The 223,091-nt window shown below is 66.8% G+C and carries 211 protein-coding genes, 5 tRNA genes and 1 pseudogene (1 of these 217 running past the window's edge); 114 read left to right on the forward strand and 103 right to left on the reverse strand.

Features of this window, described 5'->3' with window-relative positions:
• Positions 1 to 386: type II toxin-antitoxin system HicB family antitoxin (locus CRO50_RS12830; RefSeq protein ID WP_097146331.1), on the forward strand; the 386-nt coding region annotated here is incomplete at its 5' end.
• Between the two features lie 259 nt (positions 387 to 645).
• On the opposite strand, the gene CRO50_RS12835 is transcribed toward CRO50_RS12830, so the two are convergent.
• Together CRO50_RS12835 and CRO50_RS12840 are read right to left on the reverse strand one after the other, a co-directional pair.
• The gene (locus tag CRO50_RS12835; protein WP_097146332.1) at positions 646 to 903 is read right to left on the reverse strand and encodes a hypothetical protein; all 258 of its coding nucleotides are present in this window, start codon (positions 901 to 903) and stop codon (positions 646 to 648) included.
• A pseudogene (locus CRO50_RS12840) lies at positions 903 to 1,118 on the reverse strand (glycoside hydrolase family protein); the annotation flags it as partial. The pseudogene CRO50_RS12840 and the gene CRO50_RS12835, both read right to left, overlap by 1 nt.
• Positions 1,119 to 1,202: 84 nt before the next feature.
• On the opposite strand from CRO50_RS12840, the gene CRO50_RS12845 reads away from it, so the two are divergent.
• Positions 1,203 to 1,589, forward strand: coding sequence for a tyrosine-type recombinase/integrase (locus CRO50_RS12845; RefSeq protein ID WP_232617730.1), 387 nt, complete (start codon positions 1,203 to 1,205; stop codon positions 1,587 to 1,589).
• Positions 1,590 to 1,868: 279 nt separating this feature from the next.
• Positions 1,869 to 2,957 carry an AbrB family transcriptional regulator gene (locus tag CRO50_RS12850; RefSeq protein ID WP_179747280.1) on the forward strand — a complete coding sequence of 363 codons (1,089 nt, stop codon included), beginning with the start codon at positions 1,869 to 1,871 and terminating at the stop codon, positions 2,955 to 2,957.
• A 13-nt stretch (positions 2,958 to 2,970) separates the two neighbouring features.
• On the opposite strand, the gene CRO50_RS12855 is transcribed toward CRO50_RS12850, so the two are convergent.
• Positions 2,971 to 4,815, reverse strand: coding sequence for an ABC-F family ATP-binding cassette domain-containing protein (locus tag CRO50_RS12855; protein WP_097146336.1), 1,845 nt, complete (start codon positions 4,813 to 4,815; stop codon positions 2,971 to 2,973).
• A 245-nt stretch (positions 4,816 to 5,060) separates the two neighbouring features.
• Here CRO50_RS12855 and CRO50_RS12860 point away from each other — a divergent pair, with 245 nt between their 5' ends.
• Positions 5,061 to 5,693, forward strand: a complete 633-nt coding sequence (locus tag CRO50_RS12860; RefSeq protein ID WP_097146337.1) for a trimeric intracellular cation channel family protein — start codon at positions 5,061 to 5,063, stop codon at positions 5,691 to 5,693.
• A gap of 3 nt (positions 5,694 to 5,696) precedes the next feature.
• Here CRO50_RS12860 and CRO50_RS12865 read toward each other — a convergent pair whose 3' ends face one another.
• Positions 5,697 to 6,431, reverse strand: coding sequence for a GNAT family N-acetyltransferase (locus tag CRO50_RS12865; RefSeq protein WP_097146338.1), 735 nt, complete (start codon positions 6,429 to 6,431; stop codon positions 5,697 to 5,699).
• Between the two features lie 116 nt (positions 6,432 to 6,547).
• Positions 6,548 to 6,967, reverse strand: a complete 420-nt coding sequence (locus CRO50_RS12870) for an outer membrane protein assembly factor BamE (protein WP_416061088.1) — start codon at positions 6,965 to 6,967, stop codon at positions 6,548 to 6,550.
• Positions 6,968 to 7,095: 128 nt separating this feature from the next.
• On the opposite strand from CRO50_RS12870, the gene CRO50_RS12875 reads away from it, so the two are divergent.
• From CRO50_RS12875 to CRO50_RS12915, 9 genes are all read left to right on the forward strand, one after another.
• A complete protein-coding gene (locus tag CRO50_RS12875) occupies positions 7,096 to 7,665 on the forward strand; it encodes a YceD family protein (RefSeq protein ID WP_097146340.1) in 570 nt (189 codons plus the stop codon).
• Positions 7,666 to 7,850: 185 nt separating this feature from the next.
• Positions 7,851 to 8,057: a 50S ribosomal protein L32 gene (gene rpmF, locus CRO50_RS12880; RefSeq protein ID WP_097146341.1), complete on the forward strand. Its 207-nt coding sequence runs from the start codon at positions 7,851 to 7,853 to the stop codon at positions 8,055 to 8,057.
• Positions 8,058 to 8,087: 30 nt separating this feature from the next.
• Positions 8,088 to 9,212, forward strand: coding sequence for a phosphate acyltransferase PlsX (gene plsX, locus CRO50_RS12885; protein WP_269778108.1), 1,125 nt, complete (start codon positions 8,088 to 8,090; stop codon positions 9,210 to 9,212).
• The gene (locus CRO50_RS12890; RefSeq protein ID WP_097146342.1) at positions 9,209 to 10,183 is read left to right on the forward strand and encodes a beta-ketoacyl-ACP synthase III; all 975 of its coding nucleotides are present in this window, start codon (positions 9,209 to 9,211) and stop codon (positions 10,181 to 10,183) included. Before plsX ends, CRO50_RS12890 begins: the two co-directional genes overlap by 4 nt.
• Positions 10,184 to 10,303: 120 nt before the next feature.
• On the forward strand, positions 10,304 to 10,609 hold the full coding sequence (gene ihfA, locus CRO50_RS12895; protein WP_097146343.1) for an integration host factor subunit alpha: 306 nt from the start codon (positions 10,304 to 10,306) through the stop codon (positions 10,607 to 10,609).
• Between the two features lie 11 nt (positions 10,610 to 10,620).
• On the forward strand, positions 10,621 to 11,406 hold the full coding sequence (locus CRO50_RS12900; protein WP_097146344.1) for a MerR family transcriptional regulator: 786 nt from the start codon (positions 10,621 to 10,623) through the stop codon (positions 11,404 to 11,406).
• 98 nt (positions 11,407 to 11,504) lie between these two features.
• Positions 11,505 to 11,581, forward strand: a tRNA-Pro gene (locus tag CRO50_RS12905).
• Between the two features lie 144 nt (positions 11,582 to 11,725).
• Positions 11,726 to 12,802, forward strand: a complete 1,077-nt coding sequence (locus CRO50_RS12910) for a 2'-deoxycytidine 5'-triphosphate deaminase (protein WP_097146345.1) — start codon at positions 11,726 to 11,728, stop codon at positions 12,800 to 12,802.
• A 34-nt stretch (positions 12,803 to 12,836) separates the two neighbouring features.
• Positions 12,837 to 13,967, forward strand: coding sequence for an MFS transporter (locus tag CRO50_RS12915; RefSeq protein WP_232617724.1), 1,131 nt, complete (start codon positions 12,837 to 12,839; stop codon positions 13,965 to 13,967).
• Positions 13,968 to 13,973: 6 nt separating this feature from the next.
• Here the strand turns inward: CRO50_RS12915 and CRO50_RS12920 are convergent, their stop codons facing one another.
• The 6 genes from CRO50_RS12920 to argS all read right to left on the reverse strand — a co-directional run bounded on the left by CRO50_RS12920 (position 13,974) and on the right by argS (position 19,604).
• Positions 13,974 to 14,162 carry a hypothetical protein gene (locus CRO50_RS12920; RefSeq protein WP_097146347.1) on the reverse strand — a complete coding sequence of 63 codons (189 nt, stop codon included), beginning with the start codon at positions 14,160 to 14,162 and terminating at the stop codon, positions 13,974 to 13,976.
• A 78-nt stretch (positions 14,163 to 14,240) separates the two neighbouring features.
• Complete coding sequence (gene scpB / locus CRO50_RS12925; protein ID WP_232617728.1) at positions 14,241 to 14,918, reverse strand: SMC-Scp complex subunit ScpB; 678 nt, start codon at positions 14,916 to 14,918, stop codon at positions 14,241 to 14,243.
• Between the two features lie 19 nt (positions 14,919 to 14,937).
• Entirely contained in the window at positions 14,938 to 15,792 is an 855-nt protein-coding gene (locus tag CRO50_RS12930; protein WP_097146349.1) for a segregation and condensation protein A, read from the reverse strand.
• 3 nt (positions 15,793 to 15,795) lie between these two features.
• A complete protein-coding gene (gene nagZ, locus CRO50_RS12935; protein ID WP_097146350.1) occupies positions 15,796 to 16,788 on the reverse strand; it encodes a beta-N-acetylhexosaminidase in 993 nt (330 codons plus the stop codon).
• Positions 16,788 to 17,780 carry an SPOR domain-containing protein gene (locus tag CRO50_RS12940; protein ID WP_097146351.1) on the reverse strand — a complete coding sequence of 331 codons (993 nt, stop codon included), beginning with the start codon at positions 17,778 to 17,780 and terminating at the stop codon, positions 16,788 to 16,790. The genes nagZ and CRO50_RS12940 overlap by 1 nt, the downstream gene beginning before the upstream one ends.
• Positions 17,781 to 17,858: 78 nt before the next feature.
• The gene (gene argS / locus CRO50_RS12945; RefSeq protein ID WP_097146352.1) at positions 17,859 to 19,604 is read right to left on the reverse strand and encodes an arginine--tRNA ligase; all 1,746 of its coding nucleotides are present in this window, start codon (positions 19,602 to 19,604) and stop codon (positions 17,859 to 17,861) included.
• Positions 19,605 to 19,965: 361 nt separating this feature from the next.
• On the opposite strand from argS, the gene CRO50_RS12950 reads away from it, so the two are divergent.
• Positions 19,966 to 20,223: a YjhX family toxin gene (locus CRO50_RS12950; protein WP_097146353.1), complete on the forward strand. Its 258-nt coding sequence runs from the start codon at positions 19,966 to 19,968 to the stop codon at positions 20,221 to 20,223.
• 25 nt (positions 20,224 to 20,248) lie between these two features.
• Here the strand turns inward: CRO50_RS12950 and CRO50_RS12955 are convergent, their stop codons facing one another.
• On the reverse strand, positions 20,249 to 21,460 hold the full coding sequence (locus CRO50_RS12955) for a deoxyguanosinetriphosphate triphosphohydrolase (protein ID WP_097146354.1): 1,212 nt from the start codon (positions 21,458 to 21,460) through the stop codon (positions 20,249 to 20,251).
• A gap of 87 nt (positions 21,461 to 21,547) precedes the next feature.
• Between CRO50_RS12955 and CRO50_RS12960 the strand changes: the two genes are divergently transcribed.
• A complete protein-coding gene (locus tag CRO50_RS12960) occupies positions 21,548 to 21,865 on the forward strand; it encodes a HesB/IscA family protein (RefSeq protein WP_097146355.1) in 318 nt (105 codons plus the stop codon).
• A 92-nt stretch (positions 21,866 to 21,957) separates the two neighbouring features.
• On the opposite strand, the gene CRO50_RS12965 is transcribed toward CRO50_RS12960, so the two are convergent.
• The 3 genes from CRO50_RS12965 to CRO50_RS12975 form a co-directional block, all read right to left on the reverse strand.
• Positions 21,958 to 22,983 (reverse strand): DMT family transporter, encoded by a 1,026-nt coding sequence (locus CRO50_RS12965; RefSeq protein ID WP_416061087.1) that lies wholly within the window; start codon positions 22,981 to 22,983, stop codon positions 21,958 to 21,960.
• Complete coding sequence (locus CRO50_RS12970) at positions 22,980 to 24,110, reverse strand: DUF6902 family protein (RefSeq protein WP_097146356.1); 1,131 nt, start codon at positions 24,108 to 24,110, stop codon at positions 22,980 to 22,982. Before CRO50_RS12970 ends, CRO50_RS12965 begins: the two co-directional genes overlap by 4 nt.
• Positions 24,111 to 24,224: 114 nt before the next feature.
• The gene (locus tag CRO50_RS12975; protein WP_179747281.1) at positions 24,225 to 24,875 is read right to left on the reverse strand and encodes a DUF6749 family protein; all 651 of its coding nucleotides are present in this window, start codon (positions 24,873 to 24,875) and stop codon (positions 24,225 to 24,227) included.
• A gap of 436 nt (positions 24,876 to 25,311) precedes the next feature.
• Here CRO50_RS12975 and xth point away from each other — a divergent pair, with 436 nt between their 5' ends.
• The gene (gene xth / locus CRO50_RS12980) at positions 25,312 to 26,121 is read left to right on the forward strand and encodes an exodeoxyribonuclease III (protein WP_097146357.1); all 810 of its coding nucleotides are present in this window, start codon (positions 25,312 to 25,314) and stop codon (positions 26,119 to 26,121) included.
• Here the strand turns inward: xth and CRO50_RS12985 are convergent.
• Both CRO50_RS12985 and dksA read right to left on the reverse strand, forming a co-directional pair.
• Complete coding sequence (locus CRO50_RS12985) at positions 26,098 to 27,369, reverse strand: FAD-dependent monooxygenase (protein WP_097146358.1); 1,272 nt, start codon at positions 27,367 to 27,369, stop codon at positions 26,098 to 26,100. The genes xth and CRO50_RS12985 overlap by 24 nt on opposite strands.
• A 319-nt stretch (positions 27,370 to 27,688) precedes the next feature.
• Complete coding sequence (gene dksA, locus CRO50_RS12990) at positions 27,689 to 28,111, reverse strand: RNA polymerase-binding protein DksA (RefSeq protein WP_010141240.1); 423 nt, start codon at positions 28,109 to 28,111, stop codon at positions 27,689 to 27,691.
• 453 nt (positions 28,112 to 28,564) lie between these two features.
• Here dksA and CRO50_RS12995 point away from each other — a divergent pair, with 453 nt between their 5' ends.
• The 10 genes from CRO50_RS12995 to CRO50_RS13035 all read left to right on the forward strand — a co-directional run bounded on the left by CRO50_RS12995 (position 28,565) and on the right by CRO50_RS13035 (position 36,231).
• Positions 28,565 to 29,413 carry an AAA family ATPase gene (locus tag CRO50_RS12995; protein ID WP_097146359.1) on the forward strand — a complete coding sequence of 283 codons (849 nt, stop codon included), beginning with the start codon at positions 28,565 to 28,567 and terminating at the stop codon, positions 29,411 to 29,413.
• A gap of 151 nt (positions 29,414 to 29,564) precedes the next feature.
• Positions 29,565 to 30,011 carry a GNAT family N-acetyltransferase gene (locus CRO50_RS13000; RefSeq protein ID WP_097146360.1) on the forward strand — a complete coding sequence of 149 codons (447 nt, stop codon included), beginning with the start codon at positions 29,565 to 29,567 and terminating at the stop codon, positions 30,009 to 30,011.
• A complete protein-coding gene (locus CRO50_RS13005; protein ID WP_097146361.1) occupies positions 30,008 to 31,411 on the forward strand; it encodes a DUF2927 domain-containing protein in 1,404 nt (467 codons plus the stop codon). The genes CRO50_RS13000 and CRO50_RS13005 overlap by 4 nt, the downstream gene beginning before the upstream one ends.
• A 30-nt stretch (positions 31,412 to 31,441) precedes the next feature.
• The gene (locus tag CRO50_RS20155; protein WP_179747282.1) at positions 31,442 to 31,609 is read left to right on the forward strand and encodes a hypothetical protein; all 168 of its coding nucleotides are present in this window, start codon (positions 31,442 to 31,444) and stop codon (positions 31,607 to 31,609) included.
• Positions 31,610 to 31,651: 42 nt separating this feature from the next.
• Complete coding sequence (locus CRO50_RS13010) at positions 31,652 to 32,836, forward strand: vWA domain-containing protein (protein ID WP_097146362.1); 1,185 nt, start codon at positions 31,652 to 31,654, stop codon at positions 32,834 to 32,836.
• A gap of 61 nt (positions 32,837 to 32,897) precedes the next feature.
• Entirely contained in the window at positions 32,898 to 33,326 is a 429-nt protein-coding gene (locus CRO50_RS13015) for an OsmC family protein (protein ID WP_179747283.1), read from the forward strand.
• A gap of 131 nt (positions 33,327 to 33,457) precedes the next feature.
• Entirely contained in the window at positions 33,458 to 33,820 is a 363-nt protein-coding gene (locus CRO50_RS13020; protein ID WP_097146363.1) for a hypothetical protein, read from the forward strand.
• Positions 33,817 to 34,464, forward strand: a complete 648-nt coding sequence (locus CRO50_RS13025) for a DedA family protein (RefSeq protein ID WP_097146364.1) — start codon at positions 33,817 to 33,819, stop codon at positions 34,462 to 34,464. The genes CRO50_RS13020 and CRO50_RS13025 overlap by 4 nt, the downstream gene beginning before the upstream one ends.
• 61 nt (positions 34,465 to 34,525) lie before the next feature.
• On the forward strand, positions 34,526 to 35,209 hold the full coding sequence (locus CRO50_RS13030; protein WP_097146365.1) for a M48 family metallopeptidase: 684 nt from the start codon (positions 34,526 to 34,528) through the stop codon (positions 35,207 to 35,209).
• 23 nt (positions 35,210 to 35,232) lie between these two features.
• On the forward strand, positions 35,233 to 36,231 hold the full coding sequence (locus CRO50_RS13035; RefSeq protein ID WP_097146366.1) for an LLM class flavin-dependent oxidoreductase: 999 nt from the start codon (positions 35,233 to 35,235) through the stop codon (positions 36,229 to 36,231).
• 219 nt (positions 36,232 to 36,450) lie between these two features.
• On the opposite strand, the gene CRO50_RS13040 is transcribed toward CRO50_RS13035, so the two are convergent.
• Positions 36,451 to 37,002 carry an RSP_2648 family PIN domain-containing protein gene (locus CRO50_RS13040; RefSeq protein WP_097146367.1) on the reverse strand — a complete coding sequence of 184 codons (552 nt, stop codon included), beginning with the start codon at positions 37,000 to 37,002 and terminating at the stop codon, positions 36,451 to 36,453.
• Entirely contained in the window at positions 36,999 to 38,213 is a 1,215-nt protein-coding gene (locus tag CRO50_RS13045) for an RSP_2647 family RNA methyltransferase (protein WP_097146368.1), read from the reverse strand. The genes CRO50_RS13040 and CRO50_RS13045 overlap by 4 nt, the downstream gene beginning before the upstream one ends.
• Before the next feature lie 588 nt (positions 38,214 to 38,801).
• Here CRO50_RS13045 and edd point away from each other — a divergent pair.
• On the forward strand, positions 38,802 to 40,604 hold the full coding sequence (gene edd / locus CRO50_RS13050) for a phosphogluconate dehydratase (protein WP_097146369.1): 1,803 nt from the start codon (positions 38,802 to 38,804) through the stop codon (positions 40,602 to 40,604).
• Between the two features lie 10 nt (positions 40,605 to 40,614).
• Entirely contained in the window at positions 40,615 to 41,256 is a 642-nt protein-coding gene (gene eda / locus CRO50_RS13055) for a bifunctional 4-hydroxy-2-oxoglutarate aldolase/2-dehydro-3-deoxy-phosphogluconate aldolase (protein WP_097146370.1), read from the forward strand.
• A gap of 354 nt (positions 41,257 to 41,610) precedes the next feature.
• Here eda and CRO50_RS13060 read toward each other — a convergent pair whose 3' ends face one another.
• Both CRO50_RS13060 and CRO50_RS13065 read right to left on the reverse strand, forming a co-directional pair.
• Entirely contained in the window at positions 41,611 to 41,892 is a 282-nt protein-coding gene (locus CRO50_RS13060; protein WP_097146371.1) for a hypothetical protein, read from the reverse strand.
• On the reverse strand, positions 41,889 to 44,753 hold the full coding sequence (locus CRO50_RS13065) for a bifunctional [glutamine synthetase] adenylyltransferase/[glutamine synthetase]-adenylyl-L-tyrosine phosphorylase (RefSeq protein ID WP_097146372.1): 2,865 nt from the start codon (positions 44,751 to 44,753) through the stop codon (positions 41,889 to 41,891). Before CRO50_RS13065 ends, CRO50_RS13060 begins: the two co-directional genes overlap by 4 nt.
• A gap of 82 nt (positions 44,754 to 44,835) precedes the next feature.
• On the opposite strand from CRO50_RS13065, the gene CRO50_RS13070 reads away from it, so the two are divergent.
• From CRO50_RS13070 to CRO50_RS13090, 5 genes are all read left to right on the forward strand, one after another.
• Positions 44,836 to 45,303: a YbaK/EbsC family protein gene (locus tag CRO50_RS13070; RefSeq protein ID WP_097146373.1), complete on the forward strand. Its 468-nt coding sequence runs from the start codon at positions 44,836 to 44,838 to the stop codon at positions 45,301 to 45,303.
• 108 nt (positions 45,304 to 45,411) lie between these two features.
• Positions 45,412 to 45,912 carry a DUF2852 domain-containing protein gene (locus CRO50_RS13075; RefSeq protein ID WP_097146374.1) on the forward strand — a complete coding sequence of 167 codons (501 nt, stop codon included), beginning with the start codon at positions 45,412 to 45,414 and terminating at the stop codon, positions 45,910 to 45,912.
• Between the two features lie 182 nt (positions 45,913 to 46,094).
• Positions 46,095 to 46,550 carry an RDD family protein gene (locus CRO50_RS13080; protein ID WP_097146375.1) on the forward strand — a complete coding sequence of 152 codons (456 nt, stop codon included), beginning with the start codon at positions 46,095 to 46,097 and terminating at the stop codon, positions 46,548 to 46,550.
• Between the two features lie 205 nt (positions 46,551 to 46,755).
• Positions 46,756 to 47,577, forward strand: coding sequence for an arginyltransferase (locus CRO50_RS13085; RefSeq protein WP_097146376.1), 822 nt, complete (start codon positions 46,756 to 46,758; stop codon positions 47,575 to 47,577).
• Entirely contained in the window at positions 47,577 to 47,972 is a 396-nt protein-coding gene (locus CRO50_RS13090; RefSeq protein ID WP_097146377.1) for a VOC family protein, read from the forward strand. Before CRO50_RS13085 ends, CRO50_RS13090 begins: the two co-directional genes overlap by 1 nt.
• Before the next feature lie 190 nt (positions 47,973 to 48,162).
• On the opposite strand, the gene CRO50_RS13095 is transcribed toward CRO50_RS13090, so the two are convergent.
• The 3 genes from CRO50_RS13095 to CRO50_RS13105 form a co-directional block, all read right to left on the reverse strand.
• The gene (locus CRO50_RS13095) at positions 48,163 to 50,520 is read right to left on the reverse strand and encodes a TRAP transporter large permease (RefSeq protein WP_097146378.1); all 2,358 of its coding nucleotides are present in this window, start codon (positions 50,518 to 50,520) and stop codon (positions 48,163 to 48,165) included.
• A 13-nt stretch (positions 50,521 to 50,533) separates the two neighbouring features.
• Entirely contained in the window at positions 50,534 to 51,427 is an 894-nt protein-coding gene (locus tag CRO50_RS13100) for a TRAP transporter small permease subunit (protein ID WP_097146671.1), read from the reverse strand.
• Between the two features lie 85 nt (positions 51,428 to 51,512).
• A complete protein-coding gene (locus tag CRO50_RS13105; protein WP_097146379.1) occupies positions 51,513 to 52,598 on the reverse strand; it encodes a TRAP transporter substrate-binding protein in 1,086 nt (361 codons plus the stop codon).
• 263 nt (positions 52,599 to 52,861) lie between these two features.
• On the opposite strand from CRO50_RS13105, the gene CRO50_RS13110 reads away from it, so the two are divergent.
• From CRO50_RS13110 to ilvN, 4 genes are all read left to right on the forward strand, one after another.
• Positions 52,862 to 54,364: a cache domain-containing protein gene (locus CRO50_RS13110; protein ID WP_097146380.1), complete on the forward strand. Its 1,503-nt coding sequence runs from the start codon at positions 52,862 to 52,864 to the stop codon at positions 54,362 to 54,364.
• Positions 54,361 to 55,017, forward strand: coding sequence for a response regulator transcription factor (locus tag CRO50_RS13115; protein ID WP_097146381.1), 657 nt, complete (start codon positions 54,361 to 54,363; stop codon positions 55,015 to 55,017). The genes CRO50_RS13110 and CRO50_RS13115 overlap by 4 nt, the downstream gene beginning before the upstream one ends.
• Positions 55,018 to 55,608: 591 nt before the next feature.
• Complete coding sequence (locus tag CRO50_RS13120) at positions 55,609 to 57,363, forward strand: acetolactate synthase 3 large subunit (protein WP_097146382.1); 1,755 nt, start codon at positions 55,609 to 55,611, stop codon at positions 57,361 to 57,363.
• Between the two features lie 93 nt (positions 57,364 to 57,456).
• The gene (gene ilvN / locus CRO50_RS13125; protein WP_097146383.1) at positions 57,457 to 58,020 is read left to right on the forward strand and encodes an acetolactate synthase small subunit; all 564 of its coding nucleotides are present in this window, start codon (positions 57,457 to 57,459) and stop codon (positions 58,018 to 58,020) included.
• Positions 58,021 to 58,125: 105 nt separating this feature from the next.
• On the opposite strand, the gene CRO50_RS13130 is transcribed toward ilvN, so the two are convergent.
• On the reverse strand, positions 58,126 to 58,506 hold the full coding sequence (locus CRO50_RS13130) for a hypothetical protein (RefSeq protein ID WP_097146384.1): 381 nt from the start codon (positions 58,504 to 58,506) through the stop codon (positions 58,126 to 58,128).
• A gap of 238 nt (positions 58,507 to 58,744) precedes the next feature.
• Between CRO50_RS13130 and CRO50_RS13135 the strand changes: the two genes are divergently transcribed.
• Positions 58,745 to 59,566: a helix-turn-helix domain-containing protein gene (locus tag CRO50_RS13135; protein WP_097146385.1), complete on the forward strand. Its 822-nt coding sequence runs from the start codon at positions 58,745 to 58,747 to the stop codon at positions 59,564 to 59,566.
• A gap of 84 nt (positions 59,567 to 59,650) precedes the next feature.
• On the opposite strand, the gene CRO50_RS13140 is transcribed toward CRO50_RS13135, so the two are convergent.
• The gene (locus tag CRO50_RS13140; protein WP_097146386.1) at positions 59,651 to 60,808 is read right to left on the reverse strand and encodes a pyridoxal phosphate-dependent aminotransferase; all 1,158 of its coding nucleotides are present in this window, start codon (positions 60,806 to 60,808) and stop codon (positions 59,651 to 59,653) included.
• Between the two features lie 163 nt (positions 60,809 to 60,971).
• Between CRO50_RS13140 and CRO50_RS13145 the strand changes: the two genes are divergently transcribed.
• The 4 genes from CRO50_RS13145 to CRO50_RS20160 all read left to right on the forward strand — a co-directional run bounded on the left by CRO50_RS13145 (position 60,972) and on the right by CRO50_RS20160 (position 64,059).
• Entirely contained in the window at positions 60,972 to 62,216 is a 1,245-nt protein-coding gene (locus CRO50_RS13145; RefSeq protein ID WP_232617723.1) for a M48 family metalloprotease, read from the forward strand.
• Between the two features lie 97 nt (positions 62,217 to 62,313).
• Positions 62,314 to 63,117 carry a DsbA family protein gene (locus tag CRO50_RS13150; RefSeq protein ID WP_097146388.1) on the forward strand — a complete coding sequence of 268 codons (804 nt, stop codon included), beginning with the start codon at positions 62,314 to 62,316 and terminating at the stop codon, positions 63,115 to 63,117.
• A gap of 5 nt (positions 63,118 to 63,122) precedes the next feature.
• Positions 63,123 to 63,845, forward strand: a complete 723-nt coding sequence (locus CRO50_RS13155; RefSeq protein ID WP_143516920.1) for a thioredoxin domain-containing protein — start codon at positions 63,123 to 63,125, stop codon at positions 63,843 to 63,845.
• Between the two features lie 52 nt (positions 63,846 to 63,897).
• Entirely contained in the window at positions 63,898 to 64,059 is a 162-nt protein-coding gene (locus tag CRO50_RS20160; protein WP_157791718.1) for a hypothetical protein, read from the forward strand.
• A gap of 12 nt (positions 64,060 to 64,071) precedes the next feature.
• On the opposite strand, the gene ispG is transcribed toward CRO50_RS20160, so the two are convergent.
• The 3 genes from ispG to hemA form a co-directional block, all read right to left on the reverse strand.
• A complete protein-coding gene (gene ispG, locus CRO50_RS13160) occupies positions 64,072 to 65,202 on the reverse strand; it encodes a flavodoxin-dependent (E)-4-hydroxy-3-methylbut-2-enyl-diphosphate synthase (protein ID WP_097146390.1) in 1,131 nt (376 codons plus the stop codon).
• A gap of 220 nt (positions 65,203 to 65,422) precedes the next feature.
• Positions 65,423 to 66,676, reverse strand: a complete 1,254-nt coding sequence (locus CRO50_RS13165) for a helix-turn-helix domain-containing protein (RefSeq protein ID WP_097146391.1) — start codon at positions 66,674 to 66,676, stop codon at positions 65,423 to 65,425.
• Between the two features lie 524 nt (positions 66,677 to 67,200).
• Entirely contained in the window at positions 67,201 to 68,424 is a 1,224-nt protein-coding gene (gene hemA / locus CRO50_RS13170; RefSeq protein WP_097146392.1) for a 5-aminolevulinate synthase, read from the reverse strand.
• A gap of 441 nt (positions 68,425 to 68,865) precedes the next feature.
• Between hemA and CRO50_RS13175 the strand changes: the two genes are divergently transcribed.
• Both CRO50_RS13175 and CRO50_RS13180 read left to right on the forward strand, forming a co-directional pair.
• Complete coding sequence (locus tag CRO50_RS13175; protein ID WP_097146393.1) at positions 68,866 to 70,257, forward strand: M20/M25/M40 family metallo-hydrolase; 1,392 nt, start codon at positions 68,866 to 68,868, stop codon at positions 70,255 to 70,257.
• 63 nt (positions 70,258 to 70,320) lie between these two features.
• The gene (locus tag CRO50_RS13180; protein WP_097146394.1) at positions 70,321 to 70,728 is read left to right on the forward strand and encodes a hypothetical protein; all 408 of its coding nucleotides are present in this window, start codon (positions 70,321 to 70,323) and stop codon (positions 70,726 to 70,728) included.
• A gap of 406 nt (positions 70,729 to 71,134) precedes the next feature.
• On the opposite strand, the gene CRO50_RS13185 is transcribed toward CRO50_RS13180, so the two are convergent.
• From CRO50_RS13185 to CRO50_RS13195, 3 genes are all read right to left on the reverse strand, one after another.
• A tRNA-Asp gene (locus tag CRO50_RS13185) sits at positions 71,135 to 71,211 on the reverse strand.
• A gap of 140 nt (positions 71,212 to 71,351) precedes the next feature.
• A tRNA-Asp gene (locus tag CRO50_RS13190) sits at positions 71,352 to 71,428 on the reverse strand.
• A 219-nt stretch (positions 71,429 to 71,647) separates the two neighbouring features.
• The gene (locus tag CRO50_RS13195) at positions 71,648 to 72,139 is read right to left on the reverse strand and encodes a flavin reductase (protein ID WP_232617722.1); all 492 of its coding nucleotides are present in this window, start codon (positions 72,137 to 72,139) and stop codon (positions 71,648 to 71,650) included.
• A gap of 250 nt (positions 72,140 to 72,389) precedes the next feature.
• Between CRO50_RS13195 and CRO50_RS13200 the strand changes: the two genes are divergently transcribed.
• Together CRO50_RS13200 and CRO50_RS13205 are read left to right on the forward strand one after the other, a co-directional pair.
• Positions 72,390 to 73,244, forward strand: a complete 855-nt coding sequence (locus CRO50_RS13200; protein WP_097146396.1) for a DMT family transporter — start codon at positions 72,390 to 72,392, stop codon at positions 73,242 to 73,244.
• A gap of 129 nt (positions 73,245 to 73,373) precedes the next feature.
• On the forward strand, positions 73,374 to 73,820 hold the full coding sequence (locus tag CRO50_RS13205; RefSeq protein ID WP_097146397.1) for a hypothetical protein: 447 nt from the start codon (positions 73,374 to 73,376) through the stop codon (positions 73,818 to 73,820).
• Positions 73,821 to 74,634: 814 nt separating this feature from the next.
• Here CRO50_RS13205 and CRO50_RS13210 read toward each other — a convergent pair.
• Positions 74,635 to 75,318: a GntR family transcriptional regulator gene (locus CRO50_RS13210; protein ID WP_097146398.1), complete on the reverse strand. Its 684-nt coding sequence runs from the start codon at positions 75,316 to 75,318 to the stop codon at positions 74,635 to 74,637.
• A 106-nt stretch (positions 75,319 to 75,424) separates the two neighbouring features.
• Here CRO50_RS13210 and CRO50_RS13215 point away from each other — a divergent pair, with 106 nt between their 5' ends.
• The 8 genes from CRO50_RS13215 (at position 75,425) to CRO50_RS13250 (ending at position 82,633) form a co-directional block, all read left to right on the forward strand.
• Positions 75,425 to 76,027 carry an amino acid synthesis family protein gene (locus CRO50_RS13215; RefSeq protein ID WP_097146399.1) on the forward strand — a complete coding sequence of 201 codons (603 nt, stop codon included), beginning with the start codon at positions 75,425 to 75,427 and terminating at the stop codon, positions 76,025 to 76,027.
• Entirely contained in the window at positions 75,999 to 76,811 is an 813-nt protein-coding gene (locus CRO50_RS13220; RefSeq protein WP_097146400.1) for an alpha/beta fold hydrolase, read from the forward strand. Before CRO50_RS13215 ends, CRO50_RS13220 begins: the two co-directional genes overlap by 29 nt.
• Positions 76,808 to 78,283, forward strand: coding sequence for an aldehyde dehydrogenase (locus CRO50_RS13225; protein WP_218844989.1), 1,476 nt, complete (start codon positions 76,808 to 76,810; stop codon positions 78,281 to 78,283). Before CRO50_RS13220 ends, CRO50_RS13225 begins: the two co-directional genes overlap by 4 nt.
• A 122-nt stretch (positions 78,284 to 78,405) precedes the next feature.
• On the forward strand, positions 78,406 to 79,239 hold the full coding sequence (locus tag CRO50_RS13230; RefSeq protein WP_097146673.1) for a transporter substrate-binding domain-containing protein: 834 nt from the start codon (positions 78,406 to 78,408) through the stop codon (positions 79,237 to 79,239).
• A 98-nt stretch (positions 79,240 to 79,337) separates the two neighbouring features.
• Positions 79,338 to 80,033 (forward strand): amino acid ABC transporter permease, encoded by a 696-nt coding sequence (locus CRO50_RS13235; protein ID WP_179747284.1) that lies wholly within the window; start codon positions 79,338 to 79,340, stop codon positions 80,031 to 80,033.
• Positions 80,034 to 80,051: 18 nt separating this feature from the next.
• Positions 80,052 to 80,783, forward strand: coding sequence for an amino acid ABC transporter ATP-binding protein (locus CRO50_RS13240; RefSeq protein WP_097146675.1), 732 nt, complete (start codon positions 80,052 to 80,054; stop codon positions 80,781 to 80,783).
• A gap of 1 nt (position 80,784) precedes the next feature.
• Positions 80,785 to 81,936, forward strand: coding sequence for an iron-containing alcohol dehydrogenase (locus CRO50_RS13245; protein WP_097146401.1), 1,152 nt, complete (start codon positions 80,785 to 80,787; stop codon positions 81,934 to 81,936).
• Positions 81,937 to 82,357: 421 nt separating this feature from the next.
• Positions 82,358 to 82,633, forward strand: coding sequence for a tyrosine-type recombinase/integrase (locus CRO50_RS13250; protein WP_232617720.1), 276 nt, complete (start codon positions 82,358 to 82,360; stop codon positions 82,631 to 82,633).
• 73 nt (positions 82,634 to 82,706) lie between these two features.
• On the opposite strand, the gene CRO50_RS13255 is transcribed toward CRO50_RS13250, so the two are convergent.
• Positions 82,707 to 82,782, reverse strand: a tRNA-Val gene (locus CRO50_RS13255).
• A 48-nt stretch (positions 82,783 to 82,830) separates the two neighbouring features.
• Here CRO50_RS13255 and CRO50_RS13260 point away from each other — a divergent pair.
• Both CRO50_RS13260 and CRO50_RS13265 read left to right on the forward strand, forming a co-directional pair.
• Positions 82,831 to 83,607, forward strand: a complete 777-nt coding sequence (locus CRO50_RS13260; protein ID WP_097146403.1) for an HAD-IIB family hydrolase — start codon at positions 82,831 to 82,833, stop codon at positions 83,605 to 83,607.
• A gap of 27 nt (positions 83,608 to 83,634) precedes the next feature.
• On the forward strand, positions 83,635 to 84,855 hold the full coding sequence (locus CRO50_RS13265) for a glycosyltransferase family protein (RefSeq protein WP_097146404.1): 1,221 nt from the start codon (positions 83,635 to 83,637) through the stop codon (positions 84,853 to 84,855).
• A gap of 311 nt (positions 84,856 to 85,166) precedes the next feature.
• Here CRO50_RS13265 and CRO50_RS13270 read toward each other — a convergent pair whose 3' ends face one another.
• From CRO50_RS13270 to CRO50_RS13315, 11 genes are all read right to left on the reverse strand, one after another.
• Positions 85,167 to 86,915 (reverse strand): sugar phosphorylase, encoded by a 1,749-nt coding sequence (locus CRO50_RS13270; protein ID WP_097146405.1) that lies wholly within the window; start codon positions 86,913 to 86,915, stop codon positions 85,167 to 85,169.
• Positions 86,916 to 87,520: 605 nt separating this feature from the next.
• Positions 87,521 to 88,759, reverse strand: coding sequence for an Hsp70 family protein (locus CRO50_RS13275; protein WP_097146406.1), 1,239 nt, complete (start codon positions 88,757 to 88,759; stop codon positions 87,521 to 87,523).
• A 70-nt stretch (positions 88,760 to 88,829) separates the two neighbouring features.
• Positions 88,830 to 89,225, reverse strand: a complete 396-nt coding sequence (locus CRO50_RS13280; RefSeq protein WP_097146407.1) for a CBS domain-containing protein — start codon at positions 89,223 to 89,225, stop codon at positions 88,830 to 88,832.
• On the reverse strand, positions 89,222 to 89,392 hold the full coding sequence (locus CRO50_RS20165) for a hypothetical protein (protein WP_157791717.1): 171 nt from the start codon (positions 89,390 to 89,392) through the stop codon (positions 89,222 to 89,224). Before CRO50_RS20165 ends, CRO50_RS13280 begins: the two co-directional genes overlap by 4 nt.
• A gap of 10 nt (positions 89,393 to 89,402) precedes the next feature.
• Positions 89,403 to 90,371 carry an FAD:protein FMN transferase gene (locus CRO50_RS13285; protein ID WP_097146408.1) on the reverse strand — a complete coding sequence of 323 codons (969 nt, stop codon included), beginning with the start codon at positions 90,369 to 90,371 and terminating at the stop codon, positions 89,403 to 89,405.
• Between the two features lie 3 nt (positions 90,372 to 90,374).
• Positions 90,375 to 91,607, reverse strand: coding sequence for an NADH:ubiquinone reductase (Na(+)-transporting) subunit F (gene nqrF, locus CRO50_RS13290; RefSeq protein ID WP_097146409.1), 1,233 nt, complete (start codon positions 91,605 to 91,607; stop codon positions 90,375 to 90,377).
• Positions 91,604 to 92,212: an NADH:ubiquinone reductase (Na(+)-transporting) subunit E gene (gene nqrE / locus CRO50_RS13295; RefSeq protein ID WP_097146410.1), complete on the reverse strand. Its 609-nt coding sequence runs from the start codon at positions 92,210 to 92,212 to the stop codon at positions 91,604 to 91,606. Before nqrE ends, nqrF begins: the two co-directional genes overlap by 4 nt.
• The gene (locus tag CRO50_RS13300; protein ID WP_097146411.1) at positions 92,209 to 92,874 is read right to left on the reverse strand and encodes an NADH:ubiquinone reductase (Na(+)-transporting) subunit D; all 666 of its coding nucleotides are present in this window, start codon (positions 92,872 to 92,874) and stop codon (positions 92,209 to 92,211) included. The genes nqrE and CRO50_RS13300 overlap by 4 nt, the downstream gene beginning before the upstream one ends.
• A 3-nt stretch (positions 92,875 to 92,877) precedes the next feature.
• Positions 92,878 to 93,675 (reverse strand): FMN-binding protein, encoded by a 798-nt coding sequence (locus tag CRO50_RS13305; RefSeq protein WP_097146412.1) that lies wholly within the window; start codon positions 93,673 to 93,675, stop codon positions 92,878 to 92,880.
• Entirely contained in the window at positions 93,668 to 94,459 is a 792-nt protein-coding gene (locus tag CRO50_RS13310) for an RnfABCDGE type electron transport complex subunit D (RefSeq protein WP_097146413.1), read from the reverse strand. Before CRO50_RS13310 ends, CRO50_RS13305 begins: the two co-directional genes overlap by 8 nt.
• Entirely contained in the window at positions 94,456 to 95,727 is a 1,272-nt protein-coding gene (locus CRO50_RS13315) for a Na(+)-translocating NADH-quinone reductase subunit A (protein ID WP_232617719.1), read from the reverse strand. The genes CRO50_RS13310 and CRO50_RS13315 overlap by 4 nt, the downstream gene beginning before the upstream one ends.
• Before the next feature lie 118 nt (positions 95,728 to 95,845).
• On the opposite strand from CRO50_RS13315, the gene CRO50_RS13320 reads away from it, so the two are divergent.
• From CRO50_RS13320 to CRO50_RS13330, 3 genes are all read left to right on the forward strand, one after another.
• Complete coding sequence (locus CRO50_RS13320) at positions 95,846 to 97,006, forward strand: cytochrome c3 family protein (RefSeq protein ID WP_097146415.1); 1,161 nt, start codon at positions 95,846 to 95,848, stop codon at positions 97,004 to 97,006.
• 471 nt (positions 97,007 to 97,477) lie between these two features.
• Positions 97,478 to 97,807, forward strand: coding sequence for a hypothetical protein (locus tag CRO50_RS13325; RefSeq protein WP_143516921.1), 330 nt, complete (start codon positions 97,478 to 97,480; stop codon positions 97,805 to 97,807).
• 36 nt (positions 97,808 to 97,843) lie between these two features.
• Positions 97,844 to 100,372 (forward strand): glycosyltransferase, encoded by a 2,529-nt coding sequence (locus tag CRO50_RS13330; RefSeq protein WP_143516922.1) that lies wholly within the window; start codon positions 97,844 to 97,846, stop codon positions 100,370 to 100,372.
• A gap of 12 nt (positions 100,373 to 100,384) precedes the next feature.
• On the opposite strand, the gene CRO50_RS13335 is transcribed toward CRO50_RS13330, so the two are convergent.
• From CRO50_RS13335 to CRO50_RS13345, 3 genes are read right to left on the reverse strand one after another with little or no spacing between them, the layout of a single operon-like run.
• Positions 100,385 to 101,092, reverse strand: a complete 708-nt coding sequence (locus tag CRO50_RS13335; protein ID WP_097146418.1) for a methyltransferase domain-containing protein — start codon at positions 101,090 to 101,092, stop codon at positions 100,385 to 100,387.
• Positions 101,093 to 101,107: 15 nt separating this feature from the next.
• A complete protein-coding gene (locus tag CRO50_RS13340; protein WP_097146419.1) occupies positions 101,108 to 101,950 on the reverse strand; it encodes a hypothetical protein in 843 nt (280 codons plus the stop codon).
• 45 nt (positions 101,951 to 101,995) lie between these two features.
• Positions 101,996 to 103,375, reverse strand: a complete 1,380-nt coding sequence (locus CRO50_RS13345; protein ID WP_179747285.1) for a class I SAM-dependent methyltransferase — start codon at positions 103,373 to 103,375, stop codon at positions 101,996 to 101,998.
• A 142-nt stretch (positions 103,376 to 103,517) separates the two neighbouring features.
• On the opposite strand from CRO50_RS13345, the gene CRO50_RS13350 reads away from it, so the two are divergent.
• From CRO50_RS13350 to CRO50_RS13360, 3 genes are all read left to right on the forward strand, one after another.
• Positions 103,518 to 104,537: a family 8 glycosyl hydrolase gene (locus CRO50_RS13350; protein WP_097146421.1), complete on the forward strand. Its 1,020-nt coding sequence runs from the start codon at positions 103,518 to 103,520 to the stop codon at positions 104,535 to 104,537.
• Positions 104,538 to 104,621: 84 nt separating this feature from the next.
• On the forward strand, positions 104,622 to 105,770 hold the full coding sequence (locus CRO50_RS13355) for an HlyD family secretion protein (RefSeq protein WP_097146422.1): 1,149 nt from the start codon (positions 104,622 to 104,624) through the stop codon (positions 105,768 to 105,770).
• A 1-nt stretch (position 105,771) separates the two neighbouring features.
• A complete protein-coding gene (locus tag CRO50_RS13360; protein ID WP_097146423.1) occupies positions 105,772 to 107,751 on the forward strand; it encodes a glycosyltransferase family 2 protein in 1,980 nt (659 codons plus the stop codon).
• Here CRO50_RS13360 and CRO50_RS13365 read toward each other — a convergent pair.
• The 10 genes from CRO50_RS13365 to CRO50_RS13410 all read right to left on the reverse strand — a co-directional run bounded on the left by CRO50_RS13365 (position 107,748) and on the right by CRO50_RS13410 (position 117,780).
• Positions 107,748 to 108,860, reverse strand: coding sequence for a cache domain-containing protein (locus tag CRO50_RS13365; protein ID WP_097146424.1), 1,113 nt, complete (start codon positions 108,858 to 108,860; stop codon positions 107,748 to 107,750). The genes CRO50_RS13360 and CRO50_RS13365 overlap by 4 nt on opposite strands.
• Before the next feature lie 205 nt (positions 108,861 to 109,065).
• Entirely contained in the window at positions 109,066 to 110,205 is a 1,140-nt protein-coding gene (gene nagA / locus CRO50_RS13370; RefSeq protein WP_157791716.1) for an N-acetylglucosamine-6-phosphate deacetylase, read from the reverse strand.
• A complete protein-coding gene (gene nagB, locus CRO50_RS13375) occupies positions 110,198 to 110,974 on the reverse strand; it encodes a glucosamine-6-phosphate deaminase (protein WP_097146426.1) in 777 nt (258 codons plus the stop codon). The genes nagA and nagB overlap by 8 nt, the downstream gene beginning before the upstream one ends.
• Positions 110,975 to 111,071: 97 nt before the next feature.
• Positions 111,072 to 111,953 (reverse strand): N-acetylmuramic acid 6-phosphate etherase, encoded by an 882-nt coding sequence (locus tag CRO50_RS13380; RefSeq protein WP_097146427.1) that lies wholly within the window; start codon positions 111,951 to 111,953, stop codon positions 111,072 to 111,074.
• Entirely contained in the window at positions 111,940 to 112,842 is a 903-nt protein-coding gene (locus CRO50_RS13385) for an N-acetylglucosamine kinase (protein ID WP_232617717.1), read from the reverse strand. The genes CRO50_RS13380 and CRO50_RS13385 overlap by 14 nt, the downstream gene beginning before the upstream one ends.
• A 3-nt stretch (positions 112,843 to 112,845) precedes the next feature.
• The gene (locus tag CRO50_RS13390; RefSeq protein WP_097146429.1) at positions 112,846 to 113,529 is read right to left on the reverse strand and encodes an N-acetylmannosamine-6-phosphate 2-epimerase; all 684 of its coding nucleotides are present in this window, start codon (positions 113,527 to 113,529) and stop codon (positions 112,846 to 112,848) included.
• Positions 113,526 to 114,383 (reverse strand): carbohydrate ABC transporter permease, encoded by an 858-nt coding sequence (locus CRO50_RS13395; RefSeq protein WP_097146430.1) that lies wholly within the window; start codon positions 114,381 to 114,383, stop codon positions 113,526 to 113,528. Before CRO50_RS13395 ends, CRO50_RS13390 begins: the two co-directional genes overlap by 4 nt.
• Positions 114,380 to 115,345: a carbohydrate ABC transporter permease gene (locus CRO50_RS13400; RefSeq protein ID WP_179747286.1), complete on the reverse strand. Its 966-nt coding sequence runs from the start codon at positions 115,343 to 115,345 to the stop codon at positions 114,380 to 114,382. The genes CRO50_RS13395 and CRO50_RS13400 overlap by 4 nt, the downstream gene beginning before the upstream one ends.
• 95 nt (positions 115,346 to 115,440) lie before the next feature.
• Complete coding sequence (locus CRO50_RS13405; RefSeq protein WP_097146432.1) at positions 115,441 to 116,679, reverse strand: extracellular solute-binding protein; 1,239 nt, start codon at positions 116,677 to 116,679, stop codon at positions 115,441 to 115,443.
• Positions 116,680 to 116,709: 30 nt separating this feature from the next.
• Complete coding sequence (locus CRO50_RS13410; RefSeq protein ID WP_097146433.1) at positions 116,710 to 117,780, reverse strand: ABC transporter ATP-binding protein; 1,071 nt, start codon at positions 117,778 to 117,780, stop codon at positions 116,710 to 116,712.
• Between the two features lie 209 nt (positions 117,781 to 117,989).
• On the opposite strand from CRO50_RS13410, the gene CRO50_RS13415 reads away from it, so the two are divergent.
• The gene (locus tag CRO50_RS13415; RefSeq protein WP_097146434.1) at positions 117,990 to 118,730 is read left to right on the forward strand and encodes a GntR family transcriptional regulator; all 741 of its coding nucleotides are present in this window, start codon (positions 117,990 to 117,992) and stop codon (positions 118,728 to 118,730) included.
• 78 nt (positions 118,731 to 118,808) lie between these two features.
• Here CRO50_RS13415 and CRO50_RS20485 read toward each other — a convergent pair whose 3' ends face one another.
• Positions 118,809 to 124,154 carry an autotransporter outer membrane beta-barrel domain-containing protein gene (locus CRO50_RS20485; RefSeq protein WP_157791715.1) on the reverse strand — a complete coding sequence of 1,782 codons (5,346 nt, stop codon included), beginning with the start codon at positions 124,152 to 124,154 and terminating at the stop codon, positions 118,809 to 118,811.
• A gap of 372 nt (positions 124,155 to 124,526) precedes the next feature.
• On the reverse strand, positions 124,527 to 124,937 hold the full coding sequence (locus CRO50_RS20175; RefSeq protein WP_179747279.1) for a hypothetical protein: 411 nt from the start codon (positions 124,935 to 124,937) through the stop codon (positions 124,527 to 124,529).
• On the opposite strand from CRO50_RS20175, the gene nirK reads away from it, so the two are divergent.
• Together nirK and CRO50_RS13430 are read left to right on the forward strand one after the other, a co-directional pair.
• Entirely contained in the window at positions 124,849 to 125,997 is a 1,149-nt protein-coding gene (nirK, locus tag CRO50_RS13425) for a copper-containing nitrite reductase (RefSeq protein ID WP_097146435.1), read from the forward strand. The two genes, CRO50_RS20175 and nirK, sit on opposite strands and share 89 nt — an antisense overlap.
• Before the next feature lie 84 nt (positions 125,998 to 126,081).
• On the forward strand, positions 126,082 to 126,903 hold the full coding sequence (locus CRO50_RS13430; protein ID WP_097146436.1) for a formylglycine-generating enzyme family protein: 822 nt from the start codon (positions 126,082 to 126,084) through the stop codon (positions 126,901 to 126,903).
• Positions 126,904 to 126,920: 17 nt separating this feature from the next.
• Here CRO50_RS13430 and CRO50_RS13435 read toward each other — a convergent pair whose 3' ends face one another.
• From CRO50_RS13435 to CRO50_RS13470, 9 genes are all read right to left on the reverse strand, one after another.
• Positions 126,921 to 129,209: a hypothetical protein gene (locus tag CRO50_RS13435; RefSeq protein WP_097146437.1), complete on the reverse strand. Its 2,289-nt coding sequence runs from the start codon at positions 129,207 to 129,209 to the stop codon at positions 126,921 to 126,923.
• Between the two features lie 152 nt (positions 129,210 to 129,361).
• Entirely contained in the window at positions 129,362 to 130,717 is a 1,356-nt protein-coding gene (gene hemN / locus CRO50_RS13440; protein ID WP_097146676.1) for an oxygen-independent coproporphyrinogen III oxidase, read from the reverse strand.
• Positions 130,718 to 130,767: 50 nt separating this feature from the next.
• Entirely contained in the window at positions 130,768 to 131,454 is a 687-nt protein-coding gene (locus tag CRO50_RS13445) for an NnrU family protein (protein ID WP_097146438.1), read from the reverse strand.
• Positions 131,451 to 131,669, reverse strand: coding sequence for an NnrT protein (locus tag CRO50_RS13450; protein ID WP_097146439.1), 219 nt, complete (start codon positions 131,667 to 131,669; stop codon positions 131,451 to 131,453). The genes CRO50_RS13445 and CRO50_RS13450 overlap by 4 nt, the downstream gene beginning before the upstream one ends.
• On the reverse strand, positions 131,666 to 131,839 hold the full coding sequence (locus CRO50_RS20180) for a hypothetical protein (protein ID WP_179747287.1): 174 nt from the start codon (positions 131,837 to 131,839) through the stop codon (positions 131,666 to 131,668). Before CRO50_RS20180 ends, CRO50_RS13450 begins: the two co-directional genes overlap by 4 nt.
• 1 nt (position 131,840) lies before the next feature.
• Positions 131,841 to 133,718: a nitric oxide reductase activation protein NorD gene (locus CRO50_RS13455; RefSeq protein ID WP_097146440.1), complete on the reverse strand. Its 1,878-nt coding sequence runs from the start codon at positions 133,716 to 133,718 to the stop codon at positions 131,841 to 131,843.
• A 4-nt stretch (positions 133,719 to 133,722) separates the two neighbouring features.
• A complete protein-coding gene (locus CRO50_RS13460; protein ID WP_097146441.1) occupies positions 133,723 to 134,517 on the reverse strand; it encodes a CbbQ/NirQ/NorQ/GpvN family protein in 795 nt (264 codons plus the stop codon).
• A gap of 4 nt (positions 134,518 to 134,521) precedes the next feature.
• On the reverse strand, positions 134,522 to 135,877 hold the full coding sequence (locus CRO50_RS13465) for a cbb3-type cytochrome c oxidase subunit I (protein WP_097146442.1): 1,356 nt from the start codon (positions 135,875 to 135,877) through the stop codon (positions 134,522 to 134,524).
• A 22-nt stretch (positions 135,878 to 135,899) separates the two neighbouring features.
• A complete protein-coding gene (locus CRO50_RS13470) occupies positions 135,900 to 136,352 on the reverse strand; it encodes a c-type cytochrome (RefSeq protein ID WP_097146443.1) in 453 nt (150 codons plus the stop codon).
• Positions 136,353 to 136,476: 124 nt separating this feature from the next.
• Between CRO50_RS13470 and CRO50_RS13475 the strand changes: the two genes are divergently transcribed.
• Positions 136,477 to 136,683, forward strand: coding sequence for a DUF1858 domain-containing protein (locus CRO50_RS13475; RefSeq protein ID WP_097146444.1), 207 nt, complete (start codon positions 136,477 to 136,479; stop codon positions 136,681 to 136,683).
• 18 nt (positions 136,684 to 136,701) lie between these two features.
• On the opposite strand, the gene CRO50_RS13480 is transcribed toward CRO50_RS13475, so the two are convergent.
• Positions 136,702 to 137,397, reverse strand: a complete 696-nt coding sequence (locus CRO50_RS13480; RefSeq protein WP_097146445.1) for a Crp/Fnr family transcriptional regulator — start codon at positions 137,395 to 137,397, stop codon at positions 136,702 to 136,704.
• Positions 137,398 to 137,496: 99 nt separating this feature from the next.
• On the opposite strand from CRO50_RS13480, the gene CRO50_RS13485 reads away from it, so the two are divergent.
• A complete protein-coding gene (locus CRO50_RS13485; protein ID WP_097146446.1) occupies positions 137,497 to 137,925 on the forward strand; it encodes a pseudoazurin in 429 nt (142 codons plus the stop codon).
• Positions 137,926 to 138,016: 91 nt separating this feature from the next.
• The gene (locus CRO50_RS13490; protein ID WP_097146447.1) at positions 138,017 to 139,231 is read left to right on the forward strand and encodes an NnrS family protein; all 1,215 of its coding nucleotides are present in this window, start codon (positions 138,017 to 138,019) and stop codon (positions 139,229 to 139,231) included.
• Between the two features lie 162 nt (positions 139,232 to 139,393).
• Here CRO50_RS13490 and CRO50_RS13495 read toward each other — a convergent pair.
• The 3 genes from CRO50_RS13495 to lon all read right to left on the reverse strand — a co-directional run bounded on the left by CRO50_RS13495 (position 139,394) and on the right by lon (position 142,509).
• Positions 139,394 to 139,468: transfer RNA gene (locus CRO50_RS13495), tRNA-Val, on the reverse strand.
• 21 nt (positions 139,469 to 139,489) lie between these two features.
• Entirely contained in the window at positions 139,490 to 139,933 is a 444-nt protein-coding gene (locus CRO50_RS13500) for an HU family DNA-binding protein (protein WP_232617716.1), read from the reverse strand.
• Positions 139,934 to 140,097: 164 nt separating this feature from the next.
• The gene (gene lon, locus CRO50_RS13505; RefSeq protein ID WP_097146448.1) at positions 140,098 to 142,509 is read right to left on the reverse strand and encodes an endopeptidase La; all 2,412 of its coding nucleotides are present in this window, start codon (positions 142,507 to 142,509) and stop codon (positions 140,098 to 140,100) included.
• A gap of 390 nt (positions 142,510 to 142,899) precedes the next feature.
• On the opposite strand from lon, the gene tgt reads away from it, so the two are divergent.
• A complete protein-coding gene (tgt, locus tag CRO50_RS13510; protein WP_097146449.1) occupies positions 142,900 to 144,030 on the forward strand; it encodes a tRNA guanosine(34) transglycosylase Tgt in 1,131 nt (376 codons plus the stop codon).
• Here tgt and CRO50_RS13515 read toward each other — a convergent pair.
• A complete protein-coding gene (locus tag CRO50_RS13515; RefSeq protein WP_157791714.1) occupies positions 144,027 to 144,536 on the reverse strand; it encodes a TetR/AcrR family transcriptional regulator in 510 nt (169 codons plus the stop codon). The two genes, tgt and CRO50_RS13515, sit on opposite strands and share 4 nt — an antisense overlap.
• A gap of 143 nt (positions 144,537 to 144,679) precedes the next feature.
• On the opposite strand from CRO50_RS13515, the gene CRO50_RS13520 reads away from it, so the two are divergent.
• The 7 genes from CRO50_RS13520 (at position 144,680) to tpiA (ending at position 149,273) form a co-directional block, all read left to right on the forward strand.
• Positions 144,680 to 145,090, forward strand: a complete 411-nt coding sequence (locus tag CRO50_RS13520) for an MAPEG family protein (protein ID WP_097146451.1) — start codon at positions 144,680 to 144,682, stop codon at positions 145,088 to 145,090.
• A gap of 66 nt (positions 145,091 to 145,156) precedes the next feature.
• Complete coding sequence (locus CRO50_RS13525; RefSeq protein ID WP_097146452.1) at positions 145,157 to 145,519, forward strand: SUF system Fe-S cluster assembly protein; 363 nt, start codon at positions 145,157 to 145,159, stop codon at positions 145,517 to 145,519.
• Between the two features lie 234 nt (positions 145,520 to 145,753).
• Positions 145,754 to 146,392, forward strand: coding sequence for a hypothetical protein (locus CRO50_RS13530; RefSeq protein WP_097146453.1), 639 nt, complete (start codon positions 145,754 to 145,756; stop codon positions 146,390 to 146,392).
• Positions 146,393 to 146,655: 263 nt separating this feature from the next.
• Complete coding sequence (locus tag CRO50_RS13535; RefSeq protein WP_097146454.1) at positions 146,656 to 147,534, forward strand: LysR family transcriptional regulator; 879 nt, start codon at positions 146,656 to 146,658, stop codon at positions 147,532 to 147,534.
• 70 nt (positions 147,535 to 147,604) lie between these two features.
• Positions 147,605 to 147,955: a HesB/IscA family protein gene (locus tag CRO50_RS13540; protein ID WP_097146455.1), complete on the forward strand. Its 351-nt coding sequence runs from the start codon at positions 147,605 to 147,607 to the stop codon at positions 147,953 to 147,955.
• A gap of 3 nt (positions 147,956 to 147,958) precedes the next feature.
• A complete protein-coding gene (locus CRO50_RS13545) occupies positions 147,959 to 148,345 on the forward strand; it encodes a TfoX/Sxy family protein (RefSeq protein WP_097146456.1) in 387 nt (128 codons plus the stop codon).
• 178 nt (positions 148,346 to 148,523) lie between these two features.
• On the forward strand, positions 148,524 to 149,273 hold the full coding sequence (gene tpiA / locus CRO50_RS13550; RefSeq protein WP_097146457.1) for a triose-phosphate isomerase: 750 nt from the start codon (positions 148,524 to 148,526) through the stop codon (positions 149,271 to 149,273).
• Between the two features lie 269 nt (positions 149,274 to 149,542).
• Here tpiA and CRO50_RS13555 read toward each other — a convergent pair whose 3' ends face one another.
• The 5 genes from CRO50_RS13555 to CRO50_RS13575 all read right to left on the reverse strand — a co-directional run bounded on the left by CRO50_RS13555 (position 149,543) and on the right by CRO50_RS13575 (position 156,337).
• Positions 149,543 to 150,937, reverse strand: coding sequence for a TRAP transporter large permease (locus tag CRO50_RS13555; RefSeq protein WP_097146458.1), 1,395 nt, complete (start codon positions 150,935 to 150,937; stop codon positions 149,543 to 149,545).
• A 3-nt stretch (positions 150,938 to 150,940) separates the two neighbouring features.
• Complete coding sequence (locus CRO50_RS13560; RefSeq protein ID WP_097146459.1) at positions 150,941 to 151,609, reverse strand: TRAP transporter small permease; 669 nt, start codon at positions 151,607 to 151,609, stop codon at positions 150,941 to 150,943.
• Positions 151,610 to 151,708: 99 nt separating this feature from the next.
• A complete protein-coding gene (locus CRO50_RS13565; protein ID WP_097146460.1) occupies positions 151,709 to 152,710 on the reverse strand; it encodes a DctP family TRAP transporter solute-binding subunit in 1,002 nt (333 codons plus the stop codon).
• 274 nt (positions 152,711 to 152,984) lie between these two features.
• Positions 152,985 to 154,214, reverse strand: a complete 1,230-nt coding sequence (locus tag CRO50_RS13570; RefSeq protein ID WP_097146461.1) for a sigma-54-dependent transcriptional regulator — start codon at positions 154,212 to 154,214, stop codon at positions 152,985 to 152,987.
• Between the two features lie 452 nt (positions 154,215 to 154,666).
• Positions 154,667 to 156,337 (reverse strand): sensor histidine kinase, encoded by a 1,671-nt coding sequence (locus tag CRO50_RS13575; RefSeq protein WP_097146462.1) that lies wholly within the window; start codon positions 156,335 to 156,337, stop codon positions 154,667 to 154,669.
• Between the two features lie 80 nt (positions 156,338 to 156,417).
• On the opposite strand from CRO50_RS13575, the gene CRO50_RS13580 reads away from it, so the two are divergent.
• On the forward strand, positions 156,418 to 157,602 hold the full coding sequence (locus CRO50_RS13580) for a cytochrome P450 (protein WP_097146463.1): 1,185 nt from the start codon (positions 156,418 to 156,420) through the stop codon (positions 157,600 to 157,602).
• Between the two features lie 143 nt (positions 157,603 to 157,745).
• On the opposite strand, the gene CRO50_RS13585 is transcribed toward CRO50_RS13580, so the two are convergent.
• Entirely contained in the window at positions 157,746 to 158,207 is a 462-nt protein-coding gene (locus tag CRO50_RS13585; protein ID WP_097146464.1) for an Lrp/AsnC family transcriptional regulator, read from the reverse strand.
• Between the two features lie 151 nt (positions 158,208 to 158,358).
• Here CRO50_RS13585 and CRO50_RS13590 point away from each other — a divergent pair, with 151 nt between their 5' ends.
• From CRO50_RS13590 to infC, 7 genes are all read left to right on the forward strand, one after another.
• The gene (locus CRO50_RS13590) at positions 158,359 to 159,372 is read left to right on the forward strand and encodes a siroheme synthase (protein WP_244904244.1); all 1,014 of its coding nucleotides are present in this window, start codon (positions 158,359 to 158,361) and stop codon (positions 159,370 to 159,372) included.
• A complete protein-coding gene (locus tag CRO50_RS13595; protein WP_097146466.1) occupies positions 159,372 to 159,671 on the forward strand; it encodes a DUF2849 domain-containing protein in 300 nt (99 codons plus the stop codon). Before CRO50_RS13590 ends, CRO50_RS13595 begins: the two co-directional genes overlap by 1 nt.
• 1 nt (position 159,672) lies before the next feature.
• Positions 159,673 to 161,334, forward strand: a complete 1,662-nt coding sequence (locus CRO50_RS13600; protein ID WP_097146467.1) for a nitrite/sulfite reductase — start codon at positions 159,673 to 159,675, stop codon at positions 161,332 to 161,334.
• The gene (locus CRO50_RS13605; protein WP_179747288.1) at positions 161,324 to 162,088 is read left to right on the forward strand and encodes a phosphoadenylyl-sulfate reductase; all 765 of its coding nucleotides are present in this window, start codon (positions 161,324 to 161,326) and stop codon (positions 162,086 to 162,088) included. Before CRO50_RS13600 ends, CRO50_RS13605 begins: the two co-directional genes overlap by 11 nt.
• Complete coding sequence (locus tag CRO50_RS13610; protein ID WP_097146469.1) at positions 162,085 to 162,468, forward strand: DUF934 domain-containing protein; 384 nt, start codon at positions 162,085 to 162,087, stop codon at positions 162,466 to 162,468. The genes CRO50_RS13605 and CRO50_RS13610 overlap by 4 nt, the downstream gene beginning before the upstream one ends.
• A 61-nt stretch (positions 162,469 to 162,529) precedes the next feature.
• Positions 162,530 to 163,378, forward strand: coding sequence for a ferredoxin--NADP reductase (locus CRO50_RS13615; RefSeq protein WP_097146470.1), 849 nt, complete (start codon positions 162,530 to 162,532; stop codon positions 163,376 to 163,378).
• A gap of 251 nt (positions 163,379 to 163,629) precedes the next feature.
• The gene (gene infC / locus CRO50_RS13620; protein ID WP_232617715.1) at positions 163,630 to 164,124 is read left to right on the forward strand and encodes a translation initiation factor IF-3; all 495 of its coding nucleotides are present in this window, start codon (positions 163,630 to 163,632) and stop codon (positions 164,122 to 164,124) included.
• A 144-nt stretch (positions 164,125 to 164,268) separates the two neighbouring features.
• On the opposite strand, the gene CRO50_RS13625 is transcribed toward infC, so the two are convergent.
• Entirely contained in the window at positions 164,269 to 165,603 is a 1,335-nt protein-coding gene (locus CRO50_RS13625) for an aminotransferase-like domain-containing protein (protein ID WP_097146472.1), read from the reverse strand.
• Between the two features lie 91 nt (positions 165,604 to 165,694).
• On the opposite strand from CRO50_RS13625, the gene CRO50_RS13630 reads away from it, so the two are divergent.
• Positions 165,695 to 166,858 carry an MFS transporter gene (locus CRO50_RS13630; RefSeq protein WP_097146473.1) on the forward strand — a complete coding sequence of 388 codons (1,164 nt, stop codon included), beginning with the start codon at positions 165,695 to 165,697 and terminating at the stop codon, positions 166,856 to 166,858.
• Positions 166,859 to 167,063: 205 nt separating this feature from the next.
• On the opposite strand, the gene CRO50_RS13635 is transcribed toward CRO50_RS13630, so the two are convergent.
• The 5 genes from CRO50_RS13635 to CRO50_RS13655 all read right to left on the reverse strand — a co-directional run bounded on the left by CRO50_RS13635 (position 167,064) and on the right by CRO50_RS13655 (position 171,890).
• The gene (locus CRO50_RS13635) at positions 167,064 to 167,522 is read right to left on the reverse strand and encodes a GNAT family N-acetyltransferase (protein WP_143516923.1); all 459 of its coding nucleotides are present in this window, start codon (positions 167,520 to 167,522) and stop codon (positions 167,064 to 167,066) included.
• Positions 167,519 to 167,980 (reverse strand): (2Fe-2S)-binding protein, encoded by a 462-nt coding sequence (locus CRO50_RS13640; RefSeq protein ID WP_097146475.1) that lies wholly within the window; start codon positions 167,978 to 167,980, stop codon positions 167,519 to 167,521. The genes CRO50_RS13635 and CRO50_RS13640 overlap by 4 nt, the downstream gene beginning before the upstream one ends.
• A gap of 72 nt (positions 167,981 to 168,052) precedes the next feature.
• Entirely contained in the window at positions 168,053 to 169,051 is a 999-nt protein-coding gene (locus tag CRO50_RS13645; RefSeq protein ID WP_097146476.1) for a molybdopterin-binding protein, read from the reverse strand.
• Positions 169,048 to 170,013 carry an XdhC family protein gene (locus tag CRO50_RS13650; protein WP_097146477.1) on the reverse strand — a complete coding sequence of 322 codons (966 nt, stop codon included), beginning with the start codon at positions 170,011 to 170,013 and terminating at the stop codon, positions 169,048 to 169,050. Before CRO50_RS13650 ends, CRO50_RS13645 begins: the two co-directional genes overlap by 4 nt.
• A gap of 128 nt (positions 170,014 to 170,141) precedes the next feature.
• On the reverse strand, positions 170,142 to 171,890 hold the full coding sequence (locus tag CRO50_RS13655; protein ID WP_097146478.1) for an OmpA family protein: 1,749 nt from the start codon (positions 171,888 to 171,890) through the stop codon (positions 170,142 to 170,144).
• A 336-nt stretch (positions 171,891 to 172,226) separates the two neighbouring features.
• On the opposite strand from CRO50_RS13655, the gene CRO50_RS13660 reads away from it, so the two are divergent.
• The 10 genes from CRO50_RS13660 (at position 172,227) to pepT (ending at position 185,030) form a co-directional block, all read left to right on the forward strand.
• On the forward strand, positions 172,227 to 173,258 hold the full coding sequence (locus tag CRO50_RS13660) for a glycosyltransferase family 2 protein (RefSeq protein ID WP_097146479.1): 1,032 nt from the start codon (positions 172,227 to 172,229) through the stop codon (positions 173,256 to 173,258).
• A gap of 10 nt (positions 173,259 to 173,268) precedes the next feature.
• Positions 173,269 to 173,895 (forward strand): sulfotransferase family protein, encoded by a 627-nt coding sequence (locus CRO50_RS13665; protein ID WP_097146678.1) that lies wholly within the window; start codon positions 173,269 to 173,271, stop codon positions 173,893 to 173,895.
• Entirely contained in the window at positions 173,892 to 176,246 is a 2,355-nt protein-coding gene (locus CRO50_RS13670; RefSeq protein ID WP_097146480.1) for a glycosyltransferase family 2 protein, read from the forward strand. Before CRO50_RS13665 ends, CRO50_RS13670 begins: the two co-directional genes overlap by 4 nt.
• Positions 176,247 to 176,273: 27 nt before the next feature.
• Positions 176,274 to 177,332, forward strand: a complete 1,059-nt coding sequence (locus CRO50_RS13675; protein ID WP_097146481.1) for a glycosyltransferase family 2 protein — start codon at positions 176,274 to 176,276, stop codon at positions 177,330 to 177,332.
• A 117-nt stretch (positions 177,333 to 177,449) separates the two neighbouring features.
• Complete coding sequence (locus tag CRO50_RS13680) at positions 177,450 to 178,433, forward strand: phosphoadenosine phosphosulfate reductase (RefSeq protein WP_179747289.1); 984 nt, start codon at positions 177,450 to 177,452, stop codon at positions 178,431 to 178,433.
• A 48-nt stretch (positions 178,434 to 178,481) separates the two neighbouring features.
• The gene (gene pyrC / locus CRO50_RS13685; protein ID WP_097146482.1) at positions 178,482 to 179,534 is read left to right on the forward strand and encodes a dihydroorotase; all 1,053 of its coding nucleotides are present in this window, start codon (positions 178,482 to 178,484) and stop codon (positions 179,532 to 179,534) included.
• Between the two features lie 116 nt (positions 179,535 to 179,650).
• Positions 179,651 to 180,328 (forward strand): orotate phosphoribosyltransferase, encoded by a 678-nt coding sequence (locus tag CRO50_RS13690; RefSeq protein ID WP_097146483.1) that lies wholly within the window; start codon positions 179,651 to 179,653, stop codon positions 180,326 to 180,328.
• 383 nt (positions 180,329 to 180,711) lie between these two features.
• Positions 180,712 to 182,220 carry a replicative DNA helicase gene (locus CRO50_RS13695; RefSeq protein ID WP_097146484.1) on the forward strand — a complete coding sequence of 503 codons (1,509 nt, stop codon included), beginning with the start codon at positions 180,712 to 180,714 and terminating at the stop codon, positions 182,218 to 182,220.
• Between the two features lie 371 nt (positions 182,221 to 182,591).
• Entirely contained in the window at positions 182,592 to 183,431 is an 840-nt protein-coding gene (locus tag CRO50_RS13700; RefSeq protein WP_097146485.1) for a DUF1194 domain-containing protein, read from the forward strand.
• A 360-nt stretch (positions 183,432 to 183,791) separates the two neighbouring features.
• Positions 183,792 to 185,030 carry a peptidase T gene (gene pepT, locus CRO50_RS13705; protein WP_097146486.1) on the forward strand — a complete coding sequence of 413 codons (1,239 nt, stop codon included), beginning with the start codon at positions 183,792 to 183,794 and terminating at the stop codon, positions 185,028 to 185,030.
• A gap of 104 nt (positions 185,031 to 185,134) precedes the next feature.
• Here pepT and CRO50_RS13710 read toward each other — a convergent pair whose 3' ends face one another.
• Positions 185,135 to 185,788, reverse strand: coding sequence for a hypothetical protein (locus CRO50_RS13710; protein ID WP_143516924.1), 654 nt, complete (start codon positions 185,786 to 185,788; stop codon positions 185,135 to 185,137).
• Positions 185,789 to 186,029: 241 nt separating this feature from the next.
• Between CRO50_RS13710 and alr the strand changes: the two genes are divergently transcribed.
• The 13 genes from alr (at position 186,030) to CRO50_RS13775 (ending at position 198,044) form a co-directional block, all read left to right on the forward strand.
• Positions 186,030 to 187,070, forward strand: coding sequence for an alanine racemase (alr, locus tag CRO50_RS13715; RefSeq protein WP_097146488.1), 1,041 nt, complete (start codon positions 186,030 to 186,032; stop codon positions 187,068 to 187,070).
• Between the two features lie 7 nt (positions 187,071 to 187,077).
• Complete coding sequence (locus CRO50_RS13720) at positions 187,078 to 187,863, forward strand: MlaE family ABC transporter permease (RefSeq protein ID WP_097146489.1); 786 nt, start codon at positions 187,078 to 187,080, stop codon at positions 187,861 to 187,863.
• Positions 187,860 to 188,606, forward strand: coding sequence for an ABC transporter ATP-binding protein (locus CRO50_RS13725; RefSeq protein ID WP_097146490.1), 747 nt, complete (start codon positions 187,860 to 187,862; stop codon positions 188,604 to 188,606). Before CRO50_RS13720 ends, CRO50_RS13725 begins: the two co-directional genes overlap by 4 nt.
• 68 nt (positions 188,607 to 188,674) lie before the next feature.
• On the forward strand, positions 188,675 to 189,148 hold the full coding sequence (locus CRO50_RS13730; protein WP_097146680.1) for a paraquat-inducible protein A: 474 nt from the start codon (positions 188,675 to 188,677) through the stop codon (positions 189,146 to 189,148).
• A 63-nt stretch (positions 189,149 to 189,211) separates the two neighbouring features.
• Positions 189,212 to 190,579, forward strand: a complete 1,368-nt coding sequence (gene radA, locus CRO50_RS13735; protein WP_097146491.1) for a DNA repair protein RadA — start codon at positions 189,212 to 189,214, stop codon at positions 190,577 to 190,579.
• Between the two features lie 49 nt (positions 190,580 to 190,628).
• Positions 190,629 to 191,189 (forward strand): CvpA family protein, encoded by a 561-nt coding sequence (locus CRO50_RS13740; protein ID WP_097146492.1) that lies wholly within the window; start codon positions 190,629 to 190,631, stop codon positions 191,187 to 191,189.
• Between the two features lie 306 nt (positions 191,190 to 191,495).
• The gene (purF, locus tag CRO50_RS13745; RefSeq protein ID WP_097146681.1) at positions 191,496 to 193,004 is read left to right on the forward strand and encodes an amidophosphoribosyltransferase; all 1,509 of its coding nucleotides are present in this window, start codon (positions 191,496 to 191,498) and stop codon (positions 193,002 to 193,004) included.
• Between the two features lie 171 nt (positions 193,005 to 193,175).
• Positions 193,176 to 193,715, forward strand: coding sequence for a DUF2199 domain-containing protein (locus tag CRO50_RS13750; protein ID WP_097146493.1), 540 nt, complete (start codon positions 193,176 to 193,178; stop codon positions 193,713 to 193,715).
• A gap of 104 nt (positions 193,716 to 193,819) precedes the next feature.
• On the forward strand, positions 193,820 to 194,065 hold the full coding sequence (locus CRO50_RS13755) for a hypothetical protein (protein WP_097146494.1): 246 nt from the start codon (positions 193,820 to 193,822) through the stop codon (positions 194,063 to 194,065).
• Positions 194,066 to 194,109: 44 nt separating this feature from the next.
• Positions 194,110 to 194,766 (forward strand): SDR family NAD(P)-dependent oxidoreductase, encoded by a 657-nt coding sequence (locus CRO50_RS13760; RefSeq protein WP_097146682.1) that lies wholly within the window; start codon positions 194,110 to 194,112, stop codon positions 194,764 to 194,766.
• A 440-nt stretch (positions 194,767 to 195,206) separates the two neighbouring features.
• Positions 195,207 to 195,989, forward strand: a complete 783-nt coding sequence (gene surE / locus CRO50_RS13765) for a 5'/3'-nucleotidase SurE (protein ID WP_097146495.1) — start codon at positions 195,207 to 195,209, stop codon at positions 195,987 to 195,989.
• An 86-nt stretch (positions 195,990 to 196,075) separates the two neighbouring features.
• Positions 196,076 to 196,732, forward strand: a complete 657-nt coding sequence (locus CRO50_RS13770; RefSeq protein WP_097146496.1) for a protein-L-isoaspartate(D-aspartate) O-methyltransferase — start codon at positions 196,076 to 196,078, stop codon at positions 196,730 to 196,732.
• 100 nt (positions 196,733 to 196,832) lie between these two features.
• A complete protein-coding gene (locus CRO50_RS13775) occupies positions 196,833 to 198,044 on the forward strand; it encodes a M23 family metallopeptidase (protein ID WP_232617713.1) in 1,212 nt (403 codons plus the stop codon).
• A 103-nt stretch (positions 198,045 to 198,147) separates the two neighbouring features.
• Here CRO50_RS13775 and CRO50_RS13780 read toward each other — a convergent pair whose 3' ends face one another.
• The 7 genes from CRO50_RS13780 to CRO50_RS13810 all read right to left on the reverse strand — a co-directional run bounded on the left by CRO50_RS13780 (position 198,148) and on the right by CRO50_RS13810 (position 204,565).
• On the reverse strand, positions 198,148 to 199,653 hold the full coding sequence (locus CRO50_RS13780) for a caspase family protein (RefSeq protein ID WP_097146498.1): 1,506 nt from the start codon (positions 199,651 to 199,653) through the stop codon (positions 198,148 to 198,150).
• Between the two features lie 104 nt (positions 199,654 to 199,757).
• Complete coding sequence (locus tag CRO50_RS13785) at positions 199,758 to 200,597, reverse strand: ATP-binding protein (protein ID WP_097146499.1); 840 nt, start codon at positions 200,595 to 200,597, stop codon at positions 199,758 to 199,760.
• A gap of 3 nt (positions 200,598 to 200,600) precedes the next feature.
• Positions 200,601 to 201,512 (reverse strand): twin-arginine translocase subunit TatC, encoded by a 912-nt coding sequence (tatC, locus tag CRO50_RS13790; protein ID WP_097146500.1) that lies wholly within the window; start codon positions 201,510 to 201,512, stop codon positions 200,601 to 200,603.
• A gap of 29 nt (positions 201,513 to 201,541) precedes the next feature.
• The gene (gene tatB, locus CRO50_RS20300) at positions 201,542 to 202,141 is read right to left on the reverse strand and encodes a Sec-independent protein translocase protein TatB (protein ID WP_097146501.1); all 600 of its coding nucleotides are present in this window, start codon (positions 202,139 to 202,141) and stop codon (positions 201,542 to 201,544) included.
• Positions 202,142 to 202,148: 7 nt separating this feature from the next.
• Entirely contained in the window at positions 202,149 to 202,364 is a 216-nt protein-coding gene (tatA, locus tag CRO50_RS13800; RefSeq protein ID WP_097146502.1) for a twin-arginine translocase TatA/TatE family subunit, read from the reverse strand.
• A 253-nt stretch (positions 202,365 to 202,617) separates the two neighbouring features.
• On the reverse strand, positions 202,618 to 203,700 hold the full coding sequence (locus CRO50_RS13805; protein WP_097146503.1) for an ABC transporter ATP-binding protein: 1,083 nt from the start codon (positions 203,698 to 203,700) through the stop codon (positions 202,618 to 202,620).
• An 85-nt stretch (positions 203,701 to 203,785) separates the two neighbouring features.
• Entirely contained in the window at positions 203,786 to 204,565 is a 780-nt protein-coding gene (locus CRO50_RS13810; RefSeq protein ID WP_097146504.1) for an SDR family oxidoreductase, read from the reverse strand.
• 140 nt (positions 204,566 to 204,705) lie between these two features.
• Between CRO50_RS13810 and CRO50_RS13815 the strand changes: the two genes are divergently transcribed.
• The 6 genes from CRO50_RS13815 to CRO50_RS13845 all read left to right on the forward strand — a co-directional run bounded on the left by CRO50_RS13815 (position 204,706) and on the right by CRO50_RS13845 (position 213,220).
• The gene (locus CRO50_RS13815) at positions 204,706 to 205,758 is read left to right on the forward strand and encodes a Hint domain-containing protein (protein ID WP_097146505.1); all 1,053 of its coding nucleotides are present in this window, start codon (positions 204,706 to 204,708) and stop codon (positions 205,756 to 205,758) included.
• A gap of 410 nt (positions 205,759 to 206,168) precedes the next feature.
• A complete protein-coding gene (locus CRO50_RS13825) occupies positions 206,169 to 207,776 on the forward strand; it encodes a peptide chain release factor 3 (protein ID WP_097146683.1) in 1,608 nt (535 codons plus the stop codon).
• Between the two features lie 39 nt (positions 207,777 to 207,815).
• Positions 207,816 to 209,567: a glycosyltransferase family 2 protein gene (locus tag CRO50_RS13830; protein WP_097146507.1), complete on the forward strand. Its 1,752-nt coding sequence runs from the start codon at positions 207,816 to 207,818 to the stop codon at positions 209,565 to 209,567.
• Positions 209,564 to 210,541 carry a glycosyltransferase family 2 protein gene (locus CRO50_RS13835; RefSeq protein WP_097146508.1) on the forward strand — a complete coding sequence of 326 codons (978 nt, stop codon included), beginning with the start codon at positions 209,564 to 209,566 and terminating at the stop codon, positions 210,539 to 210,541. Before CRO50_RS13830 ends, CRO50_RS13835 begins: the two co-directional genes overlap by 4 nt.
• A 180-nt stretch (positions 210,542 to 210,721) precedes the next feature.
• The gene (locus tag CRO50_RS13840; protein ID WP_097146509.1) at positions 210,722 to 212,314 is read left to right on the forward strand and encodes a DEAD/DEAH box helicase; all 1,593 of its coding nucleotides are present in this window, start codon (positions 210,722 to 210,724) and stop codon (positions 212,312 to 212,314) included.
• A 459-nt stretch (positions 212,315 to 212,773) separates the two neighbouring features.
• Complete coding sequence (locus CRO50_RS13845; protein ID WP_097146510.1) at positions 212,774 to 213,220, forward strand: PilZ domain-containing protein; 447 nt, start codon at positions 212,774 to 212,776, stop codon at positions 213,218 to 213,220.
• Here the strand turns inward: CRO50_RS13845 and CRO50_RS13850 are convergent.
• The 9 genes from CRO50_RS13850 to CRO50_RS13890 form a co-directional block, all read right to left on the reverse strand.
• Entirely contained in the window at positions 213,189 to 214,862 is a 1,674-nt protein-coding gene (locus CRO50_RS13850) for a ribonuclease J (protein ID WP_097146511.1), read from the reverse strand. The genes CRO50_RS13845 and CRO50_RS13850 overlap by 32 nt on opposite strands.
• Positions 214,859 to 215,638 carry a type III pantothenate kinase gene (locus CRO50_RS13855; RefSeq protein WP_097146512.1) on the reverse strand — a complete coding sequence of 260 codons (780 nt, stop codon included), beginning with the start codon at positions 215,636 to 215,638 and terminating at the stop codon, positions 214,859 to 214,861. The genes CRO50_RS13850 and CRO50_RS13855 overlap by 4 nt, the downstream gene beginning before the upstream one ends.
• Positions 215,639 to 215,665: 27 nt before the next feature.
• Positions 215,666 to 216,430 carry a biotin--[acetyl-CoA-carboxylase] ligase gene (locus CRO50_RS13860; RefSeq protein WP_097146513.1) on the reverse strand — a complete coding sequence of 255 codons (765 nt, stop codon included), beginning with the start codon at positions 216,428 to 216,430 and terminating at the stop codon, positions 215,666 to 215,668.
• A 7-nt stretch (positions 216,431 to 216,437) separates the two neighbouring features.
• Positions 216,438 to 217,874 carry an NADH-quinone oxidoreductase subunit NuoN gene (gene nuoN / locus CRO50_RS13865; protein WP_097146514.1) on the reverse strand — a complete coding sequence of 479 codons (1,437 nt, stop codon included), beginning with the start codon at positions 217,872 to 217,874 and terminating at the stop codon, positions 216,438 to 216,440.
• 18 nt (positions 217,875 to 217,892) lie between these two features.
• Positions 217,893 to 219,449, reverse strand: a complete 1,557-nt coding sequence (locus tag CRO50_RS13870) for an NADH-quinone oxidoreductase subunit M (protein ID WP_097146515.1) — start codon at positions 219,447 to 219,449, stop codon at positions 217,893 to 217,895.
• Positions 219,449 to 221,575 (reverse strand): NADH-quinone oxidoreductase subunit L, encoded by a 2,127-nt coding sequence (nuoL, locus tag CRO50_RS13875; protein WP_097146516.1) that lies wholly within the window; start codon positions 221,573 to 221,575, stop codon positions 219,449 to 219,451. The genes CRO50_RS13870 and nuoL overlap by 1 nt, the downstream gene beginning before the upstream one ends.
• A 4-nt stretch (positions 221,576 to 221,579) precedes the next feature.
• Entirely contained in the window at positions 221,580 to 221,885 is a 306-nt protein-coding gene (gene nuoK / locus CRO50_RS13880) for an NADH-quinone oxidoreductase subunit NuoK (protein ID WP_010141392.1), read from the reverse strand.
• A 230-nt stretch (positions 221,886 to 222,115) separates the two neighbouring features.
• On the reverse strand, positions 222,116 to 222,724 hold the full coding sequence (locus CRO50_RS13885) for an NADH-quinone oxidoreductase subunit J (RefSeq protein WP_097146517.1): 609 nt from the start codon (positions 222,722 to 222,724) through the stop codon (positions 222,116 to 222,118).
• Positions 222,721 to 223,091, reverse strand: partial view of a carboxymuconolactone decarboxylase family protein gene (locus tag CRO50_RS13890; RefSeq protein ID WP_097146518.1) — the 3' portion only. The gene runs 37 nt beyond the window's last position; 371 of the gene's 408 nt are visible here — the last part of the coding sequence; its start codon lies off the right edge, out of view; it ends in the stop codon at positions 222,721 to 222,723. Before CRO50_RS13890 ends, CRO50_RS13885 begins: the two co-directional genes overlap by 4 nt.

Genomic DNA, 223,091 nt, shown 5'->3' on the forward strand with positions numbered 1-223,091 from the left:
CCCTCGTTCATCACGACGAAGGAAGTGCATACGGCCTTACCTTCCCGGATCTACCGGGAGCCTTTGCCGCTGCCGACACCTGGGATGACATTCCCGCCGCTGCAGCTGAAGCACTTGACCTTTGGTTCGAAGACCAGCCCGACGTGGCCGGCGCGTCCATCGATGATATTCGAGCACGCCCCGACGTAGCTGAAGAGCTGGCGGCTGGCGCTTCTCTGATGCCGGTTCCCTACATCCCGGCCGACACCGCCACGGAACGTGTGAACGTGACCCTGGAGCGGTCACTGCTCCGTGCGATAGATGAGACCGCGAAGGCAAGGAAGATGACGCGCTCTTCGTTCCTGGCGTCTGCCGCAAGACGCGAGCTTTCAGGCGTCGGCGCTTAGAACCTTCCGTCTGGCTTGTTGTTCAAGGCAACGGGTCATGCCGATCCCGGATCAAACGAACCCGCGCCCCCCGGCCATCTACGCCGGGGGCTTTCGGACTAAAGGGCACTCCGCCTCCCATGTCGCGTTGGTCTTCAGATCCCGCCGCAGGTTCCAGGGGGCATGCGCCGCCCGCCAGTCGATCTCGGCCTGGCTGAACATCCGCATCTCTTCGACATCGCAGAAGGCCGGGCCGGGAGGTGGCGCCACCACCGCCGGCTCATTCCGCAGGCAGGAGCCAGCGGTCAGGCACAGAACGGCCGAGATCGGAATCGGGAATGCTGTCCACCGCATGGTCGCGCTCCTTGTCGAGGTGAAGATCCGCCACCCGGCCGTTGCAGCCGGTCAGCATGGTGTCGAGGGTCTGGGCCCGCGCCTGCAGGCGGTCGACCTTGGCCGAGAGAAGCCAGGCAAGCCCGGCAGCAGCCAGGAAGGCCGCCACCGCGCCTCCGGCCAGGTAAGGCATCAGGAACCGCATTACGCCGCCAGCCCCTGCAGGCAGAGGTCACGCTCGGCCTCGCGCCTCCGGGTCAGCCCGCTCACCGGCTGCAGCCGGCCCTTCACGCGGGCCTTGTTCCACATCAGCAGCGCATCACAGGCGCCGGCGAGATCTCCGGCCAGCGCACGGCGCGACATCGAGGAGCCACAGAAGGCCCCTGCCCCGATGTTGTACGCGGCCGAGACGAAGGCGGCGCGGCTCTGATCCGCTCCGGCTGCGCGACCTGGCGCATCAGCTCACGCTGGTCCGCATCATTGCGGTCCATGCGCTTGAAGAGCGTGATCATCTGCTCTTCCATCCGCGCCATGGCGACCACGGCATCGCTCAACTTGTCGAGCTTCTCTTCGATCCGCGCAACACGGGCCGCATCGGCGCAAGGCAAAACCTACCTGCTAAATGCCAAGGGGCGCCCATTCTCGACACCGGACTCGCTCGGCAACATGTTCCGCCGCTGGTGTGATGCGGCGGGCCTTCAGGGCCGGTCAGCGCACGGGGTTCGCAAAGCGGCCGGGCACCTTCTCGCCCAGGAAGGATGCTCGCAATACCAGATCATGACGATCCACGGCCACACCCAGGCACAGACCTCCGAGATCTACACCAGGGGCGTGGATCGCTGGAAGATGGCCAGGGACGCGATGACCTCTCTGGAGGGAATGGAATGGTGAGTTTTTCGTGGGACACCTCGCCCGTAACCCATTGATTCCATTAACCGCACATTTGCCGCTTGATGGGACACCTGCTCTCTGTAATAACGGCAAAAAACAGCACTTTGTGGAGCTCGCTACCCGCTCCACGACTTAGACGCGGCCTGACCGCGCATCCCTCTCCCCGCGCCCGGTGCCGGGCGGCCCTTCCCCTGGACCGTTCCACAGCTCTGGTTCAAGGCTCTGGCCCGGCATGATCGGCGCCTGTCGACCGGCTCGGATATTTTGCAAGATTTCAAGATGACCACCCTCCGCCTGAGCGCCCTCTGTCTGCTGGGCCTGCTCGGCGGTTTCATCGCCCGTGCGCTGCACCTGCCGCTGCCCTACATGCTGGGCTCGCTCTTCCTTGTGGCGCTGCTTACCGCCGCCTTCCCCCGTGCCCTGCCCCGCGACTACAGGTTCCCCGAGAAGTTCCGCTCGATCTTCATTGCCGTCATCGGCACCACCATCGGCGCCCAGATCACCTGGGAGATCCTCGGCCACCTGCCCCGCATGGTGCCCTCTCTGATCGCGCTGACGCTCTTCGTGCCGCTGACCCAGACGGTGAATTACCAGATCTTCCGCCGCCTCGGAGGCTACGACCGCGCCACCGCCTTCTATGCCGGGGCGCCCGGCGGGCTGATCGATTCCATCGTCGCCGGTGAAGCGGCCGGGGCCGACGTGAAGATGCTGGCCGTGCAGCAGTTCCTGCGCATCATCGTGGTGGTCTCTGTCCTGCCCGTGGGGCTGTCGCTCTGGTATGGCCACCCCGTGGGCTCTGCCGCCGGCATCAGTCTGGCGGGGGGCGATGTCGGCCTCGAGCACCTGCCCGAGGTCATCGGGGCCGCCCTACTGGGGCTCTTCATCTTCCGCCGGTTGCACCTGCCGGCCTCGCAGCTGATCGGCCCATTGATCTGCGCCGCGCTGCTGACGCTCTCGGGCCTTGCGGTGATCGAGGCGCCGCAATGGGTGATCTCGGGCTGCCAGGTGGTGATCGGCACCTCTCTCGGCACCCGTTTCATCGGGGTTGAGTGGAAGCGGCTGCTGCGCGCGGGCTGGCTGTCGGCGCTCTCGGTGACCTCGATGGTCTGCATCGGGCTGGCCATGGCTTTGCCGGTGGCCCCGCTGACCGGCCAGCACCCGGACGTGCTGGTGGTCTCCTTCGCGCCCGGCGGGGTGACCGAGATGGCGCTGGTGGCGCTCTCGCTCAACACCAATCCGGCGGTTGTGACCCTGCACCACCTCTACCGCATCGTGCTGACGGTGCTGACCCTCGGAGTGGTCTCGAAACGCGGCTGGTTCGACGCGCCCAGGAAGCCCGGACACCCCGAGACAGGCGGCGAGAGCTGAGCGAAAGCGGGCCTCAGCCCGCCTTCTCCTCGAGCTCCATCCATTCCTCTTCGGCCGCGGCCAGAAGCTGCTGGCGCTCGGCCAGGGCCTCGGTGCCCTTGGCGAATTTCACCGGTTCCTTCTGGTAGAGATCCGGCTGGGCCAGGAATTGCTCGAGCTTGGCGATCTCGGCCTCGTAGCGCTCGATGACCAAGGGCAGCTCTTCGAGGCGGTGCTTCTCGGTGAAGGAGAGACCGGATTTCTGGGCCTCCTTCTGCGCCTCTTTCTTCGGGGCCGCAGGCGCCTGCGCCGCCGATTGTGCCTTCGCCGCAGACTTTTCGGCCGCCCGCGCATCCTTGACCGGCGCCTGCTCGGCCCGCTGCGCGCGATAGTCGCTCCAGCCGCCGGCATAGACCGTGGCGCGGCCGTCGCCCTCCATGGCGATGGTGGTCGAGGCCACGCGGTCCAGGAAGTCCCGGTCGTGGCTGACCAGCATCACCGTGCCATCGTAGCCATCCAGCAGCTCCTGCAGCAGGTCGAGCGTTTCCACGTCCAGGTCGTTGGTCGGTTCGTCGAGCACCAGCAGGTTGCTTTCGCGCGCCATCAGCTTGGCCAGCAGAAGCCGCGCCTTCTCGCCGCCCGAGAGCGATTTCACCTTGGCGCGCGCCTGCGCCTCGTCGAAGAGAAATTCCTTCAGGTAGCCCACCACGTGCTTGGGCGTCCCACGCACCATCACCTGGTCGGCGGCACCGGAGACGCGCATCTCCTTGTCGCCGGTGAGGCTTTCCCAGAGCGTCATCTCGGGATCGAGCTGGGCGCGGGACTGGTCGAAGATCGCCGGCACCAGGTTGGTGCCCAGCTTGACCTCGCCCTCGTCCGGCGCCTCCTGACCCATGAGCATCTTGATCAGCGTGGTCTTGCCCACCCCGTTGGGGCCGACGAAGGCCACCCGGTCGCCGCGGTTCACCAGCAGATCGAAGCTCTTGACGATGGGCTTGTCGCCATAGGCCTTGGCCAGCCCCTTCGCCTCGATCACCTTCTTGCCGCTGGCCGGACCGGCCTCCAGCTCCATCGCCGCCGCGCCCTTGCGGCGGATCTGGTTGCCACGTTCCTCGCGCAGGGCGGCAAGGTTGCGCACCCGTCCCTGGTTGCGCTTGCGCCGCGCGCTGATGCCCTCCACGGCCCAACGGGCCTCGGACTTGATCTTGCGATCCAGCTTGTGCCGGGCCATGTCCTCGTCTTCCCAGGTCTTGTCGCGCCAGGCCTCGAAATGCTCGAAGCCCTTCTCCTGGCGCGCGACCTTGCCGCGGTCGATCCACAGCGTGGCGCGGGTCAGGGCGCGCAGAAAGGCGCGGTCGTGGGAGATGAGGACATAGGCGGCGCGGGTCTGGCCAAGCTCGGCCTCCAGCCAGGCGATGGCCTCGATGTCGAGGTGGTTGGTGGGCTCGTCCAGCAGCATCAGCTCGGGCGCCTCGGCCATCAGCTTGGCCAGCGCCGCGCGGCGGCGTTCGCCGCCCGAGGCCGTCTCGACGGGCCGTGCCGGGTCGAACTTCAGGCCTTCGCCGGCGATCTCGACCTTGTAGTGTTCAGACAGGTCCAGCCGCGAGGTGGCGAAATCGCCGAGGGTGGCGAAGCCGGACATGTCGGGCTCCTGCTCCATGTAGCCCACCGAGGTGCCGGGCGAGAGCACGACATCGCCGCGGTCCGCTTCGACGAGGCCCGCCATGACCTTCATCAGGGTGGACTTGCCCGACCCGTTGCGCCCCACGAGGGCCACCCGGTCGCCCGGTTGCACCGAAAGCGTGAGGTCGTCGAAAACCGGATCGCCGCCGAAGGTGAGCGAGATCTGCGAAAGCTGGAGAAGGGGTGCCTGTGCCATGGCGCGCAGCTAATCAGGCGGCGGGTCGGCGTCAAGCGGACTTGAGCTCAGGAGGGGGCTCTGCCCCCCGGCTGCGCCTCCCCCCGCAGTATTTTCAGCCGTCGGATAACAGCAGGGGCCCCTGCCCATCCTGAGGCCGAAAATACTGCCGCCGGAGGCGGACGGCGAGGGCACCGAAAGAGCCGGGGCTTGGCACCGCGCACCGCTTCGCGTTAGCTGCGCCCGAGCCGCGACCGGAGCCTGACATGATCGACCAACCCCTTCTCTTTGCCGCCGATGTGCTGGCCACGCTGGTCTTTGCCACCACGGGTGCGCTGGTGGCCTCGCGCAAGCAGATGGACATCTTCGGCTTCATGTGGCTGGCCATGGCCACGGGCGTGGGCGGCGGCACGCTGCGCGATCTCCTGCTGGGGCTGCCGGTGTTCTGGGTCGAAGACCCGCTGCCGCTGTCGCTCTGCCTCGCGGTGGCGGTCTTCCTGCATTTCACCGCCAGTTCCTTCCAGTCGCGGATGAAGGTGATCCTCTGGCTGGATGCCTTCGGGCTGGGCTTCGCCGTCATTGCGGGCACGCTGAAGGCCATGGACCAGGGCACCGCCGGGATCATTGCCGTGGTCATGGGGGTCTTTTCCGGCACCGTCGGCGGGATCATCCGCGACACCCTGGGACAGGAACCCTCGATCATCCTCAAGCGCGAGATCTACGTGACCGCCGCCGCCCTCGGCGCCTGCACCACCGTGCTCATCCTCGGCGCCGGCGAGCCGCGACTGCTGGGGGCCGTGGCCGGATTCGCGGTGATCTTCGCCCTGCGCGGCGCGGCGGTGCTGCGCAACCTGGCCCTGCCGGTCTACAATCCCCGCGCCGGGCGCGACTATCCCTGAGGCTCAGCCCGCCACCGCGCGCAGCAGGCGCTTGCGCGCCGGCGGGATGGCCCCGATCTCGAGCCCGGTGAAGACATGCAGGGTGTTCATCTTCGGATCGACCACCGCGTGGTCGGACACCCATCCCCCCATCATCAGGTAGGTCCGCAGCAGCGGCGGCATGCCCAGCATGGCGCGTTTCATGTCCGGCTTGCGGCGCAGCTTCTGGGCGAAGCGGAAGACCTTCGGCGCCTTGACCCGCGGCAGGAAGCGCTTGGGCCCCAGGTGCCGTTCCTTCAGCATGGCGAAGGCATCCAGGTAGGCCTCGGCGTCCGTGCCCTTGAAGGAGGAACAGCCAAAGAGCATCTCGACCCCGTTGCGATCCACATAGGCCGTCATCGCGCCCCAGGCGACCCGCAGGATATCCGGGTCGCGGCGCTCGGGGTGGATGCAGAAACGGCCCATCTCGACCATCGGCCCCTCGAAGCCCGAAAGCCCCGAGAGTTCGTAGTACTGGGCCGAGTAGGAGCGCGAGATCTCGGCTCCGGCCGAGAGGGGCAGCATGCGGAAGCAGCAGACGAGGCTGTCGTCGCGCTGATCCTCGACCAGGATATGGGCGCAGATGCCGTCGAACTCATCCGCGTCGGGCAGCTCGTCATTGCCGAGGAAGCAGAGCGCCCGCAGGCGTTGCGCGGCGCGGATATCCGTGGGAGCGGTGGCGATACGGGCCGCGTAGCGACCCTTCTTCAGCGCGGGCATGGCGGGCTCTCCGGCGTGCAGGGGGCAGTTCGTCGCCCCGTTACCATGCCAGATGTGACCGCTTCGTGACATCTGCAAGTCCCGGGGGCCCCAAAGCCCCCGGACTGCACGAAAGATCACTCGCCGCCGAGCACACCCGCGGCATCGAAGCGGCCGAGGTTGCCAAGCAGCTGGCGGATGAAGGTCTTGTCCTGGGTCGAGGAGCTGGTCACGCGGCTTTGCAGGCGCACCACCTGGCCATCCTGCAGCCCGAAGGTCTCGATGTTGGAAACCACGCCGCGGCTGTCGAAGCTGATCGCCAGCACCGTGCGCTCGACCACCTCGGGGCGCTGATAGGCGAAGGTCTTCACCCGGCTGCGGACGTAATAGAAATCACCGCCGTCGAGCACGCCAGCGGTGCTCGGGGCACCGATCACGTCCAGCACGGTGTCGCGCGTATCGACGCCGACAACCACCTGGTCCAGCTGGCTCTCATCGGGCACATAGCCGTGATTGCGGTACTGGGCGGTACAGGCCGCGAGGCCGAGTACAGCCACGAAGGTCACGATCCTGCTCGCGAATCTGCCGTTGCGCCCCATGTTGCCCCTCTTGTTTTCCGTGCTACAGGCTTCTACCTCGACTACATAACGAACCCGCAGGCTGCAAGAAAGCAAGAAAGGTCTCCATGTCCGCGTCCTCTCCCTCCGCCTTTGCGGTGGCCTCTCTGCCCAAATCGCACCCGACCGCCTTTTCCCTGGCGCCCGATGCCGAGGAAACCGCCGCCCTGGCCGAAGCGCTGGAGCTGCTGGCTCTGCGCAAACTCTCGTTCAAGGGAGAGCTGAAGGCCGCCGGCAAGAGCGAATGGCTGCTCACAGCCCGGCTGGGCGCCACCGTGGTGCAGCCCTGCTCCGTCACGCTGGCCCCGGTGACCACGCGCATCGACGAGGTGGTGACCCGCCGCTTCCTGCCCGTTCTGCCCGAGGCGCAGACCGAGGAGGGAGAGATCGAGATGCCCGAAGACGAGACCCTGGAACAGCTGGGCAGCCATATCAACCCGGCCGAGGTCATGGCCGAGGCGCTGGCGCTGGCCCTGCCCCTCTACCCGCGCGCCGATGGTGCAGAGATGCAGGTCAGCGCCGTCACCGAGCCCGGCCGGCAGGCGATGACCGACGAGGATGCCAAGCCGCTGGCGAATCTTGCCGATTTGCTGGCAGCACGGCGCAACAAGGACGATGAGACGCCGGATCGGGATTGACCCCGACGTCACGGGATACCATACCCACAAAGAATCGGTTGCGTGGCGAGAATTTCGCAGTATTTTCGCGCCTCCATCCGAATTTTGGGTTGAATGCTGCGGGCTGCACCGACTAAGAGCCTCGCATCCACGAGAAACCGGGCCTGGTGCTTCTGCACGGGCCCCCGAATACGATAGGTTGTGACATGGCTGTCCAACAGAACAAAGTCTCCAAGTCGCGCCGCAACAATCGCCGCGCACACGACTCGCTGACGGCTGCAAACCCGAACGAGTGCCCCTCCTGCGGTGAGCTCAAGCGTCCGCATCACGTCTGCCCCTCCTGCGGTCACTACGCCGACCGTGAAGTTGTGGCCCAGGCCGACGAGATCGATCTGGACGAAGACGCGGCCTGAGCCCGTGAATGTCGGGGGCGACCGTCCTAAATGACCGCGACTGATCCTTCAGCAACGGACCCGGACGGCTCCCGACCTGCCGATACCGCCACGCGGCGCATAAGGCTTTCGATCGACGCCATGGGCGGAGATCGTGGCCCTGCCGCGGTGGTGGCCGGTATGGCGCGTTCGGCGCGCAAGAATCCCGACATCGACTTCATCCTGCACGGTCCCGCCGAAGAGTTGGGCCGTCTTGTGGCACGCCGCAAGCAGCTGGCCGACCGGGTCGAGATCCGCGATGCCAGCGATGTGGTCACCATGGAGGACAAGCCCTCCCAGGTGGTGCGCCACGGCAAGGAGACCTCGATGTGGTCGGCGCTGGACGCGGTCCGCGCGGGCGATGCGGAGGTCTGCGTCTCCTGTGGCAACACCGGCGCGCTGATGGCGCTGTCGATGATGCGGCTGCGCAAGCTGCCGGGGGTGAACCGCCCCGCCATCGCCGTGCTCTGGCCGTCGCGCAACCCGCAGGGGTTCAACGTGATGCTGGACGTGGGCGCCGATATCCGCGCCGACGAGAAGGACCTGCTGCAATACGCCCTGATGGGGGCCTCCTATGCCCGCAACGGCATGGGGCTCGAGCGTCCGCGCATTGGCCTGCTCAACGTCGGCACCGAGGAACACAAGGGCCGGTCCGAGCTGAAGGCCGCCCATGAGCTGATCTCGGAGGCGGCCCAGAACGCGAATTTCGACTTCGTGGGCTTCGTCGAGGGCGGCGATATTCCGGGCGAGCGCTGTGACGTGATCGTCACCGACGGCTTCACCGGCAACGTGGCGCTGAAGACCGGAGAGGGCACGGCCTCTCTCATCGGCGACTTCCTGCGCGAGGCCTTCAAGTTCTCGCCGCTGTCGCGCTTCGCTGCCGTTCTGGCCCTGACCTCGCTCAGGCGCCTGCAGAAACGCATTGATCCGCGCCGCGTCAACGGCGGTGTCTTCCTCGGGCTCAACGGCCCGGTGGTGAAGAGCCATGGCTCTGCGGATGCCATGGGGGTTTCCGCCGCCATCAAACTGGCCTATCAGCTGGCAGCCAGCGGCTTCCAGGGGAAGATCGCGGCACGGGTTGCATCCGCCGTTTCGCTGGCACAGGATGCCGCGGAACGAGGGACGGGGAACGTATGACTATTCGCGCAGTGGCAACGGGTATCGGGCACTATCTTCCGGAACGTGTCGTCCCCAATGCCGAGTTTGAGAAGACACTCGACACCTCGGACGAATGGATTCGCACCCGCTCGGGTATCGAGCGGCGTCACTTCGCCGCCGAGGGCGAGACCACCTCGCAGATGGCCGTCCGCGCCGCGCGCAAGGCGCTTGAGATGGCCGAGCTGACGCCCGCCGATATCGACTGCGTCATCGTCGCCACCTCCACCCCCGATCTGACCTTCCCTTCCGTCGCCACCATGGTGCAGGAAGGCCTGGGGATGGAGCGGGGCTTCGGCTACGACGTGCAGGCGGTCTGCGCCGGCTTCATCTTCGCCCTGGCCAATGCCAACGGCATGATCCTGTCGGGCCAGGCCGAGCGCGTGCTGGTCATCGGCGCCGAAACCTTCTCTCGCATCATGGACTGGACCGACCGCTCGACCTGCGTGCTCTTCGGCGATGGCGCCGGCGCGCTGGTGCTGGAAGCGCGCACCGGCTCGGGCTCTTCCGATGATCGGGGCATCCTGTCGGTCGATCTGAACTCGGACGGGCGCTACCGCGAGATGCTTTACGTCGACGGCGGGGTTTCGACCACCGGCGAGGCGGGCAAGCTGCGCATGCAGGGCAACCCGCTCTTCCGCCAGGCCGTCGGCAAGCTGACCGAGACCGCCGACCGGGCGCTGGAGAAGGCCAAGCTGACCTCCGACGACGTCGACTGGATCGTGCCGCACCAGGCCAATATCCGCATCATCCAGGGCACCGCAAAAAAGATGGGCCTGCCGATGGAGAAGGTGATCGTCACCGTCCAGGACCACGGCAACACCTCTGCCGCCTCGATCCCGCTGGCCCTGTCGGTCGGCGTTTCGGACGGGCGGATCACCCCCGGACAACTGCTGGTCGCCGAGGCCATCGGCGGCGGTCTGGCCTGGGGCTCGGTGGTGCTGCGCTGGTAATCGGGCACCCTGCCCGCGCCCCGAGTTTCGACACAAGTTCAAGCCATTGCGGCAAACCGTTGATATTGACTCGGAAAAACGGGCAAGCCTATGCTCGCTGCAACCAGAAAGGGACCGGCGATGAGTGAAAAGACACTGACCCGAATGGATCTGAGCGAAGCCGTCTTCCGCGAGGTTGGCCTGTCGAGAAACGACTCGGCCCAGCTTGTCGAATCCGTGCTCAACCACATGTCCGACGCGCTGGTGCGTGGCGAACAGGTGAAGATCTCTTCCTTCGGCACCTTCTCGGTGCGCGAGAAGGCGGCGCGCGTCGGGCGCAACCCGAAGACCGGCCAGGAAGTGCCGATCAACCCGCGCCGTGTCCTGACCTTCCGGCCCTCGCACCTGATGAAGGATCGCGTGGCAGCCGGCAACAAGGACGGCTGAGGCCCCCCGCAATGCCCAAGTCAGCAGATGCGTTCCGCACGATCTCCGAGGTCGCCGAGTGGCTCGAGACCCCGGCCCATGTGCTGCGCTTCTGGGAAAGCAAGTTCAGCCAGGTCCGTCCGGTGAAGCGCGCCGGCGGGCGCCGCTACTATCGTCCCTCCGACATGGAATTGCTGGGCGGAATCAAGCGCTTGCTCCATGAAGAGGGGATGACCATCAAGGGCGTGCAGAAGCTGCTGCGCGACCGGGGCACCCAGCATGTCGCCGCCATGTCGCCGCCGCTGGAAGACCTGGCGGTGCCGCTGGAAGCCGAGATCGTCACGCTCAAACCGCGTAAGACCGCCCCCCCTGCCGAGGCCGCCCCCGAGACCAGCTCCGAAGCGCCGGCCGCACCCGCAGAGGGCCCCGGCCCGATGACCGCGCCCGATGGCTCGGAAGCCGGGGCACAGGTCGCGGGCGCTGGCGAAGGCGCGGTGGTTGCCGGCCATGGCACGGATGAGGCTCCTGCCGAGCTGCCTGATCCCGCGCCCGCCGCCGAGGCCGAGGCCCCCGTCACCACCACCGCCGAGAAGACGCCCGAGGAAGAGCTGAACCTCTTCTCCGATCTCGCCGCCGCCGCCGAAGACGCCGCAGCGCCCGAGACTGCCGAGCCGGTGATTCCCGACGACCCCGAGGATGACGACCTGGCCCCCGCGCCCGGCATCCTGGCGCGACTCGCCGCCCGCACCACGCCCCTGCCCGGCCCTGTCGCGGCCGAAGCCCTGGCGCTGGCGCGTCGACTTCCCGCCCTCGACTGAGGTTTTTCAGGCTCTTTCGGGGCCCTGAAATTTTCCCGTCCGAGGCGCAGAAAAAGCCCTTGCCCTCACCCGCAGATCGGATAGAAAGCGCGAACCGTCGGGCTATAGCGCAGCCTGGTAGCGCGTCCGTCTGGGGGACGGAAGGTCGCAGGTTCGAGTCCTGCTAGCCCGACCACTTCCTCCAAAGTACATGCCTGACGCGGGACTCTCTTCCCGCGTCGGCATGTCTTCCGACTTCCCTTCGGTAGCATCTGGTCATAACCTGCCCTCCCGAGAGCGCCCCGCCGGGTGACGCCCTCTGTCGAGCGAAGGACCATTCATGACCGGCATCCTGCCCAGCCAGCATCTGAAACGCATGATCGCCGCGGGCGAGATCGCCGGGTCACCTGCGATCACCGAGGCACAGATCCAGCCCGCCAGCCTCGACCTGCGCCTGGGCCATACCGCCTGGCGCGTGCGCGCCTCTTTCCTGGCCGGAAAGGGCCGCAGCGTGGCCGAGCGGCTGGCCGAGTTCGAGATGCACAAGGTCGACCTCTCGGAAGGCGCGGTGCTCGAGAAGGGCTGCGTCTACGTGGTGCCGCTGATGGAAAGCCTCGCGCTGCCCGACCGCATCGCCGCCATGGCCAATGCGAAAAGCTCGACCGGACGGCTGGACCTGCTGACCCGGCTGATCACCGACGAGGGCACGGAGTTCGACCGAATCCCCGCCGGCTACACCGGCCCGCTATATGCCGAAATCTGCCCGCGCAGCTTCTCGGTCCTGGTGCGACCGGGCATGCGGCTGAACCAGATCCGTTTCCGAGACGGCCAGGCGACGCTTTCGGACACGGCGCTGAAGGCGCTGCATGCCGAGACCCCGCTGGTCGATGTCGCCGCCGTCATCGAACAGGGCCTTGGTTTCTCGGTCGATCTCTCGCCCGGGCCGGACCGGCTGGTCGGCTACCGCGCCAAGCCCCATACCGGGGTCATCGACCTCGACCGCATCGGCCAATACGACCCGCGCGAGTTCTGGGAACCCGTGCGCACCGATGCGCATCAGATCATCCTCGATCCCGGCGCCTTCTATATCCTGGTCAGCCGCGAGGCGGTGACCATCCCCCCCGATTACGCCGCCGAGATGGCCCCCTACCTGGCCATGGTCGGCGAGTTCCGCGTCCACTACGCGGGCTTCTTCGATCCGGGCTTCGGCTATGCCGAGGCGGGCGGCAGCGGCTCTCGCGGGGTGCTCGAGGTGCGCTGCCACGAGGCGCCCTTCGTGCTGGAGCATGGCCAGGTCGTCGGACGGCTGGTCTTCGAGACAATGGCCGAGCGTCCCGAGATGCTCTACGGCGCGGATATCGCCTCGAATTACCAGGGTCAGGGGCTGAAGCTGTCGAAGCATTTCAGCACGCCCTGAGCCCAGCAGAAGACCCCGAAGACCCATGCCCCTGATGACCAAGCCCCTAGCCCTGATGACCGGCGCCATCGCCGTCGTGGGGGCGAACTCCATGGTGCTGGCGCCGATCACCGCCGCCGTGGCCCGTGACCTGGGCGGCGACCCGGCCGAGATCCTGCAGGCCGCCGCCGCCTATGGCGGCACCACGGCGCTTTCGGCGCTGTTGCTCGCCCCGCGTGCCGACCGCATCGGGCCCGGGCCTGCGCTGATGCAGGCGCTGGTGCTGCTGCTGGTCTCTCTGGTGGGGTCCGTGCTGGCACCCGACAAATGGGTGCTGATCCTCTTCCAGGCCATCGGCGGCCTCGGCGCGGGCATGGCGATCCCCGCGATCTACGCCCTCGCCCCGGAGCTGGGCCCCGAGGGCGAAGAGAAACGCTCCATGGGGATCGTGTTGTCGGGCTGGACGCTGGCGCTGGTGGCCGGTGTGGCGGGCTCGGGCTTCCTGGCCGAATGGGCCGGATGGCGGGCGGTCTACCTGGCGCTGCTGCTCTGCATGTCGCTGCTCTATGTCGCGCTGCGCCGCACCGATCTGTCGGTACGCACTACCGGCAGCGCCAGCACGCCGCTAACGGCGCTGCGGGTGCCCGGCATTGCGCGGGGGCTGATGGCGGCGGGGCTGCTGATGACCGGCTTCTACGGCACCTATGCCTTCATCGGCGCCCATGTGGCCGAAGGCCTGGGGCGCGGCACCGATGCCGCCGGTTTCGTGACGCTCTGCTACGGGGTGGGATTCGGGCTGTCGAGCTTCCTCGACCGCTACCTGGACCGGTTGCCGCAGCATCTGGCCGGGGCGATCTCATTCGCGGGGCTGGGGCTGGTCTACATGGCCATGGCCGCCGGTTCGGGGCACTTCGTGCTGCTGTCGGTACTGGCGCTCTTCTGGGGGATCGTGCAGCACCTGGGGCTGAACTTCGTGGTCTCGCGCCTGGCGGGGCTCGACAGCTCGCAGCGCGGCGCGATCCTGGGGCTCAACTCCTCGATCACCTACCTGGCGGTGCTGGGCGGCGCGCTCAGCTTCCGGCTGCCCTACGAAGCGGGCGGGCTGGCCTGGTGCAACCTGATCTCGGCCAGCTGCTGCGCCATCGCCCTGATCGAATGCCTGGCCCCGCGCCGCGTGGCGATCTGAGCCGGCTCAGAACTTGCCGAGCCGCCGGATCACACGCTGCGCCTGGCGGGCGTTGCGGGCCATCTTCTTGCTTTGCCTGGCGCGCTGCTTCGCCTTCGGATCGTCCCCGGCCATGCGGTCGATACCGGCGTTGAGCCCCCGGTTCACCCCCCGGCGCAGCAGGCGATTGAAGATCATGCGGAACATGCGGTCCATGGGATACCCCTTTGATTGAGGCCCGAGCCTAGCAGATCCGCGCCCCGAATGCAGGCCCGTCTCACACAGAGGTGAGCCTCAGGCGTCATCCTCGAACATATCGGCCTGATCCTCGTCTCCATCGCCCTCTTCTTCGTCGCCTTGGCGACCGGGCGGCGGACGGCTGTCCAGCAGACCGGCGGCGCGCAGGTCCTTGAGGCCCGGCAGGTCGCGCGGGGTCTCGAGCCCGAAGTGATCGAGGAAAGAGGGCGTGACCACGAAGGTCACCGGGCGGCCCGGTGTCATGCGACGACGGCCGAACCTGATCCACTCCAGTTCCAGCAGCAGGTCGATGGTGCCCCGGCTGACCGAAACGCCGCGGATCTCTTCGATCTCGGCGCGGGTGACGGGCTGGTGGTAGGCGATGATGGCCAGGGTCTCGATCGCGGCGCGGCTCAGCTTGCGCGTCTCGACGGTTTCCTTCTGCATCAGGTAGCCCAGGTCGGGCGCGGTGCGGATCGCCCAGGCCTCGGCCACGCGGACGACGTTGACGCCCCGGCCCTCGTAGCGCTTGCGCAGGTTCTCGACCGCCGCCGCGCCATCGCAGCCATGCGGCATGCGGGCGTTGAGATCGGCGATGGAGACCGGCTCGGCCGAGGCGAAGAGGATCGCCTCGACCATGCGCTCCTGCTCGGCCAGCGGCGGTGCCTCGAAGAGGCTTTCGCGCGGGCCTTCGTCTTCGGTGCTCTCCGAGGGCGGGATCTGGTCTTCGGTCATCTCGGGGTCCTTGGGGGTGTCAGCCATTGTCGCGGCCCTCGCGGCGGCGCAGCTGGATGGGCGCGAAGGTTTCGGACTGGCGGATCATCACCTTGCCCTCCTTGGCGAGTTCCAGGGAGGCGGCGAAGGTGGCAGCGGTCACCGAGCGCCGCCGCATCGGGTCGCCGGTCCAGCCGGGCGGCATATAGGCGGCCAGCTCGGTCCAGGTGCCGGCGAAGGCGACCATGCCGCGCATGTGCTCCAGCGCCTGTTCCATGGTGTAGACATTGTCCCGGTCCATGACGAAGGGACGGAATTCGTCCTTGGTGCGGATGCGGGCATAGGCCTGCATGAGCTCCAGCAGGGTCGCGGAATAGGTGACCTTGCGCACCCGCTCGACCTGCTCGGGCACGCCTCGCACGAAGAAGTCGCGGCCCTTCTGGTCGCGCGCCATCAGCCGGGCGGCCACGTCGCGCATGGCCTGCAGCCGCTCAAGCTGGAAGGCCAGGTGCGCGGCCAGTTCCTCGCCCGAGGGGCCTTCCTCCTCGGGATCGGGGGGCAGCAGCAGGCGCGATTTCAGGAAGGCCAGCCAGGCGGCCATGACCAGGTAGTCGGCGGCCAGCTCGATGCGCAGCGACTTGGCCTTCTCGACGAAGGCCAGGTATTGTTGCGCCAGCATGAGGATCGAGATCTTGCGCAGATCGACCTTCTGGGTCCGTGACAGGGTCAGCAGCAGGTCAAGCGGGCCCTCGAAGCCCTCCACGTCGACGATCAGGGCTTCCGCCGCCAGCCTCTCGGCAACGGTGATCTCGGCCTGGGTGCCGGGGCCCTGGTCCGGTCCCGGCTCAAGCCGCCGCCCTCGGGGCGGGTCTTCCTGGAAATCGTCAGAGGCCATGCGTTACCCGTTCAGAAGAGCGGACAGCTTGGCTTTCAGAGCGGCAATGTCAAGCGCGGGGGGCGCGGAGCGGGCGGCCAGGGCGCGGGCGGCACGGGCCTCTGCCGCGGCGGTCATCGGCCCCGCAGCCGCCGCCACGCGGGCGCGATGGCGGAGCGGCGCATTGCAGAAGAGCACAAGGTCACAGCCGGCCTCGAGCGCACCGACCGCACGCTCTGCCGGGCTGCCCGAGAGCGCCTTCATCGAGATGTCATCGGTCATCAGCAGACCGTCATAGCCGATACGCTCGCGGATCACCTGGACCACCTTCGGCGACAGGGTCGCAGGCAGATCGGGGTCTATGGCATCGAAGACAAGATGCCCGGTCATCGCCATGGGCAGATCGCAGAGCGCCCGGAACGGCGCGAAGTCCACCGCTTCCAGCTCTTCCAGCGAGGCCGTGACCCGCGGCAGATCCGCATGGCTGTCGACCTGGGCGCGACCGTGACCCGGCATGTGTTTCATCACCGGCAGCACGCCACCGGCCATCAGCCCCTCTGCCACCGCGCGGGCCAGTTCGGCCACCCGCCCCGCCTCTGTGCCATAGCAACGCGAATGCAGGAAGCTGTGGGTCTCGGGCAGGCGCACGTCGCACATGGGCGCGCAATCCACGTCGATCCCCGCCGCGCGAAGCTCGAGCGCGGTGATCTGGTAGCGCAGCCTCATGGCCTCGGCGGCCTTCTCGCCCGCGGCCTCGGCGAAATCGAAAGGGGCGCTCCAGTTGGTGGCCAGCGGCTCGCGCAGGCGCTGGACCCGCCCGCCCTCCTGGTCGACGAGGATCGGCGCATCGCGGCCAACCGCATCGCGCAGCGCGTCACAGAGCGCTCGAGTCTGCTCGAGGCTTTCGATATTGCGGGCAAAGAGGATGAAGCCCCAGGGGTCGGCGTCGCGCAGCACCCGCGCTTCGCGGCGGCCAAGTTTCGTGCCGGTCGGGTCGAGGATCGTGGCGCCGGGCATTACTTGGCAGACACCGGGATGCAATCGGCGCCCTCGGCGACCAGGGCGGCGCAGAAGCGGCGGCTGTCCGAGATATCCTGGAAGCCCAGGACGCGCAGACGGTAGAAGATCCGACCGCCGCTTTCGGCGCGCTGGATCACCCGCTGCTTGTCTTCAAGGTAGATGCCGAAGCGGCCCACGAAACGGTCCCACTCGCTCTCGGCGATATCGCGCGAGGCAAAGGCGCCGAGCTGCGCCAGGCGGGTGCCCGCGGGCACCGCTTCCGGGGCGACATCCAGCGTGCGCGTTTCCGAGCTGACCGGGCCCGCCAGCTGGCGCGCGGCGGCGGTGGCCAGAAGCGTGTCGGGGCGCATGCGGGGACGGACCGCGCGCAGCACGCCCTCACGGGGGCCGGTGGCGGCGGTCTTTTCAGGCGTCGTGGCGGGGGGCGTGACGGTCAGCGGCTCGACCGGCTGCAGCGGCAGGGCCTCTTTCGCCAGGGCCGAGGCCAGCTCTTCGATGCGGTCGACATCCTGCAGGTTCAGCGGCGCCGGTTGCAGCTCCGGCTCGTCGGAGGCCTCTGCCTGCGCGCTTGCGGCTTCGGCGCCCTCTTCGGGCAGGCTCAGCGGTGCCGGGGCCGCGATCTGTTCCGGGGCGGGGTCGGCCGCGCCCAGGCCAAGCGGCGCCGGGGCCAGGCGCACCGTGTCGGCCGAGGGCTGGGCCGCCTTGGAGGCGGCGATATGGTTGACGGCAAGACCCTGGAAAGGCGCTTCGGCACCGCCCGCGGCATCGGGGGCACGGCGGGTCTCGCCCTGCATCGCCCGCACCACCGGCACGCCGGACACATCGCGCATGACCATCTTGTAGCCCCAGGCCCCCACCCCCGCGATCAGCGCGATCGAGAGGACCGCACCAACCCAGGTGACCAATGTCCCGAAGGAGGCACGGGTGTTGCCCGCGCTGGAGTATGCGTCATGGGACGCGTAACGCGCGTCTGCCGGAAAATCTGCCATCTGCCTCTGCCCGCCGGGATCTGACGCCCGGTCTTGCCCTGGATCTAGCGTCTGTTACCTGTTTCCGGCAGCGATGCGTCAGCGCATTTCTTCTGCCGGGGTCACGCCCAAGATACCAAGGCCTGCGGAAATAACAACGGCCACGGCCCGCGCAAGTGCCAGTTTCGACTGGGAAACGGCGGGATTGCCCTCTTGCACGAAACGCAATTGGGTTTCCTCGTTGCCACGGTTGTAAAGCGCATGCAGTTCCGAGGCGAGCTCGTAGAGGTAGAAGGCCACCCGGTGCGGCTCATGGGTGCGCGCGGCGATCTCGACCAGGCGCGGCCATTCGGCCAGCTTGCGGGCGACCGAGAGCTCGGAGGCATGGGTCATATCCGACAGGTCCGCGGCACCGAGGGTCGCGTCGTCACAGGCGATGCCGGCCTCAGCCGCGCGGCGCAGGGCCGAGCAGACGCGGGCATGGGCGTATTGCACGTAGAAGACGGGGTTGTCCTTGGACTGCTCCATCACCTTGTCGAAGTCGAAGTCCAGCGGCGCGTCGTTCTTGCGGGTCAGCATGACGAAGCGGGTCACATCCGCGCCGACCTGCTCGACCACGTCGCGCAGGGTGATGAAGGTGCCGGCGCGCTTCGACATCTTGAACGGCTCGCCGTTCTTGTAGAGCTTCACCAGCTGGCACAGCTTGATGTCCAGCGGCACGCGGTTGTTCGACAGGGCCGAGACCGCCGCCTTCATCCGCTTCACGTAGCCGCCGTGGTCGGCGCCGAAGACGTCGATCAACTGGTCGAAGCCGCGTTCCACCTTGTCGTAGTGATAGGCGATATCCGGGGCGAAATAGGTCCAGGCGCCGTCCGACTTCATGATCGGACGGTCAACGTCATCGCCGTGCTCGGTCGACTTGAAGAGGGTCTGCTCGCGCGGCTCCCAATCCTCGGGCGTCTTGCCCTTCGGCGGCTCCAGCACGCCGCGATAGATCAGCCCCTGGCTGCGCAGGCGCTCGATCGCCTCTTCGATGCGGCCGGTGCCATAGAGGCCCTTTTCGCTGAAGAAGACATCCATCTCGACGCCCAGAAGCTTCAGGTCGGCGCGGATCAGTTCGAGCATGGCATCGGTGGCGAATTCGCGCACCTCGGCCAGCCAGACCTCTTCGGGCTGGTCGACATAGGCGTCGCCCACCTTGTCTTTCAGCGCCTTGCCGGCGTCGATCAGGTATTCGCCGGGATAGGTGCCGTTCTCGAAGGTGACCTCGCGGCCGAATTGCTCGAGGTAGCGCAGGTAGACGGAGCGCGCCAGCACGTCGACCTGGGCGCCGCCATCGTTGATGTAGTACTCGCGGGTGACCTCATGGCCCGCGTAATCCAGCAGCGAGGCCAGGGCATCGCCGAAGACCGCGCCACGGGTGTGGCCCACGTGCAGCGGGCCGGTCGGGTTGGCCGAGACATATTCCACGTTGACCTTCTGCCCCTGCCCCATGTCGGAGCGGCCATAGGCCTCGCCCTGTGTCAGCACCGAGGCGACGATGCCGGCCCAGCTGTCTCCGGCCAGGCGCAGGTTCAGGAAGCCCGGTCCCGCCACCTCGGCAGAGGTGATGCGGGGGTCATAGGTCAGCTTGGCGGCCAGCGCCTCGGCGATGTCACGGGGCTTCATCTTGGCGGGCTTGGCCAGCACCATGGCGGCATTGGTCGCCATGTCCCCATGCGCCGGATCGCGCGGCGGCTCGACGGCGACATTGTCGAAGGCCAGCCCCTCGGGCAGGCGGTCTTCGGCCTGCAGGGCGGCAAGAGCGTCGAGTACGAGGGCGCGGATATCGGTAAAGAGGTTCATGTCTGTGTCCTGATGCGTCTCGCGGGGGTTTACCACCAGAACGCCAGAGGTCAATGCGCACGAGGGTAGAGGCCCGCACGGCCAGCATGGGGTACGGGCAGCAGGGGCACCGGCGGCCTCGCAGCCCCCGGCATATTTGTCGCAAGCCGAAAGCGGTGCGGGGGACCCGGCTTGACCCAAGCCCGCGCGCTGACTAGCTGAAAGGCGATCCCACAGCTTACTACGGGAATTGTTGATGCTGGAGAATGTCGGAACCCGCTGACCGGTCCTTTCAGGGACCAGCGGCAGAAAGATCCCGCCGGGCGCACCCGGACGGGGCAGTCTTTCCTGCCTGACGTGGTTTCAACACAGCATAACATCCATGAACATCTCGAAGTACGAACAGCGCGTGTTGCACGCGCTGGCGCAGGGCGGGCGTATCCTTTACGAGCGCGCGCCGAACGGCCGGGTGACAGAGGTCACCTGCGTCACCCGTGACGGGCTCATCCTGTCCGATTGCACACTGGAGGTCTGGGCCCGGCTCAGGCGCAAGCGGCTGATCGAAAGCCGCGACTCCAGCCCCTACCGGATCTCCGACAGGGGCAGGCGCAATGTCAGGGCACAGCTCGACAACCGCTGAACGCGGCCAGCGATCTTCGGGGAGATCACTCCCCGGAGATCCGATCCGCGTAGCGGATATGGCCCGGCCCCGAGGCGCGCAGCCCCGGCTCGGGCTCGGCACCGGTCAAGCGGGCATGTTCGACGATGGCGAAACGGTCCGTCATGCCAGAGATGTAGTCGCTGACGATGCGTGCCAGTTTCAGCTCGTCGCCCTCGATATCTTCGACATCCTTGCGCCATTGCTTGGGCAGCAGGTCGGGGCTTTCCATGAAGAGGGGGAAGAGCTCCAGCACGATGCGCGTGACCTTCTTGCGCATCTCGACCACCTCCGGCGCGCGGTACATGCGCTGGAAGAGGAAACCCCGGATCACCTTGAGATCGCTCCAGATATCGGGAGAGAAGCGCACCATCATGCGCCCCGCCGCGCGCACGTCCTCGACCCGCTCGGGCTTCAGCGCCTCGAGGTTGGCACGGCTCACGTCGATCACGTCGCTGACCAGTACGCCAAAGAAACGCCGCAGCGCCTCGTGGCGGCGGCGATAGTAGTTCAGACCGGGATAAAGCCGGTCGACCTCGGCGAAACAGCCCGACAGGATCGGCAGTTCGGCCAGCTCATCGGTCGAGAAGAGCTCGGCGCGCAGCCCGTCGTGCAGGTCATGGTTGTTATAGGCAATATCATCCGACAGCGCCGCCACCTGCGCCTCGGCGCTGGCGTGGGTCGAAAGCTCGAGGTCGTGCAGCCTGTTGTAATCGGCCAGCGCATAGGGGATCTGGCCCACCACCGGGCCATTGTGCTTGGCAATGCCTTCCAGGGTTTCCCAGGTCAGGTTCAGACCGTCCCACTCGGCATAGGTGCGCTCGAGGTTGGTGACGATGCGGATCGCCTGCGCGTTGTGATCAAAACCGCCATAGGGGGCCATCAGCTCGTGCATGGCGTCTTCGCCGGTGTGGCCAAAGGGGGTGTGGCCCAGGTCATGGGCCAGGGCGACGGCCTCGGTCAGCTCCTGGTTCAGGCCAAGCGCGCCGGCGATGGTCCGCGCCACCTGCCCCACCTCGATGGAATGGGTCAGCCGGGTGCGGAAGTAATCGCCCTCGTGCTCGATGAAAACCTGGGTCTTGTGCTTAAGCCGCCGGAAGGCAGAGGCGTGGATGATCCGGTCGCGGTCGCGCTGGAAGCACGAGCGGAAGGCGCTTTCCTCTTCCGGATAAAGACGTCCGCGAGAGCGGAGCGGGTCGGAGGCATAGGGCGCGCGCATGATCAGATCCCTCGGGCTTCTTGTCGCCGTTTCGCCCCTTCCTTATATTGGAGGCAAGAGACATGCAAAATGTCAGGAGAATTTCCGATGAACCTGCCCCCGAAAGTTACCGATCGCGCCTTTGATCGCCTCTCTGAGATCGGCGCGGGCGCCCAGGCCCTGCGCGTCGCCGTCGAAGGTGGCGGCTGCTCGGGCTTCCAGTACGACATCCGCCTGGACGAGCCCGCCGCCGATGACCTGGTGCTGGAGGGCAAGGGCCAGAAGGTGGTCGTCGACCCGACCTCCCTGCCCTTCCTCGCCGGCGCCGTGATCGACTTCACCGAAGAGCTGATCGGCGCGCGTTTCGTGATCGAGAACCCGAACGCCACCTCCAGCTGCGGCTGCGGCACCTCCTTCTCGATCTGAGCGGGAGGCACGGCCGGGGGCAAGGCCCCCGCCTTGCGCCAGTGAGCTGCGCGGACACCTCTAGCCATTGAAAAACTGAAGGAAACCGGCGGCTATTCCGCCGGGGTGGCAGGCTTGTCTGCCCGCGCCATGGCGGGTACGGGCTCAAACGCCCGGCTACGCGCCGCCCTGCTGCGCACCACGCCGCCCAGGGCCAGCTGGTCGTAGATCAGGTAGAGCCCCGAACCGATGACGATGGCCGAACCGAGGAAGACATTGGCGCTGGTGGTCTCTCCGAAGATCAGCGCGCCGATGATCACCATCCAGACGAATTGCAGGTTCATCAGCGGCGTGACGACATAGGCCGCCAGCAGGCGCAGCGCGATGACCAGCACCCAGCGGGCGAAGAAGAGGAAGGCGGCATAGGCGGCGATCCAGGCCAGGTCATGCAGCGCCATGGGTCGATAGACGAAGGGCAGCGCCACGGCCATGACAGCCGCCAGCACCACGTTGGGCCAGAAGACCTGCGCCAGGGCATTGCTTTCAAACTGGCCGATCCGCCGCGCCATGACCATCGAGAGCGTCCCCGAAGCGGTGGCCCCAAAGGCGATCAGATGCCCGAGCGAGATCGCATGCACCCCGTCGGGGAAGAGGCAGACCACGCCGACGAAACCGGCGCCCAGGGCGAACCAGACCGCGAGAGAGACCTTCTCTCGCAGGATCGGGCCGGTCATGAGACCGGCGAAGATCGGCATCAGGCCGATGAAGACGAAGACCTCGGCGAATTCCAGCAGCTTGAAGGCGTAGAAGTAGCAGACCGAGGCGACAACCGTGGCCATCGCCCGCACCGCCATGTCCCAGGGCCGCGTGGTGCGCACCGCATCCATCACGCCGGAGCCGTTCTTCAGCCATTCCGCGCCAAGACAGAAGCTGGCCACCAGCGTGCCCGACAGCACGTAGAGCTGCGGCGCCGCAAAGTTGCCCGAGACAAACTTGGTGATCGCATCCGCCGAAGAGATCAGCGCGGTGTAGAGAAGCACCAGGACGACCCCCGCGAGGGTCGCCTTGATTGCCAGCTTGTGCTGGGCCCGCTTCGCTTGGGCCATGGGCTTTCGGGCTTTGCCGGTCTTGTCAGTCACGCGCTGGCCCTCTCCTGCGACGCGGCGAGGCCCGCGCGGGAGAACCCGGCGAAGAAGGCATCGAAATCCGTACAGGCCTCGGCGGCGCGCGCCAGGTGGCCAATGGCCCAGGGCTCTGACAGGGCCTCGTGGATCGGGTCCTGCATGCGCTGCCAATCGGCGCTGCGCGCCTCGTCGAGCTGCATCAGGCATTGGGACATCAGGCGCAGGGGGCCTGCGGGGCGGGGGGCGGAATGGACGGCGACGCGACCTTCTGGAACCACCTGGCGGAAGCTTTCCTGCCCGGCCGTGGCCATGGCCCAGTTGCTCACGAGAAACTCGTGGTAGTCGTCATGCCCCATTGCGCCCTCCCAGGCTTCGACGGTGTACCCGCTCGTTTCGCGGTTCAACCAGCTCTCCCAAGCTTCGGGCGGCGTCATTCCGGCATAGCGCATTGCCACGCAGATCTCGGCCAACAGGTCCGCATTGAGATCAAGGTACGCGAGGGTTCCCGCAAAGTTAAGGCTCTCTTTTGCCCTTTGCGTCAATTGCACCGCAAAACGCCCATACTCGCTGAGGTAGAAGACGATGTGGGTCAGTTCGTAGGCAGCTTTCTTGTTTGGAACCATGAAGGTACGGGGCCGAGAGATGAATTTCGTCAGCCGTTCGGTCAGCGCCTCGCTCTCTGCGGCAGAGCCAGAGGGGTCGAGATCGCGGCGCAACATCAGCCTGCGTGCCTCTGCCCGTTGCAAATCCGACAGTTCCGCCTCGGCCAGCCCCTGGTCGTAGGCCCAGCGGACCAGCCCTTCGGCCTTGCCGCCCGGCATGCCGAGCGCTTCGAGGTCCAGCGCGATGGAGAGGAAGAAGCGGTAGTACTGGGGAAAGAAGCCCAGTCTCTTCTCGATGCCATCATAGACGGCCTTATAGGCCTGCAGCGCCTCTTCGGGCAGCGCGCCGCTGGCGATGGTCTGGCCGGTGCTTTCCAGGATGTTCAGCACCTCGGCGTTTTCCTTTAGCCAGAAGACATCATCGGCAGAGCGTCTTTCATTGGCAAATCGGTCGAGCAGGGCCGCGCGGCGCGCGGCCCGGCCCTGGCTCCGGGCGGGGAAGGTCAGTTGGACAACGTTCGACTGGACTGCATGTGTCATGGGTCAGGTTCCTTTCCGTCTGATCGTCGGCCCCGGAGGGGGCGAGATCAGACGGAAGGCGTCCTTTCACACTCCCCTGCCCGGTCCGGGCAAGTTTGCTCGGTCTGGAGCGGGTCAGCTGCCCGAGGTGAAGGCCTGGACCTGGTCACCGGCGGAGGCGTCGGAGGCCACCGGTGCGGAACCCGAAGTGAACATCTCGACCGCATCGCCTGCGGAGGCGTCGGAAGTCAGCGGGGCGGAGCCCGAGGTGAACATCTCGACCGCATCGCCGGTGGAGGCGTCCGAGGTCAGCGGAGCGGAACCCGAGGTGAACATCTCGACCGCATCGCCGGTGGAAGCGTCGGATGTCAGCGGCGCGGAGCCAGAGGTGAACATCTCGACCGCATCGCCGGTGGAGGCGTCCGAGGCCAGCGGGGCGGAACCCGAGGTGAACAGCTCGACCGCATCGCCGGTGGAGGCGTCCGAGGTCAGCGGGGCGGAACCCGAGGTGAACAGCTGGATCGCATCACCCGCCATGGTGTCGAAGCTCATCGGCGCCGAGCCGGAGGTGAACATTTCGACCGCGTCGCCTGCCATGGCAGTGGCAGCGCGCAGCGGTGCGGAACCCGAGGTGAAAAGGCCCAGGGCCTCGCCGCCCATCAGGTCACCTTCTGCACGGGGCGCGGAGCCCGAGGTGAACATCTCGGTGGCGTCACCATTCAGCATGGTTTCGGCAGCATCTGCGATAAGGCTTGCGGATTGGGTGGCTTTGCGGATAGCAGACATCGGAATCTCCAAGTCGTTGAAAAGAAAGGACGAGTGCCATCACGCTTGCACGGCGGAATGGAGCTGAAAACCAGATTTTCAATTTTTCCGTGTCAAGATTAAGTTATTCACAATAACTTTTATCGGCAAGATATTGTTTCCGTGTAAACAAGAATAACTTGCCAAAAATTTCACAGGCACCATTCAGAGGGGAATGGAATCTGGAACATTTCACGAACGCAAAAGAGATTCGCGCGCCCTGTCGCGGAATCATGGCGAATCGTGAAACTTGCACTCGGAACTCGACGCCCGTCTGGACAGCGAAGGCCGGAACGCCGAAAAGCCTTGCAGGACGGGATGCACGGGCTGGACTTGCCAAGTCAGGCGAAGTCTTGCTGGCGCATATCCCTCAGAGTTGCGCTTTCGCGATGCGATGAAAAGAAAAAAGGGGTTCCCCATGAAGCTGGCCACGTTCAACATCAACGGCATCAAGGCACGCATCCAGGCGCTCAGTGACTGGCTGGACGAGGCACAGCCCGACGTGGCGGTGCTGCAAGAGATCAAGTCGGTGGACGAGGCCTTTCCGCGTGAGCTCTTCGAGGAGAAGGGCTACCAGGTGGAAACCCACGGCCAGAAGAGCTTCAACGGCGTGGCGATCCTGTCGAAGCTGCCGCTGGAGGACATCCGCCGCGGCCTGCCGGGCGATGACGGCGACGAACAGGCGCGCTGGATCGAGGCCACTGTGGTGGGCGAGAAGAACGCGCTCAGGATCTGCGGGCTCTATCTGCCCAATGGCAACCCGGTCGAGCTGGACGAGGCCGGGCGCCCGGTCGAGGGTGGCAAGTATGCCTACAAGCTGGCCTGGATGGAGCGCCTGAAGACCCGCGCCGAAGAGCTGCTGGCCACCGAAGAGCCCTCGGTCATGCTGGGCGATTACAACATCATCCCCCAGGCCCAGGACGCGGCCAATCCGAAGAAGTGGGAGGGCGATGCGCTTTATCGCCCTGAAAGCCGCGCCGCCTGGCAGCGCATCGTCAACCTGGGCTTCACCGAGATCTTCCGCACCCGCCACGCGGCGCCGGGGCATTACACCTTCTGGGATTACCAGGCCGGGGCCTGGCAGAAGAACGACGGTATCCGCATCGACCACATGCTGATGAGCCCGCAATGCGCCGACCTGGTCGAGGATTGCGGCATCGACGCCGGTATCCGGGGCCGTGAGAAGCCCTCGGACCACGTGCCGCTATGGGCAGAGATCGCCCTGTGACTGCGGACAGGGCAGCGGCTCCGAGAGCCGCCGCCCGCCGGTGACATCCAGACCATAGAGCCAATCGAACTGGTTCAGCATCATGCCCGGCGTGAACCGGCCCGCCAGGCGCAGCGCGGAATGGGCCGCGAAGCGCAGCGGCGGGAAGCTGAGGTGGTATTTCCACGCATTGCGATTGGCCGCCTCGATGGCGCGGGCGGTGCGCGACCGGCGCATCTGCTGGTAGCGGGCAAGCCCGGCCTCTGCCCCCTGCCCGGCCTCCACCGCGCTCGAGAGCTCCTCGGCCAGCACCCAGGCATCCTCGAGCGCGAGGTTGGCGCCCTGTGCCAGGAAGGGCAGTGTCGGATGGGCGGCATCGCCAAGAAGCGCGCTCGCCCCCTGGGTCCAGTTCTTCGCCACCTCGTGGCGGTGCAGCCCCCAGAGATGCACCCGGCGCACGCGTCCAAGAATGGATTGCACCTCGGGGCAGAAGCCGCGGAAGGCGGCGCGCAGGTTCTCGGGGTCGTCCTCGTGGCTCCAGCTGTCAGGTGCCCAGTCGCGGCGCTCTTCGACGGCGACGATATTGCGATAGGCCCCGCCGCGCAGAGGGTAGGTCACCAGGTGGCGCTTGGGGCCCATGTAGACCCGCGCCTCTGCTCCGGCCGGGTCCTCGGGGGCCGCAGGCACCACGGCGCGCCAGGCCACCTGCCCGGTGAAGGCAGGGTCGGCCTCGCCCAGGATGGCGCGGCGCAGGCAGGAATGCAGACCGTCGGCCCCCACCACAAGGTCGGGACGCATGCGGGCATGGTTGGCAATGCGGATCTCGGGCTCGGGGCCGGTCTGGACGCGCTCGACCCGTTGCAGCAGTCGAATGCGGGCCCCGGCGGAACGCGCGCCATGGGCCAGCGCGGCGATCAGGTCGGCGCGGTGGCAGAGGTAGTAGCCGCCCTGCGCCCCGGCGGCGGGCGTTACGGCTCCGGCGACCTCGGGTCCCGGCCCCTGCAGCTCCATGCGGATTGCCGAGCGGCCCGAGCGGTCCAGCAGGTGCACCGCCTCGCTCGCCATGCCGATCTTCTCGGGCGCCATGCCCAGCCCGCGCAGCACTGCCGCGCCATTGGGGCTGATCTGCAAACCGGCGCCCACTTCGCGGATCTTGTCGGCCTGCTCCAGCACCGTCACCTCGGCCCCGCGCAGGGCCAGGGCCCGCGCGGCCGCCAGCCCGCCGATACCGGCACCGATCACGGCGATCTTCAAGCCTTCGAGGTGCAATCGCTGTCTCCTGCTGAGGCCGCCTGGGCCGGGACATCTGGTCTGGCATCATCTGCGAGGCACCGGGGCGGCGGAATCGCCTGCCCCAGGGTGCCGGGCGCGTGGATATGGCGCAAAGCCCTGCCGGGATGCAACCCGCAACCCCGATCCGCGACCGGGAAGCGCGACCCGAAGGGGCCCCCCCCCCCCCCGCAAGCCGTGCCCCGCAGGTCTTGCCCCGGAACGAACAACGCCGGGGCATGGCCCCGGCGCTGGTCAATCTCGCAAATCCTCTTCCGGCTCGCTACGGGATGCCCCCCGCCGCTTGGCTTGGAATGGATCAATCGTCGCGGTGGACCTTCTCACGGCGCTCGTGACGCTCCTGCGCCTCGAGGCTCATGGTGGCGATCGGCCGAGCGTCGAGACGCTTCAGGCTGATCGGCTCGCCGGTCACTTCGCAATATCCGTATTCGCCCTCGTCGATCCGGCGTAGCGCGCTGTCGATCTTGGCCACCAGCTTGCGCTGGCGATCACGGGTCCGCAGTTCCAGTGCACGGTCGGTCTCTTCGCTGGCACGGTCCGCGATATCGGGAATATTCCGGGTGGAATCCTTCATCCCCTCGATGGTATCGCGGCTGTCTGAGAGGATTTCCTCTTTCCAGGCCAGCAACTTGCGACGGAAATACTCTGTCTGACGGTCATTCATGAACGGCTCGTCCTCAGCGGGACGATAATCGTCTTCAAGGAAAGTTTCTGCTTTCATCAGCGGCTCCCGAACTTGTCCTCGCCCCGAGAGAGAAGAGCCTTCCCGGGCAGCGGGGTCCCCTGCGGAGGCTCTAACGCCTGCCGCGGCCAATGTCACTACACAATCCGTTAGCCAATCGCCCGCCGTCCCCGGCCTTCCCCTGCGGCAATTTGCTGGAAAAACCCGCGCAGCCCTTCCGCAAACCCCTGAAAAAACCGCTTTTGAAAAAGCACTTATCGGGTTTCCCCGGTCCCCGCCCTGCCGCCCGAGCGCGCCGCCACCCCTGCGAAGGTCGGTAAAATGCGATTGGTTATGATGAACCCGAATGTAAGAAATTTGCTCAAATGAGTTGCTTAACGCGCCCGCATCGGTCGCTTTTGGACCCCGCCGCGCGCCATTGCGACGGGACGGCGCGCTTGCCATTCGCAGCCCCGGACCCTACCCCTTTGAGGCACTCAGAGGGAGGATTGCATGAGCGCGCGTTTCGAAGGCACGGCGGATTACGTCGCAACCGAGGACCTGACCGTTGCGGTCAATGCGGCGATCACCCTGCAGCGTCCGCTGCTGGTGAAAGGCGAGCCGGGCACCGGCAAGACCGAGCTGGCCCGCCAGGTGGCCGAGAGCCTCGGCGCACCGATGATCGAATGGAACATCAAGTCCACGACCCGCGCGCAGCAGGGTCTTTACGAATACGATGCCGTCAGCCGGCTGCGCGACAGCCAGCTGGGCGAAGAGCGCGTCCATGACGTGAAGAACTACATCCGCAAGGGCAAGCTCTGGCAGGCCTTCGAGGCCGAAAGCCGCGTGGTGCTGCTGATCGACGAGATCGACAAGGCCGATATCGAGTTCCCCAACGACCTGCTGCAGGAACTCGACCGGATGGAATTCCACGTCTACGAGACCGGAGAGACCATCGCCGCCACCAACCGGCCCATCGTCATCATCACCTCGAACAACGAGAAGGAGCTGCCCGACGCCTTCCTGCGCCGCTGCTTCTTCCACTACATCCGCTTCCCCGACATGGAGACCATGCGCAAGATCGTCGAGGTGCATCATCCGGGCATCAAGGCCGATCTGCTGACCACCGCCCTCACCCAGTTCTTCGAGCTGCGCGAGATGCAGGGGCTGAAGAAGAAGCCCTCGACCTCCGAGGTGCTGGACTGGCTGAAGCTCCTGCTGGCCGAGGATCTGAGCGCGGCGGACCTGAAGCAGGAGGGCGGCAATGCGCTGCCGAAGCTGCACGGGGCGCTGCTGAAGAACGAGCAGGACGTGCATCTCTTCGAGCGCCTGGCCTTCATGGCGCGCGGCCAGCGGCGCTGAGCCATGGGTGCGCCCGCCTGCCACCTGCGCAAGCCGCGCTGCGCGGCACGGGGGGCGCATTTCCTGCCGATCCCCCCGGCCTGCGGGAAAGCTGTTTCCCTGCGGTCAAAAATCGGTAAGCCTTGGGTGTGACGACAGAAAGACCCGAACCATGACACTCCAGATCCGCCCCCTCATTGCCGCCGACAAGCCCGCCTGGGCGGAGCTCTGGAGGGGCTATCTGGAGTTCTACAAGACCACCCTGCCCGAGGCCCAGTACGCGCTGACCTTCGCGCGGCTTCTGGACGAGGCCCGGCCCCAATGGGGGTTGCTGGCGCTGGTGGATGGCCGGCCTGCGGGACTGGTGCATTACCTCTTCCATGCCCACAACTGGCAGGACGCCGATATCTGCTACCTGCAGGATCTCTACGCCGCCCCGGAGGCGCGCGGCACCGGCCTTGGCCGGGGGCTGATCGAGGCGGTGCGGGACAGGGCCCGCGCGGCGGGCAGCTCGGGGCTTTACTGGATGACCCAGGAGGGCAATGCCACGGCCCGCCAGCTCTATGACCGGCTGGCCGAGAAGACCGATTTCATCAAGTACCGGATGGACCTGGAATGAGACCGCTGCGCGCCCTTTGCACGCTCCTCTCGCTTGGCCTGCCCCTGGGCCTGCTGACAGGCTGCATGGCGCCGCCGCTTGAAACTTCGGCCACGCCGACCCGCGCCGCGCAGCAGGCGCTGCCCGATCTGCCGCCGATGAAGCTCTTTGCCGCCAGCGGAGCGCCGGACTCGCTGCCGATCTCGAACGCCGACCTGGCGCGGGATTTCCTCGACCTCAGCTTCCAGCTGGAATCGGGGCGCAGCCTGCCCGTCTTCACCCGCTTCGAGGGACAGATCCGCGTTGGCCTGGCAGGTCAGGTGCCCCCCGGCATGGCCCGCGACCTCGATGCGGTGATCGCCCGGCTTCGGCGCGAGGCCGGGATCGACATCATCCGCCTGCCCTCGGGCTACGAGGGCAATCTCAACATCAATGCCGTGCCCGGCGAGGAGATCCGCAAGGAGCTGCCCGCCGCAGCCTGTTTCGTGGTGCCCGGCATCACCCGGCTGTCGCAATACCGCCAGGCCCGGCGCCAGGACCGCACCGACTGGACGCGGCTCAAGACACGCTCGAAGCTGGCGATCTTCGTGCCCTCGGATGCCGCCCCGCAAGAAACCCGCGACTGCCTGCACGAGGAGCTGGCCCAGGCGCTCGGCCCCCTGAACGATCTCTACCGGTTGCCCGACAGCACCTTCAACGACGACAATATCCACTCGATCCTGACCCGCTACGACATGCTGATCCTGCGCATGACCTATGCGCCCGAGCTGCGCTCCGGCATGAGCCGGGCCGAGGTTCAGGCGCGGCTGCCCGACCTGCTGGACCGGCTCAACCCCGGTGGTCGCAACGTGGCGCCGCGCCACCTCGGGGCCACGCCGCAGGCCTGGATGAACGAGGTGGCGCGGGCGCTCGGGCCGGGCATCTCGCCCGCAAACCGGGTGCGCGGGGCGCGCCAGGCCGTGGCGCTGGCGCAGAGCTATGGCTGGACGGATCACCGGCTGGCCTTCTCCTATTACATGCTGGGACGGCTCAGCCAGTCACAGGACCCCCGCGCCGCGCATCGCTACCTGCTGCAGGCGCATCAGCTCTATTCGCGCGACCGCGGCACCCGCCTGCATGCCGCCCATACGGCGGTGCAACTGGCCGCCTTTGCCCTGGCGGGCGGCGACCCCGAGAAGGCGCTGGCGCTGCTCTCGGGGCGGGCGCAGGTGGCGCGCGAGTACCAGAACGCCATGCTGCTGGCCAATATCGAGATGCTGCGCGCCGAGGCGCTTGAGCAGACCGGCCAGCCCCAGGAGGCGCGCCGCGTTCGGCTGGACTCTCTGGGCTGGGCGCGCTACGGCTTCGGCCCGGACTGGGCCGTGCGCGCCCGTCTGCAAGAGATCGCGGCATTGAACCCGGCGCGTGGCAAGAGCCTCTGACGCCCGGCGACCTGGGCAGGAGAAATACGGATGTTCGCAGTAGCAGGTCTTGTGATCGGCGCATTCCTCGGCGCCTGGCGCGCCAAGCGCCGCGGCGGTGACCGCCGTGACATGTTCCAATATGCCGCCAGCCATGCCATCCTCTTCGCGCTGATCGGGCTCTTCTTGACCCTCATCATCCACCGCGCGCTGGTCTGACCCTGTCGGTCTGACGCTCCGGCGCCCAGCCTCGGAGACCAGATGTTCATCCCCTTCTTCGAAGCCCTGCGCAGCCACGCGGTGCCGGTCTCGCTGCGCGAATACCTGACCTTTCTCGAAGCGCTGAAGGCGGGGCTGGTCACCTACGACCCCGAGGGGTTCTACTACCTCGCCCGCTCGGCCATGGTGAAGGACGAGCGCAATATCGACCGTTTCGACCGTGCCTTCGCCCAGGCGTTCTCGGGGCTGGAAGATATCTCCTTCGACCAGGTCATGGAGGCGGTCGAGATCCCCGCCGACTGGCTGCGCTCGATGGCCGAAAAGCACCTGAGCGAAGAGGAAAAGGCGCAGATCGAGGCGCTTGGCGGTTTCGACAAGCTGATGGGGACCCTCAAGCAGCGGCTGGAAGAGCAGAAGGAACGCCACCAGGGCGGCTCGAAGTGGATCGGCACGGGTGGCACCTCGCCCTTTGGCGCCGATGGCTACAACCCCGAAGGCGTGCGCATCGGCCAGAAGGAGAGCCGCCACAGACGCGCGGTGAAGGTCTGGGACAAGCGCGAGTTCCGCGATTTCGACGACACCCAGGAGCTGGGCACGCGCAACATCAAGGTGGCGCTGAAACGGCTGCGCAAATGGGCCCGCGACGGGGCGCATGACGAGCTGGACCTCGACGGCACCATCCGCGCCACCGCCGAACACGGCTATCTCGACGTGCAGACCCGGCCCGAGCGGCGCAACGCCGTGAAGGTGCTGGTGTTTCTCGATGTCGGCGGCTCGATGGACCCGCATGTGAAGGTGGTCGAAGAGCTCTTCTCGGCCGCCCGTGCCGAATTCAAGCACCTCGAACACTACTACTTCCACAATTGCCTTTACGAAGGCGTCTGGCGCGAAAACGCCCGCCGCTGGACCGAGCAGACCCCCACCTGGGAGGTGCTGCGCACCTATGGTGCCGACTACAAGTGCATCTTCGTCGGCGATGCCAGCATGAGCCCCTACGAGATCGCCTACCCCGGCGGCGCCAGCGAGCACTGGAACGCCGAGGCCGGCCAGACCTGGCTGCAACGTGCCCGCGAGCACTGGCCCGATCACCTGTGGATCAACCCCGTGCCCGAGCGCTACTGGGACTACACCCATTCCATCGGCATGATCCGCGAGCTCTTCGAGGACCGCATGGTGCCGATGACGCTTGAGGGACTGGAGCGGGGCATGCGCGACCTGGTGCGCTAGGGAACCCGATCGCCTGCCGGTGAGTTGGGTCTGCAAGACCCATGACCCAAAGGAGGTTCCAATGATCCGCAAGACCGCATCCGCCCGCTGGACCGGCACCATCAAGGAAGGCTCGGGCCATCTCTCGACCCAGTCCGGGGCGCTCTCGGATCAGCCCTACGGGTTCAACACCAGGTTCGAGGACGCGCCCGGCACCAACCCCGAAGAACTGATCGGCGCCGCCCATGCGGGCTGCTTCACCATGGCGCTCTCCAAGGTGCTGGAAGAGGCCGGCATGGTGGCCGAGAAGCTCGAAACCAAGGCCACCGTCAAGATGGAGAAGGAGGACGCCGGTTTCACCATCACCGCCGTCGACCTCGAGCTGAAGGCGACGATCCCCGGCGCCGACCGCGAGGCCTTCTTCGAGGCGGCGCAGACCGCGAAGGAGACCTGCCCGGTCTCGCGCCTTCTGGCCGCCGCCGAGATCACGCTGGATGCAGAGTTGCTCTGACCGGCACAGGTGCGGCCAAGCGCCGAGAGGCTGACCCGAGGGGGCGCGACAACATCGCGCCCCCTTCTTTGTTGCAGCTTTCCCTCGACCTCGCGGCGCGGGTCGGCTTTCATGGGCACGAAGGAGCCCCGATGAACGTCCTGCGCCAGCTCTGGAGATCCCACCCCCTCGCCTGCATCGGCTTCCTGGCCGGGCTGAGCCTGACGCTTGTCTTCCTGGCGCGGCTGGCGCTCTTCACCTTCTACTGGTCCGATCCCGCGCATCGCGCCCCCCGCCCGGAGGGCTGGATGACACCGGGCTATGTGGCCCATTCCTGGCAGTTGCCGGTGGAAGAGGTGGCAGCCCAGTTGGGCCTGACGCCGCGCCGGCCCAAGGGCAAGCCGCCCACCCTCTCGGAGATCGCCCGCGCCAGCGGCGAGGACGAAGCCGCGCTCCTGGCACGGCTGGAAGCCTGGCTCGACAGCCGCCGCGCCGAGGGGATGCCCGAGAGATGAGCGACTGGCTGATCTCTGCCCTGGTGCTCTGGGGACCGCCGCTGATCGGGCTGGGCACCTTCCTGTCCTGCCTGGCGCTGCCCATCCCCACCTCGCTGATGATGCTCTCTGCCGGAGGCTTTGCCGCCTCGGGGGACCTGGCGCTTGGCGGGGTGATGCTGGCGGCCTACCTCGGCGCCGCCCTGGGCGACCAGGCGGGCTACCAACTGGCGCGGGCCGCCTACAGGCAGCTCTCGGACCGGCTGACCGGGCGGCGCAAGACCGCGCTGGCCCTGGCCCGTGCGCAGCATATCCTCGACCGGCGCGGGGTGGCGGCGGTCTTCCTGTCGCGCTGGCTGGTCTCTCCGCTCGGGCCATACGTGAACTTCGCCGCCGGGGCCGCGCAGATGCGCCGCAGCACCTTCACCCTGGGCAGCCTCACAGGAGAGGCCGTCTGGGTCACGGTCTATGTCGGGCTTGGCTATTTCTTCGCCGCCTCGCTGGAGGCGCTGGCCGAGGTGACCTCGGATGTCACCGGCATCCTGGCCGGGCTGGTGCTGATGGTGGGCATGACGCTCTGGATGCGGCGCAGCCTGCGCCGGGCCCGGCAGCGGGCCGCGCAACCGGGCAGCCCGCGCGCGCTGCCGCGCAACGATCACGATTGATGCGCGTGGATCTGCGACACGGCACCTTGCCCTGCCCGCCCGGCGTCTACATATCCACCCCATGTTGAAATTCACCCCGATCCTGCTGGCCGTGCTCTATGGTCTCGTCATGTGGCGTTTCTCGGCCTGGCGGCTGAAGAGCGAGCTGGACCAGCGGTCTGCCGAGCTGGCGGAACCGGGGCTGAGAGAGCTGAACAAGCGCCTGGCCCGCGCGCTCGATCTGGCGCGCATCAAGGTGCATCTCTACGATATCCCGGCGATCAACGGGCTGGCCGCACCCGACGGGCGGATCTTCCTGACCCGCGGCTTCCTGGAAGCCTACCGCGCGGGCCGCGTCACGGCGGAAGAGCTTGCCTCGGTGATCGCCCATGAGCTGGGGCACGTGGCGCTTGGCCATAGCCGGCGGCGGATGATCGACTTCTCGGGGCAGAACGCGCTGCGGGTCGGGCTGGCACAGGTGCTGGGCCGCGTGGTGCCCGGCCTCGGCCCGGTGATTGCCAATACCGCCATGTCGCTGATCGCCGCCCGGCTCTCCCGCGGCGATGAATACGAGGCCGACGCCTATGCCAGCGCCCTGCTGACCAAGGCCGGCATCGGCACGGCACCGCAGATCTCGCTGCTGGAAAAACTCGAACACCTGACCGGCGCGGGCGGCGCCGGCCGTCCCGCCTGGCTGATGAGCCATCCCAAGACTGCAGAGCGCGTCGCCGCGATCCGCAAGCTTGAAAGCGGCTGGCACGGGTGAAGACCCGCCCTGAAAGGACCCCCATGAAATACTCCCTCCTCGATCTCGCGCCCGTCCCCGAGGGCAGCACCGTCGCACAGGCCATCGCCAATTCCGTGGCCCTGGCCCAGGCCGCCGAGGGCTTCGGCTATCACCGCCACTGGCTGGCCGAACATCACAACATGCCCGGCGTCGCCTCCTCCGCGACGGCGGTGATGATCGGCCATATCGCCGGGCAGACCACGCGCATCCGCGTCGGCGCGGGCGGCATCATGCTGCCCAACCACTCGCCCCTCGCGGTGGCCGAACAGTTCGGCACCCTGGCCGAGATCTACCCCGGCCGCATCGACCTCGGCCTCGGCCGCGCGCCGGGCACCGACATGGCCACCGCCCGCGCCCTGCGCCGCCACATGTCGGGCGAAGACCATTTCCCCCGCGACGTCGGCGAGCTGCTGGCCTATCTCGGCGATCCGCAGGAGGGCCAGACCCTGCACGCGGTGCCGGGCGAGAGCACCCATGTGCCGGTGTGGATCCTGGGCTCCTCGCTCTATGGCGCCCAGCTGGCGGCCCAGGCCGGGCTGCCCTATGCCTTCGCCTCGCATTTCGCCCCCGATGCGCTGGAGCAGGCGATCGAGGTCTACCGGCGCAGCTTCCAGCCCTCGCCCTGGCTGGAGAAGCCGCATTTCATGCTGGCGATGAATGTCTATGCCGCCGAGACCGAAGAGCGCGCGGCCTATCTGAAGACCACCATGCAGCAGGCCTTCGCCCGGCTGCGCATGGGCCAGCCGGGCCGCCTGCCCCACCCGGTCGAACGGATCGAGGACCACGTGGACCCCGCGCTCCTGGCCCAGGTCGAACGCGCCTTCCGCGTCACCGCCATGGGCACGCCCGAGATGGTGCGCCGCCAGATCGCCGATTTCCTCGAAGCCTATGCGCCGGACGAGGTGATCGTCACCGGCCAGATCCACGACCCCGAAGCGCGTATCCGCTCCTTCGAGATCGCGGCCGAGCAGCTTCGTGCCCTCGGCGCCGAGGCAAGCTGAAAGGGCGGAGGGGGGCTCTGCCCCCCGCTGCGCTCCCCCCGGAGTATTTTCAGCCTGGTGATGCACGAGAAGGGCTGCCCGTCGGGGCACCCTCCTTTTGCCGCAGAGAGGGTGCACGCTCTCGATGGCAGAAGGAGGCCGCCATTCCGGGGAACGGCCAACAGGCATCACCAGGCTGAAAATACCTCCCGCCGGAGGCAATCGGCCGTGAGGCCGATACTAGCTTTCCAGGCGGCCCAGTGCTTTGCCCGTCCGGGGCAGCCGTGCCTTGCGCATCAGGGCGCGCAGGCTCCAGTCCTCGCCCGAAAGCCTGCGGGCGGTGGCCAGGACCTTGCCGCCGACCTCCGACATGATTTCCGGCTGCGCTTCGGTAAAGCCCTGCAGCAGCCCATCTGGATCGGCGCGGCTCAGGCCCTCTTCGGCCAGGATATGGCGCGGAAAATCCTTGGCATTGGCGGTGACCACCGCATCGGCGGAGCTGGAAACCGCCAGCGCCAGCACATGCAGGTCGCCCGGATCGGGCAGCCAGAGGCGCTCTTCGATACCGGGACGGGTCTTCTGGCAGGCCTTCGGGAAGGCCGCCTGCGCCATGGCGATCTCTCCCCGCGCCTGGGCCTCGACCTCCGCGCCGAACTTGGCACCGGTCAGGGCCCATTCCTCCAGCAGGCGCTCCGACCATATGGGCTGGAAGAGCCCGGCCCTTGCGGCGCCGAAGAGCATCTCGCGCATCACCGTCGGGTAGAGCACGCAGGCGTCGAGAACCGCCCTCATAGCCGGAAGAAGAGCGCCTTGAGGTAGCCGCTTTCGGCCAGCTGCGGGTGCATCGGGTGGTCAGGGCCGGCATAGCCCGTGTGGATCAGCGCCGCATCGCGCCCGGCGCGGCCGATGCCGCGGATCGAGGCGGCGCGGAACTTGCCCAGGTCCGCCGCATGGGAACAGGAGCAGAGACCAAGGTAGCCGCCTTCCGCCACCAGGGGGGCTGCAAGGCGGGCGACACGCTCGTAGGCCCGAAGCCCCGCTTCCAGCGCCTGCTTGGACGGGGCGAAGGCGGGCGGATCGCAGATCACCACCTCGAAGCTTGCGCCCTCGGCGTTCAGCGCCTCGAGCTGGGCGAAGGCATCGCCCTGTCGAGTCTGGAAACGTGCCGAAGCGCCCATGGCATGGGCCCCGGCCGAGGCAAGCTCGAGCGCGGGCGCCGAGCCATCGACCGCCAGGGCGCTCTCGGCACCACCGGCAAGGCAGGCCAGGCCGAAGCCGCCCACATGAGAGAAGACATCGAGCACCCGCGCGCCCTTGGCCAGTCGTGCGGCGAAGGCGTGGTTGGGGCGCTGGTCGTAGAACAGCCCGGTCTTCTGGCCGCCGGTGAGGTCGGCCATGTAGGTGGCGCCGTTCATCTGCACCGGCACCGGCGCCTCGGGCGCCGTGCCCGCCAGCACCTTCGAGACATCATCAAGCCCCTCGAGACCGCGCGCGCGGCCCGAGGCGCTCTTCAGCACGTTGGTGACGCCCGTGACCTCGACCAGCGCGGCAGAGAGCACCTCGATCCGGGCATCGGCCCAGGCGGCATTGGGCTGTACCACGGCGGTGTCGCCGAAACGGTCGATGATCACGCCCGGCAGGCCATCGGCCTCGGCATGGACCAGCCGGTAGAAGGGCGCATCGAAGAGCGTTTCGCGCAGGCGCAGGGCGCGGCTGACGCGCGCGGCGAACCAGGCATGGTCCGGGCCGCCCTCGGGCAGGCCGGCCGAGGCGGGCTCGAGCACGCGGGCGAAGATCCGGCTTTCGGGGTTCACCGCCACCAGCGCCAGAGGCTGGCGTTCGGCGTCTTCGAGAAGCGCGACCGAGCCCGGCGCGAGCGCCTTGGTACGGCGGTCGGTCACCAGTTCGTTGGCATAGACCCAGGGAAAGCCGTGGCGGATCTTGCGTGCGTCGCCCTTGGGTTTCAGTCGGATCGTGGGAAAAAGAGAGGAGGATGGCTGCATGGCCACCCTCCTATAGTCTTCCCCGCATCTGGGGAAGTCGGGAACGACATAATGTCGTCAGGCTTCGCGCAGCCGGGCGCGCGAATTTCGGAACTCCCGCCGGGCCATGCTCTCTGCCCGGCGGGAGGCGCCCGACCGGGGAAGCGGGCGCGGGGAACTGGATCGGGCATGAAGCCGCGGGGAAAGCCAGCAGATTGCCGCATCTGCGCCCGGTTTGACGCCATCCGGTCTGCCTTGCCTGCTTGCGCAGGGCCCTGCCATTGCAAGCGGGCGCCTGCGCAGCAATTCTACCCTCGGGGCTTCGACCCCTTGTTTGTGCAAAACCGTTATTGCAAAGGAATCTTGACCGAAATGGGGCAGGCTCACGGCAGATCCGAGAAGAAGTATACAGGTACGTAGCAAATGGCCTCTCCAAGGGTGGGGCGCTCCGGACCCGAGTTAATTCCGGCCCCCGCTTCGCTTCGGGCTGGAAAGCCGCGCCGTTAGCGCTAAACTGGCGCCGAACAGATCTCACCGACTCGTATGGCCACCGCGCCCTCCTCATCGCGGCAGCCTTCTCGTGGACGACGCCAAAGCGGAGACCCAGCCATGTCCCTCAACCAGACCATCGCCGATGTGACCGATCGCATCATCGAACGCTCCCGCGACCGGCGCGAGACCTATCTCGACCGGATCGGCAAGGCCGGCGAGGCCGGGCCGGTGCGTGCCCACCTGACCTGCGGCAACCAGGCCCATGCCTATGCCGGCGTGCCGGATGACCAGGCCGCCCTGGCCACCGGCCGCGCCGCCAACATCGGCATCGTCACCGCCTATAACGACATGCTCTCGGCGCATCAGCCATTCGAGCATTTCCCCGAAATGATCCGCAAGGCCGCCCGTGCCAAGGGCGCCACGGCGCAGGTGGCGGGCGGCGTGCCGGCGATGTGCGACGGGGTCACCCAGGGCCAGCCGGGGATGGAGCTGTCGCTCTTCTCGCGCGACGTGATCGCCATGGCGGCCGGGATCTCGCTGTCGCACAACTGCTTCGACGTGGCGCTCTACCTGGGCGTCTGCGACAAGATCGTGCCGGGCCTCGTGATGGCGGCGGCGACCTTCGGCCATATCCCGGCGGTCTTCCTGCCCGCCGGTCCGATGCCCTCGGGTCTGCCCAATGACGAGAAGGCCAAGGTGCGCCAGCAGTTCGCCTCGGGCGAGGTGGGCCGCGACAAGCTGATGGAGGCCGAGATGGCCTCGTATCACTCGCCGGGCACCTGCACCTTCTACGGCACGGCAAACTCCAACCAGATGCTGATGGAGTTCATGGGCCTGCACCTGCCGGGCTCGTCCTTCGTCAACCCGAACACGCCGCTGCGCGACGCGCTGACCGTGGCCGGCACCGAGCGCGCGCTCGAGATCACCGCGCTTGGCAACGACTACCGTCCGGCGGGCGAGATCCTGGACGAGAAGGCCTTCGTCAACGGCATCGTCGGGCTGATGGCCACCGGCGGCTCGACCAACCTGGTGCTGCACATGCCCGCCATGGCGCGGGCGGCGGGCATCATCCTGGACCCGGAAGACTTCGATGCGATCTCCTCGGTCACGCCGCTGCTGGCCAAGGTCTATCCGAACGGTCTGGCCGACGTGAACCACTTCCACGCGGCAGGCGGCCTGGGCTACCTGATCGACCAGCTGCTGAACGATGGCCTGCTGCATCCCGACACCAAGACCGTGGCCGGTGACGGGCTGGAGCGCTACACCCGCGAGCCGCAGATCGTCGATGGCGCGCTGACCTGGTCCGAGGGCGCGCGCAAGAGCGAGAACGACAAGATCGTCCGCCCCGCCTCCGATCCCTTCCAGAAGTCCGGCGGCCTGAAATCGCTGACCGGCCCCTTGGGAACCGCGATCATGAAGGTCTCGGCGGTGGCGCCCGAGCGTCACGTGATCGAGGCCCCGGTGCGCATCTTCCACGACCAGGACGACGTGAAGGCCGCCTTCAAGCGGGGCGAGTTCACCTCGGACACCATCGTCGTGGTGCGCTTCCAGGGCCCCAAGGCCAACGGCATGCCCGAGCTGCACTCGCTGACGCCGACGCTGGCGGTGCTGCAGGACCGGGGTCTGAAGGTTGCGCTGCTGACCGATGGCCGCATGTCGGGCGCCTCCGGCAAGGTGCCCGCCGCCATCCACCTCAGCCCCGAGGCCGCCGATGGCGGCTGGATCGCCCGGCTGCAGGACGGCGACGTGGTGAAGCTGGACGCCGTCGAGGGCACCATCACCACCGATGCGCCGCTGGAGGACCGCCAGCCGGTCACCCCCGATCTCTCGGCAAACAGCTTCGGCATCGGCCGCGAGCTCTTTGAATCCTTCCGCCAGAACGCCTCGCCCGCCCGCGAAGGCGCCTCCAACGTCGTCTGAGGAGCACCCGATGACCCCTGAAACCGCAAGCGCCCGCGCGCGCGAGATCTGTCAACTGGCCCCGGTGGTCCCCGTGCTGGTGGTCCATGACGTGGCCCATGCCCGCCCGCTGGCCGAGGCCCTGGTGGCCGGTGGCCTGCCGGCGCTGGAAGTGACCCTGCGCACGCCGGTGGCGCTGGATGTCATCCGCGAGATGGCCAAGGTCGAAGGCGGCGTCGTGGGCGCGGGCTCGATCCTGACGCCCGAGGCGGTGACCCAGGTGGTGGCCGCGGGTGCCAAGTTCGGCGTCTCGCCGGGCTCGACCGCAAAGGTGCTGACCGCCGCCGAACAGGCCGACCTGCCGATGCTGCCGGGTGCCGCCACCGCGTCGGAGGTCATGGCGCTGCTGGAGCGCGGCTACACGGTGCAGAAGTTCTTCCCCGCCGAGATCGCCGGCGGCGCGGCAGCCATCAAGGCCATCGGCGCGCCAATCCCCGATGTCTCCTTCTGCCCGACGGGCGGTGTCTCGCCCTCCAACGCCGACGACTACCTGTCGCTGAAAAACATCCTCTGCGTCGGCGGCTCCTGGGTCGCCCCGCAGAAGCTGGTCGATGCCGGCGACTGGAAGGGCATCGAGGAACTGGCCCGCGAGGCCGCCGCCCTGCCGCGCTGAGCCGCGCAATGGCAACACCTGGAAAGGCGCGTCCCCGGCGGGCGCGCCTTTTTCGCTGCGCCTACAAGGGCACTGTTCCACCTGGCTTCGGGGCAAGGGGGCGCGGCCCCCTCGCGCGCCTGCGGCGCTCTCACCCCCGGAGTACTTTCAGCCTGGTGATGATGCGGGACAGGGCCCGGTTTGGCACCCTCCTTCCGAGTGAGAGCGTGCAACACCCATGACCCAAACCTCCGCCGCGATATCGTCCGACCCTGTTTCATCACCAGGCTGGAAATACTCCGGGGGAGTCTCCGGCACGGAGACGGGGGCAGCGCCCCCCTGCCCCGGCCTTGCCGCGGGGTGCCGGCGCGCGCCCTAGCGCCCGGCGGCTCCCCGGCGGCCACGCCAGCCGCCGCGACGTCCGGCCCGTGCGACGCTGGAAAGGCCCTCCTGCATGAGTTTCGTCATCGGATGCCCCTCGACCCCATAGAGCGCCAGCAGGGCCTCGAGGGCCTGCCTCTGGTCCTGTCCCGGCGCCAGGCTCAGCGCCCAGTCCATCAGGATCGAGCGGCATTCGGCCTCGCTTATGCCCTCGATCCGGTAGGACTCGCGGATCAGCCCCTTGGGGTCCATCGCGTCCCCCTTGCCATTGCTCATGTCGTCCTCCCTGGTCGTCCCTCGGCATCCTCCGACCCGGCATCCGCATCGGCTTCACGTGCGAGGATCTCGGTGATCGCATCGCCGGCGCTCCGCGTCGCCAGCTCGAAGGCCTGCCTCAGCTCCTCTAGGCTCTCGGCCCCGGTGTCGCGCAGCAGCAGCGCCCGACCGCCCTCGCCGATGGCCTCGGGGTCGAGCACCCGGTCGCTCAGCAGCTTGCCGACCTGGCCCACGTTCCAGAGCAACCGATAGGTCGAAGCCAGCAGATCGCGTTCGTCCTCGTGCATCCAGCCCTGCGCCACGGCCAGACGCAGCCCGTCGCCGATCCAGCCCTCGGGATCGCCGGCGATGAGGCCACCGGCCTGGGCGATCAACTCGATCTCCTGGTTGCGACCGGGGCCCACCTTGACCTCCCATGGCGCGCCCGCGCCCTTGGCCGCCAGGATGCGCGCCCGCATCTCGGCCACCTGGCGCAGCACCGCGCCTTTGTCGCGCCCCGGCGCGATGACGCTGTCGATGAAGGCCATGACCTCGCGCGAGAGCTCTCCCGGTCCCGCCACCACGCGGGCTCGGGTCAGCGCCAGGTGCTCCCAGGTCCAGGCCGTGGCCTGCTGGTAATCGCGGTAGGAGGTCAGCGAGGTTGCCACCGGACCCTGGTTGCCCGAGGGGCGCAGCCGCATGTCGACCTCGTAGAGGCGCCCCTGCGCCATCGGCGCCGACAGCGCCGTCACCAGCGCCTGGGTCAGCCGGGCGTAATAGACCCGCGCCGGCAGCGGGCGCCGCCCGTCCGAGCTCTCCTGTCCCGCCGCGTCGTAGATCACGATCAGGTCGAGGTCCGAGCGCGCATTGAGCCGCCCCGCCCCCATCGAGCCCATGGCCATCACCACCGCGCCACGTCCCGGCGGCGGCCCGTGGCGACGGGCGAAGTCGGCCTGCACCTCGGGCCAGATCCCGCGCAGCACCGCCTCGGCGAGACCGGCATATTCGGCCCCCGCCTCTTCGGGGCGGATGAGGCCGCGCAGGTGATGCACCCCGATGCGGAAATGCCATTCCTTCTGCCAGCGCCGCGCCGCGTCCAGCCGCGCCTCGTAGTCCGCCTCATGCTCCAGCACCCGGCCCAGCTCTGCCGCCAGCGCCTCGTTGCCGGGCCAGGGGGCGAAGAAATCGCCGCCGATCACCGCGTCGAGCACGCCCGAGTTGCGGCTGAGGAAGAGCGCCAGCTCGGGCACCGTGCCGCAGATATCGCCGATCAGGTCGATCAGCTGCGGGTTGGCCTCGAAGAGCGAGAAGAGCTGCACCCCGGCAGGCAGGCCCTTGAGGAAGCCGTCGAAGGCCAAGAGCGCCTCTTCGGGTTTCGCCGCGCGGGCCAGCGAGGCCAGAAGCTGCGGGCGGAGCCGCCCGAAGATCTCGCGCGAGCGGGTCGAGGCAAGGGCCGGGTAGTGCTGCCAGCGCGCCAGGACGCCCTTGTCGACCCCCATCTCGCGGGCCAGCTCCTGCGGGTCGGGCACCTCGGCCGCCTGCGCCTTGCCGGGGCCGGGGGTCTCGGGGGCAAAGAAGGCCTCGGTGATCTCGTGGACCGCCTCGAGCCGGCGGGTCAGGTCGCCGCGCAGCTCGGCCTCGTCGCGCCCCATCAGGGCCGCCAGCCGGGCCAGCCCCTCACCATTGGCGGGCAGCTTGTGGGTCTGGGCGTCGTTGATCATCTGCACCCGGTGCTCGACCTCGCGATGCGCGCGGTAGTGATCCACCAGCTCCGAGGCCGCATCCGAGGGCAGCCAGCCGGCCACCGAGAGCTGATGCAGCGCCGGCACCGTGGCGCGCAGCCGCAACGAGGGATCGCGGCCGCCGGCAATCAACTGGTGAAACTGGGCGAAGAACTCGATCTCGCGGATACCGCCCCGGCCCAGCTTCATGTCGTGACCGGGCAGCGAGAGCGGGCCGTGGTAGCCCTTGCTGTCGCGGATCGCCAGGCGCACCGCATGGGCGTCCTGGATCGCCGCATAGTCCAGGTGCCGCCGCCAGACGAAGGGTCTGAGCCCGTCGAGGAACCGCTGGCCGCGGTCGAGATCGCCGGCGCAGGGGCGGGCCTTGATATAGGCGGCGCGCTCCCAGGTGCGGCCAAGGCTTTCATAGTAGCGCTCGGCGGCTTCCATGCCGACGCAGACGGGCGTGACGGAAGGATCGGGGCGCAGCCGCAGGTCGGTGCGGAAGACATAGCCCTCGCCCGTCGGCTCGCTGAGCAGCGTGGCCATCTTGCGCACCGCGCGGATCAGCGCCGGGCGCGCCTCGCCCGCATCCTCGAAGCGTTCCTCGTCATAGAGCGCGATCAGGTCGATGTCTGAGCTGTAGTTGAGCTCTCCGGCGCCCATCTTGCCCATGGCCATCATCACCAGCCCGCAACCGGTCTCGAGATCCTCGGGCCCCATGCCCGGAAGCTTGCCCCGTTTCAGCTCGGCTGCCAGCGCCGCGCGCAGGGCCACGCCGGTGGCCAGGTCGGCGAAATCGGTGAGCGCGCCGGTGACCTTTTCAAGCGGCCAGGCGCCGCCCAGGTCCGCCAGCGCCACGATCAGCGCCATGCGGCGCTTGCCGCGTCGCAGCTCGGGCCCGATGGCGGGGTCGAGCGGGTCGAGGGCCTGCAGCCGCGCGCCCTCGGCCGACAGTGCGGTCAGCGGGGTCTCGAGCGCGCCGGTCAGCCAGTCGGCCTCCCTGGCGATGAGCCCGGCGAGATAGGGCGAGGAGCCCCCGGTGCCCGCGATCAGCGCGGCCCGGTCTCCGCTCAGCCCCGGCACATGGGCCAGGGCTTCGGCCCCTCTTTCGGGATCGAAGGGACGTGGCAGGCGGGTCAGGTCAAGGCGATCTTCCATTGCGCGACGTTGCGCAGATCATGCGGGCTGGTCAATCCCCGCCGCCCGCGCCATCCTGCGCCGCGAAGAAACGGAGAGCCCCATGAGCAAGAGCATGAAGCGGGTCCGCCGGGCCCTCGAAGAGGCCGGCATCCCCGCCGAGATCCACGAGCTGGGAGAGACCCGCACCGCAGAGCAGGCCGCCGAGGCCGCGGGTTGCGCACTGGACCAGATCACCAAGTCGATCATCTTCCGCGGCGAAGAGAGCGGAGAGGCCATCCTTTTCCTCACCGCCGGAGGCAACCGGGTCGATGCCGCGAAGGCCTCGGCCCTGGCCGGAGAGCCCCTGGGCAAGGCCGATGCAGCGCTGATCCGGGCTCAGACCGGCTTTGCCATCGGTGGCGTCAGCCCGGTCGGCCACCTCAACCCGATCCGCGCCTTTCTCGACCCCAGGCTGCTGGAATTCGACCGAATCTGGGCCGCTGCGGGCACGCCGCGCCACGTTTTTCCCATGGACGCGCATATTTTGCCCGAGCTGACCGGCGCGCAAGTAGCTGATTTTACGTCCTGAAATTGATAAATGTAAAAAACATTCACATACCCCCTTGCGTGGGGCCGCCTTAGTGCCAATCTAGGAGATGTGAAAGACATTCACATAACCTTACGAGGAGACACCGAGATGACCGCCACCACCGCCCAAATGCACGACCAGCAGGGTTCGTCCCGTCGCAGCTGGCTGGGCCGTTCGGAGGACTGGCTGGACAGCAAGGGCAAGGGAGCCTGGATCGCCGCGATGGTGCTGGGCTTCGTGTTCTTCTGGCCTGTCGGCCTCGCCATCCTGTTCTACATGATCTGGGGAAAACAAATGTTTGCCAAATCCTGCCGCTCGGGCGGTCGCGCCCGTCACATGCACTCCATGCACCGCGCCGGCTTTGCCGCGATGAAGAGCTCGGGCAATACCGCCTTTGACGCTTACAAGGAGGAAACCCTCCGCCGTCTGGAAGACGAACAGGAACAGTTCGAAGCCTTCCTCGAGCGTCTGCGCGCTGCCAAGGACAAGGCCGAGTTCGACCAGTTCATGGACGACCGCGCCAAGAAGGCCCGCAGCGAACGCGCCGCCATCTCGGGTGACGACACCCAGGGCAATGGCCCGGCGCCCAGCCCCTACGCCGAGATCTGATCCCGGCCTGCCCTTCCGGCCCCCAGGGGCCGGAGGCGCCAGACAGAGCGACGGCCCGGCAGCTGACCGGGCCTTCACTGTCCGCGGCGACCATTTGCATTATTTCCTTTCCCGGCGCCCCCGCGCCCGCCAGAATTCCGACGTGCCGGCCCGCCCGGCCGCGATACCGTCGAGGAGCCACGATGTCCTACGCCTACCCCGCCCCCCTGCCCCTGCCGGACCCCGCCGAAGTGCCCGAGGCCTATGAGGGCGTCGCTCTCAAGCGCGCCCTGGCCTGGGTCGTCGACATGCTGGTGATCTTCCTGATCTCGGCGGTGACCATCCCGCTCACCTTCTTCATCAGCGCCTTCTTCCTGCCCGCGGTGATGCTGGTGGTCAGCTTCATCTACCGCTGGTTCACGGTCTCGGGCACGGGCTCGACCTGGGGCATGCGGCTCTTCGGCATCGAGTTCCGCAATCTCGACGGCAGCCGGTTCTCGTCGCAGGACGCGCTGCTGCACGTGCTGGGCTACACGATCTCGCTGGCGATCTCGCCGCTTCAGCTCGTCTCGGTGATCCTGATGTGCTTCACCCCCTACGGGCAGGGCCTGACCGACCTGGCGCTGAACACCACGGCGGTCAATACGACAAGGGTCTGATCCCCTGCGCGCTTCCGGCGCAGCCGGGGCACAGGCCGGGGCTTGGCGGCACGGGGCAAGGTTGCTATCGTTTCTTCAACGGGTTTCGGGTCATTCTTCACCGAAGCCCTGACCAGCAACCCGATCCCGCCGGCCCCCGCCACTCCACCAGCTCGGGGCTTTCGCGGAACTCCCTTGGATATCAGACACTTCCCAGTTTCCGCCCATGCGTCATTCGCTTCCGCTCGCCCCCCAGTTCTACGTGACCGCGCCGCAGCCCTGCCCCTATCTTGAAGGGCGCATGGAGCGGAAGCTGTTCACCTCCCTGCAGGGGGATTCGGCGGAGCAGCTGAACAATACGCTGTCGAAACAGGGCTTTCGCCGCTCGCAGAACGTGCTCTATCGGCCATCCTGTGCCGATTGCGCCGCCTGCCTCTCGGCGCGGATCGACGTCTCGGCCTTCACCCCCTCGAAGAGCCAGCGCCGGGTGATCAAGCGCAACAGCCATTTCAGTCGCCGCGCCACCTCGCCCTGGGCCACGGAAGAGCAATACAGCCTCTTCCGCACCTACCTGGACCGGCGCCACGCCGATGGCGGCATGGCCGACATGGATGTCTTTGAATTCGCCGCCATGGTGGAAGAGACCCCGGTCCGCTCCCGCGTGGTCGAGTACCAGGACGAAAGCGGCCTGCGCGCCGCCTCGCTGACCGATGTGCTCGATGACGGCGTGTCGATGGTCTATTCCTTCTACGACCCCGAGCTCGAGCGCAATTCCCTCGGCACCTATCTGATCCTCGACCATATCGAGATCGCCCGCCAGGCGGGGCTGCCCTATGTCTACCTGGGCTACTGGGTGCCGGGTTCGCCGAAGATGGGCTACAAGTGCAAGTTCTCCGGGCTAGAGCTCTACCACGAGGGACGCTGGCAGAAGATGCGCCGGGCCTCGGATTACGACGCCACCACCCACCCCCTGAAGAGCGACCCGATCGCCGAGCAGGTGGCCAATATCACCCTGCCCGACGCCCGCGCCCCAGGCCGCCGCCGCTGATGCCGCAAAGGCTGCACGCCGTCGCGCTGCTGGTGCCGGACTATGACGCCGGGCTTGCCTTCTACGTCGGAAAACTGGGCTTCGAGCTGATCGAGGACACCCCCCTCGACGCGCCGAAACGCTGGGTGCTGATCGCCCCTCCGGGCGGCGAGACGCGCCTCTTGCTCGCCCGCGCCGATGGCGCGGTCCAGCAGGCCGCCATCGGCAACCAGACCGGCGGCCGCGTGGGCTTCTTTCTCGAGACCGATGATTTCGACCGCGATCACGCCGCGATGCTGGCCGCGGGTGTCACCTTCGAGGAAGAGCCCCGCGACGAGCCCTATGGCCGTGTCGCCGTCTGGCGCGATCCCTTCGGCAACCGCTGGGATCTGCTGGAGTTCTCGCGCGGAACGTAGCGGCTTGGTGGGGTGCACCTACCATCCCCCCTGCCCCGAAGCGCCGCCCCCAGACCACCGGGACCACCCGCCACCACAAGCGTAGGGTGGGGTTTCACCCCACCTCTCCCCTACGTGGAACCGCCCCGCCCCAAAGCAAAAGGGCCGCGAGGATCTCTCCCCGCGGCCCTTTTCATGTCTGTCCGAAGGCTCAGCGGCCCAGCAGGTCCGGCACGATGGTGACGATGCTCGGCACGAACCACAGCACCGCGAGGCCCAGCACCTGGATCAGCACGAAGGGGATGATCCCGCGGTAGATATGGCCCGTGGTGACGCTCGCCGGAGCGACGCCGCGCAGGTAGAAGAGCGCGAAGCCGAAGGGCGGGGTCAGGAACGAGGTCTGCAGGTTCACCGCGATCATGATCGTCACCCACTTCGGATCGAAGGTGCCGCCGTAGATGACGGGGCCGACGATCGGGATGACGATGTAGATGATCTCGAGGAAGTCCAGCACGAAGCCCAGCACGAAGAGCACCAGCATCACGATCAGGAAGACCTGGAACTCGCTGTCGAAGCTCTTCAGGAACTGCTGGATGTAGTGCTCGCCCCCGAAGGAGATCACCACGAGGTTCAGCAGCTGCGAACCCACCAGGATGGTGAAGACCATCGAGGTCACCTTCGCCGTCTCGCGCACGATCTTGCCCAGCACCGAAGTGCGCAGCAGCACCCAGCCCGAGTAGATCAGCCCGAAGCCCGCGAACATGAAGCAGATCGCGGCGGCAAGATAGGCCAGCCAGCCCTCGACCGTGACCACGGTCTGGTTGACCCGCAGGTCGAAGTTGGCCCCCAGCAGGATCATGGCGATCAGCGCGAAGGTCGACCAGGTGATGACCCAGGGGTCACGGCCCTCTTCCTTCAGCTTGCGGAAGGCCGCCAGCAGGATCGCACCACCGGCACCGAGCGCCGCAGCCGGCGTCGGGTTGGTGATGCCGCCCAGGATCGAGCCCAGCACCGCAACGATCAGCACCAGCGGCGGGAAGACCACGCGGATCAGCTCGTTGGTGGCCAGGCGCGCGGCGGCATGCTTGCAGCCCCAGAGCGCCACGACCAGCGGCACGGCGATGATCAGCAGGCTGACCCCCGGCGAGGTGGTCGGCGCGATGAAGAGCACGTCGAGCAGGGCGACGACCGCCAGCGCCCCGGCACCGATCAGCAGCGGACGGGCGTCATCCGCCGGACGCACGCCCCGCGCCGCTGCCAGGATCAGGCCCAGCATCACGATCAGGGTGGCAATGCCGGTCCCGATGGGCGCGGCGGCAGCGGCCTTGGCGACCACGGCGGCCTGCATTTCCTCGGCACTCAGCTCGTGACCCTGCTCGATGCCACCCGCGGCCATGATGGCCTGGGTCTGCTGCACCGCCATGTCCCACTTCTCCTGCCCATGCAGCTCGATCATCGCGGCCTGGCAGGTTTCCGAGACATTGGTCCGCAGGATCGCGCCTTCACCACCCTGGGCGAAGTTCGACACGGCCAGGTCCTGGCTGCCGACGAAACCGACCTGCGCCAGCACCACAGTGCCGACGATCAGGATCGCGGGCACGATGAAGAACCAGGTCAGCGCCTCGCGCTTGGTGATGATCTCGTGCTGGGTGTGGCCGACGGAATGCACGGCGGGCGCGTTCTGCGGGCGCACCAGCGCATAGACGAAGGCATAGCCGGCGTAGAGACCGGCCAGCAGGATGCCCGGCAGCATGGCCGACTGGAACAGCGTCCCGACCGAGACCACGGCAGGCTTGCCGAGATAGGTCAGGGCATCGGTACAGCCGAAGCTCTGCGCCCGAGCCTCCTGCGCGGCACTATAGAGGTCGCCCGAAAGCGTCCCCAGCAGGACCAGCACGATGGAGGGCGGGATGATCTGCCCCAGGGTGCCCGACGCGGCAATGACGCCGGTCGAGAGCTCGGGCGAATAGCCCGCGCGCAGCATGGTGGGCAGCGACAGCAGGCCCATGGTCACCACGGTGGCACCGACGATGCCGGTCGAGGCCGCCAGGAAGGCGCCCACGACGACGACCGAGACGGCCAGGCCGCCCGGCAGGGGCCCGAAGACCCGTGCCATGGTGGTCAGCAGGTCATTGGCGATCTTCGAGCGCTCGAGCGTGATGCCCATCATGACGAACATCAGCACCGCCAGCAGGGTCTCGATGGACTGGCCCGCGAAGACGCGCTCGTTCATCCGGTTCACGATGAAGCTGATGTTGCGGTCCATCGCCACTTCCCAGCCGCGCTCGAAGACCGGCACGGCCACGGTGGGCAGCTCCGGGTATCGGAAGTGCGAGACCGTGTCGGGATGAACCCCCGCCGCCATGAGCTCCTTGTAACCGGCGCTCGACATGTCGATGGCCTGGTGCACGAGGATGCCCGAGGCATCGAGGTAGGCGATGATGGCGAAGGCAAAGAGGCCCGCGCCGGGGATGGCAAAAGCCACGGGGAAGCCCGAGAGGATTCCCGCGAAAAGGCTCAGGAAGACGATGAGCAGGCCGACTTCGACCCCATCAAGTCCGAAAAGCATGTGTCAGGTTCCCTCAGTGCGTGCCTTCGTAGGCTTCTTCACCAGCCCCGAGCGTGTCGATATCCAGATACTTGCCCGCGCTCTCTTCGCCTTCGACGAACTCCAGGAAGGAGCGGTAGAAGAAGGCCACCGCCTGGATGAAGACCAGGGCGACGAAGCACAGGATGAGGATCTTGAAGAGGAAGTAGGCGTTGAAGCCGTCCGGGCTGAAGCCGATGGTCTCGACGTTCCACTTCACGATGCGGCTCTTGCGCAGCATCATTTCCAGCTGGTCGCTGGCCGAGACCTTGGGCGTGATCAGGTGACGCCAGAGGAAGAACCAGGAATACATCCAGGTCAGCACGGCGACGGGGATCATGAAGAAGAGCGCGCCGAACATGTCGACCGCGCGCTTGGCGCGGTGGCCGATGGCCGCATAGACCAGGTCGACGCGGACATGGGAGCCCTGCACGAAGGCATAGGCCACGCAGAGCGCGACCACGGCGGCGTTCCACAGCTTCAGGCCCTCGGCGTACCAGCCCACGGACTGGGTGAAACCGATGCCGAGCGGCGAGATGGTGATCTCGCCCAGGCGGAAGATGGATTGCAGGAAGACCACGAGGATCTGCTGGCCGACCATGATCAGGCCCGCCCAGGCGGCGGTACGGCCGACCACGTTGGCAAAGCCCTCGAGCACCCGCACGCAGCCCCACATGAAGGGCCGGAAGAGGAGACCCGCGAGGGTCACCAGCAGGAAGATGTCGAAGACGGCGAAGAAGAACTCCGTCGAGCCGCCATAATAGATGAAGCGGATCAGCGCTTCCTTGTCCGACCAGTTCAGCCAGAGCTCGGGGTGACTGACGGCGTAGGCGATATGCCAGAAGCCCAGGCCAACCTGGCTCACGAACCAGATGAGCGCGTCGATCATCTTGTGCCCCACCTTTGTTGTCTTGTTACGTGAAGGGCTGCGCACCCATGGATGCACAGCCCGATTTTCTTGCCGTTTCTAGGGCTTAGCCGCCCAGAACGCGGTTCCGCTGTGCAGTGTAGCTGCTGTCGGACACCGACATCCAGCCCGACGCGGAGGCCATGGAGGCCTCGGCCGAGTTGCGGATCTCGGCGAAGATCTCGTCGTCCATGAAGCCGTCCAGAACCTCTTTCGAGGCCGAGCCGAAGGCATCCCAGACATCATCCGGGAATTCCTGCACCTGGATGCCGGTGGAACGCAGACGCTCCAGCGCGGGGCCGTTGTTGGCGATGAACAGCGCGTAGTTGTGCTGATGCGCCTCGGCGGAAGCCACCTCGATGATCTTTTGCTGTTCCGGCGTCAGGCCGTTGAAGACATCCAGGTTGGTGGCGACGGACAGGGCCGCGCCCGGCTCGTGGAAGCCGGCGGGGTAGTAGTTCTTGCAGACTTCCTGCAGGCCCAGCTTCTCGTCCGACCAGGGGCCGATCCACTCGGTGCCGTCCAGGGCGCCGGTCGACAGCGCCTGGTAGATCTCGCCGCCCGGCAGAACCTGCACGGAGGCGCCCAGCTTGGCCAGTGCCTGACCGCCGAGGCCGGGCATACGGAACTTCAGACCCTTGAAGTCGTCGGCCGAGTTGATCGGGTTGCGGAACCAGCCGCCACCCTGGGCCGCGGTCTGACCGGCCAGGAAGGACTTCAGGCCGAAGATCTCGCCCAGCTGGTGATGCAGCTCCATGCCACCATTGGCATAGTACCAGGTCATCATCTCGGGCGCGGTCATGCCGAAGGGCACGGTGGTGAAATAGGCCCATGCCGGGTGCTGACCGACGAAGTAGTAGTCGGCGCCATGGTACATGTCGGCCTGACCCGCGGTCACGGCGTCGAAGACTTCCAGCGCACCGACGAGCTCGCCTGCGGCCTTGGCTTCGACGACCATCGAGCCGCCGGACATTTCGTTGACGTTGTTGACGAAACGCTCAACCGAGTCCCAGACACCGGCCAGGCCGCGCGGCCAGGTGGTGACCATGGTCAGCTTGACCTGACCCTGTGCGACGGCCGGTGCGGCCAGCGAAGATGCGGCCGCGGCGGTACCGCCGATCGCAGAGGTTTTCAGAAAAGAACGACGATCCATTTGGGCTCCTCCCCATGATTTTCGTGTAGCCCCGTCGCCGGGGCGGATCGTTGGCAGTGGAGGGGACCGTAGCGAGAGGCTCGCGCATGTGAAATACCAAAGATTACGTATATCGCCCTCGATATTGGCAAAAACTACTCGCATAGCGGGTATGAGAGCGGCTCACGAAAGATTTCCTTGCGTCACTCTCGGCGGCGGTGGCGCAATTCCCTCCCCGCCCCCTTTGGCTGGGAATCACCCGCCCCAGACCTTATGACAAGCAGATGACCCGGCCCCTCGCCCGCTCCGCCCGACGGTTCAGCGACCGCTTCGCGCTCAGTTACGGACAGAAGCTGTTCCTTCTGGCCACCCTGCCGCTCATCCTGGCGGTGGCGGCGATCTCGCTGCTGGTGGCGGCGCAGTCGCGGGCCCTGGCCGAGCGCGAGATCGCAGCGCTTGAGCGCCAGATGATCGCCGCCAAGAAGGCCGAGCTCAGGAATTACGTCACCCAGGCGCGCAACGGCTTCAACCGGATCTACGGCATGGCCGGCCCCACCGACGCCGAGGCGCAGGAACATGTGAAGCAGATCCTCTCGGCGATGATCTACGGCGACGAGGGCTTCTTCTTCGTCTACGACTACGACGGCACCAACCTGGTCTCGCCGCGCCAGACCGACATGATCGGCCGCAACTGGCTCGATCTCAGCGATGGCAACGGCGTGCCCGTGGTGCAGGAGTTCATCGCCACCGCCCGCGAGGGCACGGGCTATGTCACTCACCTCTGGCCCAAGCCCTCGACCGGCGAAGAGGCGCTGATGGTCAGCTACGTGACCGCGCTGCATTCTTGGAAATGGGCCATGGGCACCGGCGTCTTCATCGACGATGTGCTGGCCACCACCGCCGCCGCCCGCGCCGATGTGGAAGCGCGCGTGCAGCGCACCTTCCTGCATATCGGCGGCATCACCCTTGGCGCACTGATGCTGGTCTTCGGCTCGGGCCTCTTGATCAACATCCGCGAGCGCCGCCTGGCCGATGCCAAGCTGAAGGCGCTGACCCAGCGGGTCTTCGACGCCCAGGAAGAGGAACGCGGCCGCGTCGCCCGCGAGCTGCACGACGGCATCTCGCAATTGCTGGTCGGGGTGCGGTACGCGCTGGACAGCGCGCGGCGGCGGCTCGATGCCGGCGACGCGCGCGCCGGCGAGACGCTGGACCGCGGCATGGCCTCGCTCTCGGGGGCCATCCAGGAGGTGCGCCGCATCTCCCGCGACCTGCGCCCCGGCGTGCTGGACGACCTCGGGCTGGGCCCGGCCCTGAAGGCACTGGTCGAGGACTTCGGCACCCGTACCGGCATCGAGACCGACTTCTCTACCGTGGTCTTCCGCAACCGGCTGCACAATGACGCCAAGATCGCCCTCTACCGCATCGCCCAGGAAGCCCTGACCAATATCGAGCGCCATTCCGGCGCCTCCCGCGTCGCCATGGACTTGCGCGGCCACCGCTCGGGCGCCACGCTGAAGATCTCGGACGATGGCTGCGGGCTGCCCGGCCACGTGAACAAGGCCGGCAAGGGCATGGGCCTGAGGAACATGCAGGAGCGCGTCGACCAGATGGGCGGCACCCTGCGCATCTTCTCGACCCGCAGCGGCACCGAGACCGGCACGCTGATCGAGGTCACTGTGCCGCCCTCCAAGGTGATCGACGCCAACGAGCTCGATCTGGACAGCCAGGACAGACACCCGCCCGAGGCCGCCCCGGCCCCGCGCAGCAAGGGAAAGGAAAGCGCATGAGCGTGCCGCAGCCGAAGCCGGAGCCGATCCGCGTCGCCATCGTCGACGACCACCCCATGGTCGCCGAGGGCATCGAGGCCATTCTCGACAGTTTCCCCGACATCGTCGTGGTCGGCACCTATTGCAACGGACGGGGCATCATCGACGCTGTGGAAGACGTGCGCCCCGACGTGATCCTGCTGGATCTCAACATGCCCGAGATGGGCGGCCTCACCGCCTGCGAGATCCTGCTGGAAGAGCACCCCTGGCTGAAGATCCTCATCCTGTCGATGCATGACAGCCCCGAGTACATCTCGACCGCGCTGGACCACGGCGCGCGCGGCTACGTGCTGAAGGACGTGCCCACCGACGAGATCAAGCGCGCCATCGACGTGGTGATGGCGGGCGAACGCTACCTCTGCACCGGCGCCCAGGGCTCTCTGGCGCCCGCACGCGGTGCCGGGCACCTGACCAACCGCGAGCAGACGATCCTGCTGCAACTGGCCCAGGGCAAGTCCAACAAGGAAGTCGCCATCGCGCTGGATATCTCGGTGCGCACGGTCGAGACGCACCGCAAGAACATCAAGAAGAAGCTGGGCATCTCCTCGACCGCCGGCCTCACCCGCTACGCGCTGGAACATGGCGTGCTGCGCGACGCGACGCAGAAGTTCTGAACCGGCGACCGGGCGGAACCTTCCGGAAATCCTCTCCGCCCAGGCCGGAGAGGTGATTTCCAGAAGGGCCCTTCATCGTCTCTTGCCCCGACACTTGCGCCGCCCCCCTTCCGCCTGCGGACCTGCCGTGGCCCTGCCCCTTGGCATGCCGCACCGCTTCTGCCCCTTCCCAGACCGAAACCGACCTGCCTTGGCACGGCCAAATCGCGCCCCATGCCCCAGGGGCAGCCGAACCCTTTGTTTTTCTGGCTTCCACGGAAAGCAAAGCGCCGAGAACGCCTTCCTCGCAAAGATTTCCGCCATTTCACGCAACTTTCGGAAAGGAAAATTGCCGCCTGAGAAACTTTTCTCTCTGATTAGCGGTTGACCTTCCTGAAATCCCCTCCTATTCCTCCTTTTACGAACGAAGGAGCCCTTGGGACATGAACGCCCTAGTAATTATCGTAGGAGCTTGGCGCATGGGCCGGTGAAAGCCGGAGACCCGTTCAGGACCCCATGCGCCCCCGGATCATCCTCCGGGGGTTTTTTATTGCCCGCGCCCGGCGCGGGTATCGAGGAGAGCCGCGGAGCGGCGACAGACGGAGAAGCAAGATGGCACGTCAGATGACTGGTGCGAAAATGGTGGTTCAGGCTCTAAAGGATCAGGGTGTGGACACGGTATTCGGCTACCCGGGCGGCGCTGTCCTGCCGATTTATGACGAGATCTTCCAGCAGAACGACATCAAGCACGTGCTGGTGCGCCACGAACAGGGCGCGATCCACGCCGCCGAAGGCTATGCCCGCTCGACCGGCAAGCCGGGCGTCGCGCTGGTGACCTCGGGGCCCGGTGCGACCAATGCGGTGACCGGCCTGACCGATGCGCTGCTCGACTCGATCCCGATTATCGTGCTTTCCGGCCAGGTCCCGACCTTCATGATCGGCACCGATGGCTTCCAGGAAGCCGACACCGTCGGCATCACCCGCCCCTGCACCAAGCACAACTGGCTGGTTCAGGACACCGACGACCTGTCGCGCCTGATGCATGCCGCCTTCCATGTCGCCACCACCGGCCGTCCCGGCCCGGTCCTGGTCGACATCCCCAAGGACGTGCAATTCGCCACCGGCACCTATCACCCCAAGCCCAAGTCCTCGGACTTCCGCTACCAGCCGCCGCTCAAGGCCGACACCGAGGAGCTGACCGAGCTGGTTGCCGCCCTCGAAGTGGCCAAGCGTCCGGTGTTCTACACCGGCGGCGGCGTGATCAACTCGGGCCCGGCTGCCAGCCAGCTGCTGCGCGAGCTGGTCGAGGCCACCGGCGCGCCGATCACCTCGACCCTGATGGGCCTCGGCGCCTACCCGGCCTCGGGCGAGAAATGGCTGGGGATGCTCGGCATGCATGGTCTCTACGAGGCCAACATGGCGATGCATGACTGCGACCTGATGATCAACATCGGCGCCCGTTTCGACGACCGGATCACCGGCCGCACCGACGCCTTCTCGCCCAATTCGCGCAAGGCGCATATCGACATCGACCCGAGCTCGATCAACAAGGTCATCCACGTGGACTTCCCCATCGTCGGCGATGTCGCCCACGTCCTGGAAGACATGCTGCGCATCTGGAAGGCCCGTGGCCGCAAGATGAACCGCGAGGCCCTGGCCAAGTGGTGGCAGAAGATCGACGGCTGGCGCGAGGTGAAATGCCTCACCTACAAGAACTCCGACAAGATCATCAAACCGCAGTACGCGCTCGAGCGGCTCGAGGCCCTCACCAAGGACCATGACCGCTACATCACCACCGAAGTGGGTCAGCACCAGATGTGGGCGGCGCAGTTCCTGGGCTTCGAGGACCCGAACCGCTGGATGACCTCCGGCGGCCTGGGCACCATGGGCTATGGCTTCCCCGCCTCCATCGGCGTGCAGATGGCCCACCCGGATGCCCTGGTGATCAACGTCGCCGGCGAGGCCTCCTGGCTGATGAACATGCAGGAGATGGGCACCGCGGTGCAGTACCGCCTGCCGGTGAAACAGTTCATCCTCAACAACGAGCGCCTCGGCATGGTCCGCCAGTGGCAGCAGCTGCTGCACGGCGAGCGTTACTCCTCGTCCTGGTCCGAGGCCCTGCCCGATTTCGTCAAGCTCGCCGAGGCATTCGGCGCCAAGGGCATCCAGTGCTCGGACCCTGCCGATCTCGATGACGCGATCATGGAGATGCTCAACTACGACGGCCCGGTGATCTTCGACTGCCTCGTCGAGAAGCACGAGAACTGCTTCCCGATGATCCCGTCGGGCAAGGCCCACAACGAGATGCTGCTCGGCGATGCCTCGACCGAGGGCGCCATCGAAGCCGGCGGCGCCGTGCTGGTGTGATGTCGAAGGTAAGGCGGGGTTGCCCCCCGCCCTACCGTAGGGCGGGACCCGATCCCGCCTACCCAACGGATCTCCTTCGAAGGACGCGAAGAAATGAACGCACTCAAGATCAAGAAGGGCTCGAACAGCCATTCCGCCTACAACCTCCGTTCCACCTTCTCGGACGTGATCGAGCAGCACACCCTCGCGGTGGTCGTCGACAACGAGGCCGGGGTTCTAGCCCGCGTCATCGGCCTGTTTTCCGGGCGCGGCTACAACATCGAGAGCCTGACCGTGGCCGAGGTGGATCACACCGGCAAGCGCTCGCGCATCACCATCGTCACCCGCGGCACGCCGCAGGTGATCGAGCAGATCAAGGCGCAGCTTGGCCGCATCATCCCCGTCCACCAGGTCAACGACCTGACCGTCGAGGGCCCCTCGGTCGAGCGTGAACTGGCGCTGATCAAGGTCGAGGGCGCAGGCGACCACCGGGTCGAGGCGCTGCGGCTGGCGGATATCTTCCGCGCCAAGGTGGTGGATTCGACGCTGACCAGCTTCGTCTTCGAGCTGACCGGCACGCCCGACAAGATCGACGCCTTCGCGGAGCTGATGCGGCCCCTCGGGCTGGTCGAACTGGCGCGCACCGGCGTCGCGGCGCTGTCGCGCGGCGACAGCTGACGGCAGCCGCTCCCTGCAAACGAAGAAAACCGCGCGGCATGCCGCGCGGTTTTGCTTTTCCCGATCCGAAGTTTCCGAGGGTCTCCGGACAGAAGGGAAAAACCCTCAGGAGAGCTTGGTCTTGTGACGCCATTTGGCGTCACGTTCTTCCGGACTTGGGAAGGGCACGACAATTGGGCGCCCACCGTCGCTGGGTGGCGTCGGGTGTGGCTTGCGCGCAGCAGTCGACCGAATATTCCCCGCTTCCATCAGCCGTCCGGCCAGCGAGGGATAGTGATCCTCGGCCACCAGCCGGGGGTTCTCGACCAGGCGCATGTCTTCGCTCTCGGTCAGGTCGAACTGCAGAAGGTCGCCGGGATCCAGGCTCAGCCCATCATCGACGTTACCGTTTGATTTAGAACGTAAAAAAGCAAGATCGCCGTGATCTTCACACCACACAACAGCCGTTTTGTCGTCGGCTGCCCGCCACAGCACTATCCCGAACATTGGCTACCCCGTGTCTCAGTTTCCGCGTTTACCCTCCGTTCAGGATGAGAGAAAACGTCTGCCTTTTACATATCTCTAAACGTGTCGGCATGTCACTTTTTGTGTCGCCTCAATGGATAATTGACGTTATACAGATACACACGTGACGTTCATAAGCGTCAGAAGCCACAAAAAGAAGACCAAAACAGTGGACTAGCGATGACAAGATGTCTTGAAGACACGTCGGGGGAGGCAACTATTGCTTAATCATGCTCTCAAAACCGATCAGACCGAGCTGAAGCCAGTCGAGATCCGCAGCATCTTCGGTGCGAATCTTAGGCAACTCAGCAGCGCCTACCCCTCGATTGCAGGGCTTTGCCGCGAACTGGGGATCAACAGAACCCAGTACAACCGCTACCTCTCGGGAGAGAGCTTTCCACGACCAGATGTATTGCACCGGATTTGCCAGTTCTTCGGCACCGACGCCCGCATCCTGCTCGAACCCGTGGACGACATCCGCGGCGGAGGCACAGACCTCTTCAATCACCCGATCATCTCTGAATATCTCGGCAACTCGGCCAGCCTGGTCGACGAGCAGATGTTCCCCTCGGGCTTCTACCGTTTCACCCGCGTCAGCTTCATCGACTCCGAAAAGGCGGTCATGGGGCTCATCTACATCTCGCGCAAGGACGGCCTGACCTTCCTGCGGGGTTTCGAGGCCCGCGAGGCGATGCGGCAGCAGGGACTGCCGGATGATCCGATGTCGCGTGAGTTCCGCGGCCTGATGCTGGCCCAGGAACAGGGTGTCGCGGCGCTGGTCGCCCGGCGCGGCTCCGTCACCTGTTCGTTCAACTTCCTGGCCCGTGTCGCCGCCTTCGACAACAACTTCTGGGAAGGCTACACCACCCGCACCATCCGCGAGGCCGTCTCGGGTCCGCGCGCGGCGCGCGTGGTCTACGAGCACCTTGGCCGCAATACCAGGCAGGTCATGGCCTGCGCGCGGATGGCCGGGCTGATCTCGGACGACCAGATCCCCCCCTTCCATCGTCGGCTGCTGCGGGTCGGAGAACCCTTCCGCTAGGCTGCGCCCCGGTGTGTGTGTGGAAACAGGAAAAGGGCGCCAGCGGGGCGCCCTTTTCGTGTCTCTGCCTCGGGGACGGGTCTCTCAGCTGTCGACGGTGACCCGCTGCTCCATGAAGGCCTTGAGGCGCAGCATCGCCTCTTCGATGTCCTGGGTGGACGCCGCATAGGAGAAACGCAGCGTACCCAGCCCCCTGCCCTTGTCGAAGTCCAGCCCCGGCGTCACGGCGACGCCGGCCTCTTCGAGGATCTCGCGGGCGAAGACGCGCGAGTCCGTGGTCAGGTCGCTGACATCCGCGTAGATGTAGAAGCCCCCGTCAGGCGGCGCGATACGCCGGAAGCCGGCGCGCGGCAGCCCTTCGAGCAGCAGCTTGCGGTTGCGGGCATAGACGGCGCGGTTCTCTTCCAGCTCGTCCATGGACTCCAGCGCAGCCCTGGCCACCACCTGGCTTGCGGCCGGGGCGCAGATGAACATGTGCTGGGCCAGGCGCTCGACCCGGCGGACGTGGTCCTCCGGGACGACCATCCAGCCAACCCGCCAGCCCGTCATGGAAAAATACTTGGAGAAGGAGTTGATGACATAGCAATCGTCGGTCACCTCCAGGGCCGAGACCGCGCGCTCTTCATAGTGCAGCCCGTGATAGATCTCGTCCGAGATGAAGGCCGTGCCCTCGTCATGGGCGGCGCCGATCAGCTCGGTCAGCGCGCTGCGGTCCAGCATGGTGCCCGAAGGGTTGCCGGGAGAGGCGACAAGCAGGCCATCCAGCCCCTTGCCCGCGATATCGCCCGGCGCGGGCTGGTAGCGATGCGCCTCGGCGGTCTCCAGCACCACGGGTTCAAGGTCCATGGCCTTGAGGATCTGCAGGTAGGACGGGTAGCCCGGCGCGCCGATGCCCACCTTGTCGCCCGCATCGAAGAGCGAGGCGAAGCTCAGCAGGAAGCCCGCCGAAGAGCCCGAGGTGACCAGCACCCGCTCGGGGTCCAGGTCGATGCCGTACCAGCGATCGTAGAGCCGGGCGATGCCCTCGCGCAGCTCCGGCATGCCGACGGTAAGGGAGTATCCCAGCGAGTCCGCCTCGAGCGCCGCCGTCAGCGCCTTGCGCGCCTTGGCAGGGGCCGGGGTCCCGGGTTGGCCGACCTCCATATGAAGGATCTTTCTCCCCTCCGCCTCAAGCTCGGCGGCGCGGGTCATGACGTCCATCACAATGAAGGAATCAACCTCTCCGCGGGTTGAAACTCGCATAAGCATCTCCGATGGTGGCTGCAGGTTGCCCCCGTTTCATCAGCCGGGGCGGCGCAGGTCAAGGAATGGCCGGTCGGATTGGGGGGTTGATTTGGTGCACCTGCGCACAGTTTTGGCAGTCTGCCTGATTTTTATCGCAAGTTCCGCACAGGCAGTCTCGCTCTTGCGGGACCCCGATATCGAGTATTCGCTGCGCCGCCTCGCCAAGCCGGTGCTGCAGGCGGCTGGCCTGCCGGCCAATCTGCCGATCCTTGTGGTGGATGACGGGCGGCTCAATGCCTTCGTGGTCGACCGCAATGCCATCTACCTCAACTCGGGCCTGATCCTGCGCACCTCCACCCCGGCAGAGCTGCAATTCGTCATCGCCCATGAGGCCGCCCATATCGCCAATGGCCATATCACCCGGCGGCGTCTCAACGCGGATTATTCCAACCGCCTCGCCCAGCTGGGCCTGGCGCTTGGCGTCGCCGCCGCGGCCAGCTCGGGCAACAGCGAGGCCGGGGCCGGTATCGCCATGGGCGTCGCCAGCTCCGCGCAGCGCTCGCTCTATGGCCATACCCGCGCCGAAGAGAGCAGCGCCGACCAGACCGCCATCCGCTGGATGTCCATCGGCGGGCTCGACACCGGCGGGGCGATCTCGCTGATGCAGGTGTTCCGCGGCCAGGAGCATCTGAAGGCCAGCCGCATGGACCCCTACGCCCGCTCGCATCCGCTGTCGCGCGACCGTCTGCGGCGGCTCGAGGCCCTGGCCAAGAGCTATGGCGGCAAGGGCGCGGACCGCCCCTCGGACAGCTATTGGTACGAACGCGCCAAGGGCAAGCTCTCGGCCTTCCTGCGCGAACCCCGCTGGACCGAGGCCCGCGCCAAGCAGAGCCCCACCAAGGATATCGAACGCATGCGCCTGGCGGTGGTGAAGCACCGGCGCTCGGACTGGCAGGGCGCGCTGGCGCTGATGGAGCAGGTGCTGGCCGAACGCCCCGGCGATCCCTTCTACCACGAGCTGAAGGGCCAGATCCTGCTGGAGGCGCGGCAGTTCAAGAGCGCCGAGGCCGCCTATCGCCGCGCCTCGGAACTGGCGCCTCGGGATGCGCTGATCCTGGCCTCTCTCGGACATGCCATGGTCGTGCAGGGCGGAGAGGCCCGGCTGCGCGCCGCCCTGCCCGTGCTGGAACGCGCCCGCGCGCTGGATTACCGTAGTGGCCGGGTGATGCGCGACCTGGGCTCGGCCTATGCGCAGCTTGGCCAGCCCGGCATGGCCGCGCTTTCGGTGGCCGAACGCCATGCGCTTTCGGGCCGCATGAAGGATGCGCATATCCAGGCCGAACGCGCCACGGGCCTTTTGTCGCGCGGCTCCCCCGCTTGGCAAAGGGCGCAGGATGTGCTCAATGCCAGCAAGGAGGACGGTTGAGCCATGTCCACCGGCACCCCCTCCCCCCGTCGATCCGGCCAAGGCCGATCCCCATGCCTAACCCGGTCCCGTCCGGGGGCCTGAAGAAAGAGCCGCCATGTCCAGCCTTCGCCCGATCCTGACCACCGCCGTCGTGACCGCCGCCCTCACCGGCGCCGCCTTCTACGCCATCGACAAGATGCCGACCGAGCCCGAGCTGAACCAGGCCGCCGAGGCCAGCGCCCCCGGCCTGACCCCCTCCGAGCGCGAGAGCTTCCGCACCGAGGTGCGCGACTACCTGATGGAGCACCCCGAGGTGCTGCTGGAAGCCATCCAGGTGCTCGAGGATCGCCAGGCGGTCGAGGCCGCAGAGGCCGAGGTCGCCATGGTGCGCGACAACGCCGAGGCGCTCTTTGACGACGGCTTCTCCTGGGTGGGTGGCAACCCCGAGGGCGACATCACCCTCGTCGAGTTCATGGACTACCGCTGCGGCTACTGCCGCAAGGCCTTCGAGGATGTCGAGGAACTGGTCGCCACCGATGGCAACATCCGCTTCGTGCTGAAGGAATTCCCCATCCTCGGAGAAGAGAGCCTGGCCGCCTCGCAGCTCGCCATCGCCACCCAGCTGGCGGCGGGCGACGAGGCCTACAAGCAGATGCATGACGCACTGATGGTGCATAGCGGCGGCTTCGACGAGGTTTCGGTGCGCCGCCTGCTCAGCTCGCTCGGGATCGAGGAAGAGCCGGTCATCGCGATGCTCGGCAGCCCCGAGGTGGCCGAGGTGATCAACGCCAACCGCGCCCTGGCCCAGAAGCTCGAGATCACCGGCACCCCGACCTTCGTGTTGCCCGAAACCCTGCTGCGCGGCTACGTGCCGCTGGCCGGCATGCGCTCCATCGTGGCGGACCTGCGCGCCGAGTGATCCCCGTGTCGCGCCGCCTGGTCATCGGCCTCGCCCTGCTGCTGCTGCCTGCGCCCCTCAGGGCGCAGCCCTCGGCGCTCTGGCAGAAGCTCGAAGAGAACCCCGCCCTCATGGCGCAGGAGATGCGCGCGCTGCTGCTCGAGGCACCACAGCTGATCGACGAGGTCCGCAGCGAGGCCCGTGCCCGCATGGCGGCAGACGCCGCATCGGACCTTGCCGCCGAAGTGGCGGGCGACAGCGCCATGATCGCAAAGCTGACCCCGGCGCTCTTCGGCGCCACCCCGCGCGGCTTCGGTGCCGAGGGGCCCGCCGCGATCACCCTCTTCACCGCCGCAGGCTGCGCCCCCTGCCTGCGCGCCGAGACCGAGCTGCGCGCCCTGGCTGACGAAATTCCCGGCCTCCGGGTCGAGCTGCGCAGCCTCTCCGATGATCCCGCCGACCGCCTGGACCGTGCCCTGCAAAGACGCGAGGGGCCCGAGACCGCCGCCCGCTTCCGCGCCAGGCTGCAGGACCCGGACAACGCCCAGGCCCTTGCAGAAAGCCTGACCGAGGACCCCGAGGCCCTTCTGGCCCTTGCCGAGAGCCCCGAGATTCGCGCCGAGCTGGCGCAAGAGGTATCGCTTTTCAGGGATCTGGGCCTCGACATGGCGCCCTCCTACGTCATGCCGGGCCGCCTGATACGCGGAGAAATGCCGAAAGTCGTCCTCCAAAGCTATCTCAGCCCGTAGAGTACACGCGACGCTATAGCGCGACACATTTCATTCGTGTTAAACTGGTGTCATGAAAAAGGACGGAATCCAGGGTCGACCCTACAAGTGGTCAGACCGTCTGCTAGGGCTCGTGGTCGCGCTGCCCGTCCTTTTGTGGCGCCTGGCCCAGGCCCTCTTCGGCATCGGCATCGGCATCCTGGTGGTGCTGCTGCTCGTGCACGGCACGCGCTGAGCGCGCGGCAGATTACTCTGCCGCCTGCGCCGTGACTTGGCCGTTCTCGATCGCCTCGGCGCGCTTTTCCACCTCTTCGACGATATGGTCGATCATCTGGTCGTTGTTCATCTTGTGGCTGGCCTTGCCCGCCAGGTAGACCATGCCGCTGCCCGCTCCGCCGCCGGTGAAGCCCACGTCGGTCATCAGCGCCTCGCCGGGGCCGTTGACCACGCAGCCGATGATGCTGAGGCTCATCGGCGTCTTGATGTGCTCCAGCCTCTTTTCCAGCGTCTCGACGGTCTTGATCACGTCGAAGCCCTGCCGCGCGCAGGAGGGGCAAGAGATGATGTTGACGCCGCGATGGCGCAGGCCCAGACCCTTCAGGATCTCGTAGCCCACCTTCACCTCTTCCACCGGATCGGCCGAAAGGCTGACCCGCAGCGTGTCGCCGATGCCCATCCACAGCAGGTTGCCCATGCCGATGGCGCTCTTGATGGTGCCGGTCATCAGCCCGCCCGCCTCGGTGATGCCAAGGTGGATGGGCGCGTCGGTCTGTTCGGCCAGCATCTGGTAGGCGGCAGCCGCCATGAAGACATCCGAGGCCTTCACGCTGATCTTGAACTCGTGGAAATCGTGGTCCTGCAGGATCTTGATGTGATCCATGCCGCTCTCGACCATGGCATCCGGGCAGGGCTCGCCGTATTTCTCCAGCAGGTGCTTTTCCAGGCTGCCCGCGTTGACCCCGATGCGGATAGAGCAATTGTGGTCCTTGGCGGCCTTGATGACCTCGGCCACGCGCTTCTCGTCGCCGATATTGCCGGGGTTGATGCGCAGGCAGGCCGCGCCCGCCTCGGCGGCCTCGATGCCGCGCTTGTAGTGGAAATGGATGTCCGCGACGATCGGCACCGGGCTCTCGCGGCAAATCTCTTTCATCGCCTTGGCAGAGGCCTCATCGGGCACCGAGACACGGACGATATCGGCGCCCGCCTCGGCGGCGCGGATGATCTGGTCCAGCGTGCCCTTCACATCGGTGGTCACCGTGTTGGTCATCGTCTGCACCGAGATCGGCGCTCCGCCCCCCACGGGCACGTCACCCACCATGATGCGGCGGCTCTCGCGGCGGTCGATATTGCGCCAGGGACGAACGGGATTATGCGACATGGGGAGGAAACCTCTGATTGCGCTCGGGGCAGAGATACGACAGGGCGGCCAGCGGTGCAATGCGGCCCGGTGGTCTCTCTCCTTCAGATAGGGTCCTACCCCGGCTTCCGCCAGTGCCGGGGGCGGATCGAGGGCAGCCCAAGACAGCAGCGCGCCCGCCCAATGGCAAACGCCCGCAGCCAGGGGCCACGGGCGTTGCAATTCCGGGATGCCGGCAGGCTTACTCGGTGACCATGCTCAGGTCGGCTTCGGCCACGGCGATCATCTTTTCGGCCTCGGGGTCGCGCGACAGGTCGGCCAGCACGTAGTTGGTCTTCAGGTCGTCGACCGAAAGCGCCACGTTGCGGATCGTCCCCGTGCCCTCGCCTGCGGGGCCATAGTATTCGCCCTCGACCTGGAAGTAGATCGAGCCCGACATGCCGGCGCGCAGCACCGGGGGCTCTTCGGTATTCGGCAGCTTCCAGGTCTCGCCCGCGTCGAGGATCTTCTCGAACAGGATCGTGCCATCGGCGCCCTGCACCCGCACCCAGGCGGGACGGACGGCAACCAGGCTGACGCCCGGCTTCGGCGTGGCGACCACCTGCGGCGAGGCGATGGCCTCTCCGGTCTGCGGGTCCAGCCCCAGCGACATGGCCACGGCGCGATCCTCGGCGCTCGGACCTGCGGCCTCGGGCAGGCTGGGCGCGGCGGAGGCCTGGGCGAAAGTGCCGACCTGCTGCGGGTTCAGGGTGGAAATCGGCGCATCGCGCGAGACGACGACCGGCACATCCAGCGCCTTCGGGCGATAGAGCCGGTCCATGCCGTCGCTCGGCGGATTAAAGACACCCGCCGCCTGGGCACCGACCACCGGGTCCTCGACCTGCATGGTGGCGCCGGCCAGCGGATCGAGATCGGCCAGCACGTCGGGGGTGTTCTCGACCGGGGCGAATTGCACCCGCTGCACCTCGTTCAGCACCGCGTAGCCGCCATAGGCCAGCCCGCCGATCACCGCCAGCAGCACCAGCGAAGAGCCGATGGCCGCGGGTTCGATACGGGCGAAGAAGCTCTCGCCCTGCGGGATGAAGGGGGTGGTCGGATCGGTGAAGGGATCGCTGCCGCGGGTCGACTTGCGCTCCAGCCGGGGCTCGGGGCGGGTGCGCGAAGAGGCCTCTGCGGACATGCCATGGGCGGTGGTGAACCCGCTCTCGGCACAGAATTTCGCGTAGGTCTGGTCAGGGTCCATGCCGAGGTAGCGCGCGTAGGAGCGGACGTAACCTGCGATGAAACCCGGAGTGTCGAAGGCGTCGGGGTCGGCGTTTTCGATCGCGGCAATGTAATTTGCCTTGATGCGCAATTCACGCTGAACATCGAGAAGCGACTTGCCCATGGTCGCGCGTTCGCCGCGCATGACATCCCCGAGACGCAGCTCGAAGTCGTCGAAACCCTTGATGTCGCTGGATGCCTGTCCCCTGTCAGGCTGTCTCCGCCGTATCATCCCGCTGCCCCATCTGCCTTACGGAAATCCGAAAATCCCCCGATTCGGACCCCCTTCTTTGTTTATGAGACCCTAACATGTTTCAACCTATTTGGTGCGAGGTTAACCTGTGAACCCCGAGATTTAGGCGTTCTTTTGCGCAGGCTGCCCGGTTACTGGGGATACACAGCAAAACACTCACCCTTTGGTTGAACGCCTCTCCCAAATCACGATGTCGCGGGCCAGGCAACACCTTATGGTGAGAAGCGCGACCATCGGCGGAGGGTCCGGAGCGCCGATCACCGGGACCAGCCGCTGCGACCTGGCGAGACGCCGCGGCCCGGAACGGAGAGCCAAAGGTGGCATATCTCCCCCCCTATCGACGCAGCGCGCCCCAGCGCGAGCTGCTGCGCCCCAGACGTCGGGAGCCATCCCACCTGCCCCACCTCCGCTCCGCGCCTCCCCTGCCGCCCGTAGGCCCCGCGAAAGCAAAACGGCCCGCCGCAGGTGCGGACGGGCCGTTCAATTCAATCGGGTGGCGGGCCTCAGCCGGCCATTTCCTGGCGGTTCAGCGCGCAATGGGACCACAGACGGTCCATGGCGCGGATCAGCGCCTCGGTCTCCAGCGGGCCATGCACCGGCGAGGGGGTGAAGCGCAGGCGCTCGGTGCCACGGGGCACGGTGGGGAAGTTGATCGGCTGCACGTAGATGCCGTGGTCTTCCAGCAGCATGTCCGACAGGATCTTCGTATGCACCGGGTTGCCGACGATCACCGGCACGATATGGCTGCCATGGTCGATCAGCGGCAGGCCCAGGGCCTTGAAGCGGGTCTTGAGGATCGCCGCCCCCTCCTGGTGCTTGTCGCGCAGCGCCTGGTCGCCCTTCAGGTGGCGGATCGAGGCAGCGCAGCCGGCGGCCACCGCGGGGGGAATGGACGACGAGAAGATGAAGCCCGGCGCGTAGGAGCGCACCGCGTCCACCATCTTCGCCGAGGCGGCGATATAGCCCCCCAGCACACCGAAGGCCTTGGCCATGGTGCCGTTGATGATGTCGATCCGATGGGCCAGGTTGTCGCGCTCGGTCACGCCACCGCCACGCGGGCCGTACATGCCGACCGCATGGACCTCGTCGATATAGGTGAGCGCGTTGAATTCATCGGCCAGGTCGCAGATCTCGGCGATCTTGCCGAAATCGCCGTCCATGGAATAGACCGACTCGAAGGCGATCAGCTTGGGCGCGGCGGGGTCGTCGGCCTCCAGCAGCTCGCGCAGATGCGCGACATCGTTGTGACGGAAGATCCGCTTGGCGCCACCGTTGCGCCGCACGCCTTCGATCATCGAGGCATGGTTCAGCGCATCGGAATAGATGATCAGGCCGGGGAAGAGCTTGGGCAGGGTCGAGAGCGTCGCATCATTGGCCACATAGGCCGAGGTGAAGACCAGCGCCGCTTCCTTCTGGTGCAGATCCGCGATCTCGGCTTCCAGCGCCTTGTGGTAAAGCGTCGTGCCGGAAATGTTGCGCGTCCCGCCCGACCCGGCACCCGCCTTGTCCAGCGCGTCATGCATGGCCTCAAGCACCACCGGGTGCTGGCCCATGCCCAGGTAGTCGTTGCCGCACCAGACGGTTACCGGCCGTTCCGAGCCATCGGCACGGCGCCAGGTCGCATGGGGAAACTGCCCCTTGTGACGCACGATATCGATGAAGGTCCTGTAGCGGCCTTCGTCGTGCAGCTTGCCGAGTGCCTGGTCGAGTTGGGCTTCGTAAGTCACGGGCTTGGTCTTTCCTTGCTTCGTCGTCTTCGCAGTGACCCTTCGGGCGCACCGGCGGCATTCCCCTGCGAGGTCCGGCAGGTCTAGCACCGCCGCTCGCATTTTGGAATGAAAATAAGATCATTCCTTCACCCCGAAAGCGTTACAAATTGACGCTCCTTCTCTCTTTGACATGGGTCAAGCTTGGCCGGGCTTTTGCCGGATTGTCCCCCTGCGGGCCCAGTGTTTCGCCAAGTAACGCCCGGTGCAAATGAAACTTGCCGTCCTCCGGGCTGTTTCTTGCCCGCCCCCGGCCGCAAGCGCGCAGGGCAAAATCACGCGAATTCAAGACGAATCCCCCGCATCCCGCGCGCCCCTCCCCGTGGCGGGCTTCCGCCGCGCGCTGCTGGACAAGCCCCGCGCCTTTGCTAGGCTCCGCGCGACCAAAGCAAAGGAGCCCCCATGTCCGCCCCCTCCCTGGACCCCGTTCTCTCCCGCATCGATTCCGACATCAGCGCCGCCACCGAGCGCCTGATGGAGCTTCTGCGCATCCCCTCGATCTCGACCGATCCGGCCTACAAGGGCGATTGCGAAACCGCCGCCGACTGGCTGGTGGCCGACCTGGCCTCGATCGGCGTCGAGGCCTCGAAACGGCCGACACCGGGCCACCCGATGGTGGTGGGCCATGCGGGACCGGAAGGCGCGGACGTGCCCCACGTCCTCTTCTACGGCCATTACGACGTGCAGCCGGTCGATCCGCTGGACCTCTGGGACAAACCGCCCTTCGAGCCCGAACTGCAAGAGACCCCCAAGGGCACGGTGATCCGTGGCCGCGGCTCTTCCGACGACAAGGGCCAGCTGATGACCTTCGTCGAGGCCTGTCGCGCCTGGCAGGAGATCCACGGCGAGCTGCCCTGCCGCATCACCTTCTTCTTCGAGGGCGAAGAGGAATCGGGCTCTCCCTCCCTCGTGCCCTACATGAAAGAGAACGCGGAAGAGCTGAAAGCCGATGTCGCGCTGATCTGCGATACCGCGATGTTCGACCCGAAGACCCCCGCCATCGTCACCATGCTGCGGGGCATGCTGGGCGAAGAGCTGACGGTCATCGGCCCCGACAAGGACCTGCACTCGGGCTTCTACGGCGGTGCCGCGATGAACCCGATCCGGGCGCTCTCCAAGGTGCTGGCCGCGCTGCATGACGACCAGGGCCGCGTCACCATCCCCGGCTTCTACGACGGCGTACCCGAGCTCACCGACGAGCTGAAGGCGCAGTGGGAAGGCCTGGGCTTCGACGCCGGGAAGTTCCTGGGCGAGGTCGACCTCTCGGTGCCCGCCGGCGAACAGGATCGCAGCGCGCTGGAAATGGTCTGGTCGCGCCCGACCTGCGAAGTGAACGGCATCTGGGGCGGCTATACCTCGGCAGGCTTCAAGACCGTGCTGCCCTCCGAGGCCCACGCCAAGATCTCGTTCCGCCTGGTCGGCACCCAGGACCCGCTCGCCATCCGCGAGAGCTTCCGCACCATGGTGCAAGAGCTGCTGCCCGAGGATTGCAAGGTCGAGTTCAAGGCCCATGGCGCCTCGGCCGCCAGCCAGATGGAGATCTCGGACCCCGCCTTCGAGAAGGCCCGCCAGGCCCTGTCGGACGAATGGCCCAACCCCGCCGCCTATATCGGCTGCGGCGGCTCGATCCCGATTGCCGGGCATTTCAAGAAAATCCTCGACATGAATGCCATGCTGATCGGCTTCGGACTCGAGGATGACGCCCTGCATTCGCCGAACGAGAAATACGATCTTAATTCCTTTCATAAAGGAATCCGTAGTTGGGCCCGCGTGCTGGATGCACTGAGCCGCTGAGCCTTCGGCGTCTCTTCCGGGCCATTGCTTGGGCCCTGCTGCCCCCAGCTCGGGAGAGACGCCATGGTGCTGAATATCGAGGAAGAGATCGACGCCCGCATCGCCGCGATGGAGGCAGAGCCCTATGCCTCGACCCCGCCCGGCGATGTCCGCCGCGAGATCCTGCTGGTCAACGAGATCATCCACACCACGGGAATGGAGACCGCGCCGCGCATGCGCGGGCTGTCGCAGATCGAATTGCTGGGAATCGCCACGCCCAACTCCCAGGTGACTCGCGGCATCATCCGCTTTCGTCCCGAGGGCGAGCTGCGCGCGCCCTATTACAAGGACGCGGATCACACGATCCGGGTCTGGCTGGACATCCGCCACCTGGACCACGTGCTCTGGCAGCTCAACCACCGCAAACGCTGGATCTGGGTCGGCACCTGGCCCGACGGCTTTACCTACGCCGATCTGCACAGCCGCCCCTGAGCGCAACAGGAGGGGTGCCACCCTCCCCGCGAAGACCGGAGGTCTGCCAGGGGCGCAGGAGGGGTGCGAACCCACCTGCCCCGCGCCTAATGGCGCGGAACACCGTGTTAACGCATGGCGGCCACCGACATCCGCACCGACGTGATACCGACACAATACCGACGTGATACCGACGTTGCGTTCGGTGCCCTTTCCGGGGCGTTAACTATTGCGGGGAGCATCTCGGGGGCCAGCCCCCAATGGGGCCTGCGGCTCCGGTCACCGCCGGCATGGTCTCGAACAGGGAAAGCGGGGCAACTGGGCGGCACCTGCCATCAGGCGGGCGGCCAGCAGCCGCGACCGCGCGCAAAAACATCCAGCGAAACCAAAAGGTTACGCTGCGATCTTTGACACTTCTGGGGGAAAGTGGCGCGGTTGACGGGGCTCGAACCCGCGACCTCCGGCGTGACAGGCCGGCACTCTAACCAACTGAGCTACAACCGCGCGTAGGGGCTGGAATAATGTGGCTGCCCGGTGGGGTCAATGGGAAAATGCAGCTTCTCTTGCGTCAATTTTCAGATTGCCCAAACGCTTGATCCCAAAAGCAAAAAGCGCCCCTGAAGGGACGCTTTTCTGAACGGTGATGGCGCGGTTGACGGGGCTCGAACCCGCGACCTCCGGCGTGACAGGCCGGCACTCTAACCAACTGAGCTACAACCGCTCTCTCACCGTGGAGGGCGTTCTATGCGGAGTACCGCAGAGCGTCAAGAAGGAAAATCCAGAGCCGGGAAATTATTGCGCAACACCCTGATGAATAAAGACTTTATGCCAACATTTCTTCACAGGCGCCCTCCGGCGGTCAGCGCCCCCGCCCTGCCACGCCAACACAAGCGCCCAAGAGCCCCACCCCCGCCGTGGTACAGGCCAGAGCCACCTTCCCTCAGACCTCCAGAGCGTGAAAGCGACGCGCGAACCACGCAGTGACCGGAGCATCTTCCTGCTGCCGGATGCCGACGATTTCTCCAAAGATGACCTCATGGGTCCCCACCACATGGCGGTGCGAGACCTGGCAATCGAAAGAGGCCACGGCCCCCTCAAGCACCGGCGCGCCGGTCACGTTACGATACCATGCGGCCCGCTCGAAGCGCTCGGCCATGGGGGTGCCAGCGCCGAAGGTCATGGCCAGCTCCTCATGGGCGGGACCGACCGTGTTGACGCAAAAATAGTCGTTCTCCAGGAAGGCCGGCGCGGCGGAAGAGCCGGTATTGATGCAGACCAGCAGCGTGGGCGGGCTGTCGGTGACCGAGCAGACCGCAGAGGCGGTCAGCCCCGCCCGTCCGCCGGGCCCGTCGGTGGTGACGATATTCACCGCCCCCGCGAGGCAGGCCATGCCATCGCGGAAATCAGCTTTGCTTACATGCGGATAGCTCATCATCTCGTCCCTCTCCCTGTCGCCTTGCCGCGACACCGGCAGAATCGCTGTGTTCAACTTGACCGGCGGATCGCCCCTGCTGTCCAGCCCCAAGCGCGGCCAGGCCCCGCGCCCTCTCGGACCACCAGCTAGCCCGTACCGCAACGGTGGCCAGCCTCAGCCCTGCGCCAGGGGACCGCCGGGTGCAAGACTTCCCTTCCCCCGGCCGGGTTGCTATCGCTGACGGGCTCAAGAACCCGAGGACCCCGCCATGCCCCTGCCCGACCTCCTGCGCGTGGTGCTGCTCGTCTTCTCTGCGGTCAGCTTCGTGGTCCTTGGCGACACCGCCGGCAAGCTGATGACCAGCGCCGGCGTCGCCCCCTTCTTCGTCGCCTGGTCGCGCTTCGCCCTCGCCGCCGTCATGCTGTTGCCCTTCAGCGGCCTCACCCGCGCCGAGCTGCCCGCCCTGCTGTCCTGGCGCGTCCTGCTGCGGGCCGGCTTCATCGCAGCGGGAATCTCCTGCATCCTGACCGCGCTCAGGACCGAGCCCCTGGCCAATGTCTTCGGCGCCTTCTTCATCGGCCCCGTCGTCTCCTACGTGCTGGCGGTGGTATTCCTGGGCGAGCGGGTGACGGCACGGCGCAGCCTGTTGCTGGGGCTGGGGCTTCTAGGCGTGATGCTGGTGGTGAAACCGGGGTTCGGCTTCACCGCCGGGATGGGCTTCGCCCTGACCGCCGGCTGTTTCTACGGCAGCTACCTGGTGATGACCCGCACCGTGGCCGCGGACCACCGCCCCCGGTTCCTGCTGATGTCGCAGCTGCTGATCGGCACGGTGCTGCTGGCTCCGCTGGGCCTCTCGGTCGACCTACCCGCCCCCAGCCTGAGCCTTGCCCTGCTGGTGGCCATCAGCGCCGCGGGCTCGGGCGTGGGGAACTACCTGCTGGTCATCGCCCACCGGAAGGCCGAGGCCAGCCTGATCGCGCCGCTGGTCTACAGCCAGCTGATCTCGGCCACGCTTCTGGGAGGGCTGGTCTTCGGAGATTGGCCGGACCTCTGGTCGCTGGCCGGGCTGCTGCTGATCGCCACCTCCGGCCTGGGCTCGCTGCTGGCCAATCGCACCCGCTAGATCGCCCCGACCCGCGAGGCCCTAACCGGACGCCGGACGCCGACCTTGGTATCGGATCGGCGCAATTGCCTTGACCCATGTCCCTGCGCCTTCATTCTGGCCTTCACGGCCATGAACAAGATACGCCACATGGAGCTGAGCAAAGAAAAACTGGCGGCTGTCCTTGCCTTCATCACCGAGCTGGAGACCTTGGCGCCTCCGGACCGTGACTGGGTGTTGGAACGGCGGCAGGCCCCCAAACCCGATTGGAAGACCCTGGACCTGCCCGCTATCGACCGTCTCTACCGGACCTTCTGGCTGGCGCAGACCGGCACGGCCCGGCGCGCCTACACGCAACGCTTCGGCGACTCCTACCTGCAAGAGGTTGCCAGGGACCTCTCGATGATCCTCGACTATTGCCGCCACGTGCTGGCCGATCAGCGCCAGCATGGCACCTGGCCCCGCCCCGATGCCTGCCGCCTGCTGACCAGCCACCTGGTCCAGGCCAACCGTTTCGACCTCGCGCGAAGGGTCGAGCTGGGCTTCCATCGACAGGCTGTGCGAAGCGATATAAGGAAGGAGCGCGCTCTACCATAGGTAGAGTCCCCGGCCAGCCCGTGACGCCTGCCCGTGCTGCAAAAGCAATCGGGAATCGCCGCGTTGCAGCACTGCAAACACGGGTTTTCCTATCGTTTCCATACACATGACACAAAATAGACGTTCCCGAAGAGAGAAAGCCCTCCTACACTGTAAAGGCGAACGGGCAGCAATGCGACGCACGTTCCAAGTGTGTAGACGGATTGAACGGCTGGTATGTCCGGGTTGTCCCTCCCCGGACTGCGCGTCCCCACAGACCGCTTTCCGGGTTCACGAGTATCGCGTCGCATCCATGGCTCCCCGCCGCCCGTTCGCGCTCCGGCCTGCCCGTTTCGAGGCAAGGCACCCCGGAACCCAATCCCTGGTGCCGGTCCCCGCCTCGACATTCCTCCAGGGCAGGCTGGACCACCCCTTCTCTCCATCAGAACACGCAGATCCTTGCCCATAGACAAGCGCCGGAACCGGATCGAGATCATGTTTGGCAGGCTCAAGGCCGGCGCGGTGTCGCAAGTAGATACGACAGGAGCCCGCAGGCCTTCCTTTCGGAAATCGCATTTGAAGCGCTCGTCATCGACTGGTTGTGAAGCTCAAATAGGCCAGACCCCAGGATGTCCTACCGTCACTCCAAAGAGTTCAAGCCTTATCCGACGGGTCTCAGTCTCATGCTGAGCGTCACAGGTTGACGCCGTCGAAAGCTTCCTCCCCATGATCTGCGCGACGGCACCTCTCTGCTAATCTTGGCGCTGCGCATCATGGTCTCCTTGCCTAAAGATTAGCAAGGAAAGCGCCCGCGTTGCGCGGGCTGCTCAAGCCATCAGACTGCCTTGTCATCCAACAGAAGCTGACGGGCGATCAGCTTCGCCTCATGCAAGTGCTCGGTCACCGCCGCCAGCGCAGCGTCGGGATCGCGATTGGTAATCGCCGTGCAGATCGCCAACATATGCGCGGGCCCCGGAAGCTCCCGATTGTCACTGGTCAGGGTCAGGATACGCAGACGAGAGATGCGGCCGTTCAGTCTCTGCACGATTTCCCATGCAATATTATGGCGGGCGCCCTCGAAGATCAGCGCATAGAAGCGCGTTGCGGCCTTGAATAGCGCGCCCGGCGCCTGGTCGTTCCCGGCGCTCTGCAGATCGGCTAGGGCCGCTTTCAGCCGCCGTTCCAGATCCGGCGTCATGTTACGTGCGCAAGCCATGGCGGCATCCGTCTCAAGCTTCAGACGGATGTCATAGATCTGCTGCGCGTCCTCCCAGCTCATCTCGGCGACCATCGGCCCGCGGTTCGGGACATGGGTCACCAGGCCTTCGGCATCGAGGTAGCGCAATGTCTCGCGCACCACCGTACGAGAGACGCCCAGTTGCTCGCACAGCACTCGCTCAACCAGGCGGTCTCCCGGCTTGAAGACCCCACCAATGATGGCGTCCCGGAGCCTCTCCAGGACGACATCGCGCAGCGTCGTCGGCTGCTGCTCAATTCTGCTTAGCCCAATATCTGACATGCGCACTGGATATCAGCCTCTGCCGCGCCCAACAAGATTGTTTGTACGATTGTATTACGGTATTCCATCCTACAGACAGACGATTCGTCACGGACTGGAGACCTGAATGCCTGCTGAAATCCGAAAGACCCTGCTGCATGTCGAAACGACATGGATCGAAGGCGGAAAGGCCGCGCCCGTGCCCCTGAAGATGATCGCCGCCGTGGCGGTGATCCGGAATCCCTGGGCTGGTCAGGGTTTTGTGGAAGATCTGCGGCCTGCCATTCTCGATGCTGCGCCCGGCCTTGGCGCATTGCTGACGGAGATGGTTCTTGAAGCCGCCGGGGGCGGCGACAAGGTGGAAGGCTACGGCAAGGCGGCCATCGTCGGCGTCAACGGCGAGGTCGAGCACGCCTCGGGCCTGATCCACACCCTGCGTTTCGGCAACCACTACCGCGAAGCGGTCGGGGCCAAGTCCTACCTGGCCTTCACCAACACCCGTGGCCCGGCCAATGCCTCGTTGCAGATCCCGCTGATGGACAAGAACGACGGCGGCCGGCGCAGCCACTACCTGACCATCCAGCTTTCAGTGGCGGATGCTCCCGGCCCCGACGAGATTGTCGTGGCCCTCGGCGCCTCCATCGGGGGCCGCCCGCATCACCGCATTGGCGACCGCTACCAGGATCTGAAGGAACTCGGGCATGACCTTGAAAACCCTGCCTCTGTCTGAGGACGGCACCCGGCTGTCCTACCGCGAGGCGGGACAGGGCGCGCCGTTGGTGCTGATCCATGGCGTCGGCATGCAGTCCGCCGCCTGGGCCCCGCAGTTTCCTGCCCTGTCGCGGCGCTGCCGCGTGCTGGCGCTGGACATGCCCGGCCATGGCGGCAGCAGCCCCCTGCCCGCCGGGGCCGAACTGCCCGACTTCGTGGCCTGGCTGGACCGCGCGCTTGGCGCGCTGGATCTCGGCCCGGTCAGCCTGGCCGGCCATTCGATGGGTGCCCTGATCGCCGGCGGCTATGCCGTCACCCACCCCGAGAAGGTCGCCCGCGTGGCCCTGCTGAACGGCGTCTTCCGGCGAGGCCCCGAAGCCCGCGCCGCCGTCGAGGCCCGTGCCGCCGAACTGCATTCAGGCGACGTCGATATCGCCGCGCCGCTGCTGCGCTGGTTCGGCGAGGACCGCGACCACCTTGCCGCCCGCGAAAGCGTCGCGGGCTGGCTGGCCGAGGTCTCGCCACGGGGCTACGCCACCGCCTATGGCGCCTTCTCGCGCGGCGACGACATCTATGCCGACCGTTTCGCCGCGATCCGCTGCCCGCTGCTGGCCCTGACGGGAGACCAGGATCCGAACTCGACCCCCGCCATGGCGCGCGCCATGGCCGAGGCCGCCCCCGAGGGGCGCGCGCTGGTCATCGAGGGGCACCGCCACATGGTGAACCTGACCGCCCCGGATCGCGTCAGCCAGGCGCTGATCGACTGGATGGAGACCCCCAGCACCGTCGAGGTGACCTCATGAGCACCCTGCCCGCCTTCCAGCTCTATATCGACGGCAGCTTCCGCGATGCCGCCGCCAGCTTCGACAGCCTCGACCCGGCAACCGGGAAGCCCTGGGCGCGGATGCCCGAGGCCCGCGCCGCCGAGGTCAACGAGGCCGTCGCCGCCGCCCGCCGCGCCTTCCATGGCGCGGAATGGGCCGGGCTGACCGCCGGAGAGCGCGGCAAGCTGCTGCTGCGCCTCGCCGACCTGATCGAACAGAACGCCCCCCGCCTGGCCGAGCTCGAGACCCGCGACACCGGCAAGATCATCCGCGAGACCAGCGCCCAGATCGCCTATGTCGCCGAGTACTATCGCTATTACGCCGGGCTGGCGGACAAGATCGAGGGCGCGCATCTGCCCATCGACAAGCCCGACATGGAGGTCTGGCTGCGCCGCGAGCCGCTTGGCGTAGTGGCCGCTGTCGTGCCCTGGAACTCTCAGCTGTTCCTCTCGGCGGTGAAGATCGGCCCGGCCCTGGCCGCAGGGTGCACCATGGTGCTCAAGGCCTCCGAGGACGGCCCCGCGCCGATGCTGGAATTCGCCCGGATCTTCGATCAGGCGGGTTTCCCGCCCGGAGTGCTGAACATCCTGACAGGCTTCGGCCCCGAGTGTGGCGCCGTGCTGACCAGCCATCCCGACATCGACCATGTCGCCTTCACCGGAGGTCCCGACGCCGGTCGGCAGATCCTGCGCAACTCGGCCGAGAACCTTGCCTCGACTTCGCTGGAGCTGGGCGGCAAGTCGCCCTTCATCGTCTTCGCCGACGCCGACATCGACTCGGCGGTGAATGCCCAGATTTCCGGTATCTTCGCCGCCACCGGGCAAAGCTGTGTCGCCGGCTCGCGACTGCTGGTGCAGAACACGATCCGCGCCGAATTCCTCGACCGGCTGCGCGAGAAGGCGGGCCGTATCAGCATCGGCAGCCCCGCAGAGATGGGCACCGAGATGGGCCCGCTCTGCACCCTGCGCCAGCGAGAGCGGGCCGAGGCGCTCTGCGCCAGCTCGGTTGCCGAGGGCGCGCGGCTGGTCACCGGCGGGCATGCCATCGCCGGGGCGGGCTTCTATTTCCCGCCCAGCATCCTCGATTGCACCGACGCCCCCGCAGCCTCTTGCCTGCGCGAGGAATTCTTCGCCCCGGTGCTGTCGGTGCAGGGTTTCGACACCGAGGCCGAGGCGCTGGCGCTGGCCAATGACACTGCCTACGGGCTGGCTTCGGGCGTCTTCACCCGCGACCTCACCCGTGCGCACCGGATGATCCGCGGCATCCGTGCCGGGGTGGTCTGGGTGAATACCTACCGCGCCGTCAGCCCCATGGCTCCCTTCGGCGGTCATGGCCTGTCGGGCCATGGCCGCGAGGGCGGCCTGGCCGCGGCGCTGGACTACACGAAGATCAAGACCGTCTGGCTGCGCACCAGCGATGACCCCATCCCCGACCCCTTCGTGATGCGTTGAGCTTAGCGAAGAAATGTGACTGCATGGAAAAGGAGTTTACCAACAGGAAACACACCCCCTCTCGAAACAAACAGAGTTCACCAGAAGAATAAGAACCAGCTTCAAACCGACAGGAAATGACCATGAACCGAACTCCCCTTACCCTTGCCCTGGCCGTGCTGACCTCGATGGGCCTTGCCACCGCCGCGACCGCACAGGATTGCGAAACCACCATCGACGCCTCGCTTCTGACCGAGGAAGGCAAGTTGACCATGGCGGTCAGCCCGACCCTGCCGCCGATGGCCTATGCCGAATCCGACGGCACCCTGAAGGGTCTGCGCGTCGAGCTGGGCGTCGAAGTCGCCAAGCGTCTCTGCCTTGAGCCCGACTTCATCTCGACCGAATACGCGACCATGGTGCCCGGCCTCCAGGGCGGACGCTGGGACGTGATCGACGCCGGGCTCTTCGTCACCCCGGCCCGTCTCGAGATCATGTACATGATCCCCTACGAGAACCTGGCCATCTCGATCTCGACCGCGACGGGCGACGACTCGATCAAGACCGTCGAGGACCTGGCCGGCAAGCGCGTCAGCACCGACATCGGCGGCTACGCCGAAGCCAAGATGCGCGAGCTGAACAAGGACTTCGCCGAGAAGGGCCTCGAGCAGATCGACATCGCCCTCTTCGACAACTACGCGACGGTCTACCAGGCCCTCCGCGCCGGTCAGGTCGAAGCAGCTGTCTCGATCGACCCGGTTGCCAAGCTCTACAGCGAAAGCGGCGAATTCGCCCATGCGCTTGCAGGCCTCTACGCCACGCCCGGCTCGCTGGCCTTCGGCAGCACCGACATCGCCGGCCCCGTGACCAAGGTCATGCAGGAGATGAACGCCGACGGCTGGCTGCCCGAACTGATGGCCCGCTACGGCGTCGGCCAGGCCGGTGACGGCAGCATCGAGCTGAAGGGCCCCGGCCTCTGATCGGCCGCCTCTGACACTTGTGAATGGGCGCCGCTGCCCCTGCGGCGGCGCCTGCCCTCTCCGGCGCAACAAGCGCATCAGCTCACGAGGAGACGATCGTGAAAGGTTGGAATTGGGACGGGTTCTTCGAGTACCTGACCAACACATACATTCTTGAAGGCGCAGCCGTGACGCTGGGTCTGACCATTGCAGCAATGACCCTCGGCGTCGTCGCCGGCTGTGTCGTGGCGCTGATGCGGATGAGCCCGTTCCGGATTCTCAGCAACATCGCCTACTTCTACACATGGCTGATCCGCGGCACGCCTCTGCTGGTGCAGCTGATCATCATCTACACCGGCCTGCCCCAGATCGGCATCAAGTTCAGCGTGCTCGAAGCCACCCTGATCGGCCTGGTGATGAACGAGGCCGCCTACCTCTCGGAAATCATCCGTTCGGGCATCAGCTCGGTTCCCAAGGGCCAGAGCAACGCCGCCCGCGCCGTCGGCATGACCGATGTGCAGATGATGCGCTACATCGTGGCCCCGCAGGCCGCGCGGATCATCATCCCGCCGCTCGGCAACTCGGTGAACGGCTGCCTCAAGACCACCTCCATCGCCTCCATCATCTCGATGGAAGAGCTGCTGCGCCGCACCCAGGTCCTGATCCAGGAGAAGTTCATGGTGCTGGAGCTCTTCGTTGTCGCCGCCCTCTACTACCTGCTGATGACCACCGCCTGGGACCTGATCCAGCGCCGGATCGAACGGCACTTCGGCCGTGGCTACGACATCAAGGCCGATGCGGCCGAACAACGCTGAGGAGAGACCATGCAACCGATGATCGTTCTCGAAGATGTCGACAAGTGGTACGGCAAGAACTTCCAGGTCCTCAAGTCCTGCTCGCTGACCGTCTCGCCCGGTGAGGTGGTGGTGATCTGCGGCCCCTCGGGCTCGGGCAAGTCGACGCTGATCAAATGCGTCAACGGGCTGGAGCCGGTCCAGGGCGGCCACATCTCCGTCAAGGACATGGAGGTGACCGGCCCCAGGACCAAGCTGCCCAAGCTGCGCTCTCATGTGGGAATGGTGTTCCAGCACTTCGACCTGTTCCCGCACATGACGGTGACGGAAAACATCTGCATCGGCCAGACCCGTGTTCTGGGCCGCACCCAGGCCGAGGCCGAAGCCAAGGCCGCAGCCCTGCTGGAGCGTGTCGGCATGTCCGACCATGCCCGCAAGTACCCGATCCAGCTGTCGGGCGGCCAGCAGCAGCGTATCGCCATCGCCCGCGCCCTTGCCATGGATCCAATCGCCATGCTCTTCGACGAGCCCACTTCGGCCCTTGATCCCGAGATGATCACCGAGGTTCTGGACGTCATGGTCGAGCTGGCCAAGGAAGGCATGACCATGATGGTCGTGACCCACGAGATGGGCTTTGCCCGCAAGGTCGCCGACCGCGTCGTCTTCATGGATGGCGGCGAGGTGGTCGAGGACACCCCCAAGGACGAGTTCTTTGCCTCCCCCAAGAGCCAGCGCGCCGTCGAATTCCTCTCGAAGATCCTGGACCACTGACATGATGCGTATCCTGACAACCGGCGATGTCCGAATGGCCCCCGGCATCAGCGCCGAGGCCGGCGCGATCCTCGCCGACCTCGGTGCCAAGCGCCCGCTGGTGGTGGTAGACCCTGTCGTCCACAAGCTGGGTCTTGCGGACAAGATGCTGTCCGGGCTGGACGACGCGGGCATGGTGGCGCAGATCTTCTCGGCCTTCTCGCCCGATCCGACCGATGCCGAAGCCATGGACGCGGTCCAGATCGCCCGCTCGGTCAACGCGGATTGCGTCGTGGGCATCGGTGGCGGCAGCGCCATGGATGTCGCCAAGGCCGTGGCCCTGCTCAGCGTCCAGACGGAGAGCCTCCGCGCGCTCTCGGTGCCCCGCATCGTGGACCTGCCCGCGCTGCCTGTCCTCTGCGTGCCGACCACCGCCGGCACAGGATCCGAGGTGACACGGGCGGCGGTGATCACTGACGCCACGACCCATGAAAAGCTGTTGCTGCTTGGGTCGTCGCTGCAACCGAAAGTGGCCCTTCTCGATGTCGATCTGACGCTGAGCTGCCCCCACCGGGTCACGGTAGACAGCGGTCTCGATGCGCTCTCCCATGCGCTGGAAGCGCTGGTCAATCGCAATGCCACCCCCTACTCCGACGGGCTGGCAACGCAGGCCATGCAGCTGATCGGCAAGAGCCTGGAAACCGCCGCCCGCGTCCCCGGAGATCATGCGGCGCGCTCCGACATGCTTCTGGGCGCCTGCCTTGCCGGCATGGCCGTTTCGCATACCTCGACCGCGCTGATCCACGGCATGAGCCGCCCCATCGGGGCTGCCTTCCACGTGCCGCATGGCATGTCGAATGCGATGCTCATGCCACTGGTGACCGAGTGGTCCGCCGTCTCCGCCCCGCAGGCTTACGGCCGCGCGGCCAAGGCCATGGGCCTGGCCGAGGACCCGGCTGCGCTGATTGACGCGCTGAAAAGTCTGAACGCTCGCCTGGAAGTCCCGAGCCTGGAGTCCCTGGGGATTTCACAGGACGCCTTCAGATCCGCCATCCCCGAAATGGCTCGTCAGGCAGTCGCTTCCGGCACGCCAGACAACAATCTCCGCCGCGCCGATGAAGCGCAGATCTCCGATCTCTACCTCGCATTTCTCAAGAATGACGCGACCTCCTGACAAATGGTCCACGATCCGTCCCCACAGCACACCAACCGCCGTTACAAACCATCTGCCCCCCTGCCCGGCGACGCCTGCACGTTCAGTTCTCGGAGCACTGGCGAACCGGCGCGAAGCGAGCCAGAGCTCAACTGCTCGTCCGCTCCAACTAGCCCACAGCGACGCCTCTCCGGTGAAGGCGCCCGGAATGCTGTCTAGTCGAGGCTAGAAAGCCTCCTGCGCGAAGGAGCCTTTTGCTCCAATGGGCCCCGCGCGAAGACTGCGCTCCCCTCTCCGGTCAGGAGCCCTTTGATCTGATTTCCAGATCCCCTCTGGGCGCCTTGCCCCCCAAGGCCTGCAGCTGACGTCCACACTACGCGCAGCACGGCGCCGACAACAGGGCCGCACCGAAGACCGCTCATGCGGCGCGCTCTCGGATTTCGTGATCAAGGAGGTCGTCCGCCAGGTGAAATCTGTCAGGACAGGGGTCGCCAACGCGGAAGAACGCTCAGGAATCGGGCATGTCCGCATGCGCGATTTGCGACATAGCACGGCGGTTATGTTGCTTTCCGCAGGAATTCCAATCGAGAAGGTGGCACAAGTGCTTGGGCACTCTAATATCTCTGTCACCTACTCTGCATATGGTCGGTATCTGCCTGAACATTTGCAAGATGCGGTCATCGTGCTGGACTTTCCGTCCATCTCCGAGATGAAATAGGTTCACAGAACCACGGCACACTTCGCAGAATGAGCCAAGAGGCGCAGTAAAAGTTGAAAATAAACGGAAAAGTTGGTGGGTGATGAGAGACTCGAACTCCCGACATCTTCGGTGTAAACGAAGCGCTCTACCAACTGAGCTAATCACCCGACGGACGCCCGATTACCCCAAGCCGCATGGCGGGCGCAAGAGGTGACATGACAAAACCGCCTTTCATGGTCTTTAGCGATCTCGATGGCACCCTGTTGGATCACGAGAGCTACTCCTACGCCGCCGCCCTGCCCGCCCTGGCGCAGCTCAGGGCGCGCAATGTGCCGGTGGTGCTGGCCTCCTCGAAAACCGGGCCCGAGATCTATGCCCTGCGCGAAGAGTTGAGGCTCTCGGCCTCGCCGGCCATCGTCGAGAACGGCGCGGGCCTGCTGATGCCGCGCGAGGTGCCCCCCGAGCAGGGCGAGACCTACCTGCGACTGCGCCAGGCCCTGGACAAGATCGACCCGGAGCTGCGCCGCCATTTCCGGGGATTCGGCGACCTAGGCCCCGAGGGGGTCAGCGCCGATGCCGGCCTGCCGCCCGAGAAGGCCCGGATGGCCTGCCAGCGCGCCTATTCCGAGCCGGGTCTCTGGGATGGCGATGGCGAGCAGAAGCGCCTCTTCCTGGCCCAGCTTTCGGACCTGGGGATCGTCGGTCGCCGCGGCGGCCGCTACCTGACGCTCTCGTTCGGTGGCACCAAGGCCGATCGCATGGACGAGGCGGCGGCGCTTTACGACCACCCTCCCAAGATCGCCCTTGGCGATGCGCCCAATGACCGCGAGATGCTGGAGCATGCCGATATCGGGGTGATCATCGCCAACCCCCACGGTGCCCCCCTGCCCGAGCTGCGCGGCGAACGCCAGGGTGCCATCCTGCGCAGCGAGAAGGTCGGCCCGGCGGGCTGGAATGAGATGATGCTGAAGCTCGCATCCCGATTGTCCTGATTTTCCTGATTTCCAAGGGAGGCCGCCATGGCTGACTTTCACCAGAACGGCAATATTGCCACGATCCACAACCTGCGCACCCGCAGCTCGGAGGACATCACCCGCGAACTGACCTCCTACGGGGCCAGCCGCAAGATCTCGCTTGTGCTGCCCTCGCTCTATTCCGAGCTCGAGGGGGATGCGCTGCCCAATATCCTGGAAGAGCTTAAGCAGGTGCCCTATCTGCATCGCATCGTCATCGGCCTCGACCAGGCGACGGAAGAGCAATACCGCCATGCGCGCGAGTTCTTCTCGGTGCTGCCGCAGAACCACGTGGTGATCTGGAATTCCTCGCCGCGGATGACCGCGATCCAGGACCGGCTCGAGAAACTGGGCCTGGGCCCGATCGAGAACGGCAAGGGCAAGAACGTCTGGTCCTGCTTCGGCTTCCTGATCGCCTGCGCCGACAGCTCGGTGGTGGCGATCCACGATTGCGATATCGTCACCTACAACCGAGACCTCCTCAACCGGCTGGTCTACCCGGTGGCCAATCCCTCGTTCCCCTACCAGATTTCAAAGGGCTATTACGCCCGCGTCGGTGACAACAAGATCAACGGACGGGTCAGCCGGATGCTGGTCTCTCCGATCCTGATCGCGCTGAAGCGCACCATCGGGGACCGCGACTACCTCGACTACCTGCGCGCCTTCCGCTACCCGCTCTCGGGAGAGATGGCCATGCGCACCAGCGTGCTGCCCGACCTGCGCATCCCCTCGGACTGGGGCCTCGAGATCGGGGTGCTTTCAGAGGCCTGGCGCAACCTGGCGCCGAAGTCGGTCTGCCAGGTCGAGGTGGCGGACAACTACGATCACAAGCACCAGGATCTCTCGGCAGAGGACAAGACCAAGGGCCTGTCGCGCATGTCCATCGACATCTGCAAGGCGATGTACCGCAAGCTCGCCGCCGACGGCACGGTCTTCTCGGAAGAGATCTTCCGCACGCTGAAGGCCACCTACTATCGCTCGGCGCTGGATCTGCTGGATTGCTACTACGATGACGCCAAGGCCAATGGCCTTCAGATCGACCGGCACGCCGAGGAATACGCGGTGGAGCTCTTCGCCAACAACATCATGGAAGCCGGGCATATCTTCCTCGACAAGCCCTCGGAGACGCCCTTCATCCCCACCTGGAACCGCGTCCATGCGGCGGACCCGGACCTGATGTCGGACATGCTGAAGGGCGTGGCCGAGGATCTGGAAGAGTTCAGGTAAGAGAGAACGGGATGGGGCTCCGCCCCCGTCGCCGGACGGCGACATGAAACAAGGGACAGGGGGCTCCGCCCCCGCCTCCTTCGGAGACTCCCCCGGAGTATTTCCAACCTGGTGATGATGCGGGACGGTGCATCTTGTTCGACGGACTTTGGCCCTTGAGAGCGTGCAAGCTCCCAATCCGGAAGTAGGCCGCTCTATTGGGCGAGACCTGCATCATCACCAGGCTGAAAATACTCCTGCCGGAGGCAGCCCGTCGCGGGGGGCCGCGCCGCAGGCGGGGTCACACGGGACGGGCTTCGCCCCTCTACGTGCTACCCGCGGTTGGTGATCCAGCGGCACTGGTAGGGCGCAAAGGGAATGGGGCCGCCACCGGGCGAGATCGCCTCTTCCGACAGGATATCCACCCAGTCCTCGCCCTCGATCAGGTTGATCGACATGGGGTCGATCTCCAGCGCGTCAGCCGAGACATTGTGCAGGGCAAAGATCGACTGGTCGCGGTCCAGGCTCTGACGCCAGACGCCGAAGACACGGTGGTCCAGCTGCAGGGTGAACTGCGTCGCATTGGGATGGAAACCGCGCTGGCGGCGGCGGATGCCGATGCGGCGGCGCATTTCCTCCAGCACCTGGTGCTGGGTGGTCGCGGGATCTTCCAGCTTCTCGCGCAGGGTCTCGTAATCCCAGCGGTGACGGTTGATCGCCCGGTTGTGGCCGGACTTCTCGACGCCCTCCTGGTCGTTGGGCGTGGCCAGCAGCGAGTGGATGTAGAAGGCCGGGATGCCCTCCAGCGCCATGACCAGCGTCTGGGAGGCGAGAAAGCGCTGCACCTGGTGTTCATCTTCTCCGGCGAAGGTGCCCTTCATAGCCTCGAACCAGGTGATGTTCAGCTCATAGGGAGCTTCCCCGCCACCGGGCAGCGCGCGCATGGACACCCGGCCGCCGAAGTCCTTCATCTTCTGCACCACCTGCCCCTGGTCCTCGGCCGAAAGGATGCCCTCGGCCGGGCGCATGCCGATGCCGTCGTGGGAGGCGGTGAAGTTCAGGTAGGCGCAGCCCAGTTGCGCCGGCGGCATCGAGCCCTGCCAGCGGATCAGGTTCTTCGCCGTCCCCGACAGCATCGCATGCAGCACCAGCGGCGGCAGCGAGAAATTGTAGACCGCATGGGCCTCGTTGCGGTTGCCGAAGTAGCTGAGGTTCTCCTGGTTCGGGACATTGGTCTCGGTCAGCAGGATGATCGGCTCGGAGGCGTAATCGGCGAAGAGCCGCATAAGCCGCACGATGGCATGGGTCTGCGGCATGTGGATCGAGCGGGTGCCGATCTCCTTCCAGATGAAGGCCACCGCATCGAGGCGGATGATCCGCACCCCGTTGTCCACGTGCAGCCGCATCACGCGCAGGAACTCCTTCAGCACGTCGGGGTTGCGGAAGTCCAGGTCCACCTGGTCGTGGCTGAAGGTACACCAGACATGGCGCGGCCCGCGCGAGGTATTCACCTCGCGCAGCAGCGGATGGGTGCGCGGGCGCACCACGTCCGAGAGGTCATCCTCGGGGGAGGCCTCGAAGAAGAACTTGTCGTAGGGCTCATGCCCCTGCCGGTAGGCGTTGAACCAGGCCGAGGAGCTGGAGACATGGTTCAGCACCAGGTCCGACATCAGCAGGAATTCCGAGCCGATGCGCTGGATGTCCGACCAGTCGCCGAGCGTCGGGTTCACGGCGCGGTAGTCGGTCACCGCGAAACCGTCATCCGAGGTCCAGGGGAAGAAGGGCAGGATATGCACCCCGTTGACCACGCCCGCCAGGTGGTTGTGCAGGAAGTGGCGCAGCAGATCGAGCGGCTTGTGCTGCCCGTCGACGATGGAATTGCCGTAGGTGATGACCAGCGCATCGCGCTCCGACCACTGCCGGTTGCCGGGCACCCTGCCACGCCGGCGCCGCGTGCTGCCTTCCGGCCAGAAGGCCTGGGCCAGCGCTTTCGCCTCGGCTGAAATGTCGTGATCCGGATAGATCTGGCGCACCAGCGCTTCCAGCTTGTGCCAGAAGGTCGAGGCAGATTCGTCTGTCATGAGGGCAAGGCTCCGTGTGACGCTCCTTTGATCTCACAGATTGGGGCTCGAGTTTCAAGCGCCCTGCGCGCCTCTCGCGCCGCAAGTTGCCGTATGGGAAGGGAAATTGGCTTCTTCCTGTGCTGCGGCCTGCGATTCCGTCGCCAGCGCCGTCTCTTCTGCACGTCCCGGTTGCGCCACGACGCAGGCATATCCGCCTCCCAGGGCATCACCCTTTCGGCCCGTGGCCCGGTGGCGACTAACCCGCCCATCTTGCGGCCAGGCGTCCCCCATAGAGGTTTGACAGGGATCGGGCCGCGCCGCCTGATATCCGAAATTCTCGGTTGTTTCTCCGGCTCTTGCCCAGGGGCCGGCGCGAAGAGCGGAGCCCACCTCTCGATCCGAATCGGGGGTCACCTGACTGCACCGGCGCATTCCGCCGCTTCGACCCGCGGGCAGCGAGGCCATTCCGCCGGACCAGACGCGCGTTGAAGAGGTGCCGCGATGTTGGCCATTTTTCAGACCTTCCGGCGTGGCATCCTGGCCGCCCGCCTTGCCCTGATCCTCACTCGCCTCTCGATCGTTAGCGCTGCCCGAAACCACCAGCGTCGATGAGCAGGCGGGGCTCAGGCGGTGGCCAGCGCCAGCCCGTCGACGATGGCGGTGAAGGCAGCCGAGCGGCGCAGGGTCGCGCCGGGACAGATCGCTTGCGCCTCTTCCTGCACCAGCGCCATCAGGCTCGAGCCCCCGACCAGGATCACCGAAGAGACCTGCTGCGGCATCACCCCGGCCTGCATCAGCGTGGCATAGATCGCCCCCTTCAGCGCCTCGCGCGCCTCCGAGAGCGCGGCATTGACCGATCCGGAGGTGGTGCGCGCGCTCAACCCCTTCTCGATCGTGCCCATCTCGATCTGACCCGCCCCCGAGGCGGAATTCGCCCCGATCTTGCCGGCCTCGACCGCGAAGGCCAGCTCGTGGCCCAGCTGGTCCTCGATCACGGTGGCCAGACGCTCCATCGGGCGTTTCTCGACCGCATGGGCCAGCATGTCGGCCACGGCCCGCTGGGTCTCGCCGGAATAGAGGAAGGGGATCTTGGCCCAGGTCGAGAGCTCGACATAGAGGGGTTTCGGCACCGGCAGCAGGCCCTCGCCGAAGCTGCGGCGCAGCTCTCCGCCCAGGCCGAGCAGCGGCATGGCATGGGTCATCGAGACCGCGTGGTCGAAGTCGGTGCCACCCAGCCGGATGCCGTGGCTGCCCAGGATCTCGATGCCGTTGCCCCTGGCCTTGAAGAGGGTGAAATCCGAGGTACCGCCGCCGATGTCAACGATCAGGCCCATCTCACCCGGATGGCCGTCGCCGAGGCTGGCCAGCGCTGCCGCCTCGGGCTCGAACATGAAGCTGATCTCGGTAAAGCCCGCCGCCTCGTAGCAGCCGCGCAGGTCGGCCTCGGCGCGGGCGTCGCGCTCGGGATCGGCGGTGTGAAAATGGACGGGCCGTCCCGACAGCACGGCGGTGTAACTCTGCCCGGTCTCGTCCTCGGCGCGCTTCTTCACCGCCAGGAGGAAATCGGTGACGATCTCGGCCAGGGTGCGGCGCTTGCCGCCGACCAGGCGTTTTTCATGAAAGAGCCCGGTGCCCAGCACCGATTTCAGCGCCCGCATGTAGCGCCCCTCTTCGCCCTCGATCAGCGCCTCGGCGGCGGCGGATCCGATCTGCATCGCGCCCCCGTCCGAGGGGAAGAAGACCGCCGTCGGCAGGGTCTCTTCGCCCGCCTCCACGGCGATGCGGCGCAGAGTTCCGCCCTCCAGAACGGCGGCGGCAGAGTTGGAAGTGCCGAAGTCGAGGGCAAGCACGGGACGGGTCATGAGGGGGCTCCTGCGGCAGAGAGCTTGCCGGGCTAGAGCATGGGCGTCAGCCCTGCAAGGGCTAAACGCCCTAGCCCATGTCCAGCAGCGCCGAAAGCACGTCCGAGCGCCGCAGCATGCCGACGAGCTGCCCGGCCTCGAGCACCGGGAAGATACGATGCGGATGGGCCATGAAGGCCTCGGCGGCGGTGATCAGGTCGTCGTCCGCCTGCAGGCAGACCGGATCGGGGGTCATGCTGTCGGCAACGACGCCCTTCCATTCCTGGTAGTAGCTGGCCTGCAAGGCCGGGCGGAAGCAGTCCTTCTGGCTGAGCAGCCCCACCAACTGGCCAGAGCTGTCCACCACCGGCGCAGCGGCGGCTCGGGCCTCGGCCAGGCGCGCGGCGGCACGGCGCATCGGGGTTTCGGGTGCCAGCTGCACGTAGTCCTTCAGCATGATCAGGCGCACGCGGGCCTCGGTGCTCATGGCGTCTCCTCCGGCTTGCGGTTCGGGCAGAAGTCGCAGGCGGCCCCCTTGATGCAGGAGGCCCCGCCGCAGGAGGTCTGTACCGGGCCGCGACCGAAGACCAGGCCAAGGGCCAGACCGCCAGCGGCCAGCAGGAAGATCCCGAGGGTCAGAAGAAACTCCATCATCGCCCCTCCCCTAGAGCAGGGCGCGGGCGAAATCACCCGTCGCCTCTTGGCGCAGTTCCGCGTCGGCGGCGGAAAGGAAAAGCGCATCCAGCCCCGCCTGTCGGGCCAGTTCCGGCCCCTGCGCCCCGGCGGCGAAAAGCGCCGTCGCCCAGCCATCGGCCTGCATGGCCGTCCCCGACTGGACGGTGACCGAAAGCAGGGACCCGCTGACCGGCTCTGCCGTCGCGGGATCGATGATGTGCCCGTAGCGGCGGCCATCCAGCGCATAGCTCTGCACCGCGATGCCGGAGGTCGCCACCGCGCCCTCGAGCCCGATCACGCCACGCAGGCCAGAGGCCCCCGGACGCGGGTCCTCGATCGCCACCTGCCAGGGGCGGCCCGAGGGGTGAAGCCCATGGCCCCGCAGCTCTCCGCCCAGGTCGATCAGCAGGTCGGGTTCGTGCTGCAACAGCTGCTCGGCCATCAGGTCCAGCGCATAGCCCTTTGCGATGCCGCAGAGATCCAGCGTGACGCCTGGATGGGCGCGGCTGAGGTGGCCATTGTCCAGTGCCAGCGCGCGCCAGTCGGGCGCGGCGCCTTCGGTGATCGGGCCGAAGCCCCAGCGGGCGACCAGGGGCCCGACGCTGGGGTCGAAATGCCCGCCGCTGTCGCGCGCCAGATCCAGCGCGGCAGTAGTGACGTTTGCCATGTGGGAGGGCAGTTCCAGCGCCGGGGCCTGGCCCCGGTTGAAGCCGCTCAGCACCGTATCCGCGCGCCAGGGCGACATCTGCCTGTCGACCTCCGACAGGATCGCCTCGAGCGCGCGCCGGTATCTCTCTGCGCCCCGCCCCGCCGGCAACGTCACGGACCAGCCGGTGCCGAAGGCCACCCCGCGCAGCGCCTCGGTCGGCGCCGAGGCGCGCAGCACGCCGGGGGTGGCCAGCGCCAGGGCAGCGCCCAGCACCGCGCGGCGTGTCGGTCGGGTCAAGGAATTTGCCATGGTTCAGACTCCGAAATCATCGTTGAAGATATGGTCGGGCTCGACGCCCAGCCGTTCCAGCGTCGCCAGCACCGCCGAGATCATCACCGGCGGGCCGCAAAGGTAGTACTCGCAATCCTCTGGCGCGGGGTGGTCGCGCATCGCCTGCCGCACCGTATCATGGATGAAGCCCGTGGCCCCGGTCCAGCGGTCCCCCGGCGCCGGGTCCGAGAGCGCCGGCACCCAGGAGAAACTCTCGTGCTGCGCGGCGATGGCATCGAACTCCTCGACGTAGAAGAGATCGGCCACGGAGCGCGCGCCGTAGAAGTAGCGCATCCTGCGCCCGGTCCCGAGGGCGGCCTGCTCGTGGATCATCGCCCGCATCGGTGCCATGCCGACACCGCCGCCGATGAAGACCATTTCGGCCTGCGTGTCCTGCACGTGGATCTCGCCGAAGGGACCCGAGGCCTGCACCTCGTCCCCCGGCTGGCGCGCGAAGAGCCAGGACGAGACGACACCGGGCGGGATTTCTTCCTCGTGCCCGGCGGGGGGCACGGCAAGGCGGATGTTGAAGACCACCCGGCCCGCGGCGGTATCCTCGGGGCGCGAGGCGATGGAATAGGCGCGGGTGACGGCTGTGGCCGAGCTCATCCGCAGGCGGTCCCAGCGGGCCTCATGCCAGGTGGCGCGGAAGCCCTGCTCCACCGGCATGGTCGAGAAATCCAGCCTGTAGGCTGGCGCGGTCAGCTGCATGAAGCCGCCGGCGCGGAAGTCGAAGGGCTGGCCCTCGGGCAGCTCGAGCACCAGCTCGCGGATCAGCGGCGCCATCATGCGGTTCGAGACCACCTTGCAGGTAAAGCCGCCCGAGGCCTCGAGGAAGGCGTCGGGCACCGTGACCTCGCAGGGCCCGCGCAGGGCGGTCTGGCAGGCCAGACGCTTGCCCGCCTTGCGCTCTGCCGCAGAGAGCACGCCGCGTTCGGTGGCACCGGCCTCGCCCGCGCCCTCGCCATGCACCTCGACCCGGCAGAGCCCGCAGGTGCCAGAGCCGCCACAGGCCGCCGGAATGCCGATGCCCGCCCCGTGCAGCACCCCAAGAAGGCGGTCGCTGCGTGTCGCCTCGATCTGGCGCGAGCCGTTAACCGTGACGGTCAGCGTCGACTTCGGCACCAGCCGCGCCCGCGCCAGCAACAGGCCGATGGTCAGGCCCAGGATCAGCAGGACCACCACGAGGCTTGAGATGAGGATCTCTTCGGTCATTGCGCAGCCATCTGGGCGAAAGAGGAAAAGCCGAGCGACATCAGCCCGGCCAGGATGAAGGTGATGCCCAGCCCGCGCAGCCCGGCGGGCAGATCCGCATAGGCCAGCCGCGCCCGGATGGCCGAGAGCATGGTGACGGCCAGGGCAAAGCCCGTACCTCCGCCTAGCCCGAAGACCAGGCCCTCGGTCAGCGTGTAGCTGCGCTCGACCATGAAGAGGCTGCCCGCCAGGATCGCGCATTGCACGGTCAGCAGCGGCAGGAAGACCCCGAAAGCCGCGTGAACGCCAGGCAGGAACCGGTCGAGCAGCATTTCCAGCAGCTGGACCACGGCGGCGATGACGCCGATGAAGGCGAGAAGCGCCAGATAGGACAGGTCGATCTCGGGGTAGCCCGCCCAGGCCAGGGCACCGGGGGCCAGAAGCGCGCTGTAGACAAGCTGGTTCAGCGGCACCGTGACGCCCATGACGGCGATCATGGCGATACCCAGCCCGACCGCCGTCTCGGGTCGTTTCGACAGCGCCAGGAAGGTGCAGAGACCCAGGAACAGGGTCAGGGGCAGGTTCTCGACGAAGGCCGCCGAGAGGAAGAGATCCCAGAGGCTCATTCCATCCCCTCCGGGATCTGCGGCGCGGCGAACTCGGGCGGCTCGGCCTGTTCGGGCCGGACCGTCCGGATGGCCCAGACCAGCCCGCCCAGCAGGAAGAAGGCCGAGGGCGCCAGCATCATCAGCGCAAGGGGCGTGAACCAGCCGCCCTGCTCGGCCAGCGGCAGCACCTGGTAGCCCAATAGGGTGCCTGCGCCGAACAGCTCCCGTACCGCGCCGATGGCAATCAGGACCAGCGAATAGCCAAGGCCGTTGCCAAGCGCGTCGATCATCGAGGGCAGCGGCGGGTTGTGGCGGGCGAAGCTTTCGGTGCGGCCCAACACCAGGCAATTGGTGGTGATCAGGCTGACGAAGACCGAAAGGCTCTGGCTGATCTCGAAGAGATAGGCCTGCAGAAGCTGGTCGATGACAATGACCAGCGAAGCCACGATGACGATCTGCACGATCAGCCGGATGGCATCGGGGATATGGCGGCGGATCAGGCTGATGATCCCCGCCGAGAGCGCCAGCACGATGGTCAGCGACCCCGCCATGGTCAGCGCCGTCGGCAGCTGCGTCGTCACCGCCAGGGCCGAGCAGATGCCGAGGATCTGCAGCGTCACCGGGTTCTGCCGGATCAGCGGCTGGGTCAGCGTGCTCCAGAGGGGGGATGGCGCGGTCATGGCCTAGAACTCTCCCCGCCGTACCGCCTCGATCAGCGGCCCGTAGCCCTGCGGCCCCAGCCAGAAGCGGATGATCCGGGTCATGGCGGAAGAGGTGCGCGTGGCGCCGGTGATGCCGTCGACCTCGTATTCGGTGCCGGCCTGGCCCTTGGCGACGGCAAAGCGCAGATCGCCGCGCGCGTCCCTTGTCTTCACCCCGCTGAAGGAGGCCAGCCAGGCGGGCTCTTCGATCCGCGCCCCAAGGCCGGGGGTCTCGGACTGGCCGGTGATGGCAAGGCCCGCGATGGTATGCATGTCGCCGGTCAGCGCGAGGATGGCGTCGATGCGCCCGTTGTAGCCCGCCCCCGAGATCGGCAGGAGCATGAGAGAGATCTCCTCTCCGTTCCTGAGCAGGAAGATCTGGGCGTAATCGGGACGGGAGCCGAGGCCCGCCAGGTCCTCTCCGGCAGAGAGGGCGGTCCAGTTGGCCATGTCGGCCAAGGCGGCCTCTAGCGTTTCGGGCGTGACCTCGGTGGCCGCGCGGGCCTTGGTCAGATCGACCACCACGGTCGACAGCGTGCCGCCGGTTTCGGCCATCAGCTGGGTCATGCCCGGCACGCCCGCGACAAGCGCCTCGATGCGGGCCTGTTGCTCTGCGGCGCGGTTAGCGGCCTGGATCGGGCGCAGGATCACCGTCGCACCGCTGACCAACACCGCGCAGAAGGCCGAGACCAGGAAGGCCATCACCACCGTCTTGGTACGGCTCTCGTTGGGCAGGGCCAGCAGCCGGCGCCAGGCCGAGAAGGGATTGAGGTCAGCCAAGGTGTTTCCTCCGTCTTGCGCGCCAGAGCGAGATCGCCGCCTCGTCCAGCATCGGCGCGGCGAGCGAGGCAAAGAGCGCCGCCGAGACCGCGATCTGCGCCGGGGCCGCGCCCTGCCAGCCGGTGGCGAATAGCACCACCAGCCCGCCGTAGAGCAGCCCGTAGAGCCAGCGGCCCGGTAGGGTCGAGGCGCTGGTGACAGGATCGCAGACCAGGAGCACCAGCACGATGAAGGCCATGGGCAGCACCGGGGCGAGGCCCGCGGGCCAGGTGCCCTGCCCCACGCCCCAGCTCACCAGCGCCGCCAGAAGCGCGCCGCCGATCACCCGTCCCGGCATCAGGCCCAGGGTGACGCCGAGAACCGCGGCGGGGATCGCCGCCCAGGCCAGGGGCAGTACCAGCTCTGGCCAGGGGGCGGCAGGGAAGCCGAAGCCCAGGAAGGCCAGTGTGGCGGTGGCGGGGTTGATCACGTTGCGGCCCCAGCCTCCGAAGACCAGTTCGGCCATGACCGATCCGAAGGAGATGCCCAGGATGAGCCGCGCCAGCCCCAGCTCTTCCGGCGCCAGCATGGCCACGGCGAGCGCGGTGATGGCACCGGCGAAACTGGGCGGCTGTGCGCGCGCCAGCATGAAGACCAGGTGCCAGGCACCCGAGATCACCAGCGCCAGCGCCAGTCGGGTCCAGGCCTCGGGTCCACCGAACCAGAGCCAGACCAGTGCCAGGGGCATCAGGCAGATGAGCAGCAGAAGCGCCACGGTCTCGCGGTCCCAGAGTCCCCGGATCATAGGCCCTCCTCCGCCGCGATGCGGTCGAGCGCGGCGCGCAGCAGGGCCGAGAGACGCGGCGTCGCGCCGGTGACGTAATCGGCCAGGGCCAGGTCCTCTTCCAGCAGCGACAGGCCACCGAGGCGGGTGAAGCTCTCGTCATCGCCCGAGGACAGCGCCCGGATCAGCGCCATGGCGGGCAGCGCCGTGCCGAAGGCCTGTTCGAGCGCCGCAGTCGGGATCACCGGCAGCGGGCGGGCGGCGCGGCGCAGCGCATTGCTGAACCAATGGCTGCGCGGGCTGCCGCGGTGACTGTCCTGCACCGTGACCTGCCGGTCGCGCAGGCCCAGCCAGGTTGCCTCGTGCCCGTCCAGAGCCGAGCCCGAAAGCACCTGGTGCCAGCCCGGCACCACCGCCCCCTGGCAGAGCCCGCGCAGGTTGGCGCCCGGCTGGCAGCGCAGAAGGCGCGTCTCGGTCAGGGCCTCGCCGGTGACAGAGACGCTGCGCAGCCCCGGCAGGCTGCCGGTCTCAAGCAGCGCACCCAGATCGGCGACATCCTCGGCGTGAAGCTCCCAGACCGGGGCCTCGGGCGTGGCGGGGTGTTCGTGATGGATGCGGAAGCCGGCCAGGCCCTGCGGATGCCGGTTGCCGCACCGCAGGATCCGCAGGCGCCCCTCGACCGCCCCCGGCCCCGCCAGCGCGGGACCGCGCGGCTGGCAAAGGAAGACAGGCCCCCCGGTCAACCGTCCGAGCGCCGCGAGCCCCCGGCTGAAGGACTCGCCCCGCCCCTCGAGCATCGCCACCGGATCCGGGGCATGGGGGCGGGTATCTGCGGCCATGACGAAGATCGCGGCGGGGCTCTCGGCGACGGCGGGCATGCGGCCGAAGGGCCGGCTGCGCAGGAGCCGCCAGAGCCCCGCCTGCTGCATCAGCACACGAATGGCCGCCGCATCGCCGTGGCGCGCGGCGGCCACCTCGAAGACATGGCGCCCGGCCTCGGGCTCATGGAAGAAGAGCAGTTCGATCAGCTGCCGCCCCGGTCCCAGGCGGACCCGCGCCAGCCGTGCGGCCATGGGGGCCACCAATGCAACCTCTGGATGATCTCGCATCCGGGCCACCGGGGCGCCCTGGGCCAGCAGCGCGCCCTCTTCGCAAAGCATGTCGAGCCGCAGACGCTCGGAGCGCAGGGGAATCAGCGCGGCCTCTTCGGTCAGCCGCGCGGTCACGCCACCCGAAGCAGGCGGCGCGGTCGGCAGTGCTGGACTCAACCCCGAATTAATGGCGCGCAACGGCATCTTTTCCCCGAATTACCCGCATCCCCGGACAATGGCATTTGCCAGAATCCCCATCCGGAGTCATCATGACCGAAAGCAGCCATATTTAAAGCCATCTTCCGGGAAAAAACCAATGCGTCGGATAATTGTTGCCACATCTCGCCTCCTGTTCACGGTTTGCGCCCTGATGCTGCCGCTTGCGACGGCCTCTCACGCCCAGGAGACCGAGGCACCGCTGACCCCCTTCGTGCTGCCCGATGCCGGGCCCTTCCTGCCCAAGGACCTGGGCCCCGAGAACAACGAGGCCATCGCCGCCTGGATCGGCTCGGCCCATGCGGACAATGCCTCCGAGGCCTTCACCCACTGGGACGAGGACGGAGAGATCCGGCCCAATTGCTCGGTCTGCCACTCGGGCGCCGGGTTCCGGTCGTTCCACGGGCTGGATGGCTCTGCCCCCGGCCTGCCGGAAAGCCCCATCCCCACGGGCGGCGTCGTCGATTGCGCCACCTGCCACGCGCCAGGCATCGCCGAGGTCAAGGCGATCACCCTGCCCTCGGGCGTCGAACATCCCGTCCAGGGGGTCGAGGCCGCCTGCATGACCTGCCACCAGGGCCGCAGCGCCGGGATCAACGTCGAAGAGGCCACCGCCGGGGCCGAGGTCGACGTGGTCAATGCCGAACTCCGCTTCATCAACCCGCATTACAAGACCGCCGCAGCCACCTGGCTGGGCGGCTATGGCAAGGCGGGCTATCACTATGAAGGCAAAAGCTATTCCGGTCGCTTCTTCCATGCCCGCCCGGTGGCGACCTGCGTCTCGTGCCATGATCCGCACGGGCTGGAGGTCAAGGTCGAGAGCTGCGCCACCTGCCATGACACCGAAAACCCGCAGGCGATCCGCATCCGCAAGCAAAGCTACGACGGTTCGGGCAACCTGACCCAGGGCATCCGCACCGACATCGCCAACAATGCCGCGCTGCTGCTGAGCACGCTGCAGGATTACAGCGCGAAGGTCGCCGGCGTGCCCATTCTCTACGACGCCCACAGCTACCCCTACTTCTTCACCGACGCCAATGGCGACGGGGTGGTCGACACCGGGGACGATGGCCGCTCCGTCTCCTATGCCAGCTGGACGCCGCGCATGCTTCGGGCCGCCTACAACTGGAAGCTGGTCACCGCCGACCCCGGCATCTACGCCCATAACCCGCACTACGCGCTGGAGCTCCTCTACGACAGCATCGACGACCTGATGGTGGGCCTTGGCGGCGACACGGCGAGCCTTGGCATCCTGCGCTGATCAAACCCTCCCCCGGTCACCGGAGTGAAAAGACCCGCGACGCCAAATCGGCCTCGCGGGTCTTGAATTAAAAGAGATATCTCAAGCTCATTATTGAATGACCTCGATGCGCCCTGAAATTGCGCATTAAGATATCCCGCTAATTTACCTTAATGCATTCCAGCCGCTTTTCGCCGATGCTCCGCCGGGGCAGAAGTCCTTCCCGCAAGGGGCGAAAGGAAACACCTTGCCCGAAGACCCCGAGGCCGGCTCGTCACAACCTAAGGCTGTTTTCAGTGACGACCTTTTCCAGATGGGCAGGCGGACGCGGGGTACCCGGTCTGCTCGCCGCGTGCGCCTGCGATATGGCGCCAACCGCCCGCGGCATCAACGCAACATAAAGTTGTGCAAAGGGCCCCAGCTACTTGACAGAACAACGGCATGAGGATCCTTTGCTTCTAGTACTTTGGTCTAACGAGTGAGATGGGTATCATGAAGAAACTTGCGAGCAGCACCGCGCTGGCCACGATCCTGTTGTCCGGCGCAGCACATGCTGACCCGGCTGTCATGCTCGGGCTTGCCCTGAACTTCGGCGGCGCCGCCGACACCAAGCTCGGCCTCACCACCAAGCTGCTGTCTGACAACCGCCCCGATCAGCTGGTTGGCGCCATTGGCGGCACCTACTTCTTCGATGGGACCTGGGGCCTCGACGTGGGCATCGGCTATACCTTCGACGAAGCGGCCGTAACCCTCAGCTATGACTTCATCAACAACGCTCCGCAGGTCGCGGCAGGCTGGGCCAATATCGAAACGGTCTGCTGATCCGCGCGCGCCTCAAGCCTGGCGCCGGTGGAGCTGATGAATACCGAAAATGACCCCGGGGGCCTGCACGCCCAGGCGCAGGCCCGTCTCGACGCGGGAGAGCCCGAAGCGGCCTACGCCCTGCTCCAGAAAGCCGTTGCCCGAACCGGAGAAACCTTCGGCCTCTGCCATTCCATGGCCGAGGCCGCTTTCGCTCGGGGCTGGGCATCTGCCGCAGAACATTGGTGGCGCCGTGCGATCGAGCTGGCCGCCGAAGACGACCCACGCCATTCCGAGCGGTTGGCCGAGGCACATTTGGGGCTCGGCACCGTGCTTTATCGCCAGGAAAAGCTGGGCGGAGCCGTCGCAAGCTATCGCCGCACCCTTGCCCTGAAACCCGACCATGAGGGCGCGGCCATTTCCCTGGCCATCGCCTTTCTTGCCACCGATTGCCCGGCGCTGGCGCTCGAACAGGCCTGCTCCCTGCTGGAGCGCATGCCCGAGGCCTCGGAGCTGCGGCTGGTGCGTGCCCGCGCGTTGATCCAGCTCGAACGCCCGCAGGAGGCGCTGGCCGATCTCACCTGGCTGCATGAGCGCGAGATCAAGCTGGGCGAGGTGGGGCTGCTGGAATGCGAGGTGCATCGCCTCAACCACGAGCACGAAACCGCGCTCGTTCTGGCCGCAGAGCTCTGCGAGGCGCTGCCCGACAGCGCCGCGCCGCTGCGGCTTTTCCGTTCGGTCTTTGCCGAGTTCATGGACAAGGCCCCGGCGCCGCGGGTGGCGGAATTCCTCGACGGGCTTGCCCTGCCCCGCCCTCAGGTTCGCAAGCGCCCCGAGACGCGCCCCGACGCTGGGGCCGACACGGGTGCCGAAACCGGCCCTATCGACGTGATCATCCCGGTCCACAACGGGCGCGAGGTCCTGCGGGACTGCCTGAAAAGCATCGAGGCCGCGCGCTCTCCGCTGATGGGAAAGCTGATCCTCGTCGACGATGGCAGCTCTCGTGGAACCCGCGCCTGGCTGCGTGCCTACCAACTGCGCCACCCGCGCACGCGGCTGCTGCGGACCCGTGGTCCCCTGGGCTTCACCCGCGCCCTGCAGGCGGGGCTTTCGGCCAGCAAGGCACCGCGCTTCGTGGCGCTGAACAGCGACACGCTGGTCGGAGAGGGCTGGCTGGAGCAGCTTTCGGCGGCGATGCCACCAGACAGCGGCATTGCCATGGCGGGCCCGCTGTCCAACGCCGCCGCCTGGCAGAGCCTTGGCCAGGTCTTCGACGCATCGGGCAATTTCGCCAGTCATGACCTGCCCGAGGGCGACGAGCTGACCCTGCTGCGCCGCCGCCTGCGCCTGCTGAAGACCTTCGACGCCAGCGAAGCAGTGCTGGTCCATGGCTTCTGCGCCCTGGTCGACCGGAAGATCCACGACGAGCTGGGCGGGCTCGATGACACGCTCTTTCCCGAAGGCTACGGCGAGTTCCAGGACCTGTCGCTGCGCGCACTCGATGCAGGCTACGGGCTGCGCATCGCCGAGGATTGCCTCGTGGCCCACGCGCGCGGCGCCAGCCTCAACCCCGAGCGGCGGGCGAAACTGTCGCGCGCGGCCCGTCGGGCGCTTTACGAGCGCTACACCGCGCTGCGCTATCTCTCTGCCGAATGTAGTGCTGTGCTTTCGCCCCAGCTGGTCTTCACCCGGCGCCGCATGGAGGTGCTGAACCGGCGCCTGCCCGAACTGCCAAAGCGCTGCGACCAACCTGCCCGAATGCAGCTCTCGGGTCAGACCTCGCCCGAACTCGCCGGTCGCAAGGTCTGTCTCTTCGTCAGCTACGCCCCGGATGGCCGGCTTCTGCCCTATACGCGCCACTACCTGGAACAGCTCCGCAAGGCGGGGTTCCTGTGCCTGCTGATCATGAACACCGACGCTCCGCTCGAACCCCCGCCCGAGGCGCAAGCGCTGGCCGAGGTGGTGATCATGCGCCGCAACCAGGGGCTCGACTTCGGGGCCTGGCGCGATGCGCTGGCACGGTTCCCGGAGCTCTGGCAGGCGGAGATGCTGCTTTTCACCAACGACAGCATCCTGGGCCCCTTCGACGGCTTCACGCAGATGCTGCAACGGATAGAAGAGAGCCCCGCGCCGGTCTTCTACCTGACCGATTCCGAGGACGCAGAGCCGCATTTCCAGAGCTTCTTCTGGGGCCTTCGCGGCGCGGCGCTGCAAGACCCGGCGATCCGCGGGTTCCTGGCCTCCATCGAGGATCTCGAGGACAAGTCCGCCTGCATCTTCCTCTACGAGGTCTTCCTGCGTCACGTCTGCGAGAAGCTGGCCGGGCTCGAGGCACATTGCCTCTTTCCCATGTCTTCTCTCTCGGGCGTGGACAGCCTGATCCGGCCAAGCTTCAACCCCACGCACCACCTCTGGCGCGAGTTGCTGGACGCGGGCTTTCCCTTCCTCAAGGCCGATTTCTGTCGCAAGAACGCGACCGGAGAGGATGCCGAGATGTGGCTCCGGGCGATCGCCGACCATGGCGGCGACCCGATGCGCGCCCGGCTGCACGTGGAAGAAAGCCGCCTGCTGCGCGCCCGTGCCTGAGCGCGGCCCGCATCAGGCGTGATCGTAGTCCCCGGCCCGCAGGTTCTCTGACCAGCCGCTGTTGTCGGCGCCCACCTCATGGGTCTTGCGCGCCACCACCAGGGCCATCATCGGCGCCGGGGAGCCCGCCATCGTGCCGACCCCGCCGGGCCGCCCCAGCAGGGGAACGACCCGCACCTGCCCCACCTCGCAGCGGTCGAGGATCTCGAAGCCGGTGTTCTGGTTCAGCAGCGCGCCCCAGCCATGGGCGCTGATGCGCCAGAAATCCCAGGGCTCGGCATGCAGCGGCCAGATCGTCGGCATCCGGGCGATGAACAGCCCGCCCTGGCGCAGCACCCGGTTGGACTCGAGGACGAAGCGCAGCGGCGAGAGCAGATGTTCCATCACCTCCGAGGAATGCACCATGTCGACCGAGCCCGGCTCGATCACATCGGTCAGGCGATGCGCATCGCCCTTGATATCGACATTCTCGTCGCGCTTGTAATCAAGGCCCAGGTAGCGCCAGTCCGGCTCGACCATGCGGCGCATGTTGGCGCTAAGGGGACCGCGGGCACCGACATCCAGGAAGACCGGGCGACGGGGGGCACAGGCCGCGACATGGGCCTTCAGATGGGTCTTCATCAACTGGTCACCGAAGTTCCAGTGCTCTTCCGTGCGTACCACGTCCTGCAGCGGGAACGCGAAGCTCCGCCCGTCGTCGAAGCGCAGCCTAAGGCGCATGCGGAACTGGGCATCTTACTCGGACAGGCCCATGTGCTCCATGTCCAGCCAATCGGCGAAGATCCCGCTGATGGCATGGCCCTGGTTGGCCTGCGACGCCCCGAAGACATCCATCAGCGCGGGCGAGCGCAGGGGGTGGGCCGGGTGCTGCGGCTGCAGCTCGTCCCCTCGCGGCGCGATGGCGGCGCAGTCCCAGGTCCACCAGCGCAGATGCGCCAGCGGCAGATCGCTCTCCAGCGACAGGCCCGTCAGCTGATGGCCAGGGCGGTGGATCTCTAGCTTCAGGGTGAAGGTGCCCTGCAGGACGGTGAAGGCCTGGCAGGCGATGTGAACCCCCTCCAGCACCCGTGCTGGCTGGTGTCGCCGCAGGCGCTCGGGGTCCGCGGTTTCCAGCACCTGAAGGGAGGTCTCGCGGCATTGCAACACCGGCCCCTCGCCGGGAGTCAGCTCGCGGCCCAGGATATAGAGCCATTCGACCATGGAGCCCGCCGCGCGGAAGATCATCTCGATCTCAAGCTCGTCACCATGGCGGGTAACCTGCAGCTCTTCGACCTCCTCGGCCTGAAGCAGCACCTCGCCACCCGCCGCCACATGGGCCACGATCTTCTGCATCCGGCCGACGTTGCCATGTACCTCGATCCGGCACCAGCCGGCGCGCCCGAGGCGGAGCCTGGTGCGGAACCTGTGACGGTAGCCGCCGTAGAAGGCACCCAGCACCGCAAGCCCCGCCTGCGCGGCCTCCCCCGGATCGGCCAGCACCGCAACCCGCCCCGCCGCATCGGGGTCGGACAGCGTGCCACCCAGAGGCGCGCGCGCCATGTCGTCCTGGATCTCGAAGGCTTCCGGCGGCAGGCTCATGTCATCTTTCCTCGAAGGGATCGCCAGGCTTCGCGCTGGTCACGATCAGCTTTCACCAGTCCCGGCCGTGGCGTCCTCGTCGTCCTCGGCCAAAAGCTCGCCCAGCACCTGTTGCAGGGCCTTCAGCGAGGCACGCAGGTCTTTCTGCTCCAGCGGCGCATCCGGGGCTGTCACGCCCACGTTCAGCGCCTCGGAGAGCGCGATCAGGTACTGCCGCTCGGCGAAGGGAAGGTAGCTGGCCGCTTCCTGGCCGAATTGCAGATCCACCTCGGCCCGTCGGCGCAGGACCCGCAGCGCGGCTTCGAGCATGCGCAGCTTCGTGCGCCGGTCGCCCTCGTAGTGGCCCAGGTGGAGCCCTCCGAAGAGCAGCGCCGCGCCCAGCCAGTTGGGATAGCGCTCCAGCTGCTCCAGCGGCTTGCGCAGCTTCATCAGTTCGCCCAGGTCCGGCGCCCTGAGGTCGATGCCATAGGTCTCCTGGCAGCGCGGCAGAAAACGGTCCCAGGCCCAGGAAGACATCTCAGGGTGGTCGGTGTTCATCGCATCCTTGAAGAGCCGGAAGAGCGCCCCGATGGCCAGATGCGGGTCCTCGTTCTCGGCCAGGTCGTTGAGGTAGGCGAAATACTCAGTCCAGTCGAACGCCCCGTAAGAGATCTCGGGCAGCGGCCCCCGGCTGGCCCAGACCACCATCTGGCCGTCATGCACCTCGATATGCACCTGAAGCCCCAGGGCCTCGACCATCTGCCGCATCCGCTGCTGCGAGAAGATCGCGTAGTGGAACTGCGGCGAGAGCGCCGCGATCACCTTGGGGCGCGGCGTCTCGGGAGAGATCGCAGAGCTGTCGGGGGTGGTCAGCACCAGCAGCCCGTCGTCATCCATCATGCCGACCAGCTCGGCCAGGAAGGCGGCGGGATCGGCGACATGTTCGATCACCTCGCTGGAATAGACGATCGAGAAACGGCGCTCGGGCTCTTGTTCGCGGAAGCCATCGAGGTAGAGCGGCCGGATGTCGGCGCCCAGCATCTTCTTGCCCTGCGCGCCGAAGGCCGAGCGCTCTAGCCCCACGGCCGCGCCACGGTTCCGGGCCCAGTAGTCCACCACGAAGCCGAAGCCGCAGCCGACGTCGATCATGTCTCCTTCCGGCAGATCGCCAAGGGCGAAGAGCGGCGAGAGCATGGTGATGATCCCCGCCCCGCCTTGCGCGTAGTCCAGCCAGTACTCACCGTAGGGGAGGAACTCGTAGCCGAGCACGGGATCTTCGCCATCGAAGAAGAAGGAACCGCAGGCGCCGCATTCAAAGAGCTCGAGCACGCTGCCGGGTGAGTGCACCGTAAGGGAGTGGCGCGACTGTCTTGCGCCGCAGGCGCGACAGGGGAAGACTGCCTCGCGCGTGTTGTCCCCGGCAAACGCTATGTCGATAGCGGCCATGGAGGCTCCTTTCGTGTTCTCGCCTGTGCTTTCGTCCAACCTGCCCCGTCGCATGGGTTTTATCAACTTCTAGCTGTGCCGTGCGGACGAAGATCCCGGCCATGGGACTTGCTCGACGCAGGGGGATGTCGCAGGCTTGGCCATGCGTCGCAGAACCTTCCTTTCGGCCATCGCCGCAGCCCCCGCCCTGCCCCGTGGTGCCTCTGCCCGGACCGTGGCGGAAGCGGCATGGACAAGCTGGCGCGCGCGTTTCCTGTCGCCCGAGGGGCGGGTCATCGACGATGGCAACGGCGGCGTCAGCCACTCGGAGGGCCAGGGCTACGGCTTGCTGCTGGCCCAGGCCTTCGGCGACCGCGAGGGCTTCCTGCGGATCGAGGGCTGGACCCGCTCCGCCCTCTCGCGCCCCGGTGATGCGCTGCTGAGCTGGAGGTGGGACCCCGCCGCCGATCCACCCGTGTCCGATCCCGCGACCGCCACGGACGGAGACCTTCTGAGGGCCTGGGCGCATCTGCGCGCGGCGCTGCAATCGGGCTGGTCCAGCGATCCGCGGATCGCCCCGGCGATCACCCGTGACCTGACCGCGCTCTGCCTGGCGCGAGACCCCCGCGCGCCGGCCGAACCGCTGCTGCTGCCCGCCGCCGGTGCCCCTGCCGATCCCGCCCGCCTGACCCTGAACCCGTCGTACTTCCTTGGCCGCGCCATGCGCCAGCTCGGCGGTGCCTTCGAGGCCCCCGCGCTCATCCGGGCCGCCGATCACGGCGAGGCGCTGCTGGCCGAACTTGCCGCAGGCGGCCCCCTGCCCGACTGGCTGGACCTTACCGCCCAGGGCCCGGTGCCACCGCGCGCCCACGAGGATCGCTCCTCCTATGACGCGCTGCGCATCCCGCTCTACCTGGTCTGGTCGGGCCGTGCCGCCCATCCCGCCGTCGCCACCATGGCAGAAAGCCTGCGCGAGGGTGCCCTGCCCGGCCATGTGGTGGTGGCGCGCACGGCAGACGGCAGGCCCGAGGCCCAGAGCGATGCGCCGGGCTTCCGTGCCATCGCCACCCTCGCCGAAGGCGGCCGGCCCGAGCTCTCGGTCGATCAGATCCGCTCTCAGCCCTACTACCCGGCGGTGCTGCAACTGCTGGCCTGGGTCGCCTACCGCGAAGCCGCAAACTGAAACGCTTGCTCTGGCTGGCAAGTCGGTTAGCTTCAAAGTGTTAACGCCGCCCAGGCGTCTTGGTAATTGGTTACAGGATCTGTCATGAGATACGCCCGCCTTCTGTTCGGCTTCGCCCTCATCCTTCTGGCCCTCTGGGTCATCGTCGGAGAGCAGATCTCGGGGGCCAGCGCCAATGCGGTGGTCAATGCCCCGGTGGTGACCCTGCGCGCAGATGTCTCGGGGCGGCTGGCGCTGCCGGACCGGACCCTTGGCGCCAGGGTCGAACGCAGCGAGGCGCTGGCCTCGATCACCAATGAGCTGGTCGAGCGGGACCGCCTGGACGACCTGGTGCTGGAACGCGGTCTCGTCATCGCAGGCATCGCCCGGATGAACGACGATCTTGCCGCCGCGCAGATCGAGCTCGAGACCCTGCGCACCCGCGCAGAGACCCTGATCGAGCAACACCTGGCCGAGATCCGCACCCGTCTCGATCATGCCCGCCGCAGCCTTGCGATCCTTGAAGGCGAGGACCCCGCTGCCCAGGATGGCCCCACCTCTCAGGGAGGCTCTGCCGCGCAGCGCGCCCCGGCCGGCCCCCTGACTGCCCTGACGCTGGAACAATACCGCGAGCGGGTCGAGCTGCTCGAGATCACCCTTGCCGCCGCCGAACGGGGGATCTTCCTCGGAGAGGGCGCCGGTGAGGTCGCGCAGCTGCCGCAGAAGCTGCGCGAGCTGGAGGCCAGACTTGGCGCGCTCGAGAATGCCCTGGCCGAGGCCGAGGGCCGCGAAGCCGCCCTGACCCGGCGCATCAACCGCGAGCGGGTGCAGGTCAATGTCCGCACCGGCGGTGATCTGAACTCGCCCGTGAACGGGCTCTTCTGGGAGGCGCTTCAGGCCGATGGGGTCGTGGTGCAGCGCGGCGACCCGATCCTGCGGCTGGTGGATTGCGACCGGGTGCTGGTCACGCTGACGGTGACAGAGCGGATCTACAACAGCCTCAGCATCGGACAGCCCGCCAGTTTCCGCCTGCAGGGGAACTCTCGGAACTACGCCGCCAGCGTCACCCGGCTTGCGGGCTCGGGGGCCTCGACGATCTACCGCAACCTCGCCGTGGCGCCCTCGGGCCGCCAGTTGGAGCGCTACGACGTGACGCTGCTGGTGCCCGAGCTGGCCCGAGAGACCGGCTGCCAGATCGGCAAGACCGGACGCGCCTTCTTCGACCGTCGCCCGCTCGACTGGCTGCGCGACTGAGATGACCTTCTTTCCCCATCTCGGAGAGCTCGGCTCGGCGGCGATGCAGCTGGTGCTGCTGGCCGGCGTGGCGCTGGTGCTGCCCTCGGTGGTCAACCCAGCCGACAGCCGCCACCGCACCGTGCTCTTCGCCATCGCCTTCTTCTTTGCCCTTCGCTACGCCTGGTGGCGCGGCACCCAGACCCTGGCCCCGGTGGGCCTCAGCGTCGATTTCGCCGCCTCCATCTCCCTCTTCCTCATCGAGCTCATGGCGCTGATCGGCTCGCTCTCGGCCTTCGTCATCATGTCGCGCATCAAGCTGCGCAGCCGCGAGGCCGATGAACATGCCGGGTGGTGGGGCGAAGAGCTGCCACGGGTGGCGATCCTGATTGCCACCTACAACGAGGACAAGGACGTGCTGGAGCGCACCATCGTCGGGGCCAAGGCGGTGGATCATCCCCGCAAGGAGGTCGTGGTGCTGGATGACAGCCGCCGCGACTGGCTGCGCGACTTCTGCGCCGAAGAGAACGTCCGTTACATGCGCCGCCCCGACAACAAGGGCGCCAAGGCCGGCAATATCAACGCCGCGCTCGAGCGCCTGTCCCAGGACCCGGAGCCGCCGGATTTCGTCGCCGTTCTGGATGCGGATTTCGTGCCGCACCGGGGCTTCATCACCCGCTGCCTGGCGCTCTTCCATGATCCCGAGGTAGGGCTGGTGCAGACCCCTCAGCACTTCTTCAACCCCGACCCGATCCAGCACAACTTCGGTCTCAGCCGCTCCTACCCCGATGAGCAGCGCTTCTTCTTCGACCACATGCAGCCCTCGCGCGATGGCTGGGGCATCGCCTTCTGCTGCGGCACCTCGTCGATGTGCCGCTTCTCGGCGCTGCAGGACATCGGCGGGCTGCCCACGGAAAGCGTGACCGAGGACTTCATGCTGACCCTGACCCTGCAGAACCACGGCTGGCGCACCGCCTACCTGGCCGAACCCCTGACCGAGGGGCTGGCTCCGGAGGGGCTGAAGGAATATGTCACCCAACGGGCGCGCTGGTGCCTGGGGCTGATGCAGATCGTGCGCTCGTCCATCGGGCCCTTCAGACGCTCGAACCTGCGCCTGCGGGATCGCTGGTCGATGGTGGATTCGGTCTTCTACTGGACCACCACCTTCCCCTTCCGCATCGCGGCGATCATCTTTCCGCTGCTCTACTGGTACGGCAACGTCATCGTGGTCAACGCGACGCTGCCCGATGTGCTGAGCTACTTCGGCAGCTACTCCGTCTGGATCCTGCTGGTGCTCAACCTGCTGAGCCGGGGCATGGTGGTGCCGGTGCTGAACGACGTGAGCCAGCTGATCGGGGCGGTGCCGATCAGCCGCGCCGCCTTCACCGGGCTCTTCCGCCCCCAGGGGCACCCCTTCTCGGTCACCGCCAAGGGGGGCGACCGCTCGCAGGTGATCGTGCAATGGCGGATGATGATGCCCTTCCTGCTGGCCTTCGCGCTGACGCTCGGCGGGCTCCTGCTGGGCATCTTCGTCGACCGTTTCGCCTATAACGACGCCGGGGACGGCAAATGGGTCATCCTGTTCTGGACGGTGTACAACCTGGTGGTGCTGGCCACCACCTGCATGGCCTGCATCGAGCTGCCGCGGGCCGAAGTCCATGTCGCCGACAAGCCCGAGCGGGTGACCTTCTCGACAGAGGAGGCCTCGTGGAACCTCTGGATCACCGCGCTGACCATGGACACCGTTCGCCTGCGCGGCGTCTCCTTCCCCGCCGATACCCATGGCGATCTCGAGATCGAGGGCGTGCCGGGCCCGATCGAGGCCTTCGTGCTCTCGGCCACCGAGGATGGCGCGCGGCTGCAGTTGATGGCGAACGAGGCGCAGAGGGATGCGCTCTTCCTGCGCTTCTACGCCGAGGGCAATGAGCCGGGGGTGGGCCGGGTGCGTGCCTCAGCCCTGCTATCGGACATCGCGCAGCGGCTTTCGCTCTCGCACCGCTAGCCTGTCTTGCTGCGCGGCCTGCCCCGGTAGGATTGCAACGCCGCCAGCGCGCGCGAGAACCGTGCCGCCTCGGCGGTGCTCTGGGATTCCGGCGGATAGCGCTCTTCGCCCCGCGCCAGGGCCTCGGCATTGGCGGCCAGCGCCGAGATCGGCCGCACGAAGAGGCGGACGAAGAAGAAGGTGAAGATCAGCAGCACGACAAGCGCCACGCCGAAGGCCACGATGGAGGTCACCAGCAGCGAGGTCAGGCCGGGCCGGAAGGAATCCGCGCTGATCCGCGCCGCCAGGCGCCAGCCGAAAGAGGGCAGATCCCTGTAGGAGACCGAAGACACCAGCGTCGTGAAATAGGCCTTTCCGTCGGGCCAGGTCTCGCGCCCTGCCGTCTCGGCCCCGGCCCGCGCGGCACCGATCAGCCGCGCCTCGCCCGGCCCCGGCAGGCCCACGCCCGAGGTCATGATGACACGACCCGCCTGGTTGATCAGGTAGAGGTCCAGCCCCTGCATCTGGGCGATCTCGGTCAGGATCTCTTCCATCCAGCTGGCGTCGATATGCATGCCGACCACGCCGGTGACATCCCCGACGCTGTCATGCACCGGCAGTGCCAGGTCGATGAAGCGCAGCGGCGTCCCGCCCTCTGAGCTCAGCTTCTGCGCCAGGAGCACCGCCTCGTGCACGTCCCCCGCGAAACCGGAGCGCAGGCCGTTGCGGAACCAGGGTCTCTGGCTGACATCGGCGCCCTCCAGCAGCCCCTCGGCCGCCGCCAGCACCGTGCCGTCGAGCCCCGCGTAGCCGATCCAGGAGATCCGCGAGCCGTCCCCGCGCATTCCGTCCATCAGCTTCTCGATCTCGTTCAGATCCGAGCTCCCCGCCTCCTTCACCAGGTGGTGCAGATCGATCCAATCGGAATAGAGCAGATGGCCGATGCTCGAGGCGGCGGCCTGGGCGCGGCTGCGCACGGCGAAGTCCAGGGTCTCGTCGATGGTATTCTGCGACCGGGCCCAGAAGACGCCTGTCGCGGCCAGGGCCATCACCACAACGGAAACGAGGATGGAGGCATAGGTGACGGCGGCAAGACCAAGGGGGCTGCGGCTGCGGGTGGACTGGGCCAAGGGGTTCTCCTCGTGGGTTTGCGCACTCCGCCCCGTGGCGGGCCTGCGTTCCGCCCTCGGATCGGGGTCAGTCGGACACCTTGCCTAGCGGTGAAATCCGGCATTTGCATGGCAGATCAACGCTGAACCCCGTGGCTGACGGGCAGCCTGGCAGGGCCCGCCCCCTTTGCGCGCCCCTGCCCTGCTCCCTGTTCAGACCCGGCGGTCAGTCCCGCTGCAGAACCCCGTCGACGACCACGCCTGCCACCGAAAGATCGCGGTCGAGCAGCGTCAGCCCGGCGCGTTTGCCGCGGCTGAGGCTGCCCAGCTGGTCGTCCAGCCCCATGGCACGCGCCGGTGTCTGGCTGGCCATGCGGATCGCCGTGCCCAGGCCGCAGCCCGTCATCCGGTCCATCTGCACCACCGCCTCGATCATCGACAGATCCGCCCCGGCCAGCACGCCATCGGCATTGGTCAGCCGCCCCCCGCGGCGGAAGATGCGCTTACCGAGAAGCTCGAACTCCTGCAGGTCGGTGCCAAGCGGGCTCATGGCATCCGTGACGAGGAACAGCCGCTCCGGCCCCATGCGCTCCAGCGCCAGCCGCAGGTTGGCCGGGTGGACGTGGAAGCCATCGGCAATGATCCCGGCGCAGAGCGCGCCCGAGGCCAGCACCGCGCCGACCAGCCCAGGCTCGCGCGGGGTGATCTGGCTCATGGCGTTGAAAAGATGGGTGGCACCGCGAAGGCCCGCCGCCTCGGCGGCCTCGATGGTGTCGAAACCCGCCTGCGAATGCCCGGCAAAGACCCGCACCCCGGCCCGCGCCAGCACCGCGACCTGGCCCGCCGCCGCTTCCTCGGGCGCCAGCGTCAGCAGGAGCGGCACCGGGCAGGAAGACAGCAGCGCCACGTCCTCGGCGTCCAGCTTGCGGATGCAATGGGCCGGGTGGATGCCGGGGCGTTCGGGCGACAGGAAGGGGCCTTCCAGGTGCAGCCCGATCACGCCGGGGGTCGTCGAGGCTGCCACCGCCTGCATGGCGCGCTCGTACTTGCGGTCCTGGTCGGTGATGAAGGTCGGCAGGAAATAGGCGGTGCCGCCCTTGCGGGCACCGGCGGCGATGACCTCGAGCGTCTCCGTCTCGGGCCGGTCGTTGAAGAGCACGCCCCCCGCCCCGTTGAGCTGCAGGTCGATGAACCCCGGCGCGGCGATCGGGGTCTCGATCACCTGGTCGCAGACCTCAGGCGCCTCGGCGCCATTGACCACGTCGACGATCCGGCCCCCCTCGATCAGCACCGCGCGGTCGCGCTGCGGCTGGTCCGAGAGCCCGTCGTAGAGTTCCGTTGCCCGGATGGCGCTCAGATCAGCCAAGGTCCACATCCTGTCCGTTGGGGTGCACGAAATCGTAGTAGTCCCGCATCTTCAGCGCAGAGGCGGCCCCTTCGTCCAGCAGGATCGTGGCCTGGGGATGAAATTGCAGCACAGAGGCCGGGCAGGCCGCGCTCACCGGGCCCTCGATCATCGCCGCCACGGCGCAGGCCTTGTGGGCCCCCGTGGCCACCAGCAGGATGCGGCGTGCCTCCATGATGGTGCCGACGCCCATGGTGATGGCATAGGTCGGCACCTCCTCGCCCTCGGCGAAGAGGCGGGCGTTGTCCTCGCGGGTCTTGCGGGTCAGGGTCTTCACCCGCGTCCGCGACCCCAGGCTGGAGAAGGGCTCGTTGAAGCCGATATGGCCGTTGGCGCCGAGGCCCAGCAATTGCAGGTCGATCCCGCCCGCCGCCGCGATGGCCTCGTCAAAGAGCCGGGCTTCGGTGTTGGGGCTGGCGGCATCGCCGCGCGGCACATGGGTGTTCTCGGGGCGGATGTCGATATGGTCGAAGAGCTGCTCGGCCATGTAGCGGTGGTAGGATTGCGCGTGATCGGGGGCGAGGCCCACGTATTCATCCAGGTTGAAGCTGCGCACCCCGGCAAAGGAGATCGCCCCCGCGCCCTGACGCAGGGCGGCATAGACTGGCTCCATCGTGCCGCCGGTGGCCAGGCCCAGGGTGCAATCGGGCTTTGCCTCGACAAGAGAGAGGATCTCTCGGCTGGCCGCCTCGGTGGCCAGCTCTGCGCTCTTCAGGATGAGGACCTTCATCGGATCGTCCTTCGCAATGGGGGTTTGGTCCGGGCAAGCGCCCGGCTCCCGTGCCGGGTGGCACGGGGGAGGTTCGGAAGTTCGGCGCGGGGCGTGGTCAGCCCGCGAGGGCGATATGCAGCTTGCCATCGGCCGCGGACAGCCGTGCCTCGGCGGCGGCGCGACCCAGCGAGAGGCTCAGCATCACCACCGCCAGCTTGATCGAGCCCTCGGCCTCGGCCAGCGCGGCCTCGGCCTTTTCGGGCGTCGCATCGGCCAGTTCGGCCACCATCTCGACGGCGCGGCGTTGCAGCTTCTCGTTGGTGGGGCGCATGTCGACCATGCGACCGCGGAAGACATAGCCCATGCGGACGAAGATCGCGGTGGATAAGCAGGTCAGGATGACCTTCTGCGCCGTGCCCGCCTTCATCCGGGTCGAGCCCGCGACGATCTCGGCACCGGTATCGGCAACCAGGTAGAACTGGGCCTCGACCCCGATGGGGCCCTGCGGCGCATTGCCGACGGCCACGGTGAGCGCTCCGGCGGCGCGGGCGTGGCGCAGGCCCTCGACCACGTAGGGCGTGCGCCCCGAGGCCGCGAGGCCGATCACCACGTCATCGGCGGTCAGGCCCGCATCCTCAAGCGCGGCGACGGCGGCGGCGCCGTCATCCTCGGCGCCCTCGACCGCGGTCACGAAAGCCCCCTGCCCGCCGGCCATCAGCGAGATCGCGCGCTCGGGCGCCCAGCCGAAGGTGGGCGGCAGCTCGGCGGCGTCGATCGCGCCAAGTCGTCCCGAGGTCCCGGCCCCGAGGTAGATCAGCCGACCACCGCGCGAAAGCCGCTCGGCGGCCAGGTCGACGGCCTCGCTCATCTGAGGTGCCACTGCATGGGTGGCGGCAACCGCCGCGATCTGGCCTTCGAGCATGGCCTCGACCAGGTCGCGGGTCGGCCAGGTCTCGATGCCCTTGTAGCGGAAGGCGGCGCGTTCAGTGGGTATCATGGGGGGCAAGATCCTTGTCCTTGGCAATCATGGCCGCATGCAGGGCCGCGTCGATACGGGGGAATTCCACCTCGTGGCCCGCCAGCACGCTGGTGATCTCGGCGCGGATGGACGGGTCGAGGCCCAGCACCCCGCCGACGAAGGCCACTGGTGCCTCACCGCAGCGGTTCAGCATGGTGCGCCCCAGGTGGGCCAGTTCGCGGCCCGCCTCGCGCAGCAGCTCCTGCGCGGCCTCGTCGCCCTCGCGGGCGGCCTCGGCCACCGCCACCGCCAGGCGGCCGATGCGGCCCCGGTCGCCGCCGTAGACATAATCGCGCATGGCGTCATGGGTATTGCCGCCCATGGCCGCGAAGACGCAGGAGGCGAGGATCTCGACCTCCTTCGGCCCGCCGTCCTCGTCGATGCGGCGGAACAGCAGCCGCAGGGCGCGCAGCGCGATCCAGACGCCGGAGCCCGCGTCATCCACCAGGATGCCGCGCCCGCCGACCACGATGCGCTCGCCCCGTTCGTCATAGGTCATCCCGACCGAGCCGGTGCCCGCCGAGACCAGGTGCCCGCGCCGCCCGTGGAAGGCGGAATGCCAGGCCAGGCCCATGTCGCTGGAATAGCTGAACCGTTCGCGCGGCAGGCCGAGGATGTCCGAGACCTGCTCCTCGATCTGCGGGTGACGCGAGAAACCGGCGCCGGTGATGCCGAATTCGGCGAAGGAGACAGCGCCCGGCAGCGCATCGCGCACCGCCTCGATCGCGCCGCGGAAACGGGCCAGGCTGCGGGCGTCGTAGATCAATCCGCTGGCGCCATCGGTGATGCCGCGGTCAATGACCTCGCCGTCGCGGTCGACAAGCACCCAGCGAGAGGCCGTACCGCCGATATCCATACCAAGATACAAGGGTCAAACTCCTGTCTGCTGAGGCGCCAGGGCGCGAACGAAGCCCTGGGTGATGGATCTGGGGTTGGTGATCATCGTGCCGACGACCACCGCATGGGCGCCCCTGGCCAGGGCCTCCGCCGCCTGCTCGGGCGTGGCGATGCGGCCCTCGGCGATCACCGGCACCGGAACGGCGGCCACGAGGGCCTCGATCAGGTCGTAATCCGGCCCCTCGGGCGGAGGCGCCGCCGGATCGGTATAGCCCGAAAGCGTGGAGGCGACATAGGTCGCACCGGCCTCGGCGGCGCGGCGGCCCTCCTCGACGCTGGAAACATCGGCAAAGACCTCGGCCCCGGCTTCCAGGACGTGGGCCAAGACCTGCTGCCATGTGTCCGAGCCCTCGCGGGCACGTTCGGTACAGTCGAGCCCGACGATCTGGGCGCCGGCGTCAAGAACCGCCTGGGCGGCCTCTCGGGTGGGCGTGATGTAGACCGGGGCGTCCGAGAAGATCTTGTTGATGCCGATCACCGGCAGCGAGGTGCGGGCGCGGATCTCGGCGATGTCGGCGGGACCATTGGCGCGCAGCGCCCCGGCTCCGGCCTGCTCGGCGGCTTCGGCCATGGCAGCCATGTGCTGCGGCCCGTGGAGCGGGTTGTCCACCCGCGCCTGGCACGAGACGACAAGACAGCCTTTGGGGATCAGGGTCATTTCACGGCTCCTGCGGTCATGCCGTTGATGAATTGCTTGGACAGGATGATGTAGACCAGCGTGATCGGCGCGGCGGCCAGCGTCAGGCCCGCGAACATCACGCCCCAGTCGGTGCTGTATTCGCCGATGAAGCTGGTCATCCCCTGCGGCAGGGTCTTCAGCGCATCGTTCTGGATGAAGACCAGCGGGAAGAAGAAGTCGTTCCAGATCGGCACCAGGTTGTAGATGCCCGCGATCACCATGGCCGGGCGGCAGAGCGGGATCATCACGCTGAACATGATGCGCGCCTCCGAGGCCCCGTCCATGCGCGCCGCGTCCTCGAGCTCTCGCGGCAGGGTGCGGATGAAGCCGGTCATGATGAACACCGTCGAGGGCAGGCCCATGGCGGTATAGACCGCGATCAGCGCCCAGTGGGTATTGAGGATGCCCATGTCCCGGAACAGGATGAAGAGCGGAATGATCGCCAGCTTCAGCGGCACCATCAGGCCGGCCATGAAGAACAGCAGCAGGAAGCTGGAGCCCCAGAACTCGTAGCGGGCGATGGCATAGGCGGCCATGGTGCCCAGGGTCAGCAGCAGGAAGATCGAGGCGCCGGTGACCACGAAGGAGTTCATCAGGTAGCGCAGGAATTCGGTCTCCGTCGCCATCGAGACGAAGTTCGCCACATTGGTGAAATCGGGGATGGCGAAAGGCTGCTGGAAGATCTCGATGTTCGACTTGAAGCCCGACATGATCATGATGGCGATCGGGAAGAGCATCAGGACGGTATTGGCGATCAGGATGATCTGCATCAGCCCGTCGCGGCCATAGGTGCCCAGCAGGCCCGGCTTGTCGTAGGTGCTTTGCATGCTCATACCTCGATCTCCCGCTTGCGGAGGTAAATGGTCCAGGCCGTGGCGAAGACGGCGATGAAGAGGAACATCAGAACCGCCAGGGCCGAGCCCATGCCGAAGTCCTGGATGCCCGCCGACTGGTTGCCGAAGGCGGTGCGGTAGAAATAGAGGCCCAGCACATCGGTATTGCCATAGGGCGAGCCGTCGAGGCCGACCATGATGTAGGGCAGCTCGAACCAGTTGAACGAGCCGATGAAGAGCAGCACGAAGCAGACCGTGGCCGAGGGGGCGATCAGCGGCCAGACCACCTTGCGGATCAGGGTCAGCTCGGAATCGGTTTCCATGCGGGCGGCGTCGAGGATCTCGGAGGGGATACGCTGCAGGCCCGCCAGGAAGACCAGCGTCGGGAAGCCGACCCAGGCCCAGGCGTTGACGAAGATCAGCGCGTTCAGCGCGGTATCGGCATCGCCCAGCCAGGGCGTCGCAAGGGCACCGAGGCCGATGGCCTCGAGCAGCTGGTTCACCGCGCCGAAGATCGGGTGGAAGAACAGCTTCCAGACATAGCCGATGATCACCGTCGACAGCACCACCGGCAGGAAGACCGCGATGCGGTGGAAGCGCGCGCCCGGCAGATCGCGCCAGAGCGCATAGGCCAGGATGAAGCCCAGGCCGTTCTGGATGATCATCAGCGCGAAGAAGACGTAGATGTTATGCTTGAAGGCATTCCATGTGGTCGAGGCGAAGGGCTCCTGGAAGAGGACCTTCTTGAAGTTCGCAAAGCCCACGAACTCGCCCCGTGCCAGGCCCTGCCAGTCGTAGAAGGCATAGGCGAGCGCCGAGAGGATCGGGTAGATCACGAAGAGCGCCATGACCACCATGGGCGGCACCAGCAGGAAGGTGATCCACATGCCGCGCCCCGAAAGACGTAACCGCGCGCGGGAGATGGGTTTCGGCTCGATGCCGTTCGTCGTGGTTGAGGGCATGGAGGTCTCCTGCATCCGGTTGGCGTCGCGGAATGGGGGGGGTGGCCGGCCACGCGAAGACACGCGGCCGGCCGGGCCGTTGACCGGCCTGGGGCTTAGTCCTGGAACGGCGCGTAGTAGGTGGCGATCCCGTCGGTCACGGCCTTGGCCGCGTCTTCCGGGGTGCTCTCACCGGCCAGCATCTTCTGGACTTCCGCCTGCAGCAGCACCGAGCCCGAGGGCTCTTCATAGCGGAAGTTGGTCAGCATGATGTAGGGCACGGCCGAACGGTTCAGCGCGCCGATCTCGTTGATCAGCTCATCGTCGAAGGTGACGCCGGGGATCGGGGTGATGTTGCCCAGCTCGTTGGCGAAGACCTGGCCGAACTCCGAGGTCGCGGTATAGGCGAGGAACTTCTTCGCCGCTTCCGGATGCTCGGTGGTGGCGTTGGCCGCGTAGCCGCCGTCGAAGAAGACACCGACCAGCTTTTCGTCATCCGCGGACTCGCCCGGAGCGGCAAAGACGCCCAGGTTCAGATCAGGGTTCTGCGAACGGAAGTTGGCGATCTCGAAGGAGCCGCCGGCGAACATGCCCGCCATGCCCGAGGCAAAGAGCTGCTGAGCCGAGGCGTAGTCGAGGCCGGTGAAGCCCTTGGGGAAGTAGGCCGAGATCTCTTCGAGGTTGCTCAGGCCTTCCACGAAGCGCGGATCGGTGAAATCGGTGGTACCCTCGACGATCTCGTCGAAGAATTCGGCGCCGATGGTCGACGAGGCCAGGGCCGAGACGATGGTCTCGTTCTGCCATGCGGTGGCGGTGCCGTTGGCGAAGCCGAACATGCCGGCGTCCTGGATCGCCTTGGCGTTGGCCACCAGCTCATCCCAGGTTTCGGGCTCTTCGAGACCCAGCTGGGCGTAGATGTCCTTGTTGTAGATCACCAGCATGGTCTGCGAGGCAAACGGCACGCCGTAGATCTTGCCGTCGGCGCGCAGGGTCTGGGCGGCGATGGCGGGGCCGGTCATGTCGGCCAGACCGGGCACGTCGGCCTCGGTCAGCGGCATCAGGTAGTTTGCGCCGGCGACGGCCTCGAAGGCGCCATAAGCACGGACCATCATCAGGTCGGGGCCGGATTCACCGGCCAGGGCGGTGGAGAGGATGGTGGCGTAGCTGGATGCCTCGAAGGCTTCGAACTCGACGTTGATGCCGGGGTTCTCGGCCTCGAAGGCCTCGATCAGCTTTTCGTAGACCGCGCGGTCTTCCTGGCGCCAGCTCCAGAAGGTCAGGTCCTGGGCCATGGCGGGCGCGGCGATGCCGACAGCCGTCAGGCCGAGCGTGAGCGCTTTGGTGAAAGTAGTCATGTGGTCCTCACAAGTTGGGGTTGGTCGTTGTTACTGACGGAAACTTCTGCCGGTTTCGCTGTCGAAGTAGTGGATCTCGGCAGGGTCGACGAGCAGGCGCACCTTGTCGCCGGGCCGATGCGGGCTCAGCTTGGTGTCGCCCTGCAGGCTGACCCGCGTGCCGTTGCCGAGGCGGGCGTAGACATAGGCGTCATTGCCCAGGTACTCGGCATATTCAAACTCGGCCTCGAAGCCCTCTTCCGAGCCCTCGGGCGCCAGGCTCATGGCATCCGGGCGGATGCCCAGCGTGACCTCTGCGCCGGTCTCCGGCGCATCGGGCAGCAGCACCGAGCCGCTGCCTTCCACGCCGAAGCGGTTGCCCTCGCGGGTCGTCTTCAGCAGCGACATGCGGGGCGAGCCGATGAAGGTGCCGACGAAGGCGTTGGCCGGGGTCTCGTAAAGCTCGCGCGGGGTGCCGACCTGTTCGATCACGCCATCACGCAGTACCACGATCCGGTCGGCCAGCGTCATCGCCTCGACCTGGTCGTGGGTCACGTAGATCATCGTGCCGCCGATGTTGTTGTGCAGCTTGGCGATCTCAAGGCGCACTTCCGAGCGCAGCGCCGCGTCGAGGTTCGACAGCGGCTCGTCCAGCAGGAAGACCGCGGGCTTGCGCACCAGCGCCCGCCCGATGGCGACCCGCTGACGCTGACCGCCCGAAAGCTCGCGCGGCTTGCGCTCCAGCAGCGCCTGCAGCTGCAGCGTCTCGGCGGTCTCGGCGATGCGCTTCTGCACCTCGTCCTTCGACAGCCCCATCAGCTTCGCGCCGAAGGCCATGTTGTCGTAGACGTTCATGTGCGGATAGAGCGCGTAGCTCTGGAAGACCATGGCGATGTCGCGCTTGGAGGGCGGCACGTTCAGCATGGACTTGCCGTTGAGGATGAACTCCCCCTCGGTGATCGTGTCGAGCCCGGCGATGAGCCGCAGCAGGGTGGACTTGCCGCAGCCCGAGGGGCCGACGAAGACGACCAGCTCCCGATCATGGATCTCTAGATCAATGCCGCGCAGAACTTCGGTGTTCTTGAAGTTCTTGCGGACGCCGCGAAGTGAAAGTTGCGCCATGCGGTCCCCCTTTTCCGGAAGAAGTACCACAGGACATACCAATTTCAAGTTATTTTCCTGTCAGGAAATACCACTACAATACCAATCACGGAACACCCTTGAAACATAACACCATATGGGCGCCGAACAGGGCGCGAAAATTCCGGATTGATCCTGAAATCCGCAAGATGTATTAAAGTGGTATTATCCACCAGGACCCGAGGCGCCCCATGCAGCTCGACTTGATTCGCGATGCCATCGCCCAGAGCGACAGCTCGGGCCCGATCTATCGCAACGTGGCCGAGAGCCTGACGCGGCTGATCGAGGGCGGCGCGCTGCAGGCGGAAGAGCGTCTGCCCTCGGAGCGCCAGCTGACCGAGGTGAGCGGCATGAGCCGGGTGACCATCCGCAAGGCGCTGGCGCTGCTGGCCGAGCGCGGGCTGGTGCATCAGAAGAAGGGCTCGGGCACCTATATCTCGGGCAGTGCTCCGCAGCGGGCGGCGCCGCCGGTGAGCTCCCTGACCGATGTGCTGCGCAGCCGGGGCCATGCCAGCCGCACCATCTGGCTGTCGCGCCACGTGGCGCCGGCCACCCACCACGACCGCACCGTGCTGGGCCGCCCGGACCTGGAACGCGTGGTGCGGCTCGAGCGGCTGCGCCTCGTCGACGAACGCCCGATGTCCATCGAACGCTCGACCTTCACCACCGAGGCCCTGCCCGATGTCTCGCTGATCGACCAGTCGATCTACGCCGCCCTGCGCGCCAACCGCAGCCTGCCGCTGCGCGTGCTGCAGGAGGTCTCGGCGGTGAACATGGTGCCCAAGGTGGCCGAGAGGCTGCAGGCCCTGCCCGCTTCCGCGGCGCTGAAGATCACCCGCCGGGGCTTTGACGCCGCGGGTGGGATCATCGAGTTCACCGAGGCGATCTTTCACCCCGACGCGCATCGCGTGGTCAGCGAATTCGGCGGCTGAGGCCCAAGCAGTGGCCCGACAGGCGAAGGGCGCCGCCTTTGGCGACGCCCCTGCCCCATTGCCCTTCGCCTGAGCGGATCAGAAGCTCCAGCGCACCTCGACCCCGACGGAATCGCCGCGATCCCGCGTGCCCAGCCCGGTCTTCAGGAAGCCGCGCAGCTCGGTGCCATTGGCGGGGTTGATCAGCGTCGCATCCACTTCGAGGTTGAAGCGCAGCTCTTCCTTTGCCGCCCCCGTGGCGTCGAACTTGAAGTCCGGGGCCGAGGCCGGGGCCGCGGTCAGGGCACGCTCGGTGGCGAACTCCTGCACCCCCGCCACGCGGGCCGAGAGCGCAAGGCTCCGCCCGCTGCGAAGGTCGATCTCGCGCTCGATATCGACACCGAAGTGCAGCTGCTGGCTGTCGGTGATCTGGCTGTCGTAGGTGTTGCCCCAGGTCACGTCATCCTCGGTGAAGCTGGTGCGGCGCTGACGGTCAAGACGCATGCCGACGAAGGGTGTGATCCCCTCCATGACCTCAACGCCGGCCTCGAGCTGGGCCCCGAAGGAGTAGGTCTCGAAGTAGCCAGAGACCGGGCGGCCCATGGCGCTGCGGTCCTGGTCGAAAGCGGCCCAGCCGGCCGAGACCAGGCCCTTCAGATAGCCATTGGCCCCGAAGCCGCGCGCGAAGTAGAGCGCCACGTCGCCGCTGTCCATATGGCCCTGGGTCCAGCGATCGGGCACCGAGTAGACGCCATCCGTGTAAGAAAACGCCAGGCCGACACGGGTGCGGTCTGTGACCTGCGCATCGAAGCCGCCATGGAACATCCGGTAGTCCATCTTCGAGGAGGCGGCATTGTAGAGATGCAGCTCGGGGTTGGCATAGCCGAGCCGCTGGTCCGAGTACTGGTAGCTGAAGCCGGCCCAGCTTCTCAGGTCGCCGGTGCAATTGCTGTCCGCCTGGCCGATGTTGCGGCTGCTCTCCTCGCCCGAGCAGAAGTCATCGGTCTGCACGTTGCTCAGCACGCTGCCCATGAAGCTGCCCCGCGCCTCCAGCCCCAGGTGCTGGGCGGAGGTGGTGCCCTCGCCGGTCAGCGAGTCGAGCGCGATGCGGTACTCGGTCTCGTCCGAGATCTCCAGCAGCTCGAAGGCGACGGGCTGGTAGCCCTCGATCCCTGCGGTCTGGATGTCGTTGACGTTGGAGGCATATTCCTCCTGGTTCTCGCTCAGCGGGATCTGGTTGTAGTCGACCTGGTAGACCAGGTTCAGCGTGTCGCCCTCGAAGAGCAGCGAGGGGGTGAAGACGACCGTCGAGGACGGGGAGCCATTGGCGAAGGTCGGGAAGACCTCGATCCCGTCGTCGATCAGCGTTCCGGCGGTCAGCAGCGGGATCTTGAAGTCGCCCGGCTTGCCCGCCCCGGTGGCCGGGTTCAGCGTCACGTAGCCGTTGAGCGTCGCCGTGCCGCTGACGTTGACGAAGTCCGAGAAGTCCGCCGCCGCGCCGCCGGTCGAGAAGTTCACATCGGTCAGCATCTGGCCGTTGGCCGTCTGGGTGAAATCGCCGGTGATCTCGAGCTGGCCATTGGCATTGGCAGAGTTCAGCACCTCGTCCAGCCCGCCGGGCGAGAAGAAGGCATCGTTCTCGACCAGGTTGCCGGCGCCCACGTCGATCACCGCGCCGGTCTCGATCAGCGAGCCGCTGGTGTTGAGCAGGTAGTTGGCGCCGGCGCCGAGGGTGATCGAGCCTCCGATATAGGCGCCGTTGAGGTTCTGCACGCTATCATTGCCGGTGGTGCCGGTGATCACCGTGTCGAAGACCCCGCCGGCGGTGCGGATGATCGCATCCTCGCTGCCGTTCAGGCTGTCGTCATTGGTGATCACGTTGTCCGTGCCCCCGATGATGGCGATGGCGGTGCCACCGCTGCCGCCCTCGATCAGCCCGCCGTTGTCGAACAGGATATCGCCCGAGATCAGGCCCGTGCTGTCCAGCGTCAGCGCCGTGGCGCCATCGGCGGTGGCCACGATAGACGAGCGGCTGATGCCGGTGATCCCGCCGGTGGTGCCGGTGCTGGCGAGGGTCTGCAAGATGACCACCGAGCCGGTGTTGTCGGACTGGATGCTGCCGTTGATATTGTCGAAGCTGATCGCTCCGCTGTCGCCGCTGGCCGAGAGGCTGCGCGCGTCGATCACCGCCTGGGTGCCGCCGGTTTCGCCAAGGATCACCCCGGCGACATTGTCGATGGTGACATCGCCCGCATTGCCTCCACCGGTATCGGTGCTTTCGCTCAGCGCATAGATCGCCGAGGCCTCGCCCGTGCCCTGCAGGCGGATCATGCCCGAGGAATTGTCGACCGAAACCGCCTGTGCGTCTCCGATTTCAGAGCTGCTTTCGGCCCAGATCCCGGTGGCATCGGCGCCCCCGGTGGTGACCGAGCCCGAGACATTCGAGACGGTGACGCCCCCCGAGGCCTGCGCCGTACCGCTGCCCAGTTGGTAGACGCGGCTGGCGGCGATCAGCGCATGGGCGCCGTCTCCGCTGGTCATGGCCTGGCCGCTGTTGGTCAGCTCGACCGTGCCGCTGGCCTCGCCCGCGCCGACGCTGAGCGCCGATATGGCGGCGGAGTCCGTGCCGGAGGTGATGATCGAGGCAGTGTTGCTCAGCGCCACGTTGCCGGCGCCGCCGGTCTGGTTGCCCGTCACCAGCCCGTCCCGGAAAACATCGGCCGGCTCGAAGGCCGCAAGCCCGTGGACCCCGCCCATGGAGATCCCCATGATGCCGTCCGACAGCGTGCCAGAGGTGGCGATATCGCCGGTGTTGTCGACCGAGACATCTCCGCCGTCGCCGCCGGTGAAGCTGGCGGTTCCGGCGCTGCCCGTCGAGCCGCCGCTACCGGCCGAGGAATCGTTCCAGGTCAGCTCCTGGATGATAAAGCCCGTCCCGACGAAGAAGGTTTCGCTCACGAAGCCGCCTTGAACGGCAGCGCCACCTGCACCGGCCGCACCCGCCGCACCACCGCCGCCCCCGATGGCCCCCAGGCTCTCGGCCCGGATGGCGCTGGAGTACTCGGTCCCGGTGGTGGCGATGGTCTGGGCGTTCTCGACCGAGACCGTGCCGCCATTGCCACCGTCGCCGCCATTGCCCCCCAGGCCCCCATTACCGCCGTTGCCGCTATCTCCGGCCTCGGACCAGGCGCCACCATAGAACGGCCATTCCTCGATCGGCAGGATCAGACCATGCCGCCCGCCCCGCCCGCCGGTGCCGCCCGTGCCCCCCGTGCCCCCCAGGCCGCCGATGCCGCCGGTGCTCTGGGCAAGAATGCCGTGGGTGCCGGCAACGATGGTGCCATCGCCGGTGTTGAAGATCTCGACCAGGCCACCGGCGCCGCCGGTACCGCCATCGCCGCCCGCCCCGGCAGAGCCCGCGGTGCCGCCGTCTCCGCCCTCGGCGAGGATGGTGATATTGGCGTAGTTGGTGATCTCGTCGCCCGCGCCGCCGGTGCCGCCGGTGCCGCCGGTCCCCCCCTGGCCGCCCGTGCCGCCGGTGCCGCCGCGCGACAGACCGATCAGCCCGTAGTCACTGGCCTGGATCTGGGTCGAGCTATTGGTCAGGCTGACCGCGCCGCCCTGGCCGCCAGTACCGCCGGTCGTCCCCGATCCGCCGGTGCCGCCGGTGCCGCCAAGGCGGCCCGCCTCTGAGGCGCCGCTGAGCACGAAATCGGTATAGGCGATGCCAGCGCCGCCGGTGCCGCCGGTGCCGCCCTGGCCACCCTGGCCGCCCGCGCCGCCCTGGCCGCCAAGGCTCTGGGCGCGGGCGCCCGTGTCGACCGTGGCCTCGCCGAGGTCGAAGGAGAGCACGACCTGCCCGCCGGTGCCGCCCGTGCCGCCGACACCGCCGACTCCGCCGGTGCCACCCGTGCCACCGCCATCACCGGCCGCGGAGGCGGTGACCGGCAGGAGGTTGTTGGATTCGATGGAGGCCGTGGCATTGGCACCATTGCCGCCGTTGCCCCCCAGCCCCCCCAGCCCGCCGGTCCCGCCGAAGCCGCCGGTGGAGGTGGCGTCGATCGCCATCGGGGTCGATGTCAGGGTGCTTTCAAGCGCAAAGTCGATGGCCCCGCCGGTGCCGCCGATGGCGCCATTGCCACCCGCCCCCCCGGTCGCGCCATTGCCACCGGCGCCGCCCTGGATCTCGACCACCCTGGTCGAGGGAACCGTGAAGGGCGGGAAGGGCGAAAAGAGGATGATCGGTGCCGTGTCGGTCACCGCCGCACCACCGGCACCCCCATTGCCGCCCTTGCCACCCTGCCCCGCCTGCCCCGCGTCGCCGCCGGTGCTGTCGAGGGTGACGGCGGTATCTCCGGCCACCGCGATTTCTCCGTAGCTCAGATCCTCGACCAGGGCCGTGGCCGCATTGCCGGGATTGCCGTTGGTGCCGGGGGTCACCCCCGCATTGACCTCGTTGGCGCTGAAATTGGCGGTGCCGAGAGAGACCAGGCCCACAACGACCCCATCGACCACCACCTCGTTGCCGTCAGAGGTAAAGGTGCCGTTCGAGGCAGCACCACTGACGGTATATTCCGCCTGCACCGGCTCGGACTGGGTCTGGATCGGCTCGAAGGTCAGATCCGTCAGCGCCGTGCCCACAGGGTCGGCATTCGTCGAGCTGGCATTGAGCGCCTCGATGGTGAAGGGGGTGTCATCACCCTCAACGCCCTCGATCGACAGGCTGAACTGCCCCGCGTTGTCCGGGTCCTCGATCACCGAGGCCGTCAGCCCTTCGAGGTTGCCAAGGGTCACCTGCTCGTTGATGTCATCGGCGATGTCCTGCACCGACGCGCCGCCGGTATAGCCCCCGAACCCGTCATCCACCTCGATGTAGTTCAGCGTTACGGTATTGCCCAACTGGTCCTCGATCTCGATATCGAAGGAGGCCCCATCGTTGATGTATTCGGTGGCACCGAAGGAGGTCTGGGAGTTGATCAGCTCGCTCTCGACGGTGCCCGCGAGCCGTGTCACCTCGACCGAGAAGCCATCGGTGTTCACCGTGCCCGGATCGTAATCCACGACCGAGACGGTGCCCGAGGCGTCGCTTTCGACATTGGTGACCGTGCCCGAGCTCGGCGCATTGCGCCCGTTGGTGGCATCGTTCTGGATCACCGTGCCGAATTCGTAGAACCCTGCGCAGGCCTGGCCCCATGTCATCGGGCTACAGGTGTAATACCCCGACCGCCCGCTGCGCCCACTTATCCCCTGAGAGGGGACGGTGGCGATATTCGCCGAGGTCGCCACATCGGGGCTTTCAAAGGACAGCGGCGCGTTCAGATCCTGCGCCTGCCCCGGCAGGGCCGCCGCCGTCAGGCAGAGAACGGAAAGCAGCGAGATACGCTGACGGGCAGGAGAATTGACGAAGAGAAACTCGGCACAGAATTTATCGAGAGCGTTTGACACGATTACTCACTTTCACAACACACACATGATCTTCTTAATCCGGCAGGGCGTTCCGGAAGGCCGCTGGCCGGCAACAGCCGAGCACGCCGCAATTGGCGTGACAGATGGCCGGGGCCCGCCGGGACGGAAAAGGAACCGGCCTTTGTGCCTGAAAAAGATCGAAACGCAGCCTTGCAACTTTCCGCGCCCGAGGCGGCGACACCCGCCGGCCCCCTGCAGAAACCGCACGGCCCCGATCCTTGCCTGAAGCGCGCCCGGATGCGGGACCGACCGGGCGCAAGAACACTGCGCTCACCAACAAAACTCCTCCTTTGCAGGGCACCCGTCATGCGGGATCCCTGCGAGGTTAATTCTATCTTAAGATACGAATTGTCAGCACGTATAGAAAAATCTACTTGCGAACTCAAAAAAATTGACTGTTTGCAAGCCAATGATCCGGGCGAATGCCCTATAGGATTCACCTACTTCCAAGGCTTTGGCCGCCCATTGCACCGCGACATCCGCGCGTTCGTTTTCCGCGACAGGATCAATTCTCGCAGCAGGACGAATTCTTTGGCCCCATTGCAATTGACCATGCGCCGGATCGCGACGCGTGCCGGCAATCCATGCAGAAGTTTGCGCTTCATCAACGTTCCGCGCGGCACGGCGGCATAGCATGGCCTCAAACAGCACAAACACCGGAAAGGATAGTGAGATGCTGACGAGAAGAGCCGCACTGATGGGGGTCGCAGGAATTGCCGCGCTGCCCGTCCTGACCAAAGCCGCGAAGACCGAAGAGATCATGGACACCTCCATGGTGCCCCCAGCCGACCTGTCGAGCCTCAGGCGCATCAAGCGCCGGCTGGTCCGCCCGCCCTTCGTGCATGAGCACGAGCAGGTGGCCCCCGCCGAACCGCGCATCGTCGAGTTCGAGATGCAGATCGTCGAGAAGGAGGTCGAGGTGGGCGATGGTGCCTATCTTCAGGCGATGACCTTCAACGGGTCCATTCCGGGGCCGCTGATGGTGGTCCACGAAGGCGATTACGTCGAGCTGACGCTCTACAATTCGCCCGAGAACCTGATGCAGCACAATATCGACTTCCACGCAGCCACGGGCGCGCTTGGCGGTGGCTCGCTGACGCTGGTCAACCCCGGCGAGAAGACCACCCTGCGCTTCAAGGCCACCCGTCCGGGCACCTTCGTCTACCATTGTGCGCCCGGTGGCCCGATGATCCCCTGGCATGTCGTCAGCGGCATGTCCGGCGCCATCATGATCCTGCCGCGCAATGGTCTGACCGACCACGAGGGCGCTCCGGTCCGCTATGACCGCGTGTTCTACATCGGCGAGAACGACTTCTACATCCCGCGGGATGAAGACGGCAACTTCAAGCGCTTTGAGGATGTCGGCGAGAGCTATCCCGACACGCTGGAAGTGATGAACGGGCTGATCCCCAGCCACGTGGTCTTCAACGGCAAGATCGGTGCGCTGACCGGAGACAACGCGTTGCACGCGGCCCAGGGCGAGAAGGTGCTCTTTGTCCACAGCCAGGCGAACCGGGACACCCGGCCTCACCTGATCGGCGGCCATGGCGATCTTGTCTGGGAGACCGGCAAGTTCAACAACCCGCCGGAACGCGACCTCGAGACCTGGTTCATCCGTGGCGGCTCGGCGGGGGCGGCGCTCTACGAGTTCCTGCAACCCGGCGTCTACGCCTACGTGAACCACAACCTTATCGAGGCCGTGAACCTCGGGGCCACGGCACACGTGGTGGTCGAGGGGGACTGGAACAACGACCTGATGGAACAGGTGCAGGCTCCGGTCGAGTACAACGCCGCATACGAGGGCAAGACCGCGTTGCCATAACCGCGGCCTCGCCCGGAGGAGCCAGCGGCGTGACGGGGGCGGCCAGGCGACGGGCCGCCCCCATTTCCTGAAAGGAGACCGCAGATGAGACGGATGGCCCTTTCCGCAGGTGCCGCGGGCCTGGTGGCCCTTGGCCTGCTGCTCGGCGCACCGCACCGAGGTGCTGCCCCCCTGCCCTTCCCGCCGGTCGAGACCGTGACCGTTCAGGGAGGCACCATCAACTACCGCCCCTTCGGCAGCTTCGCGCTGGCCGGCAAGGCCAGTACCCCGCGGGAGGTCCCGGTGCCGGTGGCGGGTTTCGAGATGATGAAATACCAGGTCTCGCAGGACCAATATGCCGCCTGTGTCGCGGCCGAGGCCTGCCCGCCCGTGCCCGCGACCGGCGCCGCGCTGCCCCAGACCCAGGTCAACTGGAAGGAGGCCAGCGCCTTCGCCGCCTGGTATGCCGAGATCACCGGCGCGCCCTGGCGGTTGCCAACGGCGCAGGAATGGCAACTGGCCGCCGCCGAGCGCTACGGCGATGCGGTGGCCGATCCCGGAGACCTCGATCCCGGAGAGCGGATGCTGGCGCGCTACAAGGCCGGGCAGCTCTTGCGCGGGACCGCCAGCCCGGTGCTGCACCCGGCCGGCAGCTTCGGGCTGAACTCCAGGGGTATCGCCGATATCTCGGGCAATGTCTGGGAATGGACCGACGGCTGCCTCGAGAACGGCACCCTGGCCCCCGACGGCACAGTGGCCAGCAGCGCGCCCTACTGCTGGGTGCGCATCGCCGGCGGGCTGCACCGCGCCGCCATCGTCGATTTCATCCGGGACGCCCGCGCCGGCGGCTGCGCCGTCGGCATCCCCCCGGATCACCTGGGTTTCCGGCTGGTGCGGGACCTTCCACCGGGGCAGCGCGGGGCGTGAGCCTGCGCGACCGCGCTCTAGCGGGGGATCTTCTGGGCCAGCCCGAGCGTCCGGTCCGTCACCAGTAAGAACATGGCACGCGCCACGTCATCGGGGAACGCACACTGGTTGCGCTTGACCGCGGAATTGAGACCGATCAATTGCGTTGCCTCGAACCTGCGCATGTCCTCGCGGTTCAGGATCGGGGTCACGTAGCTGCCGGACCCCACCACCCGCGGCTTCCAGTCCGGGCCGATCTGAACGTCATGCCGCAGTCGTAGATCCCCCTGGAACTCGGGTCTTTGCAGGATCTTCTTGAAGTCGCTGACTTCGACATCCTGGATGATCAATTCTCCATCCGGCGCCCGCACCAGCCCGCTCCGCACCAGCATGGACTGCCCCGTGTTGTCCTCGATGCTGGTGATCAGCAGGCCGAGGCGCCCTTCGGCATCGACAGGCGCGCCCTGCACCATGGCCTCGAGCTCGCTGCGATAGGCTTCCCCCAGATTCAGGCCCCCGCCCAGCCCGAAGTGGCCGTGCTCAATGTAGATGAGCCCGGCACCGGAAGCCTCATGCGCCCGCACCAGAACCTCTCTCGAACGCTTGGTCCGTCCGCCGACCCCATCCGAGTAGCCGGTTCCCTTGAAGCCGTAGTGAAGGCCCCCCTCCCAGGTCAGGTCGTAGATACAGTTCTCCGCAAACCCCTGCGTGCCGCTCCCGGCGGGCAAGGACTCCAGGGTTTGGATCAAGGCCTCCCCAATGGAGCGCTTCACCTCGAACCCAAGCGCCAACTTCCTGCGCGAGTCCAGGGTGTCGGCGGACGCCGCTACCGCCGGGCCAGAGTCGGGCAGCTCCGGTTCCCTGCCCGAAGACCAGAACCAGTAGCCGCCACCCCCCGCGACCAGCAGCAGCACCACGAGCAGCGCCGCCGCAGCGCCCCCCTGTCCGGAAGGCTGCGCCCCCTTGGGCCGCTTCGCCGCCCCGCCCCCGGCCTGTCCCGTAGCTTGCCGCGATGTCGTGGCCTTCGCGCGCGCCTCGCGCCGCTTGTGGAAGGCCTCTGTGCCGACCTCGGCGATCTCCTTGCGGGCATCCTCGATCGCCACATGGTCCCAGCCCTTGAAGAAAAGCTTCTCGGTCAGCTTGGCCTGGGCCTCGTCGAAGCTGCAGAGGGGCTTTTCATCCAGAACCTCGTTCATCGTGTTGGTGATCGTGGTCCTGCGCTTCCAGGCCTCCTGCGGGTCCCTTGGCGCGGGCTGGCGCGCCTTTTCGGCCTCCGCCCGGCGAGAAGCCTCCGTCCTGGCCTGCTCTTCCGCCGCCGCGCGCGTGGCCCTGGCCTGTTCTTCTGCCCTCGCCCTGGCTTGTGCCTCGGCCTCGGCCTCTGCCGCCGCCTGGGTCTCCGCCGCCTGGGCCTCTGCCCTGGCCTGCTGCTCTGCCGCGGCGCGCTCGGCCAGCCCGCTGCGCACCCAGCCCCGGATATCGCCCAGCTTGCCCTCGATCGCAGCGGGGCGCACCCGTTCCGCCGCCAGGGCGTCCTGCACCAGGCCCAGCATCCGCGCCTCGTCGGTCACATCGGGATGGGCGGCCAGGATGGTCTTGATGTTCTCCCAGCCAAGCGCCCGGTCCTCGTCGTGACGGCGTTGCAGCTCGTCGCGGACCCAGCCCTTGATATCCTCCATCCGCGCCTCGACGGCGCCTTTCGGCACGCCCATCTCTTCGAGACCGCTGCGCAGGTTGCGCAGCATTTCATTGCGCGCCTTGAGCGTCGGATAGGCCCCCATGATCCGCAGGACCGTCGCCTCATCGACCGTCGGCGGAGGCGCCGCCTGCCTCGGCGTCTCCTGGGGTTGCGCCTCGGGCTGAGGCTGGGATTGGGGCGGGGACTTTGACTGCGGCTCTTCCTGGTCGGCCTGCGGCTCTGCCGCCGGGGCTTCGGCGGCGGACCTTGCCGCCTCGGCTATGCGTGCCTCGTGATAGGCCATCGCCTGGCGCTGATAGCCCATGCGCAGGAGCGCGGAACGAAGCTTCACCGTTGCGGTATTGCTGCCGTCGCCTGCCTCGACGCTCTTGCCGGCCGCAAGCAGATCCGCCTCGGCAAGATCCCTGATCTCTCCATCCGCAAAGACCGAGAGCCCGGCCCCGGCGATGCGGGCGTCGATCTCCTGTCTCGTGGCCTCCAGCGCGGTCTCTGCCTCGGCCCCACTCTCCGACAGGGACGCCTTCAGTAGAGAAAGCATCTTTGCCCGTGCCGAGGTGAGGGCTGCCGGATCGCGCTCCCGAAGGGCCGTCTCAAGGGCATGTCCGGCGGCGGTCAAATCTTCGGAGGCCATGGCAAATATCCCGAGTCACTGCTTCAAAAGCTCAGGATAATCTGGCGCAGACGTCGTGGAATTGCCGTTCTGGGGCCAGACCGACCGCTGCGGCGAATTTGCAACAAATCCGCGGCAGCCCCCGGACCGGACAGGGCCCGAGGAGGTCTGGCTCAGGAGGCCTGGCTGTAGCGCACCCCGTCAGGCACATGGGCATCGAAGGCGCTGGCGATGATGCGGGTCAGCGGGCGGCCGGCGTCCCGGATCCGCAGCTCATCGGAATCGAGAGTGACGAAATCGCCGAAACGGGCAGCGATCCGGGCCAGGTCGGGATCAAGGCTTGCCGCGCCTTTGCCGAAGGCCGCGCGCAGGGCACGGCGATCAAGGCGGAAGTCGCACATGATCATCTCGATGGCGCGGGCCCGCAGCAGGTCGTCCCCGGTCATCACGTGGCCACGGGCCCCGGCCAGCTGCCCGGCCTCGATGCGCTGGATATAGGCGGCGGTGGCGGCGGCGTTCTGCACGTAGCCCGCAGGCAGCCGCGAGATCGACGAGGCGCCAAGGCCGATCAGGGTTGGACAGGTGTCATCGGTGTAGCCCTGGAAATTGCGGCGCAGGTGGCCGCTCTGCGCAGCCCGCGCCAGGCCATCCTCGGGGCGGGCGAAGTGGTCGATGCCGATGGCGGCGAACCCGGCGGCGGTGAAGCGGGCGGCGGCATGGTTGGCCAGCTCGTGGCGCGCGACCTCCCTGGGCAAGGCCGCCTCTTCGATCAGCGCCTGACGCTTGGCGACCCAGGGCACATGGGCATAGCCGAAAAGCGCCACCCGGTCGGGGCCGAGCTCAAGCACCTTCGACACCGTGTCATCCAGCCGGGCGATATCCTGGTGCGGCAGCCCATAGACCAGGTCGGCATTGAGAGAGCTGATGCCCTCGGCGCGCAGATCCTCGACGCAGGCGCGGGTGATGTCGAAGGGCTGCAGGCGGCCGATGGCCTCCTGCACCTTGGGGTCGAAATCCTGGATGCCGAGGGAGGCGCGGTTCATCCCCTCTTCCGCCAGGGCCGAGATCTTGGCGCGGTCCACCATGGTCGGGTCGATCTCGACCGAGAACTCCCAGTCCCCGGTGGGCGGAATCACCGCCTTCACCGCCTGTGCCAGCCGGTGGATCAGCGAAGGCGGCAGGATGGTGGGCGTCCCCCCGCCCCAGTGCATCCGCCCCATGCGCAGCCCCTCGGGCAGGGTCCGGGCCAGCAGCGCCAGCTCCTTCTCCAGCGTGCCGATGTAGCTTTCCACCGGCGACAGCGTCTTGGTGCCCTGGGTGCGGCAGGCGCAGAACCAGCACAGGCGCTCGCAGAAGGGGATATGCAGGTAGACCGAGACCGGCTCTGCCGGATCCAGTGCGGCCAGGGCCTGGGCCTGCGCAGAGGCGCCCACCTCGGCAGAGAAGACGGGGGCCGTGGGATAGGAGGTGTAGCGGGGCACTCGGGCGTCGAAAAGGCCCAAGGTTCTGAGGCGGTCGAGCTGTTTCATGCGCCCGGTATGTGCCTTTTGCCCGGCGCCGACTTTGCGCAGGATCAACTTCAGTGCGGAAGAGGCGAAACTCCGGCCAGCGCATGCAGATGCAGCGCCCCCTGCCAGAGCACCAGCCCCAGGGCCGCGCGCAGGGCCAGGCGGCGAAGATTGGCGCGACGCCAGCCAGGGTCGAAGAGCGGCCCGAGGGACAACAGGGCCGTGGCCCCGAAGTAGGCCCCCGCCCTTTCGCCGAGGCTGCGCCGGGCCTTGGCGTCGAAAGCCGCCACCGCCGCCAGCGCCATGACCAGGAAGCTGCCGAAGAGGACCACATGGGCGAGATCCCCGTTCGGGAAGAGATGCGCCCCGGACCAGAGCGCCAGCGACAGGAAGAGCGGATGCCGGGAGATCGCCGCGAAGCCCGGCCTCGCGGGATCGAAGGCCGCCTTGCTGCGCCCGCCCAGCGTCACCGCCGACAGCCCGCCGCCGCAGGTGACCATCACGAAGGCCAGCGGCATGGCGAGATTGGGCAACCAGCGTGTCCAGGGCAGCTGCGGCCAGAGCTCGACATATGGCGCGCGGCCCGCAGCGATGATCAGCCAGACCAGCAGCGCCAGCGACAGAAGCCCATAGGCCGCGAAATAGACCCGCCGCCCCAGCAGGCCGATCAGCCCCTCGCGCAGCCCGCCGAGGCGCGGCAGGAAGTGGCTGGCCACGAAAGCCGCCAGCGCCAGTACATATTCGCTCCATGCCATCATTTGCGCTCTGCCTGCTCCATCAGCCTGACGATGTGACACCCGAAGGCGTAAGTCGCGGGAAGGCCGATGACCAGCCCTCCGATGGCGGCATGGGTGGGGCTAAGCACCGGCCAGCCCAGCCAGGAACCGATGAGCGAGGCGAAGAAGAGGTTCACCCCCATGGCCCCCGCCCCGAAGGGATAGAGCGCGGCAAGAAGGCGCCAACGGGGTCTCATCTGCGGCTCACCAGCATCTGCACCGCCACCAGCGAGAGCACCAGCGCCACAGAGCCCACGAAGAACCAGAACTCGGCCGCCTCGGTCTGCGGTTGCGGGATCGGACGATCGAAAGCTTCGGCCAGCGCGGTCGTGGGCAGGACGAGGGCAAGGGCGAGGATCGGTTTCATGTCAGCTCTCCATGGTCAGGGTTTGATAGATTTCGGGCAGCGCGCGCGGCAGGCGCTCGGGGTGGGGCAAGAGGGTGAAGCCGGCGCGCTCGAAGATGCGGGCGAACCAGTCCTGTCCGTCCTGGTCGACGATGACCCCATGCACCGCCTGCCCCTGCGCGCGGGCCTCGCGGACGGCCATGCGGCTGTCCTCGATCCCGTGCTGGCCTTCGTAGTGATCCAGGTCATTGGGCTTGCCGTCGGTCAGCACCAGCAGCAGGCGGCGCGTCGCGCCCTCTTCGGCCAGCTGGGCCGAGACATGGCGGATCGCCGCGCCGAGGCGGGTGTAATGACCCGGTGTCAGCCCGCCGATGCGGGCGGTGATCTGTCCTGACATCGGCTCGGCGAAGGTCTTGGCCCGGTGCAGGAACACCCGGTCCCGGCGCAGCGAGGAGAACCCCCAGATGCCGAGCCGGTCGCCCGCCGTGTCGATGCCCGAGGCCAGGGCCGCGACGGCCTCGCGCGCCACCTCGATCACCGACGTGTCGCCGATGGCGGCCTCGGTCGAGCGCGAGCAATCCATCAGGATCGCCACGCTCAGATCCCGCGCCACCGCGCGCCCGGCCTGCCAGACCCGGTCCGAGCCCTCTTGGCCGCAGGCGATATCGGTGCGCGAGGTCACGACCGCGTCCAGGTCCAGGTCCTCGCCGTCGATCTGCCGGGGCAGGATCACGCGGCGCGGATGCAGCGGCGCGAACTGGCGTTTCACCCGCGCGACAAGGCGCGGATCAGGCGCATATTCGGCGCGCGGCTTGGCCGGGGCCTCCAGCACGCGGGTATGGGCGGGCATGTAGTCGCCCGTACGGCGGTTCCACTCGGGGTAGGTGAACTTGCCCGCCAGCCGCTCGTGCTCGGCATCCTGCGGCGAGAGGTCCAGCGACAGGCGCAGCCGGGTCGCGGCGCGTTTCATGTTTTCAGAGAAGCTGAGGTGATCCTGATCCTCGGCGGCCTTGGCGGCATTGTCCGCGTCGTCGTCATCCACCAGCCGGTTGATGTTCAGGCTCTCGGCCCAGGACATGATCGTCTCGAACCGATGAATGATGAAACCGTCGTTGCGGTTGGCCTGGTCGCGCGCCTCGCGCCTGGCCTCCTTGCGGCTGGCTAGCGCGAAGGCGGGCGCGGGGTCAGGTTCCTCGGCACTGTCAGAGGCCCCCTTCCCCACGCTAGGCGACAGGAGGCGCAGCCAGATCGGCACCGGCGCATAGCTGCGGTAGCCGCGTGGTGCCGGGGTGGTCAGCTCTTCGGAGCCGCCACGCTCGCAGCCGATCTGGTCGAGGATCAGCCGCTCGATGGCAGCCTCGTGCCGGGGCAGGCCCATGCGCCCGCGCAGGGCGCAGGTCTCGCGGCAGAGCGCGCGATAGGCCTCGCGCAGGCCGGGACAGGCGGCGAAGGCGCGATCCATCGCCGCTGCGTTGGCGGCGATCTGGGCCAGGTCGTCGCGGTAGGGATCGCCCTGCGGCGCGGGCACCCTGGCGAAGGCGGCAATGGCCGCCAGCCAGAGGTAGGCCGCGCGGTTCAGCGCCGGGGTCGAGAAGTGATCCATCACCGGCGGCAGGCGTAGGCGGTCGCCGTCGAAATCCGCCAGGTGCCCCATCTCGCGTGGGGTGCCGACCCGGCGCAGCAGGCCTGGGCGGTGGTCCGAGGACGCCAGGGGCGAGACCTGTATCTCGACCCCTGCTGCTCCACCCAGGGCGCGGAAGAGCGCCGAGAGGCCGGGACGCATCGCCACGAAGCTGACGGCGCGGTCGGCGGCATCCCCCGCCGCCCGGCGTGTTGCCATGTCGTGCCAGAGGTTACCGATGGTTTCCTCTGGCTCCATCAGGTCGAGGACGTGGATCATGGCCTCACCCGTAGATCGCGATGGCCAGATCGCGCAAAGCCTGCTGCACGTCTGGCTCATCCGAGAGCGGCTCGATGATGGCGGCCTCCAGCGCCCGCTCGACACCCATGCCCCCGGCGATCATCGTTGCGGCATAGATCAGCAGCCGGGTCGAGACGCCCTCCTCCAGGTCCATGCCGGTCAGGTTGCGGATACCGCCGGCCAGACGCACCAGCGCCTTCGCGCGCCCCTCGTCGAGACCGCTTTCGGCCATGACCACCGGCACCTCCACCTCGGGCGCGGGGAAGTCGAAGCCGATGGAGACGAAGCGCTGGCGGGTCGAGGGTTTCAGCTTCTTCAGGATGTTCTGGTAGCCGGGGTTGTAGCTGGCGACGAGCATGAAGCTCTCTGGCGCCTCCAGCTCCTCTCCGGTCTTGTCGATGACCAGCCGGCGCCGGTCATCGGTCAGCGGGTGCAGCACCACAGTGACGTCCTTGCGGGCCTCCACCACCTCGTCGAGGTAGCAGATTCCGCCCGTCCGCACCGCCCTCGTGAGCGGCCCGTCGACCCATACGGTCTCTCCGCCCTTCAGCAGGTAGCGCCCGATCAGGTCGGCAGCCGACAGGTCGTCATGGCAGGCCACGGTGTAAAGCGGCAGCTCAAGCCGGGCCGCCATATGTTCGACAAAGCGGGTCTTGCCGCAGCCCGTGGGCCCCTTCAGAAGAAGGGGCAGCGCCTTGGCCTGGGCCATCTCGAAGACGGCGCATTCATCGGCGACGGGTTGGTAGAACGGCAGGTCGGGGTGTGTCAGGTCTTTCATCGGATCACTCTCCCGCAAGTTTTGCGTCTTTGACCACGGGGCCGGGTTTCACCACCTCGCGGCGCACCACGAGCATCGAGTAGATGAAGAGGACCGCCCCAAGGACCACGGCCACGCCGGAGCCGAAACGCATCAGGTAGAAGAGGCCCAGCTGGTCCTGCACATCCATGTAGTAATCCCCCACGATGCGCTGCATGTGCGTCTGGATCGTGCCCGCGAAGGTCAGGGTGAAGGTCATGAAGGCCATGCCCCCCGTCATCAGCCAGAAGCTGGCCATGTTGAGCACCTGGTTATAGGGCGCGCGGCCCCGCAACAGCGGCATGGCATAGCTGAACATCGCCAGGTTGAGGGCCACGTAGGCGCCGTAGAAGGACAGGTGCCCGTGGGCGGCGGTGATCTGCGTGCCGTGGGTGTAGTAGTTCACCCCGTGCAGCGTATGCAGGAACCCCCAGACGCCGGCGCCGAAGAAGGCCACCGTGCTTGAGCCCAGCGACCACAGCAGCGCGGCCTTGTTGGGATGGTTCTTGCGCCCCTTCCAGACCATCAGGAAGGCAAAGGACATCATGGCGAAGAAGGGCACCACCTCGAAGGTGGAGAAGATCGAACCGACCCACTGCCAGTAGCCCGGCGTGCCGATCCAGTAGAAATGGTGCCCGGTGCCAAGGATGCCCGAGAAGAGCGCGGTGGCCACGATGATGTAGAGCCACTTCTCGATCACCTCGCGGTCCACGCCGGTCAGCTTCAGCATCAGGAAGCCCAGGATCGCGGCCATGACCAGCTCCCAGGTGGCCTCCACCCACAGGTGGACGACGAACCACCAGTACATCTTGTCCAGGCTCAGGTTGTCCGGGTTGATGAAGGCGAAAACCCAGAGCAGGCAGAGCAGCCAGAGGCCCATCATCAGGATGTTGGTGATCGCCGTCTTGCGGCCCGCGAGGAAGGTGAGCGAGACGTTCACGAGGAAGATGACGGCGGCGACGAGGATGCCGAACTTCACCCAGAGCGGCTGCTCAAGGAACTCGCGCCCGCCGTGGATGCCGACGAGGTAAGACCCCACTGCCCCCAGCGTGCCCACGACCAGGATTGCCAGCTGGATATAGGCCAGCTTGACCGAGAAGATCTCGCGCTCGCTCTCCTCGGGCACCAGGTAGTAGGCGGCCCCGAAGAAGCCCAGCAGAAGCCAGACGATCAGCGCGTTGGTGTGGATCATGCGGATAACGTTGAAGGGCAGCAGCTCTGACAGCGTGTTGGGCGAGACATAGATCCAGCCCGCCAGCAGCCCGCCTGCGACCTGGATCGCGAACAGGCCCATGGCCACGAGGAAATAGGCGTAGGCCACCTTTTGCGATTGGTATTTCATGGTTCTTTCTCCTGTCCCGCGCTCAGCCGGCGTCGTTGGGCGGCCAGTTCTGGGTGTCGGTCTGATCGGCCCAGCGGAGGAATTCCGCGAGCCCGCGCATCTCCTCTTCGGTGATCTCGAAATGCGGCATCTGGCGGCGCCCCTCGATCCCCGAGGGCTGCGCCTGCATCCATCCATCAAGGATCTCGTAGGCCAGCTCGGGCTCGTCCTGCGCGCCCCAGCGGGTCATCACGTTGCCAAGCTCGGGGGCGAAATAGGCGCCCTCGCCATGCAGCGTGTGGCAGTTGATGCAGGAGTGGCGCTCCCAGACGTGCTTGCCCAGGGCCACCTCCTCGGTCAGGGGCATGCCTGCCGTGGCCTTGTCGACGATGTGACGGTGGCTTTGCGCCGTGAGGGCCACGAACACGACGACGAAGAAGATGGATCCCCCGTAGAACACGTTCCTGGCCCGCGATTTGGTGAGTAGTTCTGACATGTCGCGGTCCCGACCTTTGTTGCGGATACCGGATGTCTAGGCAGGGTGGCGGCGGCACTTGTTGCGCAAACGCAAAGAAGCGGGCGAAAGATGAGCGCAGCATGGGGGCGTGAAAGGACACGCCATGCGCCCCCCAGACCTCGACGACCCCGAGCTGCCCCTGTCAGAGCTCTTCGCGGCCTGGCCGCAGCTGGCCTCGGTCTTCCTGGGCCATCGCATGCTCTGCCCCGGCTGCCCGATCGCACCGTTTCACACCATCACGGATGCCTGTCTGGAGTATGATCTGGACGAAGACGACTTCCGGCAGGAGCTGGCAGCCCGGCTGCGCTGAGCCTCGCCCCGCGCGGGATCAGCCCTGCACGCCGCTCAGCACCACCAGCCTGTGGGGATCGGTGACCACGATATGCTTGCGGGTCGAGCTGACGATGCCGTCCTTCTGCCAGGCCGAGAGCAGCCGGCTGACCGTGTGCAGGGTGGTGCCCGTCATGTCCGAGATATTCTGGCGAGTGACGGGAAAGGCGATCTCGATGCCCTCGCCGGTCTTGCGGCCGCTCTGGTTGACCATGCGCAGGAGCGCGCAGGCGACGCGCTTTTCCACGGCCTGGGTGGCCATCTCGGTCAGCGTCTCCTGGATCTGGCCCAGGCGCTGGCCGAGGGTCTTGTAGCTTTCGCTGGCAAAGCCCGGATAGCGCGCGGTGAACTCGGACCAGAGGCTGACCGGCCAGGACAGGGCAATCGATTCCGCCGCCGCGATGGAGGTCGCCGGATAGGTGTCACGCTGCAGCGCCGGCGCGATACCGAAGAGCTGGCCCGGAGAGATATGCAGCACGATCACCTGGTCCCCGCCGGGCGTGGAGCGCACCACGCGCAGGTAGCCATCCAGCAACAGGAAGAACCGGTCGGCGTCATGGCCCTCGCGAAAGATCGCGGTGCCCTCCTCGTAGCGACGCGACACGGCGCGATCGAGGATCTCCCTGATCTGGCTCCGCTCCAGCAGGGAGAAGGGCGGCAGATCCGCCAGAAGGCTTTCGTCGAGCTTGGGCACGTTTCCTGTCCGGAGTTTGATACAACGCAACGTTCGGCTGGGGTTCATAACGCATACAGGCGGCCAAGAACGCAACCGGACAAATGAAAGGATGCTCCGATGCTTACGAAACTGATGATGACCGCCGCCCTTGCCCTCACCGCCAGCCTGGCCCAGGCCGAGACCATCGAGGTGCACATGCTCAACAAGGGCGAGGCCGGTGCCATGGTCTTCGAGCCCGCCTATGTGAAGGCCCAGCCCGGCGACGTGGTGCGCTTCATCCCCACCGACAAGGGCCACAATGTCGAGGCGATCGACGACATGCTGCCCGAGGGTGTCGAGGGCTTCAAATCCAAGTTCAACGCCGAGTTCGACCTGACCGTCGAGGCCGAGGGGGTCTACGGCATCAAGTGCACCCCGCATTACGCCATGGGCATGGTCGCCCTGGTCCAGGTCGGCGAGGCCGTGAACCTCGATGCGGCCACGGCGGTGAAACAGAAGGGCAAGGCCAAGACCCGCATGGCCGATCTCATCGCCCAGGTTGAATGATCAGGTCGCACGATCCGGGCGCCCTGCGCCTTCCGACTGATCCGGGCGGTGCCAATGGCGCCGCCCGTTTTCCTTCCGACAGGACCTTGCCATGACACCCCGCGATTCCTTCGGGGGCCCTGCCCTCTTCAGCTACGGCTTCCGCCCCTTCTTCCTTGCCGCCGGTCTCTTCGCCCTGCTGGTGATCCCGCTCTGGTGGCTCGCCTGGCGCGGTGCGCTCTCGATCGAGGGCCCCTTCTCGGCCACCGACTGGCACATACACGAGATGATCTTCGGCTATGGCGCCGCCGTGGTGGCGGGATTTCTCTTCACCGCCGTACCGAACTGGACCGGCAGGATGCCGACGCGGGGCTGGCCCCTGGCGGCGCTGCTGGCACTCTGGGGGCTGGGGCGGCTGGCCTCGTCCGGATTGCTGCCGGTCGGCGCGCCGCTGGCCGCCGGGCTGGACCAGCTCTTCCTGCTGGCGGTGGCCGCGATGATCGCCCGCGAGATCATCGCCGGTCGGAACTGGCGCAACCTCAAGGTGCTGGTGCCCGTGACCCTGCTCTGGGCCTCCAATCTCACCTACCACCTCGAGGCCATGGCCCATGGCAGCGCCGACCTGGGCCGACGGCTGGGCCTCTCGCTGCTGATCTTCCTGGTGCTGCTGATCGGCGGCCGGATCATCCCCAGCTTCACCCGCAACTGGCTGGTCCAGCAGGGCGCCACCCGGCTGCCCCTTGCCTTCAACCGCTTCGACGGTGCCGCGATCCTGCTGGCCGCGCTGGCCCTGGCAAGCTGGAGCCTCGCGCCCCTGCATCCCGTCACCGCCCTGCTGGGCAGCCTCGCGGCCTGCCTGCATCTGCTGCGGCTACTGCGCTGGAGGGGCGCATCCTGCTGGCGCTCGCCGCTTCTGCTGATGCTGCATCTTGCCTACCTGTCGGTGCCCCTGGGCCTTGCGGCGACGGCGGCGGCGGTGCCGGGTCTCGTCGGCGCGGCGGTCCCCGCCCATGTCTTCGGCATCGGCGCGGTCGGCGGCATGACCCTGGCGGTGATGATGCGCGCCTCGATGGGGCATACCGGGCGTCCGCTGAGCGCGGGCACGGCACTGAGCAGCGCCTTCCTGTTGCTCTGCCTCGCCATGGTCGCGCGCCTGGCCGGCGCACGGCCCCTGCCCTTCGGGATTGACGGCATCACCCTCTCTGCCCTGCTCTGGAGCGCCGCCTTCGCTCTTTTCCTCTGGAAGGTCGGCCCCTGGCTGCTGCGGCCGAAACTGGGCCGCAAGCCCGTGTCGGGCCGCGCCGCCGTCCCCGCGCCCCGAGGCTGAGACCGGGACCCCCCATCGCGCGCGAGAGACGCGATACGGCCCAGTGGACATGGGCCGCGGGGATGGGGAAAAGCCTGAAAAGGACATGATGGGGGGTCTGGGCGCTGCACCCCGGAAAGCGAAAAAGCCTCGGGATCAACCGAGGCTTTTCAACGCGTTAGATGGTGGGTGATAAGAGATTCGAACTCCTGACATCTTCGATGTGAACGAAGCGCTCTACCACTGAGCTAATCACCCGCCGTGGCGCGTTCTCTACCCTCAGTCGGCATCCTCTGCAAGAGGCTCTTTTGCAGAAATTTCACCTTCCACTGCTGCAACCTGCTCAAGCTCTTCCAGGGCGGGGCCGCTCTGGCGGATGCGGGCCACCATCACCTTGCCATTGGGCATCTCCTTGGTGCGGGTGACGCGGAGCTTGCCGAAGGGTTGCAGCGACAGCTCGCGCCCCTCGCCGATCGTCTCGCCCAGAACCGTCAGCATGGCCTCGACCACCGGCTTGGCATCCTTGCGCTTGATGCCCGAGCGTTCGGCCACGCGGTCGATCAGCTCTTTCTTCCTCAACTCTGCCTGCGGCGGCACCTCGTCCTCGGCGGGCTCGGTGGGGTCGGGCTGGGCGGCAAGGGCGTTGCGCGCGGCACTGGCGCTGGCGCTGGCTGCACGGGCGGCGGCGCTCATGTTCGGGGTCTCGCTGGTCTCATCGGCCATGATGGCTCCTTTCCGGGAATACCCTTCACTTCACCGCAGAGCCTAACATGTCAGGGGCATTTCTCTACCCCGGCAGGGCAAAGCCGCCCCCTCCCCCTGCGAAAGTACGAAGGCCGCGCCCTTGAAACGGGCACGGCCTTCGCGGTTTTCAGAACTTGGGGCGCTTAGTGGGCCACGGTCTGGCGCGCGCTTTCCTCGGCGGCCTTGGCACGGGCGGCAGCGGCGGCCTCTTCGGCCTCCTCGTCCCACTCGATGGCCTCGGGCTGACGGATCAGCGCCTGTTCCAGCACCTCGCGCACGTGGGTGACGGGGATGATCTTCAGCCCCTCCTTCACGTTGTCGGGGATGTCGGCCAGGTCCTTCTCGTTCTCCTCGGGGATGAAGACGGTCTTGATGCCCCCGCGCAGCGCGGCCAGCAGCTTTTCCTTCAGCCCCCCGATGGGCATGGCGTTGCCGCGCAGGCTGACCTCGCCGGTCATGGCGATGTCCTTGCGCACCGGGATCTGCGTCAGCACCGAGACGATGGAGGTCACCATGGCCAGGCCGGCCGAGGGGCCGTCCTTGGGCGTGGCGCCATCGGGCACGTGGACGTGGATGTCCCAGTGGTCAAAGCGCGGCGGCTTCACCCCGATCTCGGGCGCGATGGAGCGAACGTAGGAGGAGGCCGCGTCGATGGATTCCTTCATCACGTCGCCCAGCTTGCCGGTGGTCTTCATCCGACCCTTGCCCGGCAGGCGCAGCGCTTCGATCGACAGCAGGTCGCCACCGACAGAGGTCCAGGCCAGGCCGGTCACCACGCCCACCTGGTCTTCCTTCTCGGCCAGGCCGTAGCGGAATTTCTTCACGCCCAGGTAGTCGTCCAGGTTGTCCGCGGTCACCACGACCTTCTCGGCCTCTTTCTTGACGATCTGCGTCACGGCCTTCCGGGCCAGCTTCGCCACCTCGCGCTTGAGGTTCCGCACGCCCGCTTCGCGGGTGTAGCGCTGGATCATCTCGGTCAGGGCGCCATCGGTGATCTCGAACTCGGAGGGCTTCAGACCGTGGTTCTTCACCTCCTGGTCGACAAGGTGCTGACGCGCGATCTGCAGCTTCTCGTCCTCGGTGTAGCCCGCAAGACTGATGATCTCCATCCGGTCCAGCAGCGGGCCCGGCATATTGTAGGAGTTCGCCGTGGTCAGGAACATCACGTTCGAGAGGTCATATTCGACCTCCAGGTAGTGATCCACGAAGGTGCCGTTCTGTTCCGGGTCGAGCACTTCCAGCATGGCGCTGGAGGGGTCGCCACGGAAGTCCTGGCCCATCTTGTCGATCTCGTCGAGCAGGATCAGCGGGTTCGTGGTCTTGGCCTTCTTCAGCGCCTGGATGATCTTGCCGGGCATGGAGCCGATGTAGGTCCGGCGGTGGCCGCGGATCTCGGATTCGTCACGCACACCGCCGAGGCTGATGCGGATGAACTCGCGCCCCGTGGCCTTGGCGACCGATTTGCCCAGAGAGGTCTTGCCGACGCCCGGAGGGCCGACGAGGCAGAGGATCGGCCCCTTCAGCTTCTTCGAGCGCTGCTGCACCGCCAGGTATTCGACGATGCGTTCCTTCACCTTCTCGAGGCCGTAGTGGTCCTTGTCGAGGGTGCGCTCGGCAAGCCCCAGATCCTTCTTGACGCGCGACTTCACACCCCACGGGATGGACAGCATCCAGTCGAGGTAGTTGCGCACCACCGTGGCTTCGGCCGACATCGGGGACATCGACTTCAGCTTCTTGATCTCGGCCTCGACCTTTTCGCGGGCCTCTTTCGACAGCTTGGTCTCGGCGATGCGCGCTTCCAGCTCGGCGATCTCGCCTTCGCCGTCCTCGCCGTCGCCCAGCTCCTTCTGAATGGCCTTCATCTGCTCATTCAGATAGTACTCGCGCTGCGTCCGCTCCATCTGCGACTTGACGCGGGTCTTGATCTTCTTTTCGACCTGCAGCACGGACATTTCGCCCTGCATCAGGCCATAGACCTTCTCCAGCCGTTCCGAGACCGACAGGGTTTCCAGCAGCTCCTGCTTCTGGTCCACGTCGATGCCCAGGTGACCGGCCACGAGGTCGGCCAGGCGCGAGGCCTCATGGCTTTCGGCCACGGCGGTCAGCGCCTCTTCGGGGATGTTCTTCTTGACCTTGGCATAACGCTCGAACTCCTGCGCGACGGAGCGCAGCAGGGCTTCGGTGGTCTCGGCGTCGCCGGGCACTTCTTCCAGCAGCTCGGCACGGGCCTCGAAGTATTCGTCGTTTTCCAGGTATTCGGCGACCCGCACCCGCACGGAGCCCTCGACCAGCACCTTCACGGTGCCATCGGGCAGCTTCAGCAGTTGCAGGACATTGGCCAGCACGCCGGTGCCATGAATGCCTTCGGGGGTCGGATCGTCTTCGGCAGGGTCCTTCTGGCTGGCCAGCAGGATCTGCTTGTTCTCCGTCATCACCTCTTCCAGCGCCCGCACGGATTTCTCGCGGCCGACGAAAAGCGGCACGATCATATGCGGGAAGACCGCGATATCGCGCAGGGGCAGCACGGCGTAGGAGGGGTTGAGAGGCTCTTGCATGCTCTTTCCTTGATCTTGGGCAGACGGCACCGGCCCCGCTTGGCGGCGACCATGGCAATCTCCGGTTTACAGTTTCTTAATCTGGGCCCTTTGGCGCGATCTTCAACTGTGTTCGGGCCATCCTGCCTGTAGCGGCAGGCGGCAGCAAGCGCGATATATGGGCTTTTAGGCGAAAAACCATGACGCCTGCGGCGGCCGGTTCAGGGGACCGTCCCCCGCCGGGACCTGCGCCCCCTTTCGCCCCCGACAGATTTACCGGCGAGTTGAAAGAGTTACCCCCGCCCGGCTGTCAGCTGGCCGCAAACAGGCCCGGCGGAGGCATGGGCCCGTGGGGTCATGTGCTCAACAGGGACTGGTCAAGCAGCCGCCTTGAGACTAAGAGCCACGGCCATGAGCACGCGTTTTTCCTTCTCTCTCGCCGCCACCGATGGCTGCGCCCGCACCGGCACGATCTCGACCCCGCGCGGCGAGATCCGCACCCCCGCCTTCATGCCCGTCGGCACGGCGGCCACCGTCAAGGCGATGATGCCCGAAAGCGTCGCCGCCACCGGCGCCGATATCCTGCTGGGCAATACCTACCACCTGATGCTGCGACCCACGGCGGAACGCGTGGCCCGGCTTGGCGGTCTTCACAAGTTCATGAACTGGGACAAGCCGATCCTGACGGACAGCGGAGGCTTCCAGGTGATGTCCCTCGCCGAGCTGCGCAAGCTCACCGAAGAGGGCGTCTCGTTCCGCAGCCATATCGACGGCTCGAAGCACATGCTGACGCCCGAGCGTTCGATGGAGATCCAGAAGCTTCTGGGATCGGACATCGTGATGTGCTTCGACGAATGCCCCGCCCTGCCCGCCGATCACGACCGCATCGCCCAGTCGATGCGCCTGTCGATGAGATGGGCGCAGCGGTCGCGCGACGCCTTCGGTGACCGACCCGGCCATGCGCTTTTCGGCATCCAGCAGGGCGGCGACATCGAGGAGCTGCGCGGCGAAAGCGCCGAGGCCCTGAAGGGCATCGAGTTCGACGGCTATGCCATCGGCGGCCTCGCCGTGGGTGAGGGCCAGGAGATCATGTTCCAGGTGCTCGACTACGCGCCGGGCATGCTGCCCGAAGACAAGCCGCGCTACCTGATGGGCGTCGGCAAGCCCGACGATATCGTGGGCGCGGTGAAGCGCGGCGTCGACATGATGGACTGCGTGCTGCCCTCGCGCTCTGGCCGCACCGGCCAGGCCTGGACCCGGCGCGGACAGGTCAACATCAAGAACGCCCGCCACGCCGACGATCCGCGCCCGCTGGACGAGCATTGCACCTGCCCCGCCTGCCGCAGCTACTCGCGCGCCTACCTGCACCACGTCTACCGGGCCGGAGAGATGATCTCGGGCATGCTGCTGACCTGGCACAACCTGCACTACTTCCAGGAGCTGATGGCCGGCATGCGCGCCGCCATCGCAGAGCAGCGTTTCGATGCCTGGGAGGCCGAGTTCCACGCCACCCGCGCCCTGGGCGATATCGAACCGCTCTAGGCGCTTTCGGGGAGCAACCGCAGCACCCCCGCATGGGCGGCGCGCAGCAGCGCCTCCCTTGCGGCAGCGTCCGGCGTGGCCTGCGCCTGCCGGACCGCACCCGCCGCCAAGATCAGCGGCGCCGCATAGGCGCAGGGGGGATGCCCCTGCCCCCGCGCCATCTCTGCACAGATCGCCTCGAAGGCAGCGGTGAGCCCCTCGCGCACCGGAAGGGGCCCGCGCGTGGCGCTTTCGCTGAGCGCCGCCAGCGAACAGCCCCGGAAAATCTCTGCCTGATGCGCCGGGTCCAGGTAGGCCGAGAAGATCTCTTCCATCTGCGCACGAAGCGCCGCCGCATCGCCCTGCCGTGCCGCCAGCATCCTGAGCACGGGATGCTCGTGCCGCAGCACCTCTGCCAGCAGCGCCGACTTGGAGGGGAAGTGGGCATAGAACGCCCCCCGCGTCAGCCCCGCCGCCGCCATCACCTTGTCGATATTCACCGCCTCGAAGCCCTCGGCCCGGAACAACTGCCCCGCCGAGGTCCGAATTCTGTCGGTAATTTTCTTTTTGTTTTCTTCAGTTAGACGCATGGGATTTTATGTATGTTGACTGACATACATAAATCACCCTAGCCTCGCTGCGACAAGTCCTTTCTGCCAAGGAGATTCCCATGCCCCAGACCTTTACCCTCGCCGTGACCCCGCTCTATGCCGCCCTCATCGCCATCCTCATGGCCGTGCTCTCGACCGCCACCGCAGCGAAGCGCGGCAGCAGCGGGGTGGCCCTTGGCGACGGCGGAGATCCGGGCATGGCACTGGCCATCCGGCGTTTCGGAAATCTCTCTGAATACGCGGCGATGGCGGTTCTGATGCTGCTGCTGATGGAGCTCTCGGGCATCGCCGCCCGGTGGCTGCACAGCTACGGGATCGCTCTGGTCCTGCTGCGGCTGCTGCACCCGGTGATCCTCTTCGACACCATGGCCGTCCCCGCCTGGAAGAAGGCCGGACGCATCGTTACCGGCGCCGGGACCGCCCTGCTTCTGCTCGTCTCGGGAATAGCCCTGCTGATGCGCGCGCTTTGACCTGCCTGCTATGGACGTTGCGCCGCCCATTCCCTATATAATCCGTCAGAAACAGACGGAGCCGACATGTCAGAGCAAACCGAGCCCCTCGAAGGCACCCCGCTGATCGCGCCCTCCTCCACCGGCCATCCGCTCTACGACAACGTCGTCGAGGCCTGCCGCACGGTCTACGACCCGGAAATCCCGGTGAACATCTACGACCTGGGCCTGATCTACACGATCGACATCAGCGCCGAGAACGAGGTCAAGGTGGTGATGACCCTGACCGCCCCCGGCTGCCCCGTGGCCGGCGACATGCCCGGCTGGGTCGCCGAGGCGATCGAGCCGCTGGACGGCGTGAAGCAGGTCGACGTAGATCTGACCTGGGAGCCCCAGTGGGGCATGGACATGATGAGCGACGAGGCCCGGCTGGAGCTGGGCTTCATGTAAGCCCCCAAGGCCGGTCGCAGGGCAGTCCCAAGGGCCGCCGCAACCGCTCGAAATCATCGAAAACAGCAAGGCGCGGCCCCTAGATCTGGGCCGCGCCTTTCTGATTCCCCTACCTGTGGTGGAAGCGCCACAGATTTCGTGCGGAAGCATTCACGCTTCCCAGACCCGTGTAAACAGGTTAACCTTTCCCAAAAAACACAGGCAGCAATAATAAATAGGGCAAGGTAGAGCAGCATGACCCAACACGTCACTATTCTGTCCGGCGACATTGTCGCCGGCAAGGCAACAAGCGCGTCCGATCTGGATGAATGTTTCGATGGCCTGGCGCAGGCCGCCGAGATGATCCAGGGCTGGCAGAACGCGCCAGTGGCCTTCACCCGGCTGGGTGACACCAGCTGGCAGCTGGTTCTCGCACCGGCGCGTCCGGGTCTGCGCGAGGCACTGACCCTGCGCGCCGGGCTGCGCCAGAAGGGCCGCCAGTTCGATACCGCCATCGCCATGGTCTCGGGCAATGGCCTGATCCCGGCCGATGGCGACCTGGGCCGCGCCGAAGGGCTGGTCTTCCTGACCTCGCTCGGCATCCTCGACAGCCTCAAGGGCGCTCGCTTCGGCCATGGCGACGGCTCGGAGCTGGCCGCCGTTGCGCGGCTCGTGGACCATGTCTCGGCCCGCTGGACCGCCGCACAGGCCAAGGCAGTACTGCCGATGATGGCCCCCGATGCGCCCACCCACTCCACGGTGGCCGAAAGCCTGGGCATCACTCGCCAGGCCGTGCGCCAGGCGCTCATGGGCGCGGGCTACCCGGCGCTGTCCGAAGCCCTGACCGAGGTCGAGGCCACGCCGCAACCGCAACGCTTCGGCGCCGTCGCCTGAGACCCGCCTGCGATCACGTTTGAAGGGGCGCCCTGCCGGGCGCCCCTTTCGCTTTTGCGCCCTCCAAGGAGCCCCGCGCACCAGCGCCGAAGCCGGTGGAAGGTCAGGCATTGCAGCGCATAGTATTCCTCTTCGCTCAGGTCGGGCCGCCGGGGCGGCTGGATCAATGGCATCATCTCGGCCCCTTTCCTTTTCACTGATGCAACACTATCCTTTGAGAACCGCCCCATTCTGCAGCAATTAGCGCAAGAGGTGTTTCATCCATGAAAGATGTCAGCTGGGACGACCTGCATCTCTTCCTGCGTGTCGCCGAAGCAGGCGGCCTCAGCGGGGCCGCCCGTCGCACGGGAATAAGCGCCGCCACCCTGGGTCGCCGCATGCTGGGGCTGGAGCAGCAAACCGGGCAGCCGCTCTTTCACCGCGCCCAGACCGGCTACCGGCTGACGCCCTCGGGCGAGGCGCTGCTGAAGCGGGTCCGCGCCATGCAGGCGGCGGCAGAACCCGTGGCCCAGCTCTTCTCCGAAGACCACCCCCTGCTGCGCCTCTCGGCTGGCACTGCCACGGCCTTCTTCCTGGCGGACCGCTACGCCGAGATCTGCCGCCCCGGCGATCCCTACCGGCTGCATTTCGTCACCACCGAGGCGACGCTGGACATCGCGCACCGAGAGATCGACATCGGGATACGCAACCGGGCGCCGGACAGCGGCAACCTGGCCTCGCGGCCCCTGGGCCAGCTGCGCTTTGCCCCCTACCGCTGCCACGCCATGCCGGGCACCGGCGCGCTGACCTGGGTCGGCATGGACCCCGAGCACGCCCGCCACCCCGCCGCCCTCTGGCTGCACCGGCAGGACCACAGCATCGCCGCCTATGCCAATTCCGTCGCCACCCTGCACGAGCTGGTGCGCGCCGGCGCCGGCATCGGTGTCATGCCCTGCATGGTCGGCGACCGAGACCCGGCCCTGACCCGCGCCGGGCCGCTCATCGAGGATCTGGACGAGACGCAGCACCTGGTCTTTCACGCCGACGACCGCCACCGGCCGGAGCTGCGCCGGCTGATAAACCGGATCGTCACGCTCTACCGCGACAACGAGGATCTACTGGCCGGGCGACGCCCGATGCGCGGCGAAGCACAGCCGTCATGACGCCACCGCAGAGCCGGGCACCTTGGAATCGCCCCTGTTGCGGATTACATTCGGCTCAAAGGAGTCACCCATGTTCAGCATTCCCGGCAAACAGGCGGTTACAATCACCCCGCGCGCCTCGGCACAGATCGTCAAGCTGATGCAGAAGGACGGCCACCAGGGCCTCCGGATCGGCGTCAAGAAGGGCGGCTGCGCGGGCATGGAATACACCATGGACTACGTCGACAGCGTCGACCCGATGGACGAGGTCGTCGAACAGGACGGCGCGCGCGTGATGATCGCGCCCATGGCGCAGATGTTCCTCTTCGGCACCGAGATCGACTACGAGACCTCGCTGCTGGAATCCGGCTTCAAGTTCAACAATCCCAACGTGACCGAGGCCTGCGGCTGCGGCGAGTCGATCAAGTTCGCGGAGATGTGATCCTTGGCGGTAGATCCTGACTTCCTCGAGCACGTTCAGGATCTCTTCTCCGGCATGGGGCCGCTGCGCATGGGCCGGATGTTCTCGGGCGCGGCTATCTACGCCGACGAGGATGCGATGTTCGCCATGGTCTCGGCCAGCGGCCAGATCTACATGAAATCCGACGACAGCACCGAGGCCGCCTACCTCGCGGCCGGGTCCGAGTTCTTCACCTATGAGCGCAAAGAAGGCAGCCGCGAGGTGCGCAGCCTCATGACCCTGCCCGAGAGCGCCCTGGACGACCCCGAAGAGGCGCTCCACTGGGCCCGGCTGTCGCTGCCCCCCGCCCAGGCCGCCGCCGCCGAGAAGCGCCGCGCCAAGGCGCGCAAGCAGGCCCGCGCCACGCGCTGACCCGCCCCCGGACCGTCGTGACGGTAATTGAGCCCATGTGGGCGCTACCATTCGCTTGACCTTGCCCCGCCATCGGCAAGAATGCCCCCAAGGACGGGGCCGGTTCCTCTGGACCGCCGGGCACTCTGGCGCTAAGCCCCAGAAAAACCGGGAAAACACCCCTGAGAGGGAGAGCGGAATGCGCAGGAAACTTGCGGCAGGCAATTGGAAGATGAACGGTCTGCGGGCCTCGCTGAAGGAGCTGGAAAAGCTCAAGGCAGCGCACCCGGACCCGGCCTGCGATATCCTGATCTGCCCCCCCGCCACCCTGCTCGCCCCCGCGGTGGACATGTGCTGGTCGACACCGGTGCAGATCGGCGGCCAGACCTGTCACCACAAGCTGGCCGGACCGCACACCGGCGATATCTCGGCCGAGATGCTGAAGGACGTGGGCGCCAGCGCGGTGATCCTCGGCCATTCGGAACGCCGCGCCGATCACCGCGAGACCTCGGAAGACGTGCGCATGCTGGCGCAATCGGCGCAGGAAGTGGGGCTGACCACGATCATCTGCGTCGGCGAGAGCCTGTTCCAGCGCGAGGCCACCAATACGCTCGACATCATCGGCGGGCAGCTTTCGCTGTCGATCCCCGACACCTCGAACGGCGAGAACCTGGTCGTGGCCTACGAGCCCGTCTGGGCCATCGGCACCGGCCAGGTGCCCACCACCAACCAGATCGGCGAAGTGCATGACTTCATGCGCGACCGGCTGGAGGCGCGCTTCGGCTATGGCGTCGGCAAATCGGTGCGCCTGCTCTACGGCGGCTCGGTCAAGGCCGCCAATGCCGACGAGATCTTCGCCATCTCCAATGTCGACGGCGCGCTGGTCGGTGGCGCCTCGCTGAAGGCGGCCGATTTCACCCCGATCATCTCGGCGCTGGAAAAGGCCTGAGGCAGGGGGCTCCGCCCCCGCCGGCTGCGCCGCCTCCCCCGGAGTATTTCCAGCCTGGTGATGAAACAGGTTGGGGCATCCTGGCGACCTACCTTTGCAATGGAGAGGGTGCACGCTCCGTCTTGCTGACGTAGGCCGCCCGGACAGGCACCGTCCCGCATCATCACCAGGCTGAAAATACTCCCGCCGGAGGCATCCGAGTGTACGGAAAGAGAAACGGCGCCCCCTTTCGAGAGCGCCGCATCCACACAACATCTTACCCCTGAAGCCTAGTTTATCACGATCTCGGGCCCCATGACCGCATTCGGCAGAAGGGTCGAGATGGCTGGCACATAGGTGACCAGGATCAGGAAGACGAAGAGCACCGCCAGGAAGGGGGCTGCCGCCTTCACCACCCGCATCATCGGCATGCCGGCAACGCCCGAGGTGACAAAGAGGTTGAGGCCAACGGGCGGGGTGATCATGCCGATCTCCATGTTGACCACCATGATGATGCCCAGGTGGATCGGATCGACGCCCAGCTCGATGGCGATCGGGAAGACCAGCGGCGCGACGATGACCAGCAGGCCCGAGGGCTCCATGAACTGGCCGCCGATCAGCAGGATGACGTTGACCACCACCAGGAACATGACCTTGCCGAAGCCGGCAGAGAGCATGGCCTCGGCCACCTTCTGGGGGATCTGCTCATCGGTCAGCACATGCTTCAGGATCAGCGCATTGGCGATGACGAACATCAGCGTGATGGTCAGCTTGCCCGCCTCGAAGAGCGTGTGGCGGGTGTCGCGGTGGAACCAGGCGGTGACCAGGGCGGCAGGCTTCTGCAGCAGCGAGAGATTGCGTCCCTCGCCGTCCGTCTTCAAGGGCCCCATGTCGCGGTAGATGAAGGTCGCCGCGATGAAGGCATAGACAGAGGCGACGGCCGCGGCTTCGGTGGGCGTGAAGATGGCGCCGGTGACACCGGGAATGCCGTAGATGCCGACCATGATGATGACGATCAGCATCAGGCCCCAGAAGGCATCCCTGAAGCTGGACCAGACCTCGCCCATGCCGACGAACTTGCCCTTCGGCATGTTGCGCACCTTGGCCATGATCCAGATCGCGATCATCAGCATCAGGCCCGCCATGATGCCGGGAATGACCCCGGCCAGGAACATCCGCCCGACCGAGACATCGGTGGCGGTGGCATAGACCACCATGACGATCGACGGCGGGATCAGGATGCCCAGCGTACCGGCGTTGCAGATGACGCCTGCCGCGAAGTCCTTGGTGTAGCCCGCCTGGGTCATCGCCCCGATGACGATGGAGCCGATGGCGACCACGGTCGCGGGCGAGCTGCCCGAGAGCGCCGCGAAGATCATGCAGGCGAAGACACCGGCGATGGCGAGGCCGCCCTGCAGGTGGCCGACACAGGCGATGGAGAAGCGGATGATCCGTTTCGCCACCCCGCCCGTCGACATGAAACTCGACGCCAGGATGAAGAAGGGGATCGCCAGCAGGGTGAAGTGGCCGACGAAAGCCTGCATCAGCGTCTGGGCAATCGAAGCCAGCGAGGTATCGCTGTAGAACAGCAGGAACAGCACCGAGCTCATGCCCAGCGAAACCGCGATCGGCACGCCGATCAGCATCAGGCCCACGACGAGGCCGAAGAGAATTGCAACTTCCATGGATCAGTTCTCCCCGCGCAGTTCGCGGACTTCCGCAAGTTCATCCTCGACCTCGTGGCTGGCCACGATGCGGTCGATCTCTCCGCGCCAGATCCGCACCGCGACCTGGGCAAAGCGGAACAGCAGAAGCGCCATCGAGAAGGGCAGCACGGCATAGGGGATGAAGCGGGGCAGTTTCTCGTATTCATCCCCGTCGTTCATCGCCCCTTCCAGGAAGCGCAGCCACTCGGGGATCGGGATGTCATTGACCTCGTACCAGGCCTTGGCGCGGAAGTTCTCCTCGAAGCCCAGCGGGAACCAGCGGCCCTCGGTCTGCGGCAGGTTGGCGAAATTGGCCCAGTAGTCCCAGGCGCCCTTCAGCAGCAGCGCCGCGAAAGCCAGGCAGACGGCGATGGAGACCAACGCCAGCACCCGGCGCACCGGGGGCGAGCAGATGTCGACCACCGCGTCGACGCCCAGGTGAGCGTTCTTCTTAACCGCGTAGGAGGCGCCCAGCAGGACCAGCCAGCCGAACAGGAAGACCGTGGCTTCCAGCCCCCAGAGAATGTTGGAATTGAAGGCGTAGCGCGCCACCACATTGGCAAAGGTGATGAGCGTCATGACGCCGAGAATGATCGCGATGAGGTTTTCCTCGATCCGATCAATGACACTTTCCCCAGGCTGAGGATGCATGGTCAGTCCCCTTGTATTGCTTGTTGCCGCGCGATGCCGCGGATCAGCGGGGGCGCGAGCCTTCCGGTCGCGCCCCCACCCCGTCGCCGAAGGGACGGATCAGTACATGGCGTTGATGGACTGCGCCGCGTCGATGTTGTCCTGGCCCACGTCGTCGGTGAACTGCTCCCAGACCGGCTTCATCGCGGTCACCCAGGCGTCACGCTGCTCGGGCGTCAGCTCGCGGATGGTGCCGCCGGCGTCCAGCACACCCTGGCGGGCGGCCGCGTCGACCTCGGCGATGGCCGCGTTACGCTCTGCGGTGACTTCCGCGAGGATGGTCAGGAACTGCTCGCGCACATCGTCGTCCAGGCTGTCCAGCCAGTCGACCGAGGCCACGACCATGTAGTCGAGCAGGCCGTGGTTGGTCTCGGTGATGCCGTCCTGCACTTCGTAGTACTTCTGGCCCAGCACGTTGGACCAGGTGTTCTCCTGGCCGTCGACCACGCCCTGCTGCAGCGCGCCGTAGACTTCCGAGAAGGCCATCTTCTGCGGCGAGGCACCGATGGCCTCCATCTGGGCAACCAGCACGTCGGAGGGCTGGACGCGGAACTTCAGGCCCTCGGCATCGGTGGGCAGGATCAGCGGCTTGTTGGCCGAGAACTGCTTCAGGCCGTTGTGCCAGAAGGCCAGGCCGGACAGGCCGCGCTTCTCCATCGAGGACATCATGTCCTGGCCGTTTTCCGAGCTCTGGAAGGCTTCGACGGCTTCCATGTTCTTGAACATGAAGGGCAGGTCGAAGATGCGGAAGACCTTGGTGAAGGTCTCGAACTTGGACAGCGAGGGGGCGCCCAGCTGGACGTCGCCCTGCAGCATGGCTTCCAGCAGCTTGTCGTCGTCATAGAGGGTCGAGTTCGGATAGACCTCCATGCAGGCGGTGCCGTCCATCTCTTCGTTGACGCGGGTCTTCAGCAGCTCGGCCGCAATGCCCTTGGGGTGCTTGTCGGTGTTGGTGACATGGCTGAACTTGATCACCATCTCGCCGTCATCACAGGCAGCGGATGCGGCGGAAGCGGTCACGGCCAGGGCCAGCGCGGTGGCGGCGGTGGTCAGGAATTTCATCTGGGTCTCCTCCCGAAAATCTGGTCAATCGGGGGCGCGCCCCGATGAGGAGAGAGTCCGCATTGGGTAAAAACGGCTCAAGAAAATCTCTCGCCGCATGTGCAGCATGGTAAAAATAAGCTATATTTCAGATACTTAATCTGATTGTCGCCGGCATGAAATTTGGTGAGGCGCGCCACATGTGCGGATTTCCGCACGCGCGCCACCTTGGTATGTGCGGATTTCCGCACAGGCGCGCGGCGCGGAGAGTCGAGCCCGGCGCGGCCTTTCGGCCCTAGCGAAACTCCTCGGGCTTCAGCCCATGTTTCGCCAGCTTGTCGTAAAAGGTCTTGCGCGGCAGCTTCAGACCTTCCGCGGCGGCCCCTGCCCGGCCCTCGTGGCGGCGCAGCGCGGCGGCGAGCAGGCTCTTCTCGATCTGCCCCATCTGCTCGACGAGCCCCAGGTCGCTGGGTTCCTCCGCCTCGTCACGCCCGCCCGAGAGCACGAAGCGCATGGCCGCGGACATCAGCGCCCGCGCATTGCCCGGCCAGTCCCGCGCCATCAGCCCCGCCACAACCTCGGGAGAGACCTCGGGCGCCGAAAGCCCGGCCTGTTCGGCAGCCTGGGCGACATATTGGCGGAACATCACCGGGATATCCTCGGGGCGCTCCTTCAGCGCCGGGATATGCACGCGCATCACGTCGAGCCGGTAGAAGAGATCATGATTGAAGCGCCCCGCCGCCACGGCCTCGTCCAGCAGACGCGCCGAGCCGGCGATGAGACGAGCCCCCGGCCGGCCCTCCAGCCGCTCGGCCAGGGCGAACTGGGTGTCTCCGGGCAGCTGGCTAATCTCGTCGAGATAGAGCGAGCCGCCAAGCGCCTCCTGGAAGGCGTTCTCGAGCCCCGCCACGGCGAGACCGGCCGAGGCCCGCTTGACGAAGGGCCGCTGCGCCTGGCGCGAGCTGAGGTGGATGACCTCGGCCACCTTCGATATCCCCGCCCCCGGCGCGCCGGTGACCAGCACCTCGGCCCCGGTAGCGGCCACCTGCCGGACCTGCCGGCGCAGCGCCTGGCTCTGCTCGGAGCGGCCGAAGATCATCCGCGCCGCAGGGTCGCCGCTTTCCAGCTGCGCCTTCAGGCGGCGGTTCTCCAGCACCAGGGCACGGGTCTTGAGCGCCCGCTCCAGGACCGGCAGAAGCTCGGAGCTGGCGCAGGGCTTTTCCAGGAAACCGAAAGCACCGCGTTTCATGGCATCGACGGCCATGGGGATATCCCCCTCGCCGGTGAGCAGGATCACCGGCAGCTCGGGATCGGCCTTCAGCGTGTGGTCCAGCAGGAAGAAGCCGTCGCGGCCAGGCATGCGGATATCCGACAGCACCACGCCCTCGAAGCCAGCCCCGATGTGATCCTTGGCCTCGATGAAGGAGCCCGCCACCAGCGGCTCGAGGTCCGCCAGCTCGAGCGTCTGGGCCAGCGCCTCGCGCACCGCTGCATCGTCATCGACCAGAAGGACCCGTGACACCATTCCTGCCTCACTCATCATGGCTTTTCCTCCCCAGCTGCAATCCTATCGCGGCGTGACGCGCTTGGCGAGCGTGGCAAGCGCGGGGGCCAGCCCCCGCACCCCCGGAGTATTTTCAGCCTGGTGATGCAGCCGGGACAGAGCCCGAAATGGCTCCCTCCTTTCATCACTGGGAGCGTGCAAGCTCTCAAACCTAAAGTAGGCCGCCTCGATGTCACGACCTGTTCCATCACCAGGCTGAAAATACTCCGGGGGAGTCGCGCAGCGACGGGGGCGGAGCCCCCTCCTTCCTTCCAATTGTCGCCATCCGGCGACGGGGGCAGAGCCCCCTCCTTCCTTCCAATTGTCGCCATCCGGCGACGGGGGCAGAGCCCCCTCCTTCCTTCCAATTGTCGCCATCCGACGACGGGGGCAGAGCCCCTTCCTTCTACTCTTTGTCACCCGGCGAAGCACGCCTATCCATCCACCCCGTCCAGCTCGACGGTGAATTCCGCCCCGCCGGCCGGCAGGTTGCGGCCCCGGATGGCGCCGCCAAAGCTCTGTACCAGGCCGTAGGAGATCGACAGGCCAAGCCCCATGCCCTCCGAGGCCCCGACCTCCTTCGTCGAGTAGAAGGGATCGAAGATCTTCTCGGGGCTCTCGATGCCGGGGCCGCTATCGGCGACGCGGATTTGCGGCCGAGCACCGGGCAGAAGGCTGATGCGCAGGCGCTTGTCTTCGGTCTCGCCCATGGCGTCCACGGCATTGGTGATCAGGTTCACCAGCACCTGCGCCAGCCGCACCTCGCCCCCCATGGCGCGCACCTGCCCGGCGGGGCGGTCGATCTGCAGCGCGACCCCCTCCTTGGCGATCCGCGCCTCGGTCATTTCCAGCGCCGTATCCAGCACCTGGCCCAGCTCGATGCGGCGCGCGGGCTCGGCCTCCTGCCGGGCGAAGGCGCGCAGGTTGCGGATGATCCGCCCCATGCGTCCCGCCAGCTCGGCGATCCGCGACAGGTTTGCCGCCGCGCGCTCCGGCTTGTCCTTCTCGAGAAAGAGCGTCCCGTTCTCGGCGAACTGCCGGATTGCCATCAGCGGCTGGTTCAGCTCGTGGCTGAGCCCCGCCGACATCTGCCCGAGCGCCGAGAGCTTGCCCGCCTGTACCAGCTCGTCCTGGGCCCGCTTCAGCTCGGCCGTGCGGGCCTCGACGCGCTGTTCCAGTCGCGCATTGACCGCAGAGAGCGCCCGGCGGCGATCCCAGAGGACGACCAGCACCGCACCCAGCGTCAGCAGCACCAGCGCCACCACCGCGGCCTGCAGCATCGCCAGCCGCCGCCCCGGCGCAAGGTCGATCAGCGCCTCGGCGCGCATGCCCACCTGCGGCAGATCCCGCGAAAGGTGCAGGGCGCGGCGCGGCAGGTAGGGCCCCCAGTCGATGCGCCAGAGATCGAAGCCCGCCACCTGCCTGCGGCTCAGCGGCGGCACGCCGTCCTGCGGCACCAGCGCCAGGTTCTCGCTCTGCCAGCCGAGGATCTCGGAGCGGTTCGAGATATAGACCTCGCCCGCCGCGTCGGTGAAGAAGACCGCCGGACGGTCGCCGCGCCATTCCTGTTCAAGGAGCTCGACGTTGACCGACAGCAGCAGGATGCCCTCGACCCCGCCGCCCTCGCGGAAGCGGGGCGCGGCAAAGACATAGGCGCGTTGCGGCGTCTCGCCGGGACGCGCCACCAACCCGTGGCCGGTGCCGAGCGCCCCGGCGCGGGCCCGTGCGATGGCACGCTGGACGTAGTCGGGGAACTTGCCCTCGACCGGCCGGGCGGCGGCCAGGATGCGCCCCTCGGGGGTGACATAGGCCATGTTCAGCACCCCGGTGCGGTCGATGGCCCAGAGCAGCAGGGCCTCGGCCTCGCTGCGCCCGCTGGAGCCGTAGCGCACGGCACCCAGCGAGGGATGTTCGATCAGCAGCACGGCAAGGTCCTGGTAGCGCTGGAGCTGGCCGGTCAGCCGGTCGGCGGCAAGCTGCAGGTCCGATGCCCCGCGCTGCGCCAGCGCGCGCAGGGACTGGCGGTAGCCCACCTGGAACACCGCCACGGACAGCACGCCCACCAGCGTCGCCAGGATGGCCAGGATCGTTCCCAGACGTGACATAGCGTAACCTCCCGTCGCCCTGACGCCCCCGCAGGCGCGCGGCCTCTTGTCTTGCGTCCCTGCAAGAGCCAATAGAGGCCATGGCCAAGTTGACGCAATCCCCCACCGACCCCGCCTTCGTGCAGAACCCCTACCCCTTCTACGCGGCCGCCCGCGCAGAAGGCGCCCTGCATGACTGGCTCGACTACGAAATGCCCTGTGCCTTCACCTACGAGCTGGTGAATGCCCTGCTGCGCGACCGCCGCTTCGGCCGCCAGTGCCCCCCCGAGCTCGCCCCCGAGATCCCGGCCCACCAACGCCCCTTCTACGATATCGAGGACCACTCGATGCTGGAACTGGATGGCGATGTGCACCGCCGGCTGCGCGGCCTCGTGCTGCGCGCCTTCACCTCGCGCCGCATCAAGTCGCTGGCGCCCGAGATCGAGGCAATCTGCCACGAGCTGATCGACGCCTTCCCCGCCGAGGGCGACTTCGACCTGCTGCCCGCCTATGCGACGCAGATCCCGGTGATCGTCATTTGCCGCCTGCTTGGCGTGCCCGAGGAGATGGGCCCGCAGCTGCTGACCTGGTCCAATGCCATGGTCGGCATGTACCAGGCGCGCCGCGACCGCGCGATGGAAGACGCCGCCGCCCAGGCCGCCGCCGATTTCGCCGCCTATATCCGCTCCTACGCCGAAGAGCGCCGCAAGACGCCCGCCGATGACCTGATCTCGGAACTTCTGGCGGCCGAGGAAGAGGGCACGCGGCTTTCCACCGAAGAGCTGGTGACCACCTGCATCCTGCTGCTCAACGCCGGCCACGAGGCGACGGTGCACACCATGGGCAACGGCGTGGTGGCGCTGCTGGAACATGGCGGGGCCCCCGCCTGGGTCACGCCCGAGCGCATCGACGGCACCGTCGAGGAGATCCTGCGCCATGACCCGCCGCTGCACATGTTCACCCGCTACGCCCATGAGCCCTGTGAAATCGCGGGCCGCCGGTTCGAGCGTGGCGACAAGATCGCGCTTCTGCTGGGGGCGGCCAACCGCGACCCGGAGGTCTGGGACGACCCCGAGACCTTCAACCCGGCGCGCGAGATCCGCACCAACGCGGCCTTCGGCGCAGGGGCCCACTTCTGCATCGGCGCGCCGCTGGCGCGGCTGGAGCTGCAGATCGCCCTGCCGATCCTTCTGGAGCGTTGCCCCGAGCTGGCGCTGGCAGAGACGCCGCAATATGCGGATCTCTTCCATTTCCACGGGTTGGAAAAGCTGATGGTGACCCGCTGAGGGGGCTCTGCCCCCATCTCCTTCGGAGAGTCCCCCGCAGTATTTTCAGCCGTCGGATAGAGCAAGAGATCCTTCTGTCTATCCGACGGCCCCAAATACTGCCGCCGGAGGCTTCGCCCCTGTCAGGGGGCGAAATCGCCCGCTCAGAGTGGCAGGGCGGTGGTCGACTTGATCTCTTCCATCGACAGCAGCGCGGTGACGTTGTGCACCTTCACCTCTGAGATCAGCGCCTGGTAGAAGGCGTCATAGGCGCGGGCGTTCCGGACGCGGACCTTCAGGATATAGTCGATATCGCCCGCCAGGCGGTGCGCCTCCTGCACCTCGGGGCGGTCCTTCAGGGCTTTTAGGAAGGCGGCCTGCCAGTCGGCCTCATGTTCGCTGGTGCGGATGAGGACGAAGAAACAGGCATCGAAACCAAGGGCTTCGGCGTCCAGCACCGCCACCTGGGGGCCGATCACACCGGCCTCGCGCATCTTGCGGATACGGTTCCACACCGGGGTCTTGGAAGAGCCCACCTTGCGCGCGATGTCATCCAGCGACTGCGCCGCGTCCTGCTGCAATTGCGAAAGGATTTTCCGGTCGGTCTCGTCAAGGCGGACAGCCATTCGCTCTTTTCCCGTAACTGTGGAACGCGGACCACCAGAGGGCGGCAAACCGGAACCGTTTTTCTTATTTCCGCAGCCCCATGGCGCTGGCATAGGAATATTTCCTATTTTAGGAGCAAGTCAACGCCACGGCTCCGCCCTGGCGAATGTCATGCAACAGGGATCTTCGATGCGACACTTTCCGATCTTCCTCGACATGGACCGCGCCCGCGTGGTCCTTTCGGGTGGCGGTGAGGCAGCGCTGGCAAAGCTGCGGCTGCTGCTGAAGACCCGCGCCCGCATCACGCTCCATGCCGAGGCGGTCCGCCCCGAGATCCGCGCCTTCGCCGAGGCGGGCCGGATCACCTGGACCACCGCGCCGCTGACGCCCTCGGCGCTGGCCGGTGCGCAGCTGGTCTATGCCGCCGACGAGGACGCGCTGGCGGATGCCGCCACCGTCGAGATCGCCAAGGCCGCCGGCGTGCTTTGGAACGTGGTCGACGACCTTGAGGCCTCGGCCTTCATCACGCCCGCCATGGTCGACCGCGCGCCGCTGACCGTCGCCATCGGCACCGAGGGTGCGGCCCCCATGTTGGCCCGCGCCGTCAAGCGCCACCTGGAAGAGCACCTGCCCCAGAGCACCGCCGAGCTGACCCGCGCCGCCCGCGATTTCCGCGCCGAGGCCGAGGCCCTGCCCCATGGGCTGCCGCGCCGCAGCTTCTGGTCCGACTGGTTCGAGACCGCGGGCCCCGCCGCGCTGGAAGAGAACCAGCCGCTGGAGGACGCCCTTGCGGCGCTGCTTGCCCGCCATCTTGCCGCCGAGGCGCCCGAGGGTCGCATCACGCTGACCTTCACCGGCTCGGACGATCCCGACCTGCTGACGATGAAGGCCCGCCGCGCCCTCGATCGCGCCGATGTGGTGATCCACGATGCCGCGATTTCGCCGGCGGTGCTGGAGCTTGCGCGCCGCGAGGCGCGGCTGGTTTCGCTGGCCCGGCCGACCGAAGTGCCGCCTCTTCATCAGCTTCTCATTCTGGAGGCTGACGTTGGTGCCCATGTGGTCTATCTGGGAGCCGGGCCGCTGCCCCGTGGCCTTGCAGACCACTGTCGCCGCGCCGGCCTGACCGTCGATATCATTCCCGGCCTTCCCGCTTCCGATGCGGGTCAATTGAAGGAAACCGCCTGATGCCCCGTCCCTTCACCCCGAAAGTCATCACTGCCAATGCGCTGCTGGAAGGCGACGTTGTCTATTACACCGCTGACGACCAGTGGACCCGTCACCTGTCCGAGGCCGAGCTTCTGACCGATGAGGCCCATGCCGAGCTGCGCCTGATCGAGGCCTCGGCCCAGCAACACCTCGCTGTCGGCGTCTATCTCGCCGATATGGCCGCGGGCGAAAACGGCCCCGAACCCACCCACTTCCGCGAGGATTTCCGGCGCACCGGCCCCTCGAACTACGCCCACGGAAAGCAAGTAGAGCTCTGAGATGTACCGCTACAACGACTTCGACGCCGCATTTCTCGCCGACCGCAACAGCCAGTTCCGCCAGCAGGTCGCACGCCGTATCGACGGCTCGCTGACCGAGGATGAGTTCAAGCCGCTGCGCCTGATGAACGGCCTCTATCTTCAGCTCCACGCCTACATGCTGCGCGTGGCGATTCCCTATGGCACCCTGGGCGCGGCCCAGATGCGCCAGCTGGCCCATGTGGCGGACAAGTGGGACAAGGGCTATGGCCATTTCACCACCCGTCAGAACATCCAGTACAACTGGCCGAAGCTGCCGGATGTGCCGGATATCCTGGACAGCCTGGCCGAGGTGCAGCTGCACGCCATCCAGACCTCCGGCAACACGATCCGCAACGTGACCGCCGACCATTTCGCCGGCGCTGCCGCCGATGAGGTCGCCGATCCCCGCCCCGTGGCCGAACTGCTGCGCCAGTGGTCCACCGACCACCCGGAATTCCAGTTCCTGCCGCGCAAGTTCAAGTTCGCCGTCACCGGCTCCGAGACCGACCGCGCGGTGATCCGTGCCCATGACATCGGCATCCAGCTGGTCGAGAAGGACGGCAAGCGCGGCTACCGCGTGCTGGTCGGCGGCGGCCTGGGCCGCACGCCGGTCATCGGCAAGGTGATCCGCGACTTCCTGCCCGAGGAAGACCTGCTGCCCTATTCCGAGGCCATCGTCAGCACCTACAACGTGCTCGGCCGCCGCGACAACAAGTACAAGGCGCGGATCAAGATCACCGTCAACGAGAACGGCCTCGACACCTACCGCGAGCTGACCGAGAAGCGTTTCGCCGAGCTGAAGCCGCTGTTCTCTGGCGTCGACCAGGAGATGCTGGAAGGCATCCGCGCGCACTTCGCGCCGCCCGCTTTCCGCAATGCTCCGACCGATGCCTATGAGGCCGCCCGCGCCGCCGACCCGGTGTTCCGCGCCTGGGCCGATACCAACCTCTCCGAGCACAAGGCCGAGGGCTATGCCATCGTCTCGATCTCGCTGAAGAAGCACGGCGAGACGCCGGGCGATGCAACCTCGGCCCAGATGCGCGCCATCGCCGACCTGGCCGAGCAATACGGCCACGACGATATCCGCATCAGCCACGAGCAGAACGTGATCCTGCCCCATGTGCACAAGTCGGACCTGCCGGCGCTCCATGCGGAGCTGAAGAAGCACGATCTGGCCACCGCCAACATCGGGCTGGTGTCGGATATCATCGCCTGCCCCGGCATGGACTACTGCGCCCTCGCCACCGCGCGCTCGATCCCCGTCGCCCAGCAGATCGCCGAGCGTTTCGACGCGCTGAAGCTGGAGCACGAGATCGGCCCGCTGAAGATCAAGATCTCGGGCTGCATCAACGCCTGCGGTCACCACCACGTCGGCCATATCGGCATTCTCGGTCTCGATCGCGCAGGCGTCGAGAACTACCAGATCACCCTTGGCGGTGACGGCAGCGAGGATGCCACCATCGGCCAGCGCACCGGCCCCGGTTTCGCCTACGACGAGATCACCGATGCCATCGAGTCCATCCTGAAGACCTACCTTGGCCTTCGTGAAAGCGAGGAAGAGACCTTCCTCGACGCATACAAGCGCGTAGGCGCCGCCCCCTTCAAGGCCGCGCTCTACCCGGAGAAAGCGAATGCCGCCTGAAGCAGCCATGGACTTCGGTGCTCCCGGAGCCACGCCAGAACTGGAGGCGCGCATCGCGCGTCTCAACGACCGCTATCGGCACCATGGGGCGACCTCGGTGCTGGAAGCGGCGCTGAAGGATCATGACGTGGGCGATCTCGCCATGGTCTCGTCCTTCGGAGCCGAGAGCGTGGCGCTGCTGCACCTGGTCTCGGTGATCGACAACACGGTGCCGGTGCTCTTCATCGACACCCAGATGCTGTTCACCGAAACGCTGGAGTACCAGCAGGAGGTGGCCGAGCGGCTGAACCTGAAGGATGTGCGGATCGTCCGCGCCTCCGAGATGGACCTGGGCAAGCAGGACCCCGACGGGACCCTGCACCAGTTCGACACCGATGCCTGCTGCAACCTGCGCAAGACGGTGCCGCTGGAACGCGCGCTCTCGGGCTTCGACGGCTGGATCACCGGGCGCAAGCGCTTCCAGTCCTCCACCCGCGCGGCGCTGGAGTTCTTCGAGGCCGATGGTGCCGACCGGATCAAGGTCAACCCGCTGGCCCACTGGCATCCCGAGGATGTGGTGGCCTATATGGACGAGAACCGCCTGCCCCGGCACCCGCTGGTGGCCCGCGGATACCCGTCCATCGGTTGCGCGCCCTGCACCTCGCCGGTGAAACCCGGCGAAGACCCCAGGGCCGGCCGCTGGCGCGGCCAGAACAAGGAAGAATGCGGCATCCACATCGTGGATGGCAAGATCGTCAGAGGACCCCAAGCATGAGCGTCATCGTCACAGACCAGGGCTTCGCGGCCAGCGACACCGCAGCCTCCCTGCCCGAGGCAGAGGTGTTGACCCTGCCCTCCGATACCAACCCCCACGAGGTCGATTTCTCGGGCGCCAGCATGGTGCGCGTGGAATTCCCCTCCTTCGCCGACGGTCGCGGCTTCACCATCGGCCTGGTCCTGCGCCAGCGCGGTTTCACCGGCCGCCTGCGGGCCAGCGGCCACGTGATCTCGGACCAATACGCCATGGCGCGCCGTCAGGGCTTCGACGAGGTCGAGATCTCGGACGAGCTCGCCGCGCGCCAACCGGAGGAACAGTGGAAATTTCGGGCAAACTGGAAGGCAAACGACTATCAGTCCCGCCTGCGCAGCGCCTAAAGTCTTTCCAAATGGTCAAAAACGAGCTACGGCAAGGATTGAGAAGATCCTTTGTACACAAATGAATGAGATCACAGTGACCGATCAAGCAGCAGCCCCGAAAGTGCCCGCCCTCCCGGACGCCCAGAAAGTCACATTCGTGAAGCACTGGACCGACCGCCTGTTCTCGTTCCGCTGCACGCGGCCTGCCTCGCTGCGCTTCCGCTCGGGCGAGTTCGTGATGATCGGCCTTATGGGCGACCCGGACGAGAAGACCGGCCGCCAGAAGCCGATCCTGCGCGCCTATTCCATCGCCTCCCCCTCCTGGGACGAGGAAATGGAGTTCTACTCGATCAAGGTGCCGGACGGCCCGCTGACCTCGAAGCTGCAGAACATCAAGGTAGGTGACGAGATCATCCTGCGCCCCAAGCCCGTCGGCACCCTGGTGCATGACGCGCTGCTGCCCGGCAAGCGCCTGTGGTTCTTCGCCACCGGCACCGGCTTTGCCCCCTTCGCCTCGCTGCTGCGCGAACCGCAGACCTACGAGGATTACGACGAGGTGGTGATCACCCATACCTGCCGTACCGTGGGCGAGCTGACCTATGGCGCCGAGCTGATCGAAGAGATCAAGCAGGACGAGATGCTGGCGGAACTGATGGGCGAGGGCTTCTGGAAGAAGATCCGCTACTACCCCACCACCACCCGCGAAGAGAGCCCCAAGATGGGCCGTATCACCGACCTGATGCGCTCGGGCGAAGTTTTCTCGGACCTCGGCATCGAGCCGATGAACCCCGAGACCGACCGCGCCATGGTCTGCGGCAACCTGGCTTTCAACATCGACATCAAGGAGTTGCTGGAAGGCTACGGCCTCGAAGAGGGGGCAAACTCTGCCCCCAAGCAGTACGTGGTCGAGAAAGCTTTCGTGGATTGACCCACGGCGGAGTCTCCGACTTGGCTTGCGGGGCGGACCGGCTTCGGTTAACCCCCTGAGGAAATTGGGCGCGGACGGCAGGGAACCTTTGCCGTCCGTCATTCGTTTCCAAATCGACACGACCAATTGCCGCTTGAAAAGACCCGAGGGCGCGCGTATTTTGCCGCCTCAATTCGATCAACGATCAAAGGACGAAAACCATAGCTCGCAGACCTCACAACGCGCCGCCGACCCGTGACACCGGCCCCCGCGTGAACGACCGCATCCGTTGCCCCGAAGTGCGCCTGATTGGTGCCGAGGGCGAAAACGTAGGCGTTGTGCCGCCCGCTCGGGCGCTCGCCATGGCAGAAGAAGCCGGTCTCGACCTTGTCGAGATCTCGCCCAATGCCACCCCGCCGGTCTGCAAGATCATGGACTTCGGCAAGTTCAAGTACGAACAGCAGAAGCGCGAATCCGAAGCCCGGAAGAAGCAGAAGATCATCGAGGTGAAGGAGGTGAAGTTCCGCCCCGGCACCGACATTCACGACTACGAAGTGAAGATGCGCAACGTCATGAAGTTCCTGGAAAAGGGCGACAAGGTGAAGGTCACCCTGCGCTTCCGGGGCCGCGAGATGGCGCACCAGAACCTCGGCCGCGAGCTCCTCGAGCGCGTTGCGGAAGACGTGAAGGAACTCGGCAAGGTCGAGAACATGCCGAAGATGGAAGGCCGCCAGATGGTCATGATGATCGGCCCCGTCGCGCGCTGATCCCATCCTGCCTTCGAGATCGCAGAACGCCCTCCCCTTGCGGAGGGCGTTTTCTTTTGGGCTGTCCGCAAACCGTGATGGTCCGCTCTGCGGACAAAGCACCATTTCGCTGTGGCTGCACGAATGTCAGCTCTCGGAACTTTCTCACGACACGGAAGCCCTATCGACAGCTTTGCGAACTATCTGAAAGACCTCCTCCAGCTCATCTTTCGGCGCGCCGCCAAAAGCAAGCCTAAGCGCCTGGGGCACTGCAACCGTCGTTGCGAAAGGTTCTGCACCGGATACGGAAATACCGTGCTCTTTCAAACGTGTGACGATGGGTTCTGCCCGAACACCCTTTTCGAGCGGCAGCCAGGCAAAGCCTGCGTTGCGATGTGAAAGAATGGACCGTCCATCAAAAACAGTCTGGCATAGCTGCTGAAGCTCCGCGCCGTCCCGTCGCCGGGTCTCTTCTGAGTTGGCAAGTGTGCCGTCCTCCACCCAGCCCGAGACCAGACCGGAAATCAGCGCCGGGGCGTTCCAAGTCGTCGCCCTGATCGCTTCAAGCAATCTGTCTGTGTGGGTCATAGGAGCGATCAAGTATCCCAGACGCAACCCTGTGGCGAGACTTTTAGAGAAGCCCCCTACGTGGACCGTTCGTTCCGGCGCGAGAGCGATGAGGCTTGGTGGTGGGTCCGGCTCCAAAAAAGCGTAGGCCGCGTCTTCTATGAGCAATAGGTCATGCGCGCGCGCGACCTCGACCAGACGCAGGCGTGTTGCCTCATCCATAACCGAACCCAAGGGGTTGTGAACCGTCGGCATCAGATAAACCGCCCGCAGCTTGCGCGCGCGACACTTTCGTTCCAGATCGTCCGGCTCCATCACGCCGTGCCGTCCCTCGACGGGAACAAGATCAAGGCCCTGCAACGCCGCAATGGATTTGAAGCCGGGGTAAGTCAGGGTGTCGGTTGCGATCCTGTCGCCGCGTCCCAAAAGCCCAAGGGCGATGGTTGCCAGCCCATGCTGACCGCCTGACGTGACCAGAAGGCATTCGGGGTCGATAGAACCAAGGGTCGCGGCAAGGCATTCGGCAATAATCCGGCGTTCGTGCGTCCGCCCGCCGTGGGGCTGGTAGCGCAGCATCGCCTCAAGGTCGCCCGCCGCCGCAAGTCGCCGCAGGCCCGTCCGCAACATATCCGCATCGGCCGCGTCCCCCGGCATGTTGAAAACCAGGTCAATGAGGCCATCGCTGGCGGTCTGTCGGACCCCCAGCGTAGGAGGTAGTCCGCGGTCTCGCACGAAGGTGCCACGACCAGCTTCGCCGACAATCAGGTCTCTCCGCTCCAGCTCCCCATAAGCACGAGTCGCAGTGGCAAGAGCCACATTGAACTGTTCCGCAAACGCGCGATGTGTGGGCAGTTTCGTGCCAGGGGCCAGCTTGCCCTCTTGAATCGCGGTCGAGACCAGGTCGGCGAGGCGTATGTAACGGGCTTTCCTCATATTCTCACTGTATCTAGTACAATCAAAAAATTGTCATACTTGTTATCTCATGGCATTCCGATCTCGAGTCAATCTTCGAGGTCCGCGCCCCATGTCCAAACTGATCCCCGTTTCGCTGCTCGCTCTTGGCCTTTTCACGGTGACGTTCGCCGTGAACCTTCAGGCTCCGCTCTATGATGCCTATGCAGCGGAAAGTGATGTCGGGGCGACGGCGGTGACGTTTGCGTTCGCGGCCTATGTCGGGGGTCTCATGCCGACGCTCTTGCTGCTCGGTGGGCTGTCGGACCGGATTGGACGACGGGTCCCGATTGCGCTGGCGTTGATCCTAGGCGCAGTGGCGACGGCGCTTCTCGTACAGGTGCCAAGCTGGAGAAGTCTTGTCGTCGCGCGCTTCCTGCTCGGAATCGGAACCGGTCTGGCGACAACCGCCGGGACGGCCTACATGACGGAAATTCTCGGCTCTGACCGCGCGAAGAATGCCGCCCTGATCGTGACCTCAGCTACATCTCTCGGCTTTGGCGGCGGCGCTCTGGCGACCGGTATCAGCCTCGGGGTACAGGGTCCGACGCTTCTGCCTGCCAGCTACATCGCCCTGTTCGTGGCGGCTCCGGTCCTCGCCGTAATTGCCCTCGGACTGCCCCGAATGGACAAGCCTCGCCCCGTGTCCCTTCTGCGCCTGCCGGTCTTCCCTTCCGGCACATGGATGTTCGGGGCCGCAATGGCGCTCGCCTGGTCCACGACCGGCATCACCATCGCGGTCATTCCGCTGGAGCTTGCCGCGAACGATCTCGGTGGGTGGACGGGCCTTGTCATCTTCCTGGCGATCTTCGTAGGATTTCTCTGCCAACCGATTGCCCGGCGCGTGACCAACGACCGCGCGCTCGCCCTCGGGTTCGTATTGATCCCACTCGGCTTTCTCGTCCTTCTGGCCGGAGTGTGGTTGAAGATTCTGGCATTCGTTCTTGTCGGCACCTGCATCACCAGCGCGGCCAGCTACGGCTTCACCTATCTCGCTTCATTGGCGGAAGTTTCATTGCGTGCGCCGGACGACCGAGCAAGGGCGACCGCGGGTCTGTTCGTCTATGCGTATTTCGGGTTCTCGCTTCCCGTGATCGCTAGTGGCGCACTGGCCGATATGCTTGGCCTTCTGTCGGCGATGGTGGTGTTCGCAGCGGCCCAGATCACGGTCACGGCGATCATCGTGATGATATGGAAACGAGGGGTCGTTCCATCCTTCGCCGCCGTACCGGACTAACGAAGCTGCCATTCGCGCATTGCGCGGCATTCGGTACAATGGGCTCGAAACGGACCTTCGCCGCGCAGCAATCAAAAGGCTCGGCGTGCAGGGCGAGATTGACCAACACGTGCTCCCCCCTCTTCCTTTTCGCCCTGCCCTGCAGCGGCGGTGGAACGTTGAGGATGAGCCTTCAGCGGCCCGGCAAACAGGCCAGCCAGTGCGGTCAGGGTTTCATCTGGAAATGCAGCCGGGCGACACCCTCGTCGCCATGGGTCTCTTGCAGCATCTCGCCACCGGCGGCGGCCACGGCACGGGGCCAGAAGAGCCGCGCGGCGGCATTGCCGGCCAGGATGCCGATCTGCCAGAGGCCGGGGTTCTGCGCGAAGATATGCGCCGCGGCCGCCTGCCCAAGGCCCGCGCGCCGCGCCTCGGGACGGATATAGAATTCGGCCACCTGGCGCACCGGCACGCCGTCGGAGCCAGAGGTTTCGAGCTGTCGGATCAGCGCGAAGCCCTGGGGCTCGGAAGCGCCGATCACCCAGGGCTGACGGTCCGGCGCCTGCCAGTAGAGATCGAAATGGGCATAGTCCTGCGCGGCACTGCCCGACAGCTCGGACAGATAGGGCGTCAGCATCTGCTCCAGCGCTGCCCGGTCCTGGGGCTGCGCCGGCCGTGCGCTCACAGCTGCCCAGAGGCCGCCAGAGCTGCGCGGACGATGTTGTGATAGCCGGTGCAACGACAGATGTTGCCCTGGAGATACTCGCGGATCTCGTGCTCCGCGGGCTTGGGGTTTTCTTTCAGCAGCGCGGTCAGGGACATCACCATGCCCGGCGTGCAGAAGCCGCATTGCAGCCCGTGCTCGTCCTGGAAGGCCTGTTGCAGGGGGGTGAGCTTGCCGTCCTCGGCCAGCCCCTCGATCGTGGTGACCGCCGTGCCCTCGGCCTCGACCGCGAGCATGGTGCAGGATTTCACCTGCTCGCCGTCCACATGGACCGTGCAGGCGCCGCACTGGCTGGTATCACAGCCCACATGGGTGCCGGTCAGGCCCAGGCCCTCGCGCAGGAAGTCCACCAGAAGGGTCCGGGGCTCGACCTCTCCCGAGACGGTTTTTCCGTTCACTTGCAGGCTGATATTGGTCATCGGCTCCCCCGTCGCTTCGGTTGCTTGGGGCACTGAACCATGGTGACGGCAGGGGGGCAAGACCCCCCGGCCTCATTTCGGATCACGTGGCTGCGGTCGGGTGGGAATTTCCTTCAGAAGTCCGCCGACACCCATGGCGGCAATCTGCGCCGAGGTGACCTCGACCCCGCACAGCAGCCGCTCCAGCACCCAATCGGCCCCGTTGAGCGCAGGGCTGCGGGCGCAGCCCGGCAGGCCGATCACCGGACAGCCCGCCAGATCACCGAGGAACAGCAGGTTGCCGGGGTCGACGGGCATGCCGAAGCGGATCATCTGCCCGCCTGCGTGACGCAGTGCGGCAGGCCCCACGTCATCGGGGTCGGAGGTGGCCGAGCCGGTCAGCAGCAGGATCAGGTCGCTTGCGGCAGCATCGCGCGCCGCGGCCAGCGCCAGCGAAAGGCTCTCTTCGTCATGAGAGACATTGCTTTCCGCCACCAGCCCGGCGCCCAGGCGTTCCAGCCGTTCAGAGATGGCGCGCGGGCCATTGCCGGCCATCTGCTCTCCGACGAAGCTCTGGATCAGGGTCACCCTTGGGCGGGCGAGACCGCAAAGAGCCAGGGCCCCGCGCCCGGCCCCGCGCGCCGCGCTCAGCGCCTGTCCGGGCACGGCATAGGAGATGATCTTGACCGTCGCCACCATGCCCCCCCGCGCCATGCGCTGCCATTCGGGCACCGTGGCGAGGGTGATCATCGGGTGGATCGCATTGACCGCCTGCACCTTGGCGGCATCGATCCGCGCCACCCCCGGTGCCTCGGCGAAAAGGTTCACCCGGCCGGTGCCGGGTCGTCCGATCTTCAGGCCCGAGCCCTCGGGCGCCAGCGCCTGCGCCAGCTCAAGCGCCGCCGCATCCTCATGCACGTCGCCCTCTTCCAGCTGCGCGGCGACCACTTCGGAAACGCCGAAATACCGCATCTTTTCAACGGCCTCCGCGTCGATCTTCATGCCCTTCCTCAACCGGCCCTCGGGCAGGTCCAGCGAATGGGCCAGGATCGCGCCCAGGGCCTGGTCCAGCGGCACGGGTCCGAATTTCATCCCGACTGCCTCAGGCTCTGCACCATCTCCGCCAGGATCGAGACCGCGATCTCTGCCGGGTTGGCAGCGCCGATATCCAGCCCCACCGGGCCATGAATGCGCCCCAGGTCAGCGTCCGAGAACCCCGCCTCTCGCATCCGCTCCAGCCGCTTGGCATGGGTGCGGGTCGAGCCGAGCGCCCCGATGTAGAAAGCATCCGAGCGCAGCCCGGCGATCAGCGCCGGGTCGTCCAACTTCGGGTCATGGGTCAACAGCACCAGCGCCGTGCGCAGGTCCATGGGCTGATCCGCGATCACCTCGTCCGGCCAGTCATTCACCAGGGTGGTGTCGGGGAACCGGGCCGCGGTGGCGAAACTGTCGCGCGGGTCGATCACCGTGGCCGCGAAACCGGTCATCCGCGCCATGGGCACCAGCGCCTGGGCGATATGCACCGCGCCGATCACCAGCAGCCGCAGCGGCGGCGTCTGCACGGCGATGAAGCGCCCCTCTTCGTCGAGGCCGGAGCGGTCCTTGCGGAAGCGTTCGTCATGGCCTTCGCTGGTCACCTCGACCATCTGGCCCGAAGGGTCCGAGATCAGCCCCACCGGCCGCCGCGCGGCGCGCGCCTCGACCAGCGCCTCGAGCATCTCGACGGGGATCGCCGTTCCCACGGGCTGCACCAGCACCCGGATCGTACCGCCGCAGGCCAGGCCCACGGCGAAGGCATCGCCGTCCGAGACACCGTACTCCAGCATCCTCGGCGCGCCCGCTTCCAGCGCCTCGAGCGCCTCGAGCACCACCGCGCCCTCGACACAGCCGCCCGAGACCGAGCCTGCCATCTCGCCCGTGCCCGAGATCGCCAGCTGGCTGCCGGTGCGCCGGGGCGCAGAGCCCCAGGTCTCGACCACCGTGGCCAGCACGGCGCCGCGCCCCGCGCGGTGCCAGTCCAATGCCTGTTCGGGAATGTCGTCGAAGCGTTCCATGGCCTGCTCCCCTGTCCGGGCAAAGTCTAGGAGCGGCCAGGGACAGGGGCAAGCCGATAGCGGGGCCGATGCGGAAAGGGCCGCTCCGAGGAGCGGCCCTTTGCCTTTTTCTTCAATCAGATGCGCGTTCAGCTGCCTTGCAGAAGCTGCGTGATGCGACGCACCACGGCGCGACGGTTGGCCCGTTCGGCATCCTGCGTGGCGATCTTCAGATCACCTTCGCCATAGCCCTGAACGATCATGTTCTCGGGCGGGACGTCGAAATACTCGGTCAGTGCCAGCGCCAGGCTCTCGGCGCGGCGGTCCGACAGGGCAAGGTTGTAGCTGGCCGAGCCGACCGCATCGGTGTGGCCTTCGACCAGGAAGACCTCGGAGGGGTTCTCGGCGATCATCGCCGACATTGCCTGGCCCAGTTCAGCCAGATCGCGGGCTTCTTCGGCACGGATCACGGCGCTGCCGGTCTCGAAGTTGACGTTGTCGACGTTGATCTCGGGCACCAGGTTGCGCACCGCGCGGATGTCGCGGACCTGGCCCAGAGAGAAGGCGCGGTCGACGCCGGTGCGGTACTGGTTCAGCGCCTGCTCAAGCTCTGCCGCATTGCGGTTCTGGACCTGAAGCTCGCGCTTCGGGGCCTCGGGCAGATCATCGACACGGACGGCCTCGATCTGGCGGGTATCGTCAAACAGACGCACCTCGGTGCCATCGGGCAGGATGCGCGTGCGGCGCAGCACCGTGCCGTCGGCGGCACGGATCGTCACCACGCGCGAACCGTCGTCACGGGTCACCGTGCTGCGGGTCGAGCCATCCGAGAAGGTCTCGGTGCGCACGTCGCTGCCGGGGCGGCGCAGCAGTTCGTCGTCGTCCTTCAGCACCACGTAGCGGCCATCACGTTCAACCACGACACGGTCACCGGAGTTGCTGACCACCTTGTCGCCGTTGTTCATGATCTTGCCGACCGCATAGGCGCCAAGACCCACGATCGCGGCCTTGCCGAGCGCGTCGAGCAGCTCGTTGCGACCATCGTCCTTGGCCTGTTGCTCGGCCTGCGGAGCTTCTTCGTTGACGCTGGTCTCGAACTCCTCGGAGGAGGAGCGGCTAGTCTGTTCGGTCACCTGCTGCTCTTCGACCTCGGCGGCCTCGGCCCCTTCCTGGGCGGCGGCGGTGGTTTGCAGCTCTTCCTGGCGGGCGGCCTGCTCTTCGGCACGGCGCGCGTCCTCTTCAAGCTTCTCTTCCTCGGTCATCGGTGCCGATTCCGCGGAGTCTTCGGAAGCTTCCTCGGCGGGGGCCTCGACAGGCGCCTCGGCGGTGTCCTCTGCAGCCGGCTCAGGCGCAGGCTCTGCCTCGGTCTCGGCTTCCAGCTCAACCTCGGCCTCGGCTTCGGGGGCCGGTTCGACTTCCGCTTCGGGGGCCGGTTCGGCTTCGGGCTCTGCCTCGGGGGTGGTCTCTTCGACCTGACCTTCCTCGGAGCTCTCGCCGGTGATCGCATCGAGCGCGCCCTGCAGCCCTTGCTCGACCTGCGGCAGCAGGCCCTCTTCCGGGGCAGGCTCTTCGGCGGCAGGTTCTTCCGCCGGGGCTTCGGCCTCTGCGGCCGGGGCTTCTTCGGCGGGGGCTTCTTCGGTCAGGGCCTCCGGCTCGGCTTCCGGGGCGGGCTCGGCCTCAGGCGCGGGTTCCTCGGCCGGGGCCAGAGGCTCCAGCTGCTCGGCCAGCGCATCGGCGATACATTGCGTCAGGGCATCGCCCTCCAGCGTGTCACAGGCCTCGCGGGCCGCCTCTTCGGGCGAGAGGCTCTCTTCCTCCTGCGCCATGGGGATCGAGGGCATTGCCAGCGACAGGCTGAGCGCCAGCGCCGTTCCGTTCCTGAGAAGTCGCATCGTCATTCCCGTGTCCTTTCATCTGTCGTCCGTCAAAGCGGTCCGTCAGCTAGACAACACCGACCCCCCGCATTCGGTTCAATCACGAGCGCGAGACGGCGCCTCGCACACTTCAACTTCATCGCGCAACCTACGGTAGATAAATGGCTTTCCCCGCCCCAAACGGGCAACATTTATCCCCTTCGCCCCCACATCCGGCCAATTGACGCAAGGATCGGAAATTGCGATCCTGCGCTACAAGAAGAACCGAAACCGGCAGGCATGCCGCGCAATGGCGCGGCAAGGGCGGATCGCGATGACCATCAAGGCCAGAGACAGCCGCATCCCGGCGGGGGGTGCGTGATGCGCATCACCGCGCTCACCTGCGTGAAGAACGAGGGGCCCTTCCTGCTGGAATGGATCGCCTTCAACCGCCTCATCGGCGTGACGGATTTTCTTTTCTATTCAAACGACTGCACCGACGGCACCGACCGGCTCCTGGACCGGCTGCGCGATCATGGCGTGGTGCGGCACCGCCAGAACCCCGCCGAGGGGCGCAACTACCAGATGGAGGCGCTGAAGGATGCGGCACTGCGGCGCCCCATCGTGAAGAACGCCGATTGGGTGTGGATCGCGGATGTGGACGAGTTCCTCAACATCCACGCCGGCGATCATACCATACCTTCCCTGATCGAGGCCTGTGGCGATCCGCAGGCGATCTCGGTCAATTTCCAGTTCTTCGGCAATGGCGGCGTCGAGCACTTCGAGGACCGCCCGGTGATCAGCCAGTTCACCCGCTGCCACAACCCCGACATCTGGTGCGGCGAAACCGCGATAGAGGTCAAATCCCTGGTGCGCCGCGATTTTCCCCTGCGCTACTACGGTGCGCACCGTCCCTTCATGCCGGGCCGGCTTGAGGCAGAGGACCACCCCACCTGGACCGACGGCAGCGGTCGCCCGGTGCCGCAGAAGTTCCTGCTCGCCGACAATCCGCGCCGCATCCGCAAGTTCCCGGCCCGTGGCGCGCGCAATCTTGCGACGCTGAACCACTACGCCCTGCGCTCTCTCGACAGCTACCTGGTGAAGAACGACCGGGGCGACGTGAACCGCGAAAACCGCGCCTTCGACGACACCTATTGGCGCGAGCGCGCCGATATCGCCTGGGAGGATCGCTCGATCCTGCGCTACCTGCCGGCCCTGCAACAGGAGATCCGGGCCCTGAAGGCCCTGCCCGACATCGCCGATCTGCATGACGAGGCCGTCCGCCTGCATTGCGCCCGCCGCGACGCGCTGCTGCAGCAGGCCGAATACCGGGCCATGCGCGATCAGCTGCGCGCCGCCTCCACCCTGCCGCCGCAGGAAGAGGCGCTGATGCAAGAGCTGGGGCTTGGCTAGGATGCACCGGATGCGCGTGATCAACCTCGGCCTGCCGAAATCGGGCACCACCAGCTTCGCCGAGGCCCTGGCCCGCGCCGGGCTCAACGTGGCCGACCACCGCATCCGCAAGGGGCAGACCGCGCATGTGGGCATGGTGCGCAATTTCGTCGGGCAGGTCCTTTATCGCGGCTTTTACAACAGCGGCGATCCCCTTGAAGAGCTTCAGGAATTCGACGCCGTGGCCGAGGCTTCCTTCCTGCATGGCGGGCGCCAGGCCTGGCCGCAGATGGACCATGCGCTGCTGACGGCGATCCGGGCGCGGCATCCGCATGTCAAGTTCACCGCCACCCGCCGGGCGGCGGACAAGCTGGCGGGCTCGATGATGCGTTGGACCAACATGGCGGCCCGGCTCGAGGCCAACGCCCTGCCCGGCCTGCCCGTGGGCTTCGGCGGCTCCGAGGCGCATCTGGCGCGCTGGATCGACGGGCATTATGCCCACCTGGCCCGGCTCTTCGAGGGCGACCCGGCCTATCTCGAGCTCGACGTGGCCGCCCCGGATGCGCAGCAGAAGCTGGAGCAGTTCCTGGGCCTCGACCTGCCCTGGTGGGGGCGCGCCAACGAGAACACCGCCCGCCCCGAGGGGGGTGCGGCATGAAGATCATCCTGCATATCGGCACCGAGGCCACCAGCTCCGAGGCGCTGCAGGCGACCCTCGACGTGAAGCGCAACCAGCTTCTGGCAAAGGCCGGCGTGCTCTTTCCCAGCAGCCCCGGCAAGCGAAACCACGCGCGGCTCTACATGGCGATGACCGACCCCGACCAGGTCGACCCGCTGCGCTTCAATCGCGGCTTCATCACGGCAGAGCGGCAAGCCACGCTGCAAGCCGCCCTCAAGGCCGATCTGGAGAGAGAGATCACGGCGGCCCAGCCGCGCGTCCTGCTTCTCTCGGCCGGGCAGTTGGCCGGCGGCCTCAGCCGCACCAGCGAGCTGGAGCGCCTGCGGGACCTGCTGCGCGGCTTCTCCGACGATATCTCGGTGGTCATGCACGTCGGTCCGCAGACCGAGGTCATGCTGCGCGCCTATATGTTGCAGCTGCACGAAGGCCGGGGCCGTTCCCTGGCCCTGGAACAGGCGATCCCCGAGGGCAGCGACTGGCGCACCGCCTGTCTGTCCCAGATGCCCGAGGCCGACCCCCTGCGCGGTATCTTCCCCACCATCGAGGCACCGCTCTTCTGGCTGGATTACGAGGCCCTGCAGGCGCATTGGGAAAGCGTCTTCGGTCCGGGCAGTCTCAGCTTCCGTCCCCATGATGCAGAGCGTTTCGCCTCCGAGGCGGTGATCGACGAGATCCGCGACATGCTGGGCACCGAGGACAGCCTGGGCCGGGGCGAGGCCACGCCGCCACGCCGGCTGCTGAACGCGCCCACCCTTGCGCGGGCCCGGCAGATGAACAGCCTGTTGCAGGCCTACCTGGCGCCCGGCACCTCGATCCTGCCGCGCAAGCTCTGGTCGGCCTTCCTGGGCGAGGTGGCGATCGAGGGGCCGGAGGCCGATCCGGCCGCGCTGTCGGCGATCTGCGCCCGCTTCGCCCCCGGCAATGCTCGGCTTGTCGAGCGTCATCCGGCGCTGAGCGCGGAAAGCCTTGCCCTGCCCGCCCCCGGCGCGCCCTGGCAAGAGCCCGACCCGCTCTATGGCTACCGGCCCTCGCAGTACTTCATGGCCATGCGCTGGCGCATCGAGCGCGCCACCCGCGCCGAACGCGCGGGCAAGATCGCCGAGGCGCAGGGCATCGACGCCGCGCCCGCCACCCCCGGCGAAGGGCTGAGCGAGACGGCCCGCGCCATCCTGCCACCGGGCGCCGTGGTACAGTTCGACCAGCTCAGCCGCAGCCCCTTCGCGCCGCACAACAACCTGGGGCAGCTGGACGAGACGGCTCTCCTGCCGCCCTACAGCCCCGCGCCGCCGCGCTCCCTGCCCGCCGGCAGCAGCGGGCGGGTGGCCGTCGGCTGCATGAAGAACGAGGCCCCCTACATCCTTGAATGGGTCGCCTACCACCGCGCCATCGGCTTCGACAATTTCCTGATCTACACCAACGGCTGCACCGATGGCACTGACGAGATCCTGACCCGGCTGATGCAGCTCGGGGTGCTCGAGCACCGCGACAACGACGGCTGGCAGGGGAACTCTCCGCAGCAATGGGCGCTGGATTGCGCGTTGGAAGAGCCGGTGATCCGCGATGCCGAATGGATCGCCCATTTCGATGTCGATGAGTTCGTCAACGTCCGCTGCGGCAATGGCACGCTGGATGACTTCTTCGCCCATGCGCCCGAGGCCACCAATATCGCCATGACCTGGCGGCTCTTCGGGCACAACGGCGTCACCCAGCTCTCGGATGAGATGGTGATCGCGCAGTTCGACCATGCGGCGCCGAAATACTGCCCCAAGCCCCATACCGCCTGGGGCTTCAAGACCATGTTCCGCAATATCGGCGCCTACCAGAAGATCTCGTGCCACCGGACGAACAAGCTGCGCAAGGGCAAGGCCGAGCGGGTGCAATGGGTCAATGGCTCGGGCCAGGAGATCACCCGCGAAGTGCTGAAGAACGGCTGGCGGAACTCTCGCAAGAGCATCGGCTATGACCTGCTGCAACTGAACCACTATGCCCTGCGCTCGGCCGAAAGCTACCTGATCAAGCGCCAGCGCGGGCGGGCGCTGCACGTGGATCGCTCCATCGGGCTGAACTACTGGGTGCGCATGGACTGGTCGGATCACCGCGACATCACTATCCAGCGCAACATCCCCCGTGTCCGCGCCGAGATGGAGCGCCTCTTGCAGGACGACCAGCTGCGCCAGCTGCACCGGCAGGGCCTGGACTGGCACCGCGCCAAGGCCGCAGAGCTGCATGCCCAGCCCGAGTTCCAGGATCTCTACCACAAGGCCCTGGCCCTGAAACTGACCGAGACGGAGCGCGCGGCCTACGCGCTGGCCCTCGATGTGGAAAGCTGATGCCCCTGCCCCGCGGAGGGCCTCGTGATGCGCGTGCTGGCCATTCTCTGCCTGCGCAACGAGGCCGCCTTCCTGCTGGAGTGGCTGGCCCATCACCGTGCCGTGGGGTTCACCGACTTCCTCGTCTTCTCGAACGATTGCCAGGATGGCACCGACGCGATGCTGGACCGGCTGGCCGAGATGGGCCAGCTGACCCATATCCGCAATGACGGCCCCTATGATGCGCGCGGCATCCAGTTCACCGCGCTCAAGCAATGCGAGAAGCTTGATATCGTGCAGCAGGCCGACTGGATCCTGCCCTTCGACATCGACGAGTTCGTCAACATCCACGTGGGCGAGGGCCGCATCCCGGACCTGCTTGCCGCCCTGCCCCAGGCCACGGCCATCACCCTGACATGGCGGCTCTTCGGCAATGGGGGCGTGGTGCACTACGAGGACAAGCCTGTCACGCAGACCTTCCAGCGCGCCGCCCCCGCGGTGCTGCACTGGCCCTGGCGTGCGGCCATGTTCAAGACGCTCTACCGCAACGACGGCACCTATCGGAAGGTGGGGGTCCACCGCCCCCGCGCCCCGGTGAAGGAGCGGCTGGAGGGCGCGCGCTGGTTCGGCTCTGACGGCCACGAGCTGCCCGACAGGTTCCGCACCGAGCGGATCTTCTCGAACTTCGGGCGTGACAACTACGGGCTGGCACAGCTCAACCACTATGCGCTCGGCGCCATGGAAAGCTATGTGCTGAAGGCCGACCGGGGCCGGGCCGTGCATGGGGACCACATGCTGGATCTCGACTATTGGGTCGAACGCAACTTCATCACGGAAGAGGACAGCTCGATCCTGCGCCTTGCACCGCGGATGGAGGCCGAGCTGGCCGCATTGCGCGCCGATCCCGCGCTGGCCCAGCTGCATGCCGAGGCCGTGGCCTGGCGTCACGCGCGCTTCCGCGCGCTGATGCTGCAGGAGCCCTTCCGCGCCCTCATGGGCCGGCTGCTGCTGACACCGCCGTCGCGCCCCCTGCCGCCCGAGGCCGCCCGCTTCCTGCAACGCTTTGCCATGGCGGCCCGGCAGGTACCCCCCGCCGGGTCAGGCTGACGCGAAGTCCCGTGCCGTTTCGGTGCAAAGCCTGACGGGCTCCCAAATTTTGCCCGAATCCGCCTCTAGTCTCGCCGCTCGAAGACCCCGAGGGACAATCGGGGGTCCGGAGTACCAATGCCAGAGCAGATCAAAGCCCTTCCTCCTGCCGACCTGACCGCCTCGCTCGAAGGACTCGGTCGGAACGAATGGCGTGCCCGTCTTGCCGGGATCGCCCGCGCCCGCGGTGCCTTCCGCGAGCTCGGCGGCGATCATTTCGCCGCCTATGTGGCCGGAGGCGAGACGCTGCTGGTCACCTTCGAGACACAGGCCGGCATCCAGGGGCTCACCGAAGAGGGCCAGCCCATGGGCTGGCGCATGGTCCGCGAAGAGGGCTGGTCGCACCTGTGCATCGTCTCGGAGGGGGACACCTGGTTCCGCGATGCGGCGGTCTATGAATATGTCGACGAGCTGATCGACGAGGGCTTCTTCGAGGCCTTCGAGCAGGTGCTGTTCTTCGGTGCCGGGCCCTGTGCCTATGCCGCCTGCGCCTTCTCGGTCGCAGCCCCCGGTGCGCTGGTGCTGGCGATCCAGCCGCAGGCGACGCTGAACCCCGAGCTCACCGAATGGGACGAGCGCTTCCGCGAGATGCGGCGGCTCGATTTCACCTCGCGCTACGGCTATGCGCCCGACATGCTGGACGCCTGCGCCCATGCCTGGGTGCTCTATGATCCGGTCGAGCGGCTGGATGCCATGCATGCGGCCCTCTTTGCCCGGCCCAATGTCACGCTCCTGCGGCTGCGCCACATGGGGGCGGCGCTGCAGGGCTCGCTGCTGCGCATGGGGATGCTGCACACGCTGCTGCGGCTGGCCAGCCAGGAGCGGCTGGAGCCGCGTGTCTTCGCCACGCTCTACCGTCGCCGCCGCCGCTATCCGCCCTACCTGCGCAACCTGCTCTCTTCGCTCGAGGCAGAGGGGCGCGAGGTGCTGATCCAGGCGCTTTGCCGCAATGTCACCTCGCGGATGAACCTGCCGCGCTTCCGCCGCCGCCTGCAAGATGCCGCCGGCCGCAGCATCCCGGACGGCGCACCGATGCGCCGTGCCATGGACCAGTTGGACTGACCGGGAAGCCTCTGGCGCGGCGCGCGCGCATGTCGTAAAGCCTGCCTCATGACCCAGAGCCTCACCATCCGCCGCCCCGACGACTGGCACCTGCACCTGCGCGACGGCGCGATGCTGGAGGCCGTCCTGCCCGAAACCGCCCGCCATTTCGGCCGCGCCATCATCATGCCGAACCTGGTGCCGCCCGTCGTCACCGGCGAGCAGGCCGGTCAGTACCGTGACCGCATCCTGGCCGCCCTGCCCGAGGGCATGGACTTCGAGCCGCTGATGACGCTCTACCTGACCGAGAACACCGACCCTGCAGACGTGGCCGCAGCCGCCGCCTCGGGCCTGGTGAAGGCGGTGAAGCTCTACCCGGCGGGGGCAACGACCAACTCGGCCTCCGGCGTTACCGATTTCCGCAAGGTGGTGCCGGTGCTGGAGAAGATGGCCGAGATCGGCCTGCCGCTTTGCACCCATGGCGAGGTGACCAACCCCGAGGTCGACATCTTCGACCGCGAGGCGGTCTTCATCGACACCGTGCTGGACCCGCTGCGCCGCGAAATCCCCGAGCTGCGCGTGGTGATGGAGCATATCACCACCTCCGACGCGGCCGACTACGTGCGTTCCGCCGAAGCGGGCCTTGGCGCGACGATCACCACCCATCACCTGGTGATCAATCGCAACCATATCCTGGTCGGCGGCATCAAACCGCATTACTACTGCCTGCCCGTCGCCAAGCGCGCCACCCACCAGCAGGCGCTGCGCAAGGCGGCGACCTCTGGCGATCCGCGCTTCTTCCTGGGCACCGACTCCGCGCCGCACGTGGACCCGGCCAAGGAATGCGGCTGCGGCTGTGCCGGCTGCTTCACCGCCACCAACACCATGGCGATCCTAGCCCATGTCTTCGAGGAGGAGGGCGCGCTGGAGAAGCTCGAGGGCTTCACCTCTCTCAACGGTCCGGCCTTCTACCGCCTGGCGCCCAACCGGGGCAGCCTGACGCTGGAGCGCACGCCCAAGGACTACCCGGCCAAGATCGAGACCGAGGCCGGCGGCCCGGTGACCGTCTTCGACCCCGGTTTCACCCCCGCCTGGCACGTGGCTTCGGTCAGCGCGGCGTAAGTTTCGCAGGTCTGCGCGGCTGCAGGCCATCTTCGGGACGCCTCCGGGCGCCCCGAGCCTCCGGCGGCAGTATTTCCGGCCATCGGATATGTAGAGATGATCAAGAGGACCCGACGATGATCCCCAGCTCCTACCCCTCGAAAGACGAAATCGCCCGGCTGACCGCGGGGATGCTCCTCGATATCAAGGCCGTCGATTTCAACACCGAGACCCCCTTCACCCTGGCGTCCGGCCTGCCCTCGCCGTCCTACGTGGATTGTCGCAAGCTGATCTCTTTCCCGCGCATCCGCTCGGCGCTGATGGATTTCATGGCCTGCACCGTGATGCGCAACGCAGGGCTCGAGGCCTTCGACAACATCGCCGGTGGCGAGACCGCGGGCATCCCCTTCTCTGCCCTTGTGGCCGAGCGCATGGCGCTTCCGATGACCTATGTGCGCAAGAAGCCCAAGGGCTATGGCCGCAACGCCCGTATCGAGGGCGTGATGACCGAGGGCCAGCGGGTGCTGCTGGTCGAGGACCTGACCACCGACGGCGGCTCGAAGCTGTCCTTCGTCGACGCGATCCGCGAGACCGGTGCGGAATGCGCCCATACGGCGGTGATCTTCTACTACGACATCTTCGAGGGCACCGAGGAACGCCTGGCCGAGCATGGTGTCACCCTGCACCACCTCTGCACCTGGTGGGACGTCCTGGCCGAGGCCCGCGCCCGTGGCGCCTTCGACGCGGCGACGCTGGACGAGGTCGAGCGCTTCCTCAAGGCCCCGCGCGCCTGGCAGGAGGCCCGCAAGGGCTGACCCCCTGGCGGCACCGACTCGCCGCGGTGCCGCATCGACGCCCAGGGCCGTGCAAGCAGACGCCCCTGGGCCGAACGGGTAAATAACAGGCGCCCAAACGCTCTTCTGGCAGGCAGAATCCCGCGGCTTTGCGCAAGTGATTTCACCTTATCTGGCAATTTCCCGGAAATGGGGCACAGGATATGGTAGGATCAACCTATGCACATCTTATCCACAGGATATCCAGATTGTCGCGGGCGCCCTGAGGCGGCTATGACCTCTCTCCACGGGGGACGATCCGGCGCGAAGATCCGGACGACCGAGGCAGGTCCTTCCCGCGGCAGCAGGGACCTCTGCCGCGGGATCGCGAATACCCCCCTCTGGACAGGATATCGGAAACAGGCATGAACGAGATCAGCACCTTCAACGCATCCGGCACTCCCGCCGACAATCCCGGCGGGGAAGAGGGCGATCTGGCGCAGGCCATGCCGCATTCGGTGGAAGCCGAACAGCAGCTGCTTGGCGCCATTCTGACCAACAATGATGTCTATGACCGCATCGCCTCGATCATCAACTCGGGGCATTTCTACGATCCGGTCCATGCCCGCATCTACGAGGTCGCCGCGGCGCGCATCGCCAAGAACAACCTGGCCTCGCCGGTCACCCTGAAGGCCTTCCTGGCCGATGACCAGGGGCTGCAGGAACTGGGCGGCGCCTCCTACCTGGCCAAGCTCGCCGGGGCCGCGGTCTCGTCCTATGCGGTGCGCGACTACGCCCAGATGATCTACGACCTGGCGATCCGGCGAGAGCTGATCCGCCTGGGCCGCGACATCTCGGACGGGGCGGCACGGGTCAACGTCGACAACGATCCGAAAGAGCAGATCGTCCAGGCCGAACAGAAGCTCTACAAGCTCTCCGAGCAGGGCTCTTCGGAATCGGGCTTCGTGTCCTTCCTGAAGGCCGTCACCGACGCGGTGAACGTCGCCAATGCCGCCTACCAGCGCGAAGGCGGGCTGGCCGGCGTGTCCACCGGGCTGATCGACATGGACCGCAAGCTGGGTGGCCTGCACCCCTCGGACCTACTGATCCTCGCCGGGCGTCCTTCCATGGGCAAGACCTCTCTGGCCACCAACATCGCCTTCAACGTCGCCAAGGCCTACAAGCGCGGCATGCGCCATGACGGCACCGAAGGCGCCGTCGAGGGCGGCGTCGTCGGCTTCTACTCGCTGGAAATGAGTGCCGAGCAGCTGGCCGCGCGTATCCTGTCGGAGGCGGCCGAGGTTCCTTCCGAGCAGATCCGCAAGGGCGACATGACCGAAGAGGAATTCCGCCGCTTCGTCGAGGCCGCCAAGTCGCTGGAAGCCTGCCCGCTTTACATCGACGACACCCCTGCCCTGCCCATCGCCCAGCTTGCCGCCCGTGCGCGGCGCCTGAAGCGGACCCATGGCCTTGACCTGCTGATCATCGACTACCTGCAGCTCTGCCGTGGCACCGCCGACAACCGGGTGCAGGAGATCGCCGAGATCTCGATGGGCATGAAGGCCATCGCCAAGGAGCTGAACATCCCGGTGATCGCGCTGTCCCAGCTGTCGCGGACCGTGGAAAGCCGGGACGACAAGCGCCCGCAGCTGTCGGACCTTCGCGAATCGGGCTCGATCGAACAGGACGCCGACGTGGTGATGTTCGTGTTCCGAGAGGAATATTATGTCGAACGAGAGAAGCCCTCGGACGACAGGCTGGACGAAATGGCCGCCTGGCAGGAGCGCATGGAGCGTCTGCACGGCAAGGCGGAAGTGATTATCGGCAAGCAGCGTCACGGTCCCATCGGCACCGTTGAACTGTCCTTCGAGGGCCGCTTCACCCGCTTCGGCAACCTGGTGAAACCCTGGCAGCAGGGCCAGGACGACCACTAGGCCTCCTTCGCGCGCCACGGCGCCAAGACACTGAATTCAGAGCGGAAGACCGGCCCTCTCAGGGCGGCGGCTTCCCCTTGCCCGGCGGTCAGGCCGGGGCGCCCGCCAGGCTCTGGCAAGGGCTCGATGCCCTGCGGCGCGGGCGACTATTTCGCACTCGCAGCATCTCACAATCATTTGACAAGTCAAACCGTACGCATGCGCCTTGAGCTGCTATATTTGGAAAATTCGCGACAGTTCGCACGGGGAAATCTCGCGTTAAGGTAAATTGGCTAGTTTTCTGTGCATCTGTTGCGGTTGTTACCGATTTCATTTGCTGCGGTGCAGCAAATGCTCTGGACAGATCCGCCCCAGCCACCGGACAATTTGTCATGCGCCTGTTACAAGTACTCCCCTTCCTGTTTCTCCCCGCCCCTCTTGCCGCCGAGGGCGCCGATCTCTTCGCCTATGATCCGACCGTGGTCGAGGTGGATGTAGAGCTGGCGCTGATGGTGGATGTCTCTCGTTCCATGACCTCGCGCGAGCTGGAAATCCAGCGGCGCGGCTACGCCGAGGCGCTGACCTCGGACGCGGTGCTGTCGGTCATCGGCGACGGCTTCCTGGGGCGCATCGCCCTGACCTACGTCGAATGGGCCGGGCCCGGATCGCATCGCGTGGTGGTCGACTGGACCACCATCGGCTCTGCCGAAGAGGCCGCGCGCGTCGCCGGTGCCCTGATGGCAAACCAGCCCTATGGCATGCAGCGGACCTCGATCTCTTCGGCGCTGGACTATGCGGCCGACACGATCGAGGGCAATGGCTACCAGGGCCTGCGGCGGGTGGTCGATGTCTCGGGCGACGGGCCGAACAACTCGGGCGCCCCCGTGGTGCCCGCCCGTGACCGGCTGCTGCAACGCGGCATCATCATCAACGGGCTGCCCCTGATGACCGATGAGGGCGTGGGCTCGCAATGGTCGATGGATACGCTTGATGCCTATTACCGCGATTGCGTGATCGGCGGTCAGGGCGCTTTCGTCATCCCCGTGCGCAGCTGGGACGAATTCGCCGATGCGGTGCGCCGCAAGATCGTGCTCGAGATCGCGGCGATCCAGCCCCGCATCATGCGCGCCGGCAGTATCGACGCCACCCCGGCGACCGGCGTCGCGCCGCAATCCGATTGCCTGGCCGGCGAGAAGACGTGGGAGCGTTTCCGCCAGCAATGGGAGCCCTGAGGCCCCGGCAGATCACCAGCGGCAGGGCCTGCCGGCCCTCTCCCGCAACCCGGAATTCCCGAGCGGGGCGCGCGCGCCTCGCACCCTCCCAGACTGGCCGGTCCTTCGGGGCCGGCCTTTTTCCTGCGCCTGACGCGGAGGCGGGGCGGACAGGTCCGCCTGCCACGGCGCGGGTGGCGCGAACCCGCGGCCCCTGTGCTCTGTACTCTTTGCTCTGTGCTCTGTGCCCTGTGCCCTGCTCCTGTCACAGCGCTCCGTCGATACGGCAAGACCCCGCGAAGCGGCGTCACTCCCCCGGCGGCATGACTTGACTCTGCCCCCCGCCCCCGGCCTTCTCGCGCCAAGAGATCAGGAGTTCCCATGTCCAGCCAATTCCCCCCCGAGCTTGAAGCCCGCCTCACCCGCTACGCCGCGATCGACAGCCAGAGCGATGCGCTTTCGCCCAGCTCTCCCAGCACCGAGATCCAGCTGGACATGATGCGCCTGCTGGAAAAGGAGCTGACCGAGATCGGTGCCAGCGATGTGACGCTCACCGAATATGGCGCCGTGCTGGCGACGATCCCCGGCAATACCGAAGGCCCCACCGTCGGTTTCCTGGCCCATGTTGATACCGCGCCGCAGTTCAACGCCACGGGCGTCAAGCCTCGGGTCATCAAGGGCTACAACGGCGGAGAGATCACCTTCCCCGACAATCCCAACCTCGTGCTCTCGCCCGAGGAATTCCCCTACCTGGCCGAAAAGCAGGGCCATGACCTGATCACCGCCTCCGGCACCACCCTGCTGGGCGCCGACGACAAGGCGGGCGTGGCGATCATCATGACCGCCATGCGCCACCTGCTGGAAAACCCCGAGATCCCCCACGGCCCCATCCGCGTGGCCTTCACCCCGGACGAGGAGATCGGCCGCGGCGTCGATGCCCGGCTGCCCAAGGACCTGGGCGCCGACTTCGCCTATACCTTCGACGGCGGCAAGGTGGGCGAGATCGAGTACGAGACCTTCTCGGCCGATGGCGCCCAGGTCACCGTGACCGGCGTCTCGATCCACCCCGGTTTCGCCACCGGCAAGCTGGTCAACGCCATCCATCTGGCCTCGAAGATCGTCGAGATGCTGCCCCAGGCCACCATGACCCCCGAGACCACCTCCGGGCGAGAGGGCTTCATCCATGCCACCGACATGGTGGGCGGCTCTTCCGAGATGAAGCTGACCTTCATAATCCGCGACTTCGAGCGCGACGGGCTGGCCGCCAAGGGCGCGCTGCTGAAGCAGGTCTGCGAGGCCGTCGCCGCCACCGAGCCGCGCGCGAAGATCACCTGCGAGATCACCCCGCAGTACCGCAACATGTACTATTGGCTGGAAGAGGACATGACGCCCGTCGACCTCGCCCGCGACGCCTCCCGCGCGCTCGGGATCGAGCCGGTCTCGGTGCCGATCCGCGGCGGCACCGACGGCTCGCGCCTGACCGAAATGGGCGTGCCCTGCCCCAACCTCTTCACCGGCATGCAGAACATCCACGGCCCGCTGGAATGGATCTCGGTCCAGGACATGGCCGTGGCCACCGACCTCTGCCTGCAGATCGCCCAGAAGGCGGCGAAGGGGTAACATTCGGTGCGCGGGGCTTACGGGCCCCGCGCAGACCGGCAAAGCGGTGAACGATAACCTGTTCCTGCCCCAGCTTTTCCGTCAGGTCGCTCTGGCCGCTCTGACTACTCCTGGCCAGCTAGCGACGCGATCCAGGCGTCGAGCTCTTCCTGAGACATGGGCATCCCATCCTGCTTGGGGAAATTCTGCCGGAAACGCCGCACCTCCTCCGTGCGATTGGCGCTTATCCAGTCCGAAACGAAATCTGAAACCGCTGCTTCATAGAATTCGGCCAACTGTTGATTTACGTTGGTCCCATTTGAAAAAATAGAGTTACGCTCAAAGACCGTGGCCCAGTAATCGAGGTAGTATCCTTCACCCGTTTCCGAAGACACCCATCGGTTATCGACGGGCGCACTTACCGAGAATCTCGCACTCACGGCACAAACCCCGGAAGTTCTGAAGCCAAAGGCGGTAACTTTTGCGAATACAACTCTGGTTCCAAAGAACGCCGGATCATATCCCAACACCGGAATACCTTCACGTTCGAAGGACAGCCGGGATTTCGCCCGGATCGTGTCAGAGTTGGTCCAACAGTTGTCGCTGACTTGGTCCGAAACTTCCAAGTAGGCAAAATCAACGATCCCAACTCTCGCCTGCGATGGTAGGAATGTATCTCCTTGCTCGCCGCTCGCGCTTCCTGAAATCAAGGACAGAGACAGCGCTCCGAGCATATGCCGCCAATAGCGCGTGATCTTTGCAGTACATTGATTGAACATCGCCCCCCCGAAAAACTTCCCCAGCAGCCATCTCGACAGTCTCGCAAGCGCAACTTTCAGTCAAGCAGACCGCCACCAGAGGTGACCAAGCTCAAAGATCTGACCTGCCTTTCGCTCCGCATCCTCATTCCAACCAGGGATTAGTCTTGGCTTGTGCTTCCAAGGGATTGCCTCCGCCGACCACCCCGGGTAGCCCCTTTTTCCCCTTGCGCCCTTCGCCCACAGGGATCAAGAAAACCCCATGACCACCTCTCGTCTCTCCATCGACCTCGACGCGCTCAAAGCCAACTGGCGGGCGCTTGATGCGAAATCCGCCGCCGACGTGGAATCCTCCGCCGTCGTCAAGGCCAATGGCTACGGGCTGGGCGCTCCGCGCGTGGCCCAGGCGCTGGCCGAGGCCGGCGCACGGCGCTTCTTCGTCGCCGCCGCCGAGGAAGGGCTGGCCGTGCGCCAGGCCCTTGGTCCGGGCGCGCAGATCTGCGTCTTCGGAGGCCACGGCAAGGGCGATGCGGCGATCCTCGAACAGGCCGACCTGGTGCCGATGCTGAACTCGGTCGAGCAATACCGCCGCCACCGCCAGGCCCTGCCCGGCGCGGCCTTCGGCATCCAGCTGGACAGCGGCATGAACCGCCTCGGCCTGGAGCCCGCCGACTGGGCCGCCCTGCGCGACGAGGCGCTGGCCGCCGGTCCCGAGCTGGTGATGTCGCACCTGGCCTGCGCAGACGAGCCCGACCACCCGATGAACCGCCAGCAGCTAGAGGCCTTCCGGTCGATGGTCGCGGGCGTCGAGGTGCCCTGCTCGCTCGCCGCCACCGGCGGCATCCTGCTGGGTGCCGACTACCACTTCCAGCTGACCCGCCCCGGTTGCGGCATGTACGGCGGCCTGCCCTTCGCCGATGCCCAGCCCGTGGCCTATCTCGACCTGCCGGTGATCCAGACCCGCCGGGTCGAGCCGGGCGAGGCCGTGGGATATGGCAACACCTGGGTGGCAGAGCGCCCCTCTCTGATCGCCACGGTCGCCGCCGGCTATGCCGACGGGTTGCACCGCATCATGGGTCCGAAGACCCTGACCTACGCGGGCGAGACCCCCTGCCCCATCGTCGGCCGGATCTCGATGGATCTGATCACCGTCGACGTGACCGATGCCGCAGAGGTGCCGGATTACCTTTCGCTGCTGAACGACAAGCAGGGCGTCGATGACCTGGCCGAGAACGCCGGCACCATCGGTTACGAGATCCTGACCTCCCTCGGCGCCCGCTACGCGCGGCACTACCGGGGCTGACCCGGTGATGCGCCTGCCCCTGAGCCTACTGGCCGCCCTCGGCGCCGCGGTGCTCTCGGGGCTGGCCGCCGTCGGGCGGGTGACGCTCTTCGCCCTGGCCACCTTCCGCCACATGCTCAGCCCGCCCTTCTACGGGCGCGAATTCCTGGTGGCGCTCGGCAACGTGGGCTGGCTGTCCCTGCCGGTGGTCGGCCTGACCGCCTTCTTCACCGGCGGCGCGCTGGCGCTGCAGATCTACGCCGGCGGCGCCCGCTTCGATGCCCAGGCGGTGGTGCCGCAGATCGTGGCGCTCGGCATGGTGCGCGAACTTGGCCCGGTGCTGGTCGGCCTGATGATCGCCGCCCGCGTGACCTCCTCCATCGCCGCCGAGATCGCCACGATGAAGGTGACCGAGCAGATCGACGCCCTCGTCACCCTGTCCACCCACCCGATGAAGTACCTGACCGTGCCGCGCGTGCTGGCCGGCATCGTCGCGGTGCCGCTGCTGGTCGGCCTGGGCGACATCATCGGCATCTTCGGCGGCTTCACCGTGGGCGTGCAGTCCCTGGGCTTCAACCCCTCGGTCTACATCCGCAACACCTGGGACTTCCTCGAACCGCTCGACGTGATCTCGTCGCTGGTCAAGGGGCTGGCCTTCGGCTTCATCGCCACGCTCATGGGCTGCTACGCGGGCATGCGCTCAGGCCGTGGCGCGCAGGGCGTGGGCCGGGCCACCAAGGCCTCGGTCGAGGGGGCCTCGGTGCTGATCCTTGCCGCCAACTTCCTGCTCACGGGGGTGTTCTTCTCGCTATGATCGAGCTTGCCGGTGTCACCAAGAGCTTCGGCGCCAACCGGGTGCTGGCCGGGGTCGACCTCAGCGTCGGGCGCGGCCGCTCGCTGGTAGTGATCGGCGGGTCGGGCACCGGCAAATCGGTGCTGCTGAAGTGCATCCTGGGTCTGGAGGCCCCCGATGCGGGGCGCATCACCGTCGACGGACGCGACGCCGCCACCGGCGACCGAGAGGCCTTCCTGGCCTGTTTCGGCATGCTCTTCCAGGGTGGCGCGCTGTTCGACAGCCTGCCGGTCTGGCAGAACGTCTCGTTCCGCCTGCTGCGCGGCGCGCTGAAGCGCCCGCGTGCAGAGGCCCGCGAGATCGCCATCGAGAAGCTGCGCCGTGTCGGCCTGTCGCCCGACGTGGCCGACAAGGTCCCGGCAGAGCTCTCGGGCGGCATGCAGAAGCGCGTGGGCCTCGCCCGCGCCATCGCCGCCGATCCGCAGATCATCTTCTTCGACGAACCGACCACCGGCCTCGATCCGATCATGTCCGGCGTGATCAACGACCTGATCCGCGAGATCGTTTCCGAGATGGGCGCCACGGCGCTGACCATCACCCATGACATGACCTCGGTCCGGGCCATCGCCGACGAGGTGGCGATGCTGCACGGCGGGGTGATCCGCTGGACCGGACCGGTCGCCGCCTTGGACGCCTCGGGCGATCCCTACGTCGACCAGTTCATCCATGGCCGCGCCGAAGGGCCGATTGCCGCGCTGCGCTAGATTGGCCCGTCGGGCCAGCCTCCGGCGGGAATGTTCGGGGCAAGCTGAATAGAGGGGGGCCCATGTCGATGTCGCGCCTGCTGATTGCGGGAAACATAGCGCTGCTGCTGCTCTTCCCGATCTCCTGGGTGGCACCGCTGCTGCGCGCGGGTCTGCTGCCGCTTTTCGGCTTGTCCGAGATCTCGGTACTCTCGGGCATCGCCTCGCTCTGGGACACGGATATCGCCCTGGCGCTGGTCGTGGCGGCCTTCGCGCTGGTCTTTCCCATGGCCAAGACGCTGGCCCTGCTGGCGGTGCAACTGGGCTGGCTGGGCGGGCGCTGGTCGGGCTGGCTCGGCACCCTCGGACGGCTCGCCATGGCGGATGTCTTCCTTGTGGCGCTCTACGTGACGCTGGCCAAGGGCATCGGCGTGGGCCGCGTCGAAACCGCCTGGGGTCTCTGGCTTTTCACCTTCTGCGTGCTGGCCTCTCTTGCGCTCTCGCAGCTGGCAAAGCGGCAAGAAACAGCTGGTGGGATGGCGGGCGGGGCGTCGCGCCGATAGGCGCGCGCGCCGGACACCATCCCGGCAATTGACCCCCACCCCCGCGCGGGGCATGAAGTCCCCATGGCCAAACCCGTCACCACCTTCTCCTGCGCCGAATGCGGCGCCACCTCCTCCAAGTGGTCCGGCCGCTGCGAAGCCTGCGGCGCCTGGAACTCGATCTCCGAGGATGTCCCCCTCTCCGCAGGCCCCTCGGGCAAGACCCTGGGCGCTGCACGCGGCAAGCGCGTCGCGCTGAGCGATCTCTCGGCCAAGGAGGCCCCGCCGCCGCGCACCTCCTCGGGCCTTGACGAGCTCGACCGGGTGCTGGGCGGTGGTCTGGTGCCCGCCTCGGCGATCCTCGTGGGGGGTGATCCAGGGATCGGCAAATCGACCCTGCTGCTGCAAGCCGCCGCCGCTTTCGCGGGCAAGGGGCTGAAGACATTCTATATTTCCGGCGAAGAGGCCTCGGCCCAGGTGCGGATGCGCGCCGCGCGGCTCGGGTTGCAGAATGCGCCCGTCCAGCTTGGCGCCGACACCTCGCTGCGCGACATCCTGACCACGCTGGACGAGGAACGCCCGGACCTGGTGATCATCGACTCGATCCAGACCATGTGGTCCGACATCGTCGACAGCGCCCCCGGCTCGGTCTCCCAGGTCCGCGCCGCCGCCCATGAGCTGACCACCTTCGCCAAGCGCCGGGGCGCGGCCGTGGTGCTGGTCGGCCATGTCACCAAGGAGGGCCAGATTGCCGGCCCCCGCGTGGTCGAACACATGGTCGACACCGTGCTCTATTTCGAGGGCGAGCGCGGCCACCAGTTCCGCATCCTGCGCGCGGTGAAAAACCGCTTCGGCCCCGCCGACGAGATCGGCGTCTTCGAGATGACGGGCGCAGGCCTGGCCGAGGTCTCCAACCCCTCGGCGCTCTTCATGGGCGAACGCGGCCGCCCGGTGCCGGGCTCTGCCGTCTTCGCGGGCATCGAGGGCACCCGCCCCGTGCTGGTCGAGTTCCAGGCCCTTGTCGCCCCCTCGCCGCACTCCCAGGCGCGCCGCGCCACGGTCGGCTGGGATGGCTCGCGGCTGGCGACGATCCTGGCGGTGCTCGAGGCGCGCTGCGGCATCCCCTTCGCCGGGCTCGACGTCTACCTGAACGTCGCCGGCGGCATGAAGGTCAGCGAACCGGCGGCCGATCTCGCCGTCGCCGCCGCGCTGCTTTCCGCAAGGGAAGATTCCGCCCTGCCCGCCGATTGCGTGGTTTTCGGAGAGATTTCGCTCTCCGGCGCGCTGCGACCGGTGGGTCAGACGGAAAACAGGTTGAAAGAAGCGGCGAAACTTGGTTTCTCGTCCGCGATCGCCCCCGAAGGTGGAAAGCCCGGCGGGAACGAGGGGCTGCGGCTGATGCGCATGGCGGATCTGACCAGCTTCGTAGGAGAGGTTTTCGGCGCCGGTTGAGGCGGAATTTGGGGCCAATGGCCCCGGCAAGAATGCGGGGACGCGGCCCATGGAAGGTTTCACTCTCATTGACGGGATCGTCGCGGCGATCGTGCTGATCTCGGCCATCCTGGCCTATTCGCGCGGCTTCGTGCGCGAATGCCTGGCCATCGTCGGCTGGATACTGGCCGCCGTGGTGGCCTTCATCTTCGCCCCCGACATCCAGCCGCTGGTCAAGGAAATCCCGGTGGTCGGAGACATGCTGGCCGGCAGCTGCGAGCTGACAATCATCGCCGCCTTCGGCGTGCTCTTCGCCCTGGCCCTGGCCATTGCCTCGCTCTTCACGCCGGCCTTCGCCTCGGTGGTGCAGCGCTCTGTGCTGGGCGGCATCGACCAGGCGGCGGGCTTCCTCTTCGGCGTGGTGCGCGGCGTGCTGCTGATCGCGGTTGGCTTCTTCGTCTACAAGACCATGCTCACCAGCCAGTCGGTCGAGATGGTCGACAACTCCCGCTCCGCCGCCGTCTTCGCCAAGCTGACCACCAAGATCGAGGAAGAAGACCCCGAGCAGGCGCTTGGCTGGATCACCGAGAAATACGAAGAGCTGGCCTCGACCTGCACCGCAGAGGGCTGATCCGCTCCGACCCACCGCCAAGGCGCCGGCAGACCCTGCCCGGCGCCTTTTGCATTTCCAGGCACCTGCCAGCCCCCCGTGGACAGCGCCGCCGAGGCCCGAGGCGAAGCTGCCCTTCGCCATTGCGCGGGGCCTCTGCCTGCCCTCAAATCCCCCATCCCGCATCACGATTGCCGCAGTGACACATATCTGTCACCATGGCGGCGTGACACCAGCGCCCAAGGGACGTATGAGGGGCGCGACGGAATGACCGGATTCGGAGCATCCCCCTTGCAGCCCAAGCCCTTCGCCCAGGACGTCCCCCAGATGACCAAGGCTACCTCAGCCGCCCAAGCCCCCGCCCCCCTCTCGGAACAGAAGCGTTTCCACGCTCATCCGTTCGATGATGACAAGCTCAAGGAGGAATGCGGTATCTTCGGCGTCATCGGCGTCACCGATGCGGCAAACTTCGTGGCCCTCGGCCTGCATGCGCTCCAGCACCGTGGACAGGAGGCCGGCGGCATCGTCTGCTATCACCCCGACCATGGCTTCAACTCGGCCCGCCGCTTCGGCTACGTGCGCGACAACTTCACCTCCCAGGACGTGATGCAGACCCTGCCCGGTCCGCTTGCCATCGGCCATGTGCGCTATTCCACCGCCGGCAAGAAGGCCGCGGTGATCCGTGACGTGCAGCCCTTCTTCGGCGAGTTCTCGAAGGGCGGCGCGGCGATTGCCCATAACGGCAACATCACCAATGCCGACGCCCTGCGCCGCGAGCTGATCGAGCGCGGCTCGATCTTCCAGAGTTCTTCGGACAGTGAATGCATCATCCACCTGATGGCCCGCTCGCTGCAAAAGGACATCCCCTCGCGCATGGAAGATGCCCTGCGCCGGGTCGAAGGCGCCTTCTCGGTCATCGCCATGACCCGCACCAAGCTGATCGGCGTGCGTGATCCGCTGGGCGTGCGCCCGCTGGTGCTTGGCAAGGTGGCCGACGGCTACTGCCTCAGCTCCGAGACCTGCGCGCTCGACATCATCGGTGCCGAGCTGGTGCGCGAGGTCGAGCCGGGCGAAATGGTGGTGATCAACGAGGACGGCAGTGTCGAAAGCAGCCATCCCTTCCGCCGCCAGCCCTCGAAGTTCTGCATCTTCGAGCATGTCTATTTCTCGCGTCCCGATTCGATCATCGGCGGCCGCTCGGTCTACGAGACCCGCCGCCAGATCGGTGTCGAGCTGGCCAAGGAAAGCCCGGTCGAGGCGGATATCGTCTGCCCCGTGCCCGACAGCGGCACGCCTGCGGCCATCGGCTACAGCCAGGAAAGCGGCATCCCCTATGCCATGGGGATCATCCGCAACCAGTACATGGGCCGGACCTTCATCGAGCCCACCGAGCAGATCCGCAACATGGGCGTGCGCCTGAAGCTCAACGTCAACCGCGCGCTGATCAAGGGCAAGCGGGTGATCCTGGTCGACGACTCGGTGGTGCGCGGCACGACCTCTCGCAAGATCAAGGAGATGATCCTGGATGCCGGCGCCGCCGAGGTGCACTTCCGCATCGCCTCTCCGCCGACCGCCTGGCCCTGCTTCTACGGTGTCGATACGCCCGAGCGGGAAAAGCTGCTGGCCGCGACCATGTCCGAAGAGGAAATGCGCGATCACCTGAAGGTGGACAGCCTGCGGTTCATCTCGCTTGACGGTCTCTACCGCGCGGTCGGAGAGGCCGAGGGCCGCAAGACCAGCTGCCCGCAGTATTGCGACGCCTGTTTCTCGGGCGAATACCCGGTGGCCCCCTCGGACCAGATCGAGAAGGGCTTCCAGCTGAAGGCTGCAGAGTAAGCGCCGGACCAGGAAGACAGCAAAGGCAGCCCTCGGGCTGCCTTTTCGCTTGCCGGAGGCGGATTTGCATCCACCTTTCCCCCATGCCCTCGCAGCGCACAGGCTGCCCCCTCGCCCTCGCCCTCGCGCCGCCTGGCTGCTAGACAGGGCCAAACGGAAAGGACCCGCCCCATGAACCTCCTCGCTCTCGACGCCCGCTGGCGCCGCCTTCAGGAAAAGTTCGGCGGTGTCTTCGATATCGGCTTCGACATGCCCTCCGCCTGGCCCCATGCGGAACCCACGGCCGAGGCCCCCGAGGTCAGCGCGGGCGAGGATCGCCTGGCGCCCGAGCTCTGCCGCCTCGGCGAGGCACGCTTCCTCCATGCGATCCTGCCGCTGCCGATCCGGGGCTCCGACGAGGTGCTCTACCTCGCGCCCTGGGCCGAGGTCCCCTCCGAGAGCTTCTACGCCTACCTCGACCACATCAGCGACGGTGCGCCCTTCACCGGCAGCCCCGCCCGCCTCGCCAACGATCTGCCGCTCTTTCCGGGCTCGCTCGGGCAGGAGGTCACGCTCGAACCCGGCGGCGAGGGCGCCCGGCCGCTGATCCTTGCCACCGACGGCCCCCTGGCCGAGGCCCAGGACGAGGGGATCTCGCTCGACCAGCTGATCGACCTCTATGCCGCGGCGGGGCAGGATATCCGGCAGGCTCTTGCCGCCGACGAGGCCTGACAGGCAGCCCCTTGCCGAGCGACGTGACGTCCCGGCCTGCGCCTCTTTCCCTTGTCCGCGATCCATGACAGGTGCCGCGTCCTCAAGAACGAAGGACGCATCCCATGGCCAATGATCCGGCCACCCTGGCCACGCAGGAAAAGACCCTGCCCCTGAGAGAGCTGACCCTGATCGGCACGATGACCGGCCCCGAGGGGCCCGAGGCGCTGCTGCGCCGGTCCAACGGCAAGATTGCCCGCGCCCGGCAGGGCGAGAAACTGGACGGGCTGCAGATCACCCGGATCGGCAATGGTGTCCTGACCGGCGTGCTGCGCGGGCGCAGCTTCACAATGACGCTGCCGGGCAGCTGAGCAGGCCCTTGACCCACCGCGGCAAAAGCCGCAAACCCGGCGCCATGAGCGATACCGACAACACCCCCATTGCGCTGGTCACCGGCGCCTCCCGCGGCCTCGGCGCCGCGCTTGCGCTGGAACTGGCGCGTGACCACCACGTGGTGGCCGTGGCCCGCACGGTCGGCGCGCTGGAAGAGCTGGACGACCGCATCAAGGCCATCGGCGGCTCCGCCACCCTGGCCCCGATGGATGTCTGCATGGCTCCGGCCATGGCGCAGCTCTGCCGCTCGATCCACGACCGCTGGGGCGGCGTGGCGGTCTGGGCCCATACGGCGGTCCATGCGGCCCCGCTGACCCCCGCCTCCCACCTCGATGCCAAGGATTGGTCCAAGTCCGTCGAGACCAATGTGACCGCCATGGGCCACCTGGTGCCCTATATCGCACCGCTGCTCGGCACCTCCGGCAAGGCGCTCTTCTTCGAGGATGCCCCCGCTCCGGGGGCCAAGTTCTTCGGCGCCTATGGCGCGACGAAATCCGCGCAGATCGCCCTTGCCCGCTCCTGGGCGGCCGAGACCGAAAAGACCGGACCGGATGTCCGGGTGCTCTCTCCCAGCCCCATGCCCACGGCCACCCGCGCGCGCTTCCACCCCGGCGAGGACCGCACGAAGCTCGCCGATCCCGCGACCGAAGCCAAACGCCTGCTCGCCGGCCTCGACTGACGGCCCATCGAGCTGCGCTCGATGCCTCCGGCGGGAGTATTTCCGGCAGGTGATGAGCCGGGACAATGCCAGGAAAGGCTCCCTCCGTCTCAACCGGGAGCGTGGAACGCCCCTGAAGCAGAAGTCGGCCGCCCATCCGGGCAAGGCCCCCCTGGCATCATCACCAGGCTGAAAATACTCCGGGGGGAGGAGCGCAGCGACGGGGGGCAGAGCCCCCCTCATGCCTCTACATGTCGCCTTCCGGCGACGGGGGGCAGAGCCCCCCTCTTGCCTCTACGTGTCGCCCTCCGGCGACGGGGGGCAGAGCCCCCCTCATGCCTCTACGTGTCGCCCTCCTGCGACGGAAGTGGAACACCCCACCAACTCCGGGCCAAGCGCTTGCTCCCCCTCTTCCCCTCCCCTATGCAGGGCACGAACAGCCCCCGTGGAGAGACAGGCACATGCGCATTCTGATCACCAATGACGACGGCATCAATGCACCGGGGCTCCAGACCCTCACGGCCATCGCCTCCGAGCTTGCCGGCCCCACGGGCGAGGTCTGGACCGTCGCCCCTGCCTTCGAGCAATCGGGCGTCGCCCATTGCATCTCCTACGCCCACCCGACGATGATCGCCAAGCTGGGCGAGCGGCGCTACGCGGCAGAGGGTTCTCCGGCCGATTGCGTGCTGGCGGGGGTGCATGACGTGCTGGCGGGCAAGCCCATCGACCTGGTGCTGTCGGGCGTGAACCGGGGCAACAACTCGGGCGAGAACGCCATGTATTCCGGCACCCTGGGCGGTGCCATGGAGGCCGCCCTGCAGGGGCTGACCGCCATCGCCCTGTCGCAGTACTACGGCCCCGGCAATGTCGATCTGGAAGATCCCTTCGAGGCCGCTGCCGCCCATGGCGCTGACGTGGTGCGCCGCCTGCTGGCGCTGCACAAGCCCGCGACCGCCGGCTACAACACCTTCTACAACGTCAACTTCCCCGCCACCCCGGCGGCAGGGGTCAAGGGCCTCAGGGTCGTGCCCCAGGGGCTGCGCCCGGATACCTCCTTCTCGGTGACGCCGCAGACCTCGCCCTCGGGGCGGCGCTTCCTCTGGGCCCAGGGTGGCAACCAGCATGGACAGGTGCCCGAAGGCACCGATATCGCCGCGAACCAGGCTGGCTTCATCTCGGTGACGCCTATGCGGGCGGATCTGACCGCCCATGACCTTCTGGACACGCTGAAGGGCCTGGAATAGGCCTCGGGGCCTCACGGCCCTTTCCATGCGGCGCGGATTGGGCAATCGTGCCGCAAATGCCCGAAAGGGCGCTCAGGATCTGCCCGATGAACCAGGACGACATCGACATCGCGGAACGCAAGATGCAATTTCTCTTCGCGCTGCGCTCGCGCGGGGTGACCGACAAGCGCGTCCTCGAGGCCATGGAGAAGATCGACCGCGGAGCTTTCATCCGCGGCCTCTTCGCCGAGCGCGCCTACGAGGACATGCCTCTGCCGATCTCCTGCGGGCAGACAATCTCGCAACCCTCCGTCGTGGGTCTGATGACCCAGGCGCTGGAAATCCAGCCGCGTGACAAGGTGCTGGAGGTGGGCACCGGCTCGGGCTACCAGGCCGCCGTGCTCAGCCAGCTGGCGCGCCGGGTCTATACTGTCGACCGCCACCCCCGTCTGGTGCGCGAGGCCAAGGCGGTGCTCGACGCCATGGGGCTGGTCAACGTGACCACCTTCGCCGCCGATGGCTCCTTCGGGCTGCCCGACCAGGCGCCCTTTGATCGCATTCTCGTGACCGCGGCAGCGGAAGACCCGCCGGGGCCGCTCTTGGCTCAGCTCAAGCCCGGGGGTATCATGGTTCTGCCCGTGGGCCAGTCGGACAATGTCCAGAGCCTGATCCGGGTCCGCAAGACCGAGGACGGGCTGGAGTACGACGAATTGCGCCCGGTGCGTTTCGTGCCGCTGGTCGAGGGGATGGGCAAGGACGGCTGATCTCCGCCTATCGTGGCCAGCGTGCTGGTATAAGAAGGGAAAGCCCGGCATCAGACCGGGAACATGCCCCATCAGAGGGCAGCGGATGAGGATCGAACAGATGACCGGACAAGAGCTTCGCCCGGCCCGCCTGCTGGCGGCCACCTGCATCCTGGCGCTGGTTGCGGGATGTACCTTTGACAGCGACCTGCGTGGCGGGCTCGACGGGTTCTCGACCGCGGACGCCGCGCGCAACGCCGCGGCCCCCCGGCCCGCCCCCGACAATCGCGGCATCATCTCCTACCCCAATTACCAGGTCGCCGTGGCGCGCCGTGATGATCGGGTGGCCGATGTGGCCTACCGCATCGGCAGCGATCCGGCCTCGCTGGCCCGCTACAACGGCCTCGAGATCGACTCGCGCCTGCGCGAGGGAGAGATCCTCGCCCTGCCCTCGCGGGTGGCAGAGCCCTCGCCCGCCACCGGCGCCGCCGGCACCGGGCCGATCCTGTCGCCGGGCGGCGTCGATATCGCCTCCATGGCCGGCTCCGCAATCGACCGCGCGGCGGGCAACGAGGTCGCCGTGGCCACCCTGCCCCCCAGCACCCCCGGTGAACCCGCCCGCCAGGTCGGCAACGAGCCGATCCGCCACCAGGTGCGGCGCGGGGAAACCGCCTATACCATCGCCCGGACCTATGGTGTCTCGGTGCGCGCCCTGGCCGACTGGAACGGGCTCGACAGCCAGTTCACCATCCGCGAGGGCCAGTTCCTGCTGATCCCCCTGGTGGCCGAGGACGGCTCTTCCCGCAGCGCCCCCGCCACCACCACCGAGGCACCGGGCAGCGGTTCGGCCACGCCGGTGCCGCCCTCTGCCTCGCAGCCCCTGCCCCAGGAACAGCCCCTGTCCCAGGCCGAGGCCAAGGCGAAGGCCGAGGAAGACAAGCAGGACCTCGCCCCCGATCTCTCGGGCGAGCAGGTCCAGGCCTCGACCCTCTTCGACTATCCGCTGCGCGGCCGCATCATCCGCGAGTTCGAGCGCGGCAAGAGCGATGGCATCAACCTGGCCGCCGATCCGGGCACGCCGGTGAAAGCCGCCGCCGCGGGGTCGGTCGCGGTGATCCTGGAAGATACCGATGGCGGCCTCGTCGTCGGCATCAAGCACGAGGACAACCTGCTGACGCTCTATTCCAACATCACCGGCGTGACGGTGGCCAAGGGCGATACGGTCTCTCGCGGTCAGCAGATCGGCGCGCTGCCCGCTGGCAACCAGGCCTACCTGATCTTCCAGGTGCGCCGCGGCATGACCCCGCTCGATCCGATGGACTTCCTGCCCTGAGCAGAAGCGCAGAGCGCAGAAACAGCGATGGCGCACCGGTCAACCGGCGCGCCATTTGCATATCCGGGGCAAGGAAAAGGGGTGGGCGCGCCCCGAGTGCCGCCTAGCAGCGGATCCAGCGCGCCACCTTCCACGAGACCCAGCCCGTGCCATAGGGCGTGCGCACCTGCAGCCAGTCGCCCGAGCGCGGGCCCAGAAGCTCGAGCCTGGTGCCCTTGGGCATATTGGCGATGGTCGTGCCCTTGACCGCCGAGGTCCGCAGCGAAAGCCAGGCATCGGGCGGGCGCACGTCATCGACATGGCAGACCGGGTACTCGGGCGCCTTCGGGGCCTGCGCCTCGGCTCTCAGGGCCGCGACATACTGCCGGGCCAGCGGCGCCAGGGGGCTCTTCGGATGGGCCTCCAGGAAGCCTTCATAGCCCGCGATCGAATTGGCCGATTGCGCCGCTTGCCAGTCCGAGAGCTCGGCCTTGGCCTGCTGCTCGGCGGCCATCGCCTGCAGGGCGGCGCGCGCCTCGGCGGCATGCAGCCCCTCGGGGTAGGCCTGCAGGTATTGCTCGAAGTGGAAGGCGGTGTTGCGGCGGCGCACGTCCTGCCAGAAGGCCTCTTCCAGCGCCCCGGCACCGGCAGAGGGCATCGCCACGACCGGCTGCGCCACCCCGTTGCCCGACGCACAAACGGCCCGGCCGTCGCGGATCACCGAGGCCAGGCAGAACTCGTGCCGGTCCGAACGGGAATAGTCGAGCTCCAGCTCCATCGAGGGGTCCTGGCGGCGACGGTTGCCCGTGCCCTCCAGCGCCATGGCCGCCACCCTGCCGTTCAGCCGGGGGTGCAGGTCGCGCAGGCGGATGGCGGGGTTCGCCGAAAGCTCGCTGACCAGCACGCGGGTATAGAGCGACAGGTTCACGTCCGAGCCATCGCCTTCCAGCCGGGCGATGCTCTCTTGTCCGCGTCGGGCAGAGTAGAAGATCGCCGTGCCCTCGACCCGCGCCGGGGTGAAGGAGGAAAGCGCGCCGATGCTCTTGCGGGCATTGGGGTCGACCGCGAAGGGCGCATTGCGGCAGGCATCGTAGAAGACCACCACCCCCGCCGGGTCGGCGCTCTTCAGCAGGTCCAGCACGGCGCTTTCCAGCGGCACCGCCTTGCGCTGGAAGTAGCGCGCGCGGAAGGTGGGATCGGCGCTGTCGACCTGGGGGTCCATGTCCACCGGGACAATGTAGTTCTGGCTGTCGCCCTCGAAGGTCAGCCCGTGGCCCGAGTAGTAGACCACCACCGTGGCCTCGGGCGCGAGCCCGTTGGCAAAGAAGAAGACCTCATCCTCGAGCTCGGACCGACCGAGGTTCTCGAGCACCCTGATGTTGGCGGCGGGATACCCCATGCCGCGAAACAGCGCCTCGACCGCGCGGGCGTCGTTCTGCACCACCGGCAGGTCCGGGATGCCGTCGCTCCGGTAATCGGAATTGGCGATGATCAGCGCGTAGGAGCCCGACTGCGCCTCGGGCGCGACCTCGCCCACCACCGCCACTTCCGAGAAATTCTTGAACAGGACTTCCGCGCTGGCCGCGAAGGGGCAGAGCAGCAACAGCAGGCAAAGCAAGAGGCGTGGCATGGGGCGATCTCCGGGGCAGCCGGGACGCCGACTCGTCGCCCCCGAAGAGGCTGCCCTCGCGGCAGGTGCCCGGTCAACAGCCCAGTGGCCGCCTTGCCCCGGCCTTAACCGGCGGCGACACCGTGGCGGCCGGCCAGGTCGACGAAGAACTGCCAGGCCACGCGGCCCGAGCGCGACCCGCGCGTCGCCTGCCACTCGATGGCCTCGGCGCGCAGCACCTCCGGCTCGATGCTCAGCCCGTGGGCGGCGCAATAGCCGTCGATCATCGCCAGGTATTCGTCCTGGGTACAGGGGTGGAAGCCCAGCCAGAGGCCGAAGCGATCCGAGAGAGAGACCTTCTCCTCCACCGCCTCGCCCGGATTGATCGCCGAGGACCGCTCGTTCTCGATCATGTCGCGGGGCATCAGGTGGCGGCGGTTGGAGGTGGCGTAGAACAGCACGTTCTCGGGACGGCCGGCGATACCGCCGTCCAGCACGGCCTTCAGGCTCTTGTAGTGCTGGTCGTCATGGCTGAACGACAGGTCGTCGCAGAACAGCAGGAAGCGGTGGTCACTGCCCGCCAGCAGGTGCAGCAGACGCGCCACCGAGGGCAGGTCCTCGCGCTGGAGCTCGACGATCTTCAGCGAGAGGCCGCGACGCAGCACCTCGGCATGGACCGATTTCACCAGAGAGGACTTGCCCATCCCCCGCGCGCCCCAGAGCAGCGCATTGTTGGCGCCGTGGCCCTGGGCGAATTGCAGGGTATTGGCCAGCAGCGTATCGCGCGAACGGTCGACGCCGACCAGCAGGCCGATGTCGACACGGGCGACATTGGTCACCGGCTCCAGCCGCTCGGGCGCGGTATGCCAGACGAAAGCATCGGCACTGTCGAAATCGGGCGCGTCCAGGGGGGCCGGCGCCATGCGCTCCAGCGCCGCCGCGATGCGGGTCATCTCGTCGCTCATCGCTTACTTGTCCTTGTCGGTCTCGTCGTCGGAGGCCCCGTCGCCGTCGATCTCCTCGTCCCAGAGACCTTCCGCCTTCAGCCGCGCCTCGCGGGTCTTCTCGACCCGCAGCACCAGCCAGATGGAGATCTCGTAGAGGCCGTAGACCACGACGAAGAGCACCACCTGGGTGACCACGTCGGGCGGGGTGACCAGGGCGGCCAGCACCAGGATGCCGACGATGGCATACTTGCGCACGTCCTTCAGACCGGCGGCAGAGACCAGCCCGGCCTTGCCCATGAGCGTCAGCAGCACGGGCAGCTGGAAGCAGAGACCGAAGGCCACGATCATCTTCAGGGTGATGTCGAGGCTTTCATTGACCTTGCCGTTGAAGACGATGTCGATGCCCGAGCTCTCGACCGCCTCGCTGACGCTATCGGCGCCCTGGGCGATGGCCGCCACCAGGCTGGGAACATCGGCGAAGCCCAGGAAGAAGGCCATGGCCATGGGAACCACGACGTAATGCGCGAAGGCCGCGCCCATCAGGAAGAGCACCGGAGAGGCGATCAGGAAGGGCAGGAAGGCGTTCTTCTCGTTCTTGTAGAGGCCCGGCGCCACGAAGCGCCACATCTGGTAGCCGATGATCGGGAAGGAAACCACGAGGCCCCCCACCATCGAGATCCGCACCAGGGTGAAGAAGTACTCCTGCGGGGCGGTGTACTGCATCACGGGGTTGGGATTGCCGAGCGCCCGCATGGTGTGTTCGATCGGGATCAGCAGGAAGTCGAGAAGCGGCCCGCCGACCGAGAAACAGGCCACCATGGCCACGGTAAAGGCGATGACGCAGCGAATGAGCCGCGTGCGCAGTTCCGCGAGATGCTCGATGAGCGGGGCCGAGCTGTCCTCCAGCTCATCGGTCTCGATCTGGTCAGCCATTGGCGGATGTCCTCGTCACGTCTTTGCCCTCAGCCCTTGGGCACGGGGCGGCGCGGATTGGTGCCCGGTCCGCGCGTTCCCACGCGGGTGGCGGGCTTGCGGGCGGCGCCGGCGGCGCGCTGTCCGGGGGTCTGGCGCATGGCGGGCTGGGTGACCGGCTGGCCAACGGGCGCCTGCGGTGCGGGCGCGCCCGCGGTGCTCTGGGCCCGGTTCTGCGGCAGCTCGGGCACCGGCAGCGGGTTGGCCTGGGCTGCGGCCTCGGCGTCCAGGCGCTTCTGCGCCGCACGGGCGGTCGCTTCCTGGATCTTCTTCGAGGCCTCGGCGCGGTCCTCGGCAAGCTTGCCGGTGGCGCTGTCGGCGTCCCACTTCAGCGGGTTCGCGGCCTCCTTGACCTTGTCCATGCCGTACTTGCTGGGATTGGACAGGCCTTTCAGGGTCCTGCCCGCTTCCTTCATGCCGGACTGGTCAGCCGCGTCCTCCATGGCGCGGGAGAACTCGCGCGCCATGCCACGGGCCTTGCCGACGAATTGCCCGAAGGAGCGGAAAAGCCCCGGCAATTCCTTCGGCCCGACCACGATAAGGGCCACGATCCCGACCAGCAGGATCTCGGTACCGCCCATTCCGAACATGGGAGGATCAGACCTTGTCTTTGGTGTCTTCCGGCGTCACGTCGCGTGCGCTCTCGGACTTGTCTTCTTCAAGCTCGGCGGTGCTGTCGCTCACGCCCTTCTTGAAGGCGGTGATACCTTTGCCGACCTCGCCCATCAGCGACGAGATCTTGCCGCGGCCGAAAAGCACCAGCACGACGACAGCGATGAGCAGAAGGCCCATGGGACCGATGTTGTTCAGCATTTCCAGCTCTCCCCTGATCCGGAGGTCTCGCCTCCTTTGTCCTTGCGTATCTAATGGCTCGCGCGGCGGGTTGAAAGAACCAATGCGCAAGCCCGCCTGATTTTTGCCGCCGCGGCGCACGCGCCACAGGCAGCTGCCGGGCCCGGTCCGCGGCCCTGCGGAAGCTTCGCGCGCCGCCATCCGGGCTACCACGGGATCGCCGCACGGCGCGCCGAGGCGTGGGGGCCGCCAGCGGCAGCGCCGGCAAGGGCGTTCAGCCTACGGGAAAGACGAAGCAGCGGTCGCGGCGGATCGACAGCCAGAGCGGCTTGCCGGGACGCGGCAGGAAGACATTGGGCACCGTGGCGCGCAGGATCGAGCCGTCGTGATCCATGCGGAATTCGACCAGGGACTCGTTGCCCATGAAACGGGCACGCTGCACCACCCCGCGCGCCGGGGTGCCCTGCTGCGGGGTCGGCAGCGGGCCGCGCCCCTCGCGGTCGAAGTCGATGCCGATGTGCTGCGGGCGGATGACGATCTCGACCTCGGCCCCATCGGGCACGCCCGGTGCCAGGAACTGGCCGAAGGGCGTCTCGGTCAGCGCGCCCTGGACGCGCCCCCGGATCACGTTGATATCGCTGAAGAAAGCCACCGCGAACTTGTCGCGTGGGGCATTGTAGATATTGTAGGGCGCACCCTGCTGCAGGATCTCTCCGCCGCGCATCAGGGCGATCTCGTCGGCCATGCGCATGGCCTCGTCGGGCTCATGGGTGACCAGCAGCACCGCCGTGCCCTCGTCCTTCAGCACATCCAGCGTCTGGTCGCGGATCTCGTCGCGCAGCCGGTTGTCGAGCCCCGAGAAGGGCTCGTCCATCAGCATCACGCGCGGACGCGGTGCCAGCGCGCGGGCCAGAGCCACGCGCTGCTGCTCACCGCCCGAAAGGTGATGCGGGTAATTGTCGATGTGGCGCGACATCTCGACCCGCGCCAGCAGCTCTTCGACCCGCGCGCGCTGCTGCGCCTTCGGACCGTCCAGGCCAAAGGCCACGTTCTCGGCCACCGACAGATGCGGGAAGAGCGCGAAGTCCTGGAACATCAGCCCGATGCGGCGCGCCTCGGGCGGGGTGAACTGGCGGTCGTCCGCCAGCACCTTGCCATCCATCAGGATGCTGCCGCGGTCCTGGGTCTCGACCCCCGCGATCATCCGCAGGGTGGTCGATTTGCCGCAGCCCGAGGGGCCCAGCAGACAGGTCACCTGCCCCGGCATGACCGAGAGCGACACGTTCCGTACCACCTCTACCCCGGCGAAAGAGCGGCAGAGGTCGCGAATCTCAAGGCGCGGGGTCAGTTCGGGCAAGGGAAGTTCCGTGCATCACAAGCGGTGCGACCGGGATAGCAGCCCCCCGAGGCCCGTGCAATCGCCGGGCCCCGGGGAAGGACCATCAGAAGGTCGAGTTGAAGGCGCCGCCGTCCAGCAGGATGTTCTGGCCGACCATGAAGGCGGCATGCTGGGAACACATGAAGGCGCAGGTCTGGCCGAAGCCCTCGGCGGTGCCATAGGCGCGCGCCGGGATGCCGGCCATGCGCGCGGCGCGGGCCTCTTCCATCGAGATGCCCTGTGCGGCCACGACGGCGCCATCCAGCGAGGCGGCGCGGTCGGTATCATGGATGCCGGGCAGCAGGTTGTTGATCACCACGCCCATGGGCGCCACCTGCCGCGCGGTGCCGGCGACATAGCCGGTCAGGCCGGCGCGGGCCGAATTCGACAGGCCGAGCTGGCCGATGGGGCTCTTCACCGACTGCGAGGTGATGTTGACGACACGGCCCCAGCCCTTGTCGATCATCCCCGGCAGCTGCGCCTTCATCAGCGCGATCGGCGTCAGCATGTTGGCATCCAGCGCCTTGACGAAATCCTCGCGCTCCCAGTCGGTCCACATGCCCGGCGGCGGGCCGCCCGCATTGGTCACCAGGATGTCGACCTGGCCCGCGGCTTCCAGCACCTGGGCACGGCCCTCTTCGCTGACGATGTCGGCGGCCACGGCCGTGACCTCGACCCCGTAGCTGGTGCGGATCTCTTCCGCCGTCGCCTCCAGCGCCTCGGCGCCGCGCGCGTTCAGCACCAGGTCGACGCCCGCTTCCGCCAGCGCCATGGCGCAGCCGCGGCCCAGCCCCTTCGACGAGGCCGTCACCAGCGCGCGCTTGCCCTTGATTCCCAGATCCATGCTTGTCTCCCCTTCTGTGGCGGCTCCGGCTGTTCTTGCGCCGGGCACATTCCGCGAAATGATCCGTAACTTGCCCGCAACCCGCCACAATCGACCTCTAGGTCTTTCAGGCGAAACGGAGCAGAGATATCTTCACCGCAATGACCCCGCATCCTGTCCAGACACCGGCAACGGCAATTCCGGTCTTTCTATCCTCCGCCCTCGAAGTCGTCCATGGCGTCAACGAAGGCGATGCCCTCTCCTTCGCCGATGACCTCGTGCCCGACGATATCTACTGGTTCAGCGGCGAGCCGCCCCAGTCGCGGATGATGGTCGAGATGCACGGCACGGGCGACATGCGCGTGGCCGAGGGCTCTCCCACCGGCACGCCGGGCATGGCGCTGCATCTCGACAGCTGCCTGATCTTCATGTCCCCCGATGGCGCGACGACCGAGATCCTGGTGCTGGTGGCGGTGGATCAGGCCGGCGACGTGGAAGAGGTCTATGCCCTGCCCCTTGCGCCGCTGCAGATGCGCCACGATTACCGACTGGTCGGGATCGACCGCAAATCCGCGCCGCGCAAGTTCGCCGAGGTGGGCTGTGTCTCCTTCACCCGTGGCACGATGATCACCATGGCCTCGGGGGCGCAGAAGCCCATCGAGGCGCTGGTGCCCGGCGAACGGGTGCTGACCCGCGACAACGGCCCCCAGGAGGTGCGCTGGATCGGCCAGATGACCCACCGCGCGGTCGGAGAATTCGCCCCCATCGTGATCCGCGCCGGGGTCCTGTCGAACACCAACGACCTGGTGGTCTCGCCGGAGCACCGGCTCTTCATCTACCAGCGCCAGGATGCGCTTGGCCTTGGCCGCAAGGAGGTGCTGGTACGCGCCCGCCACCTGGTCAACGGAGAGACGATCTATCGCCAGCACGGCGGTTTCGTCGATTACTTCCAGCTGCTCTTCGACCGGCACGAGATCATCTACGCCGAAGGCATCGCCGCCGAGACGCTGCTGCTGGACACCCGCACCATGGCCGCCCTGCCGCCCGAGATCGACGCCGAGCTCGGCCAGGCCCTGGCCCGCGCCCTGCCCCAGCACGGCGCGCAATCCGGTCAGCGCTTCGAGGCGGCACCGAAAGTGCTGGCCCGTCCCGATGCGCTCGAACTTCTGCGCGATGCCGCCCGCGGTCTGCCCCTGCCCGGTCGCAGGCACTAGCCGGGGTGGGGGCTCTGCCCCCGCCTCCTTCGGAGGCCCCCCCGGAGTATTTTCAGCCTGGTGATGACACTGAGACAGTGCCAATTGGAGCGGCCTACTTCTGCAAGCAGAGCGTGCACGCTCTCCATGGCGAAAGTAGGCCTCCCCGATTTCACGACCTGTTGCATCACCAGGCCCCAAATACTCCCGCCGGAGGCGTCCTGCATCGTGGACAGGCACGAGGACTCACGGTGAGGCTCCAAGCGGCAAGATTTCGGCAACCTTCCTTAACTACACCCACCGTACGCCCGGCACCGACGTGATACCGACGTCATGCCGACACGATACAGACGGGGCACCGACGCCCCTTTTCGGCAGGTCCTGCCGCGCCGCGCGCTTGCCCTTTTCGTGCCGCCTGCTATATGCGCCACATGCTGGACACGCCCTCGAACCGCCCCGAATTGCCGCCCGAAATCGCCCGTCGCCGGACCTTCGCGATCATCTCGCATCCGGACGCCGGCAAGACGACGCTGACCGAGAAATTCCTTCTCTATGGTGGCGCCATCCAGATGGCGGGCCAGGTGCGCGCCAAGGGCGAGGCGCGGCGCACGCGGTCGGACTTCATGCAGATGGAAAAGGACCGCGGCATCTCGGTCTCGGCCTCGGCGATGTCCTTCGATTTCAAGAGCTTCCGCTTCAACCTCGTCGATACCCCCGGTCACTCGGATTTCTCCGAAGATACCTATCGCACCCTCACTGCCGTCGATGCGGCCGTCATGGTGATCGACGGGGCCAAGGGGGTCGAGAGCCAGACGCAGAAGCTCTTCGAGGTCTGCCGGCTGCGCGATCTGCCGATCTTGACCTTCTGTAACAAGATGGACCGCGAGAGCCGCGACACCTTCGACATCATCGACGAGATCCAGGAGAACCTGGCCATCGACGTCACGCCGGCCTCCTGGCCCATCGGCGTCGGCCGCGACTTCCTGGGCTGCTACGACATGCTGCACGACCGGCTCGAGCTGATGGACCGCGCCGACCGCAACAAGGTGGCGGAATCGGTCTCGATCAATGGGTTGGACGACCCCAAGCTCGACGAGCTGATCCCTGCCAACCTGCTGGAGAAGCTGCGCGAAGAGGTCGAGATGGCGCGCGAGCTGCTGCCCACCTTCGACCGCCAGGCGTTGCTGGAAGGCACCATGACGCCGATCTGGTTCGGCTCTGCCATCAACTCCTTCGGCGTGAAGGAACTGATGGATGGCATCGGCTCCTACGGCCCCGAGCCCCAGCCCCAGCAGGCCGATCCGCGCCAGATCGCCCCCGAGGAAACCAAGGTCGCCGGTTTCGTCTTCAAGGTGCAGGCCAACATGGACCCCAAGCACCGCGACCGGGTGGCCTTCGTGCGCATGGCCTCGGGGCATTTCAAGCGTGGCATGAAGCTGACCCATGTGCGCACCAAGAAGCCCATGGCGATCTCGAACCCGGTGCTCTTCCTGGCCTCGGACCGCGAGCTGGCCGAGGAGGCCTGGGCGGGCGACATCATCGGCATCCCCAACCACGGTCAGCTGCGCATCGGCGATACGCTGACCGAGGGCGAGGTGCTGCGCGCCAAGGGTATCCCCTCTTTCGCGCCGGAACTGTTGCAGGGCGTGCGCGCGGGCGACCCGATGAAGGCCAAGCACCTCGAGAAGGCTCTGATGCAATTCGCCGAGGAAGGCGCGGCGAAGGTCTTCAAGCCCTCCATCGGCTCGGGCTTCATCGTCGGCGTCGTCGGCGCGCTGCAGTTCGAGGTCCTGGGCAGCCGGATCGAGCTGGAATACGGCCTGCCGGTGCGCTTCGAGGCCAGCCAGTTCACCTCCGCCCGCTGGGTGCATGGTGACCGGCTGGCGGTCGAGAAGTTCGTCAACGCCAACAAGCAGCATATCAGCTACGACCACGACGGTGATGTGGTCTACCTGACGCGGCTGCAATGGGACATCGACCGGGTCGAGCGCGACTATCCCGACATCACCCTTTCGGCGACGAAAGAGATGATGGTCTAGGAACTTGCGGGCTCGTGGCGCAATGGGCATTGTTGCGCCATGAGCGGCTCTTCGACATATGGCGGGTATCGGCGTGTCACCTTCCAGATGGAGCGGCGACAGAGCCCGATGAGCTTTGCCGAGGGCGAGGCGCTGCCCCCTCTCGACATCGACCTTGCCCCCCTGAAGACCGCGCGGACCGAGGCGCAGCCGGGACCGCATGACCCGGCGCTATCGGACCATGCCAACAAGATCCGCGAGCTCAGCCAGGAGCTGGCCGGCCAGCCGCAGCTGCTGGCGCTGCACGGGCTGCTCATCGCCCACCTGAGGCGCCGCGCGCAGCCCGCGCATTGCGCTGCGCTCTTCCTGCGGCTGTGGCGCGAAGAGGCGGATTTCCTGCTCGAGAACCTGGACGCCCGCTGGCTTGTCTCGGCGGTGACCACCTTCGCCGACCATGGCGCGACCGAGGTGCAGCGCCGGCTTGGCCACGGGCTGACCGTGCTCTTTTCCACCATGAAGCTCTACGAGACCGAGCGGCTGCATTCCGGCACCGAGCCCTGGCAGCCCTTCCCCGAGCTCAACCGCCGCCCGCGCAAGCTGGCGCTCGAGATGGATCGCTACTCGATCCATGGCGGGGGCCTGGATGCCAACATGCTGGGCCGCCTCTGGGAGGAGGCGCGGCAGGACGCCCTGATCTGGCCGCTGGCGCAGCATCTTCTGGTGCGGCTCGACCGCGATGACCGCAATGTCTTCCGAAGGCTGCAGCAGATGCGCCGGGCCAACGGGCGCGACCCGGTCCGCGAGGCGCGCAGCTACATCCGCATGAACGATCCCGAGCCCGACGAGATGGTCGTCTCGACCTCCCGCGTGAAGAAGCAGACCGACCCCGAGCAGCTTCGCTGGGGGCTGGTGACCACCGCCCGCGCGCCGCTGGCGCAGATCGCCCGCTTTGCCGCCTATCACCTGGATCTGGGTGCGGCGCAGATGGATCTCTACCTGGACACGCCCGACGAGGACGCAGCGCGCTATCTTGCCCGTGATCCGCGCCTGCGCGTGGTGCAATGCGACGCCGCCTATTGGCAGGGCATGGCAGAGCCCCGCCCCGAGGATCACCGTGCCCGCCAGCAGCGCAATGCCCAGGCCAGCTACCTGGCCTCGGATCTGCATTTCCTGGGCCATATCGACGTCGACGAATACCTCATGCCGCCCCTGCCCGTGGCCGAGCTGCTGGCCCATCTGCCGCCGCGCTGCGCCGCGCTGCAATTCCATGCGGCAGAGCTGCTGGCCGGCAGCGAGAGCGCCTTCAAGCTGACCCCGCAGGACGTGGGCCACGACCGCCGGGCCCTGGCCGCCGCCTATCCGCAGTTCGGAGAGCACCTGAAGGGCGGTTTCATCAGCCATACCATCGGCAAATGCCTGGCCCGCACCGGCCTGCCCGGCGTCCAGGTGGGCATTCACCGGCTGCGCCGCGACGGCCAGGTGGTGCGGAACACCGCTGTCGTGATGGGCGGATACCTGGGCCATGCCCACGCGCGCTCCTTCGAGGACTTCCTGCAGCGGCTGGACTTCCGCATGACCCGGGGCTCCTACCGCAAGCGAGAGGATGACTTCGGGCTGCACGATGTCTTCCGGATCATCCGCGCCGAGGAAGGCGAAGCGGGCCTGCGCCGCTTCTTTGACGCATGCTGCGCCGACAGCCCCGGCCTGCGCGCCCGGCTGGAGCGATACGGCATGCTCTTCACCCATCCGCTTGAGCTGGACGCCAAGTGCCGCCGCATCTTCGGCCAGCTACCCGAAGAGCTGCCCGCATGACCGCCGCAGCGAATGCCTCCTGGGCCCTGGTCAGCACCATCAAGGCGCCGCTCGAAGAGGTACTGAACTTCGCCGCCTGGCACCTGGAGCTCGGCGCCAAGCGGCTGCATATCTACCTCGACGACCCCGAGGACCCGGCCTATCCGATCCTCAAGGCCCACCCCCGTATCCGCGCCCTGCGCTGCGATGACAGCTACTGGCGCCGGGTCACTCCCAAGGGCCGGCCAGAGCGCCACCAGCTGCGCCAGGTCGCCAATGCAAGCCATTGCTACAACAGGAAGAACAGCCACGACTGGCTGGGCCATATCGACGTGGACGAGTTCCTGGTGCCCGAGGCTCCGGTGGCCGAGCTGCTCGCCGCCCTGCCCGACACGTGCCACAGCGCCCGGCTGCGACCGATGGAGCTGCTGGCCCCCGAGGCGCCCGGCCCCCTGCTCCGCTTCCGGGCCTTTTCCTTGCCATTGGCCCGGCGCCATGCCCAGACGGAACGGCTCTATCCCGAGTTCGGGCCCTGGCTGAACGGCGGGATGCTGTCCCACGTCGCGGGCAAGCTCTTTCTGCGCGCCGGGCTGCCGCAGGTGCGCTTCCGCATCCACAAGGCGCTGAGTGAGGGCACCGAGCTGCCCGAGGCGCAGGAGATGCCGCAGATCCCCCTGGCACATCTCCACGCCCGCTCTTGGGAGAGCTGGCATGCCCACTACCGCTTCCGCCTGGCACGTGGCGCCTACCGGGCCGAGCTGAAGCCCATGCGACCCGCCTTCGAGAGCTCGGTGACCCTGCACCAGCTGCTCTCGACGCTGGAAGAGGCCGAGGGCGAGGCCGGGCTCAGGCGCTTCTTCACCGAGGTCTGCACCGACCGTCCCGCCCTGCGCCAGGCACTGGCAGAGGAGTCGCTGCTGCACGAGGTGCGCATGGACTTCGCGCGACTTCGGGCGTCGCATTTCCCCCGTGCTGGTCAAGATGTCACAAGCTGACCTTAGGGAAACCCTTTGTTTCCACCCCTGATCGGGCGACAAGGGCCCACGCTGATTGACCTTTTGCGCTATCTGGGATATTCCCGCGACGAGTTCGCGCCCCCTCTGGGCGCGACGGGCCAATCCGGTCCGGGACGTTAGACGCGACGGGCCGAAGAGTGTCCGTCAAAACGGATACATATGACAAAGTTCTCTGATCTCGACCTGGACCCCAAGGTCCTGAAAGCCATTGCGGAAGCTGGCTACGAATCCCCCACGCCGATCCAGGCCGGGGCCATCCCCCACGCGCTTCAGGGCAAGGATGTCCTGGGCATCGCCCAGACCGGCACCGGCAAGACGGCGTCCTTCACGCTGCCGATGATCACCCGTCTGGCCAAGGGCCGGGCGCGGGCGCGCATGCCGCGCTCGCTGGTGCTCTGCCCTACGCGGGAACTCGCCGCCCAGGTGGCCGAGAATTTCGACACCTACACCAAGCACATGAAGCTGACCAAGGCTCTGCTGATCGGTGGCGTCTCCTTCAAGGAGCAGGAACAGCTGATCGACCGTGGCGTCGACGTGCTGATCGCCACCCCCGGCCGCCTTCTGGACCACTTCGAGCGCGGCAAGCTGCTGCTGACCGGCGTGCAGATCATGGTCGTCGACGAAGCCGACCGGATGCTCGACATGGGCTTCATCCCCGATATCGAACGCATCTTCTCGCTGACGCCCTTCACCCGTCAGACCCTGTTCTTCTCGGCCACCATGGCGCCCGAGATCGAGCGGATCACCAATACCTTCCTCTCCAACCCGGAGCGGATCGAGGTGGCCCGCCAGGCCACCACCGGCGAGAACATCCAGCAGCAGGTCGTGATGTACAAGGCCTCGCGCAAGGACCGCGAAGGCTCGGAAAAGCGCCGCATCCTGCGCCAGATCATCGACATGGAAGGCGACAGCCTGACCAATGCGATCGTCTTCTGCAACCGCAAGACCGATGTGGATGTGACCGCCAAGTCGCTGAAGAAATACGGCTATGACGCGGCCCCCATCCACGGCGACCTGGACCAGTCCCAGCGGACCCGCACCCTAGACGGCTTCCGCGATGGCTCTCTGAAAATCCTCGTGGCCTCCGACGTGGCCGCGCGCGGCCTGGACGTGCCCTCGGTCTCCCACGTGTTCAACTTCGACGTGCCCTCGCATTCCGAGGACTACGTGCACCGCATCGGCCGCACTGGCCGTGCCGGGCGCAACGGCAAGGCCGTGATGATCTGCGTGCCGCGCGACGAGAAGAATCTGGCCGACATCGAGAAGCTGGTCGAGAAAGAGATCCCGCGCCTGGAACTGCCCGGCGTGAAATCCCCTGCCCCCGCCGCCGCCGCCCCTGCGGCAGCGCCGGAAGACGAGGCTCCGAAGCCCGCCCGGTCGCGTTCGCGCACCCGGTCGCGCAAGCCCAAGGAAGAGACCACCGAAGCCGCAGCCCCCGAGGCGCAGGCCGAGGCCCCTGCCGAGGTCAAGGACGCCAAGGCCGAGGAAAAGCCCAAGGCTGCCGAGAGAAAGCCCCGCGAGCCGCGCAAGAGCGAGAGCAAGCCCAAGGCGAAAGCCGAAGAGCCCGCCCGCGACAACCAGCGCGACAACGCCCGCGACAGCCAGCGCGATCAGGGCAACAAGCCCTCGCGCGGTAACAACAACGCACGCGGCGGCAAGCGTGGCGGTGGCAACGACAACAAGGTTGTCGGCATGGGCGATCACATGCCCAGCTTCATCGCCCTCAGCTTCGATCAGCGCCGCGCCAGCTGAGTCTGAGCGGACAGAGATTGCGAAAAGGCCGCCCAGTGGGCGGCCTTTTTCTTGTACGGCCCTGTCGCCATCCGGCGGCATCAGGGAAGACCTCCTGATCGAATGGAATTGCTCGGGGCCGGTGATAGATCCGAACCAATCCTATCTTCTGGTCGCCGATGTGGCTTGCGGAGTCTAACTGCGTCTGGAGGCCAACGGCCTGAACCCCAGCTTCGATGTCGTCACCGGCAAGGTGTCACCGGATGTTCCCGAACTGCTGCGCAACATCGACACCCCGGCGAGCGGGCGGGCTGATGCCCGGCTTGGGCCCAGGAAGATTTGCCGGAGTTCCCAATCGTAGGCCATGGGCGAGACGGCTGCGCTCAGGGCTTGTCTCCAATTCGCCTCACCCGGAAGCCAGCCATTCAGCCTTCGCTAACCTCCTGCGGCCAAACTCCCTCCGAAGAAGGAGTGACCGGCATGAGCATCGTTCTACCTCCCGCGACCCTGCAGAACCTACGCCAGCATGCGCGCTATCCGCTGCGCCGGCCATGCACGCTGATCTTCCGGGATCGGTCGATGAGCTGCCTGCTGGTGGATATCTCGCTCGGCGGCGCCGGGGTCGAACTGCCGATGCATGTCAGCAACTACGGCGGCTTTGAAGGTTTGCGCTTTCAGCTGCCCGACGTGATCAGCTGCCGCTCCGATCTGCGCTGGAGCGCGGACAGGCGTCTGGGGATGCAATTTGCGCCGGTGGCCCATCGGTCACCGGCGCTTCTGTCACTTATCGCAGGGCTTGAGCGCGCCGCCTTGGACGGCAGGCTCGACATGTCCGGGGACAGCGCCGGATTTGCCCGCGTGGTCAACCGCGGGCATCCGACACGCCTTTTCCCGGTCAGCTGGTCAGCCGCGAGACAACGACGGTAACCTCGGGCTTCTTGCCGATCTCGTCATTGGCGGTGTTGCGCACCACGCGGCGCAGGGCCTCTTCCAGCTTGTCGTCGTCACGCAGGGTCTTGGCATCGGCCCGGCCCAGGAACTGGCTCAGGTCGCCTTCCAGAACGTCGCTCAGCGGCGCCTTGGAACGGCCCGTCTCGGGCAGGCCCATCAGGTCGCACCAGGGATCACCCAGGGGCTCGTCCTGCTCGTCCAGCACGGCAGTGACGGTGACGTGGCCGTTCAGGGCCATGCGGATACGGTCACGCACGATACCATCGAGGAAACCGATCTGGACAGAGCCGTCCAGGTAGGTCCGACCGGTCTCGATATGTTCGACCACCTTGGGCGCATTGCCCGAAAGATCCAGCATCATGCCGTTGACGCAGACCTCGGCCGAACGGCCGGCGGCCATGGCGATCTTGGCATGCTCGCGCAGGTGACGGTGCTCGCCGTGCATCGGGATCACCATCTGCGGCTGCGTGATCTGGTGCATGGTCTCAAGATCCGGTCGGTTGGCATGGCCCGACACGTGGTAGCGACCATTGCTGTCATCGACCACGTCCACGCCCAGCTCGGAGAGCTGGTTCATGATCGCGATGACGCCCTTCTCGTTGCCGGGAATGGTCTTCGACGAGAAGAGGAACAGGTCCCCCTCCTGCAGCGAGATGCCGTGATGCTTGCCGCGCGCCAGCTGCGCCGAGGCCGCCCGGCGTTCGCCCTGGCTGCCGGTGACGATCATCATCAGGCTTTCGCGCGGGATCTCGCGGGCTTCTTCGGGGCTCACCACCTTGGGGAAGGAGGCCAGCACGCCAGTCTCGATCGAGGCTTCGACCATGCGGCGCATGGCGCGGCCCAGCAGGCAGATCGAGCGCCCTGCCCGTTCGCCCGCCTCGGCCAGCGTGCGGACACGTGCGACGTTCGAGGCAAAGGTGGTGGCGACCACCATGTTCTTGGCCTCGGCCACCAGCTTCTCGACCTCGGGGCCCACTTCGACCTCGGAGCGGCCGGGGTTGGGGCTGAAGACGTTTGTACTGTCGCAGACCAGCGCCTTGACGCCGGGCTTGGCAACCTCGGCCCAGAGATCCGGATCCCAGGCCTCGCCCACCAGGGGGCTGCGGTCGAGCTTGAAGTCGCCGGTGTGCAGAACGCGCCCGGCCGGGGTGTCGATCACCAGGCCGGAGCTTTCGGGGATCGAATGCGAGATCGGCAGGAAGCCCAGGGTGAAGGGCCCCAGCTTGACGGTCTCGGGCCAGGCCGAGACGGTGGTCACGGCCTCGGGGCCGACGCCGTATTCGTTCAGCTTGTGGCGCGCGATATTGGCGGTGAAGGCGCGGGTGTAGATCTTCGGCTGGCCCAAGCGATGATAGAGGTGACCGACGGCGCCCACGTGGTCTTCGTGGGCGTGGGTCACCACCACCGCTTCCAGGCGGTCGCGGTTCTTCTCCAGCCAGGAGATATCGGCAAAGATGAGGTCGACACCGGGGGTGGTGTCCATGTCGGGGAAGGCCACACCGAGGTCGACGAGGATCAGCCGCTCCTGTCCGGGCTTGCCGTAGCCGTAGACATAGGCATTCATCCCGATCTCGCCGGCGCCGCCCAGGGGCAGATAGATCAGCCGTTCGTTACTCATGTAGTTTCCAATGTCTGGTTATGGTCGTGGATGATCCTGAGGCCATGGATGGTCAGGAACTCATCGAAATGGTCGAAGAGCGTATCGCCCTGCTGGAACAGGGGTGCAAGCCCCCCGGTCGAGATAATCTTCATCGGGCGCTCATATTCACCCTTGATACGGTCGCAAATGCCCCGAACGAGGCCCACATAGCCCCAAAACACGCCGGACTGCATGCAGGCGACGGTATTGGTGCCGATGACCTGCTGCGGCTTGGTGACGTCCACATGGGGCAGCGCGGCTGCGGCCTCGTGCAGCGCCTGCAGCGAGAGATTGACGCCGGGCGCGATGACACCGCCGACATAGGCGCCGTCCTCGGCCACCACGTCGAAGGTGGTGGCGGTGCCGAAATCGACGACGATCAGATCGCCACCGTAGCGGTCATAGGCACCGGCGGCATTGACCAGCCGGTCGGGGCCCACCTGGGTGCCCTCGTCGACACGGGGCTGGCGCGGCAGGGCGCATTCGGGCTTGCCCACCACCAGCGGGCGGCAGTTGAAGTAGCGGTCCGACAACACGCGCAGGTTGAAAACCACCCGCGGCACGGTCGAGCTGACGATCACCGCGTCGATATCCATCGGGATGCGGTGATGGGCCAACAGCGTCGACAGCCAGACATAGTACTGATCGGCGGTGCGCTGGTGCTCTGTCGAGGTGCGCAGGGTGCAGAGGAACTTCTCTCCGTCCCAGACCGAAAAGACCGTGTTGGTATTGCCGCAATCAATGGCCAGAAGCATGGGTTCCTCCCCCCTCGTCCTGTGGCGTCAGGCGCCGAAATGGATATCCGCCGCCGCGATGGCGTGGCGTGTTCCGTCCGCTGAAAGCACAAGCTGGCCCTCTGCGTCTACCGTTTCAAAGATCCCGGTCAGCTCATGGGTGCCGAAACGTGCCGTCACGGGCTGCCCGACACGGGCCGCGCGGGCCATCCAGGCGTCGCGCACCGCTACGAAGCCCTCGCGCACCAAGACGCCCTCCCAATGGGCGAAGGCGGGCGCCAGGGCGTCCAGCAGCTCTTCCGGGGTGATCCGGGCCCCCAGTTCATCCAGCAGCGAGACGGGGCGCAGGGCGCGCGCCTCGACCGCCTCCGCGCCGGGCGCCTGCGCCAGGTTCACCCCGATGCCGATCGACAGGCCGGCGGCGCGGCCGCCGCGGCTCATGGTTTCCAGCAGGATGCCGGCCAGCTTGCCGCCATTGAGCAGCAGATCGTTGGGCCATTTCAGGGAGAAGGGCTCGGCCCGTCCGGTCAGCCCCACGAGCGCGTCGTGCAGGGCCAGCGAGACGGTGAAGCTGCGCAGCGCCAGCAGGCGCGGATCGGCATGCATCGGGGCCACGTAGGTGGCAGCGAAATTGCCCGCCGGATGCACCCAGGGTCGGCCCCGCCGGCCCCGCGCCGCCGTCTGGTTCAGCGCCAGCACCCAAAGCGGAGAGGCCAGATCGCCAAAGCGGCGTCTGGCCTCGTCCAATGTGCTGTCCGTTTCCGGCAGCACCACCCGATCCGTGCCGGGTGGCCAATTGTCATGCAGGCTCAAGGGCTGCTCAGTTCACCAGGGTCAGCGAGGCCGCCTGAGCGATCCCCTCGACCCCGAAGAGGTTCACCACGCCAAGCAGCATGATCGCTGCCGAGGCCATGAGGAACCCGAACAGCAGCGGGCTGCGCGGCTTGTCCAGCGGCTCGTTCGCCTCGCCGAAGTACATGTAGAAGACGATGCGCAGGTAGTAGAAGGCACCGATGACCGAGGCGATCACGCCCAGCACCGCCAGCCACACCAGGCCCGCGTCATAGGCGGCGCGCAGCACGTAGAACTTGCCGAAGAAGCCCACGAGCGGCGGCACGCCGGCCAGCGAGAACATCAGGATCAGCAGCGCCAGCGCCCGGCCCGGATAGGCGGTCGAGTACATGTTGAGCGCCGAGAGATCGGTCACCGGCTGGCCGTCACGCTCCATCGACAGGATGAAGGCGAAGACGCCAAGGTTCATCACGATGTAGATCGCCATGTAGATCAGCATCGCCTGCACGCCGAAGGCGGTGCCCGAGGCGAGACCCATCAGGGCGAAGCCCATGTGGGTGATCGAGGAATAGGCCATCAGGCGCTTGATGTTGGTCTGGCCGATGGCGGCGATCGAGCCGAGGAACATCGACAGCACCGAGATCAGCGCGATCACCTGCTGCCAGTCGGCGGTGATGCCACCGAAGGCGGAATGCACGACGCGGGCGAACAGGGCCATCGCGGCCACCTTCGGCGCGGTGGCGAAGAAGGCGGTGATCGGGGTCGGCGCGCCCTCGTAGACGTCGGGCGTCCACATGTGGAACGGCACGGCCGAGACCTTGAACGCCAGGCCAGAGATCATGAAGACCAGACCGAAGAGCAAGCCAAGCGGCGCATGCCCCTCACCCGCGGCTTCGATGATGCCCGAGAACAGCGTGGTGCCCGAGAAGCCGTAGACCAGCGAGGCACCATAAAGCAGCATCCCCGAGGAGAGCGAGCCCAGCACGAAGTACTTCAGGCCCGACTCGGTCGACTTGATGCTGTCACGGCGCAGCGAGGCCACGACGTAGAGCGACAGCGACATGAGCTCGAGGCCCATGTAGAGCACGATCAGGTCTCCGGCAGAGACCATGACCATCATGCCGATGACCGCGAGGGTGACCAGCACGGGGTACTCGAAATTGGCGACCTGGCGACGGGCCAGGTACTCCTGGCCCATGACCAGCACCGAGGCGGCCGAGAGCAGGATGGCCACCTTGGCGAAACGGGCGAAGCCGTCGGCGTTGAAGCTGCCACCGAAGGCGGTTTCCCCGACCTCCGAGAAGCCGATCCACAGCGCCATCAGCACGAAGACCAGGGCGGTGAGCCAGGTCAGCGGTGCGGTGAGCTTGTCCTTGCCGGTGTAAACGGCACCGATCAGCGCGAGCATCGCGTAGATCGCCAGAAGGATTTCCGGCAGAATGATGTTCAGATCAGCCTGAAGCATTGTCTTACGGCCTCCAGATCAGTGCGATGCGGCTACGACCGCCCCGTGATCGCCGAGGCGATCCGCGGCAGCCAGCGCGGTTTCATGTTGGCTCAGGAGCTCTTCGACCGAGGGGCCGATGATATCCGTCACGAGGCTGGGGTAGACCCCCAGCAGAAGGGTCATGGCGACGAGCGGAGCGAAGATCCACTTCTCGCGCGCCTTCATGTCGGTGATCGACTTCAGGCTCTCCTTGATCAGGTCGCCCATGACGACCCGACGGTAGAGATAGAGCGCATAGGCCGCCGAGAAGATCACCCCCGAGGTGGCGATCAGGGCAATCCAGGTATTTGCCTGGAAGGCGCCCATCAGGGTCAGGAATTCACCGACGAAGCCCGAGGTGCCCGGCAGGCCGACGTTGGCCATGGTGAAGAACATGAAGATCATCGCATAGGCCGGCATCCGGTTGACCAGACCGCCATAGGCGTCGATCTCGCGGGTGTGCATGCGGTCATAGATCACGCCGACGCAGAGGAAGAGCGCACCCGAGATGAAGCCGTGGCTGATCATCTGGAAGATCGCGCCGTCCAGGCCCTGCTGGTTGGCCGAGAAGATGCCCATGGTCACGTAGCCCATGTGCGCGACCGAGGAATAGGCGATCAGCTTCTTCATGTCCTGCTGCACCAGCGCCACCAGCGAGGTGTAGACGATGGCAATGGCCGAGATCGCCAGGATGAAGGTCGACATCACGTCGGCCCCGACCGGGAACATCGGCAGGCTGAAGCGCAGGAAGCCGTAGCCGCCCATCTTCAGCAGGATCGCCGCCAGGATCACCGAGCCCGCGGTCGGCGCCTGCACGTGGGCGTCGGGCAGCCAGGTGTGCACCGGCCACATCGGCATCTTCACCGCGAAGGAGGCGAAGAAGGCCAGGAAGAGCAGCGTCTGCATGCCGCCTGTGATGCTCATGCCCAGCACCGAGAGCGGCGAAGAGCTGAAGTCATGGCTCAGCAGCGTCGGGATGTCGGTGGTCCCGGCATCGGCGAACATCGCCACCATGGCCACCAGCATCAGCACCGAGCCGAGGAAGGTGTAGAGGAAGAACTTGAAGCTGGCATAGATGCGGTTGGCGCCGCCCCAGATGCCGATGATCAGGAACATCGGGATCAGCGAGGCCTCGAAGAAGAGGTAGAACAGCACCAGGTCCAGCGCCATGAAGACGCCCAGCATCAGGGTCTCGAGCAGCAGGAAGGCCATCATGTATTCCTTCACACGCTTGCTGACATCCCAGGAGGCCCAGATCGTCAGCGGCATGATGAAGGTGGTGAGCAGCACGAAGAGGACCGAGATCCCGTCAACGCCCATCTTGTACTTGAGCCCCAGCAGCCAGTCGCGTTCCTCGACGAACTGCATGCCGGTGTCGGCCGGATCGAAGCCCGCAAGGATGAACAGCGACACCAGGAAGGTCAGCGTGGTGGCGATCAGCGCCACCCACTTGGCATTGCGTTGCGCCGCCGGCTCCTCGCCCCGGAGGAACACCCCCAGGATCACCGCGGCAAGCGCTGGCATGAAGGTGACGATGGAGAGAAGATTGCTCATTATTCGGCCCCTCCGGTCATCGTCATCCAGGTCACGAAGACCGCGATGCCGATGACCATGGCAAATGCGTAGGTGAAGATGTAGCCGGACTGGGCGCGGCCGGCGAGCCGGGTGAAGAAGGGAATGATCCCCATGGCCAGCCCGTTGATGCCGCCATCGACGATCTTGCCGTCACCGCCCTTCCACAGCAGCTTGCCGATCCAGAAGGCGGGCCGCACGAAGATGAAGTGATAGAGTTCGTCGAAGTACCACTTGTTCAGCAGGAACAGGTAGAGCGGACGGTTGGTCTCGGCGACGCGCGCGGCCATGCCGGGACGCTTGATGTACATGACCCAGGCGGTCACGAAGCCAAGCAGCATGGCGACGAAGGGGCTGACCTTGACCCACTTGGGGGCATGGTGCGCCTCGTCCATGACGTGGTTGTCGGGCGCCATGAAGATCGCGCCCTGCGGCGCCATCTGGGCATCGGCAACCGCGTGACCGGCGTCCTCGCCGTGACCGGCATCGGCAACGACCTCTTCGCCATGGCCTTCGGAGGCCACCGCGTGACCTTCGTCACCGTGGCTGTCCTCGCCATGTTCGGCGGCTTCCGCGTGATGCGGGATGCCGAAGAAGCTGTTGACCTTGTTGTGGTCGCCGAAGAACGAGCCATACCACAGCATGCCCGAGAAGATCGCGCCAAGCGCCAGGACACCCAGCGGGATCAGCATGACCTTGGGGCTTTCATGGGCGTGGTCATGGGTGTGCTTGTCGCCCCGCGCCTCGCCGTAGAAGGTCAGGAAGATCAGGCGCCAGGAGTAGAAGCTGGTGAAGAGCGCGGCGATGACCAGCATCCAGAAGGCGTAGCCGCCCATGGTGCCTGCATAGGCGCTCTCGATGATCGCATCCTTGGACAGGAAGCCTGCGAAGCCGATGTGGGTCAGCGGGATGCCGACGCCGGTGATCGCCAGGGTGCCGATCATCATGGCCGCGAAGGTATAGGGGATCTTCTTGCGAAGGTTGCCGTAGTTCCGCATGTCCTGCTCGTGGTGCATCGCGTGGATGACCGAGCCGGCGCCGAGGAAGAGCATGGCCTTGAAGAAGGCGTGCGTCAGCAGGTGGAACATGGCGGCCGAGTAGACGCCGACGCCGGCTGCGACGAACATGTAACCCAGCTGCGAACAGGTCGAATAGGCGATGACGCGCTTGATGTCGTTCTGCACCAGGCCGACGGTTGCCGCGAAGAAGGCGGTGGTGGCACCGAGGAAGGTGACGAAGGCCATCGTCTCGGGGGCGTATTCCATCAGCGGCGACATGCGGCAGACCAGGAAGACACCGGCGGTGACCATGGTCGCGGCGTGGATCAGCGCCGACACCGGGGTCGGGCCTTCCATCGCGTCCGGCAGCCAGGTGTGCAGGAAGAGCTGCGCCGATTTGCCCATGGCACCGACGAACAGCAGGAAGGCAATCAGGTTGGCCGCGTTCCACTCGCGCCACAGGAAGTGCAGCGAGGTATCGGCCAGCGTCGCACCAGAGGCGAAGATCACGTCCAGGTCGATGCTGTCGGTCAGGTAGAAGAGCGCGAAGATGCCCAGGGCGAAGCCGAAGTCACCCACGCGGTTGACCACGAAGGCCTTCATGGCGGCGGCACCGGCCGAGGGCTTCTTGTAGTAGAAACCGATCAGCAGGTACGAGGCCACGCCGACGCCTTCCCAGCCGAAGAACATCTGGACCAGGTTGTCCGAGGTCACCAGCGCCAGCATCGAGAAGGTGAAGAAGCTGAGGTAGGCGAAGAAGCGGGGGCGGTATTCCTCGCCCTCCTTGAAGTTCTCGTCATGCGCCATGTAGCCGAAGCTGTAGAGGTGCACGAGCGCCGAGACGGTGGTGACGACGATCAGCATGATCGTGGTCAGCCGGTCCAGGCGAATGCCCCAGGAGGTGCTCAGCGAGCCGCTCTCGATCCAGCGCAGCAGGTTGATGTGCTGCACCTCGTCGGGGGTGTTGAAGAAGGTGATCCAGCTCAGCAGGCAGATCAGGAAGAGCACGCCGGTGGTCAGCACCTGGGCACCCTTCACACCGATCAGCCGCCAGCCGAAGCCGGCGATGATGGCGCTGAAGAGCGGTGCGAGAAGAATGATGGGGACCATGGGCTCAGCCTTTCATCACGTTGACGTCTTCCACGGCGATGGTGCCGCGGTTGCGGAAGAAGCAGACGAGGATGGCAAGCCCGATCGCCGCTTCCGCAGCAGCGACAGTCAGAACGAAGAGCGTGAAGACCTGCCCCGCCAGATCCCCGAGGAACGAGGAGAAGGCGACGAGGTTGATGTTCACCGAAAGCAGGATCAGCTCGATGCTCATCAGCAGGATGATGACGTTCTTCCGGTTCAGGAAGATGCCGAAGATCCCGATGACGAAGAGCGCTGCCGCCACCGTCAGGTAATGTTCGATACCGATCATCCGCGGTCTCCTTTCGATTGCGCAGCGCAGGCGCGTTCCCTGGTCCCGAGCATCACGGGCGTGATTGCACCCGCGACGAAGATGGCTGTCCAGCTGGCTATGCTCATCGCTGTCCCGTTTCCTTTCCCCGGTCCCTCCGGGGTCACTTGAATATTCTCAGGCCCCGATTGCGGAGGCCCCGGTTTGCAAGACCCCGGCGCGATGCCGGGGCCAATTCACTGCCGGAGGGGTTAGAGCCCCTGCCCCGGCTTCACGTCCTTCAGCTCCATCGCCTTGGCCGGGTCGCGCCACATCTGGTGCAGCACGTTCTGGCGCTTGATGTCCTGGCGGTGGCGCAGGGTCAGCACGATGGCCCCGATCATCGCCACCAGCAGGACAAGGCCTGCCAGCTGGAAGACCAGGAAGTATTGTTCATAGATCAGCTGGCCCAGGGCGGCGGTGTTCTGCACATCCGCGGGGGCCACGGCCAGGCGCGCCGCCTCGGCGGTGTCGGCTTCGGTCCAGGAGCCATAGGCCAGGGCGAACTGCATCAGCAGCACGATGCCGATCAGCAGCGCCAGCGGCATGTAGCGCGCCATCTCGGCCTTCAGCGAGGCGAAGTCGACGTCCAGCATCATCACCACGAAGAGGAAGAGCACCGCCACGGCGCCGACGTAGACGATGATCAGCAGCATGGCCACGAACTCCGCCCCCAGCAGGACGAAGAGCCCCGCCGCCGAGAGGAAGGCCAGGATCAGCCAGAGCACCGAATGCACCGGGTTGCGGCTGACGACGGTGAAGAGACCGCCTGCCAGCAGGCAGAGGGCGAAGAGATAGAAAGAGAAGGCGGCGACAGTCATGTCTCATCATCCTCGTGTTCGTCCATGACCTCTTTGGCCAGTTGGGCGGCCTTGGTCATGGCGGGTATGCCGGCGAACATCGACATCTGAGCGATGGCCTCGGCGATTTCCTGTTTCGTCGCGCCCGCTTCCAGAAGATGGCGGACGGTGATGCGCAGCTGGCTTTCGGCCTGTGCGCCCTGCATGGTCAGACCCGCGAGGGTCAGGAAGAGGCGGGTCTTGCTGTCCAGCCCCTCCTTGTTGAAGGCCTTGCCGAAGGCCACTTCCATCCACTCTTTCGGCATCGTCGGCCAGAGCTGCTCGAACCCTTTGGGGGTAAAGCTCTCCAGCGCCGGGTTCATGGACTTGGCCATCTCCTGGGCATGCC

The organism is Pseudooceanicola antarcticus (assembly GCF_900215355.1).
Lineage (GTDB): Bacteria > Pseudomonadota > Alphaproteobacteria > Rhodobacterales > Rhodobacteraceae > Pseudooceanicola > Pseudooceanicola antarcticus.

Bases quoted from the DNA above. Each gene is read 5' to 3' on its own strand.
- CRO50_RS13455 (WP_097146440.1), bottom strand. From the start codon at position 133,718: ATGATCCACGTCCTCGACCTGATGGAGCCAGAGGAAACCATCGGTAAC.
- radA (WP_097146491.1), top strand. From the start codon at position 189,212: ATGGCCAAACCCGTCACCACCTTCTCCTGCGCCGAATGCGGCGCCACC.
- CRO50_RS13660 (WP_097146479.1), top strand. From the start codon at position 172,227: ATGCGCATCACCGCGCTCACCTGCGTGAAGAACGAGGGGCCCTTCCTG.
- CRO50_RS13840 (WP_097146509.1), top strand. From the start codon at position 210,722: ATGACAAAGTTCTCTGATCTCGACCTGGACCCCAAGGTCCTGAAAGCC.
- CRO50_RS13815 (WP_097146505.1), top strand. From the start codon at position 204,706: ATGACCCCGCATCCTGTCCAGACACCGGCAACGGCAATTCCGGTCTTT.
- CRO50_RS13080 (WP_097146375.1), top strand. From the start codon at position 46,095: ATGTCCTACGCCTACCCCGCCCCCCTGCCCCTGCCGGACCCCGCCGAA.
- CRO50_RS13560 (WP_097146459.1), bottom strand. From the start codon at position 151,609: ATGCATCCTCAGCCTGGGGAAAGTGTCATTGATCGGATCGAGGAAAAC.
- CRO50_RS13120 (WP_097146382.1), top strand. From the start codon at position 55,609: ATGGCACGTCAGATGACTGGTGCGAAAATGGTGGTTCAGGCTCTAAAG.
- CRO50_RS13040 (WP_097146367.1), bottom strand. From the start codon at position 37,002: ATGAGGGCGGTTCTCGACGCCTGCGTGCTCTACCCGACGGTGATGCGC.
- CRO50_RS13150 (WP_097146388.1), top strand. From the start codon at position 62,314: ATGTCCAGCCTTCGCCCGATCCTGACCACCGCCGTCGTGACCGCCGCC.
- hemN (WP_097146676.1), bottom strand. From the start codon at position 130,717: ATGAAACAGCTCGACCGCCTCAGAACCTTGGGCCTTTTCGACGCCCGA.
- CRO50_RS12890 (WP_097146342.1), top strand. From the start codon at position 9,209: ATGACTATTCGCGCAGTGGCAACGGGTATCGGGCACTATCTTCCGGAA.
- tgt (WP_097146449.1), top strand. From the start codon at position 142,900: ATGAGCACGCGTTTTTCCTTCTCTCTCGCCGCCACCGATGGCTGCGCC.
- CRO50_RS13410 (WP_097146433.1), bottom strand. From the start codon at position 117,780: ATGGCGCAACTTTCACTTCGCGGCGTCCGCAAGAACTTCAAGAACACC.
- lon (WP_097146448.1), bottom strand. From the start codon at position 142,509: ATGCAAGAGCCTCTCAACCCCTCCTACGCCGTGCTGCCCCTGCGCGAT.
- tpiA (WP_097146457.1), top strand. From the start codon at position 148,524: ATGCGCAGGAAACTTGCGGCAGGCAATTGGAAGATGAACGGTCTGCGG.
- CRO50_RS13595 (WP_097146466.1), top strand. From the start codon at position 159,372: ATGCCCCGTCCCTTCACCCCGAAAGTCATCACTGCCAATGCGCTGCTG.
- CRO50_RS13025 (WP_097146364.1), top strand. From the start codon at position 33,817: ATGAGCGACTGGCTGATCTCTGCCCTGGTGCTCTGGGGACCGCCGCTG.
- CRO50_RS13130 (WP_097146384.1), bottom strand. From the start codon at position 58,506: ATGTTCGGGATAGTGCTGTGGCGGGCAGCCGACGACAAAACGGCTGTT.
- CRO50_RS13605 (WP_179747288.1), top strand. From the start codon at position 161,324: ATGCCGCCTGAAGCAGCCATGGACTTCGGTGCTCCCGGAGCCACGCCA.
- CRO50_RS13300 (WP_097146411.1), bottom strand. From the start codon at position 92,874: ATGACCGCGCCATCCCCCCTCTGGAGCACGCTGACCCAGCCGCTGATC.
- CRO50_RS13740 (WP_097146492.1), top strand. From the start codon at position 190,629: ATGGAAGGTTTCACTCTCATTGACGGGATCGTCGCGGCGATCGTGCTG.
- plsX (WP_269778108.1), top strand. From the start codon at position 8,088: ATGACCGCGACTGATCCTTCAGCAACGGACCCGGACGGCTCCCGACCT.
- CRO50_RS13220 (WP_097146400.1), top strand. From the start codon at position 75,999: ATGACCTTGAAAACCCTGCCTCTGTCTGAGGACGGCACCCGGCTGTCC.
- nagB (WP_097146426.1), bottom strand. From the start codon at position 110,974: ATGAAGGTCCTCATCCTGAAGAGCGCAGAGCTGGCCACCGAGGCGGCC.
- CRO50_RS13870 (WP_097146515.1), bottom strand. From the start codon at position 219,449: ATGAGCAATCTTCTCTCCATCGTCACCTTCATGCCAGCGCTTGCCGCG.
- eda (WP_097146370.1), top strand. From the start codon at position 40,615: ATGACCCCTGAAACCGCAAGCGCCCGCGCGCGCGAGATCTGTCAACTG.
- nuoN (WP_097146514.1), bottom strand. From the start codon at position 217,874: ATGCTTCAGGCTGATCTGAACATCATTCTGCCGGAAATCCTTCTGGCG.
- ihfA (WP_097146343.1), top strand. From the start codon at position 10,304: ATGAGTGAAAAGACACTGACCCGAATGGATCTGAGCGAAGCCGTCTTC.
- CRO50_RS13680 (WP_179747289.1), top strand. From the start codon at position 177,450: ATGCCAGAGCAGATCAAAGCCCTTCCTCCTGCCGACCTGACCGCCTCG.
- CRO50_RS20155 (WP_179747282.1), top strand. From the start codon at position 31,442: ATGTTCGCAGTAGCAGGTCTTGTGATCGGCGCATTCCTCGGCGCCTGG.
- CRO50_RS13590 (WP_244904244.1), top strand. From the start codon at position 158,359: ATGCAACAGGGATCTTCGATGCGACACTTTCCGATCTTCCTCGACATG.
- CRO50_RS13205 (WP_097146397.1), top strand. From the start codon at position 73,374: ATGGAGCTGAGCAAAGAAAAACTGGCGGCTGTCCTTGCCTTCATCACC.
- CRO50_RS13830 (WP_097146507.1), top strand. From the start codon at position 207,816: ATGAGCGGCTCTTCGACATATGGCGGGTATCGGCGTGTCACCTTCCAG.
- CRO50_RS13100 (WP_097146671.1), bottom strand. From the start codon at position 51,427: ATGATCGACGCGCTCATCTGGTTCGTGAGCCAGGTTGGCCTGGGCTTC.
- CRO50_RS13405 (WP_097146432.1), bottom strand. From the start codon at position 116,679: ATGACTACTTTCACCAAAGCGCTCACGCTCGGCCTGACGGCTGTCGGC.
- CRO50_RS12910 (WP_097146345.1), top strand. From the start codon at position 11,726: ATGACCGGCATCCTGCCCAGCCAGCATCTGAAACGCATGATCGCCGCG.
- CRO50_RS13175 (WP_097146393.1), top strand. From the start codon at position 68,866: ATGTCCGCCCCCTCCCTGGACCCCGTTCTCTCCCGCATCGATTCCGAC.
- CRO50_RS13695 (WP_097146484.1), top strand. From the start codon at position 180,712: ATGAACGAGATCAGCACCTTCAACGCATCCGGCACTCCCGCCGACAAT.
- CRO50_RS13020 (WP_097146363.1), top strand. From the start codon at position 33,458: ATGAACGTCCTGCGCCAGCTCTGGAGATCCCACCCCCTCGCCTGCATC.
- alr (WP_097146488.1), top strand. From the start codon at position 186,030: ATGACCACCTCTCGTCTCTCCATCGACCTCGACGCGCTCAAAGCCAAC.
- CRO50_RS13575 (WP_097146462.1), bottom strand. From the start codon at position 156,337: ATGTCACGTCTGGGAACGATCCTGGCCATCCTGGCGACGCTGGTGGGC.
- CRO50_RS13005 (WP_097146361.1), top strand. From the start codon at position 30,008: ATGAGACCGCTGCGCGCCCTTTGCACGCTCCTCTCGCTTGGCCTGCCC.
- CRO50_RS13780 (WP_097146498.1), bottom strand. From the start codon at position 199,653: ATGCCACGCCTCTTGCTTTGCCTGCTGTTGCTGCTCTGCCCCTTCGCG.
- CRO50_RS13395 (WP_097146430.1), bottom strand. From the start codon at position 114,383: ATGAGCATGCAAAGCACCTACGACAAGCCGGGCCTGCTGGGCACCTAT.
- CRO50_RS12955 (WP_097146354.1), bottom strand. From the start codon at position 21,460: ATGCGCGCGCCCTATGCCTCCGACCCGCTCCGCTCTCGCGGACGTCTT.
- CRO50_RS12860 (WP_097146337.1), top strand. From the start codon at position 5,061: ATGATCGACCAACCCCTTCTCTTTGCCGCCGATGTGCTGGCCACGCTG.
- CRO50_RS13630 (WP_097146473.1), top strand. From the start codon at position 165,695: ATGTCCAAACTGATCCCCGTTTCGCTGCTCGCTCTTGGCCTTTTCACG.
- CRO50_RS13445 (WP_097146438.1), bottom strand. From the start codon at position 131,454: ATGATGGCATGGAGCGAATATGTACTGGCGCTGGCGGCTTTCGTGGCC.
- CRO50_RS13275 (WP_097146406.1), bottom strand. From the start codon at position 88,759: ATGACCCGTCCCGTGCTTGCCCTCGACTTCGGCACTTCCAACTCTGCC.
- CRO50_RS13525 (WP_097146452.1), top strand. From the start codon at position 145,157: ATGTCAGAGCAAACCGAGCCCCTCGAAGGCACCCCGCTGATCGCGCCC.
- CRO50_RS13115 (WP_097146381.1), top strand. From the start codon at position 54,361: ATGAGCGTGCCGCAGCCGAAGCCGGAGCCGATCCGCGTCGCCATCGTC.
- CRO50_RS13665 (WP_097146678.1), top strand. From the start codon at position 173,269: ATGCGCGTGATCAACCTCGGCCTGCCGAAATCGGGCACCACCAGCTTC.
- scpB (WP_232617728.1), bottom strand. From the start codon at position 14,918: ATGACCGAAGACCAGATCCCGCCCTCGGAGAGCACCGAAGACGAAGGC.
- CRO50_RS13475 (WP_097146444.1), top strand. From the start codon at position 136,477: ATGCGCCCCCCAGACCTCGACGACCCCGAGCTGCCCCTGTCAGAGCTC.
- CRO50_RS13650 (WP_097146477.1), bottom strand. From the start codon at position 170,013: ATGGAACGCTTCGACGACATTCCCGAACAGGCATTGGACTGGCACCGC.
- CRO50_RS13200 (WP_097146396.1), top strand. From the start codon at position 72,390: ATGCCCCTGCCCGACCTCCTGCGCGTGGTGCTGCTCGTCTTCTCTGCG.
- CRO50_RS13610 (WP_097146469.1), top strand. From the start codon at position 162,085: ATGAGCGTCATCGTCACAGACCAGGGCTTCGCGGCCAGCGACACCGCA.
- CRO50_RS13065 (WP_097146372.1), bottom strand. From the start codon at position 44,753: ATGGAAGATCGCCTTGACCTGACCCGCCTGCCACGTCCCTTCGATCCC.
- CRO50_RS13075 (WP_097146374.1), top strand. From the start codon at position 45,412: ATGACCGCCACCACCGCCCAAATGCACGACCAGCAGGGTTCGTCCCGT.
- CRO50_RS12975 (WP_179747281.1), bottom strand. From the start codon at position 24,875: ATGTCTGCTATCCGCAAAGCCACCCAATCCGCAAGCCTTATCGCAGAT.
- CRO50_RS12970 (WP_097146356.1), bottom strand. From the start codon at position 24,110: ATGACACATGCAGTCCAGTCGAACGTTGTCCAACTGACCTTCCCCGCC.
- CRO50_RS13195 (WP_232617722.1), bottom strand. From the start codon at position 72,139: ATGAGCTATCCGCATGTAAGCAAAGCTGATTTCCGCGATGGCATGGCC.
- CRO50_RS13750 (WP_097146493.1), top strand. From the start codon at position 193,176: ATGAACCTCCTCGCTCTCGACGCCCGCTGGCGCCGCCTTCAGGAAAAG.
- CRO50_RS12920 (WP_097146347.1), bottom strand. From the start codon at position 14,162: ATGGACCGCATGTTCCGCATGATCTTCAATCGCCTGCTGCGCCGGGGG.
- CRO50_RS13535 (WP_097146454.1), top strand. From the start codon at position 146,656: ATGAAAGATGTCAGCTGGGACGACCTGCATCTCTTCCTGCGTGTCGCC.
- CRO50_RS13400 (WP_179747286.1), bottom strand. From the start codon at position 115,345: ATGCCCTCAACCACGACGAACGGCATCGAGCCGAAACCCATCTCCCGC.
- CRO50_RS13825 (WP_097146683.1), top strand. From the start codon at position 206,169: ATGCTGGACACGCCCTCGAACCGCCCCGAATTGCCGCCCGAAATCGCC.
- CRO50_RS12950 (WP_097146353.1), top strand. From the start codon at position 19,966: ATGAACATCTCGAAGTACGAACAGCGCGTGTTGCACGCGCTGGCGCAG.
- pepT (WP_097146486.1), top strand. From the start codon at position 183,792: ATGTCCAGCCAATTCCCCCCCGAGCTTGAAGCCCGCCTCACCCGCTAC.
- CRO50_RS13330 (WP_143516922.1), top strand. From the start codon at position 97,844: ATGAATACCGAAAATGACCCCGGGGGCCTGCACGCCCAGGCGCAGGCC.
- CRO50_RS12900 (WP_097146344.1), top strand. From the start codon at position 10,621: ATGCCCAAGTCAGCAGATGCGTTCCGCACGATCTCCGAGGTCGCCGAG.
- purF (WP_097146681.1), top strand. From the start codon at position 191,496: ATGACCAAGGCTACCTCAGCCGCCCAAGCCCCCGCCCCCCTCTCGGAA.
- CRO50_RS13500 (WP_232617716.1), bottom strand. From the start codon at position 139,933: ATGGCCGATGAGACCAGCGAGACCCCGAACATGAGCGCCGCCGCCCGT.
- CRO50_RS13225 (WP_218844989.1), top strand. From the start codon at position 76,808: ATGAGCACCCTGCCCGCCTTCCAGCTCTATATCGACGGCAGCTTCCGC.
- CRO50_RS12930 (WP_097146349.1), bottom strand. From the start codon at position 15,792: ATGGCCTCTGACGATTTCCAGGAAGACCCGCCCCGAGGGCGGCGGCTT.
- CRO50_RS13570 (WP_097146461.1), bottom strand. From the start codon at position 154,214: ATGGTGTCACGGGTCCTTCTGGTCGATGACGATGCAGCGGTGCGCGAG.
- nuoK (WP_010141392.1), bottom strand. From the start codon at position 221,885: ATGATCGGTATCGAACATTACCTGACGGTGGCGGCAGCGCTCTTCGTC.
- CRO50_RS13140 (WP_097146386.1), bottom strand. From the start codon at position 60,808: ATGCGAGTTTCAACCCGCGGAGAGGTTGATTCCTTCATTGTGATGGAC.
- tatC (WP_097146500.1), bottom strand. From the start codon at position 201,512: ATGGCTGACCAGATCGAGACCGATGAGCTGGAGGACAGCTCGGCCCCG.
- CRO50_RS13380 (WP_097146427.1), bottom strand. From the start codon at position 111,953: ATGATACCCACTGAACGCGCCGCCTTCCGCTACAAGGGCATCGAGACC.
- CRO50_RS13045 (WP_097146368.1), bottom strand. From the start codon at position 38,213: ATGCAGCCATCCTCCTCTCTTTTTCCCACGATCCGACTGAAACCCAAG.
- CRO50_RS13690 (WP_097146483.1), top strand. From the start codon at position 179,651: ATGATCCCCAGCTCCTACCCCTCGAAAGACGAAATCGCCCGGCTGACC.
- CRO50_RS13730 (WP_097146680.1), top strand. From the start codon at position 188,675: ATGTCGCGCCTGCTGATTGCGGGAAACATAGCGCTGCTGCTGCTCTTC.
- CRO50_RS13180 (WP_097146394.1), top strand. From the start codon at position 70,321: ATGGTGCTGAATATCGAGGAAGAGATCGACGCCCGCATCGCCGCGATG.
- CRO50_RS13465 (WP_097146442.1), bottom strand. From the start codon at position 135,877: ATGAAATACCAATCGCAAAAGGTGGCCTACGCCTATTTCCTCGTGGCC.
- CRO50_RS13015 (WP_179747283.1), top strand. From the start codon at position 32,898: ATGATCCGCAAGACCGCATCCGCCCGCTGGACCGGCACCATCAAGGAA.
- CRO50_RS13355 (WP_097146422.1), top strand. From the start codon at position 104,622: ATGAGATACGCCCGCCTTCTGTTCGGCTTCGCCCTCATCCTTCTGGCC.
- CRO50_RS13035 (WP_097146366.1), top strand. From the start codon at position 35,233: ATGAAATACTCCCTCCTCGATCTCGCGCCCGTCCCCGAGGGCAGCACC.
- CRO50_RS13600 (WP_097146467.1), top strand. From the start codon at position 159,673: ATGTACCGCTACAACGACTTCGACGCCGCATTTCTCGCCGACCGCAAC.
- CRO50_RS13270 (WP_097146405.1), bottom strand. From the start codon at position 86,915: ATGACAGACGAATCTGCCTCGACCTTCTGGCACAAGCTGGAAGCGCTG.
- CRO50_RS13615 (WP_097146470.1), top strand. From the start codon at position 162,530: ATGAATGAGATCACAGTGACCGATCAAGCAGCAGCCCCGAAAGTGCCC.
- nqrF (WP_097146409.1), bottom strand. From the start codon at position 91,607: ATGACCGAAGAGATCCTCATCTCAAGCCTCGTGGTGGTCCTGCTGATC.
- CRO50_RS13345 (WP_179747285.1), bottom strand. From the start codon at position 103,375: ATGGCCGCTATCGACATAGCGTTTGCCGGGGACAACACGCGCGAGGCA.
- CRO50_RS12865 (WP_097146338.1), bottom strand. From the start codon at position 6,431: ATGCCCGCGCTGAAGAAGGGTCGCTACGCGGCCCGTATCGCCACCGCT.
- CRO50_RS12995 (WP_097146359.1), top strand. From the start codon at position 28,565: ATGAGCGCGCGTTTCGAAGGCACGGCGGATTACGTCGCAACCGAGGAC.
- pyrC (WP_097146482.1), top strand. From the start codon at position 178,482: ATGACCCAGAGCCTCACCATCCGCCGCCCCGACGACTGGCACCTGCAC.
- CRO50_RS13645 (WP_097146476.1), bottom strand. From the start codon at position 169,051: ATGAAATTCGGACCCGTGCCGCTGGACCAGGCCCTGGGCGCGATCCTG.
- CRO50_RS13280 (WP_097146407.1), bottom strand. From the start codon at position 89,225: ATGAGCACCGAGGCCCGCGTGCGCCTGATCATGCTGAAGGACTACGTG.
- xth (WP_097146357.1), top strand. From the start codon at position 25,312: ATGAAGCTGGCCACGTTCAACATCAACGGCATCAAGGCACGCATCCAG.
- CRO50_RS13710 (WP_143516924.1), bottom strand. From the start codon at position 185,788: ATGTTCAATCAATGTACTGCAAAGATCACGCGCTATTGGCGGCATATG.
- CRO50_RS13240 (WP_097146675.1), top strand. From the start codon at position 80,052: ATGATCGTTCTCGAAGATGTCGACAAGTGGTACGGCAAGAACTTCCAG.
- CRO50_RS13530 (WP_097146453.1), top strand. From the start codon at position 145,754: ATGACCCAACACGTCACTATTCTGTCCGGCGACATTGTCGCCGGCAAG.
- CRO50_RS12855 (WP_097146336.1), bottom strand. From the start codon at position 4,815: ATGGCACAGGCACCCCTTCTCCAGCTTTCGCAGATCTCGCTCACCTTC.
- CRO50_RS13325 (WP_143516921.1), top strand. From the start codon at position 97,478: ATGAAGAAACTTGCGAGCAGCACCGCGCTGGCCACGATCCTGTTGTCC.
- CRO50_RS13555 (WP_097146458.1), bottom strand. From the start codon at position 150,937: ATGGAAGTTGCAATTCTCTTCGGCCTCGTCGTGGGCCTGATGCTGATC.
- CRO50_RS13030 (WP_097146365.1), top strand. From the start codon at position 34,526: ATGTTGAAATTCACCCCGATCCTGCTGGCCGTGCTCTATGGTCTCGTC.
- CRO50_RS13070 (WP_097146373.1), top strand. From the start codon at position 44,836: ATGAGCAAGAGCATGAAGCGGGTCCGCCGGGCCCTCGAAGAGGCCGGC.
- CRO50_RS13755 (WP_097146494.1), top strand. From the start codon at position 193,820: ATGGCCAATGATCCGGCCACCCTGGCCACGCAGGAAAAGACCCTGCCC.
- CRO50_RS13810 (WP_097146504.1), bottom strand. From the start codon at position 204,565: ATGGATCTGGGAATCAAGGGCAAGCGCGCGCTGGTGACGGCCTCGTCG.
- CRO50_RS13060 (WP_097146371.1), bottom strand. From the start codon at position 41,892: ATGAGCAATGGCAAGGGGGACGCGATGGACCCCAAGGGGCTGATCCGC.
- CRO50_RS13760 (WP_097146682.1), top strand. From the start codon at position 194,110: ATGAGCGATACCGACAACACCCCCATTGCGCTGGTCACCGGCGCCTCC.
- CRO50_RS13310 (WP_097146413.1), bottom strand. From the start codon at position 94,459: ATGATCCGGGGACTCTGGGACCGCGAGACCGTGGCGCTTCTGCTGCTC.
- CRO50_RS13655 (WP_097146478.1), bottom strand. From the start codon at position 171,890: ATGACGATGCGACTTCTCAGGAACGGAACGGCGCTGGCGCTCAGCCTG.
- CRO50_RS13885 (WP_097146517.1), bottom strand. From the start codon at position 222,724: ATGACTGTCGCCGCCTTCTCTTTCTATCTCTTCGCCCTCTGCCTGCTG.
- CRO50_RS13010 (WP_097146362.1), top strand. From the start codon at position 31,652: ATGTTCATCCCCTTCTTCGAAGCCCTGCGCAGCCACGCGGTGCCGGTC.
- CRO50_RS13540 (WP_097146455.1), top strand. From the start codon at position 147,605: ATGTTCAGCATTCCCGGCAAACAGGCGGTTACAATCACCCCGCGCGCC.
- argS (WP_097146352.1), bottom strand. From the start codon at position 19,604: ATGAACCTCTTTACCGATATCCGCGCCCTCGTACTCGACGCTCTTGCC.
- CRO50_RS13335 (WP_097146418.1), bottom strand. From the start codon at position 101,092: ATGCGCCTTAGGCTGCGCTTCGACGACGGGCGGAGCTTCGCGTTCCCG.
- CRO50_RS12960 (WP_097146355.1), top strand. From the start codon at position 21,548: ATGAACCTGCCCCCGAAAGTTACCGATCGCGCCTTTGATCGCCTCTCT.
- CRO50_RS13450 (WP_097146439.1), bottom strand. From the start codon at position 131,669: ATGAGACCCCGTTGGCGCCTTCTTGCCGCGCTCTATCCCTTCGGGGCG.
- CRO50_RS20175 (WP_179747279.1), bottom strand. From the start codon at position 124,937: ATGATCTCTTCGGTCTTCGCGGCTTTGGTCAGGACGGGCAGCGCGGCA.
- CRO50_RS13490 (WP_097146447.1), top strand. From the start codon at position 138,017: ATGACACCCCGCGATTCCTTCGGGGGCCCTGCCCTCTTCAGCTACGGC.
- CRO50_RS13090 (WP_097146377.1), top strand. From the start codon at position 47,577: ATGCCGCAAAGGCTGCACGCCGTCGCGCTGCTGGTGCCGGACTATGAC.
- ilvN (WP_097146383.1), top strand. From the start codon at position 57,457: ATGAACGCACTCAAGATCAAGAAGGGCTCGAACAGCCATTCCGCCTAC.
- CRO50_RS13265 (WP_097146404.1), top strand. From the start codon at position 83,635: ATGGCTGACTTTCACCAGAACGGCAATATTGCCACGATCCACAACCTG.
- CRO50_RS13095 (WP_097146378.1), bottom strand. From the start codon at position 50,520: ATGCTTTTCGGACTTGATGGGGTCGAAGTCGGCCTGCTCATCGTCTTC.
- CRO50_RS13845 (WP_097146510.1), top strand. From the start codon at position 212,774: ATGAGCATCGTTCTACCTCCCGCGACCCTGCAGAACCTACGCCAGCAT.
- CRO50_RS13485 (WP_097146446.1), top strand. From the start codon at position 137,497: ATGCTTACGAAACTGATGATGACCGCCGCCCTTGCCCTCACCGCCAGC.
- rpmF (WP_097146341.1), top strand. From the start codon at position 7,851: ATGGCTGTCCAACAGAACAAAGTCTCCAAGTCGCGCCGCAACAATCGC.
- ispG (WP_097146390.1), bottom strand. From the start codon at position 65,202: ATGTCGCATAATCCCGTTCGTCCCTGGCGCAATATCGACCGCCGCGAG.
- CRO50_RS13520 (WP_097146451.1), top strand. From the start codon at position 144,680: ATGCCCCAGACCTTTACCCTCGCCGTGACCCCGCTCTATGCCGCCCTC.
- CRO50_RS13230 (WP_097146673.1), top strand. From the start codon at position 78,406: ATGAACCGAACTCCCCTTACCCTTGCCCTGGCCGTGCTGACCTCGATG.
- dksA (WP_010141240.1), bottom strand. From the start codon at position 28,111: ATGAAAGCAGAAACTTTCCTTGAAGACGATTATCGTCCCGCTGAGGAC.
- CRO50_RS13725 (WP_097146490.1), top strand. From the start codon at position 187,860: ATGATCGAGCTTGCCGGTGTCACCAAGAGCTTCGGCGCCAACCGGGTG.
- surE (WP_097146495.1), top strand. From the start codon at position 195,207: ATGCGCATTCTGATCACCAATGACGACGGCATCAATGCACCGGGGCTC.
- CRO50_RS13435 (WP_097146437.1), bottom strand. From the start codon at position 129,209: ATGGCCTCCGAAGATTTGACCGCCGCCGGACATGCCCTTGAGACGGCC.
- CRO50_RS13320 (WP_097146415.1), top strand. From the start codon at position 95,846: ATGCGTCGGATAATTGTTGCCACATCTCGCCTCCTGTTCACGGTTTGC.
- CRO50_RS13245 (WP_097146401.1), top strand. From the start codon at position 80,785: ATGATGCGTATCCTGACAACCGGCGATGTCCGAATGGCCCCCGGCATC.
- CRO50_RS12915 (WP_232617724.1), top strand. From the start codon at position 12,837: ATGACCAAGCCCCTAGCCCTGATGACCGGCGCCATCGCCGTCGTGGGG.
- CRO50_RS13580 (WP_097146463.1), top strand. From the start codon at position 156,418: ATGGCCAAGTTGACGCAATCCCCCACCGACCCCGCCTTCGTGCAGAAC.
- CRO50_RS13675 (WP_097146481.1), top strand. From the start codon at position 176,274: ATGCGCGTGCTGGCCATTCTCTGCCTGCGCAACGAGGCCGCCTTCCTG.
- CRO50_RS13390 (WP_097146429.1), bottom strand. From the start codon at position 113,529: ATGACCCTGATCCCCAAAGGCTGTCTTGTCGTCTCGTGCCAGGCGCGG.
- CRO50_RS12835 (WP_097146332.1), bottom strand. From the start codon at position 903: ATGCGGTTCCTGATGCCTTACCTGGCCGGAGGCGCGGTGGCGGCCTTC.
- CRO50_RS13775 (WP_232617713.1), top strand. From the start codon at position 196,833: ATGACCGGACAAGAGCTTCGCCCGGCCCGCCTGCTGGCGGCCACCTGC.
- CRO50_RS13565 (WP_097146460.1), bottom strand. From the start codon at position 152,710: ATGAAATTCCTGACCACCGCCGCCACCGCGCTGGCCCTGGCCGTGACC.
- CRO50_RS13105 (WP_097146379.1), bottom strand. From the start codon at position 52,598: ATGGATCGTCGTTCTTTTCTGAAAACCTCTGCGATCGGCGGTACCGCC.
- CRO50_RS13700 (WP_097146485.1), top strand. From the start codon at position 182,592: ATGCGCCTGTTACAAGTACTCCCCTTCCTGTTTCTCCCCGCCCCTCTT.
- CRO50_RS13835 (WP_097146508.1), top strand. From the start codon at position 209,564: ATGACCGCCGCAGCGAATGCCTCCTGGGCCCTGGTCAGCACCATCAAG.
- CRO50_RS13165 (WP_097146391.1), bottom strand. From the start codon at position 66,676: ATGATACGGCGGAGACAGCCTGACAGGGGACAGGCATCCAGCGACATC.
- CRO50_RS13670 (WP_097146480.1), top strand. From the start codon at position 173,892: ATGAAGATCATCCTGCATATCGGCACCGAGGCCACCAGCTCCGAGGCG.
- tatA (WP_097146502.1), bottom strand. From the start codon at position 202,364: ATGCTGAACAACATCGGTCCCATGGGCCTTCTGCTCATCGCTGTCGTC.
- CRO50_RS13460 (WP_097146441.1), bottom strand. From the start codon at position 134,517: ATGAAAGACCTGACACACCCCGACCTGCCGTTCTACCAACCCGTCGCC.
- CRO50_RS12940 (WP_097146351.1), bottom strand. From the start codon at position 17,780: ATGGCAGATTTTCCGGCAGACGCGCGTTACGCGTCCCATGACGCATAC.
- nuoL (WP_097146516.1), bottom strand. From the start codon at position 221,575: ATGGTCCCCATCATTCTTCTCGCACCGCTCTTCAGCGCCATCATCGCC.
- CRO50_RS13360 (WP_097146423.1), top strand. From the start codon at position 105,772: ATGACCTTCTTTCCCCATCTCGGAGAGCTCGGCTCGGCGGCGATGCAG.
- CRO50_RS13085 (WP_097146376.1), top strand. From the start codon at position 46,756: ATGCGTCATTCGCTTCCGCTCGCCCCCCAGTTCTACGTGACCGCGCCG.
- CRO50_RS12850 (WP_179747280.1), top strand. From the start codon at position 1,869: ATGACCACCCTCCGCCTGAGCGCCCTCTGTCTGCTGGGCCTGCTCGGC.
- CRO50_RS13110 (WP_097146380.1), top strand. From the start codon at position 52,862: ATGACCCGGCCCCTCGCCCGCTCCGCCCGACGGTTCAGCGACCGCTTC.
- CRO50_RS13625 (WP_097146472.1), bottom strand. From the start codon at position 165,603: ATGAGGAAAGCCCGTTACATACGCCTCGCCGACCTGGTCTCGACCGCG.
- CRO50_RS13215 (WP_097146399.1), top strand. From the start codon at position 75,425: ATGCCTGCTGAAATCCGAAAGACCCTGCTGCATGTCGAAACGACATGG.
- CRO50_RS13210 (WP_097146398.1), bottom strand. From the start codon at position 75,318: ATGTCAGATATTGGGCTAAGCAGAATTGAGCAGCAGCCGACGACGCTG.
- nqrE (WP_097146410.1), bottom strand. From the start codon at position 92,212: ATGAGCCTCTGGGATCTCTTCCTCTCGGCGGCCTTCGTCGAGAACCTG.
- nagZ (WP_097146350.1), bottom strand. From the start codon at position 16,788: ATGCCCGGCGCCACGATCCTCGACCCGACCGGCACGAAACTTGGCCGC.
- CRO50_RS13350 (WP_097146421.1), top strand. From the start codon at position 103,518: ATGCGTCGCAGAACCTTCCTTTCGGCCATCGCCGCAGCCCCCGCCCTG.
- CRO50_RS13430 (WP_097146436.1), top strand. From the start codon at position 126,082: ATGAGACGGATGGCCCTTTCCGCAGGTGCCGCGGGCCTGGTGGCCCTT.
- edd (WP_097146369.1), top strand. From the start codon at position 38,802: ATGTCCCTCAACCAGACCATCGCCGATGTGACCGATCGCATCATCGAA.
- CRO50_RS13340 (WP_097146419.1), bottom strand. From the start codon at position 101,950: ATGAGCCTGCCGCCGGAAGCCTTCGAGATCCAGGACGACATGGCGCGC.
- CRO50_RS20165 (WP_157791717.1), bottom strand. From the start codon at position 89,392: ATGATGGAGTTTCTTCTGACCCTCGGGATCTTCCTGCTGGCCGCTGGC.
- CRO50_RS13640 (WP_097146475.1), bottom strand. From the start codon at position 167,980: ATGACCAATATCAGCCTGCAAGTGAACGGAAAAACCGTCTCGGGAGAG.
- CRO50_RS13855 (WP_097146512.1), bottom strand. From the start codon at position 215,638: ATGCTTCTGGCCATTGATTGCGGCAATACCAACACGGTCTTTTCGGTC.
- CRO50_RS13260 (WP_097146403.1), top strand. From the start codon at position 82,831: ATGACAAAACCGCCTTTCATGGTCTTTAGCGATCTCGATGGCACCCTG.
- tatB (WP_097146501.1), bottom strand. From the start codon at position 202,141: ATGTTCGGAATGGGCGGTACCGAGATCCTGCTGGTCGGGATCGTGGCC.
- CRO50_RS13000 (WP_097146360.1), top strand. From the start codon at position 29,565: ATGACACTCCAGATCCGCCCCCTCATTGCCGCCGACAAGCCCGCCTGG.
- CRO50_RS13720 (WP_097146489.1), top strand. From the start codon at position 187,078: ATGCGCCTGCCCCTGAGCCTACTGGCCGCCCTCGGCGCCGCGGTGCTC.
- CRO50_RS20160 (WP_157791718.1), top strand. From the start codon at position 63,898: ATGAAAAAGGACGGAATCCAGGGTCGACCCTACAAGTGGTCAGACCGT.
- CRO50_RS12875 (WP_097146340.1), top strand. From the start codon at position 7,096: ATGTCCGCGTCCTCTCCCTCCGCCTTTGCGGTGGCCTCTCTGCCCAAA.
- CRO50_RS13850 (WP_097146511.1), bottom strand. From the start codon at position 214,862: ATGAGTAACGAACGGCTGATCTATCTGCCCCTGGGCGGCGCCGGCGAG.
- CRO50_RS20180 (WP_179747287.1), bottom strand. From the start codon at position 131,839: ATGAAACCGATCCTCGCCCTTGCCCTCGTCCTGCCCACGACCGCGCTG.
- nirK (WP_097146435.1), top strand. From the start codon at position 124,849: ATGCTGACGAGAAGAGCCGCACTGATGGGGGTCGCAGGAATTGCCGCG.
- CRO50_RS13285 (WP_097146408.1), bottom strand. From the start codon at position 90,371: ATGGCAAATTCCTTGACCCGACCGACACGCCGCGCGGTGCTGGGCGCT.
- CRO50_RS13770 (WP_097146496.1), top strand. From the start codon at position 196,076: ATGAACCAGGACGACATCGACATCGCGGAACGCAAGATGCAATTTCTC.
- CRO50_RS13785 (WP_097146499.1), bottom strand. From the start codon at position 200,597: ATGAGCGACGAGATGACCCGCATCGCGGCGGCGCTGGAGCGCATGGCG.
- CRO50_RS13585 (WP_097146464.1), bottom strand. From the start codon at position 158,207: ATGGCTGTCCGCCTTGACGAGACCGACCGGAAAATCCTTTCGCAATTG.
- CRO50_RS13415 (WP_097146434.1), top strand. From the start codon at position 117,990: ATGCAGCTCGACTTGATTCGCGATGCCATCGCCCAGAGCGACAGCTCG.
- CRO50_RS13470 (WP_097146443.1), bottom strand. From the start codon at position 136,352: ATGTCAGAACTACTCACCAAATCGCGGGCCAGGAACGTGTTCTACGGG.